Here is a 230686-nt window from a genome sequence, read left to right on the forward strand (position 1 = left end):
GTACAAGGCTGGTATGACATCATTGGAGAAAAAACCATAGCTGATGCAATTCTGGATAGACTCATACATCAATCTCACCGACTCGAATTACATGGAGAATCTATGAGAAAGAAAAGAGGAATAAACAAAGGGTAATATTTTAAGTATATTTGAACACTAATTAACAGATGAAAAAAAGTAGTTTTTGATGTAAAATGTAGGTGGTCATTTTGCTCCGGAATTAGGTGGTCATTTTGAATTGGAATCAGGTGCTCACTTTAAATTGGAATTGGGTGGTCAATATCACTGGAATTTGCAGTTTAGGCCTGCTTCTATATTCTCAATGATCTCTTCTGCTAAAATATCGGGGTCAGGTAGATTGTCCAGATCAGCTAAGCTTTTGTCCTTGATCCAAAATATATCTAGGTTGGTTTTGTCTCTAGCTATGATCTCATCATAGGTAAATTTCCTCCATCGACCGTCAGGGTTTTCTTCGCTCCAAGTTTCTGTTCTTTTATGTCTGTTGTCTGTATTGTACACATCAATGAAGTCTTGCAGATGCGCCATTCGCATTGGATTCCTAACTGGTGTATGATGCACATTAGTCCTATAATCGTATATCCACACATCCTTTGTCCAAGCTTCTTTAGAGGCTGGCTTATTGTTAAAAAACAAGACATTAGCTTTTACTCCCTGCGCATAAAATATACCAGTAGGCAAGCGCAAAATGGTATGTAGCTCGGTGGTCTTCAATAGTTCCTTACGCACTGCTTCTCCTGCTCCTCCTTCAAACAAAACATTGTCGGGTAGCACTACAGCCGCTTCACCAGTAATCTTCAATTGGGTTTTGATATGCTGCAAGAAGTTTAACTGCTTGTTCGATGTAGAGGCCCAGAAATCTTGACGGTTATAGCTCAATTCTTGTTTCTCCAAGTTGCCCTCTTCAGTAGTGCTTGTCATACTGCTTTTTTTACCGAAAGGTGGATTGGCTAACACATAATCGTATCGGCTACCATCGTCTGCAATTAGGGCATCTGCACCAGAGATAAACGTGTCTCCATCGATTTCCCCTATGTTATGCAAGAACATATTCATCAGGCACATTCTGCGAGTGTTGGCTACGATCTCGTTACCGTGGAAGGTTTTGTTCTTTAGAAACTCCTTTTCCTCACGGTCCAGTTTGTTGTTGGCCACAATATAATCATAGGCTGCAAGAAAGAATCCTCCAGTCCCACAGGCAGGATCCGTAATAGTTTTTAGTGGCTTTGGCTGTATGCAGGCAACCATAGTTTTGATTAATGCTCTAGGGGTAAAGTATTGCCCGGCTCCACTCTTGGTGTCCTCCGCATTTTTCTCTAGTAAGCCTTCATATATTTTTCCTTTAACATCGGCTCCCATCAAGCTCCATTGCTCCTTGTCAATCATATCAATGACTTTCAAAAGCTTCGCAGGGTCTTGTATTTTATTCTGGCTCTTCGTAAAGATCTGTCCTAGGATTCCTTTTTCAGTGGACAAACTTCGTAGCAATTGGTTATAGAACATTTCCAGTTCCGCACCTCTTTTGCCTGACAGAGTTGGCCAATTGCACACTTCTCCATCTTCAGTCTCCTTATTGTCTGAATCCTTTATTCTAGGGAAAACTAAGTTTTTGGAATAGGGTGGTTTGTTTAGCTCGTCTGCCATCTTTAAAAACAGCAAGTATGTTATTTGTTCCAAGTAATCGCCATAGCCTACACCATCATCACGTAGTACATTAGCGAAGTTCCATACCTTTGATATTATTGTTGATTCTGTCATCTTATTTTTTATCTTTTACTCTTTTCTTACTAACAGGCGCCTTTTTTGCACCCGTTGCTTTCTCTTCCTTTATCCTTTTTAACAACACACTGGCAGGCTCATAATCTGGAGCCGACTTACAGGCTGCAAGTTCCTGATCGTTCAACAACCTGCCCTCAAAAGCTTTTTTAAGGATGCTTTGGTGCAAGGCTTTAGACTTTTCTAGACTCTCCACAATACTTTCTTCAACCTTATCGCATACCGACAAACGGCTTTCTATTTCCTGAACGATTTGCTGTTGTTCTTCAATAGAAGGTACTTTAATATAGTAAAGAGCAATTTGATCATACTTGACCCTTGGCTTATCACCAGAGGCTTGATTGTTTGACCATCTAACAAAATCCTGCTGATGTAAAATAAGTTTTAAGTAGTCTGGATTAATCATTGATATTGACTCTAAAATCAGAAACTCTCCCGAAGCAACACCCTCATACTCTGCCCTGTAAATTTTATTTAAATAAGGTCGTAGTCTACCATACAAAATATGATTTTTAGTAAACCAATTACCCGCACTTTTAAGCTCCTTAAACGTATACGTAAAACTGGGTTTTAATGTGTTTTTACTAATACAATCCATCCCTATAAACGGTAAATTCGGGGATTCTTTCGGCATTTTTTTAATTGAAATCTGAAAAACAATTTCGCCTAAATGTAAAATTGGCAAATCACCATTTTGTTCAATGATCTCAAAGCTTTCCATCTTCTTAGGCTTGCTTGGTTTACTTCCACCATCAATATTTTTCTCCCAAGATTTAACTGCTTTTTTCCAATCTTCTATCTGTTGCTTGTAGTGATTCTTCCGCTCTTTCTTGATTTGTTCTAAGAGTTCTCCTGGAGTTGGCAAGTTGTCTTGCTTTGCCCTCCACTCCTTCGTTAAGCCACCCTCAAAAGCCTTCTTCAATACAGCTTGTCTGTATATTTTAAGCTGCGCTTGCGCCTTCTTGAGATCGGCAATACCGCTGTCTAAACTGCTAAATAATTCCTCGATTTTGGCTACAATGGCGCGTTGTTCAGGGAGAGGCGGAATAAAAAGCCTAATCGGTTTAATTTCCTTAAGACCTGCCATATTTTGCATCCCAGAACCTCTAGAATCTTTAAGAATTAGATCTTGAAAAATTTTTGAACGAAAAAAATTAACAAAATAGTTATGATCAATAATCGTGTCGTTAATTCTAATTCGTAATAATGCCTGATTAATTATCCCCAATGGAGAACCTTCGGGCAGCCGAGCTATTTTTCCCATAGTACCTGAGCAACTAACTATGTAATCTCCAGGGCCAACATTGCAAGTTTTTAATTTATCATACGTTTCCTCACTAACAAAATATCTACCTATAGAAAAGTCATTATTTATAGCGTGTTGCTGTTCATAAACCTTAAATCCACTTTCAACAAAAATGGATTTTTTTAAATCTCCTCCAAATGGCCCTCTTTTAAAAGACAAAACCACTTCTTCAAAACTACATCCTACCCAATCTTCTCTCATTATGCTGCTAGTACCTCATTTAATTCATTCATAATTTCATTCATCTCGTTTCCAAAAAGCTGGTACATTTTGCCTCTTCCACCCTTGGCATCAAACGGTGTAAAATCGAGGTCTTCTATTTCTATATGGTAACTGCTAATTACGTGGTCTTTCAGCATTCGCAACCAGTCTAACTGCTCGGGTGTAAAACGGTTGTGTTGCCCGGTGTGCTGCTTGAAAATCCACTTGTTAAAATTGGCTTCAATTGTAGTATCAAAAGCTTTTAGTTCGGGGTCAATTCCGCAAGCTCTGCGTATTAACGACACCAAGGCGGTAAGTACATCTTTTGGCTGTTCGCTCTTCACTTCTTCCAAGGCTTTGTAAGCTTCCCAAACGTAATCAGGGGCAAGTTGTGGCTTTTCTAAAGTAAGTACCTCAAACACCTCTTGAATCATCTTAAACGTAATGTCCCTGCGGTTGTAGGGTTGGTTATAAAATATACTTAGAGCCTTAATTTCGTCCTTGTGCTTTAGCAGGTATTCGCTAAAATCTTTCACGATTTCGGTGGCTTTATCTACAGAAGTGGTGTCCCACTCCGATCTCGTTACTGCATCAATATTTACACTGTCAATAATTTGCTCGTGTTGCTTGCGCACGTTGTCAACATAATTATTAAGCTCTCCGTTAAAGGTTGTGGCAGCTAGAGTAATAAGAGCCTCCTGCGCCTCTTTACGGCTGTCTTCATAAGCTTGTGGTGTTCTGTCCTCAACAGGGATTTTAGCTATTAATCCCTGCGCTATTTCCTCGATAGCATCAGGATCAAAAGCAGTCAATAACTCCTTCGTGATTTGCTTTAAGTTTTTGCCTCCTGAATATTCCAACAGCTTCTCTTGCTCTTTGTCGGTTATTTGTTTGTCCAAACGTATTAGCCTATTTGCCAATGACAAAAATAAATCTTCGTCAGCTATTCCCATTGTAACGGCACCTAATAAATCCTTCAGTGCAATTGTTGGTTTGCGTTCTAATGGTCGGCTGTCTGTCTTTTTTGATTTAATGGCGCCAACCGCATCCACAATGACAAAGTGTGTCTTGGTCTTAGCTGTTTTAGATACCAGCTGCAAGGTGTCGCTATTGATGGTGCGTGTACCACGACCTTTCATTTGCTCGAAGTAATTGGTGCTCTTCACGTCTCGCATAAAAAGCAACACCTCCAAGGGCTTAACATCAGTGCCAGTAGCAATCATATCGACCGTTACTGCGATACGTGGATAATAGGAGTTCCTAAAACGGTTCAACACCGATTTTGGATCTTCAACTGCCTTGTACGTTACTTTTTTACAGAAGTCGTTGCCTTCGTCAAATTCTTCCCGAATTATTTTTATGATGTCGTCGGCGTGGCTATCGGTTTTTGCAAAGACAAGAGTCTTTGGCACTTCGTAGTCACCATTCTCGTCCACACGTTTCGGGAAAATAGTTGTTTTTAAAGCGTGCTTGTACTCTCTAATTATATTACGGATTTGGCTTGGGTTTACCACCTTTTTATCGAGGTCGTTTTTAGAGTACTCTGTGTCTTCTTCTTCCTGCTGCCAACGCTTTTTTCGTGTTAGTTTATCTCGTCTGTCTAGAAACCAACCTCCTTTTATAACATCCCCATTCTTGGATATTTCGGTTTCAATATTGTACACATCGTAGGGAACGTTTACACCATCGATAACCGATTCTTCATAGGTGTACTCGCTTACCACGTTTTCGTTGAAAAAACCAAAGGTTCTTTTGTCAGGTGTTGCAGTTAGGCCAATTAAAAAGGCATCGAAGTAATCCAGAACTTGCTTCCATAGATTGTATATTGATCTGTGGCATTCGTCAATTACAATAAAGTCAAACTGCTCAATCGGAACTTTTGGAGTGTACTCCACCGGCATAGCTTGCTTTTTACTCGCTTGCTGCTGCATCCAAGACGATTCATTGGGGTTGTCCTGTTCGGCACTTTCGTCCAATTCTTCGCCTTTCAGTATCGCATACATACGCTGAATTGTGGAAATACATACCTGACTATCACTGGCTATATAGCTCGATGTTAATCGCTGTACGTTGTATAACTCTGTAAACTTTCTGTTGTCGTCATTAGGCTGAAAAGTCATAAACTCCTGTTCGGCCTGTTCTCCCAAGTTTTTGGTGTCAACTAAAAACAAGATGCGTTTGGCATCTGCATTTTTCAGCAAACGATACACGAACGTTGCGGCTGTAAAGGTCTTTCCAGAACCCGTAGCCATCTGTATCAATGCCTTTGGCCTGTTCTTCTTGAACGAATGTTCAAGGTTGTTTACAGCCTTTATTTGAGCAGGTCTTAACCCTGTTTCATCTAAAACTGGAGATTTCTGCAAACGAGCTCTAAGACTATCGCCCTTTTTCAACCATTCTGCAATCGTGCCCGGCTGGTGGAAATGGAACACATTTCTACCTCTAGGTTTAGGGTCTCTATAATCTGTGAATCGTGTGACGATTCCTGTGCTCTCGTATACGAATGGCAGGGGATCGTTATTGAGGTATTTTAGCTTTGCTTTAGCGTACTCAGAAGACTGTTCTTCAACTACAGTAAGTCTGTGCCCTTCTTCCTCTTTTTTTGCTTCAATAACGCCTACAGGCTTTCTGTCAACAAATAAGACGTAGTCAGCAGGACCAATATCTGTTTGATATTCACGTACTGCAACACCTTTGCTTGCTGCTAAATTAACAGTTGATTTAGATTGTATTACCCAACCTGCATTGCGTAACATCTTATCAATGTTATCACGGGCAATTTGTTCGGGGTTCTGATTAATTATGGACATTTATAACTCTTCTTTTACAGCGATTAAGTATGTACAGCAAAAGCAGGTACAAAATCAAGGCTAAAAGTAACCAATATTAGTGGAGAATATTTACAAAAACATAAAGTTTATCAGAATTGATGAAAAAAATTATCTGCCAGACATACATTTTGTTTAGAAATGTGTATTACTAATGTAAGAAACACAAATATGAAGAATATGAAGAATTTAACAATAAAATTTACCGGTGGATATCGTCAAGTTTCTAAACATCTAACTCGTGAGCACGGTGCTAACTTTGCAATAATCGTTGATGCCTTAGTTTACATCCATAATGCGGATTCAGACAAGCTAGTGAACATCAACGGCAATTGGGCAGTAAGAGCATCAAACGCTTTTCTATCGCGCCATACGGGTCTTGGATTGTCGATTATAAAAGCGAATATAGACAAGATAGAAAGAACAGGACTTGTAGCAGTCATCACCAAGGGACAAGGAAATACAAGGCACTATGTAATAAACATTGAAAACATAAATACCTATATAACAGCATTGAAACCTAAATTTGAAAAATGGTATGAGAAATCAATAATGTCTAGTAAAAAAGACAAAGCAAGATCAGTCGAAGCAGATAATAATAAACTTAAAAAAAGCAAGGAAGACTTTGCAAAGACCCTAGCAAAAATTAAAGTGATAACTGGAGAATCAAAAGTTGGGTTGGTTGAAAACCGACCAACCCAAACAGCTACAACCCGCCAACCTAATACGCTAAAACCTACCGTAGCAGAAACAGCAAAAAAAACAGCAAAAGAAACAACAACAAAGAAAAAAAATGTTGTTGTTGATATTTTTAATCAAAAAGACTCGAAAGGTGCTTTCATATTTATCAAAGAAATTGGTAAATCAGTATACAAAAAAGAATATCAGAAATACACCAAAAATTATACAAAAGAGCAGTTAGAAAAAATTTTAGATGCAGTTCAGGAAGCAGCCATTGAAGATTTGGACGTTGGTGATGATGATTTGGATTTTGACAATGCCGTCAGTAATGAAAAGGCAAAGAATTTATTTAGTAAAGTTTATTCTAGGAATGAAATTACGGGACATATCTACAAATTGATATTAAATGCAGAAAGTAAGGAAAAATATAAAATGAAAGAAGAATATGAAACAACTAAAGAACCTGCTAGCCAAGATATTTCAAACAACAATTGGAAGATTTTAAAAAATGCCTATAGTGAACTGCCTAACATCCCAAATCAGGGAAAATTTTTCACATCAAAACAGGATGTATATAACTTTTCAAATCTTTCAGAGTTTAGGCAAGAGTGGGTCATAGAACAAGTTGTAAATATGAAAAAAGCAAATACAACAACTTCGAGACCCTCAATTTACATTGAAGAGGCAATGAAAGAAAAACTTAACATTAGCTATAATCCAATAAAGAGCATAATAAACATAGGTCTTTAGAGCATCCGGAGACTCCACAACCTTCAATTGTTTTGGATTGCTAGCTATTGTAAATGTATCAACGTAGAGACCCTTTTCGCAACTCCCAATCAAGATTTGTATCACCTGGCTGTGAAGAGTTTCACACTCTTTAAAAAGAGGATGAATTTCCCAAGCAAAATAAATCTGGAGTGCTCACAAGATAGCTGACGTGTAGCTCTTAATTTTTCAACACAAATATCCTCGCTTTTAAGAGGCTATTGTTTGTTTGAATATGTTACGTAATATTGTAATGAGATTGAGGATTATAACGCTTCTTATGCCTTTAAAAGCATCGCATTTGTGTTGATCTCTGTAGATTTAATTCGAGACATTATAAATGGTTTTATCGGTCACTTTTTTATTGGTTCAGCTTGGGTTTTTAAGTATAAAAATGATGCATTCTTTTTTAGATGCATCAATTATGAGCTTCAACCAAAAACTCTTGCTATCTGTTTTGTCAAGCTCTACGCCTGCAACAAAGTCAGCGTATTTGTAGATAGGTCTTCTCATAGATTTATAGTTGAATAGAGGTGTAAATACAATACCTACACCTCTTACAACTCCACTTAATTAACGCGATTTTCTTTAAGGATAGCTAGAACTACGTCGTAATCATATAAAATAGTTGTCCCCACTTTACTATAAGGCAGTGTCCCATTGATACGCATATTTTGAAGTGTACCAGCCGAGATATTAAACATTTCCCTCATTTCTCGCGATCTAAGGAATTGCTTGTTTTGACCGGTACTTATAGGTTTTAAAGCCTCTAGCACTTCTTGTTTGAAGCTATTAAATTCTTCCCTTGTTATGATTTCTAAATTCATCTTTACTGGTTTTTTTTTAATTATTGTTTCCCATCTAATAAGGCTTAATTATATAGTACTTTAATAATTATTTAAAATGCTTCTGAGGGACAATTATTTTAAAAATAAAATTGCGGGTAAAGCAATTAAAGGTCATAAAAAAGCCCTTAATTACTTAAGGGCCTTACAATTTAAGGTCAACACTTACACAGCTTCACTTATGGGATCATCTCCTTCTTTTTGAATGGCATTATTTAGATTCGCCATAAACTTTGCTACATCACTTACAAGCTTTGTCTCTATAAGCTTACCATAGTGAAGCGTCATATTTAGAGACTTGTGACCCATCACCTTAGATAAGGTTTCAATCGGCAGTCCATAAGGAAGGGCTATGCTTGTCGCAAAAGAGTGTCTGGCTAAATGGCTTGTTAACACTGTTTTAATGCCGCAAATATCTCCTATTTCCTTGAGATAGGCATTCATTTTTTGATTACTTAAAACTGGCAAAAGCTTGCCAGAATTTAACGCCAATGGATCGTCCTTGTATTTTTCAAATATTTCGTCGATAATTGGCGGTATTGGTATTTTGCAAAAGGTGTTGGTTTTTTTTCTATTAATATTAATCCAACGTGTGCCATCAAGATTAGTCACAATATCATTCTTGCATAGTAAATTCACGTCCACGTAAGCAAGTCCGGTGTAGCAGCATACAATAAAAACATCTTTTACCTGGTCAAGTCTCTTAATGGTAAATTCTTTTTTTTGAATAGTATCAATCTCGTCCTTGGTCAAATAGCCCGTTGCTATTTTCTCTTTCTTTACCTTGTAATTTAAAAATGGGTTCTTGTCGATCCAACCCTTGTCCAAGGTAGTTAGGACTATTTGCTGAAGAGTTTTAACAATTCTGATAGCGGAGTTATTAGAGATTTTTCTTTCCGAACGCAAGTAATAATCAAAATCGGTGACAAACTGATAGTCTATGCTTTTGATGTCAATGTCTCTCAACTTATATTGAAACACTAGGTATTTCTTGACGTTGTTTAAAACGGCTTCATACTTTTTATATGTCCCAGGTTCTACAAGCCTTTTAATGCGTTTATTTTCGTATTCAAATACTTCAATTAGCGTATGGATTTTCTCTTTTACACCTGTATATTTATTCATCAAACTTTCAACAGTGACCCTTATATGGTTATTAACCAGCGCTTGTTCTGCTAAATTAATGTTGTTTTCTACTGAGACAAGCTTTTTATTTAAGTTGGCAATTGCCTCCGTGTTGCCTTTGCCTCTCTGCTTGTTTTTATCCCAACGATTAGGGTCTATGCTTCTGTTTAAGCTCGTTTCTTTTCTCTTGCCGTCTACGGTAAGTCTTAAATAGATTTGGCTCTCTCCTTTAGAATTCGTTCTGCTTTTCAGGTACATTAAAATTGATACATTCTCCATTGTTTTATGATTTATGATTAATATTATACTTAGATAATACCGGAAATCAACAACAAAGAAAAGCGGAAGAAATAATTTTTCCCTTTCCTATCATTTAATTTCAGGTGTCCATAAAAAAAATTAAAAATGCTCTCGATTTGGATACCCTAGGAAGGAGAAAAAATGTGGATTTTGATATATAAAACCAAAAAAAAACACCGTAAACATTAAATTTACAGTGTTTTGATAAAACTTATTTAAAAGTAGTGGGCGATGAGGGGTTCGAACCCCCGACCCCCTCGGTGTAAACGAGGTGCTCTGAACCAGCTGAGCTAATCGCCCTAATGCAATTTAGTTACTTTCGTTCCCGTTATTGCGTGTGCAAATATACGCCACTTTTCTAGATTTGCAAGTAAAAACGAAAAAAATTATAAAATTTCTGCTACTACAAAGGTGCTTCCGCCAATGTATATAAAATCAGATTTCGCTGCGTTTTGAATTGCTTTTTGATAAGCTTCTGAAACAGAATTGTATACTTGTCCTTTTAGTTCGAAAGTTGCTGCTTTTTGTTTTAGAATTACCACATCCAGCCCGCGGGGAATATTTGGTTTACAGAAATAATAAATTGCTTTTTTAGGGAATAAAGGCAGGATTTCATCTAGATCTTTGTCATTTACCACTCCCAAAACAATATGTAAAGTATCAAAATCTTCTTTTTGTATCTGTTGTAAAACAATTTCCAGTCCGTTTTTGTTGTGTGCAGTGTCACAAATAACTTTTGGAAACTCATTCAATTGTTGCCATCTTCCCTGAAGTCCGGTATTTTTTACCACATTTAATAAGCCGGATTTTGTGTTTTCGGGAATGATTTTAAATTCGTTCTGACTGTTTAAAACTTTTATGGTTTGTAATACCGTCTTTTTATTGTGTATTTGATAATCACCAATTAAATCAGATGGATAGGTTTCTGAAACCAAATCCGCAGCAAAATAAATTTCTGAATTACATTCTTTGGCTTTGGCCAAAAAAACGGGTTTTGTCCCGGGAGTATACTCTCCAATAATTACGGGAATATTTGGCTTTATAATTCCTGCTTTCTCTGAAGCGATAGCTTCAATTGTGTTACCTAAAAATTGTGTGTGATCCAGTCCTATATTGGTAATAACCGAAACTAACGGCTTAATGATATTTGTCGCATCCAAACGACCGCCCATTCCAACTTCGATAACGGCGATGTCCACTTTTTCTTTCGCAAAATAATCAAAAGCTAGTCCAACGGTCATTTCGAAAAAACTCATGTCACTGGATTCGAAAAAACTTTTGTGTTCATTGATGAATTCAGTGACAAAGTTCTCAGTAATATCTGTTCCGTTGATTTTAATGCGTTCTCGAAAATCCTTTAAATGGGGTGAAGTATACAATCCAACTTTATAACCTGCTTCTTGAAGTATGGATGCCAACATGTGCGAAGTGGATCCTTTTCCATTGGTTCCCGCAACATGAATGCACCTTATTTTTTCTTGTGGATTATCAAGATGTGCGATGAGCAAATGCGTGTTGGTTAAATCTTTCTTGTATGCCGCGGCACCCTGAAGTTGGTACATCGGGAGTTGATTAAACATCCAATTTATGGTTTCCTGATAATTCATGAGGTCTATAAATAATAAAAACCCAAAGGTACTTGAGTTTTTATTGTTTATAATAATGATTATTCGCTTATTTTAAAATTAACGGTTATGAAGCCAATTTGGGTTTCAGGTGCGTTTGGGTCTGGTTGCCATTTGTATTTTCTGGCCGTTGCCAATGCGGGTTCCACGAGACAGGGGTTGGTATTTGTTGTTCCTTTGGTGTATTTGGCGGCAATTACATTACCATTCCTGTTTACTGTGATCTGCACTACAACGGTTCCGAATTCGTTACATTTTTGAACTTCTTTTCCACGAGAGCTGATGCTTCTGCCATTTAAACCCCAGCCGCTTCCGTTGCCACTTCCACTTCCTGAACCGTAGTACGTGTTTGCGTAAGGATTGCCGTTTGGGCTTCCTTTATCTCCTGCTATATTGTCATTTCCTTCACCTCCTTGAGCCTTTCCAACAGATTTCGGGCCATTTAAAATACTAGATAAAGCGTCAGAGGTACTTTTTGAAGGTTTCGGGATTTCTTGAGGCTTTGGTTTAACTTCTTCTTTGGCAACTTGTTTAGTAGGTTGAATTTTTTTGGCTTGTTTTATAACTACAGCTTCTTCGATATCTTGAGATAAGACTTCATCATCACTAGTGGCGGATTCTTTTGCTGCTGTAGCTATGGGAGCTGATTGAATTGGTTCGGTAGGTTGGACGTCGCCAGATCCAAACTCAGTTGTTCCAAAGTTGATTGCAATTCCATTTTCGGGAGGTGGGTCTAAAGATGTTAATCCTAAATAGAAGAACAAAATAAATAGAACCACAAAAATAATTGATGTGATTGCAAATGATTTTTTTTCTTCCTCTGTTTCTATATATTTCATTTAGAATAAATCTTTATACGCACTAAAATTATTTGGGTCTAACTGCTAAGACTACCTTGATTTGGTTTCGGTTTGCAATGTCTAAAACATTCACTGCTTTTTCAATTGGCACTCCTTCTTCAGCTCTTAAAATAATAGCTTTTTCTTTATCACCAGCGAACATGGATAATAATTTTGATTCCAAGTCAGTTTCTAAAACTGGTTCTTTGTCAATAAAAAGTTCTAATTTCTTATTGATACTTACTGAAATATTTTTGTTACTGTCTGTTTTTCCTTTTGCTTTTGGTAAAACTAAATTCAGAGCATTTGTTGTCACCATTGTAGATGTCAGCATAAAAAATATCAGTAATAAAAAAACAATATCCGTCATGGATGACATATTGAATTCTGCGCTAACTTTATTTCTTCCTCTTAAATTCATGATTATGCTGGGTCGTTTAATAAGTCTAAGAAGTCAACTGCATTGGCTTCCATTTGATGAACTATCTTGTCTGTTTTTACTACCAGGTGGTTGTAACCCACGTATGCAATAATACCAACAACCAAGCCAACAACGGTTGTTGTCATAGCGGTATAAATTCCTTCAGAAAGTGCACCTACTTCAATTTGCCCGCCAGAACTAGCCATTTTGTGGAACGCCTGAATCATTCCCACAACTGTTCCAAGAAAACCCGTCATGGGTCCCGCTCCAGATATTGTAGCAAGCATGCTGACATTTCTTTCGAGTTTGTAAATTTCAAGTTTTCCTGCATTTTCAATAGCAGTATTTATGTCATCAAGTGGTTTTCCTATTCGTGAAATACCTTTCTCGATCAGTCGTGCAACTGGAGATTTATAGTGTGCACAGATAATTTTTGCGTTATCAATTCGGCCGTTCTTGATGTTATCTTTAATTTGCCCCATGAAGTTCGTGTCAACTTTTGAAGCTGCGTTGATGGCCATTAAACGTTCAAAATAGAGATATAAAGCGATAAAAAACATCAGAAATAATGAAATCATTATTATTTGACCTGCTAATCCTCCGCTAGTTAATAGTTCAATAATTGATAAAGTTTTTTCAACAGGAACTGCATCGACTACACTTTCTTGTGCGACGGATAAGCTATCCGCTTGTAACAATAGACTCATAAAAATTTTATTTGGTATAAAAACGCTAATATATTATAAAAATTGCTATTTTGTTAGTTTAAAATATTCAACAGTAAGGTTTTGTTTTAGGTATTACTATAAAGCAACAAAAAAGTCAGTTTAATACATTTGTTATGAACATAATGCGTTTAACTGACTGATTATTATTTGTTTTTTAACTTTAAAAAAAGAACGAGAACTATGTTAACTGCTTCAGTGCGATTTCAAAAGCAGTGGCACTTATATTTGTTTTACTTGGATTTAAAGCATGTGCTTTTTCAATTGCTTTTTTGATGATTTCTGATGTGTCATGAAAAATAGCTTCATCCGTCATTTGTACTTTCTTTTCCATGAAGTAAGCAAAAACTCTTGCCATACCACAATTAGAAATAAAGTCAGGAATCAAACTTACTTTGTGATCAACATCTTCCATAATTGGACCGAAAAATATCTCTTTGTCTGCAAAAGGAACATTCGCACCACAAGAAATCACTTCAAGACCATTCGCAATTAAGCTGTCAATTTGAGATTGAGTTACCAATCGAGAAGCGGCACATGGAGTGAATATTTCAGCACCAATGGTCCATATTTTTTGATTGATTTCTTCAAACGGAATCATATTTTCAGCAACCAGTTTATTTCCGTCTTTGGCAAGAAATAAAGCTCTTATTTCTTCAAAAGAGAATCCTTCTTCATTGATTAATCCGCCATCTCTGTCAATAATACCAATAACTTTAGCGCCCATTTCGGCTAAGTAAAATGCTGCGGCCGAACCTACATTTCCAAAACCTTGTACGATTGCTTTCTTCCCTTTTACATCTCCACCGTAAATCGTGTAATAATTACGAACGGCTTCAGCAACGCCATAACCGGTAATCATATCAGCAATTGTATATTTTTTGGAAACATCCGGTGAGAATTTTGGATTTTCAATAACTTTTACCACACCTTGACGCAATTGCCCAATTCTATTAATTTTGTCCGCTTGGGTCGGTTTGAAGTGACCGTTGAAAACGCCTTCTTGCGGATGCCAAACCCCACATTCTTCCGTCATTGGAATCACTTCGTGAATTTCATCTACATTCAAATCGCCACCAGTTCCGTAATAACTTTTCAATAAGGGAGAAACTGCTTTATACCAACGTTGTAAAACGCCTTTTTTTCTTGGATCATTTGGATCAAAATTAATTCCAGATTTTGCTCCGCCAATAGCAGGCCCGGAAACCGAAAATTTCACTTCCATGGTTTTTGCCAAAGACAAAACTTCATTCATATCCAACCCTTTTCTCATCCGAGTTCCACCACCGGCTGCACCACCACGAAGCGAATTGATGACTGTCCATCCTTCGGCTTCTGTTTCAGCATCTTTCCAATGGAAAACTATCTCAGGTTCTTTATTTTCGAATTTCTTTAATAAATCTTTCATTTGTTGCGATATGTTTAATTTTGGCAAATATAAAAAATAGAATAATGTGAAATATGTATTTTTAATTTTATTTTGGAGAATAAATCATTCCAGAGCTATGATCGGATTTTGCTCCTGTAACGCTGCTTAAAACATTGATTTCTCCTCGTAATTTTAAAACTCCGAGTAATCCAAAAATCAGCGCTTCTTTGAATTCCAATATTTTAGCGGACGGAATTATGATTTTCATTTTTGGTAAATGCATTTGAATTCGCTCTAGTAGAAAATCATTGTACGCGCCGCCGCCGGTTATAAAAAGGCTGCCGTTTTTATTTGGCAAAGCCAAAGCAATTTGCAAAGCTACGTGTTCGGTAAAAGTGTGTAATTTATCTTCAATAGGAATAGAATGATTTTCGATTTTAGGCAAAATAACTTCTTTTACAAATTCAAAACCCAATGATTTAGGATGTTTTTTTTGGTAGTAATCCAAAGCATTTAATTCATCTAATAAATCTTCGTTACAAATTCCAGTTCTTGAAATATTTCCTTTGTCATCATAATCTAATCCCAATTGATTGGCGTAAAAATTTAAAACGGTATTTACAGGCGAAATATCAAAGGCGATTCTTTCTTTGTTTTGTTCAGAAGAAACATTCGAAAAACCTCCTAAATTCATGCAATAATCATATTCAGAAAATAAAATCCGGTCGCCGATTGGTACCAAAGGAGCACCTTGACCGCCCAGCAGAACATCCTGAACTCTGAAATCACAAACCACAGTTTGGTTAATTAAATCAGCGATTTCAGGTAAGTTGCCAATTTGTAAAGTAAATCCTTTAAGTGGTTGGTGCAAGATTGTGTGTCCATGAGAACAAACGGCATCAATATCTTTTATTTCAAACTTCTCGATAAAATCAGAAATAATCGTAGCCAGAAGTTGGGTGTAATCTTGATTTAACTTCTGAAGTTCTGTATCGGAAAAATCAACAGCTTTCTTTAATTTGTTTAACCAATCCAATGGATAAGAAACGGTTTTACATTCTGCAATCTCAAATTCCCATTTGCCGTTTTTTACAGTAAAAACAATATGTGCCAGATCTACACCGTCGAGCGAAGTTCCGGACATTACTCCTATAATAATATACTTTTCTTTAAACATTGGCTAAATTTACGAAATCGTATGAAATTTAATTTTTAATAATTACTTTTGTTGACAAATTTAAGAACAATTAACTTACTATAAAAATATGGATTTTAATCTAACCGAAGAGCATTTAATGATTCAGCAAGCCGCTAAAGATTTTGCTATAGCAGAATTATTACCTGGCGTTATTGAACGTGATGAACATTCAAAATTCCCAACTGAGCAAGTGAAAATGATGGCCGATTTAGGTTTTATGGGAATGATGGTCGATCCTAAATATAGCGGATCCGGTTTAGATAGTATTTCCTATGTTTTGGCCTTGACTGAAATTTCAAAAATTGATGCATCCGCAGCGGTAATTATGTCGGTAAATAATTCATTAGTTTGTGCTGGTATTGAAAAATATTGTAGTGAAGAGCAAAAAATGAAATATCTGGTTCCTCTTGCTAAAGGGGAAGTAATTGGCGCTTTCTGTCTTTCGGAACCGGAAGCGGGAAGTGATGCGACTTCGCAAAAAACGACAGCAATTGATAAAGGGGATCATTATTTGTTAAACGGTACAAAAAATTGGATAACTAATGGTTCCTCAGCATCTACCTACATTGTAATTGCTCAAACGGATCTTGAAAAAGGGCATAAAGGTATTAATGCTTTTATTGTAGAAAAAGGTTGGGCAGGATTTGATATTGGAATAAAAGAAAAGAAAATGGGAATCCGCGGGTCCGATACGCATTCTTTAATGTTTACTGATGTTAAAATTCCGAAAGAAAACCGAATTGGGGAAGATGGTTTTGGGTTTAATTTTGCAATGTCAGTTTTAAACGGTGGACGAATAGGAATTGCTTCGCAGGCGCTAGGAATAGCGACCGGAGCGTATGAATTGGCATTGAAATACTCGCAAGAGCGAAAAGCTTTTGGAAAAGAAATTTTCAAACACCAGGCAATTGCTTTCAAATTAGCTGATATGGCGACTCAAATTATGGCTGCGAAAATGTTAGTTCTCAAAGCTGCCTCTGAAAAAGATGAAGGTAAAGATATTTCACAATCTGGTGCTATGGCAAAGTTATTTGCATCTCAAACTGCAATGGATACTACAATTGAAGCTGTTCAAATTCACGGAGGAAATGGATATGTAGCCGAATATCATGTAGAGCGTATGATGCGCGATGCCAAAATTACTCAGATTTATGAAGGAACTTCTGAAATACAAAGAATTGTAATTTCACGAACTTTAGTTTCTTAAATTAAAATTCAATAAATAATAAATTCCTTTCCAAAAACAATTGGGAGGGTTTTTTTTGCCTTTTTTTATGCTGCGACTAGAATTAAAAAATGATGGATTCACGCTTTTTATTGTGGTACTAATTAACTTTCTTTGTTTTGTAAAGAGACAGCTAAAATTACCTTGTGGAATTTAAATTTAAATATGCTAATACCTTCAATAAATAATTGTTTAAAGGAATTGATTGATTTACTGAATCAATTGTCTCAGGTAGAGTACTCAAATTCTTTTGCAGAATTAAGTAATGCCTCTATTGGGGAGCATACCAGACATATTATTGAGATGTTTCAGTGCTTAGAAAATCAATATGATTCGGGTCTTTTGAATTATGATAAAAGAGAACGGAACATTCGTATTCAAACGGATATCGCTTTTGCTATCGAAAATATTGTGTTGATTCAACGAAATTTAGACAAGAAAAACAAAAATATTGAGCTGTTGCAGGTTATTGATGGAGAGGAAATCCGAATTGGAAGTAACTATTTCAGAGAATTATTGTATAATTTAGAGCATTGCATTCACCATCAAGCGCTGATTAAAGTGGCTATTTTGCAATATGAAACAGTGGTAGTGGATCCTAATTTTGGCGTTGCGCGCTCCACAATAGAATATAGAAATCAATGTGCACAGTAAGTTTTGTAACGACCAATGATAAAATTATCATTACATCCAATCGAGATGAAAAAACAGTACGGCCAAGTGCAATACCACCAAAAAATTATATCATAAACGGAAAAAACCTGGTTTTCCCAAAGGATCCAAAAGCTGGAGGAACGTGGTTTGCAGCTAGTGCTGACGGAGTAATTTTGGTACTTTTAAACGGTGCCGATGAAAAGCATAAGGTACAACTTCCGTATCGAAAAAGTCGTGGGTTGATCGTTTTAGAACTGATCAGCAGCTTTTCGCCAAAGGATTTCTGGACCGAAATTGATTTACAAGAGATAGAACCTTTTACATTAGTTTTATTTCAAGATAATTCTCTTTTTCAATTGCGCTGGAACGGTAAAGAGAAAGAAACGACATCTTTGGACATTCATCAAAATCATATTTGGTCTTCATCGACTTTGTATTCCTCGTCGATTCGAGAAAAACGTGCCGACTGGTTCCATACTTTTATGAATGCAAATTCTGAAATTTCCGAATCAAAAATGCTCGATTTTCATCGTTATACTGAAGAGGGGAATGATGAAAACGGATTAATTATCAATAGAAATGAAGAATTGAAAACGTTGAGTATCACGCAATCGGTTATTGAAAAAAATAAAGTAGCTATATTGCATTACGATTTGATTGCGCAACAGGATTTTTCGACCTCATTTATCACCGTTTAAAGAACTTACTTTGAAGCTATTTTTTCATAAAATTGCACATTGGGAATATTGGCCTTTCCAAATTGTTTACATTCCTATTTATTTTCTTTGGTCCTATTATTCTATAAAGGCGAAATCTATTTTTTTCTTTAATGCTTCAAATCCAACCATAAAAAATGGCGGTTTTATGATGGAGTCCAAAAAAGAAATCTATGATTTGATTCCACAGCAGTATTATCCAAAAACGGAATTAATAAAAGAAGGAACTTCTCTTGAAGAAATTTTAAAGACTATTACAGTAGCACAAATAAAATATCCATTGATTGCAAAACCAGATATTGGACTGCGCGGATCTGGAGTTAAAAAAATCAATTCGATTACCGATTTGAAAAAATACGATGATAAAGCAAATTTTGATTACGTAGTACAGGATTTAATTCCTTACCACAACGAAGTTGGAATTTTTTATGTGCGTTATCCTCACGAAAAAGCCGGCAGAATCACAGGAATAGTTTCCAAAGAATTTCTGATTATTACCGGAAACGGAATTTCTACCGTTGAAGAATTAATTAAAGAAAATCCGCGTTACGAACTTCAATTAAAAGTTTTGAAAAAGGAATATGGAAAGAAACTACTCGATATTCTTTCAAAAGGGGAAAAATTGAATTTGGTCCCTTATGGGAATCACGCACGAGGAGCAAAATTTATTGATGGAAGCCATTGGATAACACCAAAACTGACGGAAACAATAAATAAAATGTGTCTTCAAATTCCGGGTTTTTACTTTGGGAGATTGGATATGATGTATCATACAATTGAAGAATTAGAACAAGGATTAAACTTCTCGCTTGTGGAGTTGAATGGAGCAGGAAGCGAGCCTACCCATATTTATGATCCAAAGCATTCTTTGTTTTTTGCTTGGAAGGAGCTCTCGCGTCACATTACTTATATGTATGAAATAAGTGCGGCTAACCATAAAAATGGAGTTCCCTATTTACTGCACAAAGACGGCATGAAGGAGTACAGAATGCACCTAAAACAAAGTAATAAAATTGTAAATTTCTAAAGTTATGAAGGCATTAAAGAACATTTTTGTTGGTTTTTTAGTGAGCTTTATCGGTTCGATACCGCTGGGATATTTGAATGTTATAGGTTTTGAAATGTATGCAAAACTGGGAATGAAAGCTTTGATTTTCTTTTTGTTTGGAGTTGTTTTTGTGGAAATGTTTGTGATTTATTTCACTTTAATTTTCGCAAAGCAATTAGTAAATAATAAAAAATTAATGAAGATTATTGATTTTTTTGCCGTTTTCTTCCTTTTGATCATCGGCTATTCTTTTTACGCCAATGCTAATCAAACAATGGAACAACAAGGCGTTTTAGAAAAAAATATAATGTATTCACCGTTCCTAATCGGTGTTTTTTTAAGTGGTATCAATTTTCTTCAAGTGCCATTTTGGACTGGTTGGAATCTTTTTTTGATCAATGGGAATTATATTTCCATTGTAAATAAACTCAAACTGTATTATATTGCAGGGACTTTAATCGGCACATTCATGGGGATGCTGAGTTTAGTTTTGATATTGAGCACTTTGAATCAAAACACTGCCAGCTTTTCTAGATATGTAATTCCTTATGTGATTCCGTTGTTCTTTGTGGTTTTAGCTGTTGTTCAAATGGTCAAAGTGTATAAAAAATATTATCAAAAAAGAGTCTAATTATAAAATTTTAATGCTGAATCTTAGCATTTTTATTAACCAAAAATCCGCTTTAATTATGAAAAAAGTTTTTCTTTTACTTCCATTTCTTTTCTTGTGCTGCAAACCAACTTCGTCCGTTGTAAATGAGACCGCAATACGTGAACCGTTGTCAATTACGTATAAAGTAAAAGAAAATGATGTTGCTAAAACATTAAAATATTTAGCTTCGGATGAACTGGAAGGAAGAGAAACCGGAAAAGCTGGAATGATAAAAGCTGCTGATTATTTAGAGCAATTTTTTATTGATAACAATGTAAAACCGTATTTCAAATCGTATCGCGATACCTTATCGACTTTCAAGGAAACGGCTTTTAATGTGGTAGGTTTTGTTGAAGGAAGCGACCCAGTTTTAAAAAATGAATTTGTACTATTAAGTGCCCATTACGACCACATTGGAATTGATAAAAAAGGGGTGAATGGTGATTTTATAAACAATGGAGCCAATGATGATGCATCAGGAACAACTGCGGTTGCTGAAATGGCAAAATATTTCAGTATGACTAAAAACAACAAAAGAAGCGTCCTTTTTGTGTTTTTTGCTGGGGAAGAAAAAGGATTGTTAGGTTCTAAACATTTAGCCAAAAAACTGAAAGCGCAGGATTTTAAATTGTATGCTCAGTTCAATATTGAGATGATTGGTGTGCCAATGAAAAGAGATTATCTAGCTTATATTACTGGTTTTGACAAATCGAATATGGCGGGCAAAATCAATGAATATACAGGAAAAAATACGATCGGTTTTCTTCCAAAAGAAGCCGAATACAAATTGTTTTACAGATCTGATAATTACTCTTTTTATGAACTTTTCAAAGTGCCTTGCCAGTCTGTAAGTACATTTGATTTTGAAAACTTTGAATTTTACCATCATGTTTCTGATGATTTCAAAGCAATGGATATTCCGCACATGACTTCATTTATTCAGGAATTACTGCCAGCTGTCGCAGAAATGGCAAATTCACCAACTCAGGAAATAATCATGCTGAAATAGTGCTACGAAACGGGCTGAGTCATATCGTAAGCCAAAATTAAATACTCATTATTGTTGAATTGAAAATCTCCAATGATAGTCCATTTTAGTTTTTCGGTATGAGCTTTGGTGGATGGAATATTGATTTTATTGATGAAAGTCAAACTCAGTGGGTATTTTTGAACCATATTTTTTCTCATGAATTCAAACAGCGGGTTTATCAATCCCTTGCCGCGATATTCTTTGTGAATGCAAATTGGGCCGTATTGAAAACTATTGGTAGTGTTGATGTCAAAATCTAAAAAGGTAAGTTTTGGAAACAACGAACTCATGTAATTAAAAATGGGCCATTGTTTGAAAAAAACCCAGCTTCCAGCAAAAATATAAGCAATGATTTTGTTATGGTCTTTGGCAATAAATAAGTTGTTTTGATGGATAACTTCCGTTAGTTGCGCGACTGTAAATGGTGTAGTAACAAAGCCCGAAGCTTTCTCATCTTCGGATAAATTAGCAACAAGATACAATTCCTGTAATGCCAATACTCCATCAATATCAGTTATTGTTGCAATTTCGAATTGTACGCTTTCTATCATTTTTTTGGAATTCGGATTTTAATTTTACGCACTGAAATTACGAAAAAATAAAGGAACCTAAACTTTTGATCCACTGGATTTTTTTATGTTTAAAAGAGAAATAAATTCTATATCATTATTAAATGCAGTTGGCTTTTAGTCTCTTAATCTCATTGTTGGAATTCATATTATTCAAACTATTATTTGAGGCAAAACAAGCAAAATAATAATATTAGATACAGCAACAATCCTTTGCGTAAAGCATCTTTTTTTACCGTTTTTGTTTATTTTTGCTCTATGAAAAATATTATCATCACAGGAACAAGTAGGGGAATAGGATTTGAGTTGGCATTGCAATTTGCTAATGCGGGACACCAAGTTTTAGCCATTTCGAGAAAAATTCCTCAAGCTTTATTGGGTAACGAAAATATCACCTGTCTTTCGGTGGATCTATCTAATGAATCCGAATTAGTGAAAGTAAACGATTTTCTTTCCGAGTCCTGGAAACAAATAGATGCCGTTATTCATAACGCTGGAAGTTTATTGCTGAAACCTTTTTCAGAAACGACTCAGGAAGATTTTGAAAATATCTATAAAGTCAATGTTTTTGGAGTGGCTAATCTGACTCGAATTTGTCTTCCATATTTACAAAAAGGAAGCCATGTGGTGACGATTAGTTCTATGGGTGGCATTCAGGGAAGTTTGAAGTTTGCCGGACTTGCAGCGTATAGTTCGAGTAAAGGAGCCGTTATTACGTTGTCAGAGTTATTAGCTGAAGAATATAAAGAGCGTGGAATTTCTTTCAATGTTTTAGCTTTGGGTTCCGTGCAAACAGAAATGTTGGCAGAAGCTTTTCCGGGTTATCAAGCGCCAATATCTGCGGGAGAAATGGCAAATTACATTTATGATTTTACTTTGACTGGAAATAAATATTTCAACGGCAAAGTGTTACAAGTGTCTTCTACGAATCCGTAACTTAGAGTTATAAATTTTAAGTTATGAGCGAAACACTTTCAAGATACATTCCGGAGCACGCAGTTAAACCCGTTTTCGAACTTATTGTTGCCAATCAAGTGCATCTTAAGATTGTAAACGAAAGGCAGACGCGTCATGGAGATTATCGAAAAGGTTTGAGTGGAAAACATGAAATCACCGTCAATTCAAACCTGAATAAATATAAGTTCTTGATTACGTTGATTCATGAAATTTCTCATTTGGTTGCTTTTGAAAAATTTGGGCGAAATATCAAACCTCATGGGAACGAGTGGAAATATTCGTTTCAACGGTTGATGATTCCTTACATTCGACCAGAAATTTTCCCGAATCATTTATTGCCGTTGTTAGCGAGACATTTCAAAAATCCCACGGCCAGCAGCGACACTGATGCTACTTTAGCTTTGGCACTGAAACAATTTGATCAGCAAAACGATAAGAATTATGTATTTGAAATACCATACGGTAGTGTTTTTCGAATCCAAAACGGAAAAATTTTCAAGAAAATAGCCGTGAGAACTAAGCGCTTTGAATGTCTCGAAATGAGTTCCGGTAAAACCTATCTTTTTAATCCTAATGCTGAGGTAGAATTGTTGAAATCCAGTTAATATTTATTCTTTCAAATACTCTTCTCGTGCTTTTTGGGATGTAGAATAATTCTATAAGAATCTGATTATTAGTTATTTTTTTATTCATCTAATGTGAAAAGGTTTTTTAATGATAATTCTGTGTAAATTTTATCTTATATTTATAGTGTTGTTTCTACTTCACGTAAAAGAATATAATTATGGAAAATCTACGATTCCTATTTGCAACTATGCTCATATTGTCTAAAATTTCATCATTTTATTTAATAGAAATATGAAAAATGCAATCATTTGTTTCGTATTTATCTTTATACCTTTTTTGATGAACGCACAAGAAACTGCAGAAACCGTAATCATCAATCCAAAAGGGAATTGGTATTTTGGTGCAGAAATAGGTTCGAATACCATAGCCTCTTTCAAGCTAGGCGAGCCCAATAAATCATTTCAGGTAGGAGTTTTGGCAGAATATTATACTGGGAGGCATTGGAGCCTGAGTGGACGAATTAAATATTTTGAAACTGGAGTTTCATTTTACAGACCAGATACTCACAGCGGTGGTTGGCTTGATTTAGGTAGCGATGCGTATTCCGGTTTTTTTAAAGGAGCCGTCATTTCTATTCCTATTACTGTAAAATGGGAGTTTAGAATTTTTAAAAACTTTAGCGGAAGTTTGAAGCTGGGGTATGCACAAAGTTTTGAAACCAAAAGTACTTATACCAATTATTCTGAAAATTTAAAAACCGACTATCCGAAAAATTATGGAAGTTCAAATTCAGGATTGGGTTTCAATTATTTTTTAAATAATAAAACTGCTATCTATGTTGATTTTGAAACCTATTTTGGAGGACGAAAAGCAAAAATACCAGCGCTTATTTTTGATAATGACCAGTATGTAATGAATAATCTAATCAATATTGGTGTGAAACATAACTTTAAAAAATGATGTATTTAAGTTACACTCATTAGTTTCGTTTTATCTTCCTTTAAATCATTAGTGTAAAAAAATCCTTTTTTTATTACATATTTGTGTATGTTAACCTCTGTCAAATATAGTTCTTGATATTATTTAAAGAAGAAAGCTTGATTTAGCGTAGTTTTATTCTTTCAAATATGCTTCTCGCACTTTTTTGAATAAATTAGAAGAATAAACAAATTCGACTACCGCTTCATTATCGGTTCTGAAGATTTCTTCTTTGCTTCCTTCCCATGCTTTTAAGCCATCTTTTAAGAACAAGATTTTCTCGCCAATTTCCATCACAGAATTCATATCATGCGTGTTGATGACCGTTGTGATATTGTATTCTTCGGTGATTTCTTTGATAAGATTATCAATCAAAATAGCGGTATTAGGGTCTAATCCAGAGTTAGGCTCATCACAAAACAGGTATTTAGGATTGTTTACAATCGCGCGGGCAATTGCAACACGTTTTTGCATTCCTCCGGAAATTTGCGATGGTAGCTTGTTATGCGCCTCGGTAAGATCCACTCTTTTTAGTGCAAAGTCTACGCGCTCCCGAATTTTTTTGCTATTGTCGTGGGTAAACATTTTTAACGGAAAGCCAACGTTTTCAGCTACAGTCATCGAGTCAAATAACGCACTTCCTTGAAAAACCATTCCAATTTCAGTTCGCAGTTCTCGTTTATCAGCAGGATCTAATTCGGAGTAAATTCGGCCATCAAATGAAATAGTTCCAGATTCAGGGATATATATACCTAAAAGACTTTTGAGCAAAACTGTTTTTCCGGATCCACTTTGTCCAATAATTAAATTCGTCTTTCCGGTTTCAAAAACCGTCGAAATCCCTTTAAGAATTTTAATGTCACCAAATGATTTTTCTATGTTTTTTACCTCTATCATTACGTTAATAGTAATTGTGTTAAAATATAATTCATTAAAATAATGGTCACCGATGTCCATACAAATGAAACCGTGCTCGCTTTTCCTACTTCTAGTGCGCCGCCTTTCATGTAATAGCCGTGAAAAGATGGAATTGTGGCTAGAAGCAGAGCAAAGATGAAGGTTTTGATAAAAGCGTAAGCGATATGAAACGGCGTAAAATCTCTTTGAATTCCGTCTACAAATTCCAAACTGCTTCCGAAACCGCCATATACACTGGCAATATATCCGCCAAGAATACCAAGAAACATAGCGATACCAATAAGAAACGGATATAATAATAATGCCATTAGTTTAGGGAAAACTAAATAATTTAAAGAATTTACTCCCATAACTTCCAGTGCGTCGATTTGTTCCGTTACTCTCATCGTACCAATACTTGAGGTGATAAAAGATCCCATTTTTCCTGCCATTACTATAGAAATAAAGGTGGGTGCAAACTCTAAAATGATCGATTGTCTGGTTGCATAACCAATAAGGTATTTTGGTATTAGCGGATTTGTTAAGTTTAAGGCAGTTTGTATGGCAACAACTCCGCCGACAAAGAAGGAAATGAAGGCTACAATTCCAAGGGAACCAATTATTAAATCGTCGATTTCCTTAAAAATCAGATTTTTCATTACAGACCACTTTGTCTGTTTGTTGAAAATTTCTTTTAGCATCAGGCAGTATCTTCCAATCTGCGTAATATATCGAATGATCATCATAGTTTTGCGATTATGGGCTAAATTACAAAAATAGTTATCAGTTGTAAGTTATGCGTTCGTAGTTTTTGTTAGAAAATTTTTTCTTTCATTTTCTTCAAGCGGTAAGATCGGATGAATTTTGCTTGTTCAGCCGTTACCAATAAAGGTGTTTTAGCAGTTTTGGCTTTCCAGAAACCTTTGATGTAATCCAAAAAAAGTTGCGGTTTCTTCTTCATCATCGCCAGTTTTGCCGAAGCAATGGAAGTGATTAAAAATCCGTACCCTAAAGTATAAAATGCCTCGCCTTGTTTGTAGCGGGCTGTTTTGTTGTAATTAGCTCCGGTTGGTTTTAGATGTTTTACGATTAGCTGAGCATCCGTAACTACTTTCCATCCATAAAATTTAGCTAATAATTCATCAACAGTATCCCAACCCATAGCGGGTTTTAAATTCCCTATCTGCTGGAAACATGCTTTCCTGTAGGCTTTAAAGGCACCACGAATATGGTCTTTATCGGTAAGATTTTCCAGAATCCATTCTCCGTTTTTTTCAATGTAAGCAAATCCGCCTGCCATTCCTATCGAAGGATCTTTTTCGAAAATGTTTACTATAGTTTCAAAATAATTGTTGGGTAAAATCAAGTCGGCATCCAGTTTTACAATCACATCATAATTCTCGTCTAATGTTTCATAGCCTTTATGAAAAGCCTGAATGACTTTGCTTCCAGGCAAATGTATCGCTTCAGAGGTTTTGTTTACTAATGTGATAAAAGGATTTACTTTCGCAAAAGCCGTTACGATTTCGGCAGTTTTATCCGTTGAATTGTCATTGACAACGACTACTTTTTTGGGTAAAACGGTTTGCGAAATCAAAGAATCTAAAGTCAAAGCAATAAATGCTTCTTCGTTATGCGCCGGAATGACAATGTAGTAATTCATTATTTTATTTTTTCAGCGTAAACGATGTAATATCTAGGCGTGAATTTTCGTAGTAATGGTCGAATACCAAATTTCTTAACGGGATTAGTCCATTTTTCTCTGTCGATTATTTTCCAACCGGTTTTTTCCATTAACCAATCGAGTTGCCAATCTTCAAATTCATGGTAATGTCTGTCCCACATGTCCGTTTTGCTGCGGTAAGCGGGTGAAAACCACAAACGCAATGGAATGGAAATTAAAAGTTTATCGGATTTTATTTCGCTTAAAATTGTGAATGGATTCAATAAATGTTCAAAGATTTCGAAAGCGGTAACTACATCCTTTTTTTCATTTGAAAATACGGATTGATCTAAGTCTAAATCTTCTCCGGTTGTATTTGTAACTGAAAATCCCTCGGATTTCATGATTTTAGAAAATGGATTTTCAACACCTAAATCTAATATGGTCTCAGACGTGGAGACGTGTTTTTTTAGAAATTCTAAAGTATGTTTGAATCTTTTATTGGGAAACGTTTTCTCGTACATGAATTTTTTTATTTTGCCGCGAAGGCAGGAAGGCACAAATATAGTGATAAATGTGTTTTTGGGAATTTTTTTTTAGCCCGGATGGGAATGAAAATCCCGGAGCTTCAAAATGTAGTTATTCAAGGTGCGAAAAGCGACTAAAAGAAGCTTTTCTGCACCTTAGAAAAACAAGTTTTGTAGTGAGGAATTGCAATGTACAGCCGGATTAGCTCATAATTGCTACAATCCTCATATGAATTAATATCGATAAACAAAGGCATTAACATTCATTCCTGCTCCAACGGAGGCAAATATGACAACGTCGCCTTTATGAAGTTCTTGGTTTTTTATTTCGCCACGAATCAATAAATCAAAAAGCGTAGGGACGGTTGCAACACTGCTGTTCCCCAATTCATGGATGCTCATTGGCATGATGTCCTGCGGAACGGGCCTGTCGTGTAATTTATAAAAACGCTGAATGATGGCTTCATCCATTTTCTCATTGGCCTGGTGGATTAGAATTTTTTTAACTTCGTCAATCCCAATACCACTTTTATCTAAACAACTTTTCATTGCTGCAGGTACTGTAGTCAGTGCGAACTCATAAATTTTTCGTCCGTACATTTTGATGTATCGTATATCCGGATCTAAATCTTGATTGTATGATTTTCCAAAAAACAAATAATTAGCTTCGTCGTTTGCGTAGGTTCCGCTTTCATAGGACAGCATTCCGGTTTCATCCTCAGAAGCTTCTATTATTGCAGCGCCGGCACCATCTGAATAAATCATTGAATCTCTATCATGATCATCAACGACTCTAGATAAAGTTTCAGAACCAATTACTAAACAACGTTTTGCCATTCCAGATTTGATGAAAGCATTGGCTTGAAGTACGCCTTCAATCCAGCCGGGACATCCAAAAAGAATATCGTAAGCTACACATTTTGGGTTGTTGATCTGTAATTTATTTTTGACGCGTGTAGCTAAACTAGGAAGCATGTCCGATTGAATTGCTCCGTGTTTTACATCGCCGAAATTATGTGCAAATATAATATAGTCAATAGTTTCTGGATCGATTCCTGCATTTTGTATTGCCTTTTCGGACGCAAAAAAAGCTAAGTCAGATGAGTTTAAGTGATTCTCTGCATAACGCCTGTGTTCGATTCCAGTTATGCCCTTAAATTTTTTGATTACTACTTCGTTTGGATAACCAAAAACGGTTCCATCCTCGTTTAAAAAAACATGTTCGCTAAAATCTACGTTGCTTACTTTTTTTTCAGGAATGTAACTTCCTATTCCAGCTATTTTTATTTTCATTGCGTTAATTTTCCAAATTTGAGGCTAATTTAATCATTAAAAAATTACTACACTCACAAAATTTACTATGCATGCATATAATTATGAAATAATAATTTTTTGGCAAAAATATTGATTATTTAATTACAAAATGAAAGATTTGTTGTGTTTTTTATTTCTTAAATCTCGTAATTGAAAAAAATCAGTATTTTGATAATTTTTAATCGAATTCTTTAGGAGCATTCTTTCTTTTACTCTTAAAAAAAAATGTCCCGATTTCTCGAGACATTTTAAGTTGTAATTTAACTTTCCATGTAGGCTTCAATTGGCGCACAGGAACAATTTAAATTTCTGTCGCCGTAAGCTTCATCAACTCTACGAACGGTAGGCCAGAATTTATTTTCGGCAATATAATCTAATGGGAAAGCTGCTGCTTCACGAGTGTATGGAAAATTCCAGTTATCAGTAGTAACCATCATCAAAGTATGTGGCGCATTTTTCAATATATTATTCGGATTGTCTGCTGTAGCATTTTCAATTTCTTTTCTGATAGCAATCATCGCATCACAAAAACGGTCTAACTCTTCTAAGTTTTCACTTTCGGTAGGTTCAATCATTAAAGTTCCGGCAACAGGAAATGAAACCGTTGGAGCATGAAATCCATAATCCATCAATCGTTTTGCAATATCAGTAACTTCAATTCCTTTCTGTTTAAAAGGGCGACATTCTAAAATCATTTCGTGTGCCGCGCGACCCATTTCTCCGGAATATAACGTGTCATAATGACCGTTTAATTTCTCCTTAATATAGTTTGCGTTTAAAATTGCATATTCGGTAGATTGTTTTAAGCCTTCAGCACCAAGCATACAAATATATCCGTAAGAAATTAGGCAAACTAATGCTGATCCCCAAGGCGCAGCAGAAATTGCCGTAATGGCGTTTTCTCCACCAGTTGGTATTACTGGATTAGTAGGTAAAAATGGTACTAATTGTGGTGCAACACATATTGGTCCTACACCAGGTCCACCACCTCCATGAGGAATAGCGAATGTTTTGTGTAGGTTCAAGTGACAAACGTCAGCGCCAATTGTTGCAGGATTTGTTAATCCCACTTGGGCATTCATATTGGCACCATCCATGTAAACCTGTCCACCGTTATCGTGAATCAATTGTGTAATTTCTTTGATTGCACTTTCAAAAACACCATGTGTTGAAGGGTATGTTACCATCAAACAAGAAAGATTGTCTTTGTGTAAAAGTGCTTTTTCACGTAAATCTTCGACGTCGATATTTCCGTTTTCCAATGTTTTAGTAACCACAACTTTCATTCCTGCCATCGCTGCAGATGCCGGATTTGTTCCGTGAGCAGAAGATGGAATTAAAGCAATATTTCTATGGTGATCTCCTCTTGATTGGTGGTACGCGCGAATTACCATTAATCCGGCATATTCACCTTGAGCTCCTGAATTAGGTTGTAAAGTTGTTCCTGCAAAACCAGTAATAACATTTAACTGTTGTTCTAATTTAGTCAACATTTCTTGGTATCCTTGAGCTTGATCAAGCGGTGCAAACGGGTGAATGTTATTCCATTGTGCCATACTCAAAGGCAACATTTCTGATGCGGCATTCAGTTTCATGGTACAAGAACCGAGTGAAATCATCGAGTGATTCAACGCTAAATCTTTTCGTTCCAGCATTTTGATGTAACGCATCAATGCGGTTTCCGAATGGTATTTATTGAAAACATCATGTTGTAAAAACGTTGATGTTCTGTTTATGTTTTCAGGAAAATGATTGGTTTCAGATAAACTTTCAATAGTATTTACAGGAGTACCATTTGCGGAAGCGAAAACAGCAATGATTTTATTTAAATCGGTTATGCTGGTTGTCTCATTTAAAGAAATTGAAATCGTATTGTCGTCAATATAGTAGAAATTAATCTCGTTTTCTTCTGCAATCGCACGTACTTTTTGAGCATCAGCTTTTACAACAATTGTGTCAAAGAAAGCGGTATTGGTTTGTTGATAACCTGATTTTTCTAAAGCATTTGCCAACGTCGCTGCGGAAGCATGTACTTTATCAGCAATGTATTGTAAGCCTTTTGGCCCGTGATAAACGGTATACATGCCTGCCATAACTGACAATAGAACTTGTGCCGTACAAATATTTGATGTTGCTTTATCACGTTTAATGTGCTGCTCGCGCGTTTGTAACGCCATTCGCAAAGCGCGATTCCCATCAGTATCAATAGTTACACCGATGATTCTTCCCGGCATGCTTCTTTTGTATTCGTCTTTTGTAGCGAAATAAGCAGCGTGTGGCCCACCATAACCTAACGGAATTCCGAAACGTTGTGTAGTTCCCAGAACAACTGCAGCGCCCATTTCTCCGGGAGGAGTTAGTTTTACTAAACTTAAAATATCAGCGGCAACAGCTACTTTTATTTCGTTTTCAGCAGCTTTCGCGATAAAAGCGGCATAATCATGGACTTGTCCAAATTTTCCCGGATATTGTAGGATTGCGCCATAATATTCCGAAGAAAAATCGAATGTTTCATGATTTCCAACTACTAATTCAACTCCGATTGGCGTAGAACGTGTTTGTAAAACGGATAAAGTTTGAGGTAATATTTCTTCTGAAACAAAGAATTTACAAACGTTGGCTTTTTTTTGATCACGAGAACGAACGTCAAAAAGTAATGCCATTGCTTCTGCAGCAGCAGTTCCTTCGTCTAACAAAGAAGCATTAGCGATTTCCATTCCGGTCAATTCGATAACCATGGTTTGGAAATTCAAAATTGCTTCCAGACGACCTTGCGCGATTTCGGCTTGGTACGGAGTGTAAGCAGTATACCAGCCCGGGTTTTCAAAAACATTTCTTTGGATAACCGCAGGAATAATGGCGGCATTGTATCCTAAACCAATGTAGGATTGAAAAACTTTATTTTTATTCCCTAATTTCTGAATGTGATTTGCAAATTCATATTCGGTCATTGCAGGTTCTAAATCTAAATCAGATTTTAAACGAATGTCACTTGGAATGGTTTCTTGAATCAATTGTTCCAGTGTTCCTGCCCCAATCGTCTTCAACATGTGTTCTAGATCATTTTCTCTTGGGCCAATGTGTCTTAATGCAAAAGCGTCTGTTTTCATTGTATATAAAATGGGTTGTGTGTTTCTTGTTTTAAAGGCTGTAAAATTAAATATTAATATGCTATTAATTGCCTTTTTTAACTTGATTTTCTGTGAATTTTTCAACTAAAAGCCGTTGTTATTAACACTTTGATTAATTTTGTCTAATGAGGTTTTTTAAACAAATATTCAATTTTTATATAAATAGTAGTATTCACGTGGGTTTGTCTTGTTATGCCTTGGTGCGAATGACACAATATATGTTCCACATTTCGGAAGGTGATATAGTTGCTAACTTTGCTTTTTTTGGTACCATTGTAGGATATAATTTTGTAAAATATGATGCTTTGGCTCGAGCCAAAAAAATTCAAATGCGTAGCGAGTTAAAAGTGATCGCTTTATTTAGCTTTTTTGCGCTTTTTCCAGTTATATATTATTTTTTTCAGCTCCAAAGAATAACCCAATTAGCTGCAGTAGTTTTCTTGAGTATTACATTATTATACACGTTTTCTTTTTTCCCGAATAAGAAAAACGCCAGAAATTGGGCCGGTGTAAAAATTTATATTGTCGCTTTGTGTTGGGTGGGCGTCACATTGGGATTGCCAATTTTAGATTCGGGTATCCTAATTACTTCAGATTTTTATCTAAAATGCTTGCAACGCTTTTTTCTAATTTTTGTACTGATTCTGATTTTTGAAATCATTGATTTGGCAAATGATGATCCGCATCTTAAAACCGTTCCGCAACAAATAGGAGTGAAGCGAACCAAAACATTAGGACTGTTACTTTTGATTCCGTTTTATTTATTGGAGTTTTTTACAAGCAATTTAGATAAAAATCAATTAATTGTAAACTTGATTTTAGTACTGATGATTGCGTTGTTTTTGATTTTTGCTAATGAAAAACGCTCCAAATATTATACTTCTTTTTGGATAGAAAGTGTTCCGATAGTTTGGTGGTTGTTACTGTTGTTATTTTAAAAAGTGCTTAATTGGTGAATACGTTCACCAATAATAGTATAAATTTGGTGAATAGGATATTTTTCCACTGTTGATTAAAGATAATTTCAGGAAATTTTTGAAATAATTCCGGATTTTACTCGTACTAGGTTTCGATTTTTACTGTTTACTTTCAGATAAAGCTTTTAATACTTTGTTTCTTTCGAGAATAAAATTAATCATGTGATTTTTTAGAAACAAAAAATCGAATATTTCACCAAAGATACCATAAGGTACTTCGTAATATATTTTGTCTTTCATAACGGTTAATCCGTTTTTTTCGCGAAAAACATGTTCATGCCGAAAAGATTTGAATTTTCCTTCCTCCATTTCATCTACAAAATAATCGTAAAGATTCATCGCGGTTATTCGGCTTTTGTGTGTCAGATAAAAACCAAAATGTTTCCCGCGCCAAGTTACCGTTTCGTTATAATTGATCAGTCCGGAAGTGATTCCGTCGATGGCAATTTCTTTTGAAGGACTTGCTGATTTTTGGTGTACGTCAATGTCTCTGGAAATGTCAAAAACAGTTTGTATGGGTACATTAATTTTGGTCCGAATTTTTATTCTGGTCATTAAAGTTTTATTTTTCGTTTGTCTTCAATCGTAATTTTGGAGCCAATGGCCAGGAATATGGATGTTGGTTTTAAATCCTTGATAAAAGCAAATTCTTTTCCATAAACTCCTTCGAAATCAATAACGGATTCGTTTCTGGTTACTTGATATTGTTGCCATCTGGGATGTGTAACTTGGTATTCAAAAGTTTCGTTTTCATTGATTTTGGTATAGCCAAAATAATGCTCCGTGATAAACTCGGCTTCGGAATCTGGTTCAATTGCAATGGGATTTTTTTGTGTTGCTACGTGGATGGTATTCCAATTATTATTTACCTTCCATTGGTATATAAATTCTCTGGAGTTTTCATTTATTTTCAACGTATGTTTCATGGGCAAGGTTCGATAATGCTCATTGTAAAAAGTATTAGCCACAAATGAGATTGCATATTTCGGAACAATTTCGCTGATAAAAACCGCGCCTCTTTTCCAAGCTCCGTTTTCAAATCGTCTCACATAAAACCGAAGATTGACTTCTTCAAAATCAGAATGGAACGGAATTTTCATTCCTAAAACACGAACATTCTCGAATAAGAATCCAATAAAACTAACGTAGCATTTGCCGTTCCAGAAATCTATTTCAGTTCCTGCAGGAACATACTTTTGCAGGATTTCGGGATTGACTTCATAATTAATCATGGCTAAATTATTCCATTCGGCTTTTAAAAAACTCATTTTTTTGTTGGTTTAAATTTTTGTAACGGTATTGTAAGTCTATTAAAAAACCCGAAGTCAGTACTTCGGGTTTTCAATAATTATGTTTTTAAAGTAATCCTGCTCTTCGTAACAAAGCTTCCGGTTTTGGTTCTTGTCCTCTGAAGCGTTTGTATAAAATCATCGGATGTTCTGTTCCGCCTTTGGAAAGTACATTTTCCTTGAATTTGGTAGCCACTTCTTTATTAAATATGCCGCATTCCTGGAAATATTCAAAAGCATCTGCATCCAAAACTTCGGCCCATTTGTAGCTGTAATAGCCGGATGAATAACCGCCTTGAAAAATATGTGAAAACGAAGTGCTCATCGCATTCTCCTCTACATCAGGATACAATTGTGTGGCTGCGAACTGTTCAGTTTCAAAAGCTTTGATGTCAGTGATATTGGAAGGATCTTGTGCATGCCATCCCATATCTAATAATCCAAAACTCAATTGGCGCATGGTTGCCATTCCTTCTTGAAAACTCGCGCTTTCTTTGATTTTATGTACTAATTCCATCGGAATCATTTCGCCAGTTTCATAATGATACGCGAACAAAGCCAATGCTTCCGGTTCGTAGCACCAATTTTCTAAAATCTGGCTTGGTAATTCCACAAAATCCCAATACACTGAAGTTCCGGATAAACTTGGGTATGTCGTATTGGCTAACATGCCGTGTAAGGCGTGACCAAATTCATGAAACAAAGTCGTTACTTCGTTAAAAGTTAATAATGATGGTTTTGTTACAGTAGGTTTCGTAAAATTGCACACAATTGAAATATGCGGTCTTTCGTTACTTCCTTTTTTGATGTATTGCGATTTAAAAGAGGTCATCCAAGCACCGTTGCGTTTGCCTTTTCTTGGAAAAAAATCAGCATAAAAAACAGCAACCAGCCGATCATCTTCGTCTTTTACCGCATATGTTTTTACTTCTTCATGGTATTTATCCACTTCAAAAATTTCTTCGAAAGTGATTCCGAATAATTTTTGCGCTACTGCAAAAGCACCGTCGAGAACTTTTTCTAATTGAAAATACGGTTTTAATATTTCGTCATCCAAGTTGAATAATTGCTGTTTCAATTTCTCCGAATAATAAGCACCATCCCATTTCTGAAGTTGCTCGATTCCGTTAAGCTCTTTTGCGAAAGCAGTCAGTTGTGCAAATTCTTTCAAAGCGGCCGGTTTGGCTTTTTCTAATAAATCATTCGAAAATGTTTTTACTTTCTCCGGACTTTCGGCCATGCGTTCTTCGAGCACAAAATGAGCGTGCGTGGCATAACCTAAAACTTGCGCTCTGTCAAAACGAAATTTGGCAATTTTGAGAACGATTTCCTGGTTGTCAAATTCATTGTTTTGAAAACCTTTGGCACCAAAAGCAATTGCCATTTTCTTGCGTAATTCACGATTATCAGCATAGGTCACAAAAGGAACATAGCTTGGATAATCCAACGTGAAAATCCAGCCTTCTTTTTCTTGGCTTTTAGCCAAAGAGCGAGCGGCTTCGATTGTTCCTTCTGGTAAACCGGCTAAATCAGATTCGTTTGTAATATGCAATTGATACGCTTGCGTTTCTGCCAAAACATTTTCGCCAAACTGCAAACTCAATTTCGATAATTCTTTGTCGATTTCCCTTAGTTGATTCTTTTTGTCTTCCGGTAAATTCGCTCCGTTTCTGGAAAAGCTTTTGTATTTTTTGTCCAAAAGCGTGGTTTGCTCCGGATTGAGATTCAATTTTTCTCGTTGCTCATACACCGTTTTTACTCGGGCGAATAAATCTGGGTTAAGACGTACATCATTTCCAAATTCAGACAATAAAGGAGAAACTTCCTGCGCAATTTTCTGAATTTCGTCATTCGTTTCTGCTGAATTCAAATTGAAAAAGATGCTTGAAATTCTGTCCAAAACATCTCCACTGAATGCTAGAGCTTCAATCGTATTTTCGAAAGTAGGTTTTATTGGATTTCTTACAATTGCATCAATTTCGGCTTTTGCCAATTCGATTCCTTTTTGAAAAGCAGGAAGAAAATCTTCGTTTTTAATTTTCGAAAAAGGTGCTGTATTGTATTTTGTGTTGAAATGGTGGGTTAAGATGCTCATTTGTATTTTTAATAAAATAAATCCATATTTAAAGATATCAAAGGTACGGATTTAATAAAAAAAATGGGGTTGTTGAAGGAATTGATTTGGACCAAAATAGCGGATTCGAAAGTGTTATTTAAATGTTATTTATTTCGTTTGCCGGTAATAAAGGCCTAAATTGTGAAGAAATATTGGTTTTGGAAGAAACTAATCAGATTATAAAATTAATAGAAAAGGAATTATGAAGTATCAAATTACAATAAATAGCGCGAATACAGTAGATGAAATTGAAGAATATTGGACAAATGAGGATTACATTAAACTCTTAGAAAAGTTTGATTATCCGGATGCCGCTGACGGTGATGCTGCCAATTTAAGAGAATTATTGTTTATGGCGATTTCTGATTTTGAACCGAAAGATGCTGCCGCCATTACATTGGAATATAAGTTGTCAGAAGATTTGAATGAAGGGCAGATACAGCAAATTTCAAATGATATGCTTTTGGATAAAGTATGCGAGGAATATCCTGAAATTGGGTTACATTCGACTTTGTTTCATATTAACCAACTGCTTTTTAAAGCCTACAACGGTACTTTTCCTAATGCTAAAGCAACTATTGTCGAATGCAGTTTTACGCCAGCAGAGGGTGAGAGTGAAAGCGAATTGACTAAAGAAAACATTTTAAAACTATTAAACAACGGATTGTCTGGAAGTAATCTTATTAAAAGATTATTTGACAGTCAGATGAGTGAAAACGCTCCGTTTCCGGAAGCGGAAGATATTTTATGGGATGTAAAGACAACGGATAATGTGAATTATAAAATTACAACTTCTGAATACTGGTTGAGCAGAGAGGATATTATTGCTTCAGAATTTGACGGAATTTTAGAAATTGTAGTTGACGTAGAATAACTTATTTTTAGATTTTAAAAAAGCTCCGTTATGGAGCTTTTTTTATTTTAGAAGACTTTCAGAAGCAATGTTGACGGCTTCTTTTAATCCTGTTTTATATTTAATGACTTTCTCCATAACGCTTTTGTTGTGACTTCCTATGATTTGAGCGGCAAGAATTCCGGCGTTTTTGGCGCCGTTAAGCGCAACTGTTGCAACGGGAACTCCGCCCGGCATTTGAAGAATGGATAAAATACTGTCCCAACCATCAACGGAATTGCTTGATTTTATAGGAACCCCAATTACGGGAAGCGGCGACATAGAAGCAACCATTCCAGGCAAATGTGCAGCTCCGCCAGCGCCGGCAATAACTACCGAAATGCCACGAGTGTGTGCATTTTGACTGAAATCAAATAATTTTTCAGGTGTTCTGTGCGCCGAAACAATGTCGACTTCTATTTCTATTTCAAATGCTTTAAGGATATCTATTGCTTCCTGCATGATTGGCATATCGGATATGCTTCCCATTATTACGGCTACTTTCATTGTATTTTATTTAAAGATTTAAAGATTTAAGGATTCAAAGATTTCGAAAAACTCAACATAATTGGTGGTTTGAATTTTTCAATCTTTAATTTTTCAATCTTTCAATTAACTTATTACTCTTATCGTATTCTTCACCTCTTCAGCAATTCTTCGCGCTTCGATGATATCTTCATTAACGATGGTTACATGTCCCATTTTTCTGAATGGGCGTGTTTGTTTTTTACCGTAAATGTGAGGTGTAACGCCATTCCAGCCTAATATTTTTTCGATATTTTCATAGATTACATTTCCAGAAAATCCTTCGGCACCTACTAAGTTTACCATAATTCCAGATACTTTGCTATCGGTATTTCCCAAAGGCAAATCAAGAATAGCGCGCAAATGGTTTTCAAACTGTGAAGTGTAACTGGCTTCAATGGAATAATGACCGGAATTGTGCGGGCGCGGAGCGACTTCGTTAACGAGGATTTCATCATCATCGGTCTGAAACATTTCAACGGCTAATAATCCAACATGATTAAATTTTTCGGAAACTTTCAATGCTATTCCTCTGGCTTTTTCGGCTACTTTATCATCAATTCGAGCGGGACAAATCACATATTCCACTTGGTTGGCTTCGGGATGAAATTCCATTTCTACAACTGGATACGTTTTTATTTCACCGGACGGATTGCGACAAACAATAACAGCTAATTCATTTTTGAACGGAACCATTTCTTCGGCAATACATTCTACATTAGCTAAATTTTCCAAGTCTGAAATTTGTCGAATCACTTTTACGCCATTTCCGTCGTAACCAAATTCGGTACATTTCCAAACAAACGGTAGCTTTGTTTTTGAATCCAATATAGAAACGACTAGACTTTTCAGATCGTCAAAACGTTTGTAATTTGCGGTTGGTATTGTATTCTGAATATAAAAATCTTTCTGAATTCCTTTGTTTTGAATAAGTTTCAACGTTTTTGGCGAAGGGTATACTTTTAATCCTTCTTCTTCGAGTTTTACCAAAGCTTCCAGATTGACCAGCTCAATTTCGAAAGTCAAAACGTCTACTTTTTTACCAAAATTGTAAACCGTTTCAAAGTCCATTAAATCCCCTTTGAAGAATTGGTCACAGGCTATTTTGCACGGCGCTTCATCGCTTGGATCCAGAACATATGTTTGAATATCAAATTTTCGGGTGTCAAACAACAGCATTTTGCCCAGTTGTCCGCCGCCGAGAATCCCCAATTTAAAATCAGAAGAAAAATAATTCATGGTGTAGTTGTATGTTTACGCAAAGATACTTTATAATGATTGAATAGGGAAATGCTATTTTATTTTCTTCGGAATTTCTCTGTTGACTTTTACCATTTTCAATACATTTTAAGATGCTTTTTTATGAAATTTACTTAAAAATACAAATTAATGTTCATTTCTCAATTCACAAATCCGAATTCTGTATCTTTGCGCATTATTTTAAACACGAAAATAATGATACAACTTCACGATAAACAATTTGTTCCGTTTATTTCTGCCAAAGAAATAGAGTTTGCCATCACAAAAATGGTACAACAGGTGGAAGACGATTTTATAGATGAAATACCGGTATTTGTAGGTGTATTGAATGGTGCTTTTATGGTCGTTTCTGATTTTATGAAACAGTATAAAAAACCTTGTGAAGTATCTTTTATAAAAATGGCTTCTTACGAGGGAACTTCATCCACAAATGAAATAAAACAATTAATAGGATTGAATCAGGACTTGACAGGGCGCAGCGTTGTTATTATTGAGGATATTGTTGATACTGGTAACACTTTGGTGGAATTGAAAGAGTTGTTCAAACAACAAAACGTAAAGCATTTTAAGATAGCGACACTTTTTTTCAAACCGGAAGCCTATACTAAAGACATTAAAATAGATTATGTTGGAATCCGAATTCCAAATAAATTTATTGTTGGTTTTGGCTTAGATTACAATGGATTAGGAAGAAATTTACCCGAAGTATATAAACTAAAAGAATAACTACACATCAACATGACTAACATTGTTTTATTTGGAAAACCAGGAGCTGGTAAAGGAACTCAGGCAGAGTTTTTGAAAGAAAAATATAAATTAACGCATATTTCCACCGGTGATGTGTTTCGTTTTAATTTAAAAAACGACACGGAATTAGGCAAACAAGCAAGAGTATATATGGATGCCGGAGATTTAGTGCCGGATGAATTAACTACAAAAATGTTGATTGATGAGGTTAACAAACATCCGGATACAAACGGAATTTTGTTTGACGGATATCCAAGAACAATCTCGCAAGCCGAGGCTTTAGACGCATTTCTTACTTCAATTGGTTCCACTGTTGCTGCAACAATTGCGCTTGAAGCCGATGATGAGATTCTAGTGCAACGATTGTTAGAAAGAGGAAAAACAAGCGGTCGAATTGACGATCAAGATGAAGAAAAAATCAGAAATCGCTACCAGGAATACAACGAAAAAACAGCGCCTTTGATGCATTATTACGACGAACAAGGAAAATTTTTCGCAGTAAACGGAATTGGTTCAATCGCTGAAATTACGGAAAGAGTAAGTAATGTGATTGATAATTTATAGCAGCAATTCCAGCTGTACGTTACAAGTCCTCGATAAAAAAATATTTTTCTAAGTCATAAAAGGAGCTTCCTTTGGTCGCTCTTTTTTGACAAGAAAAATTAGTTTTTTTATCTCCGGGCTTTTCACTGTCATCAGGGCTAAAATATGAGGTGGCAAACAATCGATTTTTAAAAGTAAAATTTAAGAATCACATTTTAAAATATAAACGAATCAATTAAAAAAATTGGAAATATTAATAATATTTTTTCTAATACTGCTAAATGGTGTTTTCTCGATGTCGGAAATCGCATTAATTTCAGCACGAAAAAATAGACTGGAAACCGCAGCGAAAAAAGGAAACAAAAGCGCTAAAATAGCGCTGGATTTAGCGAATTCACCAAACAAATTTTTGTCAACCGTACAAATTGGAATTACACTGATAGGAATTTTAACTGGTATATACAGTGGAGATAAAATAACTGTCGATGTAGAAGCATTTGTAAGTGGCTTTGAGTTTTTAAAACCATACGCACATTCTGTAGCAGTAGGATTAGTAGTTGTGGTATTAACTTTTTTCTCACTGGTTTTAGGTGAATTGTTACCAAAAAGAATTGGACTGAATCATCCGGAAGCTATTGCAAAAGCAGTGGCGTTACCGATGAAAATTGTATCAATAATTACGGCGCCTTTTATCTGGTTATTAACTCATTCAACTGATTTTCTATTGAAAATTTTGCAGATAAAACCAACTGCAGACGGAAAAGTTACTGAGGAAGAAATAAAAGCTATTATCAAAGAAGGAACTGAAGGCGGTGAGGTTCAGGAGATAGAACAAGATATTGTGGAGCGCGTTTTTCATATTGGCGATAGAAAAATAAACTCTTTAATGACCCACAGAAAATCAGTGATGTTTTTACCACTACATTCAAATAGAGATCAGGTTAAGGAATTTATGTTGAAAGAATTACACTCTATTTATCCGGTCTATGGGGATAATTATGATGATATTGTTGGGGTTGTAAACCTAAAAAATATTTTTGCCCATTTTGAAAATGAAAATTTCAATTTGGCGGATATCATGACCGAAGCTCCTTTCATGATGGAGCAAACTACGGCTTATGTCGCTTTAGAAAATTTTAAAAAATCAGGAATTCATTATGCTTTTGTCTCTGATGAATATGGAGTTTTTCAAGGTGTGATAACCCTGAATGATATACTCGAAGCTTTAGTGGGTGATGCTTCTGATTTTTATAAAGATGATTTTCAGTTGATTGAAAGAGAAGACGGATCGTGGTTAGTTGACGGACATTATTCATTACACGATTTCTTGACATACTTTGAATTAGATGAGTTAATCAATGATTATGAAGTGACAACCGTAAGCGGGTTAATCATGACCGAACTCTCTCATATTCCAAAACAAGGAGAGAAATTAATTTGGCAGAAATTTGAGTTAGAAGTTATCGATATGGACGGCGTGAAGATTGATAAAGTGATGGTGAAAGCGATTAAAATATAAAAATAGATTTAAGTTAGAAGTTTGAATTTGTTCAAGCTGAAATCTGAAATCTGAAATTAAAAAAAATGACAGAAGGGAATTTTGTAGATTATGTTAAAATATATGTTTCATCCGGTAAAGGAGGAAAAGGATCTACGCACTTGCACAGAGAAAAATTTATTGAAAAAGGTGGGCCTGACGGTGGTGATGGTGGTCGTGGAGGTCATGTGTTTTTAGTTGGAAATAAAGGTCTTTGGACACTGTTTCACTTAAAATTTGCCCGACATATCAAAGCTGGAAACGGTGGAGATGGAAGTGGCGACAGAAGCACTGGTGCTGATGGTGATGATAAATTTATTGAAGTGCCATTAGGAACCGTTGTAAAAGATAAAGAAACCGGAGAAATATTATTTGAAATTACCGATGATGGTGAAAAACAAATTCTGTCTCGCGGCGGAAAAGGTGGTTTAGGTAACTGGCATTTTAGAAGTTCAACAAATCAAACTCCAAGATATTCACAACCTGGTTTGCCTGGAGCTGAAATGGACGTAATTTTAGAGCTTAAAGTGTTGGCTGATGTAGGTTTAGTAGGTTTTCCTAATGCAGGAAAATCAACGTTGTTATCCGTATTGACATCCGCTAAACCAAAAATTGCGGATTATCCGTTTACAACTTTAAAACCCAATCTTGGAATTGTAGCTTACAGAGATTTTCAATCTTTTGTAATTGCGGATATTCCCGGAATTATTGAAGGTGCTGCCGAAGGAAAAGGTCTCGGACATTATTTCTTGCGCCATATTGAGCGTAATTCTACGTTACTTTTTCTAGTTCCGGTTGATACGGCAGACATTAAAGCTGAATACGATATCTTAGTAAACGAATTGACGAAGTACAATCCTGAAATGCTGGATAAAGAACGTTTGTTGGTGATTTCTAAATGCGATATGCTGGACGATGAGTTAAAAGCAGAATTGAAAACTGAATTAGATGTTGCTTTCAAAGATGTTCCATACATGTTTATTTCATCTGTTGCTCAACAAGGTTTAACAGAGTTGAAAGATAAATTATGGAAAATGTTGAATGATTAAAAGTATTTCAAAGTACTATTTGTATATATAAAGAAAGGGCTTCAAATTTTTGAAGCCCTTTTTTATTGGTTTTAATTACAAGTTTGGAATTCTCAAAACCTGTCCTGGATAAATTTTATCTGGATCAGAAAGCATTGGTTTATTAGCTTCAAAAATAACATCAAATTTAGTTGCGTCACCATAATAAGTTTTTGCGATTTTGGATAGCCAATCTCCTTCAACCACAGTATGGTATTTTGACTCGGGTTCTTTTACAGTAACTTCCATTTGGTTGTCCACTGAAGAAACTCCCTCAACGTTACCAACTGCAAGAGCGATTTTTTCAGCATCGGACTGATTGTCAACTTCTCCTTTTAAAGTAACTTTTTCATTTTGTAAAACTACAGTTAAAGTTTTAAACGGTAGATTTAAAGACTGTACATGAGCCAAAAGCGCACTTGCTTTCAAGGCTTCTTTCTCTGCTACTGGAGCTTCCTCTTCTTTCTTCCCAAATAATTTGGCTCCTGCCCCTTTGATGAATGATAATAATCCCATTGCTAAAATATATTAGTTAATAAATACTAAGATAATGAATATTTCTCCTTTGTTTCATTTTTATGACAGTAATTTGTTACAATGTTTTCTTAACGAAATGCTTAAGTCAAGTCAAAATAATGAAGATTGGAATTACTTTCTCTTAAAAACTTGACGATTATTTTCAAATTAAATATTATTCCTGTTTTACCATAACCCGAATTCCTTTGGAGTGACTGCTAAATTCAGGAGCATACATACTTTGAATAGTTGTAATTCCATTAGAGAAATCGCCATTGTTATTTACCCGAACATCATATTCCAGAACATAAGTTCCTTTGTTTATTTGGTCAAAAAAGAAATGAGTTGCAGCATCTTTTGTGCTTTTATAAAAACCCAATCCGCCTTTGTATTGGTAGGCCGAAAGTACATCTACGGGTTCAAAACAAGAAGCGCGCATATCTTTTAAATACACAAATTCCATATCTTCTTTGGCGGAAATTACTAATCTAACGGTAACTAAATCACCAATTTTCAATGGATTATTTGAATTGATTCGTTCCAATATTTCGCCTTTGTCAGTATTTTTCTTTACATACAATTCTTTGGAAACTGATAAAACAGTTCCGGAATTGGTTTTAATTTTATCTAATTCTTCAAAGTATTGCCAATAAACACCTCCAAAACCTGGCACTTTTGATTTGTTTTCGATGGAAATAGTTGCCATATCTTTTTTGATTTCGTCTGCTTTCCAGTTGAATTTTACATAACCTGTTTCTGCTTCTTTTTCGTTTTCAGCTAGTTTTTTACTTAGGATTTTTTCATTTCCAAGTTTAAAAATTGTGTTGTCTTTGACGCTCAACCAATCGGTTCCTTGCATCAATATAGCATAAATTGCTTCTGTGGTGGATTTTGTGGTGGGCCAGTTCTTGCTTTGCTTGTTTTTTAATAACCAAACCTTCATGGCATCCACTGATTTGGTATCGTTACTAATTTCGGCGAAAGCCTCAATCAGTAATGCCTGTGTCTCGATAGGCGCTTGATACCAATTCCAGCCTGATTTGTTGGCAATCCAATACATTCCCCAATCGTCGTTGCTAGAAGCAGTTTTTTTTAAACTTTCTAGAATTTTTTTGGCAGTTTCTTTTTCGCCAAAACGATTTAAGGTTAAGGCCGCCAATCCTTTTTCGTATAAAGAATAAGTCAACCAATCTTTTTTAGCCGTTTCGAGATACAATTTGGTAGCTTTTTTCAGCGTGTCCGAAAGCGGATAATTTTCAAGGTAGAAACTTCGGGTGTATAAATAATGCAAATCAGAATATGGATTAGTCCAAATGAATTTGTCAGTCGATTTTAAATTTTCCGTTCTTGTTTTATAGTATTGTAAAAACTTTTGGTCTAAAAATGGAATTCCGGTTGTAGCAATTTCTTTGATTTTCTTAGTATTCTTTTCAGTATTGCTTAATTTCGAAAGATGCCCTAAACCTGCCAAAATATGTCTGGTTATGTATTCATTCTCGGTGCTTCCTTCAAACCAAGCAAATCCTCCTGAAGCATTTTGTTTTTGTTTTAGTTTGTCAAAAGTAGCTTCTTGTGCATTTTTCATTTTTTCTAAATCAAAAAGTAAAGCTAAGTTTTTCTTCTTTTCATCTTCGCTTTGAGCATCATTTAACCAAGGCGTTTCAGCAAGGATTATCGATTTCAATTCTTCGTTTTCTTCCAATTTTGAACTCAATTTTCCGTTCTTTCTCCAAGTTTCGAACAGATTGTCGATTTTCGGATTACTGGAAATAATTTCAGAAGCCAGAGCATTAGCATAAAATCTGGCAAAAGTTTGTTCCGCACTTTCGTGTTCGTATTCCATCAAATACGGTAATGATTGAATAGCAATCCAAGCTGGATTTGATGTGTATTCTAACGTAAATTGATGGTTTTTTAAAGTAGTCGAACTGTTGTTTTTTAGGTTTTCGAAGGTGTATTCTTTCTTGGAATTCTCTTGAACCCAAATCGGAATACTTTCGGTAACCAGCATATTGTTGGTCAATACGGGAAGTATGTTTTCTTCGCCATCCGAAAAGTTTCCTGCTTTCGCCAAAACTTTATACTGAACACCTTGCACACCTTCTGGAATATAGATTTTCCAATTCACGGTTGTATTTCCTAAAGGAGCAATTTTGAAGTTTTTTACTTTATTCGCATTTTCCATTTTAGCATCGATTGGCTGCATTGTGGTCGCATCAAAAAGTTGCAAAACAGCAATTCCTGTTTTGGCTTCATTAGTAATGTTTGCTACTTTTGCCGTGATGACTATCGAATCTTTTTCCCTGAAAAAACGAGGTAAATTTGGTGTAATCATTAGCTCTTTTTGAGTAATCACACTTTTTTCTAAATGACCCGTAACAGCCTCTTTGTTGTGTGCCAACAGTCGGAGTTTCCAAGCGGTCAAAGCTTCGGGCGAAGTAAAATTGAAACTTACTTTTCCGTTCGCATCTGTTTTTAGATTCGGATAAAAGAAAGCAGTTTCCGCTAGATTTTTTCTTGCTTTCACTTGAGTTAAGACTTCTAATGCTTTTTTGGTGGTGATGATAATGACGCCATTAGCTCCTTTGCTTCCGTATAATGCAGTGGCTTTCTCTCCTTTTAGAACATCAACAGCAATAATATCACTTGGCGAAATTAATCTGAATTGTTCTTCAGTTATTGCTTCGCCATCAACGATATACAAGGCGTTTTTATAGTTGCCTGAAATACTTGAGTTTCCTCGTATTGTAATCCCATTTACTTTTCCCTCTAATTTCATTTCATTTCCTGCTGTATTGTAAATTTGATTGTCCGCTTCTGCTAGAACTGTCGCTGCAGCCGTAGATAAAGATTTCTTTTTTACACTCCCATAACCCATAACAATTACTTCTTCTAAACTATTACTTGATTCCTCTAACTTAACATTTATTATCGTAGAATTAACTATGAATTTTTTGGTTAGCAATCCAATATGAGAGAAACTTATCTCTTCTCCTACAGCAGCTTCTATTTGGTAATGCCCATCAAAATCAGTTTGAGTGCTACGTCGCATTCCATTAACACTAACATTTACGCCGCCAAATGGTTCTTCTCCATAGAAAACGATTCCTGAAATCATTTTTGCATTAAGTGGTTTTTTACTTTTATTATTTAGCTGTTTTTGATATTCTTTGAGTTGCTGTGTTGTGAAAGAATCGTTGAAATTGAATCCAAACCACATCAGTTTGGTACTTTCATAAGTCAGTTCTGCGGGATTTAAAATAGGATTCAGATTCCGAATGTAACTCGATGTCTTATCAAATCCTAAACCCGTTTTAAAATTAGCAGAGTTGTAGTTATAGTCATTGAATTTTAAACTATTCCAATCTCTTTTGGCAAACTGATCTAAAGAGCTGTCATACATTGAGGCCAAAACTTCAGCTTCTTTTGTAGTTTTAGATGCCTTTAATTGAAAAGACCAATTTTCAGTGCTTCCGGGTTGTATTTTGTTTCTGAAACTTTCAACTGTGAATTCTAATTTGGATTCTTCTTCCTTGAGGATTACTTCTATTTGGTCATAGAAAGTTTGATTTTCAAATATACATTCAAATCCGATCTTTATGCTTTTTTCAAATTCCTTTTTGAGTGGAATTTTGATAATGATTTCATTATTTTGTAAGTGAAAAGTATTCTCAAAATAAAGGGAACTTTGGTAATTTCCTGTTGTATTAATATAAAGTTCCGGAATAACTGATGCTAGTTTTACTAAAACAAAACCATCTTTTTTAGCATCAGTGTTAATTTGTTCTGCAACAAATAATTTACTCGGATCGATTTTGTCTTTGCTTTGTATCAATTGGAAATTAGAACTGGTTTCAATTGGATTTTCAAAAGCGTCTTTGGCCGAAAAAACCACTTTGTAATTCCCGGATTTGTAATTGGAAATAAAATTCAATACTAATTTTTTGTCTTTTTCAGTGTCTATTTTTTTTGAATAGACTAAGGTTTCGTTTTGTTTTACAGTTTTTTGGTTTTCGTTATTTTCAAAAGGAAATAATCGTTTAAAATCTTCTTTTGAAATGGTTTCAATTTCTGGTTTCGGAAAAACTCTGGGTTTTAATTTGTTTGAAAATGGACTTACATAATAGACTTTGATTTCGCCTTTGATAGCTAAAAATTCACCATTGAGATTGGTGCTATTGAATTGTATTTCATTTTTATTTTTGGTTTCAATTCTGTTCGGGATAGTTGCACTAAGCGTCAAAGAATGGTAGCCAATTCTAACAGTTTTTTGGGTTTGGTGCGTTTCGCCATTATTATCAGTAACAGCTGCTGTGATGTAATATTCAAAAATGGGCAACTGTTTTTTTGTTGCATTTTCAAAAGGTTTGGCGATGAAATTTATTTCAAATTTTCCCGCTGCATCTGTTTTAGTTTCTCCAACTAAAATACTTTCTGACTTACCGTTTTCGTTGTAATAATAACCGTTTTTTAGGGTATAAGGAATGAGTGTAACCTTAAAAGTTACTTTTGCATCAGAAATATTGCTTCCGGCAAAAGCTCTGGCAAGTCCGGTAATATTTACATTTTTGTTGACTTGATATTCTTTTTTAACAGCATCAAACCTTACTTCAGATTTCGGGCGTTTGTATTCTTCAACTCTGAAAGATATTTCAGAATCAACAAACTTTATAGTATCCCAAAATTGATGTTGATCATTTGTTTGAACAAAAACAAAATTTTTATTAGTATCGGGTTCTTCGGCTTTCATTCTGAAATTTCCTGTCAATCCATTTTTAGGTAATATAAATTCTCCGGAGAAAGATCCGTACTCATTGGTAGCCACATCAAATTTTTTGAAAACAGCACCATTTGGTTCTTGAATTGTAATTTTGAAAGTAGTTTTTGCAACAATACTCGTTTTGTCTAGTTCTTTTCGAAAAGCAATTCCTTTATAATAAACTGTTTGTCCAGGACGATAAATGGCTCGGTCCAAATAAAATTCGACTTTACTTTTAACTTTTTCGTTTTCTTGAGTTGCATAATCCTTGTAATATCGCGAGTTGGAATTGTGCAGCAACAGTGAATCGTTTTCTGTCGTAAATTCAATAAGCCTATAATTACGGTCTTTATTTTCTTTGAGGTGCGTTGCTACACCGTTTTTGCCGGTTTTGATAGTTTGATTTAATAATGCTATCGAAACATTTTCTAAAGGTTTCCCTGTCTTTCTGTCTAAAACCTGAAAGATTACTTTCTTGTCGTCTTGTGATGCGAGAGCTGTGATATTTGAAATCGTAATAGTTTCATAAGCAAATGCTTTAGTTTTCTTGATGTCTGAATCGCTTTCAAAATACACCAAATAACTGCCTGTTTTTAATCGCGGTAAAAGTACTTCAGTGCTGTATTCAAAATAATTATTCTTTTTTTCAAGTTCATAGTTTTTAGATGCAATTGGTTTTTTGTTTTTAATTATTGCAGCTATTAAACTGTCTTTGTTGTGAGGGGAGTTTCGGAAGTCTTTAGTCGTATTTTGGTCGATTTTAAAGAAAGAAACCGAAAGACGATTTAGATTTTTATACCGAATAAATGCTCTGGTGTTTTCATCAGTATAACTGAATTTTTGAAGTTGAATATTCAGCGATTTAGAACTAATATTTTGTTTCTTTTGTAGTGCCAGTTTATGTGCATTAGAACGATTATTACTATTGATAATGCTGTCGAGAGTTGCAACGGCTCGAATATTATAATCTGGATGATTTTCTTTTGAGGCTTGTTTGTTCAGAATAATTGCTTTTTCTAACTGAATTTTTTGAGTTAACATCAGGTCTTTGGATTCTTTTTGCATTGCATTTAATGACTTCATAAATGCTTCGTCAGAATCTAACAAAACGCTGTTACAAAATTGAATTCTGTCGAATTGATTCTCTAAATAAGGAACGTTTCTCTCTTGTTTTTGATACAATTCAAGCACTTTTTTTAGTTTTTCATTTTTTACAAAAGCAAAATTAAGTTGTAAAAAGGACGCTGAATTTCCTAAAAGTTCTTTTTCATACGGTAAGAATTCCTTTTTTTGAACTTCCCAATGCGGAATCTGAGGAGTAAGTAACGCAATGTTTTCTTTTAACAAATAGTCAAACAGATTGTCTTTTTTCGTTTTATCTTCATCATTATAATCAAAAATAAGAAGGTAATTACTCAAGGAAGTCTGTTTTAATATCGCCTCGTCCAGAAGTGTTTTTTCTAAAGCACGATCGATCTGTTCCGAAATGTTTTTTGAAGTCCAAGTTAAAAATTGATCATCCAAACTTAAAGTACTAGTTCTGCTGAACAGTAAATAGTAGTTTTTCTTTTGATAATCGATCAAACACTTCGCATAAACGAAATTCAAAATCGCTTTCGATGGAACTGAAGCTTTGTTGATTTCAGTTTTTAAATTGTTTATAATTTTGCTTTGTGCATCTTCATCCAACACTTGCAAATATTTGGATTCGTAAAAAAAGCATTTGATGATTTGTACTTCGTTGTTATCTCGAGAAGCTTTCTGATGAATTTTTGAAACTATTTGATTGGCAGATTTAATTTTTCCCACATTTTCATATTCAATTACCTTAAGCCAGTTTTTGTCATAATTTTGTCCAAAAATAGAAGAGGAGATGAATAGAAAAAGTAAAAAAATATTTTTCATAATTTGCGTTTAAATGAGTAAAGATAAATTCGCTGATGGGTTACTATAATATCAGAAAATATTTCCTACTAAATTACTAATATTTACTTAAAATCAAATCTAACTTAGCATATTTTCCTATTTTTGAAGAATGAAAAAACTAACAGTTATCTTTCTTTTATTTCCGCTTATGATTTGGTCACAATCCCAATTTGAAACTGCAGAAAAGCTATACAAAGAGCACAAATATGTTTTGGCGGAACCTATTTTTGAGAAATATCTAAAAAGCAATCCATCTAATCTCGAGACTATCGAATATTTGGGAGACATTGCCGGGCGAAATAAATTGTGGGATAAAGCGCTTTTATATTATAAAAAGCTGAAACAGTTGAAGCCTTCCGAAGCCAATTATCATTATAAATATGGTGGTGCATTGGGAATGAAAGCTAAAGATTCCAATAAATTCAAGGCACTTGGAATGATTGACGAAGTTAAAGGATCTTTTGAGAAAGCAATAAAATTGAATCCACAACATATTGGCGCACGTTGGGCTTTGATAGAATTGTATATTCAATTACCTGGAATTGTGGGAGGTAGTGAATCTAAAGCTATAAAATATTCAACTGAATTATCACGATTGTCAGCTGTTGATGGTTATTTGTCGCGGGGACATATTGATGAATATTTTAAAAGATATGCAGCTGCAGAACAACAGTATAAAAAAGCAGTTGCTGCTGGCGGATCAAAAAACAGTTACGAAATGCTGGCTAACTTGTACAAAAACAAAATGAACCAGCCTCAAAAGGCGAAAACAATCTTAGAAACTTATAATAAAAAAAGTCAGGACTGATTTAAATTCATCTTGAACTCAGCAACCATAAACTAAAAACTAGAATGCGTACACATTTTATAGCTATCGGAGGAAGTGCGATGCACAATCTGGCTCTAGCACTGCACAATAAAGGATATCAAGTTACCGGAAGTGACGATGCTATTTTTGAACCGTCAAAATCAAGATTAGATAAAAAGGGGATTTTGCCTCCAGAATTAGGCTGGTTTCCTGAGAAAATAACGCCAGATATTGAGGCAATTATTCTGGGTATGCATGCCAAAGCGGATAATCCTGAATTATTAAAAGCGCAGGAATTAGGACTGAAAATATACTCTTATCCGGAATTTCTTTACGAACAATCCAAAAACAAAACGCGTGTTGTTATCGGTGGTTCACATGGGAAAACAACAATAACTTCGATGATTTTACATGTAATGCATTACCACAACATTGCAGTGGATTACATGGTTGGCGCGCAACTGGAAGGTTTTGATACGATGGTGCATCTTACAGAAGAGAATGATTTTATTGTTTTGGAGGGAGATGAATACTTGTCTTCTCCAATTGACCGCAGACCTAAATTTCATCTATATCAACCCAATATTGCCTTGATTTCAGGAATTGCGTGGGATCATATTAATGTTTTTCCAACGTATGAGAATTACGTAGAACAGTTTGAAATTTTTATTGGCAAAATTACCAATGGTGGAATTCTCGTTTACAACGAAGACGATGCTGAAGTAAAACGAGTTTCTGAAGCCGCGACAAACCCAATCCGAAAATTAGCGTACCATACTCCAAAATATTCTGTAAATGATGGCATAACGCTTCTTGAAACTCCGGAAGGCGACATGCCAATTGAAGTTTTTGGAGCGCATAACCTTAACAATTTGGCTGGAGCCAAATGGATTTGTCAAAATATGGGCGTTGATGAAGCGGATTTTTATGAAGCCATTGCTAGTTTTAAAGGTGCTTCAAAACGATTGGAAAAAATAGCTGAAAGCAAAACAAAAGTAGCCTATAAAGATTTTGCCCATTCACCAAGCAAAGTGGCTGCAACTACAAAAGCGGTGAAAGAGCAATATCCAAATCGAACTTTAGTGGCTTGTTTAGAATTGCATACCTACAGCAGCTTGAATGCTGAGTTTTTAAAAGAATACGAAGGCGCACTGGAATATGCTGATAAAGCGGTTGTTTTTTATTCGCCTGATGCGGTAAAAATCAAACAGCTGGAAGAAGTTACGTACGACCAAATAGCAAATGCTTTTAATAGAAAAGATCTGATTATTTATACAAATCCAAAAGATTTCAAGGACTATTTGTTTAACTTAAACCTTGAAAATTCTGCTTTGTTGTTGATGAGTTCCGGTAATTACGGCGGATTAAACTTTGATGAAGTAAAGGAATTGATAAAGTAAAAGTGGCATGAAAGACAAAGTAAGGATTGTTAAAACTACCAGTGAAAACAGAGATTTTGTAAATTTGATCAAAGCATTAGATAAAAGTTTATGGGAGCGTTATCCAGAATTGAAAGCTGATTACTGGGGGAATAATATTTTGGAATTAAATCCAAATGTCATCATTCTTTATTTAGAAGACAAAGCCGTTGGTTGTGGTTGTTTCAAAAAGTATGATCAAAATTCAATTGAAATAAAACGTATGTTTATTTCAGCCGAAGTTCGAGGAATGGGATTAGCTAAATCTGTTTTACAGGAATTAGAAAATTGGGCACAGGACTTAGGATATTCGTCTTCAGTGTTGGAAACATTATACAAGCAAAAGGAAGCCATAGCTTTATATCAAAAAGCGGGATATTTAATTATTGATAATTACGAACCGTATATAGGTTTAGAAAATAGTATTTGCATGCGAAAACAAATTTAAACATCATATGAATGGCTGAAAATTCCTTTTTTCCTATTACTAATTGGTCCGAAGATGATAAGCCACGTGAAAAACTGATGCTCAAAGGCAAAAGTGTTTTGAGTGATGCGGAATTGATTGCCATTTTGATTGGTTCAGGAAGTAGGAACGAGTCAGCTGTTGATTTAAGCAAACGGATTTTGGCTAGTGTTGATAATAATTTGAATGCCTTGGGAAAATTATCGTTATCCCAACTTATGCAATTTAAAGGAATAGGGGAGGCGAAAGCAATTTCGATTATTGCAGCTTTAGAATTAGGAAGACGCCGAAGAGGAGAAGATGCAGTGGAATTGAAGAAAATCACTTCGAGTAAAATTATTTTTGAAATCATGCAGCCTGTTATAGGCGAATTGCCACATGAGGAATTTTGGATTATTTATATGAATAATTCGAATAAGGTAATTTCGAAATCGCAGTTGAGTAAAGGCGGAATCACAGGAACTTTAGTTGATGTTCGCATTGTTTTTAAAACGGCACTCGAAATTGGTGCAACAGCTTTGATTTTGTGTCACAATCACCCTTCGGGAACTTTGATTCCCAGCGATGCTGACAAACAGATCACAAGGAAATTGAAATTGGCAGGCGATAGTTTAGAAATAAAAGTATTGGATCATCTGATTGTAACTGAAACCGGTTATTTTAGTTTTGCAGATGAAGGAATATTTTAAAAATATAAAATGAAACAAACACATATAAAAGACGTTTTTTTTGATTTAGATCATACGCTTTGGGATTTCGATAAAAATTCAGAGTTGGCATTTGAAACTATTTTTAATAGAAATCATCCAGCAATAGAGACGAAGGAATTCATTGAAAAATATGTTTCAATTAATCAATCGTGTTGGGCGTTATATCAATTTGATAAAATTACCCACCAAGAATTGCGGTACAACCGCTTGAAGCACTCCTTTGACGCTATAAATTACTTGATTTCTGATGAAGAAATAGACGTTATAGCAAATGATTATATTCGGTTTTTACCAGAGAACAATCATCTATTTGAAGGAACAATGGAGCTTTTAGATTATTTGAAACCTAAATATAATTTACACATTATAACAAATGGTTTTGCGGATGTTCAATTTAAAAAAATAAATAATTCTAAAATTGGTTCCTATTTTCAGACCATTACTAATTCTGAAATGGCAGGAGTAAAAAAACCAAATCCTATTATTTTCGATTACGCTTTAGATTTGGCTAACGCTAAAAAAGAAAACAGTGTTATGATTGGCGATAGCTTGGAGGCAGATGTTCAAGGAGCGCTTGACGCGGGTCTGGATGCCATTTATTTTAATGAAAGTAAAATCCTTGTTGAAGATCATATCAAACAAATTAATCATTTATTAGAACTTAAAAAATATTTATAAAGATGAAAAAGCAAATTTTATTAGTGTTACTATTGGTCGTAAGTTACTCTTATTCCCAATCCGTAAATGATTACAAAGCGGTGATTATTCCGTTAAAATATGATTTCTTAAAGAGTGAAAATCAGTATCGATTGATTACGCTGACCAAGTTCAACCTGATTAAGGCGGGTTTTCCAGCATTTTATAGCAATGAAATTATACCAAACGAGTATAACGACAGATGTAGTTTGTTGTATGTTGATGTGGTTAAGGAAAATACTTTTTTGACGACTAAGCTTTTTATAACATTCAAGGATTGTTATGATAAAATAATTTTTCAATCAGCCGTTGGCAAAAGTAAAGAAAAGGATTTTGAGGTAGCATATACTGCCGCTTTAAACGAAGCCTTTCAATCTATTTATGACCTGCAATATAAATACAATGGAGCCACCGCTACGAAAGTGCAATCTCCGGCAGCCCAGCCACTGGCAAATCCTGTTGCAGCAAATGTGGTAAGAGATACAATCATTATGAATGCTGAAGTTGTGGATTTATTATATGCACAGCCTACTGCTACGGGTTTTCAATTTATTAACAAGGAGCCAAAGGTTGTGATGAAAGTTTTCAGAACTTCTAATAAAGACTGTTACATCGCAGTTAAAGGAGATATTCAGGGAGTTTTGATTTCTAAAGAAAATCAATGGTATTTTGAATTTTATCAAAACAATACACTAATTTCTGAAAAAATATCCGTTAGATTTTAAACTTTTGCTATCTCTTCGAAAATAACACAGTAAAAAAAGTCTTGAGCGATCAAGACTTTTTTTATGGGATTTAATATCCGTATTTGCCTTTCCAACGGTTTTTGAGAAATTCCCGAATACTATTCTCTCTTGAATTATTTCCCGGAACATAAATCGGTTTATTGCTCAAGGCATCCGGCAAAAATTCTTGCTCGGCAAAATTATTGGTGTAATCGTGCGAATATTTGTATTCTTCGCCATATCCCAATTCCTTCATTAATTTGGTAGGAGCATTACGCAGGTGAATCGGCACGGGTAAATCTCCGGTTTGTTTTACCAGTTGCTGCGCCGTACCAATGGCTAAATAGGAAGCGTTACTTTTCAACGACGTAGCTAAATAAATAGCACATTGACTTAATATGATTCTACTTTCCGGATACCCAATAGTAGTGACTGCTTGAAAAGTATTGTTGGCCATAATAAAAGCTGTAGGATTAGCATTTCCGATATCTTCGCTGGAAAGAATAAGCATCCGACGTGCTATAAACTTTACGTCTTCGCCGCCTTCAATCATTCTTGCGAGCCAATAAACCGCTCCATTTGGGTCACTTCCCCGAATTGATTTTATAAAAGCGGAAACAATGTCATAGTGCTGTTCGCCGGTTTTGTCATACAAAACGGTATTTTGTTGCACGAGAGCAAAAACGCGGTCGTTTGTGATGATAATTTCGTCTTCATCAGACGCATTTACGACCAGTTCGAAAATATTTAATAGTTTGCGTCCATCCCCGCCAGAAAGTCGTAATAAAGCTTCGGTTTCGTTTAGTGTTATATTTTTTGTAGATAAATAATGATCCGTTATCATCGCACGTACCAGCAACGCCTCTAAATCACTTTTTGCAAAAGCATTTAAAACGTAGACTTGACAGCGGGAAAGTAAAGCGGGAATAACTTCAAAACTCGGGTTTTCTGTCGTGGCACCTATCAGTGTAATCCATCCTTTTTCGACTGCAGCTAATAAGGAATCCTGCTGGGATTTGCTAAAACGATGAATCTCATCAATAAAAAGAATTGGGTTTCTCGCCGTAAACAGGCCGCCACTTTGCTTTGCTTTTTCAATTACTTCACGAATGTCTTTTACACCGGAATTAATGGCGCTCAGGATATAAAACGGTCGTTTTGATTCCTGTGCAATAATTTGTGCCAAAGTGGTTTTCCCTGTTCCGGGCGGACCCCAAAAAATTAAAGAGGGAATAATTCCCTTTGCAATTTGCTGTGTTAAAGAACCGTTAGGACCTACCAAATGGGATTGACTGATATAATCTTCTAATTTTTGTGGTCGAATGCGTTCTGCAAGTGGTGTTTCCATTTTTTTTTAAATCTGAGATCTGTATTCGTTAATCTTAAATCATAAATCAAAAATATAACTTAGGCAAAATTACTATTTTTATTTGGAGCAATTTCCAGCTGTCCACTGTATCTTTTTTATCTCGTTAAATTAACGAGATAAAAAAGGATGCCGTTTCCATCTGGGCTAAAAATTCTGCGCACTTATACGATTTTGAAAATTTTTATGACAAAATAGCATTAAATTGCTTTTGGAGAAGTTTTTGAATTTAATTTTTTGAATAAACTTTAAGAGTAATGGATAAACATTTCAAATTTACGAATGCAGTGATAGGATTGCCACTTTTTTTCGTGGTGTTCTTATGGTTTGTTTTTTGGGTGGAAATCCGATTTAATCTTGACTTTGTTCAAAACGGAATTTATCCGAGAACATTTTCAGGCTTGCAGGGGGTTATTTTCAGTCCTTTTATACATGGCGATTTAGAGCATTTGTACAATAACTCTATTCCTTTATTAATATTGCTGGCCGCTTTGCAATTTTTTTATGCCAAACAATCAATGAGGGTAATTGGATATGGAATCGTTTTATCAGGAATTATTACTTGGGTAATCGGAAGAGAAAATTATCATATTGGCGCTAGCGGTTTAATTTATGTGCTGTTTAGTTTTGTGTTTTTTAAAGGTATCCAAACAAAGTACAATAGGCTCGTAGCGTTATCACTTGCTGTGATTGTTGTTTATGGAGGATTAGTTTGGTACATTTTTCCAAGTCCGGAGATTCCGGGAAACAAATCGATATCATGGGAAGGTCACCTGGGAGGATTGCTGACAGGATTTATCCTTTCTTTACTATACAAAACGCCAGAATATAAAAAAATAATTAAGTATGAGTGGGAACGCCCGGATTTTGATTCTTCACAGGATAAATTCATGCAGCGTTTTGATGAGCAGGGGAATTTTGTTAATCTCCCAATAATTGAAGAAAATGAAGAGGAGCAAGAACTAGACTCTTATTATAATTCAAATGTTTCTACCAATTATGAGATTGTTGAAGACAAAAAAAATGAATCAAAACCTAAGTCTTGATTCATGTAATAAAGTATTCTAAAACTCTAAGGATTTTAACAATCTAAGGATCTAACAATCTAAGAAGACCACCAATCTAAGATCGTTGTCTTACCGCTTCATATAAGAAAGCACCGCAAGCTACCGATACATTCAGTGATCCAATTGTTCCAAACATAGGAAGCTTAGCTTTTTCGTCTACGATTTTAAGCACCGAAGGGTTTACACCACGATCCTCTGAACCCATAATTATTGCAACGGGTTCGTTTAAAGAAATATCATAAATATTTTGATCTGTTTTTTCGGTAGCTGCAACAGTTTTGATTCCGCTTGCCTGTAAAAGGAAAATGGCATCCTTGATGTGTTCTACTTTACAAATTGGAATGTTGAAAACTGCTCCGGCAGATGTTTTTACGGTATCGCCATTAACGGGTGCTGAACCTGCTTTTTGTACAATGATTCCGTTAACACCAGTACATTCAGCTGTTCTTATTATAGCTCCAAAATTACGTGCATCCGATATTTGATCTAAAATCAAAAACAATGGTTTTTTTCCATTTTCAATTACAGATTCAATTAATGATTCTAAATCAAAAAAGGAAATAGGAGAGATCGTTGCCACTGCACCTTGATGATTATTTGGTGTAAGCCTGTTTAATTTTTCAACAGGAACATACGAAAAGTTAATGTTACCGCGCTTCATCACTTTCATCAGGTCTTTCATCAGCTCGCTGCTGGCTTCCTTTTGAATATAGACTTTGTCTACTGTTGCGCCCGCTTGTATGGCTTCAATTATTGCTCTTATACCGAATATTTGGTGTTCTTTTTCCATGGCGCAAAGCTAAGTAAAATGTATGTAAAAAAAAAACCATCAGCAAGAGCTGATGGTTTTTAAATAATTTTAGAGATAATTAGAATTTATCCCAAAAAAGTTTTGTTGTTTGATTATCACCTCCTATTGCAGCAGCTGCAGCATTGTAGTTGGTTTTATTCAAGTTTTGTTCGTTAATCGGATACGTATATCTTGTTGGTACAGGATCTTCAGATACAGCAGGCAAGTTAAAGCCCGGGAAATCATAAGTTCTCCAAGCAGTCCAAGCTTCATAACCTCTATTGTACATCGCTAACCAAAGTTGCGTTCCTATTTTTACTTTATAAGATCCTGGAGCTGTTGCATAATTTACATCAGGATTTAGCAAATAGGCAGCTACGTTAGGAGTTCCCCAGTAGTCAAATGATGCTGTAATACCTTTATTGTAAAAATCAGCTGCTGTAGCAGGTGTTCCTGAAATTGAACGTTCCGCAGCGTCTGCCAGGTAAAAGCATACCTCTGCATAATCCATTAACGATGCTGGATTAGTTGGGTCAATTATTCTAGCACTTACGTGTGTGTACGTTGAAAAAGAATTATTATCACCATAAGGCCCACCATCATAAACTCCAGCTCCTAAATTTTGATCAAAATAGAAAGATCTTCTAGGATCATTAAGAGTATTCATTTTATCCACTAATGTATTAGCAACAACGAAATCTGATCTTCCAGATTGTACTAAGTCAACCCAAACAGGATTGGTATTCGGTGTTGAATTAGAATAAGCAAAAGCTGCATTATCAGCATTTGATGTAAATACACCCCCACTAACGGCTGCTTGAATTGCTGCAGTTGATTTAGCAGCCAAAGCTGGAACATCTGCAACTCGTAATCCCATTCTTAATAATAATGAATTACCGAATTTTTTCCATTTAACAGGATCTCCACCATAAATTTTGTCTGCTGCGCCAAATCCATTATTCGTTAAGTTAGGAATTGCAACAGTTAAACGAGCTAGTAAATCACTATAGATCGTAGCTGCATCATCGTATACCGGCAATACAAATTCGCGAGGTTTCAAAGCTTGGGTGTAAGGGATATTTCCAAACGTCTCAACCATTTGAGCCCAAGCATAGATACTCAAAATCTCAATTTGAGCATTTTTAGTTTTTCTTGTTTCGGCTGTTAATAAAGGATTAGTATCATTATCATTATTGATTTTTGCATCACCTAAATCGAATAACACATCGGTGTACATTTCGCGCCAATGGTTTTGCGGGATATTACGAGTATTGAAATCGTAATTAGCTTCATCTACGTAAGTTGTTTCAGTCCAATGTTGACCTAACATCCTAAAGATATTTGTATTTACATTGGTGCTTGTCATCTGATCAAACAGATTCTTGGTTGCAGCATTGAATAAAAACTCTGGGCTAACCTCAGTAGGATTTTTCGGATCTATATTTTTATCTTCATATTGTTCATCTGACTGACACGATATTAGAGTAATGATAGATAAGGCTGTTAATATTATTTTTTTCATAATTTAATGTTTTAAAACTGTAGTTTAAGACTCGCTCCGACTTCTCTTATAGATGGATAAGCTCCCGATTGGTATCCTTGAACATTTCCAGAACTTAGACCTGCTTCTGGATCTGCATATGGAGTACTTTTATCGATAATCCATAGATTTCTACCAATTAAAGATACAACAATATTAGTGAAAGGTGAGTTCTCTAAGGTTTTAGGATTAAAATTGTAAGATAAACTTGCTTCACGTAACTTCACATAACCCGCGTCATAAACGTGAAGTTTATTAGGAGCTCTTGCATAACCCCAAGCAGTTGTATAAATATCACCAGCGGCTCTAACCTGGTTTGGTGTTCCATCAGGAGCAACACCCGGTAAAATAAATCCACCACTAGTAGCTCCATAGTTTCCTGGAGTTCCAACAATAGGATTTCTAACAGGATTCCCTAATTCATTATCAGCAGCGGAGAAGTCATACATACCTGTTGCATAACCGTACCATGTATCTAAAGAGAAAACATCCCCACCTTTTTGCATGTCGATTAAGAAGCTTAAATTGAAATTTTTGTAGGTAAAACTATTGTTAAGACCTGCTTTCCAATCAGGATTGATATCTCCAATAACTATATTACTTGCACCAGTTCTTTGATACGTACCAATTCTAGTTCCACTTCCTGTCTGATTAACAATTGGTTGCCCATTGTCAGCATAGATAAAATCACTACCTCTAATAGTTCCATAAGGCTGTCCAGGTGTTGCATTAATAGAAACACCACCTTGTAATGATGCTAATTGTAAGTTTTCAATACCGTTAAGCAAAGAAACAACTAAACTTTTATTTTGAGACCAGTTTAAATTAACATCCCATTTGAAATCATTCGTTTTTAATGGTGTTGCATTAATCTGAACTTCAAGACCTTTGTTTTCAATTGTTCCGGCATTTAATACCGCTGAATTGTAACCTGTTGCAGTTGAAAATGGAATATTTGTAATTTGGTTAACATTTAAATCGTTGTAATACGATATATCAAACCCTAGACGTCTTTTAAAGAAGGCCATTTCTAAACCAAACTCATAACTTTTTTGTCTCTCAGGTAAAAGGTTCGGGTTTGCAAGCGTCCCATTATTTGAAGCAACTCCTGTTCCGTCAAATGGAGTACCAATTTCGTAAGTGTTAAAAACTCTGTAAGGATTTGTATCGTTACCAACTTCAGCATAATTAGCTCTTAATTTACCGAATGATAACCATTCTGCATCAATATATTTAGAGAAAACTAAACTTCCGGAAACTGAGTAATAACCATATCTGTTGTTTGCTTTCGGTAAATTAGAAGAACGATCTGTTCTGTAAGTTCCCTCTAAGTAAGCAAAATCATCGTAACCTAAACTTGCTCTTATATACGCACCGTCAACCATGCTGCTTGCCTCGTATTCTTGTGGTGCAAGAATTGGAGCAAAACTATTTGAAAGTGAATACAAACGCGCTTTGTTTAAGCCTCCGTTAGTAGCGGCGAAAATGCTGCTTCTAAGATTGTTTCTTACGTTGTAACCAATGTTTCCTTCTAAATTTAATTTTTCAGTTAAATCTTTATTGAAGTTTAACATTAAATCATAATTGTATTCAGATACATTATTGTTGTATCTGGAATATTTAGATACATCTGCACTTCCAACATTTGTTCTTTCCTCTTGCAATTCAGCATAGGTATCAAAAGAAAATCTACCCAATATACTCAACCAATCAGTTAGTTTGTCTTCTAATGCTACATTACCAAAGTATCTTGATCTTGTATCTGTCTGATAGTTTTCATAGAATGTCCAGTATGGATTGTCAGAGTAAATTGGTCTTAAATTTGTAGGTGAATTAGGATTCCAACTGATATTATCTCTTGTTTGAAAGTAAGCAGCTTTTTGTTCGTCGAAATCAACGTTCATTTGATTCCATTGTCTAAACTGTTGCATTACGTTACCAGCTGAATAACCTGTACCGTTTCTACCTTTTCCATCAGTTTTAACAAAATTTAAACTTGCTGAAGCTTTTAATTTTTCAGTTAAATTATGTGATCCTGAGAAAGTTATATTATTTCTTTTAATACCACTGTTTGGTAAGCTTCCTTCTTGTAATAAGTTAGTGAAACCTAATCTAAAAGAACTTTTGTCATCTCCACCATCTAACGAAATAGAGTTTACAGCAGTACTTCCAGTACCCCAAACAGAATTTGGATTCGCTTTACCAGCTACCCAAGGAGTCGCTTTTCCGAAAGTTTCAGTTAATTGAGGATAAATAGAATTCCATTGGTAAATCAATAAAGATGGATCAAATGCAGCTCCATAAGAAGCATCTTCGGTAAAAGGAGTTGTTAAATCATCAACACCGTCTCCGTTGATATCAGCCAAATTGAAGTAACCATCAGCAGAGTCATAGAAAGGACCATAACCAGCTCCGTATTTGTTTTGATACCTTGGCAAAGTTTCCTTATCCGCAGTTCCTAACATTAAACTAGAACTTATTGTGATTCCAATTCCTTTTTGAGTTTTACCTCTTTTGGTAGTGATCATTACAACACCATTAGAAGCGCGAGAACCATAAAGTGCAGTTGCTGCAGCTCCCTTTAAAACGTTAATAGATTCAATATCGTCAGGATTGATATCAGATGCAGCATTACCGTAGTCATAACCACCTCTACCATTTTTTTGATCCCCTGAGTTTGAGTTGCCATTATCTATTGGCACACCGTCAATAACAAATAAAGCTTGATTATTACCCTCTATTGAGTTGCTACCTCTAATAACTACTTGTGTAGAACCACCTAAGTTACCAGAAGTTTTAATTTCTAAACCAGCAACTTTACCAGATAAAGAGTTTACAAAGTTAGAACTTTTTACCTTCGATACAGCGTCACCTTTAACCTCTTGGGTTGCGTAACCTAGGGCTTTTTTGTCTCTTTTGATACCCAAAGCAGTTACAACTACTTCGCTTAATTCTTGCGAATCAGTGTCTAATTTTACATTTAGTGTAGCAGAGCTTGCTGTAATTTCCCTTGTAGTCATTCCAACATAACTGAAAATCAACACTTGGCTCGGAGATGCTTTGATGGAAAATTTTCCGTCAAAATCAGTTTGTGTTCCATTTTGTGTCCCTTTCACTAATACACTCACGCCGGGTATTGGCATTCCTGCATTATCAGAAACAACACCTGAAACAGATCTTTCTTGCGCAAAAGTTAGTTGCGCCATAAGTACTACCAGTAGTACTAAGATTCCATTGAACTTTAGTTTCATTTTTAAATATTTTGAATTAGTCTCACAAAACTCTTAATAATTTGTTAACATTCCTAATAAATGATACCATTTCTTTTGCTCTGGTTAAAATTTAATGTTGTAACTGATGTGAATGACAGTGCTATGAAAATTTATTGCTTGATTTTTTGAACTTCCATTTGCTACGGCCAGTTTGAATAAACCGTTTTTTGTTTGCAATCCAAGTCCCAATCCAATACCTAAAGCAGTTTTTGTAATGTTGCTTGCTGCAATGTTTACATCATCCTTATAGATACTGTAATCCACAATTGAATGTAGGTAAAGATCTGAGGTAATCAGAAAACGATATTCTGTCATTACTGAGGTCAAAAAGTATGCGTATAGGCTGTTTTCGGTAAAACCACGTATGCTATTAAATCCGCCAAAACGGTAAAATTCGTTTGTGAGATAGCGGTTGCTTTTTAAATAATAATTTCGGCTATTTAAATGTATTGAATTCTTTTTGTTCAGGTTAAAATTATGCATCGCCTCAATGTTTGCAATAAATTGTTTGTTGGTTGAATCTTCCGTCAGGATGTTAGTTTTTCTTCTACCGAGTGCGGTCGATATTAAAATTTTCGATTTTACGGGAAAAAGTGAGTTCGCAGCTTCTAGTTTTGTGTATTCAAAACGGGATGTTATAAACGAATTATTAAAGTCAGCTACGGAAGCGTTGTTTATATTTTGTATGTCACTTGATTCCGTAGCTTGATAACCTAAATAAAAGCGGGTATTGTAGTTTTTAAAATAGCTTAAGTCTATCGCCGTTTTGGTGTTTTGAAAAGTACTGTCTTGTCTAAAAAATTGAATTTGCGCTTTTAGTCCCAGTGAAGTTTTTAACAGGTATGGCACTTCTATATGTGCGTTAAAAGTTTTTTGATCGTTTCCGTCACTTTTCCAAAAGACTGAGAATTGCTCACCGGAACCAAGAATGTTTTCAAGTTTGACATCTAAATAACCATTCAGAACTACTTTGTTATTGTCATTGTTTGAAAATCCTACAAAGCCGTCAAATACATTCGATTTTCTTTTTTCAAGATATACATAGACTTTGGTGCTATCTTTTGTGAATAAAATTTCCGGATATTTTACCTGGTTTACAAATTCGAAGTTTCCAAAATCTTTATAGATTTCGTTGACAATGTTTTGATTGAAGTTGCTGTTTTTATATTTCCTGTTGATTTGTACTAAATGTCCTTTTGGAAATTTATTTGCGCCGTCACTGTCTGCATAGCGAACAACTATTGAATTTAGTTTTCGCTGTTGATTTAAGTCCGTCTTTAAATCTGCGTAAAGCACATTATTTATTGTTTTTAAATTTACCAATCTTAAGGTAGCCAGAGCAAAACCACTTTCTTCGAGTTTTTTCAATGTTTGATTTAAAAAAAAATCTGTTTCTTGGTAAGGCAGTGTGATGGTGTCGTTTTTCTCCGAATTAAATAATTCTTTTATGGAATTATTTGCTCCTATATATATGCGTGTCGATTTAATTTTTTTACCTAAACTGAGTCGTGCTGAATAACTGGAGTCACTAATTTGCATATAGTCCGCTGCACGATTGTTGATATATCCAATTTTACTGAGTTTTTCGGACATTAGTTTTATTTCTTCCTGTATTGATTTTAAGTTTTGGTGTTTTGCTACGTATTTTAAAGAATCAATTGTACTGGACTCAGCAGACGAATTTCCATTCATGGTCAAATGAAAATTTTGGCCATAACAGGTCAGACCAAAATTTAAAACGAGAAAAGTAAGAAATAAAGTTTTCAATTAATAGGTCTTTTGTGCATCATGCAAATATCAGTGGTTTGGAATAAAAATCAAACTATAAAATAATCTTATTGAAAATTACCAGAGTAAGGTTTGTAGAGTGAAAAATATTTTCTACATTTGCAACCCCGTAAAAAGCGGGAATTTAATATAATAAGAAATTTTTAGTATTAATTATGCCAACAATTCAACAATTAGTAAGAACAGGAAGAACTCAGATAACTAAGAAGAGTAAATCGGTTGCTTTAGATTCTTGTCCTCAAAGAAGAGGGGTTTGTACGCGTGTTTACACTACAACACCAAAAAAACCAAACTCTGCAATGCGTAAAGTAGCGCGTGTACGTTTGACAAATGGTAATGAAGTGAATGCTTACATCCCTGGTGAAGGACACAATTTACAAGAGCACTCGATAGTATTAGTTAGGGGTGGAAGGGTAAAAGATTTACCAGGAGTTAGATATCACATCGTTCGTGGTGCACTTGATACGTCAGGAGTAGCAGGAAGAACGCAAAGAAGATCTAAGTACGGAGCTAAACGCCCAAAAGAAGCAAAAAAGTAATTTAAAAAGTTATTTCTTGTAGGAATGTGATTCGTCACGTTTGTATGGGTATGACATTTTATTAAAAAAAAGACATGAGAAAAAGAGCGGCAAAGAAAAGACCACTTTTACCAGATCCAAGGTTTAATGACCAACTGGTAACACGTTTTGTGAACAACTTAATGTGGGATGGAAAAAAATCGACAGCGTTTAAAGTATTTTATGATGCAATTGACATCATTGAGTCTAAAAAACAAGATGCAGAGAAACCATCATTAGAAATTTGGAAAGATGCGTTAACCAATGTTATGCCTCACGTAGAAGTACGTAGTCGTAGAGTAGGTGGAGCTACATTTCAAATTCCAATGCAAATTCGTCCGGATAGAAAAATTTCTATGGCGATGAAGTGGTTAATTCTATATTCTAGAAGAAGAAACGAAAAATCTATGGCTCAAAGGTTAGCTTCAGAATGTTTAGCTGCGGCTAAAGAAGAAGGTGCTGCTGTTAAAAAGAGAATGGATACTCACAAAATGGCAGAAGCTAATAAAGCATTCTCTCACTTTAGATTTTAATTCTTAAGAAATGGCTAGAGAACTTAAATATACAAGAAACATAGGAATTGCTGCTCACATTGATGCTGGTAAAACAACAACAACTGAGCGCATATTGTTCTATACAGGAAAATCACATAAAATTGGTGAAGTACACGATGGTGCTGCAACAATGGACTGGATGGCGCAAGAGCAAGAAAGAGGTATTACAATTACTTCTGCAGCTACAACTTGCGAATGGAATTTTCCAACTACTCAAGGTAAAGTTTTACCTGAGACATTGCCTTACCACTTTAATATTATCGATACACCGGGACACGTTGACTTTACAGTTGAAGTAAACCGTTCCTTGCGTGTGCTTGATGGTTTGGTTTTCTTGTTTAGTGCTGTTGATGGTGTTGAGCCGCAATCAGAAACTAACTGGAGATTAGCAGATCAATACAGAGTACCACGTATTGGTTTCGTTAATAAAATGGATAGACAAGGTTCTAACTTTTTGATGGTTTGTCAACAAGTAAGAGATATGTTAAAATCAAATGCAGTAGCGATCACTTTGCCGATTGGTGAAGAAAATGATTTCAAGGGTGTTGTGGATTTAGTAAGAAACCAAGCTATTGTTTGGGATGAAGAAGGTTTAGGAGCTACTTACGAGATTGTGCCTATTCCAGAAGATATGCTTGCAGAAGTGAAAGAATACAGATCGATTCTTATTGAAGCAGTTGCTGATTATGATGAAAATTTGTTAGAAAAATTCATGGAAGATGAGGACTCTATTACAGAGGAAGAAATCAATATTGCATTAAGAGCTGCTACTATGGACATGGCTATCATTCCTATGATTGCTGGTTCTTCTTTCAAAAACAAAGGAGTTCAATTCATGTTAGATGCAGTATGTAAATATTTGCCATCTCCAATGGATAAAGAAGGTATCGAAGGAATTCATCCTGATGATGCTGAATTATTAGAAGAAGATCAAACTAAAATTTTGCGTAAGCCAGATGTTAAAGAGCCATTTGCTGCTTTAGCGTTTAAAATTGCTACTGATCCCTTCGTAGGTCGTTTAGCTTTCTTCCGTGCTTATTCAGGACGTTTAGATGCAGGTTCTTATGTTTTGAACACACGTTCAGGAAACAAAGAAAGAATCTCGCGCATATATCAAATGCATGCTAACAAGCAAAACCCAATCGATTATATCGAAGCAGGTGATATTGGAGCGGCAGTAGGATTTAAGGATATCAAAACTGGAGATACATTGTGTGATGAAAAACACCCAATTATTCTTGAGTCTATGAAATTCCCTGCTCCGGTAATTGGTATTGCAATTGAGCCTAAAACTAAAGCTGACGTAGATAAAATGGGAATGGCTTTAGCTAAATTAGCGGAAGAAGATCCAACATTTACTGTTAGAACAGACGAAGCTTCGGGTCAAACTATTATCTCTGGTATGGGTGAACTTCACTTAGATATCCTTGTTGATAGAATGAAACGTGAATTCAAAGTTGAAGTTAACCAAGGTGAGCCTCAAGTTGAATACAAAGAAGCGTTTACTAAATCTGCTCAACATAGAGAAACGTACAAGAAACAATCAGGTGGTCGTGGTAAATTCGGTGATATCGTATTTAGAATCGAACCAGCAGATTTAGTTGACGGTAAAGCTCCGGTTGGATTGCAGTTTATTAATGCAGTAAAAGGTGGTAACGTTCCTAAAGAATATATCCCTTCAGTTGAAAAAGGTTTCAGAGAAGCTATGAAAACTGGTCCTTTAGCAGGATACCAAGTTGATAGTTTGAAAGTTACTTTATTAGACGGATCTTTTCACCCTGTCGATTCAGATGCACTTTCTTTTGAGTTAGCTGCAAGAATGGGTTACAGAGAGTCAGGTCGTGCTGCAGGTGCTGTTATTCTTGAGCCTATCATGAAAATGGAAGTTATTACACCAGAAGAAAACATGGGAGATATCGTAGGTGATATCAACCGTCGTAGAGGTCAGGTAAATGACATGGGTGACAGAAATGGTGCTAAAACTATTAAAGCAGATGTGCCATTATCAGAAATGTTTGGTTATGTAACTACTTTAAGAACTTTATCTTCAGGTCGTGCAACATCAACAATGGAATTTTCACACTACGCTGAAACTCCTTCGAATATTTCGGAAGCAGTTATCAAAAAAGCAAAAGGAAACGCTTAATCTTTAAGAAAATGAGTCAAAAAATCAGAATAAAACTAAAATCTTACGATCACATGTTGGTAGACAAGTCTGCTGAAAAGATTGTAAAAACTGTAAAAAGTACAGGTGCAGTAGTAACAGGTCCAATTCCATTACCAACTCACAAAAAACTTTTCACTGTATTACGTTCTCCACACGTAAACAAAAAAGCGAGAGAGCAATTTGAAGTAATGTCATACAAGAGATTAATTGACATTTATTCATCTTCATCTAAAACTATTGATGCTTTAATGAAACTTGAATTGCCAAGCGGAGTTGAAGTTGAAATCAAAGTTTAAGTAATTTAAGAGTAAAAAGGGACGCTGTTTTTAATTGAAAAATATTTTTTTGGTTTGTGTGTAAATAAGTTATACTTTTGCACCACTTTAAAAAAATAGGATTTAGTTAAAAGCTGCGTTCTATATTTATATTTAATAATTAATAATTAATAATTATGTCTGGGTTAATTGGTAAAAAAATCGGCATGACTAGCATTTTCGACGAGAACGGGAAGAATATTCCTTGTACAGTAATCGAAGCTGGGCCATGTGTTGTTACCCAAGTCAGAACCAAAGGTGTTGACGGGTACGAAGCGTTGCAACTTGGTTTCGATGACAAAAACGAGAAACATTCCACAAAAGCGGCTTTAGGTCACTTTAAAAAAGCGGGAACTGTAGCTAAGAAAAAAGTCGTTGAATTCCGAGATTTCGCAACAGAACAAAATTTAGGAGATCTTATTGATGTTTCTATCTTTTCAGAAGGAGAATTTGTAGATGTACAAGGTGTATCTAAAGGTAAAGGTTTTCAAGGGGTTGTAAAACGTCACGGTTTTGGTGGTGTTGGTCAAGCGACTCACGGTCAACACAACCGTTTAAGAGCGCCAGGTTCTGTAGGAGCTTCTTCTTATCCATCTAGAGTATTCAAAGGAATGCGTATGGCTGGACGTATGGGAGGAGACAATGTAAAAGTTCAAAACCTTAGAGTTTTAAAAGTAGTGGCTGAAAAGAACCTACTTGTTATAAAAGGATGTATTCCTGGATGTAACAACTCTTATGTAATCATTCAGAAGTAATGGAAGCAAAAGTATTAGATTTCAACGGAAAAGATACTGGAAGAAAAGTTCAACTTTCTGATTCAGTATTTGGTATAGAACCAAACAATCACGCAGTATACCTTGATGTTAAGCAATATCTTGCTAATCAAAGACAAGGAACGCACAAAGCAAAAGAAAGAGCTGAAGTAGCGGGAAGTACACGTAAGATAAAAAAACAAAAAGGAACTGGTACTGCTCGTGCGGGTAGTGCAAAGAATCCATTGTTTAAAGGTGGAGGAAGAGTTTTCGGACCAAGACCAAGAAGTTATTCATTCAAATTGAATAAAAGCTTGAAACGTTTGGCTAGAAAATCTGCTTTCTCAATTAAAGCAAAAGAGTCGAACATTATCGTACTTGAAGACTTTAATTTTGAAGCACCAAGCACTAAAAATTTCATCAACGTTTTGAAAGCTTTAGAGTTAGAAAATAAAAAATCCCTGTTTGTCTTGGGTGATACAAATAAAAATGTATATTTGTCGTCACGCAATTTAAAAGGCTCTAGCGTAGTAAGTAGCTTAGAATTAAGCACTTACGCTATATTAAACGCTAATAATTTAGTGCTTTTAGAGAGTTCTTTGGAGATAATTGAAGAAAATTTAAGTAAATAATAGGATATGAGCATCATAATTAAGCCTATAGTAACGGAAAAAGTAACCAAAGAAAGTGAAGTATTAAACCGCTTCGGATTCGTTGTTGACAAGAAAGCAAACAAAGTGCAAATTAAGAAAGCTATTGAAGCTGCTTATGGAGTAACTATTTTGAGTGTTAACACGATGAACGTAAGACCGGATAGAACTACTAAATACACTAAAAGTGGACTTATCAGTGGAAAGACAAATGCAATCAAAAAAGCAATTGTACAAGTACAAGAAGGAGAAACAATTGATTTTTACAACAATATCTAAGATAAAATGTCAGTAAGAAAATTAAAACCTATTACCCCAGGTCAGCGATTTAGAGTTGTGAATGGTTATGACGCCATTACAACTGATAAGCCGGAACGCTCTTTGATAGCGCCGATAAAAAACTCTGGTGGTAGAAATAGTCAAGGAAAGATGACCATGCGTTATACGGGTGGTGGTCACAAGCAAAGATATCGTATTATTGATTTCAAACGTACAAAAGAAGGAATTCCGGCTACAGTGAAATCAATCGAATATGATCCGAATCGTACTGCATTTATCGCATTGTTAGCGTATGCTGATGGTGAGAAAACGTATGTTATTGCTCAAAACGGATTGAAAGTTGGTCAGAAATTAGTTTCTGGTCCAGAATCTCAACCTGAAATTGGTAATACTTTACCTTTAAGTAGAGTTCCACTTGGAACTGTTATTTCTTGTATCGAATTGAGACCAGGACAAGGAGCTGTAATTGCTCGTTCTGCTGGAACATTTGCTCAATTAATGGCAAGAGATGGAAAATATGCTACAATTAAAATGCCTTCTGGGGAAACAAGATTAATCTTGTTGACTTGTTCGGCTACAATTGGAGCGGTTTCTAATTCTGATCACCAATTAGTTGTATCTGGTAAAGCAGGTAGAACAAGATGGTTAGGAAGAAGACCTAGAACAAGACCTGTTGCAATGAACCCTGTCGATCACCCAATGGGTGGTGGTGAAGGACGTTCTTCTGGTGGACATCCACGTTCAAGAAATGGAATACCAGCTAAAGGTTATAGAACTCGTTCTAAGAAAAACCCGAGTAACAAGTATATCGTAGAACGTAGAAAGAAATAATAAGATATGGCACGTTCATTAAAAAAAGGACCTTTTGTTCATTATAAGTTAGACAAGAAAGTTCAGGAAAACATCGCAGGTGGGAATAAAGGAGTGGTTAAGACTTGGTCTAGAGCTTCTATGATTACTCCAGACTTTGTTGGACAAACTATCGCAGTTCATAACGGTCGTCAATTTGTACCAGTTTACGTAACAGAAAACATGGTAGGTCACAAATTAGGAGAATTTTCACCAACTAGATCTTTTAGAGGTCATGCTGGAGCAAAAAATAAAGGTAAAAAATAAGAAGCAATGGGAGTTCGTAAAAGAGAAACAGCAGATGCAAGAAAAGAGGCTAATAAGTCTTTGGCCTTCGCAAAGTTAAATAACTGCCCTACTTCACCTAGAAAAATGCGCTTAGTAGCAGATCTAGTAAGAGGTCAGAAGGTAGAAAGAGCACTAAATATTTTAAGATTTAGTTCTAAAGAAGCTTCAAGAAAATTAGAAAAATTGGTTTTATCAGTTATTGCCAACTGGCAAGCAAAAAACCCTGACGCTAATATGGAAGAAGCAGGCTTATTCATTAAAACTATCACTGTAGATGGTGGAATGATGTTGAAAAGACTTCGTCCAGCGCCACAAGGAAGAGCACACAGAATTAGAAAACGTTCTAACCACGTAACAATCGTGCTTGGATCTATTAATAACACACAAGCAATTTAATACAAGATGGGACAAAAGACAAATCCAATTGGAAATAGACTTGGTATCATCAGAGGATGGGACTCAAACTGGTATGGTGGAAATGATTACGGTGATAAACTTGCCGAAGATTTTAAAATCAGAAAGTATATCCATGCTCGTTTATCAAAAGCTAGTGTATCAAAAGTAATCATCGAGAGAACTTTGAAACTTGTAACCGTTACTATCACTACTGCTAGACCTGGTATTATTATTGGGAAAGGTGGACAAGAGGTAGACAAGTTAAAAGAAGAACTTAAGAAAATTACTGACAAAGAGGTTCAAATCAACATCTTTGAAATTAAAAGACCTGAACTTGACGCGTATCTAGTTGCTACAAGCATCTGTCGTCAAATCGAAAGCAGAATTTCTTACAGACGTGCAATCAAAATGGCTATTGCTGCCTCTATGCGTATGAACGCAGAAGGTATCAAAGTTTTGATTTCTGGTCGTTTGAATGGTGCAGAGATGGCTCGTTCAGAGGGTTTCAAAGAAGGTAGAATTCCTCTATCAACTTTCAGAGCTGACATTGATTATGCTTTGGCTGAAGCTCACACTACTTATGGTAGAATGGGAATCAAAGTATGGATCATGAAAGGTGAAGTTTATGGAAAGAGAGATCTTTCTCCACTTGCCGGAATGGACAAAAAACAATCTGGTGCTGGTGGAAAAGGTGGTGATTCTCCAAGAGGAGACAGAAAACCTTTTAACAAAGGTGGAAAACCAGACGCTCGTAAACGAAAGTAAATTTTTAAACTAAAGAAAAATGTTACAGCCTAAAAGAACAAAATACCGTAAGGTACAAAAAGGTAAAATGAAAGGGAACTCTCAAAGAGGGCATGAACTTTCTAATGGAATGTTTGGTATTAAATCTGTACATGAAGATGGAATGTTCTTAACCTCTCGTCAAATCGAAGCTGCACGTATTGCTGCAACTCGTTTTATGAAAAGAGAAGGACAATTATGGATCAAAATATTTCCAGACAAACCTATCACTAAGAAACCCCTTGAGGTACGTATGGGTAAAGGTAAAGGTGCAGTTGAGTATTGGGCTGCCGTTGTTAAACCCGGAAGAATTATGTTTGAAGTTGGAGGAGTTCCTTTATCAGTTGCAAAAGAGGCGTTACGTCTTGCAGCTCAAAAGCTTCCAGTGAAAACTAAATTCGTCGTTGCTAGAGATTTCGAAGCATAATTTATAATATATTATGAAACAATCAGAAATAAAAGATCTTTCTGCAGCGGAGTTGCAAGAAAAACTTAGTCAGACTAAGAAGGCATATGCCGACCTAAAAATGGCTCACGCTATTTCTCCAATTGAGAATCCACTTCAAATTAGAAGTGTTAGAAGAACAGTTGCAAGATTAGCTACGGAACTTACTAAAAGAGAGTTGCAATAATTGTAATCTGCTGAAAGATGGAAGAAAAAAGAAATTTAAGAAAAGAAAGAGTTGGTGTTGTTACTTCAGACAAAATGGATAAATCTATCGTTGTTGCTGAAGTGCGTAAAGTAAAACACCCATTATACGGTAAGTTCGTGTTGAAAACTAAAAAGTATCACGCACACGACGAAAAGAACGACTGCAATGTTGGAGATACGGTAAGGATTAGCGAAACGCGTCCTTTAAGTAAGACAAAATGTTGGAGGTTAGTTGAAATCTTAGAAAGAGCTAAATAATTATGGTACAACAAGAATCAAGACTAAAAGTAGCAGATAACACTGGAGCAAAGGAAGTTTTAACTATCCGTGTTTTAGGAGGTACCAAAAGAAGGTATGCCTCTGTTGGTGACAAGATTGTAGTTTCTATCAAAGATACTGCTCCAAACGGAAGCGTTAAAAAAGGAGCTGTTTCAACTGCAGTTGTTGTACGTACCAAAAAAGAAGTAAGAAGAGCCGATGGTTCATACATTAGATTTGATGACAACGCATGTGTGTTATTGAATGCTGCTGGTGAAATGAGAGGAACTCGTGTTTTTGGTCCGGTAGCAAGAGAACTTCGTGAAAAACAATTCATGAAAATTGTATCATTAGCACCAGAAGTGCTTTAATTCGTTTTTAAGATGATAAAGCTAAAAATAAAAACCGGAGACATTGTAAGAGTAATTGCTGGAGACCATAAAGGTGCTGAAGGTAAAGTCGTACGTGTTTACCGTGAGAAAAACAAAGCGATTGTTGAAGGTGTAAACATGGTTTCAAAACATACAAAACCTAGTGCAAAAAGCCCTCAAGGTGGTATCGTAAAGAAAGAAGCTTCTATACAAATATCTAATATTTCTTTAATTGATCCTAAAACTAAGGAAACAACTAGAGTTGGTGTTAGAGTAGAAGGAGATAAGAAAGTAAGATTTTCAAAAAAATCTAATCAAGTACTATAGTAATGGCGTATATACCTAGACTAAAAGAAGAATATAAGAGCAGAGTAATTGCTGCTCTTAAAGAGGAATTCGGATACGTAAACGTAATGCAGGTTCCAAAATTGGACAAAATCGTTTTAAGTAAAGGAGTTGGTGCAGCTGTATCAGATAAAAAACTAATCGACTATGCAGTTGATGAGTTAACAAAGATCACTGGACAGAAAGCAGTATCCACAATTTCAAAGAAAGACGTTGCGTCATTCAAATTGAGAAAAGGGATGCCTATTGGAGCAAAAGTTACTTTACGTGGGGAAAGAATGTATGAGTTTTTAGATAGACTTATTACTTCAGCTTTGCCACGTGTAAGAGATTTTAGTGGTATTAAAGCTACTGGTTTTGATGGAAGAGGAAATTATAACCTTGGAGTTTTGGAGCAAATCATTTTCCCAGAAATTGATATTGACAAAGTAAACAAAATTTCAGGTATGGATATCACTTTTGTAACTACTGCAAAAACTGATAAAGAAGCAAAGTCTCTATTGACAGAATTAGGATTACCTTTTAAAAAGAATTAAGACATGGCTAAAGAATCAATGAAAGCCCGCGAGGTTAAGAGAGAAAAAACAGTTGTTAAGTATGCTGAGAAAAGAAAAGCTTTGTTAGAAGCTGGAGATTTCGTAGGTTTGCAAAAGTTACCGAAAAATGCTTCACCAGTTCGTTTACACAATCGTTGTAAATTAACAGGTAGACCAAGAGGGTATATGCGTCAATTCGGTCTTTCACGTGTTACATTTCGTGAAATGGCAAATAATGGATTGATCCCTGGTGTTAAAAAGGCATCTTGGTAAGACGTAATTTATTGCGTCCTGATACAGACTTAACGTAAGTTTTGTCTGTATCATAAACATTTATAAATTGGTTTCAGGTTCGGCAAATCGTTTGTCGAAAACCAAAACCGCAAATTAATACATATGTATACAGATCCTATTGCAGATTATTTGACAAGAGTTCGTAACGCTGTGGCCGCAAACCACAAAGTTGTCGAAATTCCTGCATCTAATCTTAAAAAAGAAATAACTAAGATCTTATTTGATCAAGGTTATATCTTGAGTTACAAATTTGAAGACAACGCTGTTCAGGGTTCAATCAAGATTGCTTTGAAGTATGATAAAGATACTAAAGAGTCAGTAATTAAAGATATCCAAAGAATTAGTAAACCAGGTTTACGTAAATATTCAAGTTCTTCAAATATTCCTAGAATCCTTAACGGATTAGGCATCGCTATCGTATCTACTTCAAAAGGGTTGATGACAGGAAAAAAAGCGAAGCAATTGAACGTAGGTGGTGAAGTTATTTGTTACGTATACTAATTTAAAGACTATATAAGATGTCAAGAATAGGTAAAAATCCGGTTGTAATCCCTGCTGGTGTAACTGTTGAAGTTGCAAATGGTATTATTACAGTAAAAGGAAAAAATGGTCAACTAACACAGGAGTTTTCGGACGTTACTGTTACAGTTGAAGATGGTCAAGTTCAAGTAGACAGATCATCTGATCACAAAGACCAAAGAGCAAAACACGGTTTGTACAGATCTTTAATCAATAACATGATTATCGGTGTAACAGATGGTTTTACTAAGTCATTAGAGTTGGTAGGAGTTGGTTACAGAGCATCAAATCAAGGACAAAAGTTAGATTTAGCACTAGGTTACTCTCACAATATCGTTTTAGAAATTGCTCCAGAAGTAACTTTAGAAACTATATCTGAAAAAGGTAAAAACCCTATCGTAAAATTAACATCATTTGACAAACAACTTTTAGGTCAGGTAGCTGCGAAAATTAGAGGTTTCCGTAAGCCTGAGCCGTACAAAGGAAAAGGTGTTAAATTTGTAGGTGAAGTATTAAGAAGAAAAGCAGGTAAATCAGCTTAAAAAATAAGATTATGTCATTAACAAAACCTGAAAGAAGACAACGAATTAGATTCAGAATTAGAAAAACAATTAGTGGTACTGCTACTAATCCAAGACTATCTGTATTTAGAAGTAACAAAGAAATTTACGCTCAACTTATTGATGACGTAAACGGAGTTACTTTGTTGGCGGCTTCTTCAAGAGAAAAAGAAATAGGTAACGGTACGAACATTGAAGTTGCTACAGCAGTTGGAAAACTAGTTGCTGAAAAAGCTTTAAAAGCTGGGATAGACGTAGTAACTTTCGATAGAGGAGGTTATTTATATCACGGACGTATTAAATCATTAGCGGAAGGCGCAAGAGCGGCTGGACTTAAATTCTAATATAGTATGTCTAATAGTAAATACAAGAATGTAGAGTTAGTAAAACCAAGTGGTCTTGAATTAAAAGATCGTTTGGTGAGTGTAAATCGTGTTACTAAGGTTACAAAGGGTGGTAGAGCTTTCGGTTTTTCTGCTATTGTAGTTGTAGGTGATGAAAACGGTGTGGTTGGGCACGGATTAGGTAAATCTAAAGATGTTTCTGAAGCAATTGCGAAAGCAGTAGAAGATGCTAAGAAAAATTTAGTAAAGATTCCTTTAAACGGTCAATCTGTTCCTCACGAACAAAAAGGTAAATTTGGTGGTGCACGTGTATTCTTAATTCCTGCCTCTCACGGTACAGGAGTTATCGCTGGTGGAGCTGTTCGTTCAGTTCTTGAATCAGTTGGAATTCATGATGTATTATCTAAATCTCAAGGATCTTCAAATCCTCACAACGTAGTTAAAGCAACTTTTGATGCTCTATTACAAATGAGAAGCGCTTATACTGTTGCAAAACAAAGAGGTGTTTCTTTAGAAAAAGTTTTTAAAGGTTAATTCAAGGAAATTATGGCTAAATTATTAGTAAAACAAGTTAGAAGCAAAATCAACTGTCCTCTTACTCAAAAGAGAGGATTAGAAGCTTTAGGTCTACGTAAAATGGGACAAGTTGTAGAGCATGATTCAAACCCTACAATCCTTGGGATGATAAATAAAGTTAAACACTTAGTTTCTGTTGAAGAAACTAAATAACAAATACTGTTATGAATTTAAGTAACTTACAACCTGCTGAAGGTTCTACACACAATCAAAATAAAAGATTAGGTAGAGGAGAAGGTTCTGGAAAAGGTGGTACTTCTGCAAGAGGTCACAAAGGAGCAAAATCTCGTTCTGGTTATTCAAAAAAGATTGGTTTTGAAGGTGGGCAAATGCCACTTCAAAGACGTGTGCCTAAGTTTGGTTTCACAAACATCAATCGTAAAGACTACGAAGGTGTAAATCTTGATACACTTCAACTTTTAGTTGATAACGGTGTTATTAAAGATACTGTTGATATGACAGTTTATGTTGCTAATCGTTTAGCTACTAAAAATGAAATCGTTAAGATTTTAGGTAGAGGTGAATTGACAGCAAAATTAAAAGTAACCGCTCACAAATTTACTGCTACTGCAAAAGCTGCTATTGAAGCTGCTGGTGGAGAAGCTGTAACAATGTAATTTTTCAATTAAGATGAAGAAATTTATTGAATCAATAAGTAATGTTTGGAAAATCGAAGAACTGAAAAATAGAATCCTAATAACATTGGGTTTACTTTTAGTTTATCGTTTTGGGGCACAAGTGACCCTGCCAGGTATTGATGCTACTCAATTAGGTAATTTAGCTGGGCAAACAAAAGAAGGGATTGGTTCAATTCTTGACATGTTTACCGGAGGCGCTTTTTCACAAGCTTCCGTGTTTGCCTTAGGTATTATGCCTTATATTTCTGCTTCTATTGTAGTTCAGTTGATGGGAATTGCGATTCCTTATTTGCAAAAACTTCAAAGTGATGGAGAGAGTGGTAGAAAAAAGATTAATCAAATTACTCGTTGGTTGACAATAGGGATTACATTAGTTCAAGGTCCGACTTACATTTACAATTTATACAGAACATTACCTAGTAATGCATTCTTATTAGGATTCAATTCCTTTGAGTTCTTGTTTTCCTCAGTAGTTATTTTAGTTACAGGTACAATTTTTGCCATGTGGTTAGGTGAAAAAATTACTGATAAAGGAATAGGAAATGGTATATCACTGTTGATTATGGTTGGTATATTGGCTAGATTACCTCAAGCTTTTATTCAAGAGTTTACAACAAGGGTTACCAATAATAATGGTGGGCCGATGTTATTGGTTATCGAAATCATCATCTGGTTATTGGTTATTATTTGTTGTGTACTTTTAGTAATGGCTGTCAGAAGAATACCTGTTCAATATGCTCGTCGTACAACTTCAGGGGATTTCGAACAAGACATGTTGAATGGCAATAGACAATGGATTCCATTGAAGCTTAATGCTTCAGGGGTTATGCCAATTATTTTTGCACAAGCAATTATGTTTATACCGGCTGCTTTGGCGGGTTTGTCTAAATCTGATACATCACAGTCTATTGTTGGAGCGTTTAGTAATATGTTTGGATTTTGGTATAATTTAGTTTTTGCAACTTTAATAATTGTATTTACTTTCTTTTACACTGCCATTACGGTTCCGACTAACAAAATGTCTGATGATTTAAAGAGAAGTGGTGGTTTTATCCCAGGTGTCAGACCAGGAGTTGAAACGTCTGATTATCTTGACAAAGTGATGTCTTTAATAACTTTTCCAGGATCTTTATTTCTTGCTTTAATCGCTGTGTTCCCGGCAATAATTGTAAGCGTTATGGATGTTCAGCAATCTTGGGCAATGTTTTATGGAGGTACTTCATTAATAATTATGGTTGGAGTTGCCATAGACACAATGCAGCAAATCAATTCTTATTTGTTGAATAAACATTATGATGGTTTAATGAAAAGTGGTAAAAATAGAAAAGCAGTAGCTTAACTTTATGGCAAAACAATCAGCAATAGAACAAGACGGATCGATTATAGAAGCATTATCAAATGCTATGTTCCGTGTAGAGTTAGAAAATGGACATATTGTAATCGCCCATATATCTGGAAAAATGCGTATGCATTACATCAAATTATTACCTGGTGATAAAGTGAAACTAGAAATGAGCCCTTACGACTTGTCAAAAGCAAGAATTACTTATAGATATTAAAGGATATTCAAAATGAAAGTTAGAGCTTCAGTAAAAAAGAGAAGTCCCGAGTGCAAAATTGTGCGACGAAAAGGGAGATTGTACGTAATAAACAAAAAGAATCCTAGATTTAAACAAAGACAAGGATAATTATGGCAAGAATAGCAGGGGTAGATATCCCAAAAAATAAGAGAGGTGTTATAGCACTTACCTATATCTTTGGATTAGGAAATAGTAGAGCTGTTGAGATTTTAGAAAAAGCTCAAGTTAGCCAAGATAAAAAAGTTCAAGATTGGAATGATGACGAGATCGGAGCAATTCGTGAAGCAGTGTCAGCTTTTAAAATTGAAGGAGAATTGCGTTCTGAAGTTTCTTTAAACATCAAACGTTTAATGGATATTGGATGTTATAGAGGTATCCGTCATAGAACTGGTCTTCCTTTAAGAGGGCAAAGAACTAAAAACAACTCTAGAACAAGAAAAGGTAAGAGAAAAACTGTTGCCAACAAGAAAAAAGCAACTAAATAATAAGTAATATGGCTAAAGCAACTGCAAAAAAACGTAAAGTTATCGTTGAATCAACGGGAGAAGCTCATATTTCTGCTACTTTTAACAATATCATCATTTCTTTGACAAACAAAAAAGGTGAAGTTATTTCTTGGTCTTCAGCTGGTAAAATGGGTTTTAGAGGTTCGAAAAAGAACACTCCATACGCAGCCCAGATGGCAGCAGAAGATTGTAGTAAAGTAGCTCTTGAAGCTGGACTTAAAAAAGTTAAGGTTTATGTAAAAGGACCAGGAAACGGACGTGAGTCTGCTATCCGTTCTTTGCATAACGGTGGAATTGAAGTTACAGAGATTATCGATGTTACTCCAATGCCGCACAACGGATGTCGTCCTCCTAAAAGACGTAGAGTTTAATAATATTTTTTTAGTATAACCTAGGTAGAAAAACGATTATCGAAGGATAAGACCTGAATTCATAATCTCTATCTTAAACAATTTAAAATGGCAAGATATACTGGTCCTAGTACAAGAATCGCTCGTAAATTTGGCGAGGCAATTTTCGGAGACGATAAGGCTTTCGAAAAAAGAAATTATCCACCCGGACAACACGGGATGGCTAAAAAAAGAGGAAAAAAATCTGAATTCGCAATCCAGTTAATGGAAAAGCAAAAAGCTAAATATTCTTACGGTATTTTAGAAAAACAATTCAGAGGTTTATTCAAAAAAGCATCAGCTACTAAAGGTGTTACTGGTGAAGTTCTTTTACAGTTATGTGAAGCAAGATTAGATAATGTTGTTTTTAGAATGGGTATTGCTCCTTCTAGAAGAGGCGCTAGACAACTTGTTTCTCACAGACACGTTACTGTTAACGGTGATGTAGTAAATATTGCTTCTTACCACCTTAAACCTGGTGATAAAGTTGCAGTTCGTGAAAAATCTAAATCTTTAGAAGCTATCGAACGTTCTTTATCTAATTCAAGTCATGTTTATGAATGGATTACTTGGAATGATGATATCAAAGAAGGTACTTTCGTTTCTGTACCTGCGAGACTTCAAATCCCAGAAAACATTAAAGAACAATTAATCGTAGAGTTGTACAACAAATAATAATTGACTTAGTCGAAATTTATGGCAATATTTAATTTTCAGAAGCCCGATAAAGTTATCATGATCGATTCAACCGATTTTGAAGGTAAATTTGAATTCAGACCTTTAGAACCTGGTTACGGATTGACCGTTGGTAATGCACTTAGAAGAGTTTTGCTTTCAGCATTAGAAGGTTATGCAATTACATCTGTTCGCATTGAAGGTGTAGATCATGAGTTTTCTACTATTTCAGGAGTTGTTGAAGACGTTACCGAAATTATCCTTAATCTTAAACAAGTACGTTTTAAACGTCAAATTGAAGATATAGATAATGAATCAGTTACTATTTCTGTTTCAGGTAAAGATCAATTAACAGCAGGTGATTTTCAAAAATTTATTTCAGGTTTCCAAGTTCTGAATCCAGAACTAGTGATCTGTAATTTAGACAGTAAAATCAAACTTAATTTCGATTTAACTATCGAGAAAGGTAGAGGATATGTTCCTGCTGAAGAGAACAAAAAACAGAATGCTGCAATTGGAACTATTTTTACAGACTCAATTTTTACTCCGGTAAAAAATGTAAAATATGCGATTGAAAACTTCCGTGTAGAGCAAAAAACAGATTATGAAAAATTAGTTTTTGAAATAAAAACTGATGGATCTATCAATCCAAAAGATGCGCTTACTGAGGCTGCAAAAGTTTTAATTCACCATTTCATGTTGTTTTCTGACGAAAGAATTACACTCGAGGCTGACGAAATTGCACAAACAGAATCATATGATGAAGAATCATTACACATGAGACAATTGCTTAAAACTAAGCTTGTTGATATGGATCTTTCTGTTAGAGCATTAAATTGTTTGAAAGCGGCTGAAGTTGATACACTTGGTGATTTAGTATCGTTCAATAAAAATGACCTAATGAAATTCCGTAATTTTGGTAAAAAATCTTTAACTGAACTTGATGAACTTGTTGCAGTTAAAAATTTGAACTTCGGTATGGATTTAGCAAAATACAAACTAGATAAAGAATAATCTAAGCCGCAAGGTTTAAATTTACATAGCAATGAGACACGGAAAAAAATTCAATCACTTAAGCAGACAGACTGCGCATAGAAAATCTATGTTAGCTAATATGGCTTGTTCTCTTATCGAGCACAAACGTATTAACACTACTGTTGCTAAAGCAAAAGCGCTTAAACAATTCGTTGAGCCTTTAATAACAAAATCTAAAGCTGATACAACTCACAATCGTCGTATCGTTTTTGCTTACTTACGTAGCAAATATGCCGTAACTGACTTGTTCAGAGACGTAGCTGCTAAAGTAGGAGACCGTCCAGGTGGATACACTCGTATCATTAAAGTTGGAAATCGTTTAGGAGATAATGCTGATATGGCAATGATCGAATTAGTAGATTTCAATGAACTTTACAATGGTGGTAAAAAAGAAGTTAAAAAAGCAAAAAGCCGTCGTGGTGGTAAAGCTAAGAAAGATGAAGCTACTGAAGCTCCAGCTGCTGAAACTGAAACAACTACTGAGACTGCAGAGTAATTATGGAAATAATGATTCAATAAAAATTAAGGATAAGCTATTTATAGTTTATCCTTTTTTTTTGATTTTTTAGGAGCATATTATTTTGAGTTTAAAACTAATCCCCGCACTTTCCGCTGCAAACGAAGTTCACTGAACTCCGCTTAAAATGAATGTGAAGTGTAGTAATCTTTTTATTTTAAAGAAAAGATAAATGGGTTTCCGCTTTAATCGGGGCGTTTGTAAAACTTTTTGCTTAATTAAGAAATCTGGACAAGCGTAAATTTTTTAAAAAACATTGTTTTCACTGTTTTAAAAATTTAAATTTGCAAAATATTTAACTACACATGAAACACGTTTTTTCGAGTTACATGACACTATTAAAAAATTAATAGAAATATCAACTAATGAAATACACAACACGACAAAAAGCAATTCTTCTATTAAGTGACGGAACTATATTCCATGGTAAATCTATTGGAATTAGCGGAACTACTTTTGGAGAAGTTTGTTTTAATACAGGAATGACAGGTTACCAAGAAATCTTTACAGATCCTTCTTACTTTGGTCAACTAATGGTAGCTACTAATGCACATATTGGGAATTATGGTGTAAATGATAGTGAAGTGGAATCTCAAAGCATAAAAATTTCTGGTTTAGTTTGTAAAAACTTTAGTTTCAATTATTCTCGGGCAGATGCATCAGGGAGTTTGGAGGACTATTTTATTAAACAAAACCTTATCTGCATATCTGATGTAGATACGCGTGCTTTGGTAAGCTATATCCGTGACAATGGTGCTATGAATGCAGTAATCTGTACAGATGATACTCCACTGGAAGAACTGAAAATCGCTTTGGCAAAAGTTCCTGATATGAAAGGTTTGGAATTAGCTTCTAAAGTTTCTACCAAGGAACCTTATTTTTTTGGGGAGGAAAATGCTACCTATAAAATCTCGGCTCTTGACTTAGGAATTAAAACAAATATTCTTCGCAACCTTGCTAAAAGAGATTGCTACATCAAAGTATTTCCTTTTGATTCTTCTTTTCAGGATTTAGCCGCTTTTAATCCGGATGGATATTTTTTATCTAATGGTCCTGGTGATCCGGAACCACTTTCTGAAGCTATTCAAGTTGCAAAAGAGATTCTCGAGAATAATAAACCGTTATTCGGGATTTGTCTTGGACATCAAGTAGTAGGCTTGGCCAACGGAATTTCTACATATAAAATGTTCAACGGGCACAGAGGAATCAACCACCCGGTGAAAAATTTGATTACAGGAAAAGGGGAAATCACTTCTCAAAATCATGGTTTTGCCGTTAATAAAGAAGAGCTTGACAATCATCCTGAATTAGAGATTACACATCTTCATCTCAACGATGGAACTGTAGCGGGAATGCGAATGAAAAGCAAAAATTGTTTCTCAGTTCAATATCATCCGGAAGCAAGCCCTGGTCCGCATGACTCCTCTTACTTATTTGATCAATTTATTGAAAATATTAAAGGATAATAATCTAATGTTGACGATACAGATTTAACAAATAAGGGTTTGACTTCATCAAGAGTCAAACCCTTTTTTTGTTCCTAGTTTACATTCCGAAAGGATAGGTTTCGGGAATTTGATTTCCATTAACCTCAATATTTATGGGATGTAGCGCATTGGTTTCATCTATGAAAATGAATGCATCGTATCTTTCTGGGAGGATAGAGGGAACATAATTTCCAAATTTTTCGTGTTCGGGATTGTAAACCACGCCAATTGCACGATGGTCTATTGGTGAAAAGAGACATTTTTCTTCTTTCACTTTATTCATCAGTAATAATCTGTTTTGGCCGTTATTCGCTTTATGAAAGGCATGTTCCCAGCTTCCGTGAATAGCTTCTGGAACTTTTATTTTTCGCATTGAATCGCCCCATTCTCGTCCGGCTACCACACTTCCTTGGTATGATCCAAATCCAACTGCAATAACGCCATCGGCTGCATATTGTTCTCTTAATAATTGTCCTACATTAACCATTCCCTCAGCAGCCATATCGGTAGCTCGTGCGTCACCAATGTGCGTGTTGTGTTCCCAAACTATAATTTTTGAATCTTTTCCGTGAAATTTCATTAAACGATCTATCGTAGAAACCATATGTTCGTCACGAATATTCCAAGAAGTCGATCCTCTTTTGATCATTGCTCTATAATATTTTTCCGCATTTCGGGCTACGTAAGCATTTTGTTCTGTACTTAAAACATTTTCTGCATCATGGTTGTAATTAGGAATGTTTTTGACAATTTCTTTCAACATGTTCAGGACTTCTTTTTCACATAATTCCGGCACAAAAGATGCTGCTTTAGCATAGGATTGTCCTTCGTCTTTTCCAAAAGGTTCAAAGCATTCCATTGCTTTTTTTGCGACAGCTAATGCTTCGGGATCGTTTTTCTCTAAATACTGTAGTATAGATTGCATAGATTCTCTGAAACTGTAAACATCTAAACCATAAAACCCAATTCTTTTGTCGGCGGTTGTTCTTTCGTTATAGTCCTTCAACCAATTTATAAATGCTGCAACTTCCCAATTTGCCCACATCCAAGTCGGCCATCTTTTAAATTCATTCATGACGCTTAGGATGTCTTTTCCAGAGTCTAAATATCCTTTGGCATACCGATTTAATCGATAACAGTCTGGCCAATCACCTTCAACACCTATAAAAGAAAATCCTTTTTCCTGAATAAGTCGTTTTGTGATTTTTGCTCTCCAAGTATAATATTCGTGCGTGCCATGTGAAGCTTCGCCTAAAAGAACATACTTTGACTCACCAATATAATTGATTAAGGGATCTAAATCTTCAGCGTTTTCCAAAGGGGTTGAAGTTCTACTCAATAAACCTACTATTTCACTAAAATCCATTTTCTTTTTAGAGTTTTTGATAGTTTCCATTACATTTTAATTTATAGATTGAAAATTAAAATTCTATTTACGAAATAGCTTGATAAGGAGCATTAGTAGGGTTTTTAATAATATAAAGTTAATTTATATTATTGATAATGAGTAGGTTAATATATTAAAATTTTGTCAAATTAATTCCTCTTTATATTTATTATGAATTTTAAATAACTAAAGAAGCGCTTCCGATTTTATTTTAATAAAATGAGACAAATAGGAAAAATAGTGTAGCAATAAATCTTAAAAACAGCTGATACATTTTGCTTATGAAAAAATACATCGTTTTCGTTAATAACATTCATAATTTTCATTATCTCATTACAAAAGATAGAATATATTTGTATTATAAAATTTAAATTAGAAATTATGAGTATAATTATCAAAATTCACGCAAGACAAATTTTTGATTCAAGAGGAAATCCTACAATTGAAGTAGATGTAATTACAGACAATGGAGTTTTAGGAAGAGCGGCAGTACCCTCTGGTGCGTCAACCGGTGAGCATGAGGCAGTAGAATTACGTGATGGTGGAAAAGCATTTCTTGGAAAAGGAGTTTTGAATGCAGTGAAAAATGTGAATACCATTATTTCTGAAGAACTTGTAGGAGTTTCTGTTTTCGAACAAAATCTTATTGACCAAACGATGATCGATTTAGATGGTACCCCAAATAAATCAAACTTAGGAGCAAATGCAATTTTAGGAGTTTCATTGGCTGTAGCCAAAGCGGCTGCAAACGAATTAGGATTGCCTTTATACAGATACGTAGGTGGTGTTTCGGCAAATACATTGCCGGTACCAATGATGAATATTATTAACGGAGGTTCTCATTCTGATGCGCCTATTGCATTTCAAGAATTCATGATTTTCCCGGTGAAAGCAACTTCGTTTTCACATGCAATGCAAATGGGAACTGAAATTTTTCACAGCTTGAAAAAAGTGTTACATGACAGAGGACTTTCTACTGCTGTAGGTGACGAAGGAGGTTTTGCACCAAATCTCGCCGGAGGAACTGAAGATGCTTTGGATACAATCAAAAAAGCTGTTGAAAATGCAGGATATACTTTTGGAGACGAAATCATGATTGCTTTAGATTGCGCTGCTGCAGAATTTTATGTAAACGGAAAATACGATTATACTAAATTTGAAGGAGAAACAGGTAAAATTAGATCTTCTGAAGAGCAAGTAGAATATTTAGCAGAATTAGCAGCTAAATATCCTATTATTTCTATTGAAGATGGAATGGATGAAAATGACTGGGACGGATGGAAATTGCTTACAGAAAGAATTGGGGATAAAGTTCAATTAGTTGGCGATGATTTATTCGTGACTAATGTAGAACGTTTGTCTACTGGTATCGAAAAAGGTATCGCTAATTCAATTCTTATTAAAGTGAACCAAATTGGAACTTTGACTGAAACGATTGCAGCTGTTAATATGGCTAAAAACGCAGGTTATACTTCAGTAATGTCACACCGTTCAGGAGAAACAGAAGATAACACGATTGCTGATTTAGCAGTAGCGTTAAACTGTGGTCAAATTAAAACTGGTTCCGCTTCTCGTTCTGATCGTATGGCTAAATACAATCAATTATTGAGAATTGAAGAGGAATTAGGGAATTCAGCGTATTTCCCTGGTAAGGCTGCTTTTAAAATAAAATAAATTCTTACGATATTTTTATCTAAAGCCATTAACCTTGTGTGAGTGGCTTTTTTGTATAATATTTAACAATTTCATTGTATTATTCTCTTTTTAATTAGTGTTTAATTCCTTAGATTTGAGAAATTATTATTTTAAAAGTTTATTTTCAAATATATTATGTCAAAAACAGCAACATTAGAAATTGATGGGATGAAAATTGAACTGCCTATAATTGTAGGAAGTGAAAATGAAGTTGCCATCGATATTAACAAATTACGTGATTTATCCGGTATAATAACATTGGATCCTGGTTATAAAAATTCAGGTTCTTGTAAGAGTGACATCACTTTTTTAGATGGAGAATTAGGAATTCTTCGTTACAGAGGATATTCGATTGAAGATTTAGCGGACAAAGCAGATTTTCTGGAAGTATCTTACCTTTTAATTTTTGGAGAATTGCCAACTGTTAATCAGTTAGCGCAATTTGAAACGGATATTAGAAAATACACTTTGGTCAATGAAGAAATGAAAAACATCATTGATGGTTTTCCTAAAACAGCGCATCCAATGGGCGTTTTAGCAGCTTTGACAAGTGCATTAACAGCATTTAACCCTAAATCAGTGAATGTTGACAATGAGAAAGAAATGTACGAGGCGGTGTGTAAAACTATGGGTAAATTCATGGTTATTGCAACTTGGACGTATAGAAAAAGCATGGGTTATCCTTTGAATTACTACGATAATACAAAAGGATATGTAGAAAACTTCATGCGTTTGATGTTTGAATTACCTACAGAACCTTACACGGCAAACCCTGTAGTTATAGATGCATTAGATAAATTGTTTATTCTTCACGGAGATCACGAGCAAAACTGTTCAACTTCTACTGTGAGAATGGTGGGTTCTTCTCACGCAGGATTGTTTGCTTCAATATCTGCTGGAGTTTCTGCACTCTGGGGACCATTACACGGAGGAGCAAATCAAGCCGTTCTTGAAATGTTAGAAGAAATCCACAGAAATGGTGGAGATGCTGATAAATATATGGCTAAAGCCAAAGATAAAAATGATCCTTTCCGATTAATGGGATTTGGTCATAGAGTGTACAAAAATTTTGATCCAAGAGCAAAAATCATCAAAAAAGCAGCTAATGAAGTTTTAGCAACTTTAGGAGTTGAAGATCCAATTCTTGCCATTGCGAAAAAACTGGAGGAAGCAGCCTTGGAAGATGAATATTTCAAATCAAGAAACTTATATCCTAACGTAGATTTCTATTCTGGAATTATTTACAGAGCTTTAGGAATCCCTACCGACATGTTTACAGTAATGTTCGCCATAGGACGTTTGCCGGGTTGGATCGCACAATGGAAAGAAATGCGCGAAAACAAGGAGCCTATCGGAAGGCCAAGACAAGTCTATACTGGTCATCCTTTGAGGGATTTTGTGCCAACAGATAAAAGATAAAATCAGTTTAAAAAGCTTCACAAATTAGTGAAGCTTTTTTTATATTTGTCAAAAGCTAAAAATACATGTTAGAGTTAAATATAAAGAATGAAACTTCCAGACTCCGAGCTGTAGTTTTGGGTTCAGCATTTAAAAATGGACCCACACCGAAGGTTGAAGAAGCGTATGATCCTAAATCATTAGAACATATTTTGGCAGGAACTTATCCTCTGGAGCATGATATGGTTAATGAAATGGAAGCATTTAATATCGTACTAAAAAAATATAATGTGACCGTTTATCGTCCCGAAATGATTGAAAATTACAATCAGATATTTACAAGAGATATTGGTTTTGTAATTGATGACACTTTTGTGAAATCGAATATTTTGCCGGATAGAGAACGAGAATTAGATGCTATCCAATATATAATCGACCAAATTAATCCTAAAAAAGTAGTGCGACCACCAGAGGAAGTTCACATAGAAGGTGGTGATGTAATGCTGTGGAACGATTATATTTTCATTGGAACCTATAAAGGAAGTGACTACAAAGACTATATTACGGCTCGAACAAACATGTTAGGTGTTAAATATATTAAAGATTTATTTCCAAATAAAATAGTCAAAGAATTTGATTTGGTAAAATCTAAAATTGAAGCCCGTGACAATGCTTTGCATCTGGATTGTTGTTTTCAGCCGGTGGGAAATGACAAAGGTATTATCTACAAAAACGGATTCCGTGAGGAAGCAGATTATTTGTTTTTGGTAAATCTTTTTGGAAAAGAAAACTTATTCCATATTACCAGAGACGAAATGTACAATATGAATTCTAATGTTTTTTCTATTGATACAAATGTTGTCGTTTCAGAAAGAAATTTCACCCGACTTAACAATTGGTTGCGTGTAAACGGCTTTGTGGTCGAAGAAATTCCATATTCAGAAATTGCAAAACAAGAAGGATTATTACGATGTTCTACCTTGCCTTTAATTAGAGATTAAATTGGTAGAGACGCACTGCAGTGCGTCTCTACGGTGCGTCTCTACAAAAAAATATTTAAAAAAACAAAATCATGAAACAAACAACAAATTCTATATTGATGATTCGCCCGGTTGCGTTTAGAATGAACGAACAAACGGCAGTAAATAATTATTACCAAAAAGTTTTAGACGGACTTTTGCCGGCAACGGTAAATGCTAAAGCGCAACAAGAATTTGATGCTTTTGTCGAAAAATTGACAGCAGTTGGTGTTGATGTTACAGTAGTCGATGACACATTAAATCCAGACACTCCAGATAGTGTTTTTCCAAACAACTGGATTTCTTTTCACGAGAATGGTGACGTAGCTTTATATCCAATGTTTGCTGAAAATCGTCGACACGAACGCCGCGAAGAGATTTTAGATTTATTGGAAGAAAAAGGTTTTGTGATTCATAATATTATAGATTACACTTCCGCTGAAGAAGATGGATTTTTCCTAGAAGGAACGGGAAGTTTACTTTTGGACAGAGCAAATGCTAAAGCATATTGCGCATTATCACCCAGAGCGGATGAAGAATTATTCATCGAATTCTGTGAGGATTTTGATTATGCACCAATAATTTTTGAAGCCTTTCAAACAGTTGGTTCAGAGCGAAAACTGATTTATCATACCAATGTGATGATGTGTTTGGGAGAAACTTTTGCAGTAATTTGTTCGGATTGTATTGATGATAAAAAAGAACGCAAAATGGTTTTGGACAATCTTAAAGAAAACGGAAAAGAAATCATTTTGATTACCGAAGCTCAAATGAATAATTTTGCGGGAAATATGCTTGAAATTCGCGGGGCAAATGACAAACGATATTTGGTTATGAGTGCTGCAGCTCATCAAAGTCTGACTCCAAAACAAATAGAGCAATTGGAAAAACATGCTGAAATTTTGAGTTCAAGTCTGGACACGATTGAAGCTTGTGGCGGAGGAAGTGCCAGATGTATGATGGCTGAAATTTTCTTGCCAAGAAATTAAAAAAAGAAAACCGGATACGATTCTAAATCATATCCGGTTTTTTTGTGGTTATAATTTAAGTTTAGGAAAGATTCCCTTTTATAATATTGATAATGGCGCTTACGATATATTGAATTCCAATCGCAATTACAATGAAACCTACAATTCTGGAAATCGCTACAATTCCTGAAGCTCCAAGTATTTTGGCTAAATAATGAGCACTCTTTAAAATAAGAAAAATGGTTACTGCAATGGCAAGAATAGCAATGGAAGAAATTATTATCTCCATAGTCGTATTATGTTCCTGATAAAAAGCAATAAGTAGAGAAATAGAACCAGGTCCGGCAAGCATTGGGATTGCAAGCGGTGTCAAAGCAATGTCATTCCTTTGTTGTGCGTCAGTTTCTGCTTTTTTGTTAATACCTCGTTTCTTAGTGAATTTACCAGAAAGTAATGAAAAACCAGAACTCACAATAATAATTCCACCCGCTATTCGCAGCGCATCAATACTGATTCCGAAAAAAAGCAATACATATTGCCCGATAAAAAATGAGACAATTAGAATGATAAATACATTTATGGCTGTCCACAAAGAAATTCTGGAACGCTCTTTTTTAGTATCATGTTGAGTAAGTCCTACAAAAATAGGAACGGTACCAATAGGATTCAGAACGGAAAAAAGGGCAACAAACAAGTAAATAAACAGATCCATATTTTATTTTTAATGGTACAAAAATACCATTTATTTGTTTTTTAATGTTAGGGGAATGTTTTTTATTACTGCTTAAGTAAATCTTAAAATTATTAAACAGGTAAACCTTTTTGATTACTTTTGCCAAATACAATTAAAGAAAATGATAAAGAATAAAAAAACATTGGTTCTGGGAGCAACAACTAAACCAGAGCGCTACGCCTTCAAAGCTGTAAATATGTTAGTAGATAAAGGACATTCCGTTCTTGCATTAGGCCAAAATGCTGGCGAAGTTGCCGGTGTAAAAATCCAGACTAAAGCCATTCCATTAAAAAATATCGATACTGTTACCTTATATTTAAACCCAACACGTCAACGCGATTATTACAATTATATCGTCGAAGCAAAACCTAAGCGTGTTATTTTCAACCCGGGAACTGAGAATCCGGAATTCTATCAGTTGTTGAAATTGAATGATATTAAAGTAGAAGTAGCTTGTACGTTAGTTTTATTAGCTACCAATCAGTATTAAATTTTTTTGAAGCTATTCCTGCTATCCATTTCAATCTTTTGAACAAAACAGTATTTTTCTAAATAAAACAAGAGCTTCCGTTGGTCGCTCTTTTTTTATAAGAAAAAATGACCGTTTTTTATCAAAAGGATTTCCATTGCTATCAGGGCTAGGGCCCAAGAACTTTGAGATTTAAAAAGAAAGCTGCTAAAATATTTTAAAATCTCGTTTCCTTAATTGCGGGTTTGCTAATCAACAACAACCCTAGAAAAGTGATTAGCCCGTTTACGATAATCAATTCGTTGTCGAAAACGTATCCAAAAAATAAAGTCTTCGAATTTTCGCTGATAAAGTACGTTACAGCTGGAGATAGTAAACAAATGATTGGAACAAATTTGTCTTTGACTGTTTTTGATTTTACAAATAATCCAAAACAATACAGTCCTAAAAGCGGGCCATACGTGTAGGAAGCAACCCTAAAAATCATACCCACTACAGAGCTGTCATTAATAGCATTAAAGAAAATAATCACCAGAAACATTAAAAACGAAAAGACAATATGCACAAGATGCCTGTTTCGGACTACGTTTGGCTTGTTTAGATTTTCTGTTTTATCCATTCCTAAAAAATCTACACAAAACGAAGTTGTTAACGCTGTTAAAGCGGAATCCGTGGTTGCAAATGTGGCCGCTGTTAATCCCAACAGGAAAATTACGGATGGAATCAGTGTTAAATGGTTAAACGCAATTTCGGGAAACAGTAAATCGGTTCTGGGTTTTCCTGTAACTAAATCAGTAGGAACTTCAATTCCGTTTTTAGTCGCATAGATGTACAGTAAAGCGCCCACGCTTAGGAAAAAGATATTGATACCTACAAATATTGCAGTGAACGTAAACATATTTTTCTGGGCTTCGCCAATGTTTTTGCAACTCAGATTTTTCTGCATTAAATCCTGATCCAAACCTACCATGGCGATAGTTACAAAGACTCCTCCCAGAATTTGTTTTACAAAATGGAACTTACTCGACACAAAATCCTCAAAGAAAAATACTTTAGAATAATTACTGTTTTTAACTGTTTCAAAAGCTTCGAAAGCATTTAAATTTAAACTTCTGCAAATAAAGAAAATCGTTAAAAATACCGAGGACACTAGGAAAAAGGTTTGTAAAGTGTCTGTTATTATAATGGTTTTCAATCCGCCTCGATACGTGTAAGCAAATATCAAAGCCAGTGAAATTAAAACCGTAACCGCAAATGGGATTCCGTAAAAGTCAAAAACAAAACGTTGCAAAACAATCACAACAAGATACAGTCGGAATGCCGATCCAATAGTTCTGCTAATCAGGAAAATAGATGCGGCAGTTTTATAGGAGTAAATCCCTAATCGGTGCTCGATGTAACCGTAAATAGAAGTTAAATTCATTCGATAATACAGCGGAAGCAAAACTTTTGCGATAATGATAAAACCAATCGCATTACCCAGAACAAATTGGAAATATTTGAATTGCTCCCCATTAGGAGAACCAACTTCTCCAGGAACTGAAATAAAAGTTACTCCAGAAAGTGCTGTTCCAATCATTCCAAAAGCGACTAAATACCATTTGGAATTTTTATTGGCTTTAAAAAAAGCATCATTGCCACTGTCTTTCCTGCTTACAAAATGTGAAATCAAAAAAAGAATTCCAAAGTAAATTACAATCAGTGATAGAATGGCGAATGGAGTCATTTTGTGTAAATATTGTTGGGGCCAAATTACATAAATAATCTTCAAATTTTCAAAATATCTATCCCGAACATTCGGGACAAATTAACTACTTTTGCAGGTATGGAATTTTCTTCGAAATTAATAGAAAAAGCAGTTAACGAAATGTCTCAGTTGCCAGGAATTGGCAAACGAACTGCACTGCGATTGGTGCTTCATTTATTAAAACAGCCCAAAGAACAAACTGGTTTTTTGTCACAAGCCTTAGTTGCTATGCGCGAGGACATTAAATATTGCGATAGCTGTCACAATATTTCGGACAGTATTATGTGTGAAATTTGCGCCAATAAAAGCAGGAATCACCAAATCATTTGTATCGTCGAGGATATTCGCGATGTTATGGCAATTGAAAACACAGGTCAATTCAGAGGGATTTACCATGTTCTTGGAGGTAAAATTTCGCCTATTGACGGCGTTGGTCCCAGTCAGTTAAACATAATGACTTTAGTCGAAAAGGTAAAATCAGGTAGTGTAAACGAAATTATTTTTGCGTTAAGCTCAACGATGGAAGGGGATACGACTAATTTTTATATCTATAAGCAGATAGCGGAGTGTGAAATAATTATGTCAACAATTGCAAGGGGAATTTCAGTGGGAGACGAGTTGGAATATGCAGATGAAGTTACATTGGGAAGAAGTATATTGCAAAGAGTCCCTTTTGAAAAGTCTTTTAAAAATAATTAAAACATTTTATGAATAGCGATGCTTTTTAAATCGTAAATGAAAAGCTATATTTGTCGATAAAAATATTGAAAATGAGCAAATCCTTACTCTGTTTGGTGTTAATTATTAGTGTGTTATTCTGTTCTTGTATACCAACCAAAGATTTAATTTATCTTCAGAAAAAAGACAATTCACAAACGGAAGCTACAATTTCGGCAGTGGAATCAAAACCTTACAGACTTCAAACAAATGATGTTTTGAGCATCACCATAAAAGCGATAGATCCAAAACTAGTCGCTATTTTCAGCACGACAAATCAAGGTGAAGCAGGAAAGTCAGAGTCGGCACTTTATTTTGATGGTTTTACAGTAGATGATCATGGGAATATACGAGTTCCGGTATTGGGAGAAATTAATGTCATTGGTTATACACTCGATGAAATCAGACTACGAATCGAAAAGCAATTATTAGCGGAGTATTTTAATAAGGAAGCTAACATATTTGTAACTGTTAAATTGGCGGGTTTCCGCTATACAATCAATGGAGAAATAGGAAGTACAGGAACTAAAACGTTGTTTCAGGAACATGTAACTATTATGGAAGCCATCGCGAATTCTGGAGATATTACGATCACCGGAGATAGAAAAGCGGTTACAATTATGAGAAAGACACCTACAGGTGTACAAATGCACGATTTAGATTTGACTAATGTAAATACGATGAAATCGCCATACTTTTATTTGCAACCCAATGATTATATTTTGGTTAAGCCACTCAAGCAAAAAACCTGGGGAACCGGAAAAACAGGAATTGAGTCCTTCGGAACTATTACTACATTGTTTTCAGTGGCAACTACAATCTTCTTTTTACTATTTAAAAATTAAAATAAATTTCAAAAATGTTAGATATAAAAGATTTTTCGATTTTTGAAAACCAAGTCAGTTTTGACTTTAAGGGATTCTTAATAAAAATCGGAAGTTATTGGAAATGGTTTTTGATAAGTTTATTAATCACTTTTTTCATTGCCTATCAAGTAAATATTCGCAAAGCGAAAATTTATGGAATGGAAACCGTTATTTCCATTAAGGAGGAAACGAATCCTCTTTTTACTTCTAATACCAGTTTGGTGTTTAATTGGGGCGGAACCTCGGATCAGGTTTCAACGATTTCAACAACCCTGCAATCTCGCTCGCACAATGAGTTGGTGGTGGACAAACTGCAATATTACATTAATTATTTAGTTCAGGGAAAATACGAACTTGAAGATGCTTATGGCGCAGTTCCTTTCTATGTAAGTATCGATAAATCAAAAGGACAGCTGGCAGGGAATTTAATTGGTATTAAATTCTTGAGCGAGAACGAATATGAATTAAGAATTCCATTTGAAAACCAAAACGTTTCACTGATAACGTATTCTGATAATTCATACAGCAACACGGCTGTTGAAACAGGAGATTTTGTGAAGAAATATAAAGTAGGGGAACAAGTATCACTGCCATTCTTAAACTGGAAATTGCAAATAAAAGACAATCCCGGTTTGTATAAGGGAAATGAATATTTTGTACAGTTTAATGATTTTAACGGAACGGTGTCCGGATATAAAGGGATAAATGTTAGATCAGATGATAAAGGCAGCTCGATACTGACGTTGGGAATGCAAGGCGCAAATAAAGCGAGAATGGTTGAGTATTTAAACGCAACTGTAAAAATGCTAATAAAAAGGCAGTTAGACAGTAAGAATCAGTTCGCAACTAACACTATTGCGTTTATCGACAGTACATTAGTGACCATGGAATCGCAGTTAAAGGAAACAGGAAATGAGCTGAAAACTTTTAGGAAAGGCAAAAATATTTACGATATAGAAGAGGGCGGCGCAAAATTTTCGGATAAGATTTTGGAGTTTGATGTCAAGAAAGATGAAGTCACCCGTAAAATGGCCTATTATAATTCTTTAAAATCCTACTTGAGAAATAGTGTGGATTATTCTAAACTTCCCGCACCATCAGTAGCGGGAATTGAAGATCCAAATATTGTCGTGAATGTCTCAAAATTGATTGCACTGTCGACCCAGCGGTCAGAGATGGCGTATGCCGTTAAAAGTGACAAAATATTCAAGGATTTTGACAATCAAATGGAGGCAGTCAAAAATGTACTGTTAGAAAACATCGCCACAGCCAAATCTTCTTTACAGTATGATTTAGCAATTGTCAGCAGTAAAATTAATGAAACGGAAAGTACCATAAAACAACTGCCGGAAGACCAGCAGGAGCTCATCAAGATTAAGAGAAAATATGATTTAAGCGACAATATTTACAATACATTTCTTCAAAAAAGAAGTGAAGCGGATATTGTTAAGGCGGCTAATTTATCAGATGTTCATTTTATCGATCCGGCAAAGGATGTGGGAGGAGGGCTGATTGGTCCTAAAACCTCGGTGAATTATGTATTGGCCTTGTTTCTGGGAATACTGATTCCGCTAATTTTTGTATTTGCAGTTTTCTTTATTAATAATGCGATTCAAAATACGGAGGATATAAGCAAATTGACAAAAATTCCTATAATAGGTGTTATTGGGGTCAATAAAGAGGCTACCAATTTAGCTGTTTATGAAAAACCTAAGTCGGCTTTATCTGAATCCTTCCGGGCCATTCGCTCGTCATTGCAGTTTTTATACAAACAGCAAAATGTAGATGGTGCCAAAACACTTATGATTACCTCATCAGTGAGTGGCGAGGGTAAGACATTTACTTCTATAAATATTGCTACAGTATTTGCACTCAGTGAGAAAAAAACAGTAATTATTGGTTTCGATTTAAGAAAACCTAAACTGGCAACAGAATTTGGTTTAACCAAAGACGCGGGACTAGTAAATTATCTGATAAGTCAAAAAACCATTGATGAAATCGTCAATAAAACTCATATTCCTTTCTTGGATGTTATACTCTCTGGACCCGTTCCACCAAATCCGGCCGAGTTGATGATAAGTGAAAGAATGAAAGATTTGTTTGATGAATTAAAGCAAAAATATGATTACATTATATTGGATACACCGCCTGTAGGTTTAGTTTCTGATGCGCTCGAACTAGCACAATTTTCTGATGTCACACTATATATAGTGAGACAGAATTTTACTAAAAAAGAAATGATAACCTTACTTAATAATAGAGTGAAGCGTGGAGAATTGCACAACACCAGCATTATTCTGAACGGATTACAGAATAAAGCGAAGTACGGTACTAACTATGGTTACGGATATGGCTACGGATATGGTTATGGAGCGTATTCAAATGGGTATCATGAGGAGGAAAAGAAAAAGAGTGTTTTTCAGAAAATAGCACAGAAAATACTTAAGAAAAAATAAACTAAGTAATTGATTACTGAAACGATAATATTTTGATAGAAGAAACAAAAAGTGTGGTGTTAATCACTGGTGGTGCCGGATTTATAGGCTCAAATCTTTGTGAATATTTTTTGGGTAAAGGTTATAAGGTTGTGTGTCTGGATAATTTCGCTACCGGACACAGACATAATTTAAAAGACTTTTTAAACCACCCGGAATTTACTTTGATAGAAGGAGATATCCGTAATGCAGCAGTTTGCGCAACTTCGGTGAAGGGAGTCGATTATGTGCTGCATCAGGCCGCTTTAGGTTCTGTACCGCGTTCTATCAAGGACCCTGTTACAACGAACGAAGTTAATGTTTCCGGTTTTTTGAATATGCTGACAGCGGCAAAAGAAGAGAAAGTGAAGCGATTTATATATGCGGCAAGCTCATCCACTTATGGAGATTCTGAAGCTTTGCCAAAGGTGGAAGAAGTGATTGGAAAACCACTCTCGCCCTATGCAATAACAAAGTATGTTAACGAATTATATGCTGAAATTTTCAGTAGAACCTACGGGATAGAAACTATCGGGTTGCGATATTTCAATGTTTTCGGTCCAAAGCAAGATCCAAATGGAGCTTATGCGGCTGTCATTCCCAAATTTGTGATGCAGTTGATGCAGCTAGAAAGTCCAAAAATAAACGGTGACGGAAATTATTCACGTGATTTTACGTACATCGAAAATGTGATTCAAATGAATGAGTTGGCCATGCTGACAAAAGATCCGGAGGCCATAAATACAGTTTACAATGTCGCTTTTGGAGATAGAAATACGTTGAATGATTTAGTAGGCTATTTGAAACAATTTTTAGCCGAATATGATCAAAGAATTGCTGCTGTTGAAGTAGAGTATGGTCCCAATAGAGCAGGAGATATCCCACATTCATTGGCAAGTATAGATAAAGCCAAAACTTTGCTGGGTTACGATCCAAAATATTCGATGCAGGAAGGATTAAAAGCAGCGATTAATTGGTATTGGAATACTCTTAAATAAAAAGAATTCGCTTTATAGAGTAGCGAACATAAAATATATTTACAAATTGAAATTTATAGAATGAAAATCACAAAAATTTGTTGCATCGGCGCAGGATATGTTGGAGGACCAACAATGGCAGTTATTGCTCAAAAGTGTCCACAAATACAGGTTACAGTAGTCGACTTAAATGAAGAAAGAATTGCAGCTTGGAATGATGAAAATATAGATAATATTCCGATTTATGAACCTGGACTGGACAAAATAGTTGTCGAGGCCAGAGGCAGAAATCTTTTTTTCTCCACTGATGTCGATAAAGCCATAGATGAAGCGCAGATCATTTTTATATCAGTTAATACGCCTACCAAAACCTATGGTAAAGGAAAGGGAATGGCAGCTGATTTAAAATACATTGAGTTGTGTGCCAGACAAATAGCGAGAGTGGCAAAAGACAATAAAATTGTAGTAGAAAAATCAACATTGCCTGTACGAACAGCGGAGGCTATAAAAAGCATTTTAGACAATACCGGTAATGGTGTTCAGTTTCAAATCCTTTCAAATCCAGAGTTTTTAGCAGAAGGTACTGCAGTGCAGGATTTATTGAATCCTGACAGAATATTGATAGGAGGAGATTCTTCGAATGAAGGACAGGCCGCTATTCAGGCACTTGTAGAAGTGTATGCAAATTGGGTCTCTAAAGATAAAATATTAACCACTAACGTTTGGTCCTCTGAGCTTTCAAAGCTGACGGCTAACGCTTTTCTGGCACAGCGAATTTCTTCCATAAATGCGTTGTCCGAGCTATGCGAAAAAACTGGTGCGGATGTAAACGAAGTGGCAAAAGCAATTGGAATGGATAGCAGGATAGGGCCGAAATTCCTTAAAGCCTCCGTTGGATTTGGTGGTTCCTGTTTTCAAAAAGACATACTGAATCTGGTTTACATTGCCAAATCGTATGGATTGCATCAGGTGGCCGATTATTGGGAACAGGTAATCATAATGAATGACCATCAAAAAAGGCGCTTTTCCAGTAATATTGTGCAAACGCTTTACAACACAGTTTCCGATAAAAAGATTACATTCTTAGGCTGGGCTTTTAAAAAAGACACTAATGATACCAGAGAGTCCGCGGCAATATATGTTGCCGATGATTTAATAAATGAGCATGCAAAAATTGCGGTATATGATCCTAAAGTTTCCAAGAAAAAAATCATGGCCGATTTGAATTATTTAGAAACCAGGACTCCTGAAATGAATACTGCCAGCGTTGTGTCATTTGACAATCCTTATGAAGCCTGTCAAAATGCACATGCCATCGCGGTGCTGACGGAATGGGATGAATTTGCAGACTATGACTGGCAAAAAATTTATGATTCGATGCAAAAACCTGCTTTTATTTTCGATGGCAGAAACCTTCTTAACGGATCGGAATTGAAGGCGATTGGATTTGTTTATCAGGCCATCGGTTCATAATTACTATTTACAAAGTTAAAAAACGAAAAGAGTCCAAAAGAAACGCTTCAAACCTTAGGTCAGTTGCAGTAGTTTATTTGGAATATTGATCTGAAAACTAATTTATTGCAATAAAATTACAAGATGAATTGGTATGTAGTATATACAAAGCCCAAATGGGAAAAAAAAGTTGCAGCACAATTGCAAAACAACGGGATTGAATGTTATTGTCCTGTGGTAGTGCAGCTGCGGCAATGGTCCGATCGAAAGAAAAAAGTAGAGGTGCCTCTATTTAATTCCTATGTTTTTGTTCGGTTAGCGGAAAATGACAGAAATGCTGTTTTTGATAATGTCGGCGTTGTTCGGTATTTGTTTTGGTTAGGTAAACCGGCTATTGTTCGCGATGACGAAATCAATATTATAAAAAAATGGCTCAATACTTCTGATAGTATTGATGTTGAGGTGGCATCCTATCACATAGGGGATTCTATAGCATTGGAATCGGGACCCTTTTCCACGCAAAAAGCCACAATCAAGGAAATTACCAATACCCATTTTGTATTGGTTTTAGAATCTTTGGGATGTGTTTTGAAAATGAAAATAAAGTGACATTCGTTTTTTGTCTGCGAAACTAAAGTTGTGTTGCTGGTATTTCAAATAATTATGTCTGTTTTGTATTAACTGAGTTGTTATTGCCTAAAAACCAAGTGCTTTGACTATTTAAAACTACTGCTAAAGTGCATTTTTTAAAAGAGAGCGGCGAAAAAGTATTAATAATCGCGTGGTATTAAGTACTGATTTTCAATTATTTATATTTTTACATATTAATAACAGCAATTTTTTAACATTCAATTGTTAAGAAGGAATCTGTTTACTTGCCTATTGTCACTATATTTGCAGGCTTAAATTAAGCTGATTTCGCCTCATTTTTTGTGAGTTTGAAACGCGAAGCGGTAGTTTGAAATCAACAATAATTAGTTAAATATAGATTGTTAGAATTTTTATCTAAATGAGTTCCATTAAAAAAATAGCAGTGATTGGTTTGGGTTATGTGGGTTTACCATTGGCCAGATTATTTGCAACAAAACATCCTGTTGTCGGCTTTGACATCAACCATTCCCGAGTTGCCTCTTTGCAATCAGGTACTGATACCACGTTTGAAGTTGAGGATGATGCTTTGCGAAAAGTGTTGTTAGACCAACCCGGTGATGCAATTGGTTTGTATTGCACGACGGATTTAGCGGCAATAGTCGATTGCACTTATTACATCGTAACCGTCCCCACTCCAGTTGATAAAAATAATCGTCCGGATTTAAAACCTTTATATAAATCCAGTGAATCGGTAGGGAAGGTTTTGAAAAAAGGAGATATCGTTATTTACGAGTCTACGGTTTATCCTGGCGCAACAGAAGAAGAATGTGTCCCGGTTTTAGAGAAAGTTTCCGGATTGCAATATAATATAGATTTTTTTGTCGGGTATTCGCCGGAGCGAATTAATCCTGGGGATAAAGATCACACTGTAGAAAAAATTTTAAAAATTACTTCGGGTTCCACACCAGAAATTGGCTATGAAGTTAATGCTTTATATAAATCTGTGATTACTGCAGGCACCCATCTGGCACCGAACATCAAAGTAGCTGAAGCGGCGAAAGTTATTGAAAATTCCCAACGGGATATCAATATTGCCTTTGTCAACGAATTGGCGAAAATTTTTAATTTAATGAATATAGATACCCATGCCGTTTTAGAGGCTGCGGGCACAAAATGGAATTTTCTTCCTTTTAAACCGGGCTTAGTTGGTGGACATTGTATAGGTGTTGATCCGTACTATTTGGCTCAGCGCGCGCAAGAATTTGGTTATCATCCAGAGATTATCTTGGCAGGGCGTCGTTTGAATGACAGTATGGGCGATTATGTGGCTTCGCAAATCGTAAAACTGCTGATAAAGAAAGGGATATCTGTTAACGGAGCTACCTTATTAATGCTTGGTATAACTTTTAAAGAAAACTGTCCCGATGTTCGAAATACAAAAATTGTTGATGTCATAGCAGCTTTAACTGATTATGGAATTTCAGTGTCTATTTATGATCCACTGGCCAATCCATCAGAAGTATTGCATGAATATGGTTTATCCACCAGTACCACATTACCGGATCAACGATTTGACGCAGTCGTTTTGGGTGTTGCTCATCATCAATTCATGACTGTCGATTTCTCGAAATTACAAAATAAAACCAGTTTATTGTATGATGTAAAAGGGGTTTTAGGAGATGTTGCTGATGGAAGATTGTAACGTGCGCAATTAAAAAAATATGAGAAAGCAAGAATATAAAACTCAGTATGAAAAATAGACATTCAATTACCCATGTCATTCTCACCGGTGGAGTGGGGAGCCGTTTGTGGCCTCTTTCAAGAAAAAGTCAACCCAAACAATATTTAGATCTATTTGATGGGAAATCATTATTTGAGATGACGGTTGAGCGTAATCATACTTTAGTGGATCAGGTTATGGTTGTGGGAAATATTGACAATCATCATTTGAGCAGACAAGTATTGGAGAAATCTAATACTCAATATATTGACATTGTAGAATCTACACCAAGGAACACTGCAGCGGCTATAGCTTTTGCTGCTTTTGCATCCGATCCGGAGGCAATTTTGATCGTGACACCATCCGACCATATAATTGATGGTATGGAACTCTATGAAGAAGCGATAAAGGAAGCGATTGAAAAAGCATCAAAAGGCTACATCGTTACTTTCGGAATTGTACCTACAAAACCTGAAGTTGGATATGGATATATTGAACGCAAGGGCGACAATGTGATTTCTTTCCGAGAAAAGCCAAATCAAGACACAGCTAAGGGCTTTATAGCCCGAGGAAATTTTCTTTGGAACAGCGGAATGTTCTGCTTTAAAGCAGGAATATTTTTGGAAGAATTGAAGACATTCAATTTCGAGGTGTATGAAAAATCTAAAATGGCATGGGATGCTAGTATTAATGGGACTTTAGATTTGGAACTTTCACTGCTAATACCGTCAATCAGTATTGATTATGCTGTAATGGAGCGCAGCAAGAAAATAAAAGTAGTACCGTCAAAATTTATTTGGTCTGATTTAGGTTCTTTTGAGTCCGTGTATGATTATATGGTTTCCAAAGGTCATGCGGTCGATCAAAATGGCAATATGGTAATCGGCACGGATAATTACACCGCTTTTGTAGGACTTAAAAACACTATTTTTGTTCACACTCCTACGGCCAACTTAATTCTGCAAAAAGAATTTTCGCAAGATGTTAAACATGTGTACAACGAATTGGAAAAGGAAAATTCAAAGTTGCTAAATTAAAAGAAGGAATTATGACCCTAAAATTAAAATTGACGGGTGATTACACAAAGAATGATTTAGGATGGCGGCATCAGTAAAATCATCATAATTTAAAAAAAAAATCTCAATGGTGTTTATAAAATATTCCTAATATTAAAAGGGGAACCCTGTAGTTTTGAATCTGCACATTATCAAACATTTATATAAAGCTTAACATTAAATAAACATATTTTTTCTGAGGATTGCAAAAAAACGAGTATTTTTGTCGCCCTCTTGTAATATAGATAACTATACCGAAAAAACTAAAGCGATCACTCTGGAAGTTATTTTTACGAAGATAAAGAAAAACTAAATCTAATCCTTTAATTAAATTTTTACAAAAAAGGGCAATAATAAAAATCAAAAAGGGGTGATTCTCTAAATGGAAAAGAGAAACAAATAATAAAAAAGATAACATATAATAGATTACAATGATTAAAGAACAACAATGGACAGAAGAAATTAAATCGCAGGAACCACTCTTCTCTATTAATTTAAAAGAGGTTTGGCATTACCGCGATTTACTTATCATGCTTGTTAAAAAGGATTACGTTACATTTTATAAGCAAACTATTTTAGGTCCTATTTGGTTTTTTGTACAGCCCATTTTAACTACCTTAATGTATGTTGTACTGTTTGGGCAAATCGCTAAGTTATCGACTGACGGTACCCCTCAAATAGTATTTTATCTTTTGGGAATTACTATCTGGAATTACTTTTCAGAATCGTTGACTAAAACGGCAACAGTATTCAAAGATAATGCGGCAGTTATGGGAAAAGTGTATTTTCCCAGGCTTATTATGCCGCTTTCCATAATAGTATCAGGCTTGATGAAATTTGCCATACAATTTGGATTATTTATCGCCGCGGTGTTATATTATACTTTTGTAGAAGAGAGTATACATCCTAATATCTGGGTTTTGGCAGCACCTTTTTTACTATTATTAATGGCCGCTTTCTCCTTGGGTTTAGGTATGATTTTTTCGTCATTAACCACCAAGTATAAGGATTTGATTTTTTTGCTGACCTTTGGAATACAACTATTTATGTATGCGACGCCCGTTGTTTATTCTGTTTCATCCATACCAGAAAAATATCAATGGATTATAAATGCAAATCCATTAACGGGTATTTTTGAATGTTTTAGATATGGGTTTTTAGGTTCAGGAAATTTTGAACCTTCGAGTTTATTGTTTAGCACAGGGGTTACAGTAGTTATGTTAGTAGTGGGGGTTGTTATATTTAACAAAGTAGAAAAAAGTTTCATGGATACTGTTTAATCAGAATTCTACAACTATAAATTTAAGACGTAGAAATTTTAAGGTGGATTAAATTTCCATCACAAACACTATTAATTTTCAGAATACAGATATATGAATAAGTTAGCTATAAAAGCTGAAAACATCTCCAAGCAATATCGCTTGGGTGAAGTTGGAACTGGAACATTAAGCCATGATTTGAACAGATTTTGGCATAAAATACGAAGTAAGGAAGATCCCTATTTAAAAATCGGAGAAAGTAATGACCGTACCAGTAAAGGTGGCAGCGACTATGTTTGGTCCTTGCGGGATATTAATTTTCAAGTTGAACAAGGAGATGCGGTAGGAATTATAGGTCGTAATGGTGCAGGGAAAAGTACTTTGTTGAAATTACTGAGTAAAGTAACAAAACCCACCACCGGAAATTTCAAAATTAATGGAAGGATTGCTTCCCTTTTGGAAGTAGGTACCGGATTTAATCCAGAAATGACAGGCCGGGAAAATATTTATCTAAATGGTGCAATATTAGGAATGCGCCGTCAAGAAATTACCAGAAAGTTTGATGAAATTGTTGAATTTTCAGGAGTCGAGCGGTATATTGATACACCAGTAAAACGTTATTCCTCGGGTATGTATGTACGACTGGCTTTTGCAGTAGCTGCACACCTGGAAAGTGAAATTCTTATTGTAGATGAGGTGCTGGCGGTTGGTGATGCGGAATTTCAGAAAAAATGCCTCGGAAAAATGGGGGATGTGAGCAGAGGGGAAGGAAGAACTGTACTCTTTGTAAGTCACAATATGGGGGCAATTCAAAATCTATGTAATAAAGGGATTGTTTTAGCAAATGGTGAAATATCTCATATTGGTGATGTTGAAAGTTCAATTCATGATTATATTAAAAAGAATACCACAGCTGTAAATTTATTGGAGCTGAAAGAAAGAAAAGGATCTGGCGTTATCAAAATTGCGGAAATTAATGTTTTCGGGTCAACAAGAGAGACAAAACCTCAGACCGGACTGCCTTGCAATATTGAAGTTGTTATAGCAAATCTAGGTAATGTTAATTTTTCAGATGTTGAATTCGATGTCTGTGTGGATGACCAATTTGGTCAAAATATATTGTGGATGAGCAATACATTATTAGGAAATTCGGTGAATTTTGTTGGAAATGTATTGTTGTTTAAAATGGATCGATTACTATTAAATGATGGTATTTATTATATAACTATTTATACTACCGTTAAAAAAGATCTTGCGGATTGGGTTCAAAATGCCGTTTCGTTTGAGGTTATTGAGGGCGATTTTTATGGTTCTGGTAAAAAAGTACCGTCGTTACTTAGTAAAGTTGTTGTTGATTATAATGTGGAATATTCATAACGAAAGTACAATTGCAGGATAATACAATCAATACAATGAATTCCCAATTAATTTCAATAGTAATACCAGTCTACAATGTTGAAGAATTTTTTCATCAATGTGTGAACAGTATTATTAGTCAAAGCTATACGAATATTGAAATCATACTTGTAGATGATGGATCCACTGATACATCAGGCAAACTCTGTGATGAGTATTCTAAATTAGATTCCAGAATAAAAGTGATCCATCAAAAAAATGCCGGGTTGTCTGCAGCTAGAAATAAAGGTTTGGAACTTGTTACCGGGGATTATATATGGTTTGTGGACAGTGATGACTGGATAGCCGAAGATGCGCTTAAAATATTAAATTTTGAGTTGAAAAAATCTAAAGCTGAAATAGTGACCTTTTCAAATTTTCAATACATTGAGACATCAAAAACAACGAAAGATAATTTCATCAATAAAAAAAGTGAGTTAATAGATGGTAAAACGTTTATTACATCGGGATATAAATTAGAGATCGCTCCATGGATTTATGTCTATCAAAGAGACTTTTTAGTAAAAAACAATATTTCTTTTAGGGAAGACATCAAAATTCATGAGGATGAGTTTTTTTTATTAGATTGCTTTTCAAAAGTTAATAAAATTATTTGTATTGAAGATCGGTTGTATTATCACAGGATAAGAGCCAACAGCCTAATGAGGTCTAATCGCATAGATGATAAAGTCTATTCATTTTCGGAGGCAATATCACTCTGTGTTGCCAACAAAAAGAAATATTTATTTAATGATTTTTGGTCTAAAAAGCAGTTTCATTATCAATTAATGTTTTACTCATTATATTTTAAAAATAATGTTGCTAATTCTAAACAGTTGTTTAATAAGGTAAAAAAAATAAAAGTAGATTACTTATCTGACGACAATATGAAATTGAGATTGTTAAAAATAATCCATAATAACTCTTTCTCTTTATTTAAATATTACATTCTCCGCAACTAAATATCCAGGAGATCGATTTTTCCCTTTTGACAAAGATGAAATTCACTTCAATTGACCTCATAGTATGTTGCTTTGTTCTTACGAATCACAAAAGTAAGTTTGGTTTGCGGATAGTCGCAAAAAATTATATAATTGACCGCATCTATTAACTATGGTATTAATTTTGCTCTTTATATTAAAGACAAATCACAGCAGCCAGTTTCATGATTAGATGATTTGACCCTTTGGAATGACAAAATTTATTTTAACCACGAAGTTTAATTCGCTCTACGGACAGTCATTCAATATTTTATATGGAAAAATGAAAAAATATATTTTGTTACTTTATAATGTGTTCATTAAAATTTACGGTTTCAGACATGTAATCTTTAATCACTTTTTCTCATACTTCACAAAACATCCTGTTATCAGCAACACAGATTTAACATTAGACAAAATAATTGTATCTAAATGTTCTGTCAGTAGATATGGTGATGGTGAATTTTCATTGATTTCCGGTAAAAGCCTTTTTTTTCAACCTTTTTATCCAGTGTTACAACAGAAATTACAAGAAATATTAATCAGTGAGCGTAACAATCATATAGTTTGTATCCCTTATGCGATTATAGATACTACAGCCTTTATTGATTCGGCTAAGTCCTATTGGAAAAGGTACTTAAGTATAAACAGACATCAAATTTACAAAAAATTAGATCTTAATAAAAATTATTTTGATTCCCTTGTCACTCGCCTCTATGTTGATTATACGGATAAAAATAAGGCCGCAGAAAGATTTACTAAATTTAAATCCCTTTGGCACGAAAAAAATATACTTATTGTAGAGGGGGATAAGAGCAGGTTAGGTGTAGGAAATGATCTTTTTTTTGATGCTAAAGCGATTGGAAGGATAATCTGTCCTTCTATTGACGCTTTTGCAAAATATGATTTAATTATAAAATCAATTGAAGACCATCATAGTAATTACGATTTAATATTGCTGGCTCTTGGTCCAACAGCAACTGTTATTGCCTATGATTTATACGATTTGAAGTGCCCGGTAGTAGATATTGGGCATATTGACATTGAGTACGAATGGTTTTGTAATAAAGCAGATTTTAAAGTGCCTGTAAAAAATAAATTTATTGGAGAAATTCCTGGCGGTACTGATGTGAATGAATCTTGTGACGATATTGATTATAAAAAATCAATTTTAGTGACAATAGATTAATTAATTAGAAAACGGGAAGTAATTTCATTAGCTAATAAACTGAATAGATGCGGAAAAAAAAGATATTATTTGTAATTCATAATATGAATTTAGGAGGTACTGAGAAGTCCCTCTTAGCGCTTTTGGATATTATTGATCCCTCAACAAATGAAATTACGGTACTGCTCTTAGAAGATTTTGGTGATCTCAAGTCATCAATACCATCTCATGTTACTGTGGAAATTTTAAACGGATTTGAACAATATAAGCATATAATACAGGATCCCCCATTAAGAACCATCACATCTTTTTTCAAAAGCAGGAAATTCTACTCCGCATCATATCTAACCTCACTGTGGATTTTGGCTAAATTGACCAATAATTGGGCCTTTTTCTACAGGTTTGTTTTGACGAATACTCCGGTAATCGGGTCCTATGATATTGCTATTGCTTATGCAGGGCCTTCTGATTTCATTTCTTATCTGATTGTTAAAAAAGTTAAGGCGAAACAAAAGATTCAATGGATACACTTTGATGTAACAAAAGTTTTGTCGAATGCGAATTTTGGCAATAAATACTATACCTACTTTGATACAATAGCCTGTGTTTCAAACAGTGCCAAAAGTGTATTTGACGAATATTTCCCGAAATTTTCAGAAAAGACTATTGTCTTTGAAAATATTGTATCGGCAACAAAACTTAATGAATTGGCGGAGGTAGGGCCGACATTTGATGATGATTTTAAAGGTTTACGGTTACTTACACTTGGAAGAATAAGTGCCGAAAAAGGGCAGTTTATGATTCCTGAGATAGTTGAATCGTTACTTTCTCAAAACAAGTCCTTTAAATGGTATTGTATTGGAGACGGAACTGAATTTTCAGCACTTCAGCAGGAAGTAAGCAAAAGAGAGTTGCAGGAATATATTGTTTTATTAGGAGCCAAATTAAATCCGTATGGGTTTTTAAGGGATTGTGACATTTATGTGCAAACTTCGCTGCATGAAGGATATGGAATAACAATGAAGGAAGCTAAATGTTTTAAAAGGCCTTGTGTAGTTACTAACGTAGTGAGTGCTAAAGATTTTTTCAACAATGGCGAAAATGCAATTATTACCGATATTAATCCGCAATCGATTGGTGAAGGGGTATTAAAATTGATAGAACAGGATTCTCTGAGGATTCTTTTTGAAGAAAGGTTAATAGAAGAATCGAATGATTATGAAGACCATACCACTACGATGGAAAAAATATTTTTTTAGCTAAATGTATTATTTGAAAATTTAATCAAACCAATTGCATGAAACATTTAGTTTTTGTTATCGAATCCTTAGATCTTGGCGGTGCCGAAAAAAGTTTGGTCACCTTGCTGCAGAATATTGATTATAAGGCGTACACTGTTGATCTGATCTTGTTTAAAAAAGGAGGAATTTTTGAACAATTAGTGCCACGGGAGGTTATAATTATTTATAATAATTCACTTCAATTAAACATAGTTGAAAGAATACAGTATAAACTCAGAAAAGAATTTAATAGTAATGGTTTACATCATGCGCAGCTTCTCTGGCAGATTATACAATCTAATTTTAAACGTGAAAACAAAGAGTATGATATTGCCTTTGCCTACAGCCAAGGTTTTACCACCTATTTCGTGGATCAGTGTATAAAAGCTTCCAAAAAGTTTGCTTGGCTTAATACCGACTATCAGAAGACTGGGTACGAAATTGAATTTGATTATCCCATCTATAAAAATTATGACGCAGTTGTTGCTGTTTCCCCAGAAGCCAAACTAACGCTGGAAAATGAACTGAACAGAATTCAACAAATTTTAAGTATAAAAATCATTAAAGACATCTCTGATAAAATAGTTATCAAGCAAAAAAGCAATGAACCTTTACCCATTGTATTTAAAACAGATACTGTTAATATCGTTACAGTAGGCAGATTATCAAAGGATAAAGGCCTTCATTTGGCTGTAGAGAGTTGCGAAAAATTAATTGATAAAGGCCATTCTGTTCATTGGTATATTGTTGGCGAGGGAACAGAACGTGATACGTTGGAAGAATTAATAAAAAAGAAAAAATTAACTAAGCATGTTACCCTGGTAGGGATGACCGATAATCCGTATCCGTATATGAAAGCTTGCAGCATTTACGTACAAACGTCGTTATTTGAAGGTTTAGGATTAACGGTTATTGAAGCCGCTTCTTTAAACAAGCCTATTGTTTGTACTAATTTCCCGACTGTTTATGGCACGCTAAAAGACGGGGAAACGGGTCTGATTGCTGAAATGAATTCACAGAGTCTAACTGATAAAATAGAATTATTAATAAATGACAGCGATTTAACAAATAGATTAGTTACTAATTTATCGCAATTAGAAAATGCTGATAAAGAGCGGACTTTGCTGGAATTTGAAAGTTTAATTCATTAAATGGAAATTACGGTCCAAAAATCAAATCAATTAAAAGCAGTAGCAGCCTTAATGATGCTTTGCCTCCATTTGTTCAACAGACAGTATCAAGGACTTTTTGAGCCGCTATTCTTCGTTGGTACTCAGCCACTGTCTTTTTATATTTCTTTATTTTGCGATGCGAGCGTACCTATTTTTTGCTTTGTAAGTGGCTATGGATTGTATTTTAAATTTCACAAAAATGCAATATCTTACGGAAAGGGAAATGAACTTAGAGTCAAAAAGTTGTATATTAATTACTGGATTATTCTCATACTATTTGCAGTCATTTTAGGTTATCTTATAAATGCAAAAGGCTATCCAGGCAATGCAACAAAGTTTTTGTTAAATTTTAGTGCCTTAGAAAGTTCTTATAACAGTTCCTGGTGGTTTTTTTTTACGTATTTACTTTTAGTTGTTTCTTCAACCGTTTTGTTCAGGTTAATTGATCAGTCATCGCTGGTACTTCTATTAAGTATTTTTGTGGTTTTCTATTTTTTTGCCTTTTATTTCAGAGTGTATCAACCCAATTTATTTAATAATGGATTGCTCAATTGGTTGCAACGTCAGCTCAGTCTGTTTGGAACGTCATTATTGCCTTTTAGTATTGGAGCTATTGCCCTAAAAGCGAGATGGAATACAAAGCTAAGTACGTTTTTTGCATCGATACGCTATAAAAATGCTGTCGCTCTTTTTGTTATTTTTTTATTAGTTGTAATCCATGGTCTGATCCCTAATTTTGTTATCGCCCCATTTCTTGCGGTACCATTTTTGTTTTTATTCATTCAGATTAAGTTACCGGATTGTGTCGATACAACCTTAAATTATATTGCGCCTCATGCTACCAATATGTGGCTGGTGCATATGTTTTTTTACCTCACTTATTTTGAAACGTTTATTTACAGTCTTAATTATGTCTTACCTATTTATTTGTTATTGATTTTGTGTAGTTTGTTCAGTTCAGTGATCGTAAATAAAATTAACCATTTCGTTTTATTTAAACTAAAATTATCATGAAACTACTCTACATTACCAACGGCATTAACGGGGCCGGTGGGTTGGAGCGGGTGCTCTCGATCAAAGCGTCTTATCTTGCGGATCACTACCAATATGAAGTAACCATTCTTTGTTTAAATAATGCTGATGAAAATCCCTTTTATACTTTTTCAGATAAAATAAAAATGATATCCATGGCAGTTGGGGGTAATCCTATTCAATATATTAATGCCTACAAGAAAGGAATTCAGAACGTAGTTGAGCAGACTAGTCCTGACGTAATTTCGGTTTGTGATGACGGTCTGAAGGGTTTTTTTATTCCTAAAATCGTAGGTAAAAATAGTGCTGTTATTTATGAACGACATGTTTCTAAAGAAATAGAAATGAACGTGTCCTTTTCTTTTTTTAAAAAGCAATTGATACAAATAAAATGGAAATTAATGGAGCAACTTGCTTCCAGTTTTTCTAAATTTGTTGTATTAACCACTGGGAATACAAAGGAATGGCCCTCTTTAAGCAATATGGTCGTCATTCCAAATCCTTTATCCTTTTATCCGAAGGAATCCAGCACCTTGCAAAACAAAAAAGTAATTGCAGTAGGCAAGCAAGGTTTTCAAAAAGGATACGATCGTTTATTGGCTGCCTGGAAGCTAGTGCATCTTAAACATCCGGACTGGCAATTGGAAATTTATGGTACAATAGCTCCTGAATATAAATTGGAAGAGCTATCCAAGTCATTGGGGATTTTTACCAGTGTCTTTTTTTATCCACCTGAAAAAGACATTCAACGCAAATATATGAATTCGTCTGTATATGTCATGTCTTCCCGTTTTGAGGGATTTGGCATGGTTTTGATTGAAGCCATGGCGTGCGGTGTTCCATGCGTATCATTTGACTGTAATTACGGGCCCGCCGATATTATTTCGCAAAATGTGGACGGACTACTTTTGCCTAATGGGGATATTACCGCATTAGCCAATAGTATCATTACCTTAATATCTCAAGAACAACTTCGAATTAGTATGGGAGAAAATGCAAAATTAAATGTTCAGCGATTTCTTCCGGAAGTAGTGGTGAAAGAATGGGATATCCTTTTTAAACAGCTGGTGCAATGAAAATAGTGTTCAGTACCGATCAAATACACCTTCACGGAGGAATCGAGAAAGTTTTAGCTGAAAAGGCAAATTACTTTGCTGACGAAGTAGGGTATGAAGTTATTATCCTTACCTGTGAACAGAAAGGGAAAAAGCCCTGCTATCCGTTGAGTGCAAAAATACAGTTGATGGACTTAGGTATTGACTACCATCGAGAGAAAAGTTATTTCTCGCCAGCAAATCTATTTAAAATACCGAATCATTTTTTTAAATTGAATCAAATCCTGCAGCAATTGGAACCGGATGCAGTTATTGTTTCTAATTTTGGCTTTGATTATTATGGAATGCCTTTTTTTTATAATAAGGCAAAGAAAATAAAGGAATTTCATTCCTCCCGTTATTTCGACGCAGTTGCACGAAGCCAAAACAAGTCTATTATAAAAAAACTGATGTATCAATTCAATGACTGGATCGAGTCAAAATACGATCATTTAGTCGTTTTGAATAAAGATGAGGTGCCATATTATAAAAGTGATGCTGTTGTTGTGATTCCAAATCCGATCAGTATTCCAAAAGAAACAGCGTTACTGGATAACAAACAAGCAGTGGCTGCCGGGAGAATTTCAGCTGTCAAAGGTTTTGATCAATTAATTAAAGCCTGGAAAATAGTGCACTCAAAAGTTCCGGAATGGGAACTGCATATTTATGGGGAGGATTATGTCGGTACTCGAAAACAATTAGAAATTTTAATAGAAGAAAATGATTTAGATCAGGTAGTTTATTTTAAAGGGAGTTCTTCCAATATGACTAAAACTTTTCAGGACTACAGTTTGTATGCATTGAGTTCTGTTACAGAATGTTTCCCAATGGTGCTGCTCGAATCCTTAGCTGTTGGTTTGCCAATAGTGTCCTTCGACTGTCCCAACGGACCACGTAATATAATCAGTGATAAAGAAGATGGATTGCTTGCTGAAAATCAGAACATAGCAGATTTGGCTAAAAAAATCCTACATTTGATGCAAAACCAGCAGCAGCGTAAACTATTCGGAAAAAATGCGAAGCAAAACAGTTTACAATTTTCTACGTCAGTAGTCATGAAGCAATGGGTTAATTTGTTGCATTCTTAAATTATGTTAGATTTTATACCCTTACAATATTACACCTCAATTTACTACTACTTTTTATTAGTAGTCGTTTTGTTGACTTACGTACGTTCGAGATCAACTGATATCACCGCTAAAAAAAGTATTGATTCAAATCGTTCATTAGGTTTTTTCGCTTTGATTGTTACTGTTTTTTATATTGGTTTCCGACCTATTAGTGGTGCTTATTTTGGTGATATGGGTACTTATGCACAATCATTTGAACGGTATCAAATGGGGGAGGCTAATATGTTTAAGGGAGATGTTGTTTTTGATTTTTTTATGCAGGTTTGCGCAAAAATCATGAGTGTTCAGCTATTTTTTATGGTATGTCTTTTACTGTATGTTTTGCCTTTGTGGAGTGCCTGTAAAAAGTGGTTTAAAGAATACGCCTTTTATGCTTTTTTAGCGCTTCTAATTTCATTTTCTTTTTGGGCTTATGGCACGAACGGTATTCGAAATGGTATTGCCACCTCAATTTTTTTGTATGCATTATCTAAAGAGAATGTGTATTATAAAGTAGCGTTGGTTGTACTTGCCCTGGGAATACATAATTCATTGCTCATCCCTGCGGCAGCTTTAGGCCTAACTTTTTTTTATAAAAATCCCAAAACTTATTTTTATGCCTGGTTGCTGTGCATACCGTTATCTTTAGTTTCCGGAGGTTTTTGGGAAGGTTTATTTGCCGGTCTTATGGCTGAAGAAAGAGCGAGTTATTTGACCGAAGGAAATGTTAATGATGATGTCTTTTCCAGCACGGGGTTCCGATGGGACTTTGTATTATACAGTGCCTCGGCGGTCTACAGTGCCTATTTTTTTATTTTTAAAAAGAACTTTACAGACGAAAAATACAATCGGCTGGTCTGCATTTACTTAACGGCTAATGCTTTCTGGATATTGGTAATCAGGGCAAATTTTTCAAATCGTTTCGCCTATTTGTCCTGGTTTATGATGGCCATAATCATCGTCTATCCGTTTTTGACAAAAATCCAAATAAAAAATCAACATAAAGTGTTAGGTATCGTATTAGCAGCTTATTTTGGATTTTCTTTTTTAATGAATGTAATTTTATCGTAAATGAAAAGTTTAACCGTATTTACCCCTTCATACAATAGAGCCTATTTATTGCCCCAATTATATAGCAGTCTGTGCCGTCAGACCGTTAAAGATTTTAGCTGGCTTATAGTAGATGATGGTTCTACTGATAGCACTGAAAGTTTAGTGGCTTCCTGGCAACAAGAAGGTACTATCCAGATACAGTATATATATCAGGAAAACCAAGGCATGCATGGCGGGCATAATACCGCCTATCAAAATATCTCAACCCCTTTTAATGTCTGTATTGACTCTGACGATTTTATGCCAGACGATGCTGTGGCCCTTATTCTAATGAATTGTGAAAACCTTGGTGGAAAATTTGCCGGTATAGTGGGACTCGATGCTACTAAAAATGGGGAAATAATAGGGACACGCATTCCGGAGCATTTAGCTGCGGTTAAATTAAATGAACTCTACACGATTCATCAGGTTCGCGGCGATAAGAAGATAGTTTATAAGACGGATGTTGTAAAAAAATATCCTCACTATCCGTTGTACCGCAACGAACGTTTTGTACCGCTGGATTACCTCTATTTATTAATAGATCAGGATTATGACTTACAGCCGGTAAACGCTGTTTTGTGTATTGTGGAGTATCAGGAGGACGGTTCTTCTATGAATATGTTTAAACAATATAGGAAACATCCAAATGGTTTTGCTTTCTCCAGAGTTAGCAGGATTAAATATGGCAGGACCTTCAAAGAGCGATTTAAAAATTCCATTCATTTGGTGTCTTCGGCGCTGTTTGCAAAAGATTTTTCCTGGTTGCTAAAATCAAATAGACCTATTTTAATTGTGGCCGCTGTCCCTTTTGGAATAGCTCTAAATTTGTACATTCGCTATAAATCTGTATGAAAAATAAAAGTATCATCTATGATGATTTATATCGCTACACCGGGGAGCGAAGTTTTTGGCTGCTTCTACGCTATGTTTTTTTTACACCTGGATTTCAATATGTTTTTTTATTTAGAAAAACTTCGAATGCGGATTTTATATTAAGTAAAATATTTTGGAAAATATTGCTTAGGCGATGCATGTTGTCAACAGGTATACAAATCCCTGAAATAACTAAAATTGACCGCGGTTTCAGAATTGTACATTTTGGGCATATTGTTATTAATCCTGCCACTATTATTGGAAAAAATTTTAACATTTCACATGGCGTTACGTTAGGCCATGCGGAAGGTAAACAAGCCGGAAGTCCTATAATAGGAAATAATGTCAGTATACAAACGAATGCTGTTGTAGTTGGCAGCGTCATGATAGGGAACGATGTATTGATAGCGCCTAATGCTTTTGTAAATTTTGATGTTCCTGATGGTGCGATTGTTTTAGGGAATCCCGGGTCAATAATTCTAAAAGAAAAGGCGAGTGAAAAATATATTGTTTACAAAATAGAATAAGAAAACATGAAAATTCTTCAAGTTGTTAACAGTTTAGCCGTTGGTGGAGCTGAAAAATTATTGTTAGAAACGCTTCCTGTGTATAAGGAAAAAGGAGTAACCGTAGATCTTTTAGTTTTAAATGGGTATGAATATCCTTTTATGACCGAATTAAAACAGTTGGATTGTTGTACCATCTATACTTTAGGGAATACAACTGTTTATAATCCGCTGCATATCTTTAAAATAATTCCGTATCTAAAAAAATATGATATCGTTCATGTCCATTTATTTCCTGCACAATATTGGGTCGTACTGGCAAAAATAATTTCATTTTCCAAAGTGAAATTACTATTCACGGAGCACTGTACGTCTAATCGCAGATTAGAAAATAAGTTGTTCAGATTTGTGGACCGATTAATTTACAGAGGGTATGATAAAGTAATTTGCATCACTGAAGAAATTAAAATAATTTTACAAAAGCACACAGGTTTGAGTGATGAAATTTTTATTGTTATTGAAAATGGAGTTAATCTGAGCGCCATTACCGCATCAGATTCCTTATTAAAGCATAAAATAGACACGAAATTCAGTCAAGCTGATTCACTACTTATCCAGGTTGCGGGGTTCCGAGAGCAGAAAGACCAGGCTACTTTGATTCAGGCTTTAGCATACCTGCCGAAAAATGTTAAATTAGCGTTAGTAGGGGACGGAGTTACACGTAATGAATGTGAAGTATTGGTTGGTGATCTTCAATTAACGGACCGGGTTGTTTTTTTAGGACTACGGATGGATGTGCCACAGCTTTTAAAATCGGCTGATATCATCGTATTATCCTCAAAGTTTGAGGGGCTTTCGTTGTCCAGCATCGAAGGGATGGCTGCGGGAAAACCTTTTATAGCCTCTGAAGTACCGGGATTAACTGAAATTGTAAAAGGGGCTGGAGTTTTATTTGAGCAAGGCAATGCTGTAGCGCTGGCAGAAAAGATTATGAAATTATTAGATGACAAAGATTATTATGATTCGGTTTCGCAAGCCTGTCAAAAACGTGCTTCACAGTATGATATACACAAAATGATTGAACAGCATATAGGATTGTATGAAAGTATCTGTTAGACCTAAAATCATCCGTACCGCTACAGTGGCGTTATCTTTAAATTATCTGCTTAGAGGCCAGTTGGCTTTTTTGAATGGGTATTATGACGTTATTGCCGTTTCTGGAGCTGATGACGATTTAATGCAGGTTGCCGCAAGAGAGAAAGTTAGTACTATTGGCATTGAAATGCAACGGAAAATTAGTCCACTGAAGGATTTGAAATCGTTGTGGCAGTTGTATTGGCTTTTTAAAAAAGAAAAACCGTTAATTGTCCATTCCATTACCCCAAAAGCAGGTTTGCTTACGATGATGGCAGGTTATTTAGCAGGAGTTCCTATCAGAATCCATACTTTTACAGGACTTATTTTTCCGACAAGAAAAGGAATGATGCAAAAACTACTTATTTTCACGGACCGGATATTGTGCTATTGCGCCACAAACATCTATCCGGAAGGGCAAGGAGTCAAAAGCGATTTGATCAGTTATAAAATCACTACTAAAAAATTGCAAGTTCTGGCCAATGGAAATGTGAATGGCACTGATACGATGTACTTTGATTCAGGCCTGATTTCCACCACAGAAAAACAACATTTAAAAACAAGTTTAGGGATAGCTGCTGACGATTTTGTTTTTATTTTTATAGGACGTTTGGTCGGGGACAAAGGCATCAATGAACTAATACAGGCCTTTCAACAGCTTTGCGGTGAATCAGCAGCAGTTAAACTGCTACTGGTAGGGCCATTTGAAGCAGATCTCGATCCGCTGCGTCCGGAAACATTGCAACTGATAAACAGTAATCAGCAAATTCTACCCGTCGGTTTTCAGCAAGATGTACGGCCTTACTTCGCCATCAGCGACTGTTTGGCATTCCCGAGTCATCGGGAGGGATTTCCCAATGTTGTCTTACAGGCCGGAGCCATGGGTTTACCCAGTATAGTGACGAATATCAATGGCTGCAACGAAATAATTACAGAAGGTCAAAATGGTGTCATCATTCCTGTTAACGATAGTTTTGCGTTGTATAAAGCAATGAAAAAAATAGTGACAGACGATGCATTCCGATTACAGCTCGAACAGCATGCGCGTCGAATGATTGTGTCACGGTACGAACAGCAAGTAGTATGGGATGCTATTTTGGCAGAATACAAGGCGCTCGAACAGAAGGCAGGTTATTAAAAACGGTTCGCAATACATTTTTGCAATAAAAGCGGCCGCCGCTTTATAAAAAAAAATGTTCTCGATATTTTTTATGCTTAACATTTGACAAGCAACACACGGACTGAGCTTCGATAATAGATCACGGCAGAAAAAGGATTTGGATAAATATATACTTACAGACCTGTAAGAAGAAGAATATCTAAAAGATAAAATAATAATTAGAGGAAACAGCTTTGAGATTTCTATTGCATAATTCCTTAATAAAATAAAGTATGTATAAAACCTTTTTTAAGAGAATATTTGATTTTAATGCCGCATTTTTTGGATTGCTTGCACTGAGTCCGCTAATACTGATGGTTACTGTAGGACTATTTTTTGCCAATCAGGGAAAGCCTTTTTTCTTTCAGTTGCGTCCGGGTAAAAACGGAGTGATTTTTAAAATTATCAAATTCAAAACAATGAATGATAAGAAAGATTCGGATGGGAATTTACTTACCGATGCGGAACGTCTGACAAAAATTGGAATTTTCGTTCGTAAGACATCACTCGATGAAATTCCTCAGTTACTCAATGTTTTGAAAGGAGATATGAGTCTTATCGGACCACGGCCATTACTGCCGGAATATTTGCCGTTGTACGATGCCACGCAAAACAGAAGGCATGAAGTGAGGCCGGGTATAACGGGATGGGCGCAGGTCAATGGCAGAAATGCGATCTCCTGGAATGTGAAATTTCGGTATGATGTTTGGTATGTAGATCACATATCGCTACTTTTAGACGCTAAAATCCTTTTTTTAACAATTAAGAAGGTTGTGATTCGGGAAGGAATCAATACTGAAAACACAGCAACAACAGAACGATTTAACGGAAATTAGTATGTATTTATATGGCGCAAGCGGACATTGTAAAGTTATAATTGACATCATAACGGCGTCTGAAGAATTTGAAATTCAAGGGATAATGGACGATAATCCCAGAATAGCTACACTTTTTGATATTCCAGTTTTTAATACCAGTACCTTTGAAACGCTTTCGGACAAATCTTTCATCATTGCGGTTGGAAACAATACCATAAGAAAAAAGATTGTTGAAAAGGTGGGAGGGATCTATATAACTGCCATCCATCCACGAGCGGTAGTGTCACCTTTTACGAATATCGATGAGGGAACGGTTGTGATGGCGGGTGCCATCGTCAATGCTGATGCGATAATAGGTAAACATTGTATTATTAATACCGCTGCCGTGATTGAACATGATTGTATATTGGGTAATTATGTCCATGTTTCACCCAACGCAGCATTAGGAGGAGCCGTTGAAATAGCGGAGGGCACTCACATAGGAATCGGAGCAACGGTGATTCAAGGGATTAAAATTGGAAAATGGGCCACCATCGGGGCCGGAACAGTAATAATTAATGACATACCGGATTACGCCGTAGTGGTGGGAAATCCGGGCAAGATTTTAAAATACCACACAAAGCATGAATAATACTAAAATTTGGCTTTCCTCTCCACACATGGGCGGAAATGAGCAGCAATTTGTTAAAGAAGCCTTTGATACCAATTGGGTAGCACCACTTGGACCTAATGTCACAGGTTTGGAATCCGATCTGGAATCCTATTTGTCAAACCAGTCATCAGTGGGAGCTTTAAGCTCCGGCACTGCTGCAATTCACCTCGGATTAATCCTGTTGGACGTGACTGCAGGGGATACCGTTATCTGTCAAAGCATGACTTTTTCGGCATCGGCAAATCCTATATTATATCTTGGTGCTACCCCGATTTTTATTGACAGCGAATCCGATACCTGGAATCTATGTCCGATAGCCTTGGAGCAAGCAATTGTCGACCAGATTGCTAAGGGTAAAAAACCCAAAGCGATTATTGCGGTTCATTTATATGGCGTGCCTTATAAAATTGACGAAATCAGAACAGTGGCGGATAAATTTTCCATTCCCATCCTTGAAGACAGCGCGGAAGCCTTGGGCAGTAGCTTTAAAGGCCAAAAATGTGGCACTTTCGGGGATATCGGCGTGTTATCTTTCAATGGCAATAAAATTATTACTACCTCAGGCGGGGGCGCGATCGTAACACCCACGGCAGCATTAAAGGAAAAAGCAATCTTTTTTGCCACGCAGTCCAGAGACGATGCGCCGCATTATCAGCACAGCGAAATCGGCTATAATTACAGGATGAGTAACATTTGCGCGGGCATAGGTCGCGGACAAATGGAAGTATTAGATGATCATGTAGCGTTGCGCAGAGCGATGCACGATTTTTATGTGGAGGTTTTCAAAGACGTTGCGGGAATAAGCGTTTTTACCGTTCCGAATGAAGATTATTTTGCCAATTACTGGTTAAGTGCCATTCTGGTAGATCCCGCCATAACGGGGGGTATGACCAGAGAGACGATTCGCTTGGCATTGGAAACCGAAAATATTGAATCGAGGCCGTTGTGGAAACCGATGCATCTGCAACCCATTTTTGAAATGTATCCTTACTATGGTGACAAAATTGCCGAGACGCTTTTCGACAATGGACTCTGTCTGCCTTCGGGCTCCAACCTGACTGATGACGATCGAAGCAGGTTAAAAGCCGCTTTGCTACAGTTGGTGGGTCAAATACCAAACATACAATACGCTGCCGGATTATAGAAGATATTTCCGTATCGAGTAACAATTGATTTTGGTAGCTGACTGAATATCGATAGAGCGCAGCATTTTTTTTAATTCCGATTATAAAACGCAGAAATACGAAAATGGCATTAAATTAAAGTGCTCTTTAGGGTGTTATTGGTTTTTAGTAAAAGTTTTTGGTTAATTCGAGTTGTTTTCTGTGAAAAATTTTTCGAAATTAAGCAAATTTCCCTAATGCCTTTCTCGCTACAATTTTAATTCTGCTTTAAAAAAATTGTAAGTGTCGGCACGGACTCAAGTTTTTAGTACGTGTCTCATATGATTTGTAACAAGCTAAAATTCTGAAATAATAAAAAGAATTCTGTTGTTTAGTTCTTTTAACGATTAAATAGTGAGTAGCTGTAACAAAATGCTTTTATTTCATATATTTGCATCCCGTTTAGCATCATAAAATATAGGTTTTTAAAAAATAAAATAAAATTGAATAGTACTAAAGAAAAAAGTGAAAGCCGGTTTGTTTTTGATGTTACTTCAACAATGAAACTAAGATCAAACCTGAGTAATTTAGGCTACTTACCACGATGGATAATAATTTCAATTGATTTTATTGTGCTGATGCTATCGTTCTTTTTTACTTTTCTGATTTTTAAAGGAACGGGTTTAGATTACATCAGTACTCCTTACAGTCTTGTTTTCATTGGTTCTTTTTTTGGTACAAATTTATTTTTCTTCTGGCTCTTCAGGACTTACTCCGGAATTATCAGACACTCTTCCAATATAGACGCGCTGAAGTTATTGTTTTCCCAAATTTCGGTATTGATTGTTTTCCTGATTTATAACTTTCTGCATGAGATTTTTTTTCAGCAGAAGGCCTTCTTAAACACCGCACTTTTTATCAATATTGTACTATCATTTTGCGGTTTGTTTTTGTACAGAATGGTCGTGAAACAGACATTTGAACTTTATTTCTCCGAGAAAAGCAGCGAGAAATTAATGCGAACTGTTGTCTACGGCACCGATGCCAATGCGATTTCGGTTGCCAATGCATTAAAATTCGAAACACCTTCCCGTTTTAAAATCGTAGGATTTGTAGATAAGAACAGTCAGAACGCTTCCAAACGCATGCTCGATTTACCGATATTGGTGCAGAGAAAAAAACTCCCTGCCTTAATGAGGTCGGTTGGAGCTGAAAGTGTGATTTTAGCTGATAAAGGATTGTCAAAAGAGGAACAAATCATTATCGTTGAACAGTGTCTGGAATATAACTATAAAGTTTTTACCGTACCACTAATTTCGGATTGGGAAAATCAAAAAGAAATCTCCCAAAAAGTAAAAACTATTCAAATTGAAGATCTTTTGGAGCGAAAACCAATTGTACTGGATAACAAAGGGATCTCCAAACAATTGAAAGACAAAGTCATTTTGATCAGCGGTGCTGCTGGATCTATAGGAAGCGAAATTGCACGGCAAGTACTGCTTTTTAATCCTAAAAAAATTATTATTTTAGATCAGGCTGAAACGCCACTCCATCATTTAAAACTGGAGACCGAAAGTATAGAAACGAATGCAAAAATACGGACTGTAGTTGGAGATATCAGAAACATGGAGGCCATGGATGAAATTTTCAAATTATACCGACCTCAGGTTGTTTTTCATGCTGCGGCGTATAAACATGTTCCGCTTATGGAAGAAAATCCATCTCAGGCAATTTTCACCAATATCAAGGGAACTAAAAATCTGGCTGATTTATCGTGTCTTTACAAAGTTAAAAAATTTGTAATGGTGTCTACTGATAAGGCAGTGAACCCAAGTAATGTTATGGGTGCCAGTAAACGAATTGCCGAAAAATATGTACAGTCGTTACAGCTCAAAGACATTAGCGAGAAAGGATCGGCGGCGACAAAATTCATCACTACCCGTTTTGGAAATGTTTTGGGTTCGAACGGTTCAGTAGTGCCTTTGTTTACCAAACAAATTGCAGAAGGTGGCCCACTGACCATTACTCATAAAGATATTATTCGCTACTTCATGACGATACCCGAAGCCTGTCAACTGGTTTTGGAAGCAGGAGCTATGGGTAATGGAGGGGAGATTTATATTTTTGATATGGGAAAACCGGTAAAAATAATTGATCTGGCAAATAAAATGATAAAGTTGGCAGGTTTTATCCCTGAAAAGGACATCAAGATCGAGATTGTTGGTTTAAGACCCGGAGAGAAATTGTATGAAGAATTACTAAATGATACGTCAAAAACAATACCGACCCACCATGCTAAAATAATGATTGCTGAAGAAATCCAGGAAGAGTTTGAAGGGTTGCATACCGATATTGATGAATTAATCAATATTGCTAATTTGTTTGCCAATGATGCTATTGTTGCGAAAATGAAAAAAATCGTTCCTGAATTCAAAAGTATGAATTCGTCGTACGAAATTTTAGATCAAAAGGAAATAACCCAGTAATCGGACTGTTTTCAGCGGCCATTATGTAGCTATGTCGGTATTTATACAAACACGAATTAACCTACAAAACCAGAGAAATAGCATTTATCTGCCGCAAAATTTCAAACTCTTTTGGGAAGTTAAGCGACTGAAATAAAAATTATAAACGAGTGCATCCATACACCCAGCGACGGGCGAGTGTGATATTTTTTTTTTAATATTGATACAGAAATGATCAGAAGCAATGAAAAAATATTGTTAAAAACTAATTATAGCCATTGGGATAATGTATATATTTGCCCCCAGAAAAAATAAAATTACATGAAATACTTTTTTTTACTAAAAAAAACAATTCCCTTTTTCTTTTTAGTGTTATTGTTCTCCTGTGCTTCCAGAAAAGACATGATTTATTATCAAGACATTGATAATTTAGGATCTCAGCAAAAGTCAAATTCTTACGAGATTAAAATTCAACCCGATGATTTACTGATGATTTCGGTGTATGCGGAAGATCCTGAGATTGCAAAATCTTTTAGTTTAAATGTTTCCACCGGACTTACCTCCGTTGCGAGTAAAGGATCTGTATATTTAGTGGATGCCAACGGATCCATTGATTTTCCGACTTTAGGAAAGATGAAAGTCAGCGGTCTGACTCGGACTGAAGTCCTTGATCTACTGGACGCCAAGATATCACGATATATTAAAAAACCTATTATAAGTCTGAGCATCAGTAATTTTAAAGTGTCAGTTCAAGGTGAAGTGGGCAAACCGGGTACTTATCCTATCCTTTCTGAACGTATTACGTTGATAGAGGCATTGAGTATGGCCGGCGATCTGACTGTTTTTGGTAAAAGAGATAATATATTGATCATTAGAGAAATTGACGGTGTCAAATCCTTTAATAGGGTTGATATTACTAAGGCGGGCTTTATGAATTCTCCGTTTTATTATTTGGCACAAAATGATGTGGTTTATGTAGAGCCTAACCAGAATAAAATAAACGTGGCAGCTATTAACCCGAGCACAGGTTTAATATTTTCGGTTCTTTCGATCTTATTTACATTAACGACATTAATAATTACCACTATAAAATAAAAGGTTTTCATGGAAAATAATATGTTAAACGAAAATTCAGAACAGGATTTTCAAATAAGAGCCATAGTAGATCAGTATGCTTCCCACTGGAAATGGTTTGTTTTAGGGGCCTTTATCAGCTTATCTGTTGCATATGTTTATTTACGCTACACCATACCGCAATACCGCGCTTCGACAACCATCCTGATGAAAGATGAAAAGAAAGGTGGTTTATCTTCGGAATTGGCAGCATTTGCCGATATGGGACTAGTCGGCGGGAAAAACAATATCGACAATGAAATTGAAATTCTTAAATCCCGAACTTTAATAGAAAGTACGGTACGCAAAATGAATCTGAACATTTCCTTTGTTGTAGAAGGGCAGATTATCAGTACCGATCTTTTTAAAAACTCCCCAATTTTGGTGGACTTTACATCGAAAAAATCTAATTTTTATTCGAGCGGCAGTTCATATGAATATTTGGCTCTTTCATCCGGTACTTTTAAGTTGGACGATATCAGCGGAGAACGCAATATTTTGCAGCAAAAGGAAGTGTACCGATACGGTGAGCCTATTGCAACTAAATACGGCACTCTGGTGATCAATAAATCGCTTACCACCACTACTGTTTATAATGAAAAAGACAGCGAGCCAATCAAAATTTTAATAAGCCCGATTGAAAACGTTGCCGGAAGCTTCAGAGGAAGATTAAACATTGCTCCATTAAGTAAAACCAGTGATATCATTGAGCTTTCTTTGACCGATCCTGTACTTGAAAAAGCCGAATTTTTCCTGGATAATTTGGTGCGGAATTATAATACCGAAGCGATAGCGGATAAGAACTTTATTTCTGAAAACACCTCTCGATTCATTGCGACCAGATTAGCTTTAATAACCGACGAACTTGACGGGGTTGAACAAAGCGTTGAAAGTTTTAAAAGCAGCAATCAGTTAACGGATATTGAAACAGAAGCTCAACTTTTTATTGCAGGTTCGAGTGAATATGACAAGAAAGGAATAGAAACTGATATTCAATTGAATATCATTTCTTCGATGATAGATTTTATGAAGAAAAGCAAACCATCGGATTTGTTGCCTTCTAATATCGTAAGCGGTGAGGCCACTGATTTGATCAGTTCTTATAATCAATTGGTTTTGGACCGTAACAGGATTTTGAAATCAGCTACTGAGGTTAATCCAACTGTAGTTAAAATGGATCAGCAGATCTCATCCCTAAAATCGACAGTTGCCGGAAGTTTGAGCCGCATGCAGTCGAATTTAATGATTCAAAAAAGAGATTTAAATAGTCAGGAAGGAATTTTGAATAGTAAAATTGGTAAAATTCCGGTACAGGAACGCCAGTTTAGAGTGATCGCGAGACAGCAAAAAGTAAAAGAAGAACTGTATTTGTATTTGTTGCAGAAAAGAGAAGAAACAGCTATTTTTTTAGCTGCCACAGAGCCTAATGCCAGAGTAGTCGATGCTGCTAAAGGTTCTGACACTCCCGTTGCTCCTAATAAAAAAATCATTTATCTGGGTGCGCTGCTTTTAGGTCTTTTGGTTCCGTTTGGAATCATTTATTTGATGGATTTACTGGATACAAAAATAAAAAGCCGTATGGATTTAGACGGTAAAACATTAATTCCTTTTATTGGAGATGTTCCTACTTCTGACAGTCCATCAGAAATTATAAAATCAGAAAGTCGCACCAGTACTGCAGAGGCCTTGCGAATCATCCGAACGAATTTAGAGTTTATGGTTAGTAAGGTTCCGGAAGGTCAGGCCAAAACCTTGTTTGTAACCTCCACTTTCCCTAAGGAAGGGAAGACTTTTGTTTCAGCTAATCTAGCTGCCACTTTTGCACTTTCCGGTAAAAAAGTGTTACTGATCGGAATGGATATTAGAAATCCAAGGTTGGATGCCTATTTAACATTGCCTGATCGTGGGGTCACTAATTATCTGTCTTCTAAAAATTTAGTATTGGAAGATTTAATCATCAAGCAGGACGGATTTGAAGATTTTCATGTGCTTCCAGCCGGTGTAATTCCTCCTAATCCTGCAGAGCTGTTAATGAATAAAAAAGTGGATACTCTTTTTGAAACCTTAAAAAGACAGTACGATTATATTATTGTAGATACAGCACCGACTAGTTTAGTTACAGATACATTATTAATTGCTAAGCACGCCGATTCTTTTATTTATGTTGCCCGTGCCAATTTCTTAGAAAAACGAATGCTGAATATTGCCAACACTTTATATAAAGAACAAAAATTACCTAATATGTGTCTGCTTTTAAATGACACTGATTCCACTAAAGGATATGGATACGGGTATGGCTATGGTGTCAAGGAAGAAAAAATTCCTTGGTACAAAAAATATTCTGATTTTAAGTCTTTCTTTTAAGGTATAAAAACACATCTAAGATTCACGGGGGTTCTACAAAGGCCTTGCAACAGCATCTTCTTGACGTTTATTTGAATTAATTAAAAAAATAGTCACTGCTAAACGATAAAAGACTTTATAGAGTCAATTATTCTAACAGTATAAATTTTGCAACACTTTGGAGAATTTGATAAACGGAAGAAATTATATTTCTTTTCGACTTTCAAATTCTGTAAAGTGTTTTTTTTTGTGCAGTATTGGACAATACTGATGCTGAATAATAAATGGGCAGATTAAGGGGGACAGCTGCTTTCTCAGCTATCTACTATAGGGTGTAAATAAAAATATTAAGGAAATTTACTTTCAAAACTGCAATAAAGAAAGGTGACTTTTAACGGAATCATACATTGTAGAATCGTCTTTGATTATTGCAACTTTTATCGAAGAAATCCGCAGTCTAAAAACCGATTTAGTAGAAAAATACTTATTTTTGTGTTTCGTCTTTTTACTTTTGTAAAGGGAAAATACGATATTCTAAACAAGCGATTAATCCGCTTACTTTTTAGCGAACAACAATACAATATTCTAATGAAAAATATATTAATTACTGGTGGTGCCGGGTTTATTGGTTCCCATGTCGTACGTCTTTTTGTTACAAAACACCCTCAGTATCACATTTTTAATCTGGATGCTCTTACGTACGCAGGTAATTTAGAGAATATCACTGATATAGAAGCAGCCGCTAATTACACCTTTATCAAAGGTGATATCGTTGATGCCGCCTTTATCGATCAGTTGTTTGTGAAGCATCAATTTGATGGTGTAGTGCATTTAGCCGCTGAATCCCATGTTGATCGTTCGATTAAAGATCCGCTTTCGTTTGTTAAAACAAACGTTATCGGAACGGTGAATTTACTGAACGCTGCCAAGACTATATGGAACGGTAAGTATGAGGGAAAACGTTTTTACCACATCAGCACTGATGAGGTATACGGCAGTTTGGGATCCGAAGGACTTTTTACCGAAACTACCGCTTATGACCCCAATTCCCCTTACTCAGCCTCTAAAGCGAGTTCTGACCATTTTGTACGAGCGTACGGCGAAACGTACGGCCTGCCTTATGTGCTGACCAACTGTTCGAATAATTATGGTCCTTTTCATTTCCCGGAAAAATTAATTCCGCTATTTATCAATAATATTATTCACAATAAATCATTACCGGTCTATGGTGACGGAAAGTACACCCGCGACTGGCTTTATGTCGAAGATCACGCCGTGGCTATTGATCTGGTATTTCACCAGGGTAAAAACTATGACACGTATAATATTGGCGGTTTTAATGAATGGCAGAATATTGATTTGGTTAAATTGCTCTGCAAAATAATGGATGCCAAGTTGGGAAGAACCGAAGGAACATCGGAGCAGCTGATAGCGTATGTAAAAGACCGTCCGGGCCATGACTTGCGTTATGCCATTGACGCCAGTAAAATCAATAAAGAACTGGGATGGAAGCCGTCGGTTACGTTTGAGCAGGGACTGGAAAAAACAGTCAACTGGTATCTCGAAAATCAAACGTGGCTGAATAATATTACTTCGGGAGAGTATGCTACTTATTACGAGAAACAGTATAATTAGTGTTCAGTGTTCAGTGTTCAGTGTTCAGTGATCAGTGAGGGATGTTCAGTAATAAGTAAACAGTGATCAGTTTTCAGATCTGTAATGGGAAGAAAAACAGTATAATTTAAGCAGCACTGATAAAAAATAAATATACCATTATGAAAGGAATTATATTAGCCGGAGGTTCTGGAACGCGTTTGCATCCGTTGACTTTAGCGATGAGTAAACAAATGATGCCGGTATATGATAAACCGATGATTTACTATCCGTTATCCACTTTGATGATGGCAGGAATCAACGAAATACTGATTATCTCCACGCCGCATGATCTGCCACACTTTGAGAAATTATTGGGTGATGGTTCCTCTATTGGTTGTCAGTTTACTTACGCGGAGCAGGCAATACCTAATGGTCTGGCGCAGGCTTTTGTAATTGGTGAAGAATTTATAGGGTCAGACAGTGTTGCACTGGTGCTTGGGGATAATATTTTCTTTGGATCTAATATGGACGAATTATTGAAATCAAATAGCAACCCTGAAGGCGGAGTGGTTTTTGCGTACCACGTTTCGGATCCGGTGCGTTATGGCGTGGTGGAATTTGATTCCAATTTTAAAGCGCTTTCCATCGAAGAAAAACCATTGGAACCAAAGTCCAATTACGCGGTGCCTGGACTTTATTTTTATGATAATTCGGTGGTTGAAATCGCCAAGAATTTAAAGCCCAGTCCTCGCGGAGAATATGAAATCACCGATGTCAACAAAGTTTATTTGGAAAGAGGAGTTTTAAAAGTGGGCATTTTAAGCAGAGGTACAGCCTGGTTAGACACCGGGACTTTTAATAGTCTGATGCAGGCGGGACAATTTGTTCAGGTTATCGAAGAACGTCAGGGTCTGAAAGTAGGTTGTATTGAAGAAATAGCTTGGAGACAAGGGTTTATAACTGATCAGCAACTGAAAAACCTGGCAGAACCATTGAAGAAGTCCGGTTATGGAGAGTACCTTTTAGGTTTGTTGAAAAATAAGTAGTGTTTTTAATGTTCAGGGATTAGTGTTCAGTTTTCAGTGGTCAGTGGTCAGTGTTCAGTCTATTGCATTGCACAAAAATCACTGGTTCTCGATATTATTTTATAAATCCGCTATCGTTTGTTTACAAAATCACTGGTTCTCGATACAATTTTTGTTTCATTGCATTACACAAAAACCACTGGTTCTCGATACAATTTTTGTTTCATTGCATTACACAAAAATCACTGGTTCTCGATACAATTTTATAAAACCGCTATCGCTACTTTATAAAATCACTCGAACTGACGACCAAATAATACTTGGAAACGTCACTTCGAGTGTTTTTGGCTTGGTGAATTTTGAGGAAAAACAAAATTATCTTAAGCCAAAAATGTATCGAGAAGTTTACTGCAAAATAGTTTTTTTGTTATTGGTATTAATCTTAATATTAACTTAGCGTAATCAATACAAATTACAGATGAAGCAATCGTTTGTTTATGTTTTAAAATGCTCAGACAGCAGTTATTATGTGGGAGTTACCAGTGATTTAACCACCAGGTTGTTTAGGCACCAAACGGGATTTTATCCTGATAGTTACACTGCAGGAAGGAGACCGGTAGAATTAGTTTTTTATTGTGAGTTTACGGATATTGCTTTAGCTATACAAACCGAAAAGCAAATTAAAAAATGGTCCCGCCTAAAAAAAGAAGCGTTAATAAATGGTGATTTTGACGGATTAGTAAATCTGGCGAAGAAAAGATTTGACTAATGCGGTTCTCGATACAATTTTATAAAACCGCTGTCGCTTATTTATAAAATCACTGGTTCTCGATACAATTTTTGTTTCATTCCATTACACAAAAATCACTAGAACTGACGAACGTTAGGTTAATTAGTGAAATCTCTGGTTCTCGATGTAATTTTTGTTTCATTGCATTACACAAAAACCACTCGAACTGACGTACCAAATAATACTTGGAAACGTCACTTCGAGTGTTTTTGGCTTGATGAATATTGAGGAAAAACAAAATTACCTTAAGCCAAAAATGTATCGAGAAGCTATTTAAAAAACTGATTGTTGGCTATGGCTTCCTGAAGCGGAACTAAATCTTTGATGGTTACTTTTTGTTCAAAAGCAGCAATGTGTTTGTCATGATGCACATCGGAGCCCACATAGGTATACATTCCTTTTTGCAGCAGCTGCTCGGCAATTTTAGCAATTCCGGGACCGTAATAGCCCACTACCGATAACAGATTCAGCTGAAACACACAGCCTGCTCTTTTCAGTTTCAGGAATTCACTGAAATTGTTATGGTAAAAAAGATAGCGCTCCGGATGTGCCAGCACCGGGATATAACCCGCCACCTGCAGGTCGAACAGGATTGAATAGAGCTGTATTGGCGCGTTGATGTATGACATTTCCACCAGCACATAATTGTCTTTCAGCGTCAGCAATTCGCCGGACTCAAAAAGTCGGACAAACTGGTCGTCCATCAGGTACTCGGCAGCGGCGCGAAAGGGAACAGCGATGCCTTGTTTTTCGAGGGCTGCAACCGTAATTTCTTTATTGGCATTGATCTGCTCATGGGTGTTGTCCCAAACGTGCTGAATGATGTGCGGCGTGGTAATAAAAGACGCAACACCAAAATCCATCAGCTTACGGGTCAGGCGCAAGGTATCTTCAAAAGTCTTGGCTCCGTCATCAATACCAGGCAACAGATGCGAATGCATATCGATATGATGATCCGGAATCAGGTCTTTGAGTATCGGTTTTGATTTGAATAGTGAAAACATGGTGTAAATGTAGAGAAAAGTAATTAGTTTTTAGTGATCGTTTTTTAGTGGTCAGTTTGCAGTGTTCAGCTCGGAAAAAGTGATCAGTGTTCAGATTTGAAAGAAGTGTTCAGTGTTCAGCTTTAGAAAAGTGTTCAGTGTTCAGATTTGAAAGAAGTGGTCGGTGATCAGTGGATAAGGAGTATGGCAAGCAATTAAGGTTGCTGTGTTGTTTTTTCGATGTAACAGTATTTGTTTTTTACGATCTTGTTTCAGAAATCCGATAAAAAGGAAGGTCAGATGTAGTTCATTCCCAACCGGGAGCGCGGTGGTTAATGTTATGTTCTGCTTTTCAGCTTCTTTGTTAATTATCAGTTCGATACTGTAGCAGGTGTTGAATACATCGTTTTCAAAATCCCAATTCGCGGTAGCTGTGGACAGGATTACTTGGGTTGCTTCTTCGGGCCATTCTAAATGCTGTTTCGCTATGAAATCAATCAGTTTCACTGTTCTGTCCGAAGGATTGTATTGTTCTTTTATTTTTAGAACCGAATGCAAAGGTCTTAATTTATTGCTTTCGAAACCGAGTAAAGCCTCTTTGCCGTTGCCGGTTTTCATTCCTGCAGTAACCGTCCTTTTTCCCTGGGAATTGGTTGGATCCTCCTGCAAAATTTCGAAAAGGAGTTTGTTTGCCCTGCCTGCGAAGCTGCCGTCTTTTGCCTGTTTATTGAAACTGGCTGCCAGTTGGCGGAAGAAAACTGCCTTTCTTGCACAGTGGCCAAATTCATGACCCTGATCGCGTATTCTGTCGAAAATGGGATTGTTTTTGAACTGTTTTGACGTTACGCCTGTTTGTCCTTTAGCCCGGGCATAATTTTCTCCATTTGCAGTTACCACAAAGTTAATGTCATCTATTGTCCCGCTAATTAAGAAGGGTGCTATTACTTTTGCCATATTATTACTTTTATTGTTTCTGTTACTGATTATTCCAATTGGATGAGCCGCTGTACTCCAATTTTTTAATGTGATATTACCTGAACTACTCCTTGAATAGGTATTGGCAAGTTAAAAAAGTATTGCAGCCGTTTTTGATTGCGTTACATGCTAACCGATATTACCAAGTAAAATATGTTCCAGTTGAAGCCCTGAAAGGCCAAAAAATTTTGCTGTTTATATTAATTGATTTCGATTTTTATTCAAGTTAGTTTAAATCTGATGCAGATACAACCTTGCCTGTCAATATGTTTTATATGTTGTATAGTGGTACCCTGATGTTATTTGCAATTATCTTTTTTATTTTTAATGCGTTTAGTAAAGGTTACGGACTATCTTTTTGTTTACAGTAACGGGGTTTGTATTTATGTAAAGATATCAAAATTAATTACTTAAAGATTGACTTCGATAACCCGTTTGGTGTACTTAATTTTTGGTAATCAATTTAGTGATTTCGATTGATTTACGAGAGTAAATTCTAACAGCAACAACAATAACTAATTTCATTAAAAACGGTTCTCGATATATTTTTTGTTCCGCTTTGCGCCACAAAAAAACACTCGAAACTGACGTTTTTAATAATTACACTATGGGTTGTTAAAGGTGCGTAATGGCTTTTTAGAGCTGTTGTTAGAATTATGATTGAAGTAATCACTGATTTTTTTATTATAAAGAAATCTTTTTCTTTTGTCTTGATACAAAAGAAACAAAAAATCAAGCCTCAATATTTTTATTCCAAAAATCATCGGACAAATTTTCCTATCGCGACCCCAGCCGCTCGTGCTGCGCACTCGACTCGGGGGTCACTCCCTGCTGCCGGCGCTAAAATCCTTCCTTGATTTTTTGGTATAAAAATATAAGGGCGGGTAGAGGACGATTTCATTTAACGGTCATAGTTGCTATAAAGTTTTTTTTATGTGAAGCACTTCTTTTTCTTTTGTCTTGATTACTCACGTGTTAATAATTTATTGGAGTTCGTGAATCTTTGATTTCAAAAGAAACAAAAATTATTCATGCGTTAATATTGTTTTTTTTGTATTCATGAATTTTTTCTTTTGTCTTGATACAAAAGAAACAAAAGATCAAGCCTCAATATTTTTATCCCAAAAATCATCGGACGCATTTTCCTATCGCGACCCCAGCCGCTCGTGCTGCGCACTCGACTCGGGGGTCACTCCCTTCGGCCGGGGCTGAAATTCTTACCGTGATTTTTTGGTCGAAGGCAATCCTTTTCTTTTGTCTTGATTACTCACGAGTTAATAATTTATTGGAGTTCGTGAATCTTTGATTTCAAAAGAAACAAAAATTATTCATGCGCTAATATTGTTTTTTTGGTATTCATGAATCTTCGATTTCAAGCCTCAATATTTTTATCCCAAAAATCATCGGACAAATTTCACTATCGCGACCCCAGCCGCTCGTGCTGCGCACTCGACTCGGGGGTCACTCCCTTCGGCCAGCGCTGAAATTCTTACCGTGATTTTTTGGTCGAAGGCAATCTTTTTCTTTTGTCTTGATTACTCACGAGTTAATGATTTACTGGAGTTCGTGAATCTTCGATTTCAAAAGAAACAAAAAATACTCATGGGTTATTATTGTTTTTTTGGTATTCATGAATCTTCGATTTCAAGCCTCAATATTTTTACACCAAAAATCATCGGACAAATTTCCCTATCGCGACCCCAGCCGCTCGTGCTGCACACTCGACTCGGGGGTCACTCCCTTCGGCCAGCGCTGAAATTCTTACCGTGATTTTTTGGTATAAAAATATAAGGGCGGTTTGAAGAGGAAGTTCTGCAAAGTTTATTTTAGATATTTCTAATCCCTTGATAACTAAAATTATTTGATAAATATCGCCATCGAGACCCAAAAGCTGCTGGTGCTGCGCACCTTTACCAATTTTATTGATTGAAGAGAAAATTGATGAAATGGTTGCTGATTTATGATTAACGATTTTTGATTTCAGATGTTCGAAAGCTCTTAAAAATGACAATCGTTCTAGTTAGCGTCATCAAATCAGAAATCTGCAATCGTTACTCTTCAATCTTAAATCCCATAATTAAAAGACACGGGGTTTGATTTGTGCTCCGCACTCGAGACCAATCGTTTTGACTGAAGGAAATTTGATGAAATGATTGCTGATTTATGATTAACGATTTTTGATTTCAGATGTTTGAAAGCTCTTAAAAATGACAATCGTTCTAGTTAGCGTCATCAAATCAGAAATCTGCAATCGTTAATCTTCAATCTTAAATCCCATAATTTAAAGACACGGGGTTTGGTTTGTACTCCGCACTCGACACCAATCGTTTTGACTGAAGGAAAAATAGATGAAATGATTGCTGATTTATGATTAACGATTTTTGATTTCAGATGTTTGAAAGCTTTTAAAAATAATAATCGTTCTAGTTAGCGACATCAAATCATAAATCTGCAATCGTTACTCTTCAATCTTAAATCCCATAATTTAAAGGGACCTGGTTTAATTTGTCCTACGCACTCGATACCAATCGTTTTGACTGAAGGAAAAATTGATGAAATGATTGCTGATTTTTGATTAACGATTTTTGATTTCAGATGTTCGAAAGCTCTTAAAAATGACAATCGTTCTAGTTAGCGACATCAAATCAGAGATCTGCAATCGTTACTCTTCAATCTTAAATCCCATAATTTAAAGGGACCTGGTTTAATTTGTCCTACGCACTCGATACCAATCGTTTTGACGGAAGGAAAAATTGATGAAATGATTGCTGATTTATGATTAACGATTTTTGATTTCAGATGTTCGAAATGCCTTGAAAACATAGAATCGGAGCAGTGGGCAGTCATTTACTTTTTCTTTTCTTCGTCAATAATCAGTTTTAACGAATTGATGTAATCCGTATCAAATTCGATGACTCTTATTTTATTTTGCTTAAAACTCATCTCACCCTCAAACTCGCCTTCGGTTCCCAAAAAATCGATTATTAGTTCTTTCTCATTTAGTTCGATCAGTTTACCCAGATAGACCGCTTTGTCGGACTTTTTTGTAATCTGAAAAACCTCATATTTATCCGATAGGAAATTTATAATGGATGACAAATCCTTAAGTGGGATTATTTCCTCTGCGCTCGTTTTTAAGCCTTTAAGTTTAATTACTCTTTCTGTAAATTCATGATCCTTGTCTTGAATAATTGACTTTACATTTTTGTTTTTCAATATTGTATAGCCATCAATGATAAAATCAACAGGATTATTTTTCAGTAAAATCCAATCTTCAGTCCAATCAATAAGGAAACCACTAAAGATATCCTTCTTGTCATCAAATTCTATTGTGATTAACTGTCGTACGTATTTTTCCATTGTGTGTTATAAGTTTAGCCGGCAGTTTGCTGGTAACGGCAGTGCTGCTGCATTGTAGCGTAAAAAACCTTTAAAAAACTTTGTTTTTGCTCAATCGGCACGTAAATATATTGGATTTAAACTACAATTAAAATTCTTTCTGTAAAAAGTTGGTTAGGGGGTGTTAAAAGAAAATAATTGGTCAAGGCGTTAAAAATCGATTGTTATTATTACCATTGAAAGAGAGAACCAGAGTTATATAAGATAATTTCCGAAGCTACCTATTTAGTGTTCGATACTGGCATTGAACAGGTTTTTGAGGGGAATGCTTTCGCTTATTACAGTACCGATTGCATCTCCTCGATACCATTTTTCAAAACACTAACGCTACTTTAAACCTTCAATGGAACTGAAGTTTTGAATTTTAACGATAAAGAAATACGCTATACAGCGGTTTTTAACGCTTTACTAGTGCAAATTATTTATATTTGCTTCGTAAAAACAGCATTTTCTGCAGGACAACAAGCCTGTCTTACATTTCTGCGCTGAAGATGTCAGCACCAACAATACGATTTTAGAATACAATGAACCAAACCGAAAACACGAATACTGAATGGTTGTTTGAGATAACACCCAAAAATAAATTCTTCTCGCTGAATCTTAAGGAAGTTTGGCAGTACCGGGATTTGCTGCTGCTTTTCGTGAAAAGAGATGTGGTGACGGTTTACAAACAAACGGTTTTAGGACCGCTGTGGTACCTGATTCAGCCATTGTTTACTTCAATTACGTTTACGATAATTTTCAATAATGTGGCCGGAATAAGTACTGGTACCGTTCCTCCCTTTTTGTTTAACCTGGCCGGAATCACAGTGTGGAATTATTTCACAGCATGTCTGAACGGCACCTCGAATACCTTTGGCAGCAATGCGGGGATCTTCGGGAAAGTATATTTCCCGCGTATTATTGTACCGCTGTCTGTTGTGGTTTCCAATTTAGTAAAGTTTGGAATCCAGTTTTTTATATTCATCTGTTTTTATGCCTACTACTATTTTCAGGGAGCGGCAATAGGAATGAATGGAACAACCTTGTTTTTTCCGTTGCTAATTGTGCTGATGGGGATTTTAGGACTGGGACTCGGAATGTTTATTTCATCGTTAGTGACCAAATATCGCGATTTTAGTAATCTGATAGGTTTTGGCGTGCAGCTGTTGATGTATCTGTCGGCGGTCATGTATCCAATGGCACTGATCAAAGAAAAAATACCCACTTACGGCTGGCTTGTGGCATACAATCCGTTGGCGTACGTGATAGAAACGACGCGGTATATGTTGCTGGATGTTGGGCAAATATCTCTTTTGGGATTGGGGTATACGTTTTTGGTAACACTGGTCGTTTTTTTTATCGGAGTTTTGATATTTAACCGGACGGAAAAGAGTTTTATAGACACGGTTTAATGATTAGTGTTCAGTGTTTAGTGGACAGTGTTCAGCAGTGATCAGTATACAGCGACCAGTATCAGGTTTTAGATTGAAATTTATTATTATTATTATTATTATTATTATTATTATTGAAGTTGTCAGGCAGCTCATTTGACTATTAAACAAATAGACAGTTAACCAAGCAAAACTCCATTGAAAGACATTATATTAAAAGCCGAAAATATTTCTAAACAATACCGACTAGGCCAAGTGGGCACTGGGACTATGGCGCATGATTTGAACCGCTGGTGGCATCAGGTTAGGGGGAAAGAAAATCCGTATTTAAAAATTGGTGACGTTAATGACCGCAGTACCAAAGGGACCAGCGATTATGTTTGGGCGCTGCAGGATATTAATTTTGAGGTGGAACGTGGTGAAATTTTAGGGATTATAGGAAAAAATGGTGCGGGAAAATCTACTTTATTAAAAATATTATCCCGAGTGACTGCTCCCACTACTGGCAGTATTAAGTTTGGAGGTCGCGTGGCTTCTTTGCTTGAAGTAGGAACCGGATTTAATGGTGAAATGACCGGCAGGGAAAATGTTTACCTGAATGGTGCCATTTTAGGAATGACCAAAAAAGAAATCACCTCAAAACTAGACGAAATCATTGAATTCTCCGGTTGTGAACGTTATATAGATACCCCCGTGAAGCGATACAGCAGTGGAATGTATGTACGTTTAGCTTTTGCTGTAGCCGCTTTTCTAGAACCTGAAATTTTGATTGTGGATGAGGTTTTGGCCGTAGGTGATGCAGAGTTCCAGAAGAAAGCCATTGGCAAAATGCAGGATATTTCACAAAAAGGCGGTAGGACTGTGTTGTTTGTAAGCCATAATATGGCTGCAGTAAAACAGTTGTGTACGAGAGGGATTGTTATGGAGAATGGTAGAATAGCCTTTGAAGGTAAAATTGATACCATAATCGATAAATATCTTAATACTGACAATAATGTTTCTTCAATAAAAAAATATACTTTTAATGAAGCTCCATCAAGCGAGGTAATAAAATTATTAGAAGCAGAAGTAATTAATGATAAATCTGAAAACAAGTTGGATTTTCTTATAAACGAAAAAATAGGTATCAAAATAAAGTTTGAAATTCTGATGGAAACGGATGATATTATTTTAGGTATTAATCTCTATAATAATGAAGAAATTCATATATTAAGTTCTCATCAGAAAAATCAAATTCAAAATTATAATAAAGGAATTTATCAAACCATAGTTTGGTTTCCAGGTAATTTTCTCTCTGAAGGATTTCATTTCTGCGGTGTAGCGGCTATGTCTTACAAAGGGTTTTTTAGAGTGCATTTTCATGATATTAATAAATTTTCGTTCAATATTATTGATGGATTTGTTGAAAATACAGCTAGAGGAATTGTATATAAAGGTAAGTTTCCTGGAGTTGTCAGACCAATATTGGAGTGGGATAATGTTATTGCTATATAGTGGATTAAAGTATGGAAAATTTAGAATGGACAGGAGAAAGATTAACTACTGGACTAGAGTCAGTTCATGGTGTTATTGAACATTTACATAGGTATGCAATAGCTCAAAAGATTACTAAAGACAAAGTGATTCTAGATATTGCTTCAGGAGAAGGATATGGTAGTTTTTTACTTAGTAAAAATTCTATTAAAGTATACGGTGTTGATATTGACGAAAAATCAATTAATCATGCAAAGGTTAAATATGTATCAGCAAAAAATCTTGAGTTTCTTGTTGGTTCAACAGATGCAATTCCATTGCCAGATAATTCTGTCGATGTAGTTGTTTCATTTGAGACTATTGAGCATCATGATAAACATGATTTGATGATGGAAGAGATTTTTAGAGTATTAAAAAAAGATGGCATATTACTTATTTCTTCTCCAGAAAAAAGTATTTATAGTGAAAGAGATCCAAACAATCCTTTTCATATAAAAGAATTGACATTACATGAATTTAAGAGCTTATTAAAAAGATACTTTAAAACGGTTAATTTATTTAATCAAAGGTTCGTTATTGGATCTTTAATTCATTTGACAGATAATAATCTGAAAACTAAATTTAATTTGTTTGATGGTAACTATCAAAATATTTGTGAAGGATTGTCTGAAGATGTTTTTTATAATAAAGCTTATTTTAATTTAGCATTATGTTCAAATAAAAGTGAAGAAGAATATCATGATGTTGGCAATTCTTTTTTTAATGGAGTTAATGTTGTTAATGAGGAAATAAATGTCCTTAAATATGAGATTGATAGTTTAAACAATAAATATAGCAGTATGTTTAATTCTGAATCTTTTAAATTAGGAAATTTTATTATAAAAAAAATAAACGGTTTTAAAAGACTATGGAAAAAATAAAACCAATAGCTATATATTTACCTCAATTTCATCCGACCCCAGAAAATGATGAATGGTGGGGAAAAGGTTTTACAGAATGGACTAATGTAACCAAAGCTACTCCTTTATTTGATGGGCATTATCAACCTCATTTACCAGCTGATTTAGGGTTTTATGACCTGCGTTTAGAAGAAGCGCGTTTGGCGCAAGAGCAATTAGCTAAGGCTTATGGTATTCATGGTTTTTGTTATTATCATTATTGGTTTAGTGGTAAACGAATATTACACGAACCATTGGATAGAAAACTTAAAAATCCTAAGGAAGATTTTCCTTTTATGATGTGTTGGGCTAATGAAAACTGGACAAGAACTTGGGATGGGCTAGACAAAGAAGTTTTGATGGAGCAAAATTATTCTACTGAAGATGATATTGCTCATCTCAAATATCTTATTCCTTTTTTTAAAGATTCACGATATATAAAGGTTAATGGAAAACCAGTTTTTATTGTTTATAAACCATTTATATTTCCTGATGTAAAAGAAACTGTTAAGAGATGGCGGGAATTGGCTGCTGAGAATGGCTTGGAATTATACCTATGTCATACCGTTTTTAATTATAATAAAGGGTGGGATACTTTATTGGAAGGATTTGATGCGGCTATTGATTTTGAGCCTTTTGGAATTAGAAGAAAAAGTGTTTTCAATGAGATAGAAAGAGTAAAGCATAGAGTTCTGAACGTTAGTTTGTCTAAGCGAGTTATAAGAAAAATAAAAAGTACTATAGGATATAAAGATAAAAGTTCAAAATCCATATTAAATAAACTAGATTATGAGTTTATGATAAATAATATAAAGTCATTAAAAGAATTTCCTTTTAAAATGTTCCCAAATTTAGTTGTAGGTTGGGATAATAGTGCTAGAAGAAAAAATAATCCGACATTAATTTTAGATAATTCAACGCCAGAATTATTTGAAAAATGGCTATCAGAATTAATCATTGATTTTGAACCTTATTCTGAGGATGAAAATTTTATTTTTATAAATGCATGGAATGAATGGGCAGAAGGAAATTATTTAGAGCCTTGTCAAAAATGGGGAACTGATTATTTAGAGAAACTAAAAAAAGTATTAGATAAATAGGGAATAAATGTTCAATAAATGTCGAATCTTTCGATTGACATATAAAGGTTAAAAAAATAATTATGAATATTGCTTTTACCATTTGTTCTAATAATTACCTTGCACAGGCTAAAACGGTAGGAGATTCTTTTTTAGAATACCATCCTGATTGGAGATTTATAATTGGTTTGTGTGATGAATTTGAGTCGTCGTTTGATTATAGTGTTTTCGATAAATTTGAAATAATTAAAGTAAAAGATATAAGTGTTCCAGAATTTGAAAGTATAGTAAAGAAATATAATATTATAGAATTAAATACGGCTGTAAAACCAACATTTATTAAACATATTTTTACAACTTACAATGCTAATAGACTTATTTATATAGACCCTGATATTTTAGTCACAAGTTATTTTGAAGAAGTTATTGCAATTTTGGATACGAAAAATATCGTATTAACTCCTCATATTTGCTCGCCAATTGATGATGAATACACACCAACGGATTATCATACTTTAAGAGGAGGAATTTATAATTTAGGGTTTATTGCTTTGGCACGATATGACAAAATAAAAGATTTTATAGACTGGTGGCATGAGAGAGTTTTGAAATATGGTTTTTGTGATTTTAGTAACACTATGTTTTATGATCAACTTTGGATAAATTATGTACCAGCAATGTGGGACGATTATTTTATACTCAAGCATCCTGGTTATAATATGGCAAATTGGAACTTGCATGAACGATTATTAACACAAACAGGTAATGATGGGTTTGTTGTTAATGAAAAATTTGCACTACGTTTTTTTCATTTCAGTGGCTATAAATATAATAATCCAACTAGTATAGCTTCCTATTTAACTAGATATGATTTTGAATCCAGACCTGATTTGAAAAATTTGTTTTTTAAATACCGTAATTTATTAAAAAATAATAATATCGAACAAATCAGTAAACTAAAAGTTTATTATTTTTTTGTCAATAAAAGTGTTGCAGTTTTTCCTAGAAAGAAGTCTTTATTAAGGAAAATTATTAACAGATTAAAAAAAATAATTAAAGTTCTTCTAACAGGAAATGTTTAGAATCAAAAAATCATGTTGTTAATTTAAGGTATATCGTGAGTAAAATAAGGTTTAATTTAGTTTGTGTGGTGGTTATACCAGTTCATAGCGATAGTCCATCTAATTTGGAGTTAATATCTTTTAAGCAGTGTTTTGATATTTTAAAAAAACATGCCATAAAAGTTATGGTGCCTAAAGGCCTTAATTTAGAAGCTTATATAAAGGTAGTGCCCAATTTTGAAGTTGTTGAAATAGAGCCAATTTGGCAAAGTAGTCTCTTTATGTATAATAAATTAAAGTTGAGTTCTTTTTTTTATGATTTATTTAAAGAGTTTGATTATTTATTGACTTACGAATTAGATGCATTTGTTTTTAAAGATGAGTTAGATTTTTGGTGTGATAAAAATTATGATTACATTGGCGCTCCATGGTTTTTTGGTTATTCCGAACCACTTTCAAATGATTTTATTGGTGTAGGTAATTCTGGTTTTTCTTTGAGAAAAATAAGTTCAATGAAAAATGCAATTCAGAAAATTTATTTTAAAGAGCATGAATATTTTAGAATATCTAAGAAAAAAAGATTTTTAAATACAATTAGAATGCCATTAGATTATTTTAATATGTGGAGAAACAAAAATAATACTATTCAAATTGCGAGACATTTTAATGAAGATTGGTTTGTGTCTTTTGTAATTCCAAAACATAAAGTAGATTTTAACATTGCACCATTAGATGATGCTATTAAATTTAGTTTTGAAGTTAAGCCGGATTATTTATTCGATATTAATAATCAAATGTTACCTATGGGATGTCATGCTTGGGAGAAATATAATTTTGAATTTTGGAAGCCTCATATTTTGAATTTCGGATATGAATTTTAAAGCAATAAATTGCATTTTTTTCAATTATAACAGATAATCAATGCCGAAGATTTCTATAATCACCATCAACTACAATAATCTCGAAGGACTGAAAAGAACCGTAGAGAGCGTAGTCAATCAAACTTGGCAAGAATTTGAATACATCGTTATTGATGGAGGTTCCACAGATGGCAGTGCGGAATATATAGAAAGTCAAGCAAGCAATATTGATTATTGGGTAAGTGAACCGGATAAAGGAATTTATAATGGCATGAACAAGGGGATAGCGAAAGCCACTGGGGAATATTTGTTGTTTTTAAATAGTGGGGATCATTTTTTTAGCGATAAGGTACTTGAACAAAATCATAAGCATATTGCAAATTATGATTTGATTTATTTTGACTTGCAATTCATTGAAGAGTTAAAATCCAAAGTAGTTTGCTATCCCAATAAACTATGTTTTTCTGATTTGCTTTTGGGTTCTTTACCACATCCTTCAACAATAATAAAAGCAAGTTTGTTTTCAGCAATTGGCCTTTATGCTGAGCAGTATACAATCGTGTCGGATTGGAAATTTTTTATCTTAGCATTGTTTAAGTATAATTGTACTTATCTAAAAGTAAATCAAACGCTTTCTGTGTTTTATTTAGATGGTATAAGTTCTGATTCAACTCAACAAGAAATACTATTTAACGAGCGAGAGGAAGTTTTGAATTCGGAATTCAAAAATATTATAGAAGATCTTAAAGAGCTAAACGAATTAAGAAGGATTGTTATAGGGTTGAGAAAATCAAGAAAAATAAGCTTGCTTGTTCGATTGGGTTTACTAAATAAGTTTTAAAAAGAATATGCAAAAAGTTTCAGTCATAATTCCGTGTTATAATCAGGCTTCTTTTTTAAGTGAAGCTATTCAATCTATCATAGACCAAACTCACGGAAATTGGGAATGTATAATTGTCAATGATGGAAGTCCAGACGAAACAGAAAGTGTAGCTCAGACCTGGTGCAGTAAAGATTCAAGAATTAAATATATTTATCAAAAGAATCAAGGATTATCAAGCGCTAGAAACTTTGGAATTCAAAATACTGAAAGTAATTTCATTTTAACTCTTGATGCAGATGACAAATATGATCCAACTTTTATTGAAAAAGGCTTAAAAATTTTAAATGAAAACCAAAAAGTAGGCGTAGTAAGTAGTTGGATATTAAGATTTAAGGGTGGTGATGAAATTTGTGTTATTAAACCTAATGGAAAAATAATTGAAGATTTTATGTTTCAAAACGCTTCTAATGGTACTTCACTATTCAGAAAAAAATGTTGGCTTGATGTGGGTGGTTATGATGAAAAAATGAAAACTGGTTACGAAGATTGGGATTTTTATATTGGAGTTTGCACTTTAGGTTGGAATGTTCATGTCATACCAGAAGTTTTGTTTTTTTACAGGCAACATGATTTTTCCATGCGATTGGATGCTTATGCGAATCATGATAAAAATATAAAAATGTATATGTATTCAAAACACAAAGAATTATATTTAAATCATTATGAAGAGATGGTTACCTATTTTTTGAATACAATAGATTTAGAAAAGCGTAATAATATTAAGGTTAAAAATAAAATTGATTATAAAATAGGTTTTTTGCTATTGAAACCATTTAGGAAATTAAAATCATTATTTAGATGAGTAATAATTCAAAAGTAACTATTATAATGGCGACCTATAACAGGGCTCATTTTATAGAGGAAACACTTTTATCCATTCAAAAGCAAACTTTTTCGGAATGGGAATGTTTAATAATTGACGATGGAGGATCAGACAATACTAAAGAAGTAATAGCTGAAATCTTAATAGAGGACAAGCGATTTCAGTTTCTGAAACGGCCGGATATTTATGTAAAAGGCTTGTCGGGTTGCAGAAATTATGGGTTGGATTTGGCTAAAGGAGAATATATTATCTTTTTTGACGATGATGATATTGTGCATCCCCAAAACCTGGAATGCTGTGTAGATGAATTGTCTACAAAAGACATCTCTTTTTGCAGGTACATTCGCGATGCTTTTTTTGGGGATTTTGACTATGCATTTGATTACTCTAAAACCTACACTTCTTTTTACATTGATAAAAAAGATGTAGAAAAAATGTTAAGAAATGAACTCCAGTTTAATTCTTGTGCCATAATGTGGAAGTCAGGGTGTTTTGAAAGAAACCGCTTTGCCGAAAACTTGATGTATTGCGAAGACTGGGAATTGTACTCCAGAATAGTGTCGTCAGGTTACAGTGGGATTTCAATTGCGAAATCTTTGTTCTTTGGAAGAAAGCATCCAGAGTCAATGACAGGAGAGTTTTATCGTAATGACCCTGTTAGAAGAGAATCATTCACTGAAGCTATATTGTTAGTACTACAAAGCTTGAAAGAAAAGAAGTTACTTACTTATTCTTTAAAACGATATTTTATTGCCATAGCAATAGAATTTAAGGAATATAATCTATACAAAAAGACTTTGAATATCCTCGAATTGCCTACATTTGAAAAAATGAAATGGCAAATATTCTACACTATATTGCCATTGAGATTGAAAGTATATCAAATGAAAAAAGTATTAAAAAAGAAGATTAATTAGTGATTTTTCGCATTAGAACTTTGCTAAAGAAAATTAAAGCTAATGTTGCTCAAAATTAAAATAATGAATAAATAATGAGGTTTTTAGTAATAGAACAAGATTTAAGAGTGTGGGGAACCAGTCAAGGTATTATTTCACGTTCTTTTTTGGCAAAATTAAGAAGATCCTATCCTCTATCCATTATTGACGTGGTGTATTTAAAACAAGGTGAAAGCGAAGACAGACTGGATTTATTGCCGGTTAATTCTATTAAGGCATTTGTTTTAGATTTGAAAATTCCTTTTTATACCAAATGGGTCAATAAATTTTATTGGCGGATTTTTCATGTTTCGTTGACCAGAAATTACATTCACAAAATATTTGGATCTTATATAGCTAAAATTGACTACCGTCAATACGACCATATTTTTATCCGAAGTGCGGGATTGGATTGTGAAACCATCTTGGGAGCTAAAGATTTACCCATTCTTAAAAAATCCATTATTACTTTCAATGAGCCTTATCCTTTATTTTGGTGTACTGGTTCAACAAGTAAATTGACTAATTTAGAAATTTTTAAAGTAAAGGAAATGTTTGAAGTGGTCAGTCAGGCAAAATCATGTATGGCTACTGAAATTTTATCGGAGGATCTGCAGTATTTATATGGTTCTAGAAAGAAATTTTACAGTTTGCCCCATCAATACGACGCCAGTGTTTTTGATTTATCAAACGTAGAAAATGTTTTTAAAAAAAAATCAAAAATTATGATTTCTTATCACGGTGCAATTCAGTTTGGTAGAAATGTAGAAATTCTTTTAGACGCATATCAAGAATTGTTAGAAAACAATCTACTGTATAGCGAAAATACGGAGTTTGTTTTGCGATTAAAAGGAATAGATAAGAATAAATTAGTAGCCAAATATTTAAAGTGCACCAATATTAAAATCTTGAATTTCGCCAGTTTTACGGACTCTTGTAATGAGCAAATGCATGAAGCCGATATTAATATTATCTTGGAAAATGGCCCTTTGTATTGTAATGTTCTGGTAGGTAAAGCACCGTTTCTCGCAGCAACACAAAAACCAATTCTCTCTATTTCTCCTGAAAGAAGCGAAATGCGAAGGATAATTACTGACCCTAAGTATATTGCAAATTGCAATGATAAGGAAGAAATAAAACAAAAACTGGAATTTTTGATTGTCAGCAGGATGAGCTCAAATGAAGCGGCAAATCCTTTTGGAGATTATTTTAGTGATGAAAATTTTAAAGAAATGTTGGATAAAGTTTTATTTGGCACAAGCTATAAAACTTTGGTGACGTCACAACAGCTTGAGTAGAGTAAAATTATATTATAAATAATTAAAACAACTTCAGGTTTATTTTAAATGTAAACAATGGTCAACATAAATAAATTTACAAATTTTAAACGATTAGATTTAAAGAATATATATGTTATATTCCATTATTTTATAAAAAAAATTTTAAAAATCAGACCAAATCTTAACGAGCGGTCTGTTTTTAATTATTATAATTATTTGATAAACTTAAATGGCTATCTTTTTGAGGAAACACAAAACACTTATGTGACAGATTTCAAAAATAATTTTGATAAAAGGATTAAACTCAGAAAAAATCCCTCCAGTGATATGGAAGTTTTTAAGCAAATTTTTTTATTAAAAGAATATCTCCCAGTAGTAAATGCGTATAATGAAAATTTTTGTAATGAAATTGATTATTGTATGAATATCATAGATGCAGGAGCTAATATTGGTTTGACTTCTTTGTTTTTTGTAGAGTCTTTTAATAGTCTTAACATAATTAGCATTGAACCAGAAATTGAAAATTTTAGAGTTTTAGAGTTTAATTTGAATAGTGTTAAAAACTGTAAAATTGTAAAAATTAATGGAGCTGTATGGAATTCAAATTGTAAAATTAGTATTGTAAATGATTTCAGAGATCAATCAAATTGGTCTTTTAGGGTTGAAGAAAAAGATGGTACAGATGCTATTCGCGCTTATTCTATAAATCAATTAATTGCAGACAATAATTTTAAAGTAATAGATATTTTAAAAATAGACATAGAGGGCTCAGAAAAGCAAGTGTTTACTTCGGCGTCATCGAATCTGGATTTTTTGAATTGTACAAAATGTATTGTGGTTGAAATTCATGATGAATTTGATTGTAGAGAAGAAATATATGATATCCTTGTGAATTATGGTTTTGTTTTGCATAACGAAGCTGAATTAACAATAGGAATTAATCAAAAATTAAAATAATCACGCAGCCTGATATGACTTGTATGCCCCAAATAACCGTGTTATTGCCTGTATATAATTGTGAATTGTATGTACAAACGGCGGTCCAGAGTATCTTAAATCAGACTTATACTGATTTTGAATTCTTGATAATAGACGATGCCTCAACTGATGCAACAGTTGCTTTAATAAAAAAATTGGAGGATTCCCGAATTCAATTAATAGAAAAACCAATTAATTCGGGCTATACCAATAGCTTGAATTATGGATTGCAAATGGCAAAAGGCAAATATATTGCACGAATGGACGGTGATGACATTAGTTTTCCAGAACGATTTTCCAAACAAATTGCCTATTTAGAAACTCATCCCGATGTAGTGGTGTGTGGTACAACCTACAAAATAATAGGAAACGACAAGCTAATTGCACTTCCGGAAAACCACGAAGCGATTAAGTTGGGTTTGTTGTGGGGAAATTGTATTTCGCATCCATCGGTAATGATTAGAAAAAAGATATTGGACGAATATTCGATACAATATAATACATCTAAAGAACCTGCCGAAGATTATGATATGTGGGTTCGTTTGCTCTCTGTGGGCAAATTGCACAACCTTCAAGAAGTTTTGCTAGAATATAGATTGTACGGCAACCAAGTGTCTCGAAAAAGAGCCGAAGATCAAAAGAAAAATGATGTTCTGGCAAAATTTAAAATGCTCCAGTATTTGAACATAGAATGGGATAGCCTTGAATATGAGTTTTTGGAACGAAATTTTAGAAAAACCGATTTAATCAATTTCAAAGACTTAAAAATTTTTAAACAAATCCAAAATAAATTGGCAGTCGCTAACAGTTCTGGTTTTTTTGAATCTAAAAGTTTTAGTCTTTATCTTGCTGATTTAGAATCTGATGTGTTGCGAAAATGTTTTCTGAAGGAAACGCGTTATACTCCTCTAATGTATCTTGAATATTTATTTGCTAAATACAGATGGAAGGTCAAGTTGACCGTCAAACAAGAGATAAAACTTGCAGTGAAATCTTTGGTTTTATGGAAAACACTTAGAGTAAAGTCGTAAATAAACGCTAAAATCAAAATAAGCTCCAATAATAAGTAAAAATGACAAACCCCACTTTCTCCATCCTTATCACTACGAAAAATCGCTTAAGCGATTTGGCTTTTACTTTGGGAAAAATTCAATATTTATTAGATAAAAAGGAAGTGGTTTGCCTAATTTGTGATGATGGCTCTACTGACGGTACGGCTTCTTTTTTGCAAGCCGAGTATCCTGAAATCCAGTTGATTCAACATTCCAATAGCCAAGGTTTGATTTATAGTCGGAATCGATTGTTAAATATGGTTACGACGGAGTTTGCTATTTCCATCGACGATGATTTACATTTCGTCACTCATAACCCTTTAGAAATTATAAGTTATTTTTTTATTCAAAATCCAGAAGTTGGGGTGCTGGGATTTCGGATTTTTTGGAATAAAACAGAACCCATAAGTACAGCAACTCTGGAGCAATCAATACCGATGCAAAGTTATGCTGGAGGTGCACATGCTTTTCGCATGAAGGCTTGGCGAGACATTCCGGAGTATCCTGCCTGGTTTATTTTTTATGGCGAAGAAAATTTTGCTTCCTATCATTTGTTCAAAAAAAGATGGAAAATCTATTACCTGCCCGAAGTTCTGGTTAATCATAGAGTGGATTTAAAATTGAGAAAGAACAATTCTGATTATGTTATGCGATCAAGAAGGGCTTTACGTGCTGGCTGGTATTTATTTTTCATGTTTTATCCTCTAAAAAAAATCCCAAGAAAAATGGCGTATTCGCTTTGGATGCAATTCAAAAACAAAGTATTCCAAGGCGATTTCAAGGCTTTAATCGCCATTGGTATGGCGTTGTTGGATTTGGTTTGGAATGTCCCGAGAATTATAAAAAACAGCAACCGATTGACGCAAACACAATATGAGGAATACAATCAGCTGCCTGAAGCTAAATTGTATTGGCAGCCATAAAGAATGTAAATAAAGGCTAAAATTGTAAAACGTTTTTCAAAAGTCAACCAAATACTAAAAATGAAAAAAATATTAAAAAAAATATTAAAAGCTACTGGATATAAAGTTTCTAAAAACAGTAAAGTTTTGCTACTGGATGAGGATCCATTTACAGCCATCAAAGATAAGTTAATAGGGGACCAGCTAATTTTCTTTGATATAGGTGCTAATTGGGGACAAACTACTAAGAAGATGAGCCATCAATATCCGGATGCCAAAATTTATGGTTTTGAGCCCAGTAAAAATTGTTTTGAATCTTTAAAAGCTAATTTTAAAAGTGATACTATAAGTTTTCATAATTTGGCTGTAGGGTCAAGTTGCGGTCAATTAGAATTTAATGAATATTCTTGGAGTGCCTAAAATTCCGTTTTAAAAAGAGCCTATGGTGGTGCGACAATTGTAGCAACATATTTAGTTGATGCAATTACAATTGATGAGTTTTGTACAAATAATGCTGTGCCACATATTCACTTATTGAAAACGGATACTGAGGGTTATGAACTTAATGTTTTGAAAGGAGCTTCCGATATGATGAAGCGGAATGCCATTCAGTTTGTCTATGTTGAGGTATTTTTTAATAAAAATTATATTGGGCAATCTTCCTTTGGAGATATCTATAATTTTTTATTGGAAAATGGGTTTGCATTGGTTCGATTTTATGATGTTCTTTATACTAATGATGGTGTGGCTTCAAAGACAGATCCCTTATTCATTAATAAAAATTTTGCAACATAAATATTGAAAACCACTGCTTTTTAACCGTAAAAAAGAATTGACAACCGGAAAAATAAGTATTTTTACCATCAGCAAAAATCGAAATGAAAACAATAGTCATCATTCCTGCCCGAGGCGGTTCTAAGCGTTTGCCTAATAAGAATATTTTGTCTTTGGGAGGTATGCCACTAATTGCCCATAGTATTTTGTATGCCCAAAATAATAGTGCTATTATTGACGAAATTTATATTTCGACAGATGATGCCGCAATTAAAAGAATAGCTCGCGAATATGGAGCTAAAGTGATTGACCGTCCCGAAAGTTTATCGGGAGATTTGGAGCCTACTGTTTCTTCTTTAAAACACGTTTTAGAATCGATTGGTAAAGAGGTGGAAAATGTGATTTTGTTGCAAGCGACAAATCCTTTGCGACCACAAAATTTATTGAATGAAGCTTTTGAAGTGTATCAAGGCGGGAATTGTGATAGTTTATTCACGGTCTCCAGAAACTATCAAAAATTGGGAAAAATAGAGGGTAATAAATTTCATCCTTTTAATTATAATATTGGACAACGCAGTCAGGATTTGGAGCCCTTATTTTTTGAAAATGGATTGTTGTACATCAGCACGGCTTCTTTGATTTTACAAGAAATCATCATATCGGAAAATGCTTTTCCATTCGAAGTTAATTCCATTTTTGCCAATGTAGACATAGATACAGAAGAAGATTTGGAGTATGCGGAGTATTTAATTAAAAAGGGTCTCGCTCGACTGCGCTCGACCTGACAAATGGTTGTAATCAATTAGCAAGGTTGTCAAATCGAGCGCAGTCGAGATTCTTTTCTAAAGCAAATCGTCTTAACTTGAGATAAAAGCAGGTTGCTTTCTAAGTAAAAGGGATTGAAAAAGATAGAAAAAGAAAAGATCTCGTCCCTCGTTCGTCGTCTCTCGAGATGACCTGCGCGATCTGATGATTAAGTAGTCAAGTAGAAAGGTAGTCAAATTGAGCCTTTGTAAGACTAAGGACAGGCAAGTCGAGAGGCGCAATTCATTAATTTCGCCAATATTGGTATCACCCCAAAAATGGAGTATTTTAAAATAAACAAATGAAAGACAGTAACTTAGCGGAAAAAAATTACAAACGATTTTGTGGACTTGAAGGCAGCGAATATATAGCCAGCGAATTCGCTTTAGAAACCATCCTTAAAATAATTAAAATATTTAAAGTACATACTATTTTAGAGTTGGGTTTAGGAATAGGTTCCATATCAGACACGGTTTTAAAATATTCTAAAAAAGCGAATCATACTATTGGTTATGTAGGTACAGAAAAAAACGACTTTTGTTTGAATGCGTTAAAAAGTAATGTATTGGACTTTGATAAAATAGAGTTGTATGCAGAATTAAATCAAATTAAAAATTAGATGTTTGATTTAATTATTATTGATGGTTATGATAACACCTTAAAAGAAATAGTTGCTTTCTGTAAAAAGAATACTATCATATTTATTGAAGGAGACCGAAAAGGTCAAACAGAAACAATCAGACAAATTTTCCCAAAAAACAAATACGTAAATGTCATAACACTCAATAAAAACAAGCCCTACTCTCATGGTGATGGTGATACGAATCGTTATGTTGGTTGGTGGTAAGCTCATTTTCATTAATCCAACACCAACAATGAAAATATTTTGGTTTCAACAAAAAGTAGGAACATTTATTAAAAACAAAGTTAGATTATACCACGAAAAATGAATCCATACATAAATATATCAGGAAGAAAAATAGGGCCAGATTTTCCTCCCTTGGTCATTGCCGAAATCGGGATTAATCACGAAGGTTCTTTGCAAGTGGCCAAAGAGATGGTCGATGCCGCACATCGTGCAGGAGTGGAAGTGGTCAAACACCAAACCCATATTGTGGCAGATGAAATGAGTGGTGCTGCCAAGAAAGTGATTCCAGGTAATTCCGATGTTTCTATTTATGAAATTATGGAACGTTGTGCGCTTAATGAAGCCGATGAACTGGAACTCAAAAATTATGTCGAGAGTAAGGGGATGATTTTTATTTCGACTCCTTTTTCTCGAGCTGCTGCCAATCGGTTGCAAAAATTTGACATTCCAGCTTACAAGATAGGTTCCGGAGAGTGCAACAACTATCCTTTATTGGAACACATTGCTTCTTTTGGAAAACCCATTATTTTGAGTACGGGGATGAATACGATAGAAAGCATTCGCAAAGCAGTAGCTATTTTTGACAAACATAAAGTTACATTTGCGTTGTTGCACACAACCAATTTGTATCCAACACCCGTTCACTTGGTGCGTTTGGGTGCGATGACGGCCATGCATGAAGCCTTTCCGGATAAAGTATTTGGGCTGTCAGATCATACCTTAAATAATAACGCATGTTTGGGAGCTGTTTCACTTGGAGCGAGTATATTAGAGCGTCATTTTACAGATACCATGCAGCGAACTGGACCTGATATTGTGTGTAGTATGGATGAACAAGCTACTGCAGCATTAATTCAAAGTTCGAATGAAATTTGGCAAATGCGCGGTGGTACTAAAGAGCCAGCTAAAGAAGAGCAGGTAACCATTGATTTTGCTTTTGCCACGGTTTGTACCATCGCTCCAATTAAAAAAGGGGAAGTGTTTACTATAGAAAATATTTGGGTCAAACGTCCTGGAACGGGTGAGATATTGGCGGCGCATTTTAATGATGTTTTGGGTAAAGTTGCTATGCGAGATATAGACAATGACGAGCAATTGGGGTGGTGCGATATTGAAGAATAGAAAGTATTAGAAGTAAAGGGTCTCGACTGCGCTCGACCTGACAAATGGCAGTAGTTAAACAATGAGTTTTAAAGTAATACAATTGTCACATCGAGCGCAGTCCAGATGCTTTTAAAATTAATGTTTTATGAAATTCTATTACGTTTATATACTCAAATGCAAGGATGATTCTTTGTATGTTGGAATTACTTCTGATATTGAAAGAAGAGTAATTGAACACAATGCGGGTAAATATCCGGAGGCTTATAGCCATTCCAGAAGACCGGTGACATTAGTCTTTTATCAGGATTTTACGGATCCAAATCAGGCCATTGCCTTTGAGAAGAAAATAAAAAAATGGAGTAGGGAGAAAAAACAGTGTTTAATAGATGAAAATTTTGATAAATTGCAGGACTTATCCGAGTGCAGGAATGCGACACATTATAAATACAATCTGAATAATGATTTGGATCTTGAACAGGAATAAAAGGGTCTCGACTGCGCTCGACCTGACAGATTGTAGTAGTAAAGACATTATGTTGTCACATTGAGCGCAGTCGAGATGCTTTTAAAAAGAGAAAGTTCCTCTGTGTTGAGCGAAGTTGAAAAGTCGATACGACAACAGAGAATAGTAGTAAAAAACCATAAACAGGCGTCTCGTCCTTCGGCTTCGCTCGAGATGACCCGCTCGACGTGACAGAATATACAGTTGGCACATCTAGCCCTTCGGCTTCGTTTAGGACAGGCTTAAGAAGAGATATTTAATGATAAAACAGTGAGTCTCGACTGCGCTCGACCTGACAATTAGTATCAGTTAAGGAATTTGGCTGTTTCATAGAGTGTTTCATCTCGAGCGCAGTCGAGATGCTTGTGTTTAACCGGTAGTAATATTTAACATTAAATAAAAGAATTATTTCAAGAATTAAATGAAAAAAATCCTATTCCTCACCGGAACTCGAGCCGATTTCGGCAAAATAAAATCACTGATTCAAATTCTGGAGCAACAACAAGGATTTGAAGTTTTTGTGTTCGTGACGGGGATGCACCTGCAAAAAGAATACGGCTATACGCTCATTGAAATTGAAAGATGTCATTTTAAGAATGTGCATACTTTTGAAAACCATACTCATGAAACTACCATGGACTTGACCCTGGCCAAAACCATCGAAGGGCTTTCGGCTTATGTAAAAACCATCAGTCCAGATATGATACTGGTGCACGGAGATCGGGTAGAAACCTTGGCAGGCGCCATAGTAGGATCGTTGAACAATATTTTGGTGGCGCATATTGAAGGGGGTGAAGTTTCAGGAACCGTTGATGAATTGATACGGCATAGTGTAAGCAAGTTGAGTCACATTCATTTTGTATCCAATGAAGCAGCAGCCAAACGCTTGAAACAAATGGGAGAAATAAAATCTTCTATTTTTACTATCGGCTCCCCCGATATCGACATAATGTTTTCGGAAACATTGCCTGATTTAGAAACGGTCAAAGAGTATTACCAAATCCCTTTTAATGCCTATGCCATTGTCATGTTTCATCCCGTAACTACCGAGGCGAAAGAAATGCAGCAATATGCCGATGATTTTGTGGATGCCGTGCTTAATGATACCCATAATTACGTGGTGATTTATCCCAATAATGATTTGGGGAGCCAATATATCATTGAGGGCTATAAAAAACTGAAAGATAATCATCGATTCCGAGTTTTTCCCTCCTTGCGTTTTGAATATTTTCTGAGCTTGTTGAAAAACAGCCAGTTCATTATTGGCAACAGTAGTGCCGGAATTCGGGAAGCTCCTTATTATGGCATTCCGATTATCAATATTGGGACACGACAACAAAATAGGGCTGTGCATTCCGATATACTGAATGTAGATTACGGTATTAGTACTATTGCCGCAGCCTTGAAAATAATAGACCAGCATCAAGTTAAAAAAACAAAGACGGATTTTGGTCAAGGTAATAGTGCCCAATTGTTTTTGGAATCCATCGAAAATCAAGACATTTGGAACGTCAATCACCAGAAACAATTTAGAGACAATTGAATGAAAAATTTTATTGATAATTTTAAGTCCAAGTTCACTTCCCATCAAAAAGATAGAGTAAAAAGTAGTATCAACAATTTTAGAGCCTACTTTGCTTCTAATAACTTGACCACTTTAGCTAAAATTTATCGTTCAGATAAGTGGGGTAAACATTTTTACACACCTCATTATCAAAGCCATTTTAAGACATTCAGGTTCAAGACTATCAATCTATTAGAGATTGGAGTTGGTGGATATGAAAGTCCTTTTGCAGGAGGAAATTCACTTCGAATGTGGAAAAAGTTTTTCCCATTTGGAAAAATATATTCTATTGATATTCATAATAAAACACCCCACGAAGAACGAAGAATAAAAATCTTTCAAGGAAGTCAGGTTGATGAATTGTTTCTTGCTTCTGTTTGTGATCAAATAGGAGAATTTGACTTAATAATTGATGATGGGAGCCATATCAATGAACATGTAATTCAATCCTTTGAATTTTTATTTCCAAAACTTAAAAAGGGAGGGATTTATGTAGTGGAGGATACTCAAACTTCCTATTGGGAGGATTATGGAGGAACTTCAAAAGATTTTAATTGTAAAGGGACAATTTATCATTATTTTAAATCTTTAATTGATGCTCTTAACCATCAAGAATTTATGATTCGAAGCTATGAAAAGTCATATTTTGACAAACATATAATAGCTATGCATTTTTACCATAATATGATTTTTATTTATAAGGGAAATAATGATGAAGCCTCAAATTTTCTTGTTAACAATATGAAGAAAAATGGATAATACCACTATTGCAATTATCACCACTGTAATCAATCACGAACTCTATCAAAAGAGTTCCCAATTGTTTCCTCAAAACATTCAAAAATATGTTATTGACGGTACAAACGGTATGTATGGTCTTGACAGTATTTTTTATATGATGAAAAAACTAAAAGGCAAAGGCATTGAATGGCTAATAATGGCAGATGAAGATGTGTTGTTTATTAATACACAAGGTATTTTTTCTATAATTGAAGAAATGAAATTGAATGAGTATCTGATAAGCGGAGTTAGAGATGGAGGGGTTATTCAAAATAGACATAAAAGCCCTTATGTAATCAATACTTTTTTTTCTATAATCAATTTTAAAGAGCTAGAATTAATTTGGAATAAGCAAGAGGTTTTAAAAAATCAATATATTTTACCAGATGAATTTGATGATGATTTAAAAAATTTAAAGGGAAATTATGAAACAACAAGTTTGTATGAACTCTATTATTGTTTTTATTTTTGGTTGAGAAGAAAAGAGAAAAGATTTTTTTTTTTAGATGCTACAACACCATTCTGCGAAGATGGCTTGACAACTGCGGTTAAAGACGAAAAGGGAGAAGTATTCCTGTACCATACTTGGTATGCACGTGCTTATGGAAAAAGTAAAACACATACTGAGAGAATTAATAAAATATTCGAATTGCTTAAATTTGAAAACAAAATTATACCAAAACCAATCATTTTTAAACACAAAACTTTTTTCATGAAAAGAAGTGCTAGAAAATTATTCAAGCGAGTTCAAATGAGAATTGAGATAATTTTAAATCAAAAACCATAATAATCAGTAATCATATATTATTTAAATGAAAAAACTAGGCATAGTCATCACAGATGGTGTTGGATTCCGTAATTTTGTAATGAGTGATTTCTTAGCAGAAGCCAACCTGCAATTTGATACTATTATAATCTATTCGGGGCTGCCTATTAGTGTTTATCCTGCTGTTTTATCATCAAGGATCACTATAAAGGAATTGGATGTTTTTGTAGAGGGCAAATGGACGTGGTTTTTTAGGAAATGTAAGGAACTGGCGCATTTACAAAAGTATAAATCTTTTTATGGAATGAAAGACAACTTGCATTCTGGGTATCCTAAAACGAACTCTGCCCGATCCCTTTTAGTCAAAATCATTTACTTTTTTACCCAAACAATTCACTCTTCTGCCAGTATTTTGTTTGCGGAAAAATTACAATTTTTGTCTTTTGCTAAGCATAAAATAACGGCAGGCTATATTCAAATGTTGCGAGAAGATCAACCTAACCATATTTTTTTTACGCATCAAAGACCTTCGTATTTAGCCCCTTTTTTATATGCGGCGATTGAATCTAAAATATCGGTTAGCAGTTTTATTTTTAGTTGGGATAATTTGGCTTCCAAAGGCAGGATGTTGGGGACTTTTAATTATTTTTTGGTGTGGAGTGATTTAATGAAAAAAGAGTTGTTGTATTTTTATACGAATGTAAAAGAGGAACAGGTAAGAGTTGTGGGGACGCCTCAATTTGAGCCTTATGTGATGGATAAATACAAAACAGAAAAACAGGATTTTTATTCTAAGTTTACTTTACAAGATAGTAAAAAAATAATTTGTTTCAGTTGTGCTGATGCCAGTATTGGAGCGAATGACCCTGTTGTGATTCGGACTATTGCCAATGCCATACGAGAAGATAAAATTGGAATTCCTTGTCAACTTGTTGTACGGACATCTCCAGCAGAAGGCCCAGAACGATTTGCTGTTATACAAAAAGATTTTCCTGAAATTATATGGAATACCCCAAAATGGATTTTGACTAGGGAGAATCATGCGGAAAGCTGGTCACAACGCATTCCTAGTGAAGAGGATATCAGGGATTTACGTTCTTTATTAGAACATGTTGATTTGAATATTAACATGTGCTCTACGATGAGTTTGGATTATATGTTATTTAACAAACCGGTAATTAATACTGTTTTTGGTAATCCTGAAAATGGTTTGTATGATGACCAACGGTTCTTAGGATACGATCATTTCAAAAAAGTAGTTGATAGCCAATCTGTGAGTATTGCAAAGAATCCAATGGAGTTGATCGATCAAATTAAGGAGGCTTTAGCAAATCCTTCGGCTCGAACTAAAGAGAGAAAGGCTATGATTGACTTACAAATAAGTAAAAAATTAAATGGAACCAGTGCGCGCATTGCCGCTACTTTATCAGAATGGAATGACTGAGTTAAAAAAAATAGCTGCACTTTGTAATTATGAACTGTTACCCGAAAGAGTAGGTGGAATGGATTACTTTTTTTGGCAGTTTGACAGCAAATGTAAAGCAAATGGTATTCAGGTAGATTGGTTTTTTCCGAATCAATCGGATCATGGGGAATACGCTACTTTAACGGTTTTTGACAGTGGATACGAATCTATAGAAAATTATTTTCTTAATTTCTGCAAAACAAATGAAATAACATATACGCATATCATTACTCATTTTATCGAATTATGTACTCCTTTTTTTTACAGAATTAAGCAGTTGTCCAAAGCGAGAATAATTGCCGTAGATCACAATCCAAGACCACTTTCCGGCTATCCTTTAAAAAAGAGAATAGAGAAAAGAATTAAAGGAATTTTGTTTTCCAGATATATTGCTGTTTTTGTAGGCGTTTCTGATTTTTCCAAGCTCGAATTAATCAAGGAATTTGGATCCCAAATTGGGAATAAATCAATTGTAATTCTTAATGGATTAGATAATAGTAAATTTAGAAAGAAGTTAAATTTTGAATTCAATAATAAATTTATTGTCGCTTCTCATCTCAGAAGGGACAAAGGAATTCAGGATTTAATAGTAGCTGTAAAATATTTAACGGATAACCATGAATATGATTTTCTAATAGATATATATGGGAGCGGTTATTTTGAAATGGAATTGAAAAAGATGATTGAGGATTATTCGCTTCAGAAATATTTTGATTTCAAAGGAAGTGTAGCTAATTTAAATGAGATCTACTGTAATTATGATTATTTAATTCATCCATCTCATGGAGAAACATTTTGTTATTCAGTTGTCGAAAGTTTAATGTGTGATTTACCAGTTATAACAACAAAGGATCGAGGAAATGTATTGAAATTAGTAGAGAATAACAAAAACGGTTTTTTGTTTGAGGCTGGTCAAGTTAATCAGTTAAAAGAAATTTTAGTTGAAATTTTGAATAATGATTCTAGATTAACTAATTGTTCTGTGGGGAATAAAAAAGTAAATACTCTAACTTTAGTAACAATGGTTGATCATCATTTGGCTTTGGTTTTACCGAATAAATTTTAATTTTACATAGTCAAACCTGTTTCAATACTTATGTTTTTTAACTCCTTATCCTTTGCCATTTTCCTGCCTATTGTATTTGTGTTTTATTGGTTTGTTTTTAATAAAACCAAAAGTGCTCAAAATGCAGTGCTCATTATCGCGAGCTATTATTTTTACTCGTGCTGGGATTGGCGCTTTTTGTTCTTGCTGGTTTTCTCTACTTTTTTAGATTATTACACCGGTATAATGATAGAAAAGGCTAAGACGGAACTAGGAAGGAAATTTTGGTTTTGGTTGAGTATCAGTGTGAATTTGGGTTTTTTGGGAACCTTTAAATACTATAATTTTTTTGCAGATTCTTTTTCGGAATTGTTGAATGGGTTCGGGTTGCAAACAAGTCCTTTATTGCTGAACGTGATTCTGCCAGTTGGTATTTCTTTCTATACGTTTCACGGGTTATCATACGTCATCGATATTTATTTAAAAAGAATCAAAGCCGAATATAATTTTGTCGATTACTCGTTGTTTGTCAGTTATTTTCCATTGTTGGTGGCGGGTCCTATAGAGAGAGCGACACATTTACTGCCGCAGGTGAAAGTAAAAAGAACTTTTGACTATCAAAAAGCCAAGGAAGGCGTTTATCAGTTTATTTGGGGCCTGATAAAAAAAGTAGTTATTGCCGACACCTGTGCGACTTATGCCAATGCGATTTTTGATAATTATCAATCGATGAACTCCTTGTCACTGGTTCTTGGAGCAGTTTATTTCGCTTTCCAGATTTATGGTGATTTCTCCGGTTATTCAGATATGGCATTGGGAATGTCTAAATTATTTGGAATTGATTTGTTACGAAATTTTAACTATCCGTATTTCTCGAGAGACATTGCCGAATTCTGGCGGCGCTGGCACATTTCGCTTTCGTCTTGGTTTCGGGACTATCTGTACATCCCGTTGGGAGGAAGCAGTGGCGGCACGGCGATGAAAGTCCGCAATACGTTTATTATATTTTTAGTAAGTGGGTTTTGGCATGGCGCCAACTGGACTTTTATTGCCTGGGGTTTTATCAATGCGTTGTATTTTTTGCCGTTGTTGCTGTTAAAAACGAATCGTTCCAACATGGAAACGGTTTCATTGCAACGGGACTGGGCATCGGTGAAAGTTTTTTTCAGCATACTCAGTACTTTTACATTGACATGTCTGGCCTGGGTGTTTTTCAGAGCAAAATCGATAACAGAAGCGGTTGACTATATAGGTCGTATTTTTACAAATCGAAGTTTTGTTTCCCAATACCTGCAAAACGAACGCTACAATTATGAAATCATTATTTTAGTCGTTGCTTTTATTGTAGTCGAGTGGAACAGTCGAAAACAAATAGAACCGATTTCCGGAAAATACAGTTATTTGAAATTAACGTTATGCCTTGCGGCGATCGTGGCATTGGGAACGTATTCCGATTATAAAGAATTTATTTATTTTCAGTTTTAGAGGGGGGATTTTCGTTTTACCCCGGCCCTAAAGGGAGCCGCAAATTAGGACGTTTGGTGGTTGTTTTCGTTTTACCCCGGCCCTAAAGGGAGCCGAAAATTACGACGTTTGGTGGTAGATTTTCGTGTTGCCCCGGCCTTAAAGGGAGACGAAAATTAGGGGGTTTGGTGGTAGATTTTCGTTTTGCCCCGGCCCTAAAGGGAGCCGGAAATTAGGACGTTTAGTGGTAGATTTCGTTTTGCCCCTGCCCTAAAGGGAGCCGAAAATTTAGGACATCGTGGAATGCGATAGTGATGTATTTCTTTTTCCCACCCTTTAGGGTTGGGGCAAGGAAAAAGAAATAAAGGTGGTTAATTTTCGTTTTGCCCCGGCCCAAAAGGGAGGCGAAAATTTAGGACATCGTAGAATGCTATAGTGGTGTATTTCTTTTTCCCACCCTTTAGGGTTGGGGTAAGGAAAAAGAAATGAGATAAATTTTCGTTTTGCCCCGGCCCTAAACGGAGCCGAAAATTAGGGCGTTTGGTGGTCAGTTTTCGTTTTACACCCGCCCTAAAGGGAGCCGAAAATTCTCGACATCTCGGGAAAGGAAAAAAAATAAGGTTACTTACGATGAAAAATTAATAATAGAATTTAACAATGAAGCAGTTTTTAATTTTTACGGTCAAAACCTTGTTGCTACTTTTATTACTGGCAGTAGTTCTTGATCTACTTTATATTACCGTTTATCTGCAATCTTCTGATCGAGGAAAAGTTGACTACATTTACAATTCAAAAGGACGGCATTATGATGTGGTGATTTTGGGATCTTCCAGAGCCAATAATCATTTTGTCGCACCCTTGTTTGAGAAAAAAGGACTGAAAACTTTTAATTTTGGAATGAGCGGGTCGCATTTATTTGAAGCTTCTTTGATGCTGAAGCTAATGATGGAGCGTAAGTATCATATTAAAAATATCATATTGGAAACCGATCTGAATCTCTCTAATGAAAAGAGGGATGATGGCGTTTCTGCCAAGTTTCTCCCTTATGTTCATCAATCGAAAACCATTAGAAATCATTTTTCACAAGAAGCCGACTTTCAAAAATTATTGTTTATTCCTTTTTACAGATATGTGGCTTTTGATTCTAAAATAGGGTTTAGAGAGTTCTATAAAACAGCAACTAAGGCGCCAACGACCTATTTAGCTCATTTAGGGTATTATCCTTTAGGAAATAAAAAAGGGAAGATGAAAAATAATCTCTCTAATTTAAAACCGCTTCATAATAAATACTATGAAGAAATTAAAGAAATTTGTAGAGCCAATAATATTAATCTGATTGCCGTGATGACGCCGATGTGCACCAATACAAAAGGAATCGATTATTTTAAGAAAGTGAGTGCTTTATATCCGGAAATACACAATTACGAGAACGCGGTGGAAGGGGATCAGTATTTTTCTTCCTGTGGGCATCTGAATGATACCGGAGCAAGATTGTTTACTGGTGTAATTATCAAAGATTTTTTTAATAAATAACCATGAAAATAGCTTTTTTAACACCGGAATATCCACATCTAAAAACAGGAAGTTCGGGAGGAATAGGTACCAGTATCAAAAATCTGGCAATGGGACTTTTGGCCGAAGGCTGTTCGGTTCGTGTTTTAGTATATGCCCAAAAAGAAGAAGGTATTTTTTATGATAACGGTATTTGTATTCAACAAATCAGAAATGTGAAATTTAAGGGATTGTCATGGTATCTCACCCGAAAAAAGCTTGAGAATATCATTAATACTTTATATGACAATAAAGAAATTGATTTGGTAGAAGCGCCGGATTGGACGGGAATTACGTCCTATGTATCTCCTAAAAAATGCCCGGTTGTGATACGATTAAATGGCTCAGACACTTATTTTTGTCATTTGGATCAGCGCCCCGTAAAATGGGTGAATCGGTTTCATGAAAAAAGAGCGTTGAAAAATGCTGATGGGTTGCTTTCTGTGAGTCAGTTTACCGCCGATACCACAAATGAGGTATTTCATTTGGATAAAAAGTTCTCTATTATTCCAAATGGTATAGAAATGGATATCTTTAGCAATAACAATTATAATATCAATAATAATAAAAACACCATACTTTATTTTGGGAGTTTAATCCGAAAGAAAGGATTATTGGAACTGCCCTTTATTTTTAATGAGGTGGTCGCTAAAAGGCCAGAGGCGAAATTAATTCTGGTAGGGAAAGATGTTCCAGATATTATTTCGGGGCATTCTTCCACTTGGCAGATGATGAAATGCCTCTTTTCTCCAGCTGCCCTGCTGAATGTGACTTATTTAGGAGCTGTGACGTATGATGAAATAAAAAATCAAATTAGCAGCGCGACGGTTTGTGTATTTCCTACTTTTGCGGAAGCCTTACCTGTTTCTTGGATTGAAGCCATGGCATTGGAGAAACCTATTGTAGCTTCAGATATTGGATGGGCTCCGGAAGTGATTGATGATGGTGTCAATGGTTTTTTAGTACATCCAAAAGAGCATTTGCACTACGCTTCTAAAATTATTCAGTTGATGGAAGATGCTGATTTACAAAAAGAATTTGGTTTAGCGGCAAAAAAGAAAGTTAGCGAAAAATTCAGTATTGAGAAAGTGGCGCAACAGAGTTTAGTTTTTTATCAATCTTTAATTTAGTAACTTTTGATTCTAGTCTATCATTTAGAGAATAAAATTACCGAAGTAGTAAGCAGGAATAATCAAGAAATTAAATTTGATTGTAAAGGTGCAATTTCGGCTGGCTTGATTAGGTTAGCGGTGGCATTTCCTGATGAAAAAATAGTTTGGTGTCATTCCGCTTACAAGCAACATCTTGCTCTTGAAAAGATAGAAGCTCTTCTTCATCACAATAAGATGATGCTCTCGTTTCGACCGAAATCAAATAATTTTTTTGATAATTCCATCGGATATGTAGAGGAGTCTTTATTTATAAACATCAATAAAAAAGTGTCGTATCCTACGTGGCAAATGAGTAGTTATGTTGGGGTTATTCATACTTCTGTTTTGAATGCGGTAAGTGATAGAATAGTTTGTGACCCTGATTTTGATTATTATTTGAGTTCACTGGCTAAGTTATGTATGCCATTGGGATTGTTGTGCTATTCCGAACCACAGCTTTTGAAGTCGGTAGAAATAATCGATTCGCCTGCTACAGCATCCAGCTTTACACTTTTTCGTTTCGTGAAGCAACATTATAAAACAAGATGGGTGTTTTTGTTAGCGTTTAATTTGCTTTTATATGAGCGTAAAATTTTGTTTTATCCTTTTATTTCCGCACTTTTTACTAAAAGAAGATTTAACAATAATATAAATATAGATGAAATTGTTGTTAATTCATCAAGAGTAATTACAGATAAAGGAACTATAGATGTCATAATTCCAACAATTGGAAGGAAAAAATATTTGTATAATGTGTTAAAAGATTTTTCAAAGCAAAGTCTTTTACCTGAGAAGATTATTATAGTGGAACAAAATCCAGAACCATTCAGTAAAAGTGAATTGGATTATATAGAAACAGAAAAGTGGCCATTTGAAATACATCATATTTTCACGCATCAGGCAGGAGTTTGCAATGCCAGAAATTTGGCTTTGAGTCAAACTATAAGTGAATGGGTTTTTTTAGCAGATGATGATAATCGATTTGACGCTGATTTACTAAAAGAGGTTTTTCAAAAAATAAAAAAATATGGTTGCAAGGTAGTTACAACATATTATCCTCAAATAGGAGAGAGAAAATCACACCACAAAGTAATACAGTGGCCTACTTTTGGTGCTGGTAATAGTTTTTTAAAAAAAACTATTTTACAGCATGTAAAGTTCAACATGGCTTTAGAATTTGGTTATGGTGAAGACAGTGATTTTGGGATGCAATTGCGAAATCAAGGAAACGATGTTTTATTTTTGCCAGAACCTTCAATATTGCATTTAAAAGCGCCAGTTGGAGGGTTTAGAACGAAACCAATAATGCGTTGGCATAATGAAAAGATTCAACCAAAGCCTTCCCCTACAGTGATGCTGTATTTGATTACGCATAACACAAAACAACAAAACTTAGGGTATAAAACTGTTTTGTTTTTTAAGTATTATAAGTATCAAAAGAGTAGAAATCCTTTTCAATATTTCAAGGTTTTTAATAAACAGTGGAAACAAAGTGTCTATTGGGCTAATCAATTAAAAATAGATTCATGAAATCATCCCTAGTTATTTGTACCTATATGCGTCCCCAATCGTTGCAGCAATTGTTGCAATCGGTTCAGTTGCAAACTTTATATCCGGATGAAATATTAATTGTTGACGGATCCGTAGAGCAGGAAACGAAGCGGATGATCGCTCAAAAGAACATTGTGAACCTGCGGTATTTTTTAGTTTCTGAAGCCTTTCGCGGGTTAACTAAGCAAAGAAATTTTGGATTAAATCAAGTGAATCCTACCAGTGAGATTGTCGCTTTTTTGGATGATGATACTGAATTGATGCCAAATTATTTCGAAGAATTAATAAAAACGTTTGCAGAAAATCCCGAAATTTCTGGTGTTGGAGGCGTTGCGATCAACGAAAATAATTGGACATTGGCAGAACCCAATAAAAAATATAACCCGAAGCGGTATTTTCAGTTGGAGGGATTTGTGTATAAAGAAGGCCAGCGAAATGTAGTACGTAATTATTTGGGGCTACAGTCGAATCTTGGTCCAGGAAGAATGCCTGATTATTCACATGGTAAAACCTGTGGATTTCCTTTAAATGGTAAAACCTATGAAGCAGATTTGCTGATTGGTATGTCATTCGCTTTTCGCAGAAATGTATTTGATTCAATGAGATTCTCTACTTATTTTGAAGGCTATGGACTATATGAAGATGCTGATTTCAGTATCAGGGCATTGCAATTTGGCAAAAATGTAATCAATACAAAAGTGCATTTAAATCACTTTCACCATCCATCCGGCAGGCCTAACCATTATAAATACGGGAAAATGGTCGTACGAAATGGGTGGTATGTCTGGCGAACCAGAAACCCCACCCCTTTATTAAATGCAAAACTGAAGTGGCATGCGATAACGCTGCTGCTGACTGCTGTCCGATTTAGTAATATATTTACAACTAAAAAAAGAAAGGAAGCATTTCTGGAGGCGATAGGAAGATCTGCCGGATGGTGGAGCTTATGGCTTAATCAACCTGAAAAATAATTTTTTAAAATAATTTTTAAATATGACTTTCGTTATCGTAACCCATGTTCCTCACAGTATACAGCAAGACAGGTATTTTGCTTATTCGCCCTACGTACGGGAAATGAATATATGGGGAAAATATGTCGATGAATTGATTGTTGTGGCGCCTGTTAATAAAATTTCAAAAACTGCTATTGATAGTCATTATCATCATGAAAGCATTGAGTTTGTTGTCATTGAAAACTTTAACGTTATCAGTTTTAAATCTTCAATGGCAGCTATTTTAAAAATACCGAAAATCAGTTGGCAGATATTTAAAGCGATGCAAAAAGCCGATCACATTCACCTGAGATGTCCGGGAAACATAGGATTGCTGGGATGTTTTATTCAGATACTCTTTCCTTATACACCGAAAACGGCTAAATATGCCGGTAATTGGGATCCTCAGTCAAAACAGCCGTGGAGCTATCGGCTGCAGAAGTGGATTTTAAGTAATACTTTTTTAACAAGAAGCATGCAGATGTTGGTGTATGGGGAATGGGAGAACAGTTCAAAAAACATAACGCAATTTTTTACCGCAACGTATTCGGAGTCGGAGAAACTGCCGTTGACAGTTAAAAATATAAAAGGAAAGATCCAGTTTGTCTTTGTGGGGACTTTAGTGGTGGGCAAGAATCCATTATATGCCATTCAACTCGTCGAGAATTTGTCGAACAAGGGATATAATGTTCATCTGGATTTGTTTGGTGAGGGGGAACAGCGATCTCTTTTAGAAGAATATATTCAGCAGAACGTTTTAGAAAAAATTATAACTTTGAACGGAAATCAGGCGCCGGAGCGTGTAAAAGAAGCGTATCGAAACAGTCATTTTGTAGTGTTGCCTTCTAAGAGTGAGGGCTGGCCCAAAGCCATCGCCGAGGGAATGTTTTGGGGTTGTGTTCCGTTGGCAACGGCGGTTTCCTGCGTTCCCTTTATGTTAGATTATGGAAAACGCGGAATCTTGCTGGAGATGAAATTAGAAAAAGATGTCGCAGAATTGGAATCGCTGCTGGGAAATCAGTCGGATTTTGACAACATGCGCAGAAAAGCAGCAGACTGGTCGAGAAACTACACCTTGGATTTCTTTGAACAGGAAATTAAAGGCTTGCTGCGTCAAAAAAAACAAATCGAGCAATGAAAAGATTGTGTTTGTTAGGATTCGTCTTCTTTAGTGTGGCGTTTTTGGCTATAATCAACCACAGAACTCCTTTTCTACAACCCGAAGGTGGGCCGTGGTCTTTAGGATTTGGAGCATCTCAACAATATCCGGAGAAGATTGATCCGGTCAAAAACGCTATTTATTCGATAGAAGCGCTGAAAGCCCAAAATGACAGTACTGTTTTTCTGGCAGATCCTTTTTTTATCAAAGAAAAGGACAGCTTTTATCTGTTTTTTGAACATAAAAAAAATAAATCCAATGCGGATATTGGTTTGTTCACTTCTGGAGATGGGAAAGAATACCAGTACCGCGGAACCGTATTAAGCCAGCCATTTCATTTGTCGTATCCGCAGGTTTTTAAATATAAGAATGAATTTTATATGGTGCCGGAGAGCAAGCAGGCCAGCGTGATCTTGTTGTATAAAGCGCAGCGGTTCCCTTTTGACTGGAAAATATGTGATACGTTGATTAGTGATGTTCAGCTTGTGGATCCTTCGATATATCTTTCGGATTCGCTTAATATTATTGTTGCCACAGATTATCAAAAAAACATGTACATGTACGAAGCGGATTCTTTATTCGGCGAATGGAAATTGCATCAAAAACCTATTGCTTTAATAGGGACCGAGGCAAGAGCCGGTGGGCGTTTTTTTGCCGATGAAAAAGGACTGCTTTTGCCGGTGCAAAATTGTACAAAAGGGTATGGGTATGGGCTATCTTTGTACCGTTTTTCGTTTAAAGACGGAAGTTACAGTACAAAGAGAGAGAAGCCGTTATTTTTGACGGCAAATGAAACGGTAAAAGAATTTAATGCGGGCATGCATCACTTAGACATACAGCGTATCAGTGTCAATCAATACTACTATATATATGACGGGAATCAATTGGCTAGTAGTAACAAGACGTTAAATATCAGGGGACCGCTGAAATGGACTTATTTAGATTTAAAAAACTGGATTTTAAAAAAATGCGAATACTTCAATTAATAGACAGTTTAGAATCCGGTGGGGCGGGGAAAATAAGTATCAGAAAACTTGCTTTGATGAAAAATACATTTTTTAATGTTCAATTTTCATAAAAAAGGATATCTGGATATTTATCAATTAGTTATTTTTAAAAAAAGGAATCCCTTTTCATTCGAAAAGAAATTAGTCCTCAATCTGGTCAAAATCCTACACTATAAATATTTTTAAAAATGAAATGAAAATAATATTTACAAATTAGTTTTTTATTGCGAGCCGTGTTTTTCTGCTAAAATGATTGTCCAAGGCAGAGGTGATTCAATAGCGACTACCCTCCCATATTCTTTTTCAATCAGCTTTATTATAGATTTTTTTGACCAATGATTTAAATGTCCCGGGGTGTTGCCAAAATCTTTTAAATATTTAAATCTACACATATTTAAAAAACGCCAAAGAGGTTCTCGCGGGACACCCAAAATGAGGTATTTTTTAGAAACTCTTTTTAATTCTGCAAGTGCTAATTCTGGATAATCTAAGTGTTCTAAAACTTCTAAGAGAAAAACTAAATCAATTCTGTTATTTTCATAGTTTAATTCATAAATGCTTTCTTGAAAAATAGTTAGATTAGGATTGTTTTTTTGTGCAAGAGGTAGTAAGTTTTCTACATATTCTGAAGCGGTCAAATTAGTTATTAATTTGTTGAGTTTCATTGTTGATCTTCCTTCTCCACAGCCTATTTCATGTGCAGAATTAATTGTTGTAATTTTGTTTAATAGTTTTTCAACCGATTTAAAATAATTTTTAACCAAAAATTTAGATATGAAGTTAGTGTCTTCATATTTACCTGAAAAATTTTCTTTCTCCGGCGTGGCTTTTAATTTGGTGTAATCAACTTTTTTCATTGTAAATTAGATTTTTTATTTAATTGTATACATAATATTTTGATACAATAAATCGTAGAGGCATTAGAATTAATATTGTTATAAAAGTTGATACTATGTAATCTAATTTTAAATATATACCTAAATTATATAATAAATTTGCAACTAGATAAAATATAGCTAAGAAAATACAAAATTTAATTAGTTTGTTTTTTTTATGGCGGGTCTTAAATAAAAGTTTTAATTGAATAAAATAAAGTAATAAATACCAAATCCCATAGGCAACCATGAATGCAATTGATTTATCAATTTTAAAAATGGTGACCATTAAATATAAAGATGAAAATACATATCCATATCCTATAATACTTATTAGTATGTAACGTATTATTTGAGACCGGAATTCTTTATTTTTCAGGATTTTCAAAGTGTGTCTTTTTTAAAAAATATAATATTTTTTCTTGATTTTTTCGGATCCTTCCGAGCATATCAGCCATAAAAGCAAAAATGGTGACAATAGCACTCATTCCTAAAAGAGATAACCCAATGATACCAAAACTTTTATAAGGAGTAATAGTATCGTATATCACCCAATGGGTTAGGGCCCATCCACCGAAAATCACTGCGATTACAAAGGTAAAAAATGCTATTCCCAGAAAAAACTGTAAAGGTTTGTAGTCTTTTAGTGATTTGAAGATTATGGATGAGGTTTTGAAACCATATGTAAATAAATTATTTGCAATTCTTGAAACCCGGTCTTCGAAGTATTTTACGTCTACTGGAATTTGCTCCACTTTAAAGCCTTTATCTAATAAGTCTAAAATAGTTTCATGTGTATACGTAAAGCTACCATGCAAATTTAAACTTAATAAAGTGTCATTAGAATAAGCTCTAAATCCACAAGAAGCATCATGAATTTTGGTCTTACTTACGAAACTCACAATTTTATTTACTTTTTTGTTTCCCCAAAATTTTATTTTAGGCATGTTATTTGGTTTTCCGTTTGAGAAACGAATTCCAATACAAAAATCAGCCTGGTTGTTTACAATTGGTGCCAGCATTTGCGGAATTTGATTAACATCAAATTGACCATCGGCATCTATGCTAACCAGTATGTCTGTTTTTTTTTGTAAAGCATAGTTAATAGCGGTTTGAAAAGCATCTCCAACCCCTTTATTTTTGTTATGGCTCAAAACTGTTGCGCCTCCTTTTTTTGCTTCGGAAACGGTTTGATCGGAACTACCATCATTAACTACTAAAATCTCAATCATATAAAAACCATCAATTGTTTTGGGGATGGAATTAATGACCTTTAATATCGTTTCCCCCTCATTTAGAGCGGGCATATAAATAATTAATTTTTGCAACATGCTTAAAAGATTTTTTTTAGAATTAGGAAAGTTAATCGAATTTCATTTAAAATTAAAAAGACGCTAAGGATTTGAACTATTGTTACAAAATACTTTGGATTTGGAAAGAATTTAGTATAGATAAAAAAGTAACTTAAATAAATGATAGGTAACAAAACAAGCCAATATCTGCTAAAACCGGTTCCTGCTAAAATAAAACCAAGAATAACTAATGAAAAGATCAAGAGTAAATTGAAAACAAGCATACACTTTACTTTTTGATAGAGTCCGAAGAATACGGCTAAAATCAATACTAAACTAATGAAAAAATTTCTGACACCAATAATAGGCACAAATAAAGATATAAATGCTGGTATTCCATTAATACGACTAACTTCATAGTGTTTTTCTAAACCTAATCCACATTTTATATTATACCAAATTGGATTCTCGCCGATTTTGAATCTGTTAAAGTAACTTATCTCACTTAAATTTTGGGATTCAATAATATACACATATTTGAACCAAAATAGTAATGGAGAAACGATTAGTAGTGATAGTAATAGTACTTTCCAAAAATATTTTCTTGAAGTAGTGAAAAATGAATAGTAATAAACAAGAAGTAGCAAACCTAAAATGGCATATAAGTATCTAGTAAATATTAACAAAATAAATAAAATAAACAATTTTTTGAAATTTGATATAGTTTTTGGCTCATTGAAGTAATATATAAAACCCCAAAAGGTGAAAAAAATAATAGATTCTGGATATAAAGAAGGAATAAAAGATATAAAACCAGAAGATATTGTAGTCAATAATATTATACTGTAAATGACTCTTTTGTCTAAGTTAAGTTTGGATAAAGTTAGATAACAAAAGCGAATACCTACAATTGTAAGTATTATATGAAATATTTTATGTAAGGCAAATCCAAGAAAAGGATATTTACTAAAACTAAAAAAGGCCATTAAAAAAGGGATTATAGGTATTACTGTGGAAGGATGATCGGTTTGGTAGTATCTTCCAGTCAATATATTGGCAGAAATTTTTAAATAAGTATTTTCATCTCCTTGAAGTGGTAAAAAAAGATTTCTAAGTGAAATCGTTAGAATTGAAATAAAAAGAAAACTAAATATTTTTTCTCTTTTTATGAAAGATAGTAGACGCTCCATAATTTATTGTTAATCGTGTAAAAGTAGAGCTTTTTATTATTTTAGATGATCATTAGAAATGAATTAAATAACAAGTTCCTTTTTATTTATATTTGCTCGATCGTAATCTTAATAAAGATTAAAAAAAATGCGAATACTTCAATTAATAGACAGTTTAGAATCTGGCGGGGCGGAGCGTATGGCGGTCAATTATGCCAATGCATTAGCCGGTCAGATTTCTTTTTCAGGTCTGATCGCCACACGAAAAGAAGGGACTTTGCTAAATCAGTTACATCCTGGGATTTCCTATTTGTTTTTAAATAAAAAAAGGAGAATAGATTTTAATGCGTTGTTTAAATTGCGACTGTATATTAAACAAAATAAGGTAACTATAATTCACGCGCATGGTACTTCGTTTTTTTTGGCTTTTTTGCTGAAAGCAACATACCCTTCGGTTCAATTGATTTGGCATGACCATTACGGGGACAGCGAGTTTTTATCCAAAAGGCCTTTAGCTGCGCTGAAGGTGATATTGCCTTTTTTTAACGGTATTATCAGTGTCAATCAGAAACTCAAAATATGGGCATCGGAAAAATTAAAGTTTAGCAATACCATTTATTTACCTAATTTCCCATCCGAAAAAAATAGTGTGGACCAAAGAACAGTTTTGGAAGGTGAGGATAGCAAACGGATTGTTTGCCTCGCTAATCTTAGGGAACAGAAGAATCATTTTTTATTGTTGGAAGTTGCGATGAAGGTAAAAGTTACCCATCCAGATTGGACGTTTCATTTGGTTGGAAAAGATTTCAACGATGGATATGCTGCACAAATTAGGCATTTAATCGGGAAGAACAATTTGGGAAAAAAGGTGTTTCTTTACGGCAGCAGGGAAGATATCAAAAACATACTGCAGCAATCCACCATTGCAGTATTATCATCACAGTCAGAAGGGTTGCCATTGGCACTGTTGGAATACGGTTTGGCTAAAAAACCGGTCGTGGTGACAGCAGTGGGTGAAATATCGTCGGTGGTGCAAAACGGAAAAAATGGTTTTCTAGTTGCTTCACAAAGCGTCGAAGCATTTTATGAAGCAATTGTGTACTTGATAGAAAATGAAACCTTGCGAACGAATTTTGGTAATGAGCTGTATGCGACAATTAAAAAAGAGTATTCGGAGGAAGGAGTACTACAGATGTATTTAAACTGGTTGCAAAAGAATTGTAAATGAAAAAAGAAGATCAATCTTATCTCTATTTAATCGCATTTCATATCTGTATCGGATTCTTAATCTATGTAGTGCCGTTTGCGTCAAAAATATATGGGTATTCCATTTTTATATTTGGCATCTATTACATTATAAAAAAGCAAAACCGCAATAATGAAGCGTTGATTGCTGCCGCCTATGTTGTCGGCAGTGAAGTGGTGCTGCGTATGACAGAGGGCAACCCCACCTATGAGATATCCAAATATGGGGTGATGGTGTTTCTCTTGATTGGCATGTATTTCAGCGGATTTTCAAGAAGCGCGGCACCGTACTGGATCTATCTGCTGCTGCTGGTTCCCAGTGTGGTTTTGTCCACTTTTGTGCTTAATTTTGACACCAATATGCGAAAAACAATTGCGTTCAATATTTCAGGGCCTGTCTGTCTAGGAGTGGCTTCATTATATACATTCAGGAGACGAATTTCGCTGGAGCATATAAACGCAATTTTGCTCAGCATGGGATTGCCTATTGTCACGATGATGGTATACCTGACGTTGTATACGCCAAATGTAAGAGATATCATAACCAGCACACAGTCGACGTATGAAACTTCGGGAGGCTTTGGACCCAATCAGGTAGCTACCATTCTAGGACTGGGAATGTTTATTTTTTTCTCCCGAATCATTTTAGCATCCGAAACAAAATTTTTAGTGGCTGTCAATTTGATAATATCTCTTAATATAACCTATCGCGGGATGATTACGTTCTCAAGGGGCGGGATGATTACCGGATTTCTGATGATTGTATTGTTGCTGCTGTTTCTGTATTTTAAATCCAATAGCAATGGTAAGATAAAATTGAATTATATTATGGTGCTAATCGTCTTAGCGATGGCGGCTACTTGGGCGTATACATCATACCAGACCGGCGGTCTGATCGACAAACGCTATGCGAATCAGGATGCGCAGGGCAGGGTCAAAAAAAGTCAGCTGACCGGGCGCGAAGACATTGCTCAGGATGAAATTGCCATTTTTTTGGAAAACCCTATTTTTGGCGTCGGCGTCGCCAAAGGTGTTGAAGTACGGAGATTAAAACGAGGAAATAATATTCCGATATCGCACGATGAAATTACCCGGCTAATGGCAGAGCACGGTATGCTGGGTATTTTTGCGCTGTTGCTGTTGTTTTTTACGCCGTTTTTTTTGTACCTCGAGAACTCGTTCAATATGTTTTTACTGTGTTTTGTTGTGTTTTGGTTTTTAACGATCAATCACGCCGCAATGCGTATTGCCGCGCCCGCCTTTGTTTACGCGCTGGCGTTGCTGAACGTGCAGTTGGGCGGAACGACTATCCGTACGGAAACCGAGCAACAGCCTCAAGGAAGGGTTCTGGCATAATAAATATGCGTTGTGCACTAAACTTTGCTGCAAAAGCATTAAATTGCGGCACCAATCTAAAAACCAATAATGTTTGAAGTAGACAAAATGCATTTTGAAATATCAGAGCGAAAGATGATTTTGCGCCTCTTTGACGTTGTCTTTGTCTGCACGGCTTTGTATATCATCGGAAGTATCTCCTCGATGGACTATTTTACAGTTTTTACTACGCATTTTTATTCGATGGTGGTATTGGCTCTGTATATCAACCTGTTCGGCACCATTTTCGAAATGTATAATTTGCAGGTGGCCAGCAACCAACTTCAGGTGCTCAAAAGTGCTATAGTCACTGCTTCCGTGACCGTATTAGTGTATTTGCTGACCCCGTTTTTTTCTCCTGAGCTGCCGTCGAACCGTTTGCAGATCCTGTTGTTTTATCTGATCGTGTTTGCTGCGTTGTTTTGCTGGCGGATGTTGTATGTACAGTTTCTGGCATCGAATCGCTTTGTTCAAAATGCAGTTTTAATCTGCGACAAGGAGCAGGTCGAGGAGCTGATTCTGGGCTTGGAAAACATAGATCCACATTATAAAATTATTGCGTTTGTGCATTCCGATGCTGTCGAAGACGATGGCGTTGAATATCATTATGTACGGAACATTAAAAGAGAGGCGCTTCATTCGTTTGTCAAAGAAAATGGGATATCGGAAATTGTCATTGCCTCGCAGAAAACCGAGGGCATTACCGCCGAACTTTACCAGCAGCTGCTCCGCTTGTTAGAGTCGGGCCTTATCATCAGGGAGTACACGCAGGTGTATGAAAGTAAGACCCATCGTATTCCGGTGCACTATATCGCCAGGGATTTCTATCGGTTTTTCCCGTTCAGCAGAAGCAATCACAATAAATTATACTTACTGTTTGTCCGAATTATTGAGATCATTATTTCGGTGGTCGGATTATTGGCGGGATTGCTTTTGCTGCCGTTTATCATAGTCGGAAATGCGTTGGCCAATAACGGAACACTGTTTTATACCCAGCAGCGTATCGGTAAAGACGGCGTTGTTTTTGACATACTGAAATTGAGAACGATGATTACCAATGCCGAGACGGATGGTGCGGTGTTTACGACTACCAATGATTCCAGAGTGACGGTTTTTGGGAAATTCCTCCGGAAAACACGAATCGACGAATTCCCACAGTTCGTCAATATTCTAAAAGGGGATATGGCCGTGATAGGTCCGCGACCGGAACGCCCGGTTTTTGTCAAGAAAATTGCTGAAATCATGCCTTTTTACGAAACCAGACATATTATTAAGCCGGGACTTACCGGATGGGCGCAGGTCAATTATTCGTATGGTGAAACCATTAGTGACAGCCTTATAAAATTGCAGTACGACTTGTATTACATCAAGCACAGGAGTATTTTTCTGGATCTTAATATCGCGTTTAAAACAATTACGACGGTGTTGTTTTACAGGGGGCAGTAATTTATATTTTTTATTCTTTCTATTATTATTACTATTATTTGAAGTTGCGCGGAGCTGAGATTACGGGGGTTTTTATTGTCCGATAAAAACAGCATGAGTATTTTGGCCACAGATTAGCACAGATTAAACGGATTTTTATTCTCTGTTTTCATTTCCGCTTTGTGGCAGCGACTAATGTTATTACTATTATTATTATTATTATTACCCGTAGGTTTAATTAAATTTAAGTATTAAAAGTCACCAATTGTATCTTAGAACTTATTGATTTTGTTAATTCAAGGAACGCCACAGGAGCGAAAGCGAACGGGCGAAGCAAATCGCATTTGTGAATTTCTGATGTGATTCCTCCTCTGTCGGAATGACAAAATAAAATGTTGTCTTATTTTTAAATCATTATTGTCCGATTAAAATAAGGTGTAGTCCCTACGGGACCAATTTCAAATTTCGAACTATTTTACTACCATTATATAACCTCGATGAGGTTGCTTCGTTAGGAGTAAAATATTGGTAGCAAATTAATAGGCAGGCCACTAAAAATGTCCCTTGGGGACTATATTCATAAGGTTTTATCAATTTTAAAAAGTTTTTTGCACAACAATGTTTTTAAATAATTTCACCTAACCGATTACTATTATTATTATTATTATTATTATTATCTGAAAGACGTGACCGCGAGCTAAATTTACATGCTGCAAATGCTTTCAAAAAAAGTAAGCCACGAATTACACGAATTGCCTCGAATTTTTATTGTATTTTTAAATAATTAGCGAATTAGCGGTAAAAAATAAGCTGCGTGTTTGATGACACAGTTCCAACGAACGAGTATGTTATAGTAACAGATAAATCTGCTACATTATAATCGGAATTCTTTTTTTATTCTGAATCGCCAGGCGGACCAAAATGATGCCGCTGGTTAATATCAATGGCAGTACCACCAGCAAATGCGCTTTGTTGATGATAAAAAAGAAATAAATCGCTAACGTCGCCAAGTTAAACAGAGCTAGATTGTAGATTCCTTTTTTGTTTTTGGTGCCATAGAAATAAAGCAAGCCCAGTAAAGTGGGGTTAAATAACAACGTATTGTAGTTGTTGGCGAGTTCCAGATGCAGAGAATAAAATCCCACGAATATAAAGAACAGTCCCAAAACGCCCATGATGCTGAGGTAGAACAGATCACTTTTTTTGTTGTTGATCAGCACGATAAACCCAAGGAAAAGCAAATACGTGTAAGCATTATTCCACCATGAACGCGGTGTTTCTTTTTTGAATTCGAGCAGCGTTTTGTTTTCGGGAGCTAAAAGCTGGTTTTGGAAAGTAACTTTCGTCAGACTTTTTTGCAGCTCGAAAGGCAGGAAGATTTGTTTGCCCAATCGATCTACCTTTGTACCGAATATGATGCTGGTGCCCAGTTTTTCGTAGAAGTGACCGTCAAAGTATGGATATAAGATCGTTCGGTAGCTTATGTCGGTGTCTTCTTTCTTGACAATGGCGGTGGTGTCTAAGGTTGCATTGAGAATATCTACGACCATTGAAGTACAGTTTTTATCAATAAACTTATACGTGTAGTGGCTTTCTCCGGATGCTAAAGAGGTATTCAGCTTATCATATAATCGCTGTTTCAGCGGGAATGGAATTTGCAGTTGCTGCTCATAAACCGACCTTTTTTCATAGCGGTATTGTTCGAGGAAATCGGCGTAGGAATGCGCTACGGCAAAATATTGCAAATCGCCTTTTATGAATTTCATGACGAAGTTGGGCGTATCAAAGTCGAACGCGCCGTAATTGTATACCAGATCGATACCGTTGTCTGCGTCCTGCACGCGAATTGCCGTGTGGCCGAAAAGCGAATAGGATTCGTTGCCCGTGCCGCAGGTAAGCACACTGACGTTCGTGTTTTGTGATAACTGGATGTTTTGGCCGAAACTAAAGTGTGTAGCTGAAAATAAAAAGAGGAGAAGTACTATTTTTTTTAAAGACGATGGATTCATTTAGGGTACTATTAGAATATGATGCATTAAACAGATTGAGCAAATTTACAAGGATTTTTGAGTTTTGCGTCGAAAAAGGAGGCTAATTGTGTTTTGTGCGCAGCTACAGTTTGCAGCTATGGAACACGGATGACACTGATTGAACGGATTAGCACGGATTTTTCTTTTTGCTGTTAAAAAAGGCGTTTTAAATTGGTGTGTATATGGTATTCTGGATATTAGCTTTAGCCACGGATTATCACGGATTAAACGGATTTTTGTTGTGAGGTTAAATGACGGGTGTTATCTGCTTTACGCTTAATGTTTGAGCTGTTTATTTTGAGTTTGTGGTTAATGTTTTTATTTGCAGGAAAATGGATAAAATGATTGCTGATTTTTGATTAACGATTTTTGATTTCAGATGTTTGAAATTCCGACAATCTAATTGTTAATGGCACCAAATCAGAAATCTGCAATCGTTAATCTTCAATCTAAAATCTGTTAATTTAAAGACTTTGCGTTTGATCTTGGGACTTAACGTCATTTTTTGGTGTGGCAACTATATGAGCAGGAAAATGGATAAAATGATTGCTGATTCTTGATTAACGATTTTTGATTTCAGATGTTTGAAATCGCTTAAAATCGACAATTTTAGTAGTTTACGACGGCAAATCAGAAATTATTATTATTATTATTATTATTTGGAGGTGAGGCGATAAAATGGATTAATTTCTAAACATCCCCAAGTCCACTTTTACCGAAAAAATATTCGAATACAAAGCGGTACTCTGATTGCCGAGATCGGTCAACGCATAATCAATCTGAATGCCTTTGTATTTAAACCCCAGACCGATATTGGGCTGAAATCCTGTTTTTTCGGTGCTGTCCAATTGCTGTACTTTTTGGAAATTCCCGACGCCGGCACGCACAAAAACCAAATCGGTGTACCCGAATTCCAGTCCAACTGCCGGATCGATACTGACAAAATCAGTGGAAACAATATCATTGGTTCTGGCAAAGCGCATATTCATATTGGCAGCTGCGACGATACTGTAATCATAACGGATGATGAATTTTCTTGCGATTCCCAGTTGTGCTTTAGGAGCGGTAATCTCGGTGCTTTCGGGTAATTCCTGATTTTCTCCCGGAACAGCGTTTGCAATTTTTGCGTAGGCGTCTTCGTCAATATTCCAAATATTATAAGTGGTGGTGATATCGCGTACCATCAGTCCAAACTGCCAGTTGTTTTTTTCGAATTGTACACCCACATCAAAACCAAATCCCCAGGAGCTGGCAAATTCACCGATGATTCTGCGGATTACTTTGGCACTGACGCCGTACTGAAATCCCGGCACCGGCAGTTTGCGGGCATACGAAAAAGTAAAACCGTAGTCGGCGGCTGAAAACAGGCTGATGCGGTTGTAATCGATATTGCCCTGGCTGTCGATCAGTTCGGTGGTATTGAGAATGTCATCCACGCCAAAACGAATCAGCGAAATCCCCCACGCACTGCGGTCATCAATCGGGCTCGCATACGCCAAATAGTCGTACTGGGCGATATTGGCGAAATAACTCGCATGCATTGCCGACAGTTGGTGATCGTCCATATGAATCAGTCCGGCAGGATTCCAGTAGCCCGCATTGACATCATTGGAAGTAGCCACAACAGTATTCGACCGCCCCAGAGCAGCAGCATCGACGCCGATATTCATAAACTCATTCGAGTATTTCCTGACGGCCTGACTGTGCATCAGGGTGCTTATCAAAAGTATTGCTATTAAAAAGCTTTTTTTCAAGGGTAGCATTTTTACAAACGAAATGTCTGTTTAATTTTTATCAAAAATATAATTTTTTACTGAGGTTATCGAGTTTTGTTGTTGAATTTACCGTGATTGGCGAAATGAAGGTCATGGGAAATTTGAAATGGCACGCGGATGATACGGATGGAACGGATTTTCGCAGATTTTTGTAAAAATAGTAGGAGGTAGTTGGGTAATGGTTTTACCGCGAATTCGCGAATTTTTTATTCTTCTGGCAGGGTTATAATTTAGGTATTTTTAGAAGGATTATGCCGTTTTAGGGAAATTTGAAATGGCACGCGTAGGATACGGATGGAACGGATTTTCGCTGATTTTTGTGAAAATAGCAGGAGTTAGCCGGGCGGGGGTTTTACCGCGAATTCCCGAATTTTTTATTTTTTTGGCAGGGTTATAATATAGGAATTTTTTTAAGGATTATGTCTTTTTAGGGAAATTTGAAATGGCACGCGGATGATACGGATGGAACGGATTTYCGCTGATTTTTGTGAAAATAGTAGGAGGTAGCTGGGTAGTGGTTTTACCGCGAATTCGCGAATTTTTTATTCTTCTGGCAGGGTTGTAATTTAGGTATTTTTAGAAGGATTATGCCGTTTTAGGGAAATTTGAAATGGCACGCGGATGATACGGATGGAACGGATTTTCGCTGATTTTTGAAAAAATAGTAGGAGGTAGCTGGGTAGTGGTTTTACCGCGAATTCGCGAATTTTTTATTCTTCTGGCAGGGTTGTAATTTAGGTATTTTTAGAAGGATTATGCCGTTTTAGGGAAATTTGAAATGGCACGCGGATGATACCGATGAAACGGATTTTCGCTGATTTTTTCAATATATAATTTTTTTTGGTCAGGTTGTTTTACTTTTCATTGGCTTATTGCGCTAAATTTACCACCTTTGATTCCCTAAACGGTAGCACTATGACAATTAAAAAACATATCCCCAATATCATTACGTTGTTAAACCTTTTTTGCGGATGTATCGCGTTGGTTTTTGCCTTCAACGAGCAGTTTGAAACGGCTTTCTATTTTGTTTGTCTTGGTATATTCCTGGATTTTTTTGACGGTTTCTTTGCCCGATTGTTCAATGTCACCAGTCCGCTTGGGCTGCAGCTGGATTCTCTGGCAGACATGGTGACCAGCGGCGTTGTGCCGGCTTTGGTGCTGTTTCAGATGATGATCAGCCATTCCTCTACCGCAGTTGCCGGTCATTTGCAGTTTTTTCCCTATCTGGGTTTTCTCGTTGCATTAGGTTCTTGCTACCGTCTGGCTAATTTCAATATTGACACCCGCCAAACCGATTCTTTTATTGGTTTGCCGACTCCCGCCAATGCGCTGTTTATTTTGAGTCTGCCGTTGGTTTTAAAATATACAGATTCGCTTATTATCATGGAGTTGCTGACCAATCAATGGTTTTTACTGGGAATCGCTTTGCTTAGCGCATATATGTTGAATGCTGAAATTCCATTGTTTTCACTGAAAATCAAGAAGTTTAGCTTCAAAGAGAACACACTTCAAATTGTTTTTCTGACAGTTTCCCTTTTGTTGGTGATTTTCCTGCAATACCTGGCCATTCCTTTAGTGATTATCTTTTATGTACTGCTGTCGGTTGTCAATAATAAGATGCTGAAAAAGTAGTTTTGCATGAGAAAGAAAACGGTCGTACGAAAAACACGGACAGTTCGTAAGCGTAAAAGCAAGATATCTGTTTTCAGGCCCAGGGTCCTCCGCATCTCCATTGCAAGCTTTTTTATAGTGCTGATTGCTTTTACGGGCTACCATTACAGAAACGGTCTCGCCTACTATTTCAGTTTTAAATCAGATAAAATCAGTGCCGAAAATATGGAAGCCAAACGGCTGTCGGATGTTCGTAACTTCCAAGTTTTAAAAAAGCATGACGGAAAAAGCATCGGCATCGACGTATCGGAATATCAGGGTACTATCAGTTGGTCCTACGTTGACACTTTAGAAAAAAAATATCCGCTGCACTATGTGTTTATCCGCGCTACGGTTGGTAAAGACCGAAAGGACCGTCGTTTTGAAGCGAATTGGGCCGGTGCCAAAGAAAATAAAATGATTCGCGGTGCCTATCATTATTATCGTCCCAACGAGAACTCATTGGAACAGGCCGCGCTTTTTATCAAAACCGTAACACTTCAAAAAGGCGATCTGCCTCCTGTGCTGGACATTGAAAAACTCCCTAAAAACCAATCGATCGCCAACCTGAAAATTGGTTTAAGGCGATGGTTAGAAGCAGTCGAAGCGCATTACGGCGTTCGCCCGATTATCTATAGCGGGGAAAAATATTACGATGATTTTCTGAAGGATGAATTCAGCGACTATCTTTTTTGGATTGCCAATTATAATTTTTATCGAGAGCAAATAAACGAGGACTGGCTTTTTTGGCAATTCACGGAAAAGGCCACTGTTCCGGGGATTAAAGGCAATGTAGATGTCAATATTTACAATGGGGATTTGCAGCAGCTGCAGTTTATTACGGTGGAGTAATTTTTAGTGATCAGTTTTTAGTGATCAGTGTTCAGTGTTCAGTATAATAAAAGTGATCAGTGATCAGTGTTCAGTGTTCAGTGAGGAGTTGATGTTGATCAGTGTTCAGCATAATAAAAGTGTTCAGTGATCAGTATTCAGTGATCAGTGTTCAGTGAGCAGCAGGTAGTAATTAATGATTCGGATCCATAAATCAGAGATTAGAGATTTGGGGACTGAATCAAATTTTTCTAGATTGTTACACCGAATTTTTGGGGATTTAAAATCATGTAATTAATTAGTTTTCCAACTTCATTACTATCATTTAATAATTCATTGTAAGTGCTTTCATTAATATAATTGCACTTCAGTGCAAATTCGAGCCATACCTGCGTTTCTGAGTTTTCAGCATCTGAATCGGTCAATTTGCTGTAAAAACTTTTGGGATATACTCTTTTTCTATAGGCTTCTGCAATATTCGCCGGCACACTTCTGGAGGAACGCCTGATTTGGTCTGTCAAAGAATACATTTCTTCTTTGGGAAATAATTTTGTTATTTCAAATATTTTCATGGCTAATGAAAATGATTTCTGATACGTTAACAAATCTTGGAATTTCATAGTTGCTATTTTTTTGAACGGATCAATACTATTGCTAACTACTGATAACGGATTACTTTACTCATAACTAACCACTTTTAACTTTTTAAAAACTGATCATCTTCTTTAAGACTGCTCATTGATGACTCCTTAAAGCTGGCTTTCTTCAGAACTGAACACTGACCACTTTTTTAAAGCTGATCACTGAACACTGATCACTTTTTTAAACTGACCACTGACCACTGATCACTTTCTTCACAACTGACCACTTTCTTCACAACTGACCACTGACCACTGAATACTCCTTTAAAACTCCAGCTTCTTCTTTCTCAGCTCGAAGTTTTGTCCCAGATACACGCGACGCACCATTTCATCTTCCACTAATTCTTCCGGTATTCCTGCTTTCAGGATTCCGCCTTCAAACATAAGATAGGTTTTGTCGGTAATGGCTAAAGTTTCCTGAACATTGTGATCGGTAATCAGAATGCCGATATTCTTGTTTTTTAGCTGGGCTACAATGCGCTGAATATCCTCAACGGCAACCGGATCGACGCCGGCGAACGGCTCATCGAGCAGTATAAATTTAGGATCCGTTGCCAAGCAGCGGGCAATTTCGGTACGACGGCGCTCGCCACCCGACAGTAAATCGCCACGATTGGTACGGATGTGTTCCAGGCTGAACTCGGCAATCAAGCTTTCCATTTTGGCTTCCTGTTCGGCTTTGGAAAGTTTTGTCAGTTGCAGCACACTTAATATGTTGTCTTCGATACTTAACTTTCTGAAAACCGAGGCTTCCTGTGCCAAATACCCAATTCCCTGCTGTGCTCTTTTGTACATCGGATAATCGGTAATATCAAGGTCATCGAGGAATATGTTGCCTGAATTTGGTTTTACCAATCCCACAATCATGTAAAAAGAGGTTGTTTTCCCGGCGCCATTTGGTCCCAGTAGCCCGACGATTTCCCCCTGATTCACTTCCACCGAAATGCCTTTTACAACACTGCGTCCTTTATAGGTTTTTACCAGATTTTCGGCTCTTAATTTCATACGTACGTAATATTTTTTTATAGGAATATGGTATCGCTATTCTTTATTATTGTCTGTGATTTTGAATCATAGCGATTTCATGGTCAGATTATTAGATTATTAGATTTTTAGACAAATAAACGAATAACCAAATAAACGATTTTACTTCTTAACAGTTTGTTAGATTTTCAAATAGTAAATATTTTATTTTTTTGACCTACTAAGGCGTTGAATTGCTGCAGATTTAAGTTTTTTAGAAATCAGCAAAAAATAAACGAAATGCCAATTATTAAATTCTCATACTTTTTCTAATAGGTCTAAAAATCTAAGTAGTCTTTTGGTCTTCCAGTGCTTCCCAAAATTCATAGGCTCTGCGCAGGTGAGGCACTACAATTGTTCCGCCAACAAGCGTTGCGATTCCCATGGCTTCCATCATTTCTTCTTTGGTTACACCTTCTTTGAAGCTGGTTTCCAGATGGTATTTTACACAATCATCGCAGCGCAAAACTGCCGATGCCACTAAGCCAAGCAGTTCTTTGGTTTTTACATCCAAAGCTCCCGCTGCGTATGCATTAGTGTCGAGATTAAAAATACGTTTCACAATTTTATTATTGTCTGCCAATAATTTTGCGTTCATTTTAGTACGGTACTCGTTGAATTCTTCTATGATATCAGCCATTTACTTTTTTTTGATTTTTTACTACTATTTTTGAAATTAAGATACTTGCTTCATAAATGACCAGCATCGGAATGGTTACGATTATCTGGCTCACCACATCAGGTGGTGTCACAACTGCTGCAACGATCAGAATGATGATCACCGCATATTTCCAATATTTCCTCAAGAAATCCGGAGTCACTAATCCTAACTTTGTCAGGAAATAGATAATTATGGGCAATTCAAAAAACAATCCGCAGGCAATTACACTTGTTTTTACCAGTCCTATATAGGAATCAATGCTAAACTGGTTTTTTACGACGGTACTGATGGTGAATGTGGCGAAAAAGTTGACCGACATCGGTACAATCACATAGTAACCAAATAAGACTCCTAAAAAGAACAGCACCGATGATGAGATAACGAAGAGTCTTGCGTGTTTTTTTTCAGTATCATATAAGGCAGGGCTGATGAATTTCCATACTTCCCACAATATGAACGGAAATCCAAGGATAAATCCGGCCGTTATACAGGTCCAGATCAGCACATTGATCTGCCCTTCCATATTCGTGTTCTGAATGATGAAAGGCATTTCAGTAACGCAAATGCTTTCGGCAAAGCCCAACTGATTTGATAAATCACAAAAGAATCGATAGGTTATAAAATTTGCATTTGTAGGTCCAAAAATGATCACATCAAAAATGTAATCACTGATGAAAAAAGTAAGCGTAGCCAGAATTAATATCGCGGCTGTACTTCGAACCAGCAACCATCTTAGTTCTTCTAAGTGGTCTAAAAACGACATTTCGTTTAAGTTTTTTTTTGCCATTATAGTATTCCCTCTTTTAAAATATCATGTAAATGTAATACACCTTTGTATTCATTATTATCTACTACAACCAGTTGCGTGATGGAGAAGTCTTCCAGAATATTCAGTGCATCGACAACCATCGCCGACGATGCAATCACTTTAGGATTTTTTGTCATAATGTCTTTTGCCGTTACATCAGCGAAAGAGTCTCGGTCACTGAGCATTCTTCGGATATCACCATCGGTAATAATTCCAACTACTTTATTATCTTCCACGACGGCAGTTACACCAAGACGTTTTTCGGAAATTTCGAAAATTACTTTTTTTATTGATGCATCGGGAGTTACCCATGGTTTCAGTGTGTGTTCCAGCATATCGCTGACGCGAAGTAATAATTTTTTGCCCAAAGCACCACCGGGGTGATAAACGGCAAAATCTTCCGGTTTGAAATCCCGCATTTCCATCAGGCAAACGGCCAGGGCGTCGCCCATTACTAATTGCGCGGTGGTGCTGTTGGTGGGTGCCAGATTATTAGGACAGGCTTCGTTGTCCACGGTAGTATTTAGAACAAAGTCGGAACCCTTAGCCAAAAATGACGTTATATTTCCGGTAATCGCGATCACTGTATTTCCAAAGCGCTTCAAAAGCGGAACCAACACTTTTATTTCCGGGCTGTTGCCACTTTTAGAGATGCAGATAATAAGATCTTCTTTCTGCACCATTCCTAAATCGCCATGAATGGCCTCCGAGGCATGAAGAAAGATCGAAGGCGTTCCGGTGGAGTTGAAGGTAGCGACCATTTTTTGGGCAATAATGGCACTCTTTCCTATTCCGGTTACGACTAGTCTTCCGTTAGAATTATAGATTTTTTGTGTGGCTTCAATAAAGTTTTCGTCCAACAAATCAGTGAGTTTTGCAATGGATTTGCTTTCCGATAAAATAGTTTTTTTGGCGCTGGCCAGTATATTTTCTTTAGTGATCAAAACAGAATAATTAAAATTTGTATGTGTAAAAGAAATTTGTACCTTTATGTGTTGCAAATTTATACAAAATACCACATAATAAAGAATGAATCCAAACGAAATTGACATCCACAAAGAATTAAAAAAATATTTTGGCTTCAGCCAATTTAAGGGATTACAAGAACAAGTCATAAAAACCCTGCTCCGTAAGGAGAACACGTTTGTGATTATGCCGACAGGAGGTGGGAAATCGCTCTGTTACCAGTTGCCTGCCTTAATTCAGGAAGGGACTGCCATAGTGGTGTCTCCTTTAATCGCTTTGATGAAAAATCAGGTGGATGCCATTCGGAGTTTATCTTCTGAAAATGGGATTGCCCATGTGCTGAATTCTTCGCTGACCAAAACAGAGATTACTCAGGTAAAAAAAGATATTACTTCAGGCTTGACCAAATTGCTGTATGTTGCTCCGGAATCACTGACGAAGGAAGACTATGTGAATTTTCTAAAAAATGTGACGATTTCTTTTGTGGCGATTGATGAAGCGCATTGCATATCGGAATGGGGACATGATTTCAGACCTGAATACCGGAACCTCAAACACATCATCAAGCAGCTTGGCGATGTACCGATAATCGGTCTGACCGCTACGGCTACGCCAAAAGTGCAGGAAGATATTCTGAAAAACTTAGATATGACTGATGCCACCACTTTTAAAGCATCATTCAACAGACCCAATTTATACTACGAGGTACGCACCAAAACCAAGAATATAGAATCGGATATTATCCGTTTCATAAAACAACACAAGGGAAAATCAGGAATTATATACTGTCTGAGCCGCAAAAAAGTGGAGGCTATTGCCGAAGTGCTGCAGGTAAACGGAATCAGTGCCGTGCCTTATCATGCGGGATTGGATGCGAAAACGCGTGCCAAACACCAGGATATGTTTCTGATGGAAGATGTTGATGTGGTCGTGGCAACCATTGCTTTCGGTATGGGAATTGATAAACCGGATGTCCGATTTGTGATTCACCACGACATTCCCAAGTCGCTCGAAAGCTATTATCAGGAAACCGGTCGTGCCGGTCGTGATGGCGGAGAAGGACATTGCCTTGCGTATTATTCCTATAAAGATGTCGAGAAATTAGAAAAATTCTTATCCGGAAAACCCGTTGCTGAGCAGGAAATTGGCTTTGCATTGTTGCAGGAAGTAGTGGCGTATGCCGAAACGTCAATGTCGCGAAGAAAGTTCCTACTGCATTATTTCGGTGAAGAATTTGATGATGTCAATGGCGAAGGCGCTGATATGGACGACAACGTTCGGAATCCAAAAGCGAAAGTGGAGGCCAAAGAACAAGTGGTTAAACTGCTCGAGGTAGTCAGAGATACGAAACATCTGTACAAATCAAAAGAAGTGGTGTTTACATTGCTGGGTCGCGTTAATGCTGTCATCAAAGCACATCGAACCGATACGCAGTCTTTTTTTGGATGCGGTTCAGATCATGATGAAAAATACTGGATGGCCTTGTTGCGACAAGTATTGGTGGCAGGATTACTGTCAAAAGACATTGAAACATACGGAATCGTTAAGATTACCGCCAAAGGAATCAATTTCATAAAGAATCCCGAGTCCTTTATGATGTCCGAAGATCATGAATACAATGAAACAGAGGATGAAGCCATTGTCAGTGCTTCAAAATCCACCGGAACTGCTGATCCTGTTCTGATGGTTATGCTGCGTGATCTTCGTAAAAAAGTAGCCAAGAAATTGAGTGTTCCTCCTTTTGTCGTATTTCAGGATCCTTCGCTGGAAGATATGGCGCTGAAATATCCTATTTCACAGGAAGAGTTAATTAATATTCATGGCGTCGGGGAAGGAAAGGCTAAAAAATACGGAAGAGAATTTCTGGATTTAATAGGCCGCTATGTCAGCGAAAATGATATCATCCGTCCGGAAGATTTAGTGGTGAAATCCACTGGAGTAAATTCAGCAAATAAGCTGTATATCATCCAAAATATTGACAGAAAATTATCGCTGACTGATATTGCTTCCGCCAAAGGAATAAATATGGATTCGCTGATCAAAGAGATGGAGCAAATCGTGTATTCCGGTACCAAGCTGAATATTAAATATTGGATTGACGATATGCTTGACGATGAGCAACAGGAAGAAATTCATGATTATTTTATGGAATCCGAATCAGATAATATAGAGAATGCCCTGAAAGAATTTGAAGGCGATTATGATATTGATGAACTGCGCTTGATGCGGATTAAATTCATCAGCGAGGTGGCGAATTAAGAAAAGTGATCAGTATTCAGTGTTCAGTGCTTGCTGCAATCTGAATACTGATTACTGCACACTAAAAAAGCTCTCCACGATGCGGTTTCAAAGCATCTCGAACCTGGATCATGTTTTCATCCGTTACCACCATAAAAGCGATCGCTTGCATTTCGCCTTGAATTTCGAAACCCGTTATATTCAGCGGTAATTTTTCGATAGCGATGTATTCTTTTAAATGAATTTCGTGGTGTTCGGCAGTTTTTGCGGAAGCCGGCCCACGGAAATCCCAAATCAGTTTTATTTTTCTGGACATTTTTTTTTAGTTACAAAGGTTCGATTTTTCAGTGATCAGTGATCATTGTTCAGTTTAGAGGGTTGCTCAAAAATCAAATATTAATTTTATTTTTAATTGTTTAGTCGGTTGAGCAGTTATCGTATTAATTCTGAATTGCAAAGTTACAAAGTCTGATCCGAAAATTGGTCAATTTGAAAAATTGAAAGCGGATTCTGTTTTCAGTGACTAGAATTCAGTACAAAATACTACTTTTGTACCCAGATTGTTGGACAGTTTCTTAAAGTCTAATAATCTAAAAATCGAATAATCTAAAAAATGCCTCAAGAACTCTTATTACAAGTATCCCCGGAAATTGCAGCAAATGATATGTTGCTGAAAGACCATTTGTCGAAACAGATTAAAGTTTCTATAAATGAGATTCAGCATGTTTCTATTTTGAAAAGATCAATTGATGCCCGTCAAAAAGCGGTAAAAGTCAATCTTAAGGTTTTGATTTATTTAAAAGGAGAGCCTTTTCAAGAGCAAAAATTACAACTTCCGGAATATCGGAATGTGGCTTCAGCTCAGGAAGTAATTGTTGTTGGCGCGGGACCTGCGGGACTTTTTGCTGCTTTGCAACTGATAGAACTGGGTTTGAAACCAATTGTTGTTGAGCGTGGAAAAGACGTTCGTGGCAGAAGGAGAGATTTAAAAGCCATCAATGTGGACCATCTGGTCAATGAGGATTCTAATTATTGCTTTGGCGAAGGCGGAGCCGGAACCTATTCGGACGGAAAGTTGTATACGCGTTCTAAAAAACGAGGTGATGTCACACGCGTTTTGGAATTGTTTGTCGCTTTTGGAGCTTCGGAGGATATACTTATTGACGCACATCCGCATATTGGAACCAATAAATTGCCTCAAATTATTCAGGATATTCGGGAGAAAATCATCGAATGTGGCGGAGAGGTTTTGTTTGAAACCCGACTGATTGATATTTTAATAAAAAATAATGAAGTGCAAGGTATCGTGACTCAAAAAGGAGACACGATTCTTGCCAATAAACTCATCTTGGCCACCGGACATTCGGCTCGTGATATTTTTGAATTATTGGATCGAAAAAAGATTTTTATCGAGGCGAAACCTTTTGCGTTGGGCGTACGGGCAGAGCATCCACAATCTTTGATTGACAGTATTCAGTACAGTTGTGATTATCGCGGGGAATTTTTACCTCCGGCTCCGTATTCAATCGTCAAACAAGTAGGAGGAAGGGGAATGTATTCGTTTTGTATGTGTCCCGGCGGTGTCATTGCACCTTGTGCCACGAGTCCGGGAGAAGTAGTTACCAATGGTTGGTCGCCTTCCAAAAGGGATCAGGCTACGGCCAATTCCGGGATTGTCATCGAATTGCAACTGGAAGATTTTGAACCGTTTGCTAAATTCGGCGCTTTGGCCGGAATGGAATTCCAAAAAAGTATCGAGCAACGCGCCTGGCATTTGGCGGGCGAAACCCAAAAAGTTCCTGCACAGCGCATGCTTGATTTTACACAAAAAAGAGTTTCCTCAGATATTCCAAAAACGTCTTATGTTCCCGGGACAACTTCGGTAGAAATGGGACAGGTTTTTCCTGAATTTATAACACAAATATTGCGCGAAGGTTTCACTGAATTTGGAAAATCAATGCGTGGTTATTTGACAAACGAAGCAATACTTCATGCTCCGGAATCGAGAACCTCTTCTCCAGTACGGATTCCGAGAGATCCGCTGACTTATGAGCACCTGCAAATAAAAGGATTGTATCCTTGCGGAGAGGGAGCAGGTTATGCCGGAGGAATTATATCTGCCGCGATTGACGGCGAGAAATGCGCGCTGATGATTGGAGCGATTTTAAATAAGTAAAGACCAAAACAGCAAAGGCGATTGTTTTTTCCCAATTCCATTTAAACTAAATTTTTAAAGGGTATTTTTTTGCGGATTTTAATGTTGAAAATCTACACCATACAGCATTTTTATTCTAACCAAATTTTTATTACAAATCTTGCTTATTTGGAGATGATATAATTTAGCTTATTTTGTTAATAAAATAAGCTAATTGTTGTCAGACCTCTTAATTTCGGGCCGCTATTGGCTTTTTTTACGCTACATTTACAAATAAACGATAAAAATAAAAAAATGTTTGAAAAATTTAAAAAATCTGAAATTTTAATTTTAGTCTTGGTTATCGTGTTGATTTTTACTTCTGAATACTTTTATATTATTCTGAAAGACCCTCAGCGCGCTATTTTTATTGGATTATGGCCTCCAACAATCCTGGGTCTTTTGATATTTTTAAATTTAAAACTCAAAAAATAATATGGAAAATTTAGAATTAATTATCATGACTGTAGTGGTAATTTTATGCTTCGTGGCGTTCTTTATTTCTACTTTCAACGAATTTGAAAAAGTAGAAAAAAAAAATTTAACGACCGAAAATAGCAGAGGCATATTATCCCGATTCCTAGCCTATCTGGAAAGTTTAGTTGCTGACTAATCTTTGTATTAGTAGTCTTTCCCATAATTACATTCTTTAATTCTTCCTTACCGAAAGCAGATAAACGCATTTGGTGAGGATTTGATATTTTATTTTGGTTGCGGAAAACTTCCCCAAAATTTGAAGATAATGTTTTAAGTCACGAAGAATTAATTTATAGAAAAATATTACTGCTTAACTTTAGAACTAAAGTAGCATCCTAAATTAGGAATATCAGTTTCTTGCGCTAGTTTTTCAGTGTTTCAGAATCCTCACTTTACAAAAATTAGTTCGTCTCTTGTTTGTAATTTGTGGTTAATAAGTAGGTGCTGCAATTTGAGAAAGCGGTAGAAAGAAATAGCAAAAAGGCAGTGCCTTCGGTATTTTAGTTGTTTAAATCTCTTTGCTTAAACATTTATTTATTTTAGTGTATAAATCTTTTTCATCAATAGGTTTGGATACATAGTCATTCATCCCGACTGCCCTGCATTTTTCGACATCGACAGTGGTTACATCAGCTGTCAGTGCGATTATGGGAACATTGTTTTTCATTGTATTGCGAATGTATGCTGTGGCTTCAAATCCATTCATCACCGGCATTTGCAAATCCATAAGGATGATATCATAATTATTTTCCCGCAGGTTTTCAATGGCGATTTGACCGTTATTTGCAATTGCCACATCATAACCAAAGTCTAACAGTATAATTTTTATTAAAAGTTGATTCAGTGCGATGTCTTCGACCACCAGCACTTTCAAGTTTTTAACTGTTTCTGTTTCGGCTGCTTCTGCGAATGTATTTTCGTTAGGCTTTGATGCCGCTGTTTCGTCTTCCTGTTTATTTTTTTCAAAACTCAAAATAAAACCAAAAGAAGATCCTTGACCCAATTCACTATTTACCAGTATTGTTCCTCCCTGAAGTTCTACCAATTGTTTGACAATGGCAAGTCCTAATCCGGTTCCTCCAAATGAGCTGGTGGTTCCTGCGGCTGCCTGTTCAAAATTATTGAAAACATCGTGAAGCCTTGTTTTAGGAATCCCGATGCCTGTATCGGTAATCAGGAATTCAATGGTTGCTTTTTCAGCATCCTCTTTTAAAAGAGTCAGACTGATGGTTATTTTTCCTTTTGAAGTAAACTTTACCGCATTACTCATCAAGTTTAAAATGATCTGCCGCAACCGCATAGGATCGCCTAATAAATATAAAGGAATGGCCGGGTCATATTGATGATGCAGTTCAATATTTTTTTCATGCATTTTAGGTTCAAACAATTGCAGCATTGTCGCAATCGAATTGGACAGACTAAAAGGTACTTTCTCGAAAGTCATCTTTCCAGCATCCACTTTGGCAATGTCCAGAATATCGTTAATCAATGTAATCAACGCATCCCCTGATTCTTTGATTGCGCTAATGTATTCTCGTTGCGAATTATCCAGATTGGTCTTTAAAACGACATTTGTAAATCCAATAATCGCATTCATCGGGGTCCTTATTTCATGACTCATGTTCGACAAAAATTGCTGTTTAGATTTTACGGCTTCCTCTGCCAGCAATGTTTTCTGATCGGCATTTATTTTGGAACGAATCAATTCATTTTTTGCTATGACATGCGTGGTGACATCATAAGCTATTATCGTAACGCCTGAAATGGTGTTATCTGCTTCATGATAAGGCTGGTACACAAAGTTGAAATATTCCTGCATTAATTTGCCATTACGGTATATTGGCGCCAGCAGTTCAGATCCGTAGAATGGTATTCCTGTAGTATATACTTTATCGAGTAATGCCGGAAATTGCTGTTCTTTCAACTCAGGTAAAAGATCGAGAAATTTTCTTCCTTCGATATCATTTCCCTTACCCCACATTTCCTTGATGCTGTCATTTGCGAGCGTGATCACCATGTCTTTCCCTTTCAAAATTGATATGGCAAAGGGGGATTCCATCAGCATCATATTATAGCGTTTTTCGCTGTCTTCCAGTTTTTTAAGCGTTTCTTTTTCGGCTTCAATCTGTTCTTGAAGGACTTTTTTTTCTTTTAACTGCAATTCAAACCCCATTCTTCTAACCTCGGTAATGTCTTTAATGGTGAAAAGAATTAATTCTTTACCCTGTTTCTTTTTAATAATTCGACTGGCATTCAACACCATTATTTTTTCACCGATGGATGGAAATTCAAGCTTAATTTCAAAATCATTAAAATTACTGTTATCGGTAAGAATACTGTTGAATAAGTCACGCAGTTTGGGATTATTCCACATCCCATCTCCAAGTTCGAATAATGATTTCCCTTTTACTTGTTTTTTTGTGCTGAGAAATTTTTTATGATACGATTTACTGGCAGACTTTACCTGAAAATCTTTGTTTAGTATCAGTAAAGTTTCGTGAATGCTGGAAATAATAGCCTCTGAAAAATCGTACGACTCTTTCAGCTGTTCATTGTTTTTTTTCAACTTCTCAACACTTTGTATCAGTTCCTGATTTTCGGTGATGTCTTCCGCATGTTGGATAATATATTTTACACTGCCATCACCAGCAAGTACTGGCGAGTGTGTTACCTTCCAATATTTCACTTCGAAACCGCCTCCATCACGCTCCGGTTTTTTAATATCGTATTTTTGAACAGGCAAAATATCAGTTACCTTGTTTTTTAAGACATGATCAAATGAAGCGCGTATGTTTTTTTCTCCATCGGCACTTTTATCGTCGGGGTTGATAGGAAAAGCATCGAAAATATTCTGATTTATTACTGCATTTCTTTCCTTCATTGTAGCTTGCAGGAAAGCATTACTAATTGCAATCACTGCCAGATTAGTGTCTAAAACTTGCAATAGAGCGGGCGTGACATTGAATAATTCATGCTGATTATTTTCGTACATAAGCATTACATTTTAATTTTATTCTAATTTTACCTTTGCAACACGTTCTGAAGATTGAAAAAAATGCTTCATTTTACATCGCATTGTATTTGCTGCAACAATACAAACTTAAGCTATAAATCATAGCATTATGACATTGTTTTTGCAAAAGGTTATTGTGGGAAATGAGTTATCAGTACTGCAAACGAATTTGACCTGACTATTTTCTAAAGGCAGGCAAAATAGCGTCTGGTTTTTTAACAATTGGTTTGTCAAAATCAGTATTGCTGTGTGAATAGGAATAAGAGTTAAAATTGGAACAGCAACATTGCGCTGCGCTTGAAATGTTTCAAATTCAGGCTTTTTCTGCATCTAAAAAATGCTGCTGTTTTAACGCGGTGTTTATTTGATCGTACAGTACATTTCGTTTTGAAATAAATGTAGATTTAATATTTTCAAGCAGTTCAATTTCGTTGGAATCCGACGCGCAATTGCGAGTGGCTTTTTTTATCTGAAGAATACTGACCTGAAAATCATGCCAGTGACCAAGCAATTCCATTAGCCTGTTTCTGGCAGCGATTCCTTTGTTTTGTTCGGGATATTTCATAATCTTCTCGTTGTAGTCATACACTTTCAGGCGTATGCGAAACGTGTGAATTTGTTTTTTTTTAATGGTGTTTTGACGCAGCATTTTTTTAATTTCCTGTCTTTTCACAGCCATGTATCGTCTCTGCTTCTTTTTGCCGATTTGTAAAAACCGCGCAATTATGATGCGATGCTTTTTCCTGAGCTTACCGGATGTCCCGCTGTTTGTAACAGTAAAAAACTTTTCCAAGGCTCTTTTTAATTTTTTTTTGTAGTGTTTTCGACAGCCTTTTAACGAATTAAAAGAAGGCTGTTCTTCAAGAAGCGCCAATTGCAATTGAATTTCCCTTACTTTTCCCGCTTGTTTGAAAATAACTTTAAAAGGTTTGAACGTTTTTTTTGGGTTCCATTTTTTGGAACAAAAGGCTATCAGATCTACTAAGGCTTTTACCCTTTTAATTTCTACCCGGAGCTGGTGAAATGTATCAGCAGTAAAACTTCTTGACTCTTGATCCATAAGCAAATGAATAGTGCTTGCCTGTTTTTGAAAATAAGATTCAAGTGCTTTCATTTTGCGACGTTATAATACGTTAATTCAGTAATTTTTTTATTTGAAAGGTCCTATTTTCAGCAGAAAATACAGCTGCGGATAGGATAGTAAATTTACTGAAAAATGGTGAGTAATAATGCTATGTCAATAAAAATCAATTGGTTGTGTGCTTGGGTGTATTTTGAAGTAGCTGATGCACAATACATCAAAAGCAAAAAAAAACCGAAAATCTCTTTTCGGTTTTTTAGGTGTACTTATTTCTTATTCTTTAATTTAGTTTTAAACAGCTTTTCAAATTTTTCCATTTTGGGCTGAATCACCATTTGACAATAGGGCTGTGTTTTATTATTTGCGTAATAATTCTGATGGTACTGTTCCGCTTTATAAAATTTGGTCAGCGGTTCTAATGCGGTTACTATCGGATCATCATAAATCTTTGCATTTTTCAGTGAATTGATAATATTTTGAGCTGCATTTTTTTGTTGCTGATTTTTATAAAAAATTGCAGAACGGTATTGTGTTCCCACATCGGCACCTTGTCGGTTTAACGTTGTTGGATCATGAACCGTAAAAAAGACTTTAAAAATTTCGTCCAGATTGGTCACAGTAGTGTCATAGGTGAGCTGAACCACTTCAGCATAACCGGTTCTTCCGGTTGAGACATCTTCATAGGTGGGATTTCCATTTTTGCCACCGGCATATCCTGATACTGCCGATTGTACCCCGTTTAGGTTTTCATAAATAGCTTCGACGCACCAATAGCAGCCGCCGGCCAGCGTAATAGTCTCCAAAGTGGATTTTTTTGCGGCTTTGTTCGTTGCGTTGTTTTGTCCGAACATCCCCACTGATGTCAGTAAGAAAATTAAAAATAGATTCTTCATACGTAATATTTATTTTTTTATTGCAACAGGGTTTTTATTGTTGCAGTATTATTATTATTATTATTATAAATCTTGGCGATTTCCAGTTACTTATTATCAGCGATAAAGTCTAAGGCGATCGAATTCATACAGTATCTTTTACCGGTTGGTTCCGGTCCGTCATCAAAAAGATGTCCTAAATGTCCGTCACATCTTCCGCACAGGGCTTCAATTCTTTCCATTCCAAGAGAATTATCGGTTTTGTAAATAACACTGTTTTTGTTGTCTTGTTCAAAAAAGCTAGGCCAGCCGCAATTGCTTGAAAATTTGGCGCCGGAACGAAAGAGTTTATTGCCGCAAGACGCACAATAATAGGTTCCTTTATCGTCAGTATTCCAATATTTCCCTGTAAACGGCCTTTCCGTGTCGGCATTTCGCATTACTTCATAGACATCTTCAGGTAAAACCTTTTTCCATTCGGCGTCAGTGACATTAAGTTTTTTGGTGTTCGTATGGGAATAATACGGGTTTCCGGGTTTCTGAAGGGAATTTTCCATCGTGATTGATTTAGTTGGATTCACTTGTTTTTTAGTACTTTGCGCACAGGCGGTGAACATGAACAGCGGAATGAGGAATAATACGCTCAGTAGTTGATTTTTTGTTTTCATTTTGATTTCTTTATATCACAAATTCAGAGCGATTCTATATTTTATAGCATCAACTGATTTGCAATCTGATTTTCTTTTAATTATCATTATTATATTTCTATTTACGAGAAAACAGGGCTTTTAGTTTTAACTTTTTACTGTAACCGAAGCTGTAAATTAGAAGTGTCCTTTAACTGATATAAATTTAGAATATTAGCATGTGCAACAGTCGTTAAACTTTTCACAAATTCAAAAACCGTTTCTATACCATTTCTTTTTTTGTATTTTTGAGGGGTAATAAATTCATATGTCAGAAGAAAACGTAATATTAGTTAACCATAACGACGAGCAAATAGGGTTGATGCCTAAGCTTGAAGCACATCAAAAAGCGATTTTGCACCGGGCTTTTTCTGTTTTTGTTTTAAACAGCAAAAACGAAATCATGTTGCAGCAGCGGGCCCACCAAAAATATCATTCGCCATTACTGTGGACTAACACCTGTTGCAGTCATCAGCGCGAAGGGGAAACAAACATCAACGCGGGCAGCCGAAGATTATTTGAAGAAATGGGTTTCAAAACAGAGCTCAAAGAACTTTTTCATTTCATATACAAGGCACCTTTTGATAACGGTTTGACTGAGCATGAACTCGATCACGTGATGATTGGGTATTACGATGCTGAGCCCCAGATTAATCCCGAGGAAGTGGAAGACTGGAAGTGGATGAAAATTGAGGATGTGAAAACCGATATGGAAATCCGTCCCGAACTGTATACGGTCTGGTTCAAAATAATCTTCGACGAGTTTTACCATTTCCTGGAAGAACATAAAGTATAAACTAAACGCAAACCTGCCTGATGAAAGTTACTATTTCAAGAAAAGCCCATTTTAATGCGGCGCACAGATTATATCGAAAAGAATGGTCAATGGAGCAAAATGATGCCATTTTTGGGAAGTGCAATAATCCGAATTTTCACGGACATAATTATGATTTGACCGTAAGTGTTACCGGTGAGATTGATCCCGAAACAGGGTATGTTATGGATGTGAAATTTTTAAGCGATATTATCAAAGAGGATGTTGAGAACCAGTTTGATCACAAAAACCTGAATCTGGATGTTCCGGAATTTCAGGATTTGAACCCAACTGCCGAAAATATTGTGGTAGTCATTTGGAATAAAATCAGAAAAAGAATTAAGCCCGAATTTGAATTGGAAGTGGTGCTGTATGAAACCCCTCGAAATTTTGTAACCTATAAAGGAGAATGAAGGAACTAAAAGTAGGGGATACAATTCCCCATTTTATCGCAAAAGACACGAATGGAAATGATTTTGACAGTGCAACTGTCGTGGGACACAAACCGCTTGTAATTTATTTTTATCCAAAAGACAATACGCCGGGTTGTACCGCACAAGCCTGCAGCTTTAGGGATCAGTATGAAGATTTTAAGGATTTGGGAGCTGAGGTGATAGGAATCAGCAGCGACAATCTTGCTTCGCATCAGCAATTTGCCAAAAGATATCAGCTGCCTTTTATTCTTCTGACAGATCCTGATAAGAAAATCAGAAAACTTTTTGGTGTTCCCACCGGAATGTTTGGGTTACTGCCGGGAAGAGTGACTTACGTAACCGACAGAAATGGGGTGGTACAGATGGTTTTTGACAGTATGCTGGCAACAAAGCATATTCCTAAAGCTCTTGCAGCACTCAAGAAATTCGTGTAAAAGAAAAAAATGAGGTCATCTTTCTAATTTAAATTCCATTTATTGTTTGATCAGATAGGTGCAGTCGCACAGGCTTTTATAAACGTAAAATTTTAAAAATATACGCTAGCATGAAATTTTATCCTGTACAGTTTGAACCCATTTTTAAACAGAGGATCTGGGGTGGTGAAAAACTAAAAACACTGCTTCACAAGCCTATTACTTCAAACAGCACTGGCGAAAGCTGGGAGTTGTCTGCGGTTGAAGGCGATGTAAGCGTTGTGTCGCGCGGTGAGTGGAAAGGGAAGTCACTGACTGCTTTGATTGATCAATGGCCAAATGAGATTCTGGGAACAGCGGTTCATGACCGCTTTGGAAAGCAATTTCCATTGCTTTTCAAATATCTGGATGCCCGCGAAGATCTCTCGATACAGGTTCATCCTAATGATGCATTGGCAAAAAAACGACATCATTCTTTTGGAAAAACGGAAATGTGGTATGTCGTGCAAGCTGATCGTGATGCCAGAATTATTGTAGGTTTCAAAGAAGATTCGAATGCTACGCACTATTTAGAAAATCTGAAAAACAAAACGTTACTTTCTATTCTTGATACTGTAAAAGTTAAATCAGGTGATGCTTTCTTTTTAGAGACGGGCACGGTACACGCTATTGGCGCCGGATTAGTGGTTGCCGAGATTCAGCAAACTTCAGACATTACTTATCGTATCTATGATTTTGACAGAGTAGATGCACATGGAAAGACCAGGGAACTTCATGTCGATTTGGCTTTGGACGCGATTAATTATAATAAGGTAGAAACCAAGAAAGAATACACGAAGAATACAAACGAATCAAATGTCATTGTTGACTGTCCTTATTTTACGACTAACATTATTCCGTTAGACGGAGCAATTTCGATTTCTAAATCCGGAGAAAGCTTTACGGTTTATATGTGTGTTGAGGGATCTTTCGAAATAGAATGCAACGATTCAAAGTTGCACTATATAAAAGGTGACACTGTTTTGATTCCTGCCGCGATGAATTCATTCATTCTCAATGGAAAAGCTTCAATTTTAGAAATTTACATTTCATAGTCGGTAATAGAAAGATTATGTGTACTTTTGCAGACGCAAATTAAAATTCAAATTTTAAAAAAATAAAAATGGCAAACGTTAAAAATTTAAAAAAAGACATCAACTACGTTTTAGGAGATATTATTGAAGCAGTTTACTTGTTCGAAATTTCTACTACAGGAAAACCAACAACAGAAACGAATGCTTTAATTGACGAAGCTATCGCTGCTTTTGACACTTTGATCACTAAAGTGAACGCTAAAAAGGTAGAAGATAAAAAAGCACACTTCAAACAAATCAATGTTGAATTGGAACAAACTGCTAATCAATTGATTGCTAAAATCAACGAATTGTAGTCAAAAAAAACGCAAAAAAAGTTTGAATTTGTTTTGGAAAATAGAAATTCAGACTTATATTTGCACCCGTAATGAGTCGCCAGCGTAGCTCAGTTGGCTAGAGCAGCTGATTTGTAATCAGCAGGTCGTGGGTTCGAGTCCCTCCGCCGGCTCTTTAATTAGACCATCCCGTCATAAGCGGGATGGTTTTTTGTTTTTGGTGGAACCAACAATTAAACTCTGTTTTAAACCTTCGTCATAATTTTTTGGTTAAATTTGAAATCTAACCAAACAATCACCTTATGGAAGAACAGTCAACTATCGAAAATTTTGAAATGCAATTGCATCAAACGGCGAGCGAATTTTTAAAAGAAACCGCAAAATGGGCCTACTTTTTATCAATTCTCGGTTATGTAGGAATAGGTTTTATTATTTTTGCAGCTTTATTTGCCAGCACATTATTTTCCGCTATGGGGAATATGCCGCCACCAATGGGAGCGATGGGACCTTCTTTTGGGATCGTGATGTCCGTAGTGTATCTAATCATCGCTGCACTGTACTTTTTTCCGGTGTATTACCTGAATAGATTTGCTTCCCATGCCAAAGCGGCTCTTAAAGAAAATAATTCCGAAAGACTTACTGTTTCCTTACAATATTTGAAATCGCATTACAAGTTCATCGGAATAATGACATTGGTTGTTTTCTCGATGTATTTTCTAATGTTTGTAGGAATGATAATTTCACGGGCAACTTTTGGCACTATATAAAAGGCCGCAATCAGGATTTGTGTTTCAAAAACGATTATTGTAAAACCGCCGGGTGTAATTAGTTTTAACGATCATTTTTACATCATAATGAGTGGTTTTGTCTTGAAGTCTCTGGAAGAAAATCATATGGGATGCAATAAAAATTTCATTAAGAACGATCCTCCATATACTTTTTGACCTGCTTTGCTGCACGAAAGACTGAAGTACCGAAACAACTGCCGTTTTTAATAATTACAGCCAGCAGCATATTATTATTAAACAAAAAAACCATCTGTTGCAGTAACAAGATGGTTTTGGTTTTTACTTCTAGGTAGTCGTTTAAAAGGACTATCTAATGTATCGGATTCTGATTTTAGTTTTATTTCTCATTTTTTATTGATGCAATATATTTGGTCAATTTTTTTCCATAAAGTGATTTTGCTACTTTTGGAGACATTGCTTTCTGTATCGTATCTAAGTACTTCACGTTGATATCGTAAATCTCGGATAACGCGATGTATGGAGCTACCTCATAGTCTCTGTGGTTTAAAGCAAAGTTAGTGGCAAATAAATATTTTCGTTTGATGTTAGATTCTTGTTTGGCAGTTAAGCTGTCCATTGCTTTTGCGTTTTGACTTTTAACAGCATTGAATTTTTTCTCAATCAGTGTAAGATTTTCATCATTGAAACGCATATTTATTTTTTTGTACTCTTCAAATATTTCTTGATTTTTAGAACCTGAAATTTTGACGTCGTATAAATAGCGATCTAAACTGGTTTCGATACTTATGTTTCCCGGTTCGGCAAAGAAAGACAGATTATTGTCTAACGAATTGCTCACACCACGATCCAAGAATAAATACAGCATTTCAGGAGACTCCAGGTCAAGATTGCTTTCGAATGACGAACTCCCATCTATATTAATTGTGTCAATAGCCACTAATGCAGTGTCAACGACTCTCTGGATGTACAAAGTTCCCTTTTTTAATCCTTTGATATTTCCGGTAATGTGTACATTGCCTTTAGATTCACTCTTGTTACAAGATGCTAATAGGATAAGCGTAACGAATGCAATAATAGATTTTTTCATGTGAAGTTCAAATTTGTTTTTTGGAATAGGATTACGCCATTCTTAATAGGATTAATATTGGAACGATTGCGAATTAATTGGTGTTTCAATTTTGGCGCAAAATAAAGAAAATTGTTGGAAAGATTTTAGTTACGCATTCAAATTTTACAAAAAAATCCCAAACTATTTCTAGAATGGGATTTCTTAAAATTATTTCAGAAGTTATGCTTTAAACCAGGCTTCTTTCAACGCTTTTTTCGTTGCATCAGTTGCTCTTAGGCCTTCTTTTTCTTCATACGGAAGTTTTACTTTTCCTTTGATTACTTGTTCCTTGCCGTCACGTTTTATCTTAATTGCGACAGCATCGTTTTCTTTCCAGTTTTGACTTTCAGTAATCATATCGTAGATATTGTCTAATGAATACGGCTTGTCATTAATAGACACTATTATATCTCCTCCTTTTAAACCGAGAGTACTATAAAATACGTTTAACTCCATATTTGGTATCACGATGATTTCTTTTGTCTGTTGGTTTACGGTAATGTAAGGCATTTGCCCTTTCAGGAACACATTTCCCGGAACTTTTTCAATAGATTTGGTAACACCAACTTTGGCTAAATAAAAATCATAAGGAATTGGGGTTGCACCAGAAACATAATTAGTCAAAAATGAACCTACTTCAGGATACGTAAATTCCGTTATTTTGGCAAAAAGCTCGTTATCATTAAACGGTTTTGACACACCATATTCATTCGATAATTTTTGCATCAAATCAAGAATTCCTCTTTCACCATTACTTTTCTCTCTGATGATGATGTCCAAACACATCCCAATCAACGCTCCTTTTTCATATACATTCAAGTATTGGGCTTTGTAAGGTTCTGTCAACACATTTGCGCTCATCGTAGTGAAAGGCATCGTGTCATTCATTGCATTCGCATTTTCAATTTTTTCAGCCATACGCGTGTAAAACTCTTCTTCCGTAATTAATCCTTGATTAATCTGAAAAAGATTGGCGAAATATTCCGTCACCCCTTCATACATCCATAAATGTTCTGACATTTTTGGCGTGTTGTAATCAAAATAATGAATCTCTTTAGAATGAATCGTTAAAGGAGTTACGATATGGAAAAATTCGTGTGAAACGACATCTTTCATTGATTTAACCAATTCTGATTTGGGCATCATTTCCGGTAAAACCACTGTCGTGGCCGTAGGATGTTCCAAAGCTCCAAAACCTTTTGCATCAGTAGGCGTCATGCTTGATAAATACAACAATACAGTGTATTTTTTGGTAGCATTGATCTTTCCTAAAAACGTTTTTTGAGCAATCATCATTGTTTTCATCTCCGGAGTAATGCTTTCAGCAGTTACTTTTCCGGTTGGAGAATATACGCCAATCAGGATTTCCATACCATCTACGGTGAAAGTAGTATAGTCGGGTTTAGCATACATAACTGGATTTTCAACTAATTCAGCATAACGCATTGTTTTAAAAACATCATTGGTCGTGCTTGGATCCAAGTCAGTCATTGAAGTTGCACCCCAAAGCATTTCAGGATGTGAGACGTTAACGGTGTAAGCAAAATCTTTTTTGTCCTGAAAATAGCCTACAAAACCATGCATGTTCAGCATAAAATTTTTACCGGCGTCTATATTTGTTCCAGCAGGAGAGAAAATATCATTTTGACCAAAACCGCCGCCTTTTTCCGTATCGAAGGTGTCGTTTACCCAATAAGTGATTTTTACCAATGATTTTGCATTCTTGATGTTCCAGGTGTTGTCATCAGTTTTTGTAGTTGCAAGTAGGTTTCCCTTGCTATCAAACGCTTTGAAATCTTCTATGTATTTACCGTAATCATCTATGGAATAGGTTCCGGGAACAATTTTAGGTACGCTGTACGTCACTTGTTCGGTAATGATTTTAGGGGATGTAATAGTGACCATAACTTTATCATCTTTTACATCAATCAAATTGATCGCAACCTCTACCTGTTCTTTTGCAACAGCAGTAACAGTTGTGCCTGCAGTTTTACAGCTCCAAAGAATCGAAGCAAATGCCAGTGAATAAAGTATTCTTTTCATTTTGTTTTGTTTTTTGTTGTTAGTCTTCTCAGTTGTACAATTGTTACAGCTTAAAGTGATTTTACGAACGTTGTTATGGTGCTTGTTAATTTTGTCGCAATCGGTATTGCAGGATCAGAATAGGATTTCATGTTTTCAGTATCATCCCCGTTGATTTCTTTAAAAATATGATTCATATTTTCGATTAAGACGAGTTCAGCCTCCGGCTTTGCTTTTTTTAACAGTTCCGCTTCTGGAGTTGTTACTTGTAAATCTTTGGTACCGTTTATCAGTAACACCGGTATTTGCAATTTTGCAATTTCGATTTGCGGGTTGTATTTAATCCATGAAATCATATACGGCTGGACACTTTCTCTAAAAAGGGAGGCTAACATCGGATTTTTTAATTCGAAAGTTTTTCCGCTTTTAAGGATGTCCAGGTTATTTTGTACTTCTTCTTTAAGGAAAGGTGCCTGTTTTGCAATTTGCTCCACTAAAACGGCATCAATAGTTCTTCCGGCTCCGGCCAATGAAATGAAAGCATCCGCTTTGCCATTAGCTGCTACCATTCCGATCAACGAGCCTTCGCTGTGCCCGGCAATTATTATTTTGTTATACTTTTTTTGATTTTTAAAAAACAACAAAACGGATGTCGCATCGGTAATGAAATCATCGAAAGTTAGCGCTGCCTCATTTACAGTTCCAGTTTTCATCTGGGCAATGATTCTTTTATCATAGCTAAAAACGGCAATGTCATTTTTTGCCAATTCTTCGGATAGGTATTTTAAGGAATTATTGGTAGCGCCTTTTTGATTGCCATCTCTATCCGTAGGTCCTGAACCCGCAATGAGTATGACTAAATTTGTCTTTTTATTTTGTTTTAAAGGCGAATACAGTGAACCATTTAGCAATGAGTTGATACTAATTTCTTCTTTCTTAAAAGATGGATTTACGGTAGGTTCTTGTGAATAACAGAATACTGAAAACAATGTCAGCATCAAGAGTAGTGATTTTTTCATATTATTTAGTGTTTAATTGATACAGTACTTCTGTTGGATTTTCAACTTCGATAATCAGCTTTTTGTAATAATGATCGTAGAGTTCAACAATTATGGCATTATCGGTATTCATTACATCCCAGAAATTCCGTCCATCTTTATAAAATGTTCCTGCGGCAATTAAACCAGGAACTTCTGTACCCGGCATCCTCAAACCTTTCCAGATCGTGAATTCATCGCTGTTCTGGTAGGCTCTGATGATTTTTGCTTTTGGGATGGTAATTCTGTTTTGGAAAGCCCATAATTTATGCCAGCCTTTAATTTCGAAAATATATGAGCCGTCACCTGATGTTACTGAAACCATTATTTACATTTTAAAAGGTAGTGTTTATAAAAATAAAAAAAAACTCCTAAATATCAGGAGTTTCATTCTTTAGTCTAATTTATTTTTTATGTAATATTTACCATCCAAGTCTTCATCAAAATCATCAATCTTAACGGGTTTTGGCTTTGGTTTAACTGCAGTCGCTTTCTTTTTCCACATTTCAAATTTTTCTGCGGGCATTTTCTTCTTCATGATCTCAAGAATCTCTTTTTCTGCCAGACCAAATTCTTTTTTTATGGTTTCAAAAGGATTTTTTTCTTCTAAAGCCATTGTAACAAGTTTTTCTGTTTGCTCCCAGTTCAATTCTTTACGGTTACTCTTTTTCATCACGTGAAAATTAATTCTAATAAGTTGTTAACGATTAATAAATTACATTTCTAATTTGATACCAATATTAAGAAAAAAAATAATTAGATTTTCTCAAATGGACATTTTTTTTCTTCTTTTTAACTGTTTTCTTTTAAAGCGGCTTTTTGAAAGGGTATTTTTAATAAATTTTTTAATTCATTGTGTTCCTCAGGATTCGGGTGTGTGTCGATTCCGTAAATGATTTCTTCTTTGGGCAGCGTCATGAAAGTCCCGAAAAGTCGGTCCCAAATCGAAAATATGTTACCATAATTACTATCGGTGTAAGGCAGAACATAGTGATGGTGTACTTTGTGCATATCAGGAGACACAATGAAATAACTTAGAAAAGTATCAACCTTTTTAGGCAGAGAAATGTTCGCATGATTGAATTGCGTTGCCACAACAGATAATGTCTGGTACAGAAAAACCATCCACATCGGGCTTCCTATGATTAAAACTCCAAAAGCAGTAAATGCAAACCGAATCACACTTTCTCCGGGATGATGCCTGTTTGCTGTAGTGGTGTCAATCCAAGTATCCGTATGATGAATCAAATGGAAACGCCACAAGAATTTGGTTTTATGTTCCACTAAATGTACCAGGTAAGCACCAATTAAATCCAATAAAAGTAATCCGATCAATGCGTAAAGCCATATTGACATTTCAGGAAGCCACTGTAAAATTCCAAAATTGTTAGCAATAGTCCAATCGGCAGTTTTTAATAGAATAAAAGCCAGACAAAAGTTGACCACAATAGTCGTAAACGTCATAAAGATATTAATACCTGCATGCTGCCATTTTTTATAGGTGAAGTTAAAAAGCGGAAAAGCATTTTCAATCAGCCAAAAAAAAGTGATTCCGCCCACCAGGATTAAGCTTCGGTGTGATGATGGAATGGTAGAAAAATAAGCAATAATAGCATCCATGATTTGAGTATTTAATCCAAATCTAATAATTTTTTATGACTGTCAGCTAAACGGACCTTTATTATTTATTACTGTCAGCGACAAAGAGATGAGGAGATTAGGATGCAATGGTATCAAAAAAATATTGAAAAATACGGAATGTAGCGAACGGCGGTCGAGATTTTTATTTTTATTAAAAAGCTAAAGCTGATTGTAAAAAAGATAAAAGCCAGCATCTCATCACCTCTTACCCTCATTGTTTGAAAATTATAATGCGTTCCTTGTTAAATTCAATAGTTACAGCGGTTTATTTGATTACCCGAAAAGTAAGATTTACTCTGGCGCCAATGGGTTTTGCGGTTTTCGGGATTTGGTGTTTCCAGAAATGTTGTGTCGTTCCTTTCATAACGAGTAAACTTCCGTGTTCCAGAACGATGCTTTTTTTCTGTTCTTTGTCTAAATTATGTTTTAATTGAAACATGCGTTCGGCGCCAAAACTCAACGAAGCAATTACAGGATTTGTTCCTAATTCTTTTTCGTTATCGGCGTGCCAGCCGTTGCTGTCTTTTCCGTCGCGATATTGATTGAGTAAAACGGTTGTGAAAATGGTATCCGAAACTTTTTCGATTTCCGTTTTTAGCTTTTGCAAAAGTAAATTCCAAGGATGCGGTTGCATCGTTATGTTCGAATACGAATAGGGTTTTCCTTCATTTCCAAACAAAGCCGTCAAGCGGGGCTGCGGGTGCATTTTTCCATACACCCGAATTTCATCGTGTTGCCAAGGGATGTCTTTTATTAATTCGGCAAAAATAATATCGGCTTGCTCTTTGTCAAAAAACTGAGGATAATAGATAATATCAGAGTCCGGCAAGTCAAGAAATAGGGGTTCGGATGTGGATTCGAAAAGTGATTTCACGGGATTATGTATATTGGTAGGCCCAGAAAATCAGGAACAATTGTAAAGGCATTCGCAAAAGTAAAACCCATTTTGGCAAACCCATTCTTGCTTTTTCATCAAAATACATGTATAAATGCGTCGGGAAAATGGCGATTAATAAAGCAATAACTCCCCATGCAGCGTAGCTTGAAAGCACTGGAATGCACAATGCAATTCCCAAAATTATTTCGGCTAAACCGCTGATGTAGTTTAATAATTTTGGATTCGGGAAATAAGGCGGAATGATTTTCAGGTACAATCTCGGGTTTCTGAAATGGTTTAATCCTGCAATAAAGTAAACAAAAGCCATCACATATAAATGCCAAGGTAAATTCATAATAAAGTTATTTATCACGAATTTATAAAAATTTAAATGAATGTGCTTAATTCGGACGAAGTCTTTTTTTTGCCACTGATTTCACAGATTCACACAGATTTTTTATTTAAAATTTAAGAAATCTGTGAAAATCTTTTAATCTGTGGCTAATTTTATTTCTATGGTACTCTTTACAAATTGTTATTTAGTCTTTAATTGGTTGATTAAAAACATTTTAAATTTAAATTAAGCTTTCTTCTTAAAATTCACGTTCATTATCACAATTGCCATTATGATTAAAATAATTCCAATCCATTGGATTAGACTTACTTTTTCGCTCAAAAGAAAGTATGCCATCAGTACTGATACGGGAAGTTCCAGAGCAGAGACAATACTTCCCAGTCCGATTCCGGTAAGCGGAAAACCGGCGTTGAATAATAATGGTGGAATTATAGTACCAAAAAGTGCCAGAATAATCCCCCATTTCATGAAAATCTCAAAATTGAAAGGAGTCGTTTGTGTTGCAATTGCAAATCCAAATACGATTATCGCTCCGCCAAGTAACATGTATAAACTGCGTTGTGCTGACGAAACGTGTGTTGCTATGCGGTTAGCAGTAAACATCGTTGTGGTGAAGGAAGCCGCAGCCATAAGTCCTAAAACAATACCGCGCCAGTCTAATTCTATTTTGCTTTGAATCAGATTTGTGGCAAGCGCCGTTCCAAATAACACGATGATCACCGATATGATTTTTTGCGTCGAAGGCCTTTTCTTTTCTAAAATCATTTCGAATAAAACGCCCATCCAAACGGTTTGCATCAATAAAACGATGGCAATCGAAACGGGAATGTATTTTACGGCCAAATAATAAAAAATACTCGTCATTCCCAGTGACGTTCCTGCCAGCATTAACTGGGTAATATTTTTCCTAGATGCTTTTATAACGTCATTTCCTTTTTTAGCTTTTTGAAACATATTAATAAGCAGCATTCCCGTAATTCCGTATACGAATTGCGCGATGGTAACTTCAGGCGTAGTGAAACCTTCGCCGTAGGCTATTTTTACAAAAGTAGCCAGCATTCCATAACTTGTTGCGCCAAGACCTACCAGGAAAACCCCTTTTAATACGTTATTCTTTATCATTTTTTTCAATTTTAAAAAGCGGGCAAAGATAGGCTTTAGTTCCTAGTTATGAGCCATAATTTTGAAGTTAATATGTAAGACTTTAATTCTGATATCAATACGGTTCGGATGGAGTAGATTAACGCAGATTCTGCAGCATTTTCAGGCGGATGCTGTTTTAATTTATAGGTTGCGCGCAATGCAAGTTTTTTAAAACATAGAAACATAGTTTTATGCATTTATAAAAAGACGTTACATTTTATTGCAGTAAATCACAGGATTGTAAACACAAGAAGTAGGCTATAGCAATTTTTTTTTTCTATGTTTCTATGCGTTTTTTTTTATATTTTTCAAGTACAAAAATAATTGCACCAACGGATTATTTCACTTCTTTTTCGACTAAATCACTCAAATGCAATCGTAATGCATTTACGGAAATACTGATTTCCCAAAATGACAATCCCAATGAAATCAATAGCCCCAATAAACTCATTCCAAAAAGATAAATTCCGGCTGTTTGTTGTTCCAAAAATAATAACAGCATCGAGAAAACGGATAGAAACAGACTTAAAACACCGGCCATTTGCATATTGCGGATCAGTGTCAGCCGTAAATTAAGATTTTTGATTTCCAATAAAATCGTATCGTTTTGCTTTTCCTTATACGTTTTTTTTAAACCTCTGACGATTGTGGCAATGGTCAAAAACCGATTGGTATACGCCAATAAAATCAGCGAGGTTGCGCCAAAAAGTAAAGCAGGAGTTTCTATTTGTAAAATCATTTTCGATTTAATTTTGGAATTTTATTTTTATAAAGAGTTGCAAAGTTCGTTATTCTTTGCTGAAATTGGTCTTTTAGTCTTGTGAAATATAACAATTTCCGAAAATCAATTCGATTTTTAGTAACGTTTAGAACCTTAGTCCTACTAAAGGAGTAACACAAATAGAAACGATGAAAAAGAATTATTTATTGAGTATGTTTTTTTTAGGAGCAATATTCACACTTTCGGCTCAGGAAGAACCCAAAAAGGCTGTAGAATTGAATGAAGTTGCTATTGTAAAAACTAAAAAAGCAATTGAACAAAAAGCGGACAGAACCATATTTGATTTTTCCAGTCAGCCCAGTTTGAATTCCGGATCTGTATTAGAAGGAATAAAAAAATTGCCTGGACTTATCGCTTCAGATGTTGCCGGGATGATGTATCAAGGCAAACAGCTGGATGTTTTTATGGACGGAAGACCGCTGAATATTACCTCCAATGAACTGAATTCTTTTCTGGAAGGGATGCCTGCTAACGCCATTGAAAAAATTGAAATTATTACGCAACCAGGGGCCGAGTTTCCCGCAACTTCCGGTGGCGCAATTATGAATATCATCACGAATAAAAACGCTAAAAATTATTTAAGCGCTACGTATACCAATAGCACCAATTTTACGAGTTACGATCATTTGCGATGGAGGATCAATAATAGTTTGCTGTTGAGCGCCAAGAATAAATATTTTGGATGGCAATTGAACGTTGGACAAAATTACAGAGAATCCGCCGTGTGGACTTCATTGACTAAAAATGAAAATAATACGACTTCGATGCTTTCTACTACTGAGGCGGATCGCTTCGGACGTACTAATTTTGCAAAATCCGCACTGACGTTTGATATTGGCAACGACCGATTGTTATTTAATTATGATGTAAACTACAGCAACAATAATAGTAATACATTAGGAAATGGACCCGGTTTTAGTACCAATGATGATTCTTTTACAGATGCATTACGTCAGGATTTCGTAGTTACTTTCCAAAAAAAGTTTGAGGATAAATCTAAAAAATTAGATTTTAGATTCAATTATAACAGCAATCAAAATGATTTCACACTGAATTCCAGAACGAATAATGTTGCAATATTAGATAATGCTTCGACGCAGGAATTGTATAATGCTAAATTTGATTATTCGCAACCTATTGCATTTTCTGATGAAGGGAAAATAAGCTTTGGTGGCTTGTATGAAGCGCTTCTTTTTGAAACCCAAAACATGGAAATTGTCAATTTGGATTATCAGCGAAAAACGGCGGCAGCTTACGGGGAGTTGCAAACTAAATTTGATAAGTTCAATTTTATTGTGGGCGGTAGAGCCGAGGATTATAATATCGCCGGAAAAACCAACACCGCTGATCTAATTCCGTTTAAACAATTTCGTTTTTTTCCAAATGCAAGTGCCCAATATAATTTCAGTAATTCTGTTTATTTTAATGTCAATTATAACAAGAAAATAAGTTTGCCAAGCACATCTGCTTTAAATCCAAACAACACCAATTATCAGAATCCAAATATAGAGTATTCCGGAAACCCGAATTTGCAACCTACCATTTTTGATAATTACGAAGCAAAATTGAGTGCTTTTGATTATGCTTTTATTGGCTACAATGTAAGTTCTGCTCAAAATCAGGTTATCAACAGAGTGTTACTTACGGATGATGTCGTGGTAAATACCAATATAAACGTGCCTCAAATTAAAATTCACAACTTTAACGTGGGATTGCCAATTCCGTATATGTTGTTTACGGAAGGACTTAAGGAAACCATGAAAATGAATATTAATCCGGATAAAATGAATTTTTTATATGTGTATACCGCGTATCAGTTTCATCAAATTCCCGAAATTAATACTAATGGTTTCTGGATGTTTAATTTGATGTCTCAAATTGTGTTGCCAAAAGACATCAAGTTTGTGGCTAACTTTAATTACATCATGTCTAACGGGAATTATTTTTATTTCATTGCGGAGAAGCCTTTTAATAACACGCTTGATTTAACGTTTTCTAAAAAGTTTTTCAAAGACCAGCTGTCGGTTTCCATAAGTGCAGATGATGTCCTTAATTCCAACCGATTTGTGTTCAGTTCTGTTGGTACGCCTTTGTTATTAGCGAATAAAAACGATACGCGCCGTTTTGGTTTCAGTGTAAATTATAAAATTCCAACCAAAAACAAATTGGCAAAAGAAGATCCTAACTTATTGAATAAAGAGAAAAAAGAAGAAGAAAATATCTTGAATCAATAGCGATATTGTTTCATTTCCGGACAATTCTAAACACAAAAACCTGCAAGTTTACGCCTGCAGGTTTTTTATTGTTTAAAATTCAATCAAAACTTCTTTATACGAAAGCCATTACTACTTCTCCTTTTAATTGATTTTGACATGGTCTTGCTTAGTGTACTGTATATGCTATTTTTTAGATGATTAATAAAGCAGGCCAAATAGTTCGGTGAAGAACATTTTTAGGCTAAATTTACCTATAGAAATTAAAATTATGGTACAAAAATTAAGACAGCGGGTAAAGAGTATGGTAGAACATCAGATCAAACATATGGGTACCTTTACCAGTGGTATTTATGCGTTTATTATTGGTTCTGTTTTATTGACGATTGACTATTATGTTGATTTTGGAATGAGATTCAATATCAATGAAATGGATATTTACAATCGGCTGATTCCGGTTTCTACTATTCTAATCTCCATTCTTATTGGAATTTCACTAACTACTTTCTCTGTTGTGTTTGTTGTAATGCAATTGGCATCTTCTCAGTTTTCTCCCCGAATTTTGAGACATTTTTTATCCAATAATATTAGAATGCAACGATTTATCGGATTATTTGTAGGTACAATTTCGTTATGTATTTTGCCTCAGTTAGCATCCGTTTTTTACCAAACCTCTTTTCTTTTAACACTTTTGACGGGCTCTCTGTTTGCTTTTTATTGCCTGGTATGGTCTTATCCAAATATGATTAGCTATTTAAGTATCAACATGAATGTTTCCAGTATCACAAATGGAATTAAAGCGGAAATGGTTGAAGAGATCAATGATTTGTATCAGGAAAATTGGAGTGTTGGAAAAAATCTGCTTTACAAACGTTCCAAAATAAACCCGGATAAATTTCAAATAAAAATCGTGAGTCCTTTTGAAACAGGTTATTTGGACAGCGTGAATTATAGAAAACTGGAGAAAATAACCGAATATCTCAGTAGTTCTGATGTGGGCGTATTTTTTGAAGACGCTTATCAAAAAACAATTATAGGAGAATTTATTATGAAAAACACCACTACACTTGTGGTATTGGTTTTTAGCGAGGAACTCCAAATGAATCAGATACTTCGTTTGAAGAAAGAAGTAGCAGCGATTGTCAGCACTACTTTTAAAGTTAAGTTGTTCAGAAGCCATACGCAAGATGTGAATTTTGGTGTCAGAAAACTGGTAGATATTGCGATAAAAGCCATCTCTCCTGCGGTAAATGACCCAACAACTTGTTTAAATTGCATTGACCAGATTGGGGAAATAGCAAAAGAATTAGCCATACGAGAATTTCCTTCGACGAATTCCAGGACTTTGGGTTCCAAAAAAATACAGGTAAACGAATTTAATTTTGAAGAATTTATTGACTTTTGTTATGATCAAATTTTTCAGTGGGGAAAAGAAGATCCAACTGTTGTGAAAAGAATTATCAGATCAATCAGGGTTATTTTACCATTAGTTGAAAATCCTTTCAATTTGAAAATTTTAATCCAGCAAGTTGAGGAAATGGATTTGCTTGAGATTTATAATTTGTCGAAATACAAAAAAGGGAAACTAAAAATATCAAAGGAAAAATTAATTATTATAGAGAGGGAATTGTCTCGGTTTCGACAGAAAGCAAAATTGCAAATTAAAGCGCTGGAGCTAAAAGGAGTATTGGATCATTACGAAAGGAATCATTATTCGGATAATTCAGAAATTACAACTGCTGAAATTGAGGCGATTGATTATCTCAAGGCTTACAAAACTGTAGCCGATACTATTTAATAAATTGAAATGAATTAATGAAAATTCTAAAACAGCGAGTTGGCAACGGTAAGCCAGATTTGATGACTGTTGCTTGGTCCTGATGAGAGTACGCATTTGAATTTAGTTTTGTCACTTTAATGCAATAGTGCAAACTAGAACTAATGCTAAAGTTTTCGTTTGCACAATCATTTTGTTCAAAGTTTATGTTTATTCTTAGCTAGATTAAAGTTGTTCATTACACAAGCCAGCCAAATTTTTGCTCAATAATTCTTGTTTTTTCTTCTTCTATGAATTTTAAATACGCAGCAGCGACCGGTGAAAATTTCTTACCTTTTAGCCATATTAAATTCCAGTTGGATTGAATTGGTAATCCTTTTACAGGGATTATTTGTAAATCACGATTGTTAAGTTCATTTTTTATACCAATTATCGGCATTATCGAACATCCCAGTCCTGCCAATACTGCTTGCTTTATCGCTTCGTTTGAGGTGAGCACCATTTTTTTTGGAACAGTTAGCTGGTTATGCTCTATAAATTTTTCCATTATATATCTGGTCCCAGACCCTTGTTCACGGTAGATTATAGGTAAATTTTCTATAATTTTTTTATCCTGAATTTCTTTCCCAATTTGTTGGTCAATATTGGCTATAAGGTAAAGAGTATTTGGCATCAATTCTATTTTTTCAATTTGTAAAGTTTCCGGGAGAACAGAAACTAAGGAAAAATCGACTTCATTTTTTTCCAAATTTTTCAGTACTTTATTTTTATTCGTCACATCAAGAAGTAATTCGACCCCTTGATTTTGTTTTAGAAAATCAGATAGAAAATAGGGTATTACATATTTGCCCGTTGATACTACGGAGATCTTTAATCGTCCGGTCAATTGTCCTTTAAATGCCATTGTTTTATAATTAATGGCATGTACTTCGTTTAATATTTTTTCTGCTGCTGTGGCAATTTCTTTTCCAAAATCGGTTACGTATAATTTCCGTCCGATTACCTCTGTAAGAGGAACATCAAATTGGTCTTGAAAATTTCGTAACTGTATAGATACTGCGGGCTGGGTCAGATGCAGTTCTATTGCCGCCTTGGTGATACTTTTATTCTGGGTGATTTTTAAAAATACCTGCAGTTGGTGGAGCGTGTAGTTCATAAATAATTTTAATGCTTAACATTACAAATATAAATAAAAATTTATGGATAGCCCATTTTACCTTTGAGAAAAATAATATTATGAAAAACAAAATTTTTAGTTTGTCACTTGGAGCGATATGGCTTATCTGTGGAATCCTCCTGACTCTCCTTGAACCTAAAAACATCTTTTTTACCTTGTTTTTAGGAATCGGAATATTTTTTACGACCTATAAATTACCAAAAAAATCAAAAATTATTATAAAATAGCCATGGAAAAAGAATATCAATTTAAGCTGGTTGAAGGTCAATTCGCACCAGCAGAAGCAGGTAAAGTACTGTTTTCGTTAATCAACAATAAGATTAATTATCATAATTTAGAAAAGTTCAGCAATCAAATTCGATTTGATGAAGACAGTTCGCATTCAAAAATAAGGATTGAAACTCTATCGGAGGCTTCAGCTTATATCAAAGATTTGATCAGCGAAGCATCATCAAAAAATATAGAACTGAAAATTGAGGGTGTGATTCAAATTGTACTTTTGCCTAAAAGCAAAACAGAAGTGAATGTTTAAAAACAGGAAATTGCTGATTGCCACTAAACATCATAAAGAGCAAGTGATTGCTCCAATATTTGAAAAAGGATTAGGTGTTCACTGTTTTGTTCCCGACAATTATGATTCGGATATTTTTGGCACATTTTCAGGTGAAGTGGAGCGAAAAAACACGGCTGTTGCAACCGTCAGAGCAAAATGTTTGGCGGCAATGGAGGAATTTGACTGCGATCTGGCGATTGCCAGCGAAGGCTCTTTTGGTTCACATCCATCTATTTTTTTTGCGCAGGCCGATGATGAGTTTTTAATTTTCATCGATAAAAAAAACGATTTGGAAATTATTGCCAGAGAGCTCAGCCTGAATACTAATTTTTATGGAGAAAACATCCCTAATAAAGCAGCACTCCAAGATTTTGCAGACAAGATTCAATTTCCTGCCCACGCCATAATTTTGCGAAGCAAGCCGGATGATCTCACAACAATAGAAAAGGGGATTACCACAAAGAGTGAATTGGAAGATACTTTTCAGCAGCTTATGAACCAATATGGAAGTGTTTATGCTGAAACTGATATGCGTGCGCTTTACAATCCCACTCGTATGGATGTGATAAAAGTAGCGGCACAAAAATTATTGGAAACCATAAAAGCTGAATGTCCCAGTTGTAAAACTCCCGGTTTTAGTGTTACAGATAGTAAACAGGGCTTGCCTTGTTCCTGGTGTTCAGCGCCCACTCGTTCTACATTGAGTTTTATTTACAGTTGTAAAAAGTGTTCTTTTAGTTCCGAAAAAATGTATCCCCATCAAAAAACAACAGAAGAACCAGGATTCTGCGATTTCTGTAACCCTTAAAATATGAGTATAATCAGTAGTTCGATTGAAAAAGCTGTCGCGCTTTTAAATCAGGAGCAAATCATAGGAATTCCTACCGAAACGGTTTATGGTTTAGCAGGTAACATTTACAGTTCTAAGGCAATAGAACGTATATATGCGATGAAAAAACGGCCATTTTTTAATCCGTTAATTGTTCATATAAAATCCGCAACTGCTCTTTCTGAAATAGCGAGAGACATTCCTGAAAAAGCTGCCTTGTTAGCGGAAGCTTTCTGGCCGGGACCTTTAACTTTGGTTTTAAATAAGCAAATTGCCATTCCTGATTTGGTTACCGCTGGTAAAGATACCGTAGCGGTAAGAGTTCCAAATCACCCAGAAACCTTAGCCCTGCTTAATGAGTTAGCCTATCCTTTAGCGGCACCGAGTGCTAATCCCTTTGGCGCTATAAGTCCTACTACGGCAACACATGTCGCCGACTATTTTGAAAAGGAGTTGCCAATGGTTTTGGATGGGGGAGCCTGTCAAAGAGGAATAGAATCAACAATCATAGGATTTGAAAATGGGGAACCTATTTTATACCGACTAGGCTCTTTGTCCGTAGAGGATATTGAAGCAGTTGCAGGGTCCGTAAAAATGATTACCCATGATAATATTGCCCCAGCGGCGCCAGGCATGCTCTCGAAACATTATGCTCCATTGACTACGACTTTTTTGACAGCTGATGTAAAGAAGAAGCTGGTAACTTTTGAAGATCAAAAAATAGGAGTTCTAGTATTCCGAAATGGGATTAACGATCCAAGAATTGTACAACAAGAAATTTTATCTCCTTCAGGAAATCTAGCAGAAGCAGCTTCCCAATTATATGCTGCTTTGCATCGGTTGGATAATTCCCATCTCGACTGTATTATAGCCGAACGATTTCCAGATTTTGGTTTGGGCAAAACAATAAATGACCGGTTAAAAAGAGCTACTCAGAAATAAAATAATAATTTTTTAAAACAAAAGAAATAAATGAATTTAAGTTTATTGTTCGATAATTTAACCAATCCAGCCCTATTGTTTTTTGTGTTAGGAATTATAGCGGTCTATGTCAAAAGTGACTTAGAAATTCCTGAAAACACTTCTAAATTCATATCATTATACCTTCTTTTTTCCATCGGTTTTAAAGGCGGACAAGAATTGGCTCACAGTCATTTTACTACGGATATACTTTGGTCAATACTCTTTGGTGTGTTGATTGCTGGATTAATTCCCCTCTACACTTTTTTTATCTTAAAGAAAAAGTATAGCATTGAGAATTCCGGCGCCATAGCTGCTGCTTATGGATCTGTGAGTGCGGTTACTTTTGTAACAGCGATCTCTTTTTTAGAAATTCAAAATTACAATTTCAGCGGCCACATGGTTGCTGTAATGGCGCTGATGGAAGCTCCGGCAATTATTATAGGAGTAATTTTAATCCGATTATTTAGCAAGGAAAAAGTTCAAAAAACCAAGATGACCACAATTGTAAAGCATTCCTTTACTAATGGGAGTGTGCTGTTAATTCTGGGGAGTTTAGTGATTGGTTTTTTAGCAAGTGATCAGCAGGCATTGGGAATTAAGCCCTTTACGACAGATATTTTCAAAGGGTTTTTGGCTTTGTTTTTACTGGATATGGGGATCGTAAGCGGCCGGAAATTAAATGACTTTTTTAAAAGTGGCTGGTTCAGCGTATTTTTCGCTGTAGTTTTTCCACTTATTAATGGATGTGTTATCGCTTTTCTAAGTCAATTTATAACCTCGGATGTTGGAAACCGGTTTATTTTTGCGGTTCTCGCAGCGAGCGCTTCCTACATTGCAGTTCCGGCCGCAATGAAAATTGCCGTCCCAAAAGCGAATCCAGGTATCTTTTTGCCCATGGCCTTGGCGGTCACATTTCCTTTTAATATAACCATCGGAATGCCTATTTATTTTTCAATTGTATTGTATTATATGTAGTGAGTTGCTTTGCCACGTTTTTGTAAATAATCAATAATGGTTAATTAAATGAGATAGGCTACTTTGCTTTTTTAATCAAATAAACCTGCGAGTTTGCGCTTGCAGGTTTATTCTAATAATTTAACAATTTAAAAAACCACTAATCTTATTCGATTATCTCGAAACTTCTTTTCACGAAAGACGTTAGCGCAGTTTTGCAAACTGTGCCCATTTCAATTGGTAAACTCATTAGCACGGATCTGTAATCCATGCCCATTACAATAATCAATTAAATGTGTTTCAAGATTATTTTTTCGAAAATTCGAAATTTTGGTTTCCTTTTGCCCGTTAAGCAGTTTTTCAAACGGTGTCAAATGCAATTGGAAACTAAAATAAATCTAATAAGACCACATCTAATTCATTTTCCAATGCAGCATAATTTCTTGCACAACTGAAGTAATAATCTTCCGGCATCGTTACAATTTTTTCATTTACTGGATTATTATGTATGTAATCCATTTTTTATTTTATAAATTTATTGCTGTAAATATGTTCCGCATGATAGCCGTTTTGCCAAACTTTGTACTGCTGTTCTTGTTTTAAATTTTGACAAGTTTTTTTAAAATAATCCAACATCCATTCTCTTCTGCTTTCGGATTCTTCAATAATAGTCTAAATGATTTTTTTAGAGGTATGTTTTTTAAAATCACGCATCACAGCGGATAATATAAAACCGTTTGTTGCTTTGCAAAGCAGATGAATATGGCTGTGCATTATACAATATCCATAGATTTCTAAGCCCTTTTGAACTTGACAATAGTTTAATACTTGTATAATAATTTGTTTTTGATTTAATCGATTAAAAATATCTACCCAACCCACTGTAGTTATAGTAATAAAATAAGCATCTTCGGTTGTTGTGGCTTTATACTTTGTAGACATTTTTTGTGTTATTTGTATTGTATGCTCACTATTTTTTGCTCACTGCTGCGGGCACAGTTTGCAAAACTGCGCTAAAGATTGTGGGAAGCAAACGACTGCGGTATATTGGCGCAATCGGGATTCGTTTTTTGTATTATGTTTGCTGTTTGTTCACCATTGTGGGTACAGTTTGCAAAACTGCGCTAACGATTGTGGGAAGCAAACGACTGCGGTATATCGGCGCGATCGGGTTGTTTGCTCATTATTTTTTGCTCACTGCTGCGGCCACAGTTTGCAAAACTGCGCGAACAATTGTGGCATATCAGCGCGATTGTTGTAGATCGGCGCAAAAGCGTTGTATTTCCGACTAAGACATAGCTCGTAATTGGCGTTGTAAAACGCTTTTTTATTTTATTCCAAAAGGTTTTGTCGGTAATTCTTTCAGCCAAGCCTCTCCGTATTTTTTATTTAAATAATCTGCAATCATAATATTGTTTTCGGTAGCTCTTTTAAAAGATAAAGGGTCAATTGCACAATTTTCTTTTATAAGACCAATTCCATATTTTTCTTTGAAATCAGAAAATTCTTTAGGTATTGAGTTGTCAATTCCGTGACTAATGAAATTTAAGTTTCCTGTCGATATTCTTTTCTCAATTTGTTCATCTGTTAGATTTGTGTCTAAATTCATCGGAAACGAGAAAACTCCACTGTTCAAAGTCAATACCTTTTTTTCTACTAATCGAATTGTGATTGTGTTTTTTTTGTTTGTAATTCTCGATGGATAATAGGTGTAGGCTGTAAAATCCTCTGTTGAGAATCTGAACTGATATTTGCCTTTACTAGGTAGTGTTATTTGGAAACTTTTAGTGTCATTAATTTTAATTCTCTCATTAGTTTCGGTTATGAAAAATTCGCCAACCTTTAATTCTTTACCTGTCAAATTTTCAAAAACTACTTCTGCAATAATTTTATTTTCAGTCGCTTTAGTAATTGTGAAAGTGAATGCTAAAATCAGAGTTAATATTATTTTTTTCATTGCTATTGGTTTTATTTTTTTCATATATTCAATTTTTATTTGTTTTATACAATTCATAAATGCTTAATCACCATTTTTAGATAGTAAAACAGTTAATTATTTGATTCAAAATGTTTTGTAACTTGGATTTGCTAACGCCTTTGCCGGATTTCACTATCAAAACAAATATATAAATAATCCTTTACAAATTATTAATTATTTACTCCTTTTGTAAAATGAAATTGCAACCGTAAAATGCTGTAAATAGCCCCGATAGAAGTGAAAATCCTTTGCTGTGGCGGGAGCAAAAAGCAAAGATTGCAGCGGATAGCGGGAGGGAAGTTGTTCTGGAAAATAATCGTTCTGCTCCAAAAAAAAACCTGCAAGTTTTCGCTTGCAGGTTTAATCTAATAATCTAACGATCTAAAAATCTTATTTAATCATTTCAAAACTTCTTTTCACGAAAGCCGTTAATGCTTCTCCTTTTAATAGGTTTTGTGATAACTTCGCTAAGTCAAGTGCTTGTTTTACCAAACTCTCCTGAGCGTCTTTGTCTTTGTTGTTCAGGATGCTTGTTGCCAATTCAGAGTTAGTATTTACTACCAAATTGTACATTTCCGGCATATTTCCCATTCCAAACATTCCGCCGCCGCCTGACTGACTCATTTCTTTCATTCTACGCATAAATTCCGGTTGCGTGATGATAAATGGCGAAGCATTGCTATCTAAAGCTTCCAGTTGAACTGAATAGGTTTGTTTAGGAACAATAGCTTCTAAAACAGTTTTTAAGTTGGTTTGCTCTTCCTCAGATAATTTAGAAATGGTAGTTTCCTCTTTCTTGATTAAATTATCAATATGATCAGAATCCACACGTACAAAAGTCATGTTGCTGTTATCGCCTTCAATTTTTTGAATTAAATGCGAGATAATTGGAGAATCCAGCAATAAAACTTCATATCCTTTGTCTTTTGCTATTTCGATATACGAGTGTTGCGCCTCTTTGTTTCCAGCGTATAAAACCACTAATTTTCCGTCTTTGTCGGTTTGATTTGCGGCTAGATTTTCTTTTAATTCTTCAAGTGTGTAATATTTACCGTCAACTGTTGGATATAAAACAAATGCACCTGCTTTTTCGTAGAATTTATCTTCAGAAAGCATTCCGTACTCTAAAACGATTTTGATGTCGTTCCATTTTTGTTCAAAATCCTCACGGTTTTCAGTGAACAACGATTTTAATTTATCCGCAACTTTACGCGTGATGTAATTGGAGATTTTCTTAACCGCAGCATCGGCTTGTAATCCAGAACGAGACACGTTCAATGGAATGTCCGGTGAATCCACAACACCTTTCAGCATCATCAAAAACTCAGGAACAATTCCTTCTACATTATCCGTTACATACACTTGATTTTGGTACAATTGGATTTTGTCTTTCTGAATTTGTAAATCAGAACCTAATTTTGGGAAATACAAAATACCGGTTAAGTTGAACGGATAATCTACATTTAAATGAATGTGGAATAACGGTTCTTCAAACTGCATTGGGTACAATTCATGGTAAAAATTCTTGTAGTCTTCTGCAGATAATTCCGTTGGTTGTTTAGTCCAAGCCGGATTTGGGTTGTTGATGATGTTGTCTACTTCAACTTCTGTGAAAGTTTTGTCTTTATCTTCTTCAGCAACTTCTTCACCCTTTTTTTGCTCTATTTTTTCAGTTTTGGTTCCAAATTTAATTGGAATCGGCATGAACTTGTTGTACTTGTTCAACAGTTCTTTGATTTTGTATTCTTCCAAGAATTCCAAAGAATCTTCGGCGATATGCAAAATGATTTCTGTACCACGAGAAGTTTTGTCCGCTGGTTCTAATGTGAATTCTGGGCTTCCATCACAAGTCCAGTGTGCCGCTGGTTCATCTTTGAATGATTTAGTGATGATTTCCACTTTTTCGGCAACCATAAAAGCAGAATAGAAACCAAGACCAAAATGCCCAATAATTCCGGAATCTTTAGCCGAATCTTTGTATTTGTCCAAAAATTCTTCCGCTCCAGAAAATGCTACTTGGTTGATGTATTTTTCCACTTCATCAGCAGTCATTCCCAGTCCTTGATCGATAATGTGTAGTTTTTTGCCTTCCTTATCAATTTTTACTTCGATAATTGGGTTTCCGTATTCTACTTTGGCTTCGCCAATGCTGGTTAAATGCTTTAATTTAAGTGTTGCATCTGTTCCGTTCGAAATCAATTCACGCAAGAAAATTTCGTGGTCGCTATATAAGAATTTCTTGATTAAAGGAAAGATGTTTTCTACTGACACATTAATTTTACCTGTTGCCATATTTTGAATTTTTTAGTTAATTTTAATGGATAGAATTCTTTCAAATAGAATACCAATTGCGGACGAGGTGACAAATTGTCGTAACTGTTAATTATGATACAAAATAATAAAATTCTGAAACAAATTTGACTTTCTTAATTAGTACCTTTGTTAAAATAACAATATACAAATTTTAAAAAGATGAAAAAAATAATTTTATTATGCACATTAGCAGTTGTAATGTTTGCATGTAAGTCTATATCAGCGACGAGCACAAATACAGACAGAAAAGCTCAGGTTAACATGAAAGGAAACTGGGAAATCAGCTCTGTAACCTATCCAGGTTCGCAATATGTAAAAGTGAATTCTTTTCAACTTGCAGATTCAGAATGTTTTGTAGGAAGTAAATGGAAATTTGTTTCCAATAATAATAAAGGAACAATGGCTATTGCAAAAGCAGGTTGTCCTTCTTTTAGTTCGTCAATTACCTGGTTTGTAAACAATGACAAACAATTTGTGTTAAAAGTGCTTAATGCAGGTGAAAAAGCAAAAAAAGTCAGAGATGGTTATGTACTTAGGTTAGACAATCAAACGGCTACTTCTTTTCAATTGGTTGATAGAATTGATGTTGCAGGAAATATGACCGATGTTGTGTACCAGTTTAATAAAATTAATTAATAAAAATACAGATATGAAAAAGATTTCAATAGTTGCAATTGCAACAATAATGGTTTTAGGATCAATGTTTACAAGTTGCGAAGCAATAAAAAACACCAATAAAACACAAAGAGGTGCAGGAATAGGCGCTGCAGCGGGAGCTGTACTTGGAGGTGTTCTTGGGAACAATCTTGGTAAAGGTGGTAAAGGTGCAATGGGAGCCGTTTTAGGTGGTGTTATTGGTGGTGTTGCCGGTGGAGCTATTGGTAACAAAATGGACAAACAAGCAAGAGAAATCGATGCTGTTCTTCCAGGAGCTGAAGTAGTTCGTATTGGAGAAGGAATTAAATTAGTTTTGAATGAAAATGCAGTTCGTTTTGATACTAACAAATCTTCTTTAACTGCCCAAGCGCAATCAAACTTAGATAAATTAGTTCCTGTATTTGCAGAATATCCAGACACAAATATCACAATCTACGGGTATACAGATAATACTGGTACCGCTAAATATAATTTGAAACTTTCAGGAGAAAGAGCAGCAGCAGTTAGAAATTATTTGACTAGCAGAGGCGTTTCTTCAAGTAGATTTCAAGTTACTGGTTTAGGAATTGCTGATCCAATTGCTTCTAATGAAACTATTGATGGCAGAAGCCAAAACCGTCGTGTTGAATTTGCTATTACTGCAAATGAGAAAATGATAAAAGATGCCGAAGCTGAAGTGAAAAACTAAGCAAAAAAAATCATAAAAACTAAGGCTGTTTCGTCACGAAGCAGCCTTTTTTTGTGTCTAAATTTGAATTAAACATTGTAAATTTGCAGCTTTAAAAAAAGATGATGCTAGAGATAAAAGATATTTCCTTTTCTTACACTGAAACCCCTGTTATTGAAAATGTAAGTTTCACCATTGCCAAAGGACAAAATACCGCTATTATTGGTGAAAGTGGTTGCGGTAAAAGCACCCTGCTAAAACTGATTTACGGATTATATGATTTAGATAGTGGAGCAATAACCTATAATGAAAAACCTATTTTTGGACCCAAATACAATCTGGTTCCGGGAATAGACTATATTAAGTACTTGGCACAGGATTTCGATCTGATGCCGTACATCACAGTTGAAGAAAACGTGGGTAAGTTTTTGTCGAATATGTATCCTGAACAAAAGAAAGCCCGCGTTCAAGAACTGTTGGAAATGGTCGAAATGACTGCTTTCGCAAAAGTAAAAGCGAAGTTCTTAAGTGGCGGACAGCAGCAGCGAGTAGCTTTGGCAAGAGTTTTGGCTTTGGAACCCGAAATTATTTTGCTCGATGAACCGTTTAGTCAAATTGACTCTTTCCGAAAGAATTCATTGCGACGCAATTTATTTCGATACTTGAAAGACAAAGGCGTAACCTGTATTATTGCTACACATGACAGCACCGATGCGTTGTCTTTTTCTGATGAAACAATTGTGGTTCAAAACGGAAAAGTAGTGGCACAAGGGGATTCCAAATCCTTGTATGAAAACCCGGCGAATAAATATATTGCTTCTCTTTTTGGGGAAGTGAATGAGTTGAAATTGTCTCAATTAATAGCACTTGAAGACGATGATGATGCCTTACTTTTATTGTATCCGCATCAATTGAAAGTGGTGGACAACGCCATTATGAAAGCAGTTGTGAAACAATGTTATTTTAAAGGAAGCCATTATTTAGTCAAAGCAGCTTTTGAAAGAAGAGCGATTTTCTTTGAGCATGATTCAGAACTGGAACTTAATCAGGAAGTATACTTGATGTTATCCTGAGGGTAAGCGTTCAGTAAACAGTGCTGAGTATTCAGTTATTTTCAGTTCTGATAACGATCGAAAGTAGAAGCCGTTTTCAAATCTTAATTAATGTATTAAAAAACAAAGACCCCAAAATCAATATGATTTTGGGGTTTTGTGCAATGTTAATTTTTAATCTGCAACTTACTGATCACTTCGTAACTGATTACTGAACACTTTTTCAGAGTTAATTTTTTAAATATTTTTCTAAGAACTGATCTTGTTCCCAAAGCAAATGCAAAATATTCTCTTTGGTTACATAACCGTGACTTTCTTTAGGTAAAATAACCATTCTTGCCGGAGCTCCTAGTCCTTTCAGAGCCTGGAAATAACGCTCAGTTTGCAAAGTGAACGTTCCCGGATTATTATCGGCTTCACCGTGTACTAATAGCATTGGCGTTTTCATTTTGTCCGCATTCATGAATGGCGACATAGTGTTGTATACTTCAGGAGTTTCCCAGTAGTTACGCTGTTCCATTTGGAAACCAAATGGTGTCAACGTTCTGTTATAAGCACCACTTCTGGCGATTCCGCAAGCAAAAAGATTAGAATGTGTCAATAAATTAGCCGTCATAAAAGCACCATACGAGTGGCCACCAACGGCTACTTTTTTTCTGTTGATGTATCCCAAAGCATCCACGGCATTAATTGCTGCTTCGGCATTGTCAACTAATTGGGTAATGAAATTATCATTTGGTTCCGTAGTTCCTTCGCCAATGATAGGAAAAGCAGCATCATCAAGAACGACATAGCCTTTGGTTACCCAATATACGAACGAACCATAACTAGGAAACGTGAATTCATTCGGGTTTTGTGTGCTTTGTCCCGCTGATTTTTTGTCTTTGTATTCAGCTGGATACGCCCAAATCAACAATGGCATTTTCTCTTTTTTAGCCTTGTCATAACCAACAGGTAAATACAATGTTCCGGATAATTCGACACCATCTTTACGTTTGTATTTAATCACTTCTTTACTCACATTTTTGATGCTTTCAAAAGGATTTTTGAATGCCGTAATAGGTGTCAGTTTGTTTTTTTGTTTGATATTTCTAAGGTAATAATTCGGGTATTCATTTTTTGACTGGATTTGTACTAAAACAGTTCCTTTTTTGAAGTCTTCAATCTCCAAAATATCCTCTTTTTTATCTTTATAAGCTGAGGTGTACAAACGTTTTGCTTGTAAGGTTTTTAAATTAAATTCGCTGATAAAAGGAAATTGACCGTTTTTAGTAAAACCATTTCCAATAAGATATGCATTATCATTTTCGATAGCCAAAACATATCTGTTGTATTGGTTTTTTCTGGTTTCAAAGTTTCCGGGATCAGAATAAACATCTTGTGAGTTTCTGTCGAAAATTACTTTTGGAGCCTGACTTGGATTCGATGGATTGATGATATACGTTTTGGTATTACGCGTGTCGTACCACTCATCTGAAATTATGGCGATATCGTCATTTCCCCAAATCATACGGTCATAGCGCTGCGGAGTTTTTACCAATGAAGTGGGTGCAGCATCAAATGGAGCATTCCAAAGAAAGACTTCATCTCTGAATTCTACTTTGTTTGCAGGATCTCCGCCGTCTAAAGCTTCAGCATACGCTAATGTTGCCGGTTTGTCTGTTCTCCAGTTCATGTTTCTTTTTCCTTTTCGGACGGCCATAAAACCTTTAGGGATAATTTCAGTAAGAGGTACTTCATTTACTACTTTTACTTCGTTTCCGGCCTTGTCATAAATAACAGATTTAGATGGAAAACGACTCAACGGAACGATATATGAAAATGGTTTTTGGATAGTAGTCAGCATCAAATAATTCCCGTCAGGGGAAAAACTTTCTCCGGCGTACATATCGGCTTTTTTGAATAAAGTAGCCGTTCCGTTCAAGTTCACTTGGTATAATTCAGAAGTCATGACGTTCTCAAAATTGATTTCATCATTCATGTTTTTCAACATATCCGGATAGGTTCTGTTTTGGGATTTCGCACCGTCAGCATTCGAAATTATTGGACCGGTTGGCAAATCTTTTTTGGCATCTAAAAGTGCTGCTCTGTTTTTTGGCAACATTTTCACCAAAATAGTTTCGTTGTCATTCATCCAGCTGAACGGACTCCCAATATTAGCATTCACTGTGGCTTCTGTTAACTTTGTGGCTTTCGCCGAAGCAACATCGATAAACCAAAGTTCAACACCAGAGGCAGTGGTGTGGGAAAATGATATTTTTTTATCATTTGGTGACCAGGCGATATTACTGATACGAGGATTCGTAGGCAAACCTGCAACTTGTACTTCGTTTTTGTCTTTTATTTTACGTAATTTCAGGTTGTTCACATAGGTAACAGTACTGGAAATATTCGTAATTGGATTAATACGCAATCCGCCTAAGCGCAATTCGTCTTGGTTTAAATCGTCCAGCGATTTATAGGTATTTCTGTAGGTCAACAACATGTATTCTTTTTTGGTATCCATCGATACCGAAGGTGCTCTTTCATAATCAGCCAATTCCAAAATGGATTGAGATGGTTTTTGATAGCTTAAGTTTTCTTGTGCAAAAGTGGTTAAGCTTAGGCCAAGAAAAAGAAAAAATGGAATTTTTAATTTCATAATTTGAATGATTTTAAATTAGCGTTGGTATTGTCAATAATTGGTCTAAAATAATTCAATGTTGTTACATTTGGAAGCAAATATGTCTTTTTAACTTTTGATTTGGTTACAGTTCCTTTTCTCGTGATTTTATTTTTTATTTTTGATCCCTATATTTTGCTGATGAAAGCTGTAAATCAAGGGCAAAGCAATAAAACTTGTAAATTGCTAAAAAAGTAGTAATTTGTCGCCTCATATTTTAAAGTATGTTTTAAATTTGGCTCTTATTTTAATAAAATAACAATTGTATGTATCATTCAAAAATAGCAGGATTAGGTTATTATGTTCCCGAAAACGTAGTGACTAATGACGATTTGTCCAAAATCATAGATACCAATGACGAGTGGATTCAGGAAAGAACTGGAATTCAGGAACGAAGACATGTTATAAAAGGGGAAGATACAACTACTTCTATGGGCGTAAAAGCCGCTGAAATTGCAATCGAGCGTTCTGGCGTTGCTAAGGAAGATATCGATTTTGTGGTTTTTGCCACATTGAGTCCTGATTATTATTTTCCTGGTCCTGGAGTTTTAGTACAGCGTGATTTGGGTTTGAGAACCGTGGGTGCATTAGATGTCAGAAATCAGTGCTCTGGATTTATTTATGCTTTATCAGTTGCGGATCAATATATCAAGACTGGAATGTATAAAAATATATTGGTTATTGGATCTGAGGTTCATTCGACCGGATTGGATATGACGACTCGAGGAAGAGGCGTTTCGGTAATTTTTGGAGATGGTGCTGGAGCGGCTGTTTTGAGCAGAGAAGAAGATTTGTCCAAAGGGATTTTATCTACACATTTACATTCTGAAGGGCAACATGCCGAAGAACTAATTGTAAAAGCTCCGGGAATGGGAGGCCGTTGGGTAACAGATATTTTAGCAGATAATGATCCGGATGACGAAAGTTACTTCCCGTATATGAACGGACAATTTGTATTTAAAAATGCTGTGGTTCGTTTCAGCGAAGTAATCAATGAAGGATTGCAGGCAAATAATTTACAGGTTTCCGATATTGATATGTTGATTCCGCATCAGGCAAATCTGAGAATTTCACAGTTTATCCAAAAGAAATTCAACTTGACAGATGATCAGGTGTATAATAATATTCAGAAATACGGAAATACAACCGCCGCTTCTATCCCAATTGCTTTAACTGAAGCATGGGAACAAGGGAAAATAAAATCAGGAGATACTGTTGTTTTGGCAGCATTTGGAAGTGGTTTTACTTGGGGAAGCGCTATTATTAAATGGTAAAATGATTTGTTAGGGTAACAAAAATGTTTCTACATCAAAAAACTCGGAGTTGGCATACTCCGAGTTTTTCTTTTGGTAACAAACTATTAAAACTAATTTTTATAAAAGGCCTCCGCCTCCTTGGGTTTCGTTATTGTCTCTTTGCTTTCTTGCGGCGGCTTTATTTTTCCCGCTTCCAAATCTATAATTGAAGCCTAGATAAACGGTTCTGCTTTCCCAATTGAATTCTCCATTTGTTTTGTAAGGACGTTCTCCATCAAAAGCAAATCGCATAGTTTTGAAAATATCGCTGAAACGCGCACTGATGGTTCCGCTGCCTTTTAGTACGTTATAACTCGCTCCCATATCCATCTTCCACATTGGGCTTCTGTCAAACTGAAGACTTAAATCTCTTCCTCTGTACATTCCAAATAATTGAAAACGCAAGTCTTTTGTCGCTTTAAAAGTATTGTTAATACGGGCGTTGAACGTTGTAACATCGATTTCTACAAATTCATAATTCCCAGGCGTATCCTCAATAGTTCCTTTTGTTTTCTTATTATAGGCATCAAAACTGATGTTGGCACTCCACCATTTTTTGAAATCCAGGTTTCCGGACACTTCAACTCCGTACGCATTATTGTTATCAAAATTATCGTACGAGATAATTTGTCTGTTGGAATCATTTGGATTTGTAAAAATCACTCGTGTTATTTCGTCTTGAATTCTTCTGTAAAAAATCCCGGACGTTATGGAACCAATTTTAGTTTTTCGGGTGTAATTTAATTCAAATGAATTGGTAAATTGAGGAACCAGAAACGGATTTCCTTCAGAATCTATTGTTGGCGTACTCCATTCTCGAATAGGATTTACCTGAGAAATACTCGGTCTGTCTACTCTTCGAGAATAATTCAAACTGAACGAGTTGTTGTCACTTGGGTTGTAGGTTATAAATGCCGACGGATAAATACTTAAGATATCATCCTCAAATTTCGAATCTGCTTCGCTAACTTTTCTAAATAAAGCTTCAGCGTTGTATTGTTCTAAACGCGCTCCCGCCTGAAAATTCCATTTTTTCCACTGTTTTCCAAGAGTGGCATAAGCGGAGTATAATGTTCTTTCGTAGGTAAAATCAGAATTGTAGAGGTTATTCAAAAACAGGTTGTTGTCTGTATTTTCATTTCTGCTTTCTAAACCTAATTCCAATTTTGTGGTTTCAGAGAGTGGATTTACATAATCAAGATTTATAATCGTATTTTTTCCTAACGTTTTTACATCATTTGTAAACGAATTAGTGGAGCCATTTACATTAGTGTACAAGGCGTTTTCGGGACTGTCATTTTTATTGTAATTCACTTCTAATTCTAAATTGTGTCCTTCCTTTTTGAAGTCTAATTTATAATCAAAATTATAAGTTTCAGAGTGGTTTTCGCTTTTATTGTCAAACAATTGGAATCGGTCATTGGTAGCCGAAGAAACATAATCGACTTTAGTATTTCCAAAATCTTTTCCGTTGGAAAGGTTTTGATTGGTGTAAAAAGAAAATGTGTTTTTGTCATTAATATTGAAATCAAATCCAAGTTTTGCCAAATGAGAGGTGTTTTTAGAATTCATGTCAAAAATTTGCTTGTTTTCATTATTTAATTCTTGACTGTTTATAAAGCCGTTGTTCGAATATTTTCCATGATTAAAGCCATAATTTCCATAAAAATTGAACTTTCCTGTTCTGTAATTTAAGTCAAAAGAGGAATTTACTTTTGGTGTTATCCCAAAGGTTACGCCGTTGTTTATACTTCCGTTAAATCCAAGTCTGCTATTTTTATTTAAAACAATATTGATGATTCCGCTCATTCCTTCGGGGTTATACTTAGCCGATGGATTGGTGATTAACTCAATTTGTTTGATCGATGCGGACGGGATTTGTTGCAAAATCTGAGCGGCATCCATATTAGTTGGTTTTCCATCGATAAGGATACGAACATTTGAATTTCCTCTCAAACTGATGGCATTTGTTTGTGGATCAACACTCACCGATGGAATGTTATTCATGATTTCTCCGGCTGTTGCTCCGGCAGAGATTAAATCTTTACCCACGTTTATGATTTTGCGGTCAATTTTTTGCTCAATAGTAGATTTTTCTTTTACAATGGAAACGCCTTCAAGTTGGATAGCATCTTCTTCCAGCGCAATGGTGTTAAAGTTGATGCTATTTTCTAAAGTTAATTTTGCTGGTTTTAAAATCGTTTTGTATCCCATAAATTGGATTTCCACGATATAATCTTTCAAGGCTAAATTTTTGATTTGAAAAGTTCCCTTCTCAGTTGTGATTCCGCCGGTAACTACTTTGTTGTTTTCTTTTACAACAATATTTACATACGGTAAGGGTTCATTGGTTTTCTTGTCTGTGATTTTTCCTGAAATAGTTCCTGTGTTTTCCAGAATTGTCGGTTTGACCGAAGTTTGTGCCTGCATTGAAAACAACGTTCCAATAAAGCAGATCAAGATTGATTTTAATTTCATGATTGATTTGATTTAAATGATTGATGATGCAAATATATTCTTTTAAATAATACTATGCTAAACATAATACCTTTTTTAATAATATTTAATATTTATAAACAAAAACTTACCCGCAAAAGGTTTTAAATAGACTGCTCAGCACAGATTTTGTTACATCTATTTTAAAAATAAAATATTGAATTCTACTGTAATCGTGGCTTAAGGCTTCATTTTCAGATGTAAATTATCTTGTTTTCCAATTTTCAAATTACTACAATATGACTATCTTTGCCACCTAAAACCAATACACGAAATGACATTACCACAGATTCTTACACCCTCTATTGAAAAAGCTGTACAAGTTTTATTTGACGTTACCATTGATAAAGTTGAATTTCAAACGACACGCAAGGAATTTGAAGGCGATATTACCATGG

218 protein-coding genes, 2 tRNA genes and 1 pseudogene (1 of these 221 cut by a window edge) are annotated in these 230686 nt (G+C 35.5%); 151 read left to right on the plus strand and 70 right to left on the minus strand.

Annotated elements, in window-relative coordinates:
• On the plus strand, nucleotides 1–135 hold a 135-nt coding region (locus tag E0F89_RS09700), incomplete at its 5' end, for an ATP-binding protein (protein ID WP_165930002.1).
• Nucleotides 136–282: 147 nt separating this feature from the next.
• Here E0F89_RS09700 and E0F89_RS09705 read toward each other — a convergent pair.
• Genes E0F89_RS09705 through E0F89_RS09715 form a run of 3 tightly spaced genes read right to left on the minus strand, consistent with a single transcriptional unit; the run spans nucleotide 283 to nucleotide 6111 of the window.
• On the minus strand, nucleotides 283–1776 hold the full coding sequence (locus tag E0F89_RS09705) for a class I SAM-dependent DNA methyltransferase (protein ID WP_131909600.1): 1494 nt from the start codon (nucleotides 1774–1776) through the stop codon (nucleotides 283–285).
• Nucleotide 1777: 1 nt separating this feature from the next.
• The gene (locus tag E0F89_RS09710) at nucleotides 1778–3301 is read right to left on the minus strand and encodes a restriction endonuclease subunit S (protein ID WP_131909601.1); all 1524 of its coding nucleotides are present in this window, start codon (nucleotides 3299–3301) and stop codon (nucleotides 1778–1780) included.
• Entirely contained in the window at nucleotides 3301–6111 is a 2811-nt protein-coding gene (locus E0F89_RS09715; RefSeq protein WP_131909602.1) for a type I restriction endonuclease subunit R, read from the minus strand. The genes E0F89_RS09710 and E0F89_RS09715 overlap by 1 nt, the downstream gene beginning before the upstream one ends.
• 198 nt (nucleotides 6112–6309) lie before the next feature.
• On the opposite strand from E0F89_RS09715, the gene E0F89_RS09720 reads away from it, so the two are divergent.
• A complete protein-coding gene (locus E0F89_RS09720) occupies nucleotides 6310–7560 on the plus strand; it encodes a hypothetical protein (protein ID WP_131909603.1) in 1251 nt (416 codons plus the stop codon).
• Between the two features lie 587 nt (nucleotides 7561–8147).
• On the opposite strand, the gene E0F89_RS09725 is transcribed toward E0F89_RS09720, so the two are convergent.
• From E0F89_RS09725 to E0F89_RS09765, 9 genes are all read right to left on the minus strand, one after another.
• Nucleotides 8148–8405, minus strand: a complete 258-nt coding sequence (locus E0F89_RS09725; RefSeq protein ID WP_131909604.1) for a helix-turn-helix domain-containing protein — start codon at nucleotides 8403–8405, stop codon at nucleotides 8148–8150.
• Between the two features lie 183 nt (nucleotides 8406–8588).
• Nucleotides 8589–9827, minus strand: coding sequence for a site-specific integrase (locus E0F89_RS09730; protein ID WP_131909605.1), 1239 nt, complete (start codon nucleotides 9825–9827; stop codon nucleotides 8589–8591).
• Nucleotides 9828–10073: 246 nt separating this feature from the next.
• A tRNA-Val gene (locus E0F89_RS09735) sits at nucleotides 10074–10148 on the minus strand.
• A gap of 86 nt (nucleotides 10149–10234) precedes the next feature.
• Nucleotides 10235–11455 (minus strand): bifunctional folylpolyglutamate synthase/dihydrofolate synthase, encoded by a 1221-nt coding sequence (locus E0F89_RS09740; protein WP_131909606.1) that lies wholly within the window; start codon nucleotides 11453–11455, stop codon nucleotides 10235–10237.
• Nucleotides 11456–11514: 59 nt separating this feature from the next.
• Nucleotides 11515–12312, minus strand: coding sequence for an energy transducer TonB family protein (locus E0F89_RS09745; protein WP_131909607.1), 798 nt, complete (start codon nucleotides 12310–12312; stop codon nucleotides 11515–11517).
• 28 nt (nucleotides 12313–12340) lie between these two features.
• On the minus strand, nucleotides 12341–12733 hold the full coding sequence (locus E0F89_RS09750) for an ExbD/TolR family protein (protein ID WP_131909608.1): 393 nt from the start codon (nucleotides 12731–12733) through the stop codon (nucleotides 12341–12343).
• 2 nt (nucleotides 12734–12735) lie between these two features.
• Nucleotides 12736–13440, minus strand: a complete 705-nt coding sequence (locus E0F89_RS09755; protein WP_131909609.1) for a MotA/TolQ/ExbB proton channel family protein — start codon at nucleotides 13438–13440, stop codon at nucleotides 12736–12738.
• Nucleotides 13441–13639: 199 nt separating this feature from the next.
• The gene (locus E0F89_RS09760; RefSeq protein WP_131909610.1) at nucleotides 13640–14866 is read right to left on the minus strand and encodes a Glu/Leu/Phe/Val dehydrogenase dimerization domain-containing protein; all 1227 of its coding nucleotides are present in this window, start codon (nucleotides 14864–14866) and stop codon (nucleotides 13640–13642) included.
• Between the two features lie 67 nt (nucleotides 14867–14933).
• On the minus strand, nucleotides 14934–16004 hold the full coding sequence (locus E0F89_RS09765) for an anhydro-N-acetylmuramic acid kinase (RefSeq protein WP_131909611.1): 1071 nt from the start codon (nucleotides 16002–16004) through the stop codon (nucleotides 14934–14936).
• 88 nt (nucleotides 16005–16092) lie between these two features.
• On the opposite strand from E0F89_RS09765, the gene E0F89_RS09770 reads away from it, so the two are divergent.
• The 6 genes from E0F89_RS09770 (at nucleotide 16093) to E0F89_RS09795 (ending at nucleotide 21329) form a co-directional block, all read left to right on the plus strand.
• Nucleotides 16093–17232, plus strand: coding sequence for an acyl-CoA dehydrogenase family protein (locus E0F89_RS09770; protein ID WP_131909612.1), 1140 nt, complete (start codon nucleotides 16093–16095; stop codon nucleotides 17230–17232).
• A 183-nt stretch (nucleotides 17233–17415) separates the two neighbouring features.
• On the plus strand, nucleotides 17416–17904 hold the full coding sequence (locus E0F89_RS09775; RefSeq protein ID WP_131909613.1) for a DinB family protein: 489 nt from the start codon (nucleotides 17416–17418) through the stop codon (nucleotides 17902–17904).
• Nucleotides 17892–18602, plus strand: a complete 711-nt coding sequence (locus E0F89_RS09780; RefSeq protein ID WP_131909614.1) for an NRDE family protein — start codon at nucleotides 17892–17894, stop codon at nucleotides 18600–18602. Before E0F89_RS09775 ends, E0F89_RS09780 begins: the two co-directional genes overlap by 13 nt.
• 10 nt (nucleotides 18603–18612) lie before the next feature.
• Nucleotides 18613–19647 (plus strand): ATP-grasp domain-containing protein, encoded by a 1035-nt coding sequence (locus E0F89_RS09785; protein WP_131909615.1) that lies wholly within the window; start codon nucleotides 18613–18615, stop codon nucleotides 19645–19647.
• 4 nt (nucleotides 19648–19651) lie between these two features.
• The gene (locus E0F89_RS09790) at nucleotides 19652–20299 is read left to right on the plus strand and encodes a LysE family transporter (protein WP_131909616.1); all 648 of its coding nucleotides are present in this window, start codon (nucleotides 19652–19654) and stop codon (nucleotides 20297–20299) included.
• A gap of 58 nt (nucleotides 20300–20357) precedes the next feature.
• Nucleotides 20358–21329, plus strand: coding sequence for a M28 family peptidase (locus E0F89_RS09795; RefSeq protein ID WP_131909617.1), 972 nt, complete (start codon nucleotides 20358–20360; stop codon nucleotides 21327–21329).
• A gap of 2 nt (nucleotides 21330–21331) precedes the next feature.
• Here E0F89_RS09795 and E0F89_RS09800 read toward each other — a convergent pair whose 3' ends face one another.
• On the minus strand, nucleotides 21332–21901 hold the full coding sequence (locus E0F89_RS09800) for a GNAT family acetyltransferase (protein WP_131909618.1): 570 nt from the start codon (nucleotides 21899–21901) through the stop codon (nucleotides 21332–21334).
• Between the two features lie 276 nt (nucleotides 21902–22177).
• Here E0F89_RS09800 and E0F89_RS09805 point away from each other — a divergent pair, with 276 nt between their 5' ends.
• From E0F89_RS09805 to E0F89_RS09815, 3 genes are all read left to right on the plus strand, one after another.
• Nucleotides 22178–22855 (plus strand): SDR family NAD(P)-dependent oxidoreductase, encoded by a 678-nt coding sequence (locus E0F89_RS09805; protein WP_131909619.1) that lies wholly within the window; start codon nucleotides 22178–22180, stop codon nucleotides 22853–22855.
• Nucleotides 22856–22878: 23 nt separating this feature from the next.
• Nucleotides 22879–23481: a SprT-like domain-containing protein gene (locus E0F89_RS09810; protein ID WP_131909620.1), complete on the plus strand. Its 603-nt coding sequence runs from the start codon at nucleotides 22879–22881 to the stop codon at nucleotides 23479–23481.
• A gap of 301 nt (nucleotides 23482–23782) precedes the next feature.
• Nucleotides 23783–24403, plus strand: a complete 621-nt coding sequence (locus tag E0F89_RS09815) for an outer membrane beta-barrel protein (RefSeq protein WP_165930003.1) — start codon at nucleotides 23783–23785, stop codon at nucleotides 24401–24403.
• A gap of 153 nt (nucleotides 24404–24556) precedes the next feature.
• Here the strand turns inward: E0F89_RS09815 and E0F89_RS09820 are convergent, their stop codons facing one another.
• The 6 genes from E0F89_RS09820 to gcvP form a co-directional block, all read right to left on the minus strand.
• Nucleotides 24557–25318 carry an ABC transporter ATP-binding protein gene (locus E0F89_RS09820; RefSeq protein WP_131909622.1) on the minus strand — a complete coding sequence of 254 codons (762 nt, stop codon included), beginning with the start codon at nucleotides 25316–25318 and terminating at the stop codon, nucleotides 24557–24559.
• A complete protein-coding gene (locus tag E0F89_RS09825; RefSeq protein WP_131909623.1) occupies nucleotides 25318–26064 on the minus strand; it encodes an MlaE family ABC transporter permease in 747 nt (248 codons plus the stop codon). The genes E0F89_RS09820 and E0F89_RS09825 overlap by 1 nt, the downstream gene beginning before the upstream one ends.
• 68 nt (nucleotides 26065–26132) lie before the next feature.
• Complete coding sequence (locus E0F89_RS09830) at nucleotides 26133–26981, minus strand: glycosyltransferase family 2 protein (protein WP_131909624.1); 849 nt, start codon at nucleotides 26979–26981, stop codon at nucleotides 26133–26135.
• Nucleotides 26981–27505 carry a methyltransferase domain-containing protein gene (locus E0F89_RS09835; RefSeq protein WP_131909625.1) on the minus strand — a complete coding sequence of 175 codons (525 nt, stop codon included), beginning with the start codon at nucleotides 27503–27505 and terminating at the stop codon, nucleotides 26981–26983. Before E0F89_RS09835 ends, E0F89_RS09830 begins: the two co-directional genes overlap by 1 nt.
• A 237-nt stretch (nucleotides 27506–27742) precedes the next feature.
• Entirely contained in the window at nucleotides 27743–28801 is a 1059-nt protein-coding gene (locus E0F89_RS09840) for a 3-oxoacyl-ACP synthase III family protein (RefSeq protein WP_131909626.1), read from the minus strand.
• 281 nt (nucleotides 28802–29082) lie between these two features.
• Nucleotides 29083–31932, minus strand: a complete 2850-nt coding sequence (gcvP, locus tag E0F89_RS09845; RefSeq protein WP_131909627.1) for an aminomethyl-transferring glycine dehydrogenase — start codon at nucleotides 31930–31932, stop codon at nucleotides 29083–29085.
• A gap of 146 nt (nucleotides 31933–32078) precedes the next feature.
• Here gcvP and E0F89_RS09850 point away from each other — a divergent pair, with 146 nt between their 5' ends.
• Nucleotides 32079–32891 (plus strand): UbiA prenyltransferase family protein, encoded by an 813-nt coding sequence (locus E0F89_RS09850; RefSeq protein ID WP_131909628.1) that lies wholly within the window; start codon nucleotides 32079–32081, stop codon nucleotides 32889–32891.
• Between the two features lie 138 nt (nucleotides 32892–33029).
• Here the strand turns inward: E0F89_RS09850 and E0F89_RS09855 are convergent, their stop codons facing one another.
• The 3 genes from E0F89_RS09855 to E0F89_RS09865 all read right to left on the minus strand — a co-directional run bounded on the left by E0F89_RS09855 (nucleotide 33030) and on the right by E0F89_RS09865 (nucleotide 36314).
• Nucleotides 33030–33485 (minus strand): SRPBCC family protein, encoded by a 456-nt coding sequence (locus E0F89_RS09855; RefSeq protein WP_131909629.1) that lies wholly within the window; start codon nucleotides 33483–33485, stop codon nucleotides 33030–33032.
• A complete protein-coding gene (locus tag E0F89_RS09860; RefSeq protein WP_131909630.1) occupies nucleotides 33485–34198 on the minus strand; it encodes a YqjF family protein in 714 nt (237 codons plus the stop codon). Before E0F89_RS09860 ends, E0F89_RS09855 begins: the two co-directional genes overlap by 1 nt.
• Nucleotides 34199–34286: 88 nt before the next feature.
• On the minus strand, nucleotides 34287–36314 hold the full coding sequence (locus tag E0F89_RS09865) for a M3 family metallopeptidase (RefSeq protein WP_131909631.1): 2028 nt from the start codon (nucleotides 36312–36314) through the stop codon (nucleotides 34287–34289).
• A gap of 223 nt (nucleotides 36315–36537) precedes the next feature.
• Between E0F89_RS09865 and E0F89_RS09870 the strand changes: the two genes are divergently transcribed.
• The gene (locus tag E0F89_RS09870; RefSeq protein ID WP_131909632.1) at nucleotides 36538–37209 is read left to right on the plus strand and encodes a hypothetical protein; all 672 of its coding nucleotides are present in this window, start codon (nucleotides 36538–36540) and stop codon (nucleotides 37207–37209) included.
• A 42-nt stretch (nucleotides 37210–37251) separates the two neighbouring features.
• Here the strand turns inward: E0F89_RS09870 and purE are convergent, their stop codons facing one another.
• Nucleotides 37252–37734, minus strand: a complete 483-nt coding sequence (gene purE, locus E0F89_RS09875; protein WP_131909633.1) for a 5-(carboxyamino)imidazole ribonucleotide mutase — start codon at nucleotides 37732–37734, stop codon at nucleotides 37252–37254.
• 105 nt (nucleotides 37735–37839) lie between these two features.
• On the minus strand, nucleotides 37840–38991 hold the full coding sequence (locus E0F89_RS09880) for a 5-(carboxyamino)imidazole ribonucleotide synthase (protein ID WP_131909634.1): 1152 nt from the start codon (nucleotides 38989–38991) through the stop codon (nucleotides 37840–37842).
• 216 nt (nucleotides 38992–39207) lie between these two features.
• On the opposite strand from E0F89_RS09880, the gene hpt reads away from it, so the two are divergent.
• The 4 genes from hpt (at nucleotide 39208) to obgE (ending at nucleotide 42888) form a co-directional block, all read left to right on the plus strand.
• A complete protein-coding gene (gene hpt, locus E0F89_RS09885) occupies nucleotides 39208–39738 on the plus strand; it encodes a hypoxanthine phosphoribosyltransferase (protein WP_131909635.1) in 531 nt (176 codons plus the stop codon).
• A gap of 12 nt (nucleotides 39739–39750) precedes the next feature.
• Nucleotides 39751–40323: an adenylate kinase gene (locus E0F89_RS09890; protein WP_131909636.1), complete on the plus strand. Its 573-nt coding sequence runs from the start codon at nucleotides 39751–39753 to the stop codon at nucleotides 40321–40323.
• A 223-nt stretch (nucleotides 40324–40546) separates the two neighbouring features.
• Entirely contained in the window at nucleotides 40547–41821 is a 1275-nt protein-coding gene (locus tag E0F89_RS09895) for a hemolysin family protein (RefSeq protein ID WP_131909637.1), read from the plus strand.
• 65 nt (nucleotides 41822–41886) lie between these two features.
• Complete coding sequence (gene obgE, locus E0F89_RS09900; RefSeq protein WP_131909638.1) at nucleotides 41887–42888, plus strand: GTPase ObgE; 1002 nt, start codon at nucleotides 41887–41889, stop codon at nucleotides 42886–42888.
• 75 nt (nucleotides 42889–42963) lie between these two features.
• On the opposite strand, the gene lysM is transcribed toward obgE, so the two are convergent.
• Together lysM and E0F89_RS09910 are read right to left on the minus strand one after the other, a co-directional pair.
• Complete coding sequence (gene lysM, locus E0F89_RS09905; protein WP_131909639.1) at nucleotides 42964–43422, minus strand: peptidoglycan-binding protein LysM; 459 nt, start codon at nucleotides 43420–43422, stop codon at nucleotides 42964–42966.
• Nucleotides 43423–43597: 175 nt separating this feature from the next.
• A complete protein-coding gene (locus tag E0F89_RS09910; protein ID WP_131909640.1) occupies nucleotides 43598–50086 on the minus strand; it encodes an alpha-2-macroglobulin family protein in 6489 nt (2162 codons plus the stop codon).
• Nucleotides 50087–50216: 130 nt separating this feature from the next.
• On the opposite strand from E0F89_RS09910, the gene E0F89_RS09915 reads away from it, so the two are divergent.
• From E0F89_RS09915 to E0F89_RS09940, 6 genes are read left to right on the plus strand one after another with little or no spacing between them, the layout of a single operon-like run.
• Complete coding sequence (locus tag E0F89_RS09915; protein WP_131909641.1) at nucleotides 50217–50915, plus strand: tetratricopeptide repeat protein; 699 nt, start codon at nucleotides 50217–50219, stop codon at nucleotides 50913–50915.
• 44 nt (nucleotides 50916–50959) lie between these two features.
• On the plus strand, nucleotides 50960–52315 hold the full coding sequence (locus E0F89_RS09920; RefSeq protein WP_131909642.1) for a UDP-N-acetylmuramate--L-alanine ligase: 1356 nt from the start codon (nucleotides 50960–50962) through the stop codon (nucleotides 52313–52315).
• Between the two features lie 7 nt (nucleotides 52316–52322).
• Nucleotides 52323–52781, plus strand: a complete 459-nt coding sequence (locus E0F89_RS09925) for a GNAT family N-acetyltransferase (RefSeq protein WP_131909643.1) — start codon at nucleotides 52323–52325, stop codon at nucleotides 52779–52781.
• Nucleotides 52782–52792: 11 nt separating this feature from the next.
• Entirely contained in the window at nucleotides 52793–53488 is a 696-nt protein-coding gene (radC, locus tag E0F89_RS09930; RefSeq protein ID WP_131909644.1) for a RadC family protein, read from the plus strand.
• A 9-nt stretch (nucleotides 53489–53497) separates the two neighbouring features.
• A complete protein-coding gene (locus tag E0F89_RS09935; RefSeq protein ID WP_131909645.1) occupies nucleotides 53498–54187 on the plus strand; it encodes a YjjG family noncanonical pyrimidine nucleotidase in 690 nt (229 codons plus the stop codon).
• A gap of 2 nt (nucleotides 54188–54189) precedes the next feature.
• A complete protein-coding gene (locus E0F89_RS09940; protein ID WP_131909646.1) occupies nucleotides 54190–54930 on the plus strand; it encodes a hypothetical protein in 741 nt (246 codons plus the stop codon).
• A gap of 70 nt (nucleotides 54931–55000) precedes the next feature.
• On the opposite strand, the gene E0F89_RS09945 is transcribed toward E0F89_RS09940, so the two are convergent.
• Nucleotides 55001–56278 carry a replication-associated recombination protein A gene (locus E0F89_RS09945; RefSeq protein WP_131909647.1) on the minus strand — a complete coding sequence of 426 codons (1278 nt, stop codon included), beginning with the start codon at nucleotides 56276–56278 and terminating at the stop codon, nucleotides 55001–55003.
• Nucleotides 56279–56553: 275 nt separating this feature from the next.
• Here E0F89_RS09945 and E0F89_RS09950 point away from each other — a divergent pair, with 275 nt between their 5' ends.
• Entirely contained in the window at nucleotides 56554–57342 is a 789-nt protein-coding gene (locus E0F89_RS09950; RefSeq protein WP_131909648.1) for a rhomboid family intramembrane serine protease, read from the plus strand.
• A 76-nt stretch (nucleotides 57343–57418) separates the two neighbouring features.
• Here E0F89_RS09950 and rlmB read toward each other — a convergent pair whose 3' ends face one another.
• From rlmB to E0F89_RS09970, 4 genes are all read right to left on the minus strand, one after another.
• Nucleotides 57419–58153 carry a 23S rRNA (guanosine(2251)-2'-O)-methyltransferase RlmB gene (rlmB, locus tag E0F89_RS09955; protein ID WP_035668140.1) on the minus strand — a complete coding sequence of 245 codons (735 nt, stop codon included), beginning with the start codon at nucleotides 58151–58153 and terminating at the stop codon, nucleotides 57419–57421.
• Between the two features lie 79 nt (nucleotides 58154–58232).
• Nucleotides 58233–59675, minus strand: a complete 1443-nt coding sequence (locus tag E0F89_RS09960; protein ID WP_131909649.1) for a SusD/RagB family nutrient-binding outer membrane lipoprotein — start codon at nucleotides 59673–59675, stop codon at nucleotides 58233–58235.
• Between the two features lie 11 nt (nucleotides 59676–59686).
• Entirely contained in the window at nucleotides 59687–62944 is a 3258-nt protein-coding gene (locus tag E0F89_RS09965) for a SusC/RagA family TonB-linked outer membrane protein (RefSeq protein ID WP_131909650.1), read from the minus strand.
• 84 nt (nucleotides 62945–63028) lie between these two features.
• Nucleotides 63029–64732, minus strand: coding sequence for a BamA/TamA family outer membrane protein (locus tag E0F89_RS09970; RefSeq protein ID WP_131909651.1), 1704 nt, complete (start codon nucleotides 64730–64732; stop codon nucleotides 63029–63031).
• A 176-nt stretch (nucleotides 64733–64908) separates the two neighbouring features.
• Between E0F89_RS09970 and rpsL the strand changes: the two genes are divergently transcribed.
• The 33 genes from rpsL (at nucleotide 64909) to carA (ending at nucleotide 83603) form a co-directional block, all read left to right on the plus strand.
• Nucleotides 64909–65292, plus strand: coding sequence for a 30S ribosomal protein S12 (gene rpsL / locus E0F89_RS09975; protein WP_007136570.1), 384 nt, complete (start codon nucleotides 64909–64911; stop codon nucleotides 65290–65292).
• Nucleotides 65293–65366: 74 nt separating this feature from the next.
• Nucleotides 65367–65843: a 30S ribosomal protein S7 gene (rpsG, locus tag E0F89_RS09980; RefSeq protein WP_035668130.1), complete on the plus strand. Its 477-nt coding sequence runs from the start codon at nucleotides 65367–65369 to the stop codon at nucleotides 65841–65843.
• Between the two features lie 10 nt (nucleotides 65844–65853).
• The gene (gene fusA, locus E0F89_RS09985; protein WP_131909652.1) at nucleotides 65854–68010 is read left to right on the plus strand and encodes an elongation factor G; all 2157 of its coding nucleotides are present in this window, start codon (nucleotides 65854–65856) and stop codon (nucleotides 68008–68010) included.
• A gap of 11 nt (nucleotides 68011–68021) precedes the next feature.
• Nucleotides 68022–68327 carry a 30S ribosomal protein S10 gene (rpsJ, locus tag E0F89_RS09990; protein WP_011963470.1) on the plus strand — a complete coding sequence of 102 codons (306 nt, stop codon included), beginning with the start codon at nucleotides 68022–68024 and terminating at the stop codon, nucleotides 68325–68327.
• A 155-nt stretch (nucleotides 68328–68482) separates the two neighbouring features.
• Nucleotides 68483–69100 (plus strand): 50S ribosomal protein L3, encoded by a 618-nt coding sequence (rplC, locus tag E0F89_RS09995; protein WP_113666972.1) that lies wholly within the window; start codon nucleotides 68483–68485, stop codon nucleotides 69098–69100.
• On the plus strand, nucleotides 69100–69729 hold the full coding sequence (rplD, locus tag E0F89_RS10000; protein WP_131909653.1) for a 50S ribosomal protein L4: 630 nt from the start codon (nucleotides 69100–69102) through the stop codon (nucleotides 69727–69729). The genes rplC and rplD overlap by 1 nt, the downstream gene beginning before the upstream one ends.
• A gap of 6 nt (nucleotides 69730–69735) precedes the next feature.
• On the plus strand, nucleotides 69736–70026 hold the full coding sequence (rplW, locus tag E0F89_RS10005) for a 50S ribosomal protein L23 (protein ID WP_066081040.1): 291 nt from the start codon (nucleotides 69736–69738) through the stop codon (nucleotides 70024–70026).
• A 6-nt stretch (nucleotides 70027–70032) separates the two neighbouring features.
• Nucleotides 70033–70857, plus strand: a complete 825-nt coding sequence (gene rplB / locus E0F89_RS10010) for a 50S ribosomal protein L2 (protein WP_035668122.1) — start codon at nucleotides 70033–70035, stop codon at nucleotides 70855–70857.
• Between the two features lie 6 nt (nucleotides 70858–70863).
• A complete protein-coding gene (rpsS, locus tag E0F89_RS10015; protein WP_007136562.1) occupies nucleotides 70864–71142 on the plus strand; it encodes a 30S ribosomal protein S19 in 279 nt (92 codons plus the stop codon).
• 6 nt (nucleotides 71143–71148) lie between these two features.
• Entirely contained in the window at nucleotides 71149–71559 is a 411-nt protein-coding gene (rplV, locus tag E0F89_RS10020; protein WP_131909654.1) for a 50S ribosomal protein L22, read from the plus strand.
• 6 nt (nucleotides 71560–71565) lie between these two features.
• Nucleotides 71566–72324 carry a 30S ribosomal protein S3 gene (rpsC, locus tag E0F89_RS10025; protein WP_131909655.1) on the plus strand — a complete coding sequence of 253 codons (759 nt, stop codon included), beginning with the start codon at nucleotides 71566–71568 and terminating at the stop codon, nucleotides 72322–72324.
• A 19-nt stretch (nucleotides 72325–72343) separates the two neighbouring features.
• Nucleotides 72344–72769 carry a 50S ribosomal protein L16 gene (gene rplP, locus E0F89_RS10030; protein ID WP_007803637.1) on the plus strand — a complete coding sequence of 142 codons (426 nt, stop codon included), beginning with the start codon at nucleotides 72344–72346 and terminating at the stop codon, nucleotides 72767–72769.
• A 13-nt stretch (nucleotides 72770–72782) separates the two neighbouring features.
• Complete coding sequence (rpmC, locus tag E0F89_RS10035) at nucleotides 72783–72974, plus strand: 50S ribosomal protein L29 (protein WP_035668115.1); 192 nt, start codon at nucleotides 72783–72785, stop codon at nucleotides 72972–72974.
• A 17-nt stretch (nucleotides 72975–72991) separates the two neighbouring features.
• A complete protein-coding gene (gene rpsQ / locus E0F89_RS10040) occupies nucleotides 72992–73252 on the plus strand; it encodes a 30S ribosomal protein S17 (protein WP_091203665.1) in 261 nt (86 codons plus the stop codon).
• A gap of 2 nt (nucleotides 73253–73254) precedes the next feature.
• Nucleotides 73255–73623: a 50S ribosomal protein L14 gene (rplN, locus tag E0F89_RS10045; RefSeq protein ID WP_026717863.1), complete on the plus strand. Its 369-nt coding sequence runs from the start codon at nucleotides 73255–73257 to the stop codon at nucleotides 73621–73623.
• 12 nt (nucleotides 73624–73635) lie between these two features.
• Nucleotides 73636–73950 (plus strand): 50S ribosomal protein L24, encoded by a 315-nt coding sequence (rplX, locus tag E0F89_RS10050; RefSeq protein ID WP_131909656.1) that lies wholly within the window; start codon nucleotides 73636–73638, stop codon nucleotides 73948–73950.
• Nucleotides 73951–73952: 2 nt separating this feature from the next.
• Nucleotides 73953–74504, plus strand: a complete 552-nt coding sequence (gene rplE / locus E0F89_RS10055; protein WP_086452757.1) for a 50S ribosomal protein L5 — start codon at nucleotides 73953–73955, stop codon at nucleotides 74502–74504.
• Between the two features lie 3 nt (nucleotides 74505–74507).
• Nucleotides 74508–74777, plus strand: a complete 270-nt coding sequence (gene rpsN, locus E0F89_RS10060) for a 30S ribosomal protein S14 (RefSeq protein ID WP_131909657.1) — start codon at nucleotides 74508–74510, stop codon at nucleotides 74775–74777.
• A gap of 123 nt (nucleotides 74778–74900) precedes the next feature.
• On the plus strand, nucleotides 74901–75299 hold the full coding sequence (gene rpsH / locus E0F89_RS10065) for a 30S ribosomal protein S8 (RefSeq protein ID WP_131909658.1): 399 nt from the start codon (nucleotides 74901–74903) through the stop codon (nucleotides 75297–75299).
• Between the two features lie 17 nt (nucleotides 75300–75316).
• Complete coding sequence (gene rplF, locus E0F89_RS10070) at nucleotides 75317–75859, plus strand: 50S ribosomal protein L6 (protein ID WP_131909659.1); 543 nt, start codon at nucleotides 75317–75319, stop codon at nucleotides 75857–75859.
• A gap of 11 nt (nucleotides 75860–75870) precedes the next feature.
• Nucleotides 75871–76221, plus strand: coding sequence for a 50S ribosomal protein L18 (gene rplR / locus E0F89_RS10075; protein ID WP_039110219.1), 351 nt, complete (start codon nucleotides 75871–75873; stop codon nucleotides 76219–76221).
• Nucleotides 76222–76227: 6 nt separating this feature from the next.
• Nucleotides 76228–76755, plus strand: coding sequence for a 30S ribosomal protein S5 (gene rpsE, locus E0F89_RS10080; RefSeq protein WP_035668102.1), 528 nt, complete (start codon nucleotides 76228–76230; stop codon nucleotides 76753–76755).
• Between the two features lie 12 nt (nucleotides 76756–76767).
• Complete coding sequence (gene rpmD, locus E0F89_RS10085; protein ID WP_035668100.1) at nucleotides 76768–76950, plus strand: 50S ribosomal protein L30; 183 nt, start codon at nucleotides 76768–76770, stop codon at nucleotides 76948–76950.
• An 11-nt stretch (nucleotides 76951–76961) separates the two neighbouring features.
• A complete protein-coding gene (gene rplO / locus E0F89_RS10090; RefSeq protein ID WP_066081007.1) occupies nucleotides 76962–77414 on the plus strand; it encodes a 50S ribosomal protein L15 in 453 nt (150 codons plus the stop codon).
• Nucleotides 77415–77427: 13 nt separating this feature from the next.
• Nucleotides 77428–78774 carry a preprotein translocase subunit SecY gene (gene secY, locus E0F89_RS10095; RefSeq protein WP_131909660.1) on the plus strand — a complete coding sequence of 449 codons (1347 nt, stop codon included), beginning with the start codon at nucleotides 77428–77430 and terminating at the stop codon, nucleotides 78772–78774.
• Nucleotides 78775–78778: 4 nt separating this feature from the next.
• Nucleotides 78779–78994 carry a translation initiation factor IF-1 gene (gene infA, locus E0F89_RS10100; RefSeq protein WP_007136545.1) on the plus strand — a complete coding sequence of 72 codons (216 nt, stop codon included), beginning with the start codon at nucleotides 78779–78781 and terminating at the stop codon, nucleotides 78992–78994.
• Nucleotides 78995–79006: 12 nt separating this feature from the next.
• Nucleotides 79007–79123: a type B 50S ribosomal protein L36 gene (ykgO, locus tag E0F89_RS10105; RefSeq protein ID WP_008992256.1), complete on the plus strand. Its 117-nt coding sequence runs from the start codon at nucleotides 79007–79009 to the stop codon at nucleotides 79121–79123.
• 2 nt (nucleotides 79124–79125) lie between these two features.
• Nucleotides 79126–79500 carry a 30S ribosomal protein S13 gene (gene rpsM / locus E0F89_RS10110; RefSeq protein ID WP_131909661.1) on the plus strand — a complete coding sequence of 125 codons (375 nt, stop codon included), beginning with the start codon at nucleotides 79126–79128 and terminating at the stop codon, nucleotides 79498–79500.
• A gap of 8 nt (nucleotides 79501–79508) precedes the next feature.
• Nucleotides 79509–79892, plus strand: coding sequence for a 30S ribosomal protein S11 (rpsK, locus tag E0F89_RS10115; protein ID WP_024981527.1), 384 nt, complete (start codon nucleotides 79509–79511; stop codon nucleotides 79890–79892).
• An 87-nt stretch (nucleotides 79893–79979) separates the two neighbouring features.
• The gene (gene rpsD / locus E0F89_RS10120; RefSeq protein ID WP_131909662.1) at nucleotides 79980–80585 is read left to right on the plus strand and encodes a 30S ribosomal protein S4; all 606 of its coding nucleotides are present in this window, start codon (nucleotides 79980–79982) and stop codon (nucleotides 80583–80585) included.
• Nucleotides 80586–80606: 21 nt separating this feature from the next.
• Nucleotides 80607–81599 carry a DNA-directed RNA polymerase subunit alpha gene (locus E0F89_RS10125; RefSeq protein WP_039110214.1) on the plus strand — a complete coding sequence of 331 codons (993 nt, stop codon included), beginning with the start codon at nucleotides 80607–80609 and terminating at the stop codon, nucleotides 81597–81599.
• A gap of 31 nt (nucleotides 81600–81630) precedes the next feature.
• The gene (gene rplQ, locus E0F89_RS10130) at nucleotides 81631–82116 is read left to right on the plus strand and encodes a 50S ribosomal protein L17 (protein ID WP_131909663.1); all 486 of its coding nucleotides are present in this window, start codon (nucleotides 81631–81633) and stop codon (nucleotides 82114–82116) included.
• Between the two features lie 386 nt (nucleotides 82117–82502).
• A complete protein-coding gene (gene carA, locus E0F89_RS10135; RefSeq protein WP_131909664.1) occupies nucleotides 82503–83603 on the plus strand; it encodes a glutamine-hydrolyzing carbamoyl-phosphate synthase small subunit in 1101 nt (366 codons plus the stop codon).
• A gap of 79 nt (nucleotides 83604–83682) precedes the next feature.
• Here carA and E0F89_RS10140 read toward each other — a convergent pair whose 3' ends face one another.
• Nucleotides 83683–85020, minus strand: a complete 1338-nt coding sequence (locus E0F89_RS10140) for an erythromycin esterase family protein (protein WP_207915812.1) — start codon at nucleotides 85018–85020, stop codon at nucleotides 83683–83685.
• Nucleotides 85021–85392: 372 nt separating this feature from the next.
• Here E0F89_RS10140 and eno point away from each other — a divergent pair, with 372 nt between their 5' ends.
• From eno to ctlX, 4 genes are all read left to right on the plus strand, one after another.
• On the plus strand, nucleotides 85393–86685 hold the full coding sequence (gene eno / locus E0F89_RS10145) for a phosphopyruvate hydratase (RefSeq protein ID WP_113636684.1): 1293 nt from the start codon (nucleotides 85393–85395) through the stop codon (nucleotides 86683–86685).
• Between the two features lie 156 nt (nucleotides 86686–86841).
• Entirely contained in the window at nucleotides 86842–88125 is a 1284-nt protein-coding gene (locus tag E0F89_RS10150; protein ID WP_131909665.1) for a citrate synthase, read from the plus strand.
• 65 nt (nucleotides 88126–88190) lie between these two features.
• Entirely contained in the window at nucleotides 88191–89105 is a 915-nt protein-coding gene (locus E0F89_RS10155; RefSeq protein ID WP_131909666.1) for a dimethylarginine dimethylaminohydrolase family protein, read from the plus strand.
• A gap of 71 nt (nucleotides 89106–89176) precedes the next feature.
• Complete coding sequence (ctlX, locus tag E0F89_RS10160) at nucleotides 89177–90112, plus strand: citrulline utilization hydrolase CtlX (protein ID WP_131909667.1); 936 nt, start codon at nucleotides 89177–89179, stop codon at nucleotides 90110–90112.
• A 61-nt stretch (nucleotides 90113–90173) separates the two neighbouring features.
• Here the strand turns inward: ctlX and E0F89_RS10165 are convergent, their stop codons facing one another.
• A complete protein-coding gene (locus tag E0F89_RS10165) occupies nucleotides 90174–90803 on the minus strand; it encodes a MarC family NAAT transporter (RefSeq protein ID WP_131909668.1) in 630 nt (209 codons plus the stop codon).
• Between the two features lie 145 nt (nucleotides 90804–90948).
• Here E0F89_RS10165 and E0F89_RS10170 point away from each other — a divergent pair, with 145 nt between their 5' ends.
• Complete coding sequence (locus tag E0F89_RS10170; protein ID WP_131909832.1) at nucleotides 90949–91314, plus strand: CoA-binding protein; 366 nt, start codon at nucleotides 90949–90951, stop codon at nucleotides 91312–91314.
• 196 nt (nucleotides 91315–91510) lie between these two features.
• Here E0F89_RS10170 and E0F89_RS10175 read toward each other — a convergent pair whose 3' ends face one another.
• Nucleotides 91511–93019, minus strand: a complete 1509-nt coding sequence (locus E0F89_RS10175) for a sodium:solute symporter (protein WP_131909669.1) — start codon at nucleotides 93017–93019, stop codon at nucleotides 91511–91513.
• A gap of 99 nt (nucleotides 93020–93118) precedes the next feature.
• On the opposite strand from E0F89_RS10175, the gene recR reads away from it, so the two are divergent.
• The 31 genes from recR (at nucleotide 93119) to E0F89_RS10330 (ending at nucleotide 130032) form a co-directional block, all read left to right on the plus strand.
• Nucleotides 93119–93739 (plus strand): recombination mediator RecR, encoded by a 621-nt coding sequence (recR, locus tag E0F89_RS10180; RefSeq protein WP_131909670.1) that lies wholly within the window; start codon nucleotides 93119–93121, stop codon nucleotides 93737–93739.
• A 71-nt stretch (nucleotides 93740–93810) separates the two neighbouring features.
• Nucleotides 93811–94602, plus strand: a complete 792-nt coding sequence (locus E0F89_RS10185; RefSeq protein ID WP_131909671.1) for a polysaccharide biosynthesis/export family protein — start codon at nucleotides 93811–93813, stop codon at nucleotides 94600–94602.
• Nucleotides 94603–94616: 14 nt separating this feature from the next.
• A complete protein-coding gene (locus E0F89_RS10190; protein WP_131909672.1) occupies nucleotides 94617–97079 on the plus strand; it encodes a polysaccharide biosynthesis tyrosine autokinase in 2463 nt (820 codons plus the stop codon).
• A 32-nt stretch (nucleotides 97080–97111) separates the two neighbouring features.
• The gene (locus tag E0F89_RS10195; RefSeq protein WP_165930004.1) at nucleotides 97112–98095 is read left to right on the plus strand and encodes an SDR family oxidoreductase; all 984 of its coding nucleotides are present in this window, start codon (nucleotides 97112–97114) and stop codon (nucleotides 98093–98095) included.
• 60 nt (nucleotides 98096–98155) lie between these two features.
• Complete coding sequence (locus E0F89_RS10200; protein ID WP_131909673.1) at nucleotides 98156–99547, plus strand: UDP-glucose 6-dehydrogenase; 1392 nt, start codon at nucleotides 98156–98158, stop codon at nucleotides 99545–99547.
• A gap of 123 nt (nucleotides 99548–99670) precedes the next feature.
• Nucleotides 99671–100135: a UpxY family transcription antiterminator gene (locus tag E0F89_RS10205; protein WP_131909674.1), complete on the plus strand. Its 465-nt coding sequence runs from the start codon at nucleotides 99671–99673 to the stop codon at nucleotides 100133–100135.
• Between the two features lie 400 nt (nucleotides 100136–100535).
• Nucleotides 100536–101819 carry a nucleotide sugar dehydrogenase gene (locus tag E0F89_RS10210; protein ID WP_131909675.1) on the plus strand — a complete coding sequence of 428 codons (1284 nt, stop codon included), beginning with the start codon at nucleotides 100536–100538 and terminating at the stop codon, nucleotides 101817–101819.
• A 47-nt stretch (nucleotides 101820–101866) separates the two neighbouring features.
• Nucleotides 101867–102874, plus strand: coding sequence for a mannose-1-phosphate guanylyltransferase (locus E0F89_RS10215; RefSeq protein ID WP_131909676.1), 1008 nt, complete (start codon nucleotides 101867–101869; stop codon nucleotides 102872–102874).
• Nucleotides 102875–103323: 449 nt separating this feature from the next.
• Nucleotides 103324–104172, plus strand: a complete 849-nt coding sequence (locus E0F89_RS10220; protein WP_131909677.1) for an ABC transporter permease — start codon at nucleotides 103324–103326, stop codon at nucleotides 104170–104172.
• 93 nt (nucleotides 104173–104265) lie between these two features.
• Nucleotides 104266–105528: an ABC transporter ATP-binding protein gene (locus tag E0F89_RS10225; protein WP_131909678.1), complete on the plus strand. Its 1263-nt coding sequence runs from the start codon at nucleotides 104266–104268 to the stop codon at nucleotides 105526–105528.
• Between the two features lie 35 nt (nucleotides 105529–105563).
• Nucleotides 105564–106508, plus strand: a complete 945-nt coding sequence (locus E0F89_RS10230; RefSeq protein WP_131909679.1) for a glycosyltransferase — start codon at nucleotides 105564–105566, stop codon at nucleotides 106506–106508.
• Between the two features lie 301 nt (nucleotides 106509–106809).
• Nucleotides 106810–107715: an SP_1767 family glycosyltransferase gene (locus E0F89_RS10235; RefSeq protein WP_165930005.1), complete on the plus strand. Its 906-nt coding sequence runs from the start codon at nucleotides 106810–106812 to the stop codon at nucleotides 107713–107715.
• 83 nt (nucleotides 107716–107798) lie between these two features.
• Nucleotides 107799–108953, plus strand: coding sequence for a glycosyltransferase (locus E0F89_RS10240; RefSeq protein WP_165930006.1), 1155 nt, complete (start codon nucleotides 107799–107801; stop codon nucleotides 108951–108953).
• 38 nt (nucleotides 108954–108991) lie between these two features.
• On the plus strand, nucleotides 108992–110125 hold the full coding sequence (locus E0F89_RS10245) for a glycosyltransferase (RefSeq protein WP_131909682.1): 1134 nt from the start codon (nucleotides 108992–108994) through the stop codon (nucleotides 110123–110125).
• Nucleotides 110126–111160 (plus strand): acyltransferase family protein, encoded by a 1035-nt coding sequence (locus E0F89_RS10250; RefSeq protein ID WP_131909683.1) that lies wholly within the window; start codon nucleotides 110126–110128, stop codon nucleotides 111158–111160.
• Complete coding sequence (locus E0F89_RS10255) at nucleotides 111157–112254, plus strand: glycosyltransferase family 4 protein (protein ID WP_131909684.1); 1098 nt, start codon at nucleotides 111157–111159, stop codon at nucleotides 112252–112254. Before E0F89_RS10250 ends, E0F89_RS10255 begins: the two co-directional genes overlap by 4 nt.
• On the plus strand, nucleotides 112251–113360 hold the full coding sequence (locus E0F89_RS10260; RefSeq protein ID WP_131909685.1) for a glycosyltransferase family 4 protein: 1110 nt from the start codon (nucleotides 112251–112253) through the stop codon (nucleotides 113358–113360). The genes E0F89_RS10255 and E0F89_RS10260 overlap by 4 nt, the downstream gene beginning before the upstream one ends.
• A gap of 3 nt (nucleotides 113361–113363) precedes the next feature.
• Nucleotides 113364–114452, plus strand: a complete 1089-nt coding sequence (locus E0F89_RS10265; protein ID WP_131909686.1) for an EpsG family protein — start codon at nucleotides 113364–113366, stop codon at nucleotides 114450–114452.
• Nucleotides 114453–115328, plus strand: coding sequence for a glycosyltransferase family 2 protein (locus tag E0F89_RS10270; protein ID WP_131909687.1), 876 nt, complete (start codon nucleotides 114453–114455; stop codon nucleotides 115326–115328).
• Entirely contained in the window at nucleotides 115325–115876 is a 552-nt protein-coding gene (locus E0F89_RS10275; RefSeq protein ID WP_131909688.1) for a serine acetyltransferase, read from the plus strand. Before E0F89_RS10270 ends, E0F89_RS10275 begins: the two co-directional genes overlap by 4 nt.
• A 6-nt stretch (nucleotides 115877–115882) precedes the next feature.
• Nucleotides 115883–116971, plus strand: coding sequence for a glycosyltransferase (locus E0F89_RS10280; protein WP_131909689.1), 1089 nt, complete (start codon nucleotides 115883–115885; stop codon nucleotides 116969–116971).
• Nucleotides 116955–118127 (plus strand): glycosyltransferase family 4 protein, encoded by a 1173-nt coding sequence (locus E0F89_RS10285; RefSeq protein WP_131909690.1) that lies wholly within the window; start codon nucleotides 116955–116957, stop codon nucleotides 118125–118127. The genes E0F89_RS10280 and E0F89_RS10285 overlap by 17 nt, the downstream gene beginning before the upstream one ends.
• A 254-nt stretch (nucleotides 118128–118381) precedes the next feature.
• The gene (locus tag E0F89_RS10290) at nucleotides 118382–118984 is read left to right on the plus strand and encodes a sugar transferase (RefSeq protein WP_131909691.1); all 603 of its coding nucleotides are present in this window, start codon (nucleotides 118382–118384) and stop codon (nucleotides 118982–118984) included.
• A gap of 1 nt (nucleotide 118985) precedes the next feature.
• Nucleotides 118986–119597, plus strand: a complete 612-nt coding sequence (locus E0F89_RS10295) for an acetyltransferase (protein WP_131909692.1) — start codon at nucleotides 118986–118988, stop codon at nucleotides 119595–119597.
• Nucleotides 119590–120762 (plus strand): DegT/DnrJ/EryC1/StrS family aminotransferase, encoded by a 1173-nt coding sequence (locus tag E0F89_RS10300; protein WP_131909693.1) that lies wholly within the window; start codon nucleotides 119590–119592, stop codon nucleotides 120760–120762. Before E0F89_RS10295 ends, E0F89_RS10300 begins: the two co-directional genes overlap by 8 nt.
• A 519-nt stretch (nucleotides 120763–121281) precedes the next feature.
• Complete coding sequence (locus E0F89_RS10305) at nucleotides 121282–123207, plus strand: polysaccharide biosynthesis protein (protein ID WP_131909694.1); 1926 nt, start codon at nucleotides 121282–121284, stop codon at nucleotides 123205–123207.
• A gap of 300 nt (nucleotides 123208–123507) precedes the next feature.
• On the plus strand, nucleotides 123508–124281 hold the full coding sequence (locus E0F89_RS10310; protein ID WP_131909695.1) for a polysaccharide biosynthesis/export family protein: 774 nt from the start codon (nucleotides 123508–123510) through the stop codon (nucleotides 124279–124281).
• A 9-nt stretch (nucleotides 124282–124290) separates the two neighbouring features.
• Complete coding sequence (locus E0F89_RS10315) at nucleotides 124291–126663, plus strand: GumC family protein (protein ID WP_131909696.1); 2373 nt, start codon at nucleotides 124291–124293, stop codon at nucleotides 126661–126663.
• A gap of 567 nt (nucleotides 126664–127230) precedes the next feature.
• Nucleotides 127231–128277 carry a dTDP-glucose 4,6-dehydratase gene (rfbB, locus tag E0F89_RS10320; protein WP_131909697.1) on the plus strand — a complete coding sequence of 349 codons (1047 nt, stop codon included), beginning with the start codon at nucleotides 127231–127233 and terminating at the stop codon, nucleotides 128275–128277.
• Nucleotides 128278–128417: 140 nt separating this feature from the next.
• Complete coding sequence (gene rfbA / locus E0F89_RS10325; RefSeq protein ID WP_131909698.1) at nucleotides 128418–129284, plus strand: glucose-1-phosphate thymidylyltransferase RfbA; 867 nt, start codon at nucleotides 128418–128420, stop codon at nucleotides 129282–129284.
• 457 nt (nucleotides 129285–129741) lie between these two features.
• Nucleotides 129742–130032 (plus strand): GIY-YIG nuclease family protein, encoded by a 291-nt coding sequence (locus E0F89_RS10330; protein WP_131909699.1) that lies wholly within the window; start codon nucleotides 129742–129744, stop codon nucleotides 130030–130032.
• A gap of 290 nt (nucleotides 130033–130322) precedes the next feature.
• Here the strand turns inward: E0F89_RS10330 and E0F89_RS10335 are convergent, their stop codons facing one another.
• The 4 genes from E0F89_RS10335 to E0F89_RS10350 form a co-directional block, all read right to left on the minus strand.
• Nucleotides 130323–131057: a tyrosine-protein phosphatase gene (locus E0F89_RS10335; RefSeq protein ID WP_131909700.1), complete on the minus strand. Its 735-nt coding sequence runs from the start codon at nucleotides 131055–131057 to the stop codon at nucleotides 130323–130325.
• Between the two features lie 141 nt (nucleotides 131058–131198).
• Nucleotides 131199–131990 carry a hypothetical protein gene (locus E0F89_RS10340; RefSeq protein ID WP_131909701.1) on the minus strand — a complete coding sequence of 264 codons (792 nt, stop codon included), beginning with the start codon at nucleotides 131988–131990 and terminating at the stop codon, nucleotides 131199–131201.
• 1693 nt (nucleotides 131991–133683) lie between these two features.
• Nucleotides 133684–134022 (minus strand): hypothetical protein, encoded by a 339-nt coding sequence (locus E0F89_RS10345; RefSeq protein WP_131909702.1) that lies wholly within the window; start codon nucleotides 134020–134022, stop codon nucleotides 133684–133686.
• A gap of 836 nt (nucleotides 134023–134858) precedes the next feature.
• Nucleotides 134859–135371, minus strand: coding sequence for a hypothetical protein (locus tag E0F89_RS10350; protein WP_131909703.1), 513 nt, complete (start codon nucleotides 135369–135371; stop codon nucleotides 134859–134861).
• A gap of 563 nt (nucleotides 135372–135934) precedes the next feature.
• On the opposite strand from E0F89_RS10350, the gene E0F89_RS10355 reads away from it, so the two are divergent.
• From E0F89_RS10355 to E0F89_RS10510, 32 genes are all read left to right on the plus strand, one after another.
• Complete coding sequence (locus E0F89_RS10355; RefSeq protein ID WP_131909704.1) at nucleotides 135935–136804, plus strand: ABC transporter permease; 870 nt, start codon at nucleotides 135935–135937, stop codon at nucleotides 136802–136804.
• Between the two features lie 177 nt (nucleotides 136805–136981).
• The gene (locus E0F89_RS10360) at nucleotides 136982–138277 is read left to right on the plus strand and encodes an ABC transporter ATP-binding protein (RefSeq protein WP_131909705.1); all 1296 of its coding nucleotides are present in this window, start codon (nucleotides 136982–136984) and stop codon (nucleotides 138275–138277) included.
• An 11-nt stretch (nucleotides 138278–138288) separates the two neighbouring features.
• Nucleotides 138289–139176, plus strand: a complete 888-nt coding sequence (locus E0F89_RS10365; protein WP_131909706.1) for a class I SAM-dependent methyltransferase — start codon at nucleotides 138289–138291, stop codon at nucleotides 139174–139176.
• Nucleotides 139164–140294 (plus strand): glycosyltransferase WbsX family protein, encoded by a 1131-nt coding sequence (locus E0F89_RS10370; RefSeq protein WP_131909707.1) that lies wholly within the window; start codon nucleotides 139164–139166, stop codon nucleotides 140292–140294. The genes E0F89_RS10365 and E0F89_RS10370 overlap by 13 nt, the downstream gene beginning before the upstream one ends.
• 62 nt (nucleotides 140295–140356) lie before the next feature.
• Nucleotides 140357–141355, plus strand: coding sequence for a glycosyl transferase (locus E0F89_RS10375; RefSeq protein ID WP_131909708.1), 999 nt, complete (start codon nucleotides 140357–140359; stop codon nucleotides 141353–141355).
• A 35-nt stretch (nucleotides 141356–141390) separates the two neighbouring features.
• Complete coding sequence (locus tag E0F89_RS10380; protein WP_131909709.1) at nucleotides 141391–142215, plus strand: DUF5672 family protein; 825 nt, start codon at nucleotides 141391–141393, stop codon at nucleotides 142213–142215.
• A 40-nt stretch (nucleotides 142216–142255) separates the two neighbouring features.
• Nucleotides 142256–143035 (plus strand): glycosyltransferase family 2 protein, encoded by a 780-nt coding sequence (locus tag E0F89_RS10385; RefSeq protein WP_131909710.1) that lies wholly within the window; start codon nucleotides 142256–142258, stop codon nucleotides 143033–143035.
• Between the two features lie 7 nt (nucleotides 143036–143042).
• Complete coding sequence (locus tag E0F89_RS10390; protein WP_131909711.1) at nucleotides 143043–143879, plus strand: glycosyltransferase family 2 protein; 837 nt, start codon at nucleotides 143043–143045, stop codon at nucleotides 143877–143879.
• Nucleotides 143876–144817 (plus strand): glycosyltransferase family 2 protein, encoded by a 942-nt coding sequence (locus E0F89_RS10395; protein WP_131909712.1) that lies wholly within the window; start codon nucleotides 143876–143878, stop codon nucleotides 144815–144817. The genes E0F89_RS10390 and E0F89_RS10395 overlap by 4 nt, the downstream gene beginning before the upstream one ends.
• A 74-nt stretch (nucleotides 144818–144891) precedes the next feature.
• Entirely contained in the window at nucleotides 144892–146133 is a 1242-nt protein-coding gene (locus tag E0F89_RS10400; protein ID WP_131909713.1) for a glycosyltransferase family protein, read from the plus strand.
• A gap of 57 nt (nucleotides 146134–146190) precedes the next feature.
• The gene (locus tag E0F89_RS10405) at nucleotides 146191–147072 is read left to right on the plus strand and encodes an FkbM family methyltransferase (RefSeq protein ID WP_131909714.1); all 882 of its coding nucleotides are present in this window, start codon (nucleotides 146191–146193) and stop codon (nucleotides 147070–147072) included.
• A gap of 23 nt (nucleotides 147073–147095) precedes the next feature.
• Nucleotides 147096–148124: a glycosyltransferase family 2 protein gene (locus E0F89_RS10410; RefSeq protein WP_165930007.1), complete on the plus strand. Its 1029-nt coding sequence runs from the start codon at nucleotides 147096–147098 to the stop codon at nucleotides 148122–148124.
• 41 nt (nucleotides 148125–148165) lie between these two features.
• Nucleotides 148166–149068 carry a glycosyltransferase gene (locus E0F89_RS10415; protein WP_131909716.1) on the plus strand — a complete coding sequence of 301 codons (903 nt, stop codon included), beginning with the start codon at nucleotides 148166–148168 and terminating at the stop codon, nucleotides 149066–149068.
• A 60-nt stretch (nucleotides 149069–149128) separates the two neighbouring features.
• Nucleotides 149129–149467: an FkbM family methyltransferase gene (locus E0F89_RS10420; protein WP_131909717.1), complete on the plus strand. Its 339-nt coding sequence runs from the start codon at nucleotides 149129–149131 to the stop codon at nucleotides 149465–149467.
• A gap of 36 nt (nucleotides 149468–149503) precedes the next feature.
• The gene (locus E0F89_RS10425; RefSeq protein ID WP_131909718.1) at nucleotides 149504–149842 is read left to right on the plus strand and encodes an FkbM family methyltransferase; all 339 of its coding nucleotides are present in this window, start codon (nucleotides 149504–149506) and stop codon (nucleotides 149840–149842) included.
• A gap of 83 nt (nucleotides 149843–149925) precedes the next feature.
• A complete protein-coding gene (locus E0F89_RS10430; RefSeq protein ID WP_131909719.1) occupies nucleotides 149926–150606 on the plus strand; it encodes an acylneuraminate cytidylyltransferase family protein in 681 nt (226 codons plus the stop codon).
• Nucleotides 150607–150926: 320 nt separating this feature from the next.
• A complete protein-coding gene (locus E0F89_RS10435) occupies nucleotides 150927–151244 on the plus strand; it encodes a hypothetical protein (protein ID WP_131909720.1) in 318 nt (105 codons plus the stop codon).
• The gene (locus E0F89_RS10440; RefSeq protein ID WP_131909721.1) at nucleotides 151245–151472 is read left to right on the plus strand and encodes a hypothetical protein; all 228 of its coding nucleotides are present in this window, start codon (nucleotides 151245–151247) and stop codon (nucleotides 151470–151472) included.
• 99 nt (nucleotides 151473–151571) lie between these two features.
• A complete protein-coding gene (locus E0F89_RS10445) occupies nucleotides 151572–152615 on the plus strand; it encodes an N-acetylneuraminate synthase family protein (protein ID WP_131909722.1) in 1044 nt (347 codons plus the stop codon).
• Between the two features lie 127 nt (nucleotides 152616–152742).
• Entirely contained in the window at nucleotides 152743–153081 is a 339-nt protein-coding gene (locus E0F89_RS10450) for a GIY-YIG nuclease family protein (RefSeq protein WP_131909723.1), read from the plus strand.
• 439 nt (nucleotides 153082–153520) lie between these two features.
• The gene (gene neuC / locus E0F89_RS10455; protein ID WP_131909724.1) at nucleotides 153521–154642 is read left to right on the plus strand and encodes a UDP-N-acetylglucosamine 2-epimerase; all 1122 of its coding nucleotides are present in this window, start codon (nucleotides 153521–153523) and stop codon (nucleotides 154640–154642) included.
• Nucleotides 154643–155422 carry a class I SAM-dependent methyltransferase gene (locus E0F89_RS10460; protein WP_131909725.1) on the plus strand — a complete coding sequence of 260 codons (780 nt, stop codon included), beginning with the start codon at nucleotides 154643–154645 and terminating at the stop codon, nucleotides 155420–155422. It begins immediately after the preceding gene.
• Nucleotides 155415–156230 (plus strand): hypothetical protein, encoded by an 816-nt coding sequence (locus tag E0F89_RS10465; protein ID WP_131909726.1) that lies wholly within the window; start codon nucleotides 155415–155417, stop codon nucleotides 156228–156230. The genes E0F89_RS10460 and E0F89_RS10465 overlap by 8 nt, the downstream gene beginning before the upstream one ends.
• 25 nt (nucleotides 156231–156255) lie before the next feature.
• Complete coding sequence (locus E0F89_RS10470) at nucleotides 156256–157653, plus strand: hypothetical protein (protein ID WP_131909727.1); 1398 nt, start codon at nucleotides 156256–156258, stop codon at nucleotides 157651–157653.
• On the plus strand, nucleotides 157646–158740 hold the full coding sequence (locus E0F89_RS10475; protein WP_165930008.1) for a glycosyltransferase family 4 protein: 1095 nt from the start codon (nucleotides 157646–157648) through the stop codon (nucleotides 158738–158740). The genes E0F89_RS10470 and E0F89_RS10475 overlap by 8 nt, the downstream gene beginning before the upstream one ends.
• A gap of 30 nt (nucleotides 158741–158770) precedes the next feature.
• Nucleotides 158771–160204 (plus strand): MBOAT family O-acyltransferase, encoded by a 1434-nt coding sequence (locus E0F89_RS10480; RefSeq protein WP_131909729.1) that lies wholly within the window; start codon nucleotides 158771–158773, stop codon nucleotides 160202–160204.
• A 636-nt stretch (nucleotides 160205–160840) separates the two neighbouring features.
• Nucleotides 160841–161716, plus strand: a complete 876-nt coding sequence (locus E0F89_RS10485) for a hypothetical protein (protein ID WP_131909730.1) — start codon at nucleotides 160841–160843, stop codon at nucleotides 161714–161716.
• Nucleotides 161717–161718: 2 nt separating this feature from the next.
• A complete protein-coding gene (locus E0F89_RS10490) occupies nucleotides 161719–162864 on the plus strand; it encodes a glycosyltransferase family 4 protein (protein WP_131909731.1) in 1146 nt (381 codons plus the stop codon).
• 6 nt (nucleotides 162865–162870) lie between these two features.
• The gene (locus tag E0F89_RS10495) at nucleotides 162871–164415 is read left to right on the plus strand and encodes a glycosyltransferase family 2 protein (protein ID WP_131909732.1); all 1545 of its coding nucleotides are present in this window, start codon (nucleotides 162871–162873) and stop codon (nucleotides 164413–164415) included.
• Complete coding sequence (locus E0F89_RS10500) at nucleotides 164412–165407, plus strand: glycosyltransferase family 2 protein (protein WP_131909733.1); 996 nt, start codon at nucleotides 164412–164414, stop codon at nucleotides 165405–165407. The genes E0F89_RS10495 and E0F89_RS10500 overlap by 4 nt, the downstream gene beginning before the upstream one ends.
• Before the next feature lie 22 nt (nucleotides 165408–165429).
• Nucleotides 165430–166566, plus strand: a complete 1137-nt coding sequence (locus tag E0F89_RS10505; protein ID WP_131909734.1) for a glycosyltransferase family 4 protein — start codon at nucleotides 165430–165432, stop codon at nucleotides 166564–166566.
• Nucleotides 166563–167573: a glucosamine inositolphosphorylceramide transferase family protein gene (locus E0F89_RS10510; protein ID WP_131909735.1), complete on the plus strand. Its 1011-nt coding sequence runs from the start codon at nucleotides 166563–166565 to the stop codon at nucleotides 167571–167573. Before E0F89_RS10505 ends, E0F89_RS10510 begins: the two co-directional genes overlap by 4 nt.
• Nucleotides 167574–167815: 242 nt before the next feature.
• On the opposite strand, the gene E0F89_RS10515 is transcribed toward E0F89_RS10510, so the two are convergent.
• The 4 genes from E0F89_RS10515 to E0F89_RS10530 are packed head-to-tail and all read right to left on the minus strand — an operon-like array spanning nucleotide 167816 to nucleotide 170951.
• On the minus strand, nucleotides 167816–168451 hold the full coding sequence (locus E0F89_RS10515) for a class I SAM-dependent methyltransferase (RefSeq protein WP_131909736.1): 636 nt from the start codon (nucleotides 168449–168451) through the stop codon (nucleotides 167816–167818).
• Nucleotides 168452–168470: 19 nt separating this feature from the next.
• A complete protein-coding gene (locus E0F89_RS17550) occupies nucleotides 168471–168857 on the minus strand; it encodes a GtrA family protein (RefSeq protein ID WP_131909737.1) in 387 nt (128 codons plus the stop codon).
• Complete coding sequence (locus tag E0F89_RS10525) at nucleotides 168838–169800, minus strand: glycosyltransferase family 2 protein (protein WP_131909738.1); 963 nt, start codon at nucleotides 169798–169800, stop codon at nucleotides 168838–168840. The genes E0F89_RS17550 and E0F89_RS10525 overlap by 20 nt, the downstream gene beginning before the upstream one ends.
• Nucleotides 169801–169802: 2 nt before the next feature.
• Nucleotides 169803–170951, minus strand: coding sequence for a hypothetical protein (locus E0F89_RS10530; protein WP_131909739.1), 1149 nt, complete (start codon nucleotides 170949–170951; stop codon nucleotides 169803–169805).
• A gap of 127 nt (nucleotides 170952–171078) precedes the next feature.
• On the opposite strand from E0F89_RS10530, the gene E0F89_RS10535 reads away from it, so the two are divergent.
• From E0F89_RS10535 to E0F89_RS10545, 3 genes are all read left to right on the plus strand, one after another.
• Nucleotides 171079–172158 (plus strand): glycosyltransferase family 4 protein, encoded by a 1080-nt coding sequence (locus tag E0F89_RS10535; RefSeq protein ID WP_131909740.1) that lies wholly within the window; start codon nucleotides 171079–171081, stop codon nucleotides 172156–172158.
• The gene (locus E0F89_RS10540; RefSeq protein ID WP_131909741.1) at nucleotides 172155–173531 is read left to right on the plus strand and encodes an O-antigen ligase family protein; all 1377 of its coding nucleotides are present in this window, start codon (nucleotides 172155–172157) and stop codon (nucleotides 173529–173531) included. The genes E0F89_RS10535 and E0F89_RS10540 overlap by 4 nt, the downstream gene beginning before the upstream one ends.
• Nucleotides 173532–173600: 69 nt before the next feature.
• The gene (locus E0F89_RS10545; RefSeq protein ID WP_165930009.1) at nucleotides 173601–174995 is read left to right on the plus strand and encodes an exopolysaccharide biosynthesis polyprenyl glycosylphosphotransferase; all 1395 of its coding nucleotides are present in this window, start codon (nucleotides 173601–173603) and stop codon (nucleotides 174993–174995) included.
• Nucleotides 174996–175843: 848 nt separating this feature from the next.
• Here the strand turns inward: E0F89_RS10545 and E0F89_RS10550 are convergent.
• Both E0F89_RS10550 and E0F89_RS10555 read right to left on the minus strand, forming a co-directional pair.
• The gene (locus E0F89_RS10550; RefSeq protein WP_131909742.1) at nucleotides 175844–176983 is read right to left on the minus strand and encodes a lipoprotein N-acyltransferase Lnb domain-containing protein; all 1140 of its coding nucleotides are present in this window, start codon (nucleotides 176981–176983) and stop codon (nucleotides 175844–175846) included.
• 704 nt (nucleotides 176984–177687) lie between these two features.
• Nucleotides 177688–178758: a putative type IX sorting system protein PorV2 gene (locus tag E0F89_RS10555; RefSeq protein ID WP_449404026.1), complete on the minus strand. Its 1071-nt coding sequence runs from the start codon at nucleotides 178756–178758 to the stop codon at nucleotides 177688–177690.
• 936 nt (nucleotides 178759–179694) lie between these two features.
• On the opposite strand from E0F89_RS10555, the gene E0F89_RS10560 reads away from it, so the two are divergent.
• On the plus strand, nucleotides 179695–180411 hold the full coding sequence (locus E0F89_RS10560; protein ID WP_131909743.1) for a CDP-alcohol phosphatidyltransferase family protein: 717 nt from the start codon (nucleotides 179695–179697) through the stop codon (nucleotides 180409–180411).
• Between the two features lie 6 nt (nucleotides 180412–180417).
• Entirely contained in the window at nucleotides 180418–181281 is an 864-nt protein-coding gene (locus E0F89_RS10565; protein ID WP_131909744.1) for a glycoside hydrolase family 25 protein, read from the plus strand.
• Between the two features lie 230 nt (nucleotides 181282–181511).
• On the opposite strand, the gene E0F89_RS10570 is transcribed toward E0F89_RS10565, so the two are convergent.
• The 5 genes from E0F89_RS10570 to E0F89_RS10590 all read right to left on the minus strand — a co-directional run bounded on the left by E0F89_RS10570 (nucleotide 181512) and on the right by E0F89_RS10590 (nucleotide 185337).
• Nucleotides 181512–181880 (minus strand): four helix bundle protein, encoded by a 369-nt coding sequence (locus tag E0F89_RS10570; protein ID WP_131909745.1) that lies wholly within the window; start codon nucleotides 181878–181880, stop codon nucleotides 181512–181514.
• A gap of 285 nt (nucleotides 181881–182165) precedes the next feature.
• Nucleotides 182166–182906, minus strand: a complete 741-nt coding sequence (gene lptB / locus E0F89_RS10575; RefSeq protein WP_121924172.1) for an LPS export ABC transporter ATP-binding protein — start codon at nucleotides 182904–182906, stop codon at nucleotides 182166–182168.
• Between the two features lie 304 nt (nucleotides 182907–183210).
• Nucleotides 183211–183564 carry a carboxymuconolactone decarboxylase family protein gene (locus tag E0F89_RS10580; RefSeq protein ID WP_131909746.1) on the minus strand — a complete coding sequence of 118 codons (354 nt, stop codon included), beginning with the start codon at nucleotides 183562–183564 and terminating at the stop codon, nucleotides 183211–183213.
• Nucleotides 183557–184372, minus strand: coding sequence for a twin-arginine translocase subunit TatC (tatC, locus tag E0F89_RS10585; RefSeq protein ID WP_131909747.1), 816 nt, complete (start codon nucleotides 184370–184372; stop codon nucleotides 183557–183559). The genes E0F89_RS10580 and tatC overlap by 8 nt, the downstream gene beginning before the upstream one ends.
• Nucleotides 184372–185337: a KpsF/GutQ family sugar-phosphate isomerase gene (locus E0F89_RS10590; RefSeq protein ID WP_165930010.1), complete on the minus strand. Its 966-nt coding sequence runs from the start codon at nucleotides 185335–185337 to the stop codon at nucleotides 184372–184374. The genes tatC and E0F89_RS10590 overlap by 1 nt, the downstream gene beginning before the upstream one ends.
• Nucleotides 185338–185422: 85 nt before the next feature.
• Here E0F89_RS10590 and recQ point away from each other — a divergent pair, with 85 nt between their 5' ends.
• Entirely contained in the window at nucleotides 185423–187618 is a 2196-nt protein-coding gene (recQ, locus tag E0F89_RS10595) for a DNA helicase RecQ (protein WP_131909748.1), read from the plus strand.
• A gap of 61 nt (nucleotides 187619–187679) precedes the next feature.
• Here recQ and E0F89_RS10600 read toward each other — a convergent pair whose 3' ends face one another.
• Entirely contained in the window at nucleotides 187680–187913 is a 234-nt protein-coding gene (locus E0F89_RS10600) for a hypothetical protein (protein ID WP_131909749.1), read from the minus strand.
• A gap of 297 nt (nucleotides 187914–188210) precedes the next feature.
• Here E0F89_RS10600 and E0F89_RS10605 point away from each other — a divergent pair, with 297 nt between their 5' ends.
• Together E0F89_RS10605 and E0F89_RS17115 are read left to right on the plus strand one after the other, a co-directional pair.
• Entirely contained in the window at nucleotides 188211–189773 is a 1563-nt protein-coding gene (locus E0F89_RS10605; RefSeq protein ID WP_131909750.1) for an NAD(P)/FAD-dependent oxidoreductase, read from the plus strand.
• A gap of 454 nt (nucleotides 189774–190227) precedes the next feature.
• Nucleotides 190228–190404 (plus strand): hypothetical protein, encoded by a 177-nt coding sequence (locus E0F89_RS17115; protein WP_165930011.1) that lies wholly within the window; start codon nucleotides 190228–190230, stop codon nucleotides 190402–190404.
• A 372-nt stretch (nucleotides 190405–190776) separates the two neighbouring features.
• On the opposite strand, the gene E0F89_RS10615 is transcribed toward E0F89_RS17115, so the two are convergent.
• The 4 genes from E0F89_RS10615 to msrB all read right to left on the minus strand — a co-directional run bounded on the left by E0F89_RS10615 (nucleotide 190777) and on the right by msrB (nucleotide 195902).
• Entirely contained in the window at nucleotides 190777–193260 is a 2484-nt protein-coding gene (locus tag E0F89_RS10615; protein WP_165930012.1) for an ATP-binding protein, read from the minus strand.
• A gap of 334 nt (nucleotides 193261–193594) precedes the next feature.
• Nucleotides 193595–194395 (minus strand): CHAD domain-containing protein, encoded by an 801-nt coding sequence (locus tag E0F89_RS10620; protein WP_131909753.1) that lies wholly within the window; start codon nucleotides 194393–194395, stop codon nucleotides 193595–193597.
• 233 nt (nucleotides 194396–194628) lie between these two features.
• Nucleotides 194629–195255 carry a peptide-methionine (S)-S-oxide reductase MsrA gene (gene msrA / locus E0F89_RS10625; protein ID WP_131909754.1) on the minus strand — a complete coding sequence of 209 codons (627 nt, stop codon included), beginning with the start codon at nucleotides 195253–195255 and terminating at the stop codon, nucleotides 194629–194631.
• A gap of 86 nt (nucleotides 195256–195341) precedes the next feature.
• Nucleotides 195342–195902 carry a peptide-methionine (R)-S-oxide reductase MsrB gene (gene msrB, locus E0F89_RS10630; RefSeq protein ID WP_131909755.1) on the minus strand — a complete coding sequence of 187 codons (561 nt, stop codon included), beginning with the start codon at nucleotides 195900–195902 and terminating at the stop codon, nucleotides 195342–195344.
• A gap of 286 nt (nucleotides 195903–196188) precedes the next feature.
• Here msrB and idi point away from each other — a divergent pair, with 286 nt between their 5' ends.
• From idi to E0F89_RS10665, 7 genes are all read left to right on the plus strand, one after another.
• Nucleotides 196189–196716: an isopentenyl-diphosphate Delta-isomerase gene (gene idi / locus E0F89_RS10635; protein ID WP_131909756.1), complete on the plus strand. Its 528-nt coding sequence runs from the start codon at nucleotides 196189–196191 to the stop codon at nucleotides 196714–196716.
• A gap of 20 nt (nucleotides 196717–196736) precedes the next feature.
• Nucleotides 196737–197147, plus strand: coding sequence for a 6-pyruvoyl trahydropterin synthase family protein (locus E0F89_RS10640; RefSeq protein ID WP_131909757.1), 411 nt, complete (start codon nucleotides 196737–196739; stop codon nucleotides 197145–197147).
• Nucleotides 197144–197602 (plus strand): peroxiredoxin, encoded by a 459-nt coding sequence (locus E0F89_RS10645; protein WP_131909758.1) that lies wholly within the window; start codon nucleotides 197144–197146, stop codon nucleotides 197600–197602. The genes E0F89_RS10640 and E0F89_RS10645 overlap by 4 nt, the downstream gene beginning before the upstream one ends.
• A 110-nt stretch (nucleotides 197603–197712) precedes the next feature.
• A complete protein-coding gene (locus E0F89_RS10650; RefSeq protein WP_131909759.1) occupies nucleotides 197713–198675 on the plus strand; it encodes a type I phosphomannose isomerase catalytic subunit in 963 nt (320 codons plus the stop codon).
• A 68-nt stretch (nucleotides 198676–198743) separates the two neighbouring features.
• On the plus strand, nucleotides 198744–199010 hold the full coding sequence (locus E0F89_RS10655) for a hypothetical protein (protein ID WP_131909760.1): 267 nt from the start codon (nucleotides 198744–198746) through the stop codon (nucleotides 199008–199010).
• 78 nt (nucleotides 199011–199088) lie between these two features.
• Nucleotides 199089–199162 (plus strand) — tRNA-Thr (locus E0F89_RS10660).
• Nucleotides 199163–199291: 129 nt separating this feature from the next.
• Entirely contained in the window at nucleotides 199292–199756 is a 465-nt protein-coding gene (locus E0F89_RS10665) for a hypothetical protein (protein WP_131909761.1), read from the plus strand.
• 358 nt (nucleotides 199757–200114) lie between these two features.
• On the opposite strand, the gene E0F89_RS10670 is transcribed toward E0F89_RS10665, so the two are convergent.
• From E0F89_RS10670 to E0F89_RS10715, 10 genes are all read right to left on the minus strand, one after another.
• Entirely contained in the window at nucleotides 200115–200825 is a 711-nt protein-coding gene (locus E0F89_RS10670) for a DUF4369 domain-containing protein (protein ID WP_131909762.1), read from the minus strand.
• A 201-nt stretch (nucleotides 200826–201026) separates the two neighbouring features.
• Nucleotides 201027–202889, minus strand: coding sequence for a M61 family metallopeptidase (locus E0F89_RS10675; RefSeq protein ID WP_131909763.1), 1863 nt, complete (start codon nucleotides 202887–202889; stop codon nucleotides 201027–201029).
• A 50-nt stretch (nucleotides 202890–202939) separates the two neighbouring features.
• Nucleotides 202940–203887 (minus strand): alpha/beta hydrolase, encoded by a 948-nt coding sequence (locus E0F89_RS10680; RefSeq protein WP_131909764.1) that lies wholly within the window; start codon nucleotides 203885–203887, stop codon nucleotides 202940–202942.
• 1 nt (nucleotide 203888) lies between these two features.
• Nucleotides 203889–204230 (minus strand): hypothetical protein, encoded by a 342-nt coding sequence (locus E0F89_RS10685; RefSeq protein ID WP_131909765.1) that lies wholly within the window; start codon nucleotides 204228–204230, stop codon nucleotides 203889–203891.
• 69 nt (nucleotides 204231–204299) lie between these two features.
• Nucleotides 204300–204578, minus strand: a complete 279-nt coding sequence (locus tag E0F89_RS10690; protein WP_131909766.1) for a DUF2805 domain-containing protein — start codon at nucleotides 204576–204578, stop codon at nucleotides 204300–204302.
• Nucleotides 204579–204697: 119 nt separating this feature from the next.
• On the minus strand, nucleotides 204698–205525 hold the full coding sequence (locus E0F89_RS10695; protein WP_131909767.1) for a sterol desaturase family protein: 828 nt from the start codon (nucleotides 205523–205525) through the stop codon (nucleotides 204698–204700).
• 286 nt (nucleotides 205526–205811) lie between these two features.
• Nucleotides 205812–206420: an alpha-ketoglutarate-dependent dioxygenase AlkB family protein gene (locus tag E0F89_RS10700; protein ID WP_131909768.1), complete on the minus strand. Its 609-nt coding sequence runs from the start codon at nucleotides 206418–206420 to the stop codon at nucleotides 205812–205814.
• Between the two features lie 4 nt (nucleotides 206421–206424).
• Complete coding sequence (locus tag E0F89_RS10705; protein ID WP_131909769.1) at nucleotides 206425–206778, minus strand: DoxX family protein; 354 nt, start codon at nucleotides 206776–206778, stop codon at nucleotides 206425–206427.
• Nucleotides 206779–207003: 225 nt separating this feature from the next.
• Nucleotides 207004–207900: a DMT family transporter gene (locus E0F89_RS10710; RefSeq protein WP_131909770.1), complete on the minus strand. Its 897-nt coding sequence runs from the start codon at nucleotides 207898–207900 to the stop codon at nucleotides 207004–207006.
• A 358-nt stretch (nucleotides 207901–208258) separates the two neighbouring features.
• On the minus strand, nucleotides 208259–208660 hold the full coding sequence (locus E0F89_RS10715) for a DUF2721 domain-containing protein (RefSeq protein ID WP_131909771.1): 402 nt from the start codon (nucleotides 208658–208660) through the stop codon (nucleotides 208259–208261).
• Between the two features lie 170 nt (nucleotides 208661–208830).
• Between E0F89_RS10715 and E0F89_RS10720 the strand changes: the two genes are divergently transcribed.
• Together E0F89_RS10720 and E0F89_RS10725 are read left to right on the plus strand one after the other, a co-directional pair.
• Nucleotides 208831–210936 carry a TonB-dependent receptor domain-containing protein gene (locus E0F89_RS10720; protein ID WP_131909772.1) on the plus strand — a complete coding sequence of 702 codons (2106 nt, stop codon included), beginning with the start codon at nucleotides 208831–208833 and terminating at the stop codon, nucleotides 210934–210936.
• 250 nt (nucleotides 210937–211186) lie between these two features.
• The gene (locus E0F89_RS10725) at nucleotides 211187–212713 is read left to right on the plus strand and encodes a DUF2254 family protein (protein WP_131909773.1); all 1527 of its coding nucleotides are present in this window, start codon (nucleotides 211187–211189) and stop codon (nucleotides 212711–212713) included.
• Nucleotides 212714–212930: 217 nt separating this feature from the next.
• On the opposite strand, the gene E0F89_RS10730 is transcribed toward E0F89_RS10725, so the two are convergent.
• A complete protein-coding gene (locus E0F89_RS10730) occupies nucleotides 212931–213848 on the minus strand; it encodes a LysR family transcriptional regulator (RefSeq protein ID WP_131909774.1) in 918 nt (305 codons plus the stop codon).
• 250 nt (nucleotides 213849–214098) lie between these two features.
• On the opposite strand from E0F89_RS10730, the gene E0F89_RS10735 reads away from it, so the two are divergent.
• Genes E0F89_RS10735 through E0F89_RS10750 form a run of 4 tightly spaced genes read left to right on the plus strand, consistent with a single transcriptional unit; the run spans nucleotide 214099 to nucleotide 217189 of the window.
• On the plus strand, nucleotides 214099–214401 hold the full coding sequence (locus tag E0F89_RS10735; protein ID WP_131909775.1) for a hypothetical protein: 303 nt from the start codon (nucleotides 214099–214101) through the stop codon (nucleotides 214399–214401).
• Nucleotides 214394–215230 (plus strand): DUF6671 family protein, encoded by an 837-nt coding sequence (locus E0F89_RS10740; RefSeq protein ID WP_131909776.1) that lies wholly within the window; start codon nucleotides 214394–214396, stop codon nucleotides 215228–215230. Before E0F89_RS10735 ends, E0F89_RS10740 begins: the two co-directional genes overlap by 8 nt.
• Before the next feature lie 3 nt (nucleotides 215231–215233).
• Entirely contained in the window at nucleotides 215234–216193 is a 960-nt protein-coding gene (locus tag E0F89_RS10745; protein ID WP_131909777.1) for an L-threonylcarbamoyladenylate synthase, read from the plus strand.
• 30 nt (nucleotides 216194–216223) lie between these two features.
• A complete protein-coding gene (locus E0F89_RS10750; protein ID WP_131909778.1) occupies nucleotides 216224–217189 on the plus strand; it encodes a sodium-dependent bicarbonate transport family permease in 966 nt (321 codons plus the stop codon).
• 366 nt (nucleotides 217190–217555) lie between these two features.
• Here the strand turns inward: E0F89_RS10750 and E0F89_RS10755 are convergent.
• The 3 genes and pseudogenes from E0F89_RS10755 to htpG form a co-directional block, all read right to left on the minus strand.
• Nucleotides 217556–218110: pseudogene (locus tag E0F89_RS10755) on the minus strand (REP-associated tyrosine transposase).
• 385 nt (nucleotides 218111–218495) lie between these two features.
• Nucleotides 218496–219125, minus strand: coding sequence for an FEKKY domain-containing protein (locus tag E0F89_RS10760; protein ID WP_131909779.1), 630 nt, complete (start codon nucleotides 219123–219125; stop codon nucleotides 218496–218498).
• 411 nt (nucleotides 219126–219536) lie between these two features.
• Complete coding sequence (gene htpG, locus E0F89_RS10765; RefSeq protein ID WP_131909780.1) at nucleotides 219537–221438, minus strand: molecular chaperone HtpG; 1902 nt, start codon at nucleotides 221436–221438, stop codon at nucleotides 219537–219539.
• 180 nt (nucleotides 221439–221618) lie between these two features.
• On the opposite strand from htpG, the gene E0F89_RS10770 reads away from it, so the two are divergent.
• From E0F89_RS10770 to E0F89_RS10780, 3 genes are all read left to right on the plus strand, one after another.
• Nucleotides 221619–222095: a lipocalin family protein gene (locus tag E0F89_RS10770; protein WP_131909781.1), complete on the plus strand. Its 477-nt coding sequence runs from the start codon at nucleotides 221619–221621 to the stop codon at nucleotides 222093–222095.
• A 13-nt stretch (nucleotides 222096–222108) separates the two neighbouring features.
• Nucleotides 222109–222804: an OmpA family protein gene (locus E0F89_RS10775; protein WP_131909782.1), complete on the plus strand. Its 696-nt coding sequence runs from the start codon at nucleotides 222109–222111 to the stop codon at nucleotides 222802–222804.
• 104 nt (nucleotides 222805–222908) lie between these two features.
• Nucleotides 222909–223856, plus strand: a complete 948-nt coding sequence (locus E0F89_RS10780) for an ABC transporter ATP-binding protein (RefSeq protein WP_131909837.1) — start codon at nucleotides 222909–222911, stop codon at nucleotides 223854–223856.
• Nucleotides 223857–224064: 208 nt separating this feature from the next.
• Here the strand turns inward: E0F89_RS10780 and E0F89_RS10785 are convergent, their stop codons facing one another.
• On the minus strand, nucleotides 224065–226476 hold the full coding sequence (locus tag E0F89_RS10785; RefSeq protein ID WP_131909783.1) for an alpha/beta hydrolase family protein: 2412 nt from the start codon (nucleotides 226474–226476) through the stop codon (nucleotides 224065–224067).
• 287 nt (nucleotides 226477–226763) lie between these two features.
• Between E0F89_RS10785 and E0F89_RS10790 the strand changes: the two genes are divergently transcribed.
• Complete coding sequence (locus tag E0F89_RS10790; protein WP_131909784.1) at nucleotides 226764–227771, plus strand: 3-oxoacyl-ACP synthase III family protein; 1008 nt, start codon at nucleotides 226764–226766, stop codon at nucleotides 227769–227771.
• A 99-nt stretch (nucleotides 227772–227870) separates the two neighbouring features.
• Here E0F89_RS10790 and E0F89_RS10795 read toward each other — a convergent pair whose 3' ends face one another.
• A complete protein-coding gene (locus E0F89_RS10795) occupies nucleotides 227871–230270 on the minus strand; it encodes a TonB-dependent receptor domain-containing protein (protein WP_131909785.1) in 2400 nt (799 codons plus the stop codon).
• Between the two features lie 292 nt (nucleotides 230271–230562).
• On the opposite strand from E0F89_RS10795, the gene argS reads away from it, so the two are divergent.
• On the plus strand, nucleotides 230563–230686 hold the 5' portion of the coding sequence (gene argS / locus E0F89_RS10800) for an arginine--tRNA ligase (protein WP_131909786.1). The gene runs 1655 nt beyond the window's last position; only the first 124 of its 1779 coding nucleotides appear in the window; the start codon lies at nucleotides 230563–230565; the stop codon falls past the right edge of the window.

It is taken from the genome of Flavobacterium caseinilyticum, assembly GCF_004349085.1.
GTDB lineage: Bacteria > Bacteroidota > Bacteroidia > Flavobacteriales > Flavobacteriaceae > Flavobacterium > Flavobacterium caseinilyticum.

What these genes read in the sequence shown, in the direction of transcription:
- E0F89_RS10235 (WP_165930005.1), top strand. Translation starts at nt 106,810, where the DNA reads ATGAAAAAATATATTTTGTTACTTTATAATGTGTTCATTAAAATTTAC.
- E0F89_RS10775 (WP_131909782.1), top strand. Translation starts at nt 222,109, where the DNA reads ATGAAAAAGATTTCAATAGTTGCAATTGCAACAATAATGGTTTTAGGA.
- E0F89_RS10745 (WP_131909777.1), top strand. Translation starts at nt 215,234, where the DNA reads ATGAGTATAATCAGTAGTTCGATTGAAAAAGCTGTCGCGCTTTTAAAT.
- infA (WP_007136545.1), top strand. Translation starts at nt 78,779, where the DNA reads ATGGCAAAACAATCAGCAATAGAACAAGACGGATCGATTATAGAAGCA.
- E0F89_RS10740 (WP_131909776.1), top strand. Translation starts at nt 214,394, where the DNA reads ATGTTTAAAAACAGGAAATTGCTGATTGCCACTAAACATCATAAAGAG.
- E0F89_RS10240 (WP_165930006.1), top strand. Translation starts at nt 107,799, where the DNA reads ATGAATTTAGGAGGTACTGAGAAGTCCCTCTTAGCGCTTTTGGATATT.
- E0F89_RS10530 (WP_131909739.1), bottom strand. Translation starts at nt 170,951, where the DNA reads ATGGAGCGTCTACTATCTTTCATAAAAAGAGAAAAAATATTTAGTTTT.
- E0F89_RS10305 (WP_131909694.1), top strand. Translation starts at nt 121,282, where the DNA reads ATGAAACTAAGATCAAACCTGAGTAATTTAGGCTACTTACCACGATGG.
- E0F89_RS10375 (WP_131909708.1), top strand. Translation starts at nt 140,357, where the DNA reads ATGAATATTGCTTTTACCATTTGTTCTAATAATTACCTTGCACAGGCT.
- E0F89_RS09795 (WP_131909617.1), top strand. Translation starts at nt 20,358, where the DNA reads ATGAAAAAAGTTTTTCTTTTACTTCCATTTCTTTTCTTGTGCTGCAAA.
- E0F89_RS09790 (WP_131909616.1), top strand. Translation starts at nt 19,652, where the DNA reads ATGAAGGCATTAAAGAACATTTTTGTTGGTTTTTTAGTGAGCTTTATC.
- fusA (WP_131909652.1), top strand. Translation starts at nt 65,854, where the DNA reads ATGGCTAGAGAACTTAAATATACAAGAAACATAGGAATTGCTGCTCAC.
- gcvP (WP_131909627.1), bottom strand. Translation starts at nt 31,932, where the DNA reads ATGAAAACAGACGCTTTTGCATTAAGACACATTGGCCCAAGAGAAAAT.
- E0F89_RS10655 (WP_131909760.1), top strand. Translation starts at nt 198,744, where the DNA reads ATGGCAAACGTTAAAAATTTAAAAAAAGACATCAACTACGTTTTAGGA.
- recR (WP_131909670.1), top strand. Translation starts at nt 93,119, where the DNA reads ATGGAATTTTCTTCGAAATTAATAGAAAAAGCAGTTAACGAAATGTCT.
- tatC (WP_131909747.1), bottom strand. Translation starts at nt 184,372, where the DNA reads ATGGCAAAAAAAAACTTAAACGAAATGTCGTTTTTAGACCACTTAGAA.
- rplV (WP_131909654.1), top strand. Translation starts at nt 71,149, where the DNA reads ATGGGAGTTCGTAAAAGAGAAACAGCAGATGCAAGAAAAGAGGCTAAT.
- E0F89_RS09960 (WP_131909649.1), bottom strand. Translation starts at nt 59,675, where the DNA reads ATGAAAAAAATAATATTAACAGCCTTATCTATCATTACTCTAATATCG.
- E0F89_RS10710 (WP_131909770.1), bottom strand. Translation starts at nt 207,900, where the DNA reads ATGATAAAGAATAACGTATTAAAAGGGGTTTTCCTGGTAGGTCTTGGC.
- E0F89_RS10225 (WP_131909678.1), top strand. Translation starts at nt 104,266, where the DNA reads ATGAATAAGTTAGCTATAAAAGCTGAAAACATCTCCAAGCAATATCGC.
- rpmD (WP_035668100.1), top strand. Translation starts at nt 76,768, where the DNA reads ATGGCTAAATTATTAGTAAAACAAGTTAGAAGCAAAATCAACTGTCCT.
- eno (WP_113636684.1), top strand. Translation starts at nt 85,393, where the DNA reads ATGAGTATAATTATCAAAATTCACGCAAGACAAATTTTTGATTCAAGA.
- idi (WP_131909756.1), top strand. Translation starts at nt 196,189, where the DNA reads ATGTCAGAAGAAAACGTAATATTAGTTAACCATAACGACGAGCAAATA.
- E0F89_RS10410 (WP_165930007.1), top strand. Translation starts at nt 147,096, where the DNA reads ATGCCCCAAATAACCGTGTTATTGCCTGTATATAATTGTGAATTGTAT.
- E0F89_RS10435 (WP_131909720.1), top strand. Translation starts at nt 150,927, where the DNA reads ATGAAAGACAGTAACTTAGCGGAAAAAAATTACAAACGATTTTGTGGA.
- E0F89_RS09730 (WP_131909605.1), bottom strand. Translation starts at nt 9,827, where the DNA reads ATGGAGAATGTATCAATTTTAATGTACCTGAAAAGCAGAACGAATTCT.
- E0F89_RS09820 (WP_131909622.1), bottom strand. Translation starts at nt 25,318, where the DNA reads ATGATAGAGGTAAAAAACATAGAAAAATCATTTGGTGACATTAAAATT.
- E0F89_RS09915 (WP_131909641.1), top strand. Translation starts at nt 50,217, where the DNA reads ATGAAAAAACTAACAGTTATCTTTCTTTTATTTCCGCTTATGATTTGG.
- E0F89_RS10405 (WP_131909714.1), top strand. Translation starts at nt 146,191, where the DNA reads ATGGTCAACATAAATAAATTTACAAATTTTAAACGATTAGATTTAAAG.
- E0F89_RS10510 (WP_131909735.1), top strand. Translation starts at nt 166,563, where the DNA reads ATGAAAAGATTGTGTTTGTTAGGATTCGTCTTCTTTAGTGTGGCGTTT.
- E0F89_RS09705 (WP_131909600.1), bottom strand. Translation starts at nt 1,776, where the DNA reads ATGACAGAATCAACAATAATATCAAAGGTATGGAACTTCGCTAATGTA.
- msrA (WP_131909754.1), bottom strand. Translation starts at nt 195,255, where the DNA reads ATGAAGAATCTATTTTTAATTTTCTTACTGACATCAGTGGGGATGTTC.
- E0F89_RS09945 (WP_131909647.1), bottom strand. Translation starts at nt 56,278, where the DNA reads ATGGAAACACCACTTGCAGAACGCATTCGACCACAAAAATTAGAAGAT.
- E0F89_RS10185 (WP_131909671.1), top strand. Translation starts at nt 93,811, where the DNA reads ATGAGCAAATCCTTACTCTGTTTGGTGTTAATTATTAGTGTGTTATTC.
- E0F89_RS09855 (WP_131909629.1), bottom strand. Translation starts at nt 33,485, where the DNA reads ATGACCAGAATAAAAATTCGGACCAAAATTAATGTACCCATACAAACT.
- E0F89_RS10190 (WP_131909672.1), top strand. Translation starts at nt 94,617, where the DNA reads ATGTTAGATATAAAAGATTTTTCGATTTTTGAAAACCAAGTCAGTTTT.
- E0F89_RS10550 (WP_131909742.1), bottom strand. Translation starts at nt 176,983, where the DNA reads ATGAATCCATCGTCTTTAAAAAAAATAGTACTTCTCCTCTTTTTATTT.
- neuC (WP_131909724.1), top strand. Translation starts at nt 153,521, where the DNA reads ATGAAAAAAATCCTATTCCTCACCGGAACTCGAGCCGATTTCGGCAAA.
- rpsE (WP_035668102.1), top strand. Translation starts at nt 76,228, where the DNA reads ATGTCTAATAGTAAATACAAGAATGTAGAGTTAGTAAAACCAAGTGGT.
- E0F89_RS10215 (WP_131909676.1), top strand. Translation starts at nt 101,867, where the DNA reads ATGAAAAATAGACATTCAATTACCCATGTCATTCTCACCGGTGGAGTG.
- rplE (WP_086452757.1), top strand. Translation starts at nt 73,953, where the DNA reads ATGGCGTATATACCTAGACTAAAAGAAGAATATAAGAGCAGAGTAATT.
- carA (WP_131909664.1), top strand. Translation starts at nt 82,503, where the DNA reads ATGAAATACACAACACGACAAAAAGCAATTCTTCTATTAAGTGACGGA.
- E0F89_RS10300 (WP_131909693.1), top strand. Translation starts at nt 119,590, where the DNA reads ATGAATAATACTAAAATTTGGCTTTCCTCTCCACACATGGGCGGAAAT.
- E0F89_RS10295 (WP_131909692.1), top strand. Translation starts at nt 118,986, where the DNA reads ATGTATTTATATGGCGCAAGCGGACATTGTAAAGTTATAATTGACATC.
- rpsL (WP_007136570.1), top strand. Translation starts at nt 64,909, where the DNA reads ATGCCAACAATTCAACAATTAGTAAGAACAGGAAGAACTCAGATAACT.
- recQ (WP_131909748.1), top strand. Translation starts at nt 185,423, where the DNA reads ATGAATCCAAACGAAATTGACATCCACAAAGAATTAAAAAAATATTTT.
- E0F89_RS09815 (WP_165930003.1), top strand. Translation starts at nt 23,783, where the DNA reads ATGAACGCACAAGAAACTGCAGAAACCGTAATCATCAATCCAAAAGGG.
- E0F89_RS09810 (WP_131909620.1), top strand. Translation starts at nt 22,879, where the DNA reads ATGAGCGAAACACTTTCAAGATACATTCCGGAGCACGCAGTTAAACCC.
- E0F89_RS10430 (WP_131909719.1), top strand. Translation starts at nt 149,926, where the DNA reads ATGAAAACAATAGTCATCATTCCTGCCCGAGGCGGTTCTAAGCGTTTG.
- E0F89_RS10785 (WP_131909783.1), bottom strand. Translation starts at nt 226,476, where the DNA reads ATGAAATTAAAAATTCCATTTTTTCTTTTTCTTGGCCTAAGCTTAACC.
- E0F89_RS10285 (WP_131909690.1), top strand. Translation starts at nt 116,955, where the DNA reads ATGAAAGTATCTGTTAGACCTAAAATCATCCGTACCGCTACAGTGGCG.
- E0F89_RS09715 (WP_131909602.1), bottom strand. Translation starts at nt 6,111, where the DNA reads ATGTCCATAATTAATCAGAACCCCGAACAAATTGCCCGTGATAACATT.
- E0F89_RS10365 (WP_131909706.1), top strand. Translation starts at nt 138,289, where the DNA reads ATGGAAAATTTAGAATGGACAGGAGAAAGATTAACTACTGGACTAGAG.
- E0F89_RS10210 (WP_131909675.1), top strand. Translation starts at nt 100,536, where the DNA reads ATGAGTTCCATTAAAAAAATAGCAGTGATTGGTTTGGGTTATGTGGGT.
- E0F89_RS09725 (WP_131909604.1), bottom strand. Translation starts at nt 8,405, where the DNA reads ATGAATTTAGAAATCATAACAAGGGAAGAATTTAATAGCTTCAAACAA.
- E0F89_RS09940 (WP_131909646.1), top strand. Translation starts at nt 54,190, where the DNA reads ATGAAAAAGCAAATTTTATTAGTGTTACTATTGGTCGTAAGTTACTCT.
- ctlX (WP_131909667.1), top strand. Translation starts at nt 89,177, where the DNA reads ATGAAACAAACAACAAATTCTATATTGATGATTCGCCCGGTTGCGTTT.
- E0F89_RS10535 (WP_131909740.1), top strand. Translation starts at nt 171,079, where the DNA reads ATGCGAATACTTCAATTAATAGACAGTTTAGAATCTGGCGGGGCGGAG.
- rpsD (WP_131909662.1), top strand. Translation starts at nt 79,980, where the DNA reads ATGGCAAGATATACTGGTCCTAGTACAAGAATCGCTCGTAAATTTGGC.
- E0F89_RS10140 (WP_207915812.1), bottom strand. Translation starts at nt 85,020, where the DNA reads ATGGAAACTATCAAAAACTCTAAAAAGAAAATGGATTTTAGTGAAATA.
- E0F89_RS10385 (WP_131909710.1), top strand. Translation starts at nt 142,256, where the DNA reads ATGCCGAAGATTTCTATAATCACCATCAACTACAATAATCTCGAAGGA.
- msrB (WP_131909755.1), bottom strand. Translation starts at nt 195,902, where the DNA reads ATGAAAACAAAAAATCAACTACTGAGCGTATTATTCCTCATTCCGCTG.
- E0F89_RS10650 (WP_131909759.1), top strand. Translation starts at nt 197,713, where the DNA reads ATGAAATTTTATCCTGTACAGTTTGAACCCATTTTTAAACAGAGGATC.
- E0F89_RS10720 (WP_131909772.1), top strand. Translation starts at nt 208,831, where the DNA reads ATGAAAAAGAATTATTTATTGAGTATGTTTTTTTTAGGAGCAATATTC.
- rplP (WP_007803637.1), top strand. Translation starts at nt 72,344, where the DNA reads ATGTTACAGCCTAAAAGAACAAAATACCGTAAGGTACAAAAAGGTAAA.
- E0F89_RS09835 (WP_131909625.1), bottom strand. Translation starts at nt 27,505, where the DNA reads ATGTACGAGAAAACGTTTCCCAATAAAAGATTCAAACATACTTTAGAA.
- E0F89_RS09720 (WP_131909603.1), top strand. Translation starts at nt 6,310, where the DNA reads ATGAAGAATTTAACAATAAAATTTACCGGTGGATATCGTCAAGTTTCT.
- E0F89_RS09870 (WP_131909632.1), top strand. Translation starts at nt 36,538, where the DNA reads ATGAAGTATCAAATTACAATAAATAGCGCGAATACAGTAGATGAAATT.
- E0F89_RS09865 (WP_131909631.1), bottom strand. Translation starts at nt 36,314, where the DNA reads ATGAGCATCTTAACCCACCATTTCAACACAAAATACAATACAGCACCT.
- rpsG (WP_035668130.1), top strand. Translation starts at nt 65,367, where the DNA reads ATGAGAAAAAGAGCGGCAAAGAAAAGACCACTTTTACCAGATCCAAGG.
- rplC (WP_113666972.1), top strand. Translation starts at nt 68,483, where the DNA reads ATGTCTGGGTTAATTGGTAAAAAAATCGGCATGACTAGCATTTTCGAC.
- rfbA (WP_131909698.1), top strand. Translation starts at nt 128,418, where the DNA reads ATGAAAGGAATTATATTAGCCGGAGGTTCTGGAACGCGTTTGCATCCG.
- rplN (WP_026717863.1), top strand. Translation starts at nt 73,255, where the DNA reads ATGGTACAACAAGAATCAAGACTAAAAGTAGCAGATAACACTGGAGCA.
- E0F89_RS10525 (WP_131909738.1), bottom strand. Translation starts at nt 169,800, where the DNA reads ATGTTGCAAAAATTAATTATTTATATGCCCGCTCTAAATGAGGGGGAA.
- lysM (WP_131909639.1), bottom strand. Translation starts at nt 43,422, where the DNA reads ATGGGATTATTATCATTCATCAAAGGGGCAGGAGCCAAATTATTTGGG.
- E0F89_RS10640 (WP_131909757.1), top strand. Translation starts at nt 196,737, where the DNA reads ATGAAAGTTACTATTTCAAGAAAAGCCCATTTTAATGCGGCGCACAGA.
- E0F89_RS10665 (WP_131909761.1), top strand. Translation starts at nt 199,292, where the DNA reads ATGGAAGAACAGTCAACTATCGAAAATTTTGAAATGCAATTGCATCAA.
- rpsS (WP_007136562.1), top strand. Translation starts at nt 70,864, where the DNA reads ATGGCACGTTCATTAAAAAAAGGACCTTTTGTTCATTATAAGTTAGAC.
- E0F89_RS10290 (WP_131909691.1), top strand. Translation starts at nt 118,382, where the DNA reads ATGTATAAAACCTTTTTTAAGAGAATATTTGATTTTAATGCCGCATTT.
- E0F89_RS10415 (WP_131909716.1), top strand. Translation starts at nt 148,166, where the DNA reads ATGACAAACCCCACTTTCTCCATCCTTATCACTACGAAAAATCGCTTA.
- rpsJ (WP_011963470.1), top strand. Translation starts at nt 68,022, where the DNA reads ATGAGTCAAAAAATCAGAATAAAACTAAAATCTTACGATCACATGTTG.
- radC (WP_131909644.1), top strand. Translation starts at nt 52,793, where the DNA reads ATGGCTGAAAATTCCTTTTTTCCTATTACTAATTGGTCCGAAGATGAT.
- E0F89_RS10330 (WP_131909699.1), top strand. Translation starts at nt 129,742, where the DNA reads ATGAAGCAATCGTTTGTTTATGTTTTAAAATGCTCAGACAGCAGTTAT.
- rlmB (WP_035668140.1), bottom strand. Translation starts at nt 58,153, where the DNA reads ATGGAAAAAGAACACCAAATATTCGGTATAAGAGCAATAATTGAAGCC.
- E0F89_RS09710 (WP_131909601.1), bottom strand. Translation starts at nt 3,301, where the DNA reads ATGAGAGAAGATTGGGTAGGATGTAGTTTTGAAGAAGTGGTTTTGTCT.
- E0F89_RS10545 (WP_165930009.1), top strand. Translation starts at nt 173,601, where the DNA reads ATGTTTGAAGTAGACAAAATGCATTTTGAAATATCAGAGCGAAAGATG.
- rplO (WP_066081007.1), top strand. Translation starts at nt 76,962, where the DNA reads ATGAATTTAAGTAACTTACAACCTGCTGAAGGTTCTACACACAATCAA.
- E0F89_RS10260 (WP_131909685.1), top strand. Translation starts at nt 112,251, where the DNA reads ATGAAAATAGTGTTCAGTACCGATCAAATACACCTTCACGGAGGAATC.
- E0F89_RS10470 (WP_131909727.1), top strand. Translation starts at nt 156,256, where the DNA reads ATGAAAAAACTAGGCATAGTCATCACAGATGGTGTTGGATTCCGTAAT.
- E0F89_RS10580 (WP_131909746.1), bottom strand. Translation starts at nt 183,564, where the DNA reads ATGGCTGATATCATAGAAGAATTCAACGAGTACCGTACTAAAATGAAC.
- E0F89_RS09830 (WP_131909624.1), bottom strand. Translation starts at nt 26,981, where the DNA reads ATGAATTACTACATTGTCATTCCGGCGCATAACGAAGAAGCATTTATT.
- rplQ (WP_131909663.1), top strand. Translation starts at nt 81,631, where the DNA reads ATGAGACACGGAAAAAAATTCAATCACTTAAGCAGACAGACTGCGCAT.
- E0F89_RS10280 (WP_131909689.1), top strand. Translation starts at nt 115,883, where the DNA reads ATGAAAATTCTTCAAGTTGTTAACAGTTTAGCCGTTGGTGGAGCTGAA.
- rpsC (WP_131909655.1), top strand. Translation starts at nt 71,566, where the DNA reads ATGGGACAAAAGACAAATCCAATTGGAAATAGACTTGGTATCATCAGA.
- E0F89_RS09800 (WP_131909618.1), bottom strand. Translation starts at nt 21,901, where the DNA reads ATGATAGAAAGCGTACAATTCGAAATTGCAACAATAACTGATATTGAT.
- E0F89_RS09780 (WP_131909614.1), top strand. Translation starts at nt 17,892, where the DNA reads ATGTGCACAGTAAGTTTTGTAACGACCAATGATAAAATTATCATTACA.
- E0F89_RS10570 (WP_131909745.1), bottom strand. Translation starts at nt 181,880, where the DNA reads ATGAAATTCCAAGATTTGTTAACGTATCAGAAATCATTTTCATTAGCC.
- E0F89_RS10600 (WP_131909749.1), bottom strand. Translation starts at nt 187,913, where the DNA reads ATGTCCAGAAAAATAAAACTGATTTGGGATTTCCGTGGGCCGGCTTCC.
- rplF (WP_131909659.1), top strand. Translation starts at nt 75,317, where the DNA reads ATGTCAAGAATAGGTAAAAATCCGGTTGTAATCCCTGCTGGTGTAACT.
- obgE (WP_131909638.1), top strand. Translation starts at nt 41,887, where the DNA reads ATGACAGAAGGGAATTTTGTAGATTATGTTAAAATATATGTTTCATCC.
- E0F89_RS10270 (WP_131909687.1), top strand. Translation starts at nt 114,453, where the DNA reads ATGAAAAGTTTAACCGTATTTACCCCTTCATACAATAGAGCCTATTTA.
- E0F89_RS09760 (WP_131909610.1), bottom strand. Translation starts at nt 14,866, where the DNA reads ATGAAAGATTTATTAAAGAAATTCGAAAATAAAGAACCTGAGATAGTT.
- E0F89_RS10340 (WP_131909701.1), bottom strand. Translation starts at nt 131,990, where the DNA reads ATGGCAAAAGTAATAGCACCCTTCTTAATTAGCGGGACAATAGATGAC.
- E0F89_RS10515 (WP_131909736.1), bottom strand. Translation starts at nt 168,451, where the DNA reads ATGAAAAAAGTTGATTACACCAAATTAAAAGCCACGCCGGAGAAAGAA.
- E0F89_RS10500 (WP_131909733.1), top strand. Translation starts at nt 164,412, where the DNA reads ATGAAATCATCCCTAGTTATTTGTACCTATATGCGTCCCCAATCGTTG.
- E0F89_RS09805 (WP_131909619.1), top strand. Translation starts at nt 22,178, where the DNA reads ATGAAAAATATTATCATCACAGGAACAAGTAGGGGAATAGGATTTGAG.
- E0F89_RS09950 (WP_131909648.1), top strand. Translation starts at nt 56,554, where the DNA reads ATGGATAAACATTTCAAATTTACGAATGCAGTGATAGGATTGCCACTT.
- E0F89_RS10705 (WP_131909769.1), bottom strand. Translation starts at nt 206,778, where the DNA reads ATGAATTTACCTTGGCATTTATATGTGATGGCTTTTGTTTACTTTATT.
- E0F89_RS10760 (WP_131909779.1), bottom strand. Translation starts at nt 219,125, where the DNA reads ATGAAAAAAATAATATTAACTCTGATTTTAGCATTCACTTTCACAATT.
- E0F89_RS09765 (WP_131909611.1), bottom strand. Translation starts at nt 16,004, where the DNA reads ATGTTTAAAGAAAAGTATATTATTATAGGAGTAATGTCCGGAACTTCG.
- E0F89_RS09920 (WP_131909642.1), top strand. Translation starts at nt 50,960, where the DNA reads ATGCGTACACATTTTATAGCTATCGGAGGAAGTGCGATGCACAATCTG.
- E0F89_RS09880 (WP_131909634.1), bottom strand. Translation starts at nt 38,991, where the DNA reads ATGAATTATTTTTCTTCTGATTTTAAATTGGGGATTCTCGGCGGCGGA.
- E0F89_RS10735 (WP_131909775.1), top strand. Translation starts at nt 214,099, where the DNA reads ATGGAAAAAGAATATCAATTTAAGCTGGTTGAAGGTCAATTCGCACCA.
- E0F89_RS10390 (WP_131909711.1), top strand. Translation starts at nt 143,043, where the DNA reads ATGCAAAAAGTTTCAGTCATAATTCCGTGTTATAATCAGGCTTCTTTT.
- E0F89_RS09935 (WP_131909645.1), top strand. Translation starts at nt 53,498, where the DNA reads ATGAAACAAACACATATAAAAGACGTTTTTTTTGATTTAGATCATACG.
- E0F89_RS10200 (WP_131909673.1), top strand. Translation starts at nt 98,156, where the DNA reads ATGAAAATCACAAAAATTTGTTGCATCGGCGCAGGATATGTTGGAGGA.
- E0F89_RS10605 (WP_131909750.1), top strand. Translation starts at nt 188,211, where the DNA reads ATGCCTCAAGAACTCTTATTACAAGTATCCCCGGAAATTGCAGCAAAT.
- rpmC (WP_035668115.1), top strand. Translation starts at nt 72,783, where the DNA reads ATGAAACAATCAGAAATAAAAGATCTTTCTGCAGCGGAGTTGCAAGAA.
- rpsQ (WP_091203665.1), top strand. Translation starts at nt 72,992, where the DNA reads ATGGAAGAAAAAAGAAATTTAAGAAAAGAAAGAGTTGGTGTTGTTACT.
- E0F89_RS09770 (WP_131909612.1), top strand. Translation starts at nt 16,093, where the DNA reads ATGGATTTTAATCTAACCGAAGAGCATTTAATGATTCAGCAAGCCGCT.
- E0F89_RS10335 (WP_131909700.1), bottom strand. Translation starts at nt 131,057, where the DNA reads ATGTTTTCACTATTCAAATCAAAACCGATACTCAAAGACCTGATTCCG.
- E0F89_RS10565 (WP_131909744.1), top strand. Translation starts at nt 180,418, where the DNA reads ATGAGAAAGAAAACGGTCGTACGAAAAACACGGACAGTTCGTAAGCGT.
- rplB (WP_035668122.1), top strand. Translation starts at nt 70,033, where the DNA reads ATGTCAGTAAGAAAATTAAAACCTATTACCCCAGGTCAGCGATTTAGA.
- E0F89_RS10245 (WP_131909682.1), top strand. Translation starts at nt 108,992, where the DNA reads ATGAAACATTTAGTTTTTGTTATCGAATCCTTAGATCTTGGCGGTGCC.
- E0F89_RS10670 (WP_131909762.1), bottom strand. Translation starts at nt 200,825, where the DNA reads ATGAAAAAATCTATTATTGCATTCGTTACGCTTATCCTATTAGCATCT.
- rplW (WP_066081040.1), top strand. Translation starts at nt 69,736, where the DNA reads ATGAGCATCATAATTAAGCCTATAGTAACGGAAAAAGTAACCAAAGAA.
- E0F89_RS10155 (WP_131909666.1), top strand. Translation starts at nt 88,191, where the DNA reads ATGTTAGAGTTAAATATAAAGAATGAAACTTCCAGACTCCGAGCTGTA.
- E0F89_RS10790 (WP_131909784.1), top strand. Translation starts at nt 226,764, where the DNA reads ATGTATCATTCAAAAATAGCAGGATTAGGTTATTATGTTCCCGAAAAC.
- E0F89_RS10420 (WP_131909717.1), top strand. Translation starts at nt 149,129, where the DNA reads ATGAAAAAAATATTAAAAAAAATATTAAAAGCTACTGGATATAAAGTT.
- E0F89_RS10230 (WP_131909679.1), top strand. Translation starts at nt 105,564, where the DNA reads ATGAATTCCCAATTAATTTCAATAGTAATACCAGTCTACAATGTTGAA.
- E0F89_RS10615 (WP_165930012.1), bottom strand. Translation starts at nt 193,260, where the DNA reads ATGTACGAAAATAATCAGCATGAATTATTCAATGTCACGCCCGCTCTA.
- E0F89_RS10480 (WP_131909729.1), top strand. Translation starts at nt 158,771, where the DNA reads ATGTTTTTTAACTCCTTATCCTTTGCCATTTTCCTGCCTATTGTATTT.
- E0F89_RS10355 (WP_131909704.1), top strand. Translation starts at nt 135,935, where the DNA reads ATGAACCAAACCGAAAACACGAATACTGAATGGTTGTTTGAGATAACA.
- E0F89_RS10275 (WP_131909688.1), top strand. Translation starts at nt 115,325, where the DNA reads ATGAAAAATAAAAGTATCATCTATGATGATTTATATCGCTACACCGGG.
- E0F89_RS09910 (WP_131909640.1), bottom strand. Translation starts at nt 50,086, where the DNA reads ATGAAAAATATTTTTTTACTTTTTCTATTCATCTCCTCTTCTATTTTT.
- E0F89_RS09745 (WP_131909607.1), bottom strand. Translation starts at nt 12,312, where the DNA reads ATGAAATATATAGAAACAGAGGAAGAAAAAAAATCATTTGCAATCACA.
- E0F89_RS10795 (WP_131909785.1), bottom strand. Translation starts at nt 230,270, where the DNA reads ATGAAATTAAAATCAATCTTGATCTGCTTTATTGGAACGTTGTTTTCA.
- E0F89_RS10395 (WP_131909712.1), top strand. Translation starts at nt 143,876, where the DNA reads ATGAGTAATAATTCAAAAGTAACTATTATAATGGCGACCTATAACAGG.
- E0F89_RS10220 (WP_131909677.1), top strand. Translation starts at nt 103,324, where the DNA reads ATGATTAAAGAACAACAATGGACAGAAGAAATTAAATCGCAGGAACCA.
- E0F89_RS10620 (WP_131909753.1), bottom strand. Translation starts at nt 194,395, where the DNA reads ATGAAAGCACTTGAATCTTATTTTCAAAAACAGGCAAGCACTATTCAT.
- E0F89_RS10250 (WP_131909683.1), top strand. Translation starts at nt 110,126, where the DNA reads ATGGAAATTACGGTCCAAAAATCAAATCAATTAAAAGCAGTAGCAGCC.
- rplR (WP_039110219.1), top strand. Translation starts at nt 75,871, where the DNA reads ATGTCATTAACAAAACCTGAAAGAAGACAACGAATTAGATTCAGAATT.
- E0F89_RS10490 (WP_131909731.1), top strand. Translation starts at nt 161,719, where the DNA reads ATGAAAATAGCTTTTTTAACACCGGAATATCCACATCTAAAAACAGGA.
- E0F89_RS10485 (WP_131909730.1), top strand. Translation starts at nt 160,841, where the DNA reads ATGAAGCAGTTTTTAATTTTTACGGTCAAAACCTTGTTGCTACTTTTA.
- E0F89_RS10450 (WP_131909723.1), top strand. Translation starts at nt 152,743, where the DNA reads ATGAAATTCTATTACGTTTATATACTCAAATGCAAGGATGATTCTTTG.
- E0F89_RS10560 (WP_131909743.1), top strand. Translation starts at nt 179,695, where the DNA reads ATGACAATTAAAAAACATATCCCCAATATCATTACGTTGTTAAACCTT.
- E0F89_RS10725 (WP_131909773.1), top strand. Translation starts at nt 211,187, where the DNA reads ATGGTACAAAAATTAAGACAGCGGGTAAAGAGTATGGTAGAACATCAG.
- rplD (WP_131909653.1), top strand. Translation starts at nt 69,100, where the DNA reads ATGGAAGCAAAAGTATTAGATTTCAACGGAAAAGATACTGGAAGAAAA.
- hpt (WP_131909635.1), top strand. Translation starts at nt 39,208, where the DNA reads ATGATACAACTTCACGATAAACAATTTGTTCCGTTTATTTCTGCCAAA.
- E0F89_RS10315 (WP_131909696.1), top strand. Translation starts at nt 124,291, where the DNA reads ATGGAAAATAATATGTTAAACGAAAATTCAGAACAGGATTTTCAAATA.
- E0F89_RS10680 (WP_131909764.1), bottom strand. Translation starts at nt 203,887, where the DNA reads ATGAAAAAATCACTACTCTTGATGCTGACATTGTTTTCAGTATTCTGT.
- E0F89_RS10780 (WP_131909837.1), top strand. Translation starts at nt 222,909, where the DNA reads ATGCTAGAGATAAAAGATATTTCCTTTTCTTACACTGAAACCCCTGTT.
- E0F89_RS10465 (WP_131909726.1), top strand. Translation starts at nt 155,415, where the DNA reads ATGGATAATACCACTATTGCAATTATCACCACTGTAATCAATCACGAA.
- ykgO (WP_008992256.1), top strand. Translation starts at nt 79,007, where the DNA reads ATGAAAGTTAGAGCTTCAGTAAAAAAGAGAAGTCCCGAGTGCAAAATT.
- E0F89_RS10255 (WP_131909684.1), top strand. Translation starts at nt 111,157, where the DNA reads ATGAAACTACTCTACATTACCAACGGCATTAACGGGGCCGGTGGGTTG.
- E0F89_RS09965 (WP_131909650.1), bottom strand. Translation starts at nt 62,944, where the DNA reads ATGAAACTAAAGTTCAATGGAATCTTAGTACTACTGGTAGTACTTATG.
- E0F89_RS09825 (WP_131909623.1), bottom strand. Translation starts at nt 26,064, where the DNA reads ATGATGATCATTCGATATATTACGCAGATTGGAAGATACTGCCTGATG.
- E0F89_RS10445 (WP_131909722.1), top strand. Translation starts at nt 151,572, where the DNA reads ATGAATCCATACATAAATATATCAGGAAGAAAAATAGGGCCAGATTTT.
- E0F89_RS10675 (WP_131909763.1), bottom strand. Translation starts at nt 202,889, where the DNA reads ATGAAAAGAATACTTTATTCACTGGCATTTGCTTCGATTCTTTGGAGC.
- rpsM (WP_131909661.1), top strand. Translation starts at nt 79,126, where the DNA reads ATGGCAAGAATAGCAGGGGTAGATATCCCAAAAAATAAGAGAGGTGTT.
- E0F89_RS09755 (WP_131909609.1), bottom strand. Translation starts at nt 13,440, where the DNA reads ATGAGTCTATTGTTACAAGCGGATAGCTTATCCGTCGCACAAGAAAGT.
- E0F89_RS09750 (WP_131909608.1), bottom strand. Translation starts at nt 12,733, where the DNA reads ATGAATTTAAGAGGAAGAAATAAAGTTAGCGCAGAATTCAATATGTCA.
- E0F89_RS09775 (WP_131909613.1), top strand. Translation starts at nt 17,416, where the DNA reads ATGCTAATACCTTCAATAAATAATTGTTTAAAGGAATTGATTGATTTA.
- E0F89_RS10690 (WP_131909766.1), bottom strand. Translation starts at nt 204,578, where the DNA reads ATGAAAAAGAGTAACCGTAAAGAATTGAACTGGGAGCAAACAGAAAAA.
- htpG (WP_131909780.1), bottom strand. Translation starts at nt 221,438, where the DNA reads ATGGCAACAGGTAAAATTAATGTGTCAGTAGAAAACATCTTTCCTTTA.
- rpsH (WP_131909658.1), top strand. Translation starts at nt 74,901, where the DNA reads ATGTATACAGATCCTATTGCAGATTATTTGACAAGAGTTCGTAACGCT.
- E0F89_RS09850 (WP_131909628.1), top strand. Translation starts at nt 32,079, where the DNA reads ATGAGGTTTTTTAAACAAATATTCAATTTTTATATAAATAGTAGTATT.
- purE (WP_131909633.1), bottom strand. Translation starts at nt 37,734, where the DNA reads ATGAAAGTAGCCGTAATAATGGGAAGCATATCCGATATGCCAATCATG.
- E0F89_RS10150 (WP_131909665.1), top strand. Translation starts at nt 86,842, where the DNA reads ATGTCAAAAACAGCAACATTAGAAATTGATGGGATGAAAATTGAACTG.
- E0F89_RS10440 (WP_131909721.1), top strand. Translation starts at nt 151,245, where the DNA reads ATGTTTGATTTAATTATTATTGATGGTTATGATAACACCTTAAAAGAA.
- E0F89_RS10370 (WP_131909707.1), top strand. Translation starts at nt 139,164, where the DNA reads ATGGAAAAAATAAAACCAATAGCTATATATTTACCTCAATTTCATCCG.
- E0F89_RS10770 (WP_131909781.1), top strand. Translation starts at nt 221,619, where the DNA reads ATGAAAAAAATAATTTTATTATGCACATTAGCAGTTGTAATGTTTGCA.
- E0F89_RS09890 (WP_131909636.1), top strand. Translation starts at nt 39,751, where the DNA reads ATGACTAACATTGTTTTATTTGGAAAACCAGGAGCTGGTAAAGGAACT.
- E0F89_RS09925 (WP_131909643.1), top strand. Translation starts at nt 52,323, where the DNA reads ATGAAAGACAAAGTAAGGATTGTTAAAACTACCAGTGAAAACAGAGAT.
- E0F89_RS10165 (WP_131909668.1), bottom strand. Translation starts at nt 90,803, where the DNA reads ATGGATCTGTTTATTTACTTGTTTGTTGCCCTTTTTTCCGTTCTGAAT.
- E0F89_RS10125 (WP_039110214.1), top strand. Translation starts at nt 80,607, where the DNA reads ATGGCAATATTTAATTTTCAGAAGCCCGATAAAGTTATCATGATCGAT.
- rplX (WP_131909656.1), top strand. Translation starts at nt 73,636, where the DNA reads ATGATAAAGCTAAAAATAAAAACCGGAGACATTGTAAGAGTAATTGCT.
- E0F89_RS10540 (WP_131909741.1), top strand. Translation starts at nt 172,155, where the DNA reads ATGAAAAAAGAAGATCAATCTTATCTCTATTTAATCGCATTTCATATC.
- E0F89_RS10205 (WP_131909674.1), top strand. Translation starts at nt 99,671, where the DNA reads ATGAATTGGTATGTAGTATATACAAAGCCCAAATGGGAAAAAAAAGTT.
- E0F89_RS10695 (WP_131909767.1), bottom strand. Translation starts at nt 205,525, where the DNA reads ATGGATGCTATTATTGCTTATTTTTCTACCATTCCATCATCACACCGA.
- E0F89_RS10460 (WP_131909725.1), top strand. Translation starts at nt 154,643, where the DNA reads ATGAAAAATTTTATTGATAATTTTAAGTCCAAGTTCACTTCCCATCAA.
- E0F89_RS10645 (WP_131909758.1), top strand. Translation starts at nt 197,144, where the DNA reads ATGAAGGAACTAAAAGTAGGGGATACAATTCCCCATTTTATCGCAAAA.
- E0F89_RS10715 (WP_131909771.1), bottom strand. Translation starts at nt 208,660, where the DNA reads ATGATTTTACAAATAGAAACTCCTGCTTTACTTTTTGGCGCAACCTCG.
- E0F89_RS09840 (WP_131909626.1), bottom strand. Translation starts at nt 28,801, where the DNA reads ATGAAAATAAAAATAGCTGGAATAGGAAGTTACATTCCTGAAAAAAAA.
- E0F89_RS10685 (WP_131909765.1), bottom strand. Translation starts at nt 204,230, where the DNA reads ATGGTTTCAGTAACATCAGGTGACGGCTCATATATTTTCGAAATTAAA.
- lptB (WP_121924172.1), bottom strand. Translation starts at nt 182,906, where the DNA reads ATGAAATTAAGAGCCGAAAATCTGGTAAAAACCTATAAAGGACGCAGT.
- E0F89_RS17115 (WP_165930011.1), top strand. Translation starts at nt 190,228, where the DNA reads ATGGAAAATTTAGAATTAATTATCATGACTGTAGTGGTAATTTTATGC.
- E0F89_RS09860 (WP_131909630.1), bottom strand. Translation starts at nt 34,198, where the DNA reads ATGAGTTTTTTAAAAGCCGAATGGAATAATTTAGCCATGATTAATTAT.
- rfbB (WP_131909697.1), top strand. Translation starts at nt 127,231, where the DNA reads ATGAAAAATATATTAATTACTGGTGGTGCCGGGTTTATTGGTTCCCAT.
- E0F89_RS10750 (WP_131909778.1), top strand. Translation starts at nt 216,224, where the DNA reads ATGAATTTAAGTTTATTGTTCGATAATTTAACCAATCCAGCCCTATTG.
- E0F89_RS10175 (WP_131909669.1), bottom strand. Translation starts at nt 93,019, where the DNA reads ATGACTCCATTCGCCATTCTATCACTGATTGTAATTTACTTTGGAATT.
- E0F89_RS10400 (WP_131909713.1), top strand. Translation starts at nt 144,892, where the DNA reads ATGAGGTTTTTAGTAATAGAACAAGATTTAAGAGTGTGGGGAACCAGT.
- rpsK (WP_024981527.1), top strand. Translation starts at nt 79,509, where the DNA reads ATGGCTAAAGCAACTGCAAAAAAACGTAAAGTTATCGTTGAATCAACG.
- E0F89_RS10310 (WP_131909695.1), top strand. Translation starts at nt 123,508, where the DNA reads ATGAAATACTTTTTTTTACTAAAAAAAACAATTCCCTTTTTCTTTTTA.
- E0F89_RS10475 (WP_165930008.1), top strand. Translation starts at nt 157,646, where the DNA reads ATGACTGAGTTAAAAAAAATAGCTGCACTTTGTAATTATGAACTGTTA.
- E0F89_RS10730 (WP_131909774.1), bottom strand. Translation starts at nt 213,848, where the DNA reads ATGAACTACACGCTCCACCAACTGCAGGTATTTTTAAAAATCACCCAG.
- secY (WP_131909660.1), top strand. Translation starts at nt 77,428, where the DNA reads ATGAAGAAATTTATTGAATCAATAAGTAATGTTTGGAAAATCGAAGAA.
- E0F89_RS10265 (WP_131909686.1), top strand. Translation starts at nt 113,364, where the DNA reads ATGTTAGATTTTATACCCTTACAATATTACACCTCAATTTACTACTAC.
- E0F89_RS09740 (WP_131909606.1), bottom strand. Translation starts at nt 11,455, where the DNA reads ATGAATTATCAGGAAACCATAAATTGGATGTTTAATCAACTCCCGATG.
- rpsN (WP_131909657.1), top strand. Translation starts at nt 74,508, where the DNA reads ATGGCTAAAGAATCAATGAAAGCCCGCGAGGTTAAGAGAGAAAAAACA.
- E0F89_RS10505 (WP_131909734.1), top strand. Translation starts at nt 165,430, where the DNA reads ATGACTTTCGTTATCGTAACCCATGTTCCTCACAGTATACAGCAAGAC.
- E0F89_RS10350 (WP_131909703.1), bottom strand. Translation starts at nt 135,371, where the DNA reads ATGGAAAAATACGTACGACAGTTAATCACAATAGAATTTGATGACAAG.